At 61.0% G+C, this 229,273-nt stretch carries 204 protein-coding genes, 1 tRNA gene and 1 pseudogene (2 of these 206 only partly in view); 78 read left to right on the forward strand and 128 right to left on the reverse strand.

The genetic code is table 11. The features are described 5' to 3' along the window. Positions 1–940, forward strand: partial view of a hypothetical protein gene (locus tag LOY31_RS13050; RefSeq protein WP_258713439.1) — the 3' portion only. It extends 287 nt beyond the left edge of the window; the window shows 940 of its 1,227 coding nt (coding positions 288–1,227); its start codon lies beyond the left edge, outside the window; its stop codon occupies positions 938–940. A gap of 112 nt (positions 941–1,052) precedes the next feature. Next, positions 1,053–1,499 carry an RcnB family protein gene (locus LOY31_RS13055; RefSeq protein ID WP_258713440.1) on the forward strand — a complete coding sequence of 149 codons (447 nt, stop codon included), beginning with the start codon at positions 1,053–1,055 and terminating at the stop codon, positions 1,497–1,499. 79 nt (positions 1,500–1,578) lie between these two features. Here the strand turns inward: LOY31_RS13055 and LOY31_RS13060 are convergent, their stop codons facing one another. From LOY31_RS13060 to LOY31_RS13070, 3 genes are all read right to left on the reverse strand, one after another. Continuing rightward, a complete protein-coding gene (locus LOY31_RS13060; RefSeq protein ID WP_201818181.1) occupies positions 1,579–1,917 on the reverse strand; it encodes a hypothetical protein in 339 nt (112 codons plus the stop codon). Between the two features lie 194 nt (positions 1,918–2,111). Beyond that, complete coding sequence (locus LOY31_RS13065) at positions 2,112–3,155, reverse strand: FAD-binding oxidoreductase (protein ID WP_258713441.1); 1,044 nt, start codon at positions 3,153–3,155, stop codon at positions 2,112–2,114. Next, positions 3,152–4,060 carry an alpha/beta fold hydrolase gene (locus LOY31_RS13070; RefSeq protein WP_258713442.1) on the reverse strand — a complete coding sequence of 303 codons (909 nt, stop codon included), beginning with the start codon at positions 4,058–4,060 and terminating at the stop codon, positions 3,152–3,154. The genes LOY31_RS13065 and LOY31_RS13070 overlap by 4 nt, the downstream gene beginning before the upstream one ends. 465 nt (positions 4,061–4,525) lie before the next feature. Between LOY31_RS13070 and LOY31_RS13075 the strand changes: the two genes are divergently transcribed. Then, complete coding sequence (locus LOY31_RS13075) at positions 4,526–4,699, forward strand: hypothetical protein (RefSeq protein ID WP_258713443.1); 174 nt, start codon at positions 4,526–4,528, stop codon at positions 4,697–4,699. A gap of 417 nt (positions 4,700–5,116) precedes the next feature. Beyond that, positions 5,117–5,374: a DUF2790 domain-containing protein gene (locus tag LOY31_RS13080; protein ID WP_085604453.1), complete on the forward strand. Its 258-nt coding sequence runs from the start codon at positions 5,117–5,119 to the stop codon at positions 5,372–5,374. 45 nt (positions 5,375–5,419) lie between these two features. Here the strand turns inward: LOY31_RS13080 and LOY31_RS13085 are convergent, their stop codons facing one another. The 5 genes from LOY31_RS13085 to LOY31_RS13105 all read right to left on the reverse strand — a co-directional run bounded on the left by LOY31_RS13085 (position 5,420) and on the right by LOY31_RS13105 (position 11,428). After that, entirely contained in the window at positions 5,420–6,355 is a 936-nt protein-coding gene (locus LOY31_RS13085) for a LysR family transcriptional regulator (RefSeq protein WP_085604450.1), read from the reverse strand. Between the two features lie 72 nt (positions 6,356–6,427). Further along, the gene (locus LOY31_RS13090) at positions 6,428–7,378 is read right to left on the reverse strand and encodes an aldo/keto reductase (RefSeq protein WP_258713444.1); all 951 of its coding nucleotides are present in this window, start codon (positions 7,376–7,378) and stop codon (positions 6,428–6,430) included. A gap of 22 nt (positions 7,379–7,400) precedes the next feature. Beyond that, a complete protein-coding gene (locus LOY31_RS13095; RefSeq protein WP_258713445.1) occupies positions 7,401–8,819 on the reverse strand; it encodes an efflux transporter outer membrane subunit in 1,419 nt (472 codons plus the stop codon). An 18-nt stretch (positions 8,820–8,837) separates the two neighbouring features. Further along, positions 8,838–10,304, reverse strand: coding sequence for a DHA2 family efflux MFS transporter permease subunit (locus LOY31_RS13100; protein ID WP_258713446.1), 1,467 nt, complete (start codon positions 10,302–10,304; stop codon positions 8,838–8,840). Continuing rightward, on the reverse strand, positions 10,304–11,428 hold the full coding sequence (locus LOY31_RS13105; RefSeq protein WP_258713447.1) for an HlyD family secretion protein: 1,125 nt from the start codon (positions 11,426–11,428) through the stop codon (positions 10,304–10,306). Before LOY31_RS13105 ends, LOY31_RS13100 begins: the two co-directional genes overlap by 1 nt. Positions 11,429–11,656: 228 nt before the next feature. Here LOY31_RS13105 and LOY31_RS13110 point away from each other — a divergent pair, with 228 nt between their 5' ends. Both LOY31_RS13110 and mug read left to right on the forward strand, forming a co-directional pair. Further along, complete coding sequence (locus tag LOY31_RS13110; RefSeq protein ID WP_258713448.1) at positions 11,657–12,280, forward strand: TetR/AcrR family transcriptional regulator; 624 nt, start codon at positions 11,657–11,659, stop codon at positions 12,278–12,280. Beyond that, a complete protein-coding gene (gene mug / locus LOY31_RS13115) occupies positions 12,277–12,789 on the forward strand; it encodes a G/U mismatch-specific DNA glycosylase (RefSeq protein ID WP_258713449.1) in 513 nt (170 codons plus the stop codon). Before LOY31_RS13110 ends, mug begins: the two co-directional genes overlap by 4 nt. Here mug and LOY31_RS13120 read toward each other — a convergent pair. Beyond that, the gene (locus tag LOY31_RS13120) at positions 12,762–13,394 is read right to left on the reverse strand and encodes a TetR family transcriptional regulator (protein ID WP_258713450.1); all 633 of its coding nucleotides are present in this window, start codon (positions 13,392–13,394) and stop codon (positions 12,762–12,764) included. The genes mug and LOY31_RS13120 overlap by 28 nt on opposite strands. 112 nt (positions 13,395–13,506) lie before the next feature. Between LOY31_RS13120 and LOY31_RS13125 the strand changes: the two genes are divergently transcribed. After that, complete coding sequence (locus tag LOY31_RS13125) at positions 13,507–14,163, forward strand: O-methyltransferase (protein ID WP_258713451.1); 657 nt, start codon at positions 13,507–13,509, stop codon at positions 14,161–14,163. Between the two features lie 109 nt (positions 14,164–14,272). Beyond that, the gene (locus LOY31_RS13130) at positions 14,273–14,731 is read left to right on the forward strand and encodes a GNAT family N-acetyltransferase (RefSeq protein ID WP_258713452.1); all 459 of its coding nucleotides are present in this window, start codon (positions 14,273–14,275) and stop codon (positions 14,729–14,731) included. Between the two features lie 105 nt (positions 14,732–14,836). On the opposite strand, the gene yfcF is transcribed toward LOY31_RS13130, so the two are convergent. Then, positions 14,837–15,469: a glutathione transferase gene (yfcF, locus tag LOY31_RS13135; protein ID WP_258713453.1), complete on the reverse strand. Its 633-nt coding sequence runs from the start codon at positions 15,467–15,469 to the stop codon at positions 14,837–14,839. 172 nt (positions 15,470–15,641) lie between these two features. Next, positions 15,642–16,289: an SMI1/KNR4 family protein gene (locus tag LOY31_RS13140; RefSeq protein ID WP_258713454.1), complete on the reverse strand. Its 648-nt coding sequence runs from the start codon at positions 16,287–16,289 to the stop codon at positions 15,642–15,644. A gap of 276 nt (positions 16,290–16,565) precedes the next feature. On the opposite strand from LOY31_RS13140, the gene LOY31_RS13145 reads away from it, so the two are divergent. Next, positions 16,566–17,513 carry an HNH endonuclease gene (locus LOY31_RS13145; protein WP_258713455.1) on the forward strand — a complete coding sequence of 316 codons (948 nt, stop codon included), beginning with the start codon at positions 16,566–16,568 and terminating at the stop codon, positions 17,511–17,513. Between the two features lie 323 nt (positions 17,514–17,836). On the opposite strand, the gene LOY31_RS13150 is transcribed toward LOY31_RS13145, so the two are convergent. The 14 genes from LOY31_RS13150 to LOY31_RS13215 form a co-directional block, all read right to left on the reverse strand. Next, complete coding sequence (locus LOY31_RS13150) at positions 17,837–18,310, reverse strand: hypothetical protein (protein WP_258713456.1); 474 nt, start codon at positions 18,308–18,310, stop codon at positions 17,837–17,839. Beyond that, a complete protein-coding gene (locus LOY31_RS13155; RefSeq protein WP_258713457.1) occupies positions 18,289–19,218 on the reverse strand; it encodes a LysR family transcriptional regulator in 930 nt (309 codons plus the stop codon). The genes LOY31_RS13150 and LOY31_RS13155 overlap by 22 nt, the downstream gene beginning before the upstream one ends. A 36-nt stretch (positions 19,219–19,254) precedes the next feature. Continuing rightward, a complete protein-coding gene (locus tag LOY31_RS13160; RefSeq protein WP_258713458.1) occupies positions 19,255–20,229 on the reverse strand; it encodes a quinone oxidoreductase in 975 nt (324 codons plus the stop codon). 166 nt (positions 20,230–20,395) lie between these two features. Then, complete coding sequence (locus tag LOY31_RS13165) at positions 20,396–20,929, reverse strand: hypothetical protein (protein ID WP_230737519.1); 534 nt, start codon at positions 20,927–20,929, stop codon at positions 20,396–20,398. Between the two features lie 315 nt (positions 20,930–21,244). Then, entirely contained in the window at positions 21,245–21,604 is a 360-nt protein-coding gene (locus tag LOY31_RS13170; protein WP_192564759.1) for a DUF6124 family protein, read from the reverse strand. A 355-nt stretch (positions 21,605–21,959) separates the two neighbouring features. After that, positions 21,960–22,316 carry a hypothetical protein gene (locus tag LOY31_RS13175; RefSeq protein ID WP_258713459.1) on the reverse strand — a complete coding sequence of 119 codons (357 nt, stop codon included), beginning with the start codon at positions 22,314–22,316 and terminating at the stop codon, positions 21,960–21,962. 222 nt (positions 22,317–22,538) lie between these two features. After that, positions 22,539–22,757 (reverse strand): hypothetical protein, encoded by a 219-nt coding sequence (locus tag LOY31_RS13180; RefSeq protein ID WP_011333849.1) that lies wholly within the window; start codon positions 22,755–22,757, stop codon positions 22,539–22,541. A gap of 194 nt (positions 22,758–22,951) precedes the next feature. Further along, positions 22,952–24,760: a UvrD-helicase domain-containing protein gene (locus LOY31_RS13185; protein WP_258713460.1), complete on the reverse strand. Its 1,809-nt coding sequence runs from the start codon at positions 24,758–24,760 to the stop codon at positions 22,952–22,954. Next, positions 24,761–26,896 (reverse strand): ATP-dependent endonuclease, encoded by a 2,136-nt coding sequence (locus LOY31_RS13190; RefSeq protein ID WP_258713461.1) that lies wholly within the window; start codon positions 26,894–26,896, stop codon positions 24,761–24,763. It lies immediately after the preceding gene. A gap of 320 nt (positions 26,897–27,216) precedes the next feature. Continuing rightward, on the reverse strand, positions 27,217–27,984 hold the full coding sequence (phnE, locus tag LOY31_RS13195; protein WP_258713462.1) for a phosphonate ABC transporter, permease protein PhnE: 768 nt from the start codon (positions 27,982–27,984) through the stop codon (positions 27,217–27,219). After that, positions 27,981–28,808, reverse strand: coding sequence for an ABC transporter permease (locus LOY31_RS13200; RefSeq protein WP_085747402.1), 828 nt, complete (start codon positions 28,806–28,808; stop codon positions 27,981–27,983). The genes phnE and LOY31_RS13200 overlap by 4 nt, the downstream gene beginning before the upstream one ends. Further along, the gene (locus tag LOY31_RS13205) at positions 28,802–29,599 is read right to left on the reverse strand and encodes a phosphonate ABC transporter ATP-binding protein (protein ID WP_258713463.1); all 798 of its coding nucleotides are present in this window, start codon (positions 29,597–29,599) and stop codon (positions 28,802–28,804) included. Before LOY31_RS13205 ends, LOY31_RS13200 begins: the two co-directional genes overlap by 7 nt. After that, entirely contained in the window at positions 29,596–30,450 is an 855-nt protein-coding gene (locus tag LOY31_RS13210; protein WP_102718319.1) for a putative selenate ABC transporter substrate-binding protein, read from the reverse strand. The genes LOY31_RS13205 and LOY31_RS13210 overlap by 4 nt, the downstream gene beginning before the upstream one ends. 109 nt (positions 30,451–30,559) lie before the next feature. Then, positions 30,560–31,399 (reverse strand): type 1 glutamine amidotransferase domain-containing protein, encoded by an 840-nt coding sequence (locus LOY31_RS13215; RefSeq protein ID WP_258713464.1) that lies wholly within the window; start codon positions 31,397–31,399, stop codon positions 30,560–30,562. A gap of 101 nt (positions 31,400–31,500) precedes the next feature. Between LOY31_RS13215 and LOY31_RS13220 the strand changes: the two genes are divergently transcribed. Then, positions 31,501–32,427: a LysR family transcriptional regulator gene (locus LOY31_RS13220; protein ID WP_258713465.1), complete on the forward strand. Its 927-nt coding sequence runs from the start codon at positions 31,501–31,503 to the stop codon at positions 32,425–32,427. Positions 32,428–32,433: 6 nt separating this feature from the next. On the opposite strand, the gene LOY31_RS13225 is transcribed toward LOY31_RS13220, so the two are convergent. From LOY31_RS13225 to LOY31_RS13235, 3 genes are all read right to left on the reverse strand, one after another. After that, positions 32,434–33,021, reverse strand: a complete 588-nt coding sequence (locus LOY31_RS13225; protein ID WP_258713466.1) for a zinc-binding dehydrogenase — start codon at positions 33,019–33,021, stop codon at positions 32,434–32,436. 14 nt (positions 33,022–33,035) lie between these two features. Next, entirely contained in the window at positions 33,036–33,425 is a 390-nt protein-coding gene (locus tag LOY31_RS13230) for an alcohol dehydrogenase catalytic domain-containing protein (protein ID WP_258713467.1), read from the reverse strand. Positions 33,426–33,541: 116 nt separating this feature from the next. Beyond that, positions 33,542–34,438, reverse strand: a complete 897-nt coding sequence (locus LOY31_RS13235; RefSeq protein ID WP_258713468.1) for a LysR family transcriptional regulator — start codon at positions 34,436–34,438, stop codon at positions 33,542–33,544. Between the two features lie 164 nt (positions 34,439–34,602). Here LOY31_RS13235 and LOY31_RS13240 point away from each other — a divergent pair, with 164 nt between their 5' ends. Then, positions 34,603–35,352, forward strand: coding sequence for an SDR family NAD(P)-dependent oxidoreductase (locus LOY31_RS13240; protein ID WP_127797934.1), 750 nt, complete (start codon positions 34,603–34,605; stop codon positions 35,350–35,352). Between the two features lie 6 nt (positions 35,353–35,358). Here the strand turns inward: LOY31_RS13240 and LOY31_RS13245 are convergent, their stop codons facing one another. Together LOY31_RS13245 and LOY31_RS13250 are read right to left on the reverse strand one after the other, a co-directional pair. Continuing rightward, positions 35,359–36,030 (reverse strand): paraquat-inducible protein A, encoded by a 672-nt coding sequence (locus LOY31_RS13245; protein WP_085604341.1) that lies wholly within the window; start codon positions 36,028–36,030, stop codon positions 35,359–35,361. Next, positions 36,027–36,623: a paraquat-inducible protein A gene (locus LOY31_RS13250; RefSeq protein WP_011333863.1), complete on the reverse strand. Its 597-nt coding sequence runs from the start codon at positions 36,621–36,623 to the stop codon at positions 36,027–36,029. The genes LOY31_RS13245 and LOY31_RS13250 overlap by 4 nt, the downstream gene beginning before the upstream one ends. A gap of 158 nt (positions 36,624–36,781) precedes the next feature. Between LOY31_RS13250 and LOY31_RS13255 the strand changes: the two are divergent. Further along, positions 36,782–36,973, forward strand: a pseudogene (locus LOY31_RS13255) (hypothetical protein); the annotation flags it as partial. 147 nt (positions 36,974–37,120) lie between these two features. On the opposite strand, the gene gstA reads toward LOY31_RS13255, so the two are convergent. Then, positions 37,121–37,735: a glutathione transferase GstA gene (gstA, locus tag LOY31_RS13260; RefSeq protein WP_258713469.1), complete on the reverse strand. Its 615-nt coding sequence runs from the start codon at positions 37,733–37,735 to the stop codon at positions 37,121–37,123. A gap of 108 nt (positions 37,736–37,843) precedes the next feature. On the opposite strand from gstA, the gene LOY31_RS13265 reads away from it, so the two are divergent. After that, a complete protein-coding gene (locus tag LOY31_RS13265; protein ID WP_258713470.1) occupies positions 37,844–38,731 on the forward strand; it encodes a transcriptional regulator GcvA in 888 nt (295 codons plus the stop codon). Between the two features lie 132 nt (positions 38,732–38,863). After that, positions 38,864–39,289 carry a cupin domain-containing protein gene (locus LOY31_RS13270; protein WP_085604329.1) on the forward strand — a complete coding sequence of 142 codons (426 nt, stop codon included), beginning with the start codon at positions 38,864–38,866 and terminating at the stop codon, positions 39,287–39,289. Between the two features lie 65 nt (positions 39,290–39,354). On the opposite strand, the gene LOY31_RS13275 is transcribed toward LOY31_RS13270, so the two are convergent. The 4 genes from LOY31_RS13275 to LOY31_RS13290 all read right to left on the reverse strand — a co-directional run bounded on the left by LOY31_RS13275 (position 39,355) and on the right by LOY31_RS13290 (position 44,582). Further along, positions 39,355–40,470 (reverse strand): alkene reductase, encoded by a 1,116-nt coding sequence (locus LOY31_RS13275; protein ID WP_258713471.1) that lies wholly within the window; start codon positions 40,468–40,470, stop codon positions 39,355–39,357. A gap of 148 nt (positions 40,471–40,618) precedes the next feature. Next, positions 40,619–42,856, reverse strand: a complete 2,238-nt coding sequence (locus LOY31_RS13280; RefSeq protein WP_258713472.1) for a molybdopterin cofactor-binding domain-containing protein — start codon at positions 42,854–42,856, stop codon at positions 40,619–40,621. Then, entirely contained in the window at positions 42,853–43,326 is a 474-nt protein-coding gene (locus LOY31_RS13285) for a (2Fe-2S)-binding protein (RefSeq protein ID WP_102687740.1), read from the reverse strand. Before LOY31_RS13285 ends, LOY31_RS13280 begins: the two co-directional genes overlap by 4 nt. Beyond that, complete coding sequence (locus LOY31_RS13290) at positions 43,323–44,582, reverse strand: cytochrome c (RefSeq protein WP_258713473.1); 1,260 nt, start codon at positions 44,580–44,582, stop codon at positions 43,323–43,325. The genes LOY31_RS13285 and LOY31_RS13290 overlap by 4 nt, the downstream gene beginning before the upstream one ends. A 308-nt stretch (positions 44,583–44,890) precedes the next feature. Here LOY31_RS13290 and LOY31_RS13295 point away from each other — a divergent pair, with 308 nt between their 5' ends. The 3 genes from LOY31_RS13295 to LOY31_RS13305 all read left to right on the forward strand — a co-directional run bounded on the left by LOY31_RS13295 (position 44,891) and on the right by LOY31_RS13305 (position 52,471). After that, positions 44,891–46,090 (forward strand): MFS transporter, encoded by a 1,200-nt coding sequence (locus LOY31_RS13295; RefSeq protein WP_258713474.1) that lies wholly within the window; start codon positions 44,891–44,893, stop codon positions 46,088–46,090. 100 nt (positions 46,091–46,190) lie between these two features. After that, positions 46,191–47,108, forward strand: a complete 918-nt coding sequence (locus LOY31_RS13300; protein ID WP_221533788.1) for a LysR family transcriptional regulator — start codon at positions 46,191–46,193, stop codon at positions 47,106–47,108. Positions 47,109–47,344: 236 nt separating this feature from the next. Then, positions 47,345–52,471 (forward strand): AAA family ATPase, encoded by a 5,127-nt coding sequence (locus LOY31_RS13305; RefSeq protein WP_258713600.1) that lies wholly within the window; start codon positions 47,345–47,347, stop codon positions 52,469–52,471. Positions 52,472–52,555: 84 nt separating this feature from the next. Here LOY31_RS13305 and LOY31_RS13310 read toward each other — a convergent pair whose 3' ends face one another. From LOY31_RS13310 to LOY31_RS13320, 3 genes are all read right to left on the reverse strand, one after another. Beyond that, complete coding sequence (locus tag LOY31_RS13310) at positions 52,556–53,758, reverse strand: NAD(P)/FAD-dependent oxidoreductase (RefSeq protein WP_258713475.1); 1,203 nt, start codon at positions 53,756–53,758, stop codon at positions 52,556–52,558. Positions 53,759–53,980: 222 nt separating this feature from the next. Next, entirely contained in the window at positions 53,981–54,355 is a 375-nt protein-coding gene (locus LOY31_RS13315; protein ID WP_007955198.1) for a response regulator transcription factor, read from the reverse strand. A gap of 148 nt (positions 54,356–54,503) precedes the next feature. After that, positions 54,504–55,523: a GlxA family transcriptional regulator gene (locus tag LOY31_RS13320; protein WP_085604305.1), complete on the reverse strand. Its 1,020-nt coding sequence runs from the start codon at positions 55,521–55,523 to the stop codon at positions 54,504–54,506. Between the two features lie 266 nt (positions 55,524–55,789). On the opposite strand from LOY31_RS13320, the gene LOY31_RS13325 reads away from it, so the two are divergent. Beyond that, positions 55,790–56,740, forward strand: coding sequence for an MBL fold metallo-hydrolase (locus tag LOY31_RS13325; RefSeq protein ID WP_085604300.1), 951 nt, complete (start codon positions 55,790–55,792; stop codon positions 56,738–56,740). Positions 56,741–56,869: 129 nt separating this feature from the next. Here the strand turns inward: LOY31_RS13325 and LOY31_RS13330 are convergent, their stop codons facing one another. The 5 genes from LOY31_RS13330 to LOY31_RS13350 form a co-directional block, all read right to left on the reverse strand. Next, complete coding sequence (locus LOY31_RS13330; protein ID WP_221533792.1) at positions 56,870–57,244, reverse strand: response regulator; 375 nt, start codon at positions 57,242–57,244, stop codon at positions 56,870–56,872. Positions 57,245–57,375: 131 nt separating this feature from the next. Beyond that, positions 57,376–57,897 carry a hypothetical protein gene (locus tag LOY31_RS13335; protein WP_221533793.1) on the reverse strand — a complete coding sequence of 174 codons (522 nt, stop codon included), beginning with the start codon at positions 57,895–57,897 and terminating at the stop codon, positions 57,376–57,378. 15 nt (positions 57,898–57,912) lie between these two features. Continuing rightward, positions 57,913–58,623 carry an AraC family transcriptional regulator gene (locus LOY31_RS13340; protein ID WP_221533794.1) on the reverse strand — a complete coding sequence of 237 codons (711 nt, stop codon included), beginning with the start codon at positions 58,621–58,623 and terminating at the stop codon, positions 57,913–57,915. Between the two features lie 47 nt (positions 58,624–58,670). Then, entirely contained in the window at positions 58,671–60,131 is a 1,461-nt protein-coding gene (locus tag LOY31_RS13345) for an ATP-binding protein (protein ID WP_221533795.1), read from the reverse strand. Positions 60,132–60,491: 360 nt separating this feature from the next. After that, complete coding sequence (locus tag LOY31_RS13350) at positions 60,492–61,139, reverse strand: response regulator transcription factor (protein WP_085604284.1); 648 nt, start codon at positions 61,137–61,139, stop codon at positions 60,492–60,494. A 416-nt stretch (positions 61,140–61,555) separates the two neighbouring features. Here LOY31_RS13350 and LOY31_RS13355 point away from each other — a divergent pair, with 416 nt between their 5' ends. Beyond that, positions 61,556–62,530: a LysR family transcriptional regulator gene (locus LOY31_RS13355; RefSeq protein ID WP_221533796.1), complete on the forward strand. Its 975-nt coding sequence runs from the start codon at positions 61,556–61,558 to the stop codon at positions 62,528–62,530. 110 nt (positions 62,531–62,640) lie between these two features. On the opposite strand, the gene LOY31_RS13360 is transcribed toward LOY31_RS13355, so the two are convergent. Further along, positions 62,641–63,459, reverse strand: a complete 819-nt coding sequence (locus tag LOY31_RS13360) for an alpha/beta fold hydrolase (RefSeq protein WP_218191703.1) — start codon at positions 63,457–63,459, stop codon at positions 62,641–62,643. A gap of 345 nt (positions 63,460–63,804) precedes the next feature. Continuing rightward, positions 63,805–65,979, reverse strand: a complete 2,175-nt coding sequence (locus LOY31_RS13365; RefSeq protein WP_258713476.1) for a TonB-dependent siderophore receptor — start codon at positions 65,977–65,979, stop codon at positions 63,805–63,807. 405 nt (positions 65,980–66,384) lie between these two features. Between LOY31_RS13365 and LOY31_RS13370 the strand changes: the two genes are divergently transcribed. After that, positions 66,385–66,825, forward strand: coding sequence for a hypothetical protein (locus LOY31_RS13370; protein ID WP_064596053.1), 441 nt, complete (start codon positions 66,385–66,387; stop codon positions 66,823–66,825). A 125-nt stretch (positions 66,826–66,950) separates the two neighbouring features. Here LOY31_RS13370 and LOY31_RS13375 read toward each other — a convergent pair whose 3' ends face one another. The 5 genes from LOY31_RS13375 to LOY31_RS13395 all read right to left on the reverse strand — a co-directional run bounded on the left by LOY31_RS13375 (position 66,951) and on the right by LOY31_RS13395 (position 70,107). Continuing rightward, entirely contained in the window at positions 66,951–67,370 is a 420-nt protein-coding gene (locus tag LOY31_RS13375) for an organic hydroperoxide resistance protein (protein ID WP_258713477.1), read from the reverse strand. A 300-nt stretch (positions 67,371–67,670) separates the two neighbouring features. Beyond that, a complete protein-coding gene (locus LOY31_RS13380; protein WP_258713478.1) occupies positions 67,671–68,588 on the reverse strand; it encodes an AraC family transcriptional regulator in 918 nt (305 codons plus the stop codon). 81 nt (positions 68,589–68,669) lie between these two features. Then, positions 68,670–68,927, reverse strand: a complete 258-nt coding sequence (locus LOY31_RS13385) for an Atu4866 domain-containing protein (RefSeq protein WP_085604265.1) — start codon at positions 68,925–68,927, stop codon at positions 68,670–68,672. A 25-nt stretch (positions 68,928–68,952) separates the two neighbouring features. Beyond that, a complete protein-coding gene (locus LOY31_RS13390) occupies positions 68,953–69,165 on the reverse strand; it encodes a hypothetical protein (RefSeq protein ID WP_007955178.1) in 213 nt (70 codons plus the stop codon). Between the two features lie 177 nt (positions 69,166–69,342). After that, entirely contained in the window at positions 69,343–70,107 is a 765-nt protein-coding gene (locus tag LOY31_RS13395) for an SDR family NAD(P)-dependent oxidoreductase (protein ID WP_007955177.1), read from the reverse strand. A gap of 284 nt (positions 70,108–70,391) precedes the next feature. Between LOY31_RS13395 and LOY31_RS13400 the strand changes: the two genes are divergently transcribed. Both LOY31_RS13400 and LOY31_RS13405 read left to right on the forward strand, forming a co-directional pair. Further along, positions 70,392–71,336, forward strand: a complete 945-nt coding sequence (locus LOY31_RS13400; protein WP_258713479.1) for a helix-turn-helix domain-containing protein — start codon at positions 70,392–70,394, stop codon at positions 71,334–71,336. Positions 71,337–71,516: 180 nt separating this feature from the next. Next, the gene (locus tag LOY31_RS13405) at positions 71,517–72,251 is read left to right on the forward strand and encodes an SDR family oxidoreductase (RefSeq protein WP_085604259.1); all 735 of its coding nucleotides are present in this window, start codon (positions 71,517–71,519) and stop codon (positions 72,249–72,251) included. Positions 72,252–72,341: 90 nt separating this feature from the next. On the opposite strand, the gene LOY31_RS13410 is transcribed toward LOY31_RS13405, so the two are convergent. The 4 genes from LOY31_RS13410 to LOY31_RS13425 all read right to left on the reverse strand — a co-directional run bounded on the left by LOY31_RS13410 (position 72,342) and on the right by LOY31_RS13425 (position 77,426). After that, positions 72,342–73,694 carry a cytochrome c gene (locus LOY31_RS13410; RefSeq protein ID WP_258713480.1) on the reverse strand — a complete coding sequence of 451 codons (1,353 nt, stop codon included), beginning with the start codon at positions 73,692–73,694 and terminating at the stop codon, positions 72,342–72,344. A 17-nt stretch (positions 73,695–73,711) separates the two neighbouring features. After that, a complete protein-coding gene (locus LOY31_RS13415; RefSeq protein WP_258713481.1) occupies positions 73,712–75,961 on the reverse strand; it encodes a molybdopterin cofactor-binding domain-containing protein in 2,250 nt (749 codons plus the stop codon). Further along, positions 75,961–76,416, reverse strand: coding sequence for a (2Fe-2S)-binding protein (locus LOY31_RS13420; RefSeq protein ID WP_027613020.1), 456 nt, complete (start codon positions 76,414–76,416; stop codon positions 75,961–75,963). The genes LOY31_RS13415 and LOY31_RS13420 overlap by 1 nt, the downstream gene beginning before the upstream one ends. 77 nt (positions 76,417–76,493) lie before the next feature. Then, a complete protein-coding gene (locus LOY31_RS13425; protein WP_258713482.1) occupies positions 76,494–77,426 on the reverse strand; it encodes an AraC family transcriptional regulator in 933 nt (310 codons plus the stop codon). A 230-nt stretch (positions 77,427–77,656) separates the two neighbouring features. On the opposite strand from LOY31_RS13425, the gene LOY31_RS13430 reads away from it, so the two are divergent. After that, positions 77,657–78,865, forward strand: a complete 1,209-nt coding sequence (locus LOY31_RS13430; protein ID WP_258713483.1) for an MFS transporter — start codon at positions 77,657–77,659, stop codon at positions 78,863–78,865. 199 nt (positions 78,866–79,064) lie between these two features. Here the strand turns inward: LOY31_RS13430 and LOY31_RS13435 are convergent, their stop codons facing one another. The 4 genes from LOY31_RS13435 to LOY31_RS13450 form a co-directional block, all read right to left on the reverse strand. Further along, entirely contained in the window at positions 79,065–80,063 is a 999-nt protein-coding gene (locus LOY31_RS13435) for an NADP-dependent oxidoreductase (RefSeq protein ID WP_258713601.1), read from the reverse strand. Positions 80,064–80,130: 67 nt separating this feature from the next. After that, on the reverse strand, positions 80,131–81,000 hold the full coding sequence (locus tag LOY31_RS13440; protein ID WP_085604235.1) for an alpha/beta fold hydrolase: 870 nt from the start codon (positions 80,998–81,000) through the stop codon (positions 80,131–80,133). Positions 81,001–81,082: 82 nt separating this feature from the next. Beyond that, positions 81,083–81,871: an SDR family oxidoreductase gene (locus tag LOY31_RS13445; RefSeq protein ID WP_085604232.1), complete on the reverse strand. Its 789-nt coding sequence runs from the start codon at positions 81,869–81,871 to the stop codon at positions 81,083–81,085. A 39-nt stretch (positions 81,872–81,910) separates the two neighbouring features. After that, positions 81,911–83,011, reverse strand: coding sequence for an alkene reductase (locus tag LOY31_RS13450; protein WP_258713484.1), 1,101 nt, complete (start codon positions 83,009–83,011; stop codon positions 81,911–81,913). A 148-nt stretch (positions 83,012–83,159) separates the two neighbouring features. Here LOY31_RS13450 and LOY31_RS13455 point away from each other — a divergent pair, with 148 nt between their 5' ends. Further along, a complete protein-coding gene (locus LOY31_RS13455; RefSeq protein WP_007955146.1) occupies positions 83,160–83,756 on the forward strand; it encodes a TetR/AcrR family transcriptional regulator in 597 nt (198 codons plus the stop codon). A gap of 123 nt (positions 83,757–83,879) precedes the next feature. Then, the gene (locus LOY31_RS13460) at positions 83,880–84,500 is read left to right on the forward strand and encodes a TetR/AcrR family transcriptional regulator (RefSeq protein ID WP_039772195.1); all 621 of its coding nucleotides are present in this window, start codon (positions 83,880–83,882) and stop codon (positions 84,498–84,500) included. Between the two features lie 25 nt (positions 84,501–84,525). Here the strand turns inward: LOY31_RS13460 and LOY31_RS13465 are convergent, their stop codons facing one another. After that, positions 84,526–85,986, reverse strand: a complete 1,461-nt coding sequence (locus LOY31_RS13465; RefSeq protein WP_258713485.1) for an efflux transporter outer membrane subunit — start codon at positions 85,984–85,986, stop codon at positions 84,526–84,528. Positions 85,987–86,176: 190 nt separating this feature from the next. On the opposite strand from LOY31_RS13465, the gene LOY31_RS13470 reads away from it, so the two are divergent. Together LOY31_RS13470 and LOY31_RS13475 are read left to right on the forward strand one after the other, a co-directional pair. Continuing rightward, positions 86,177–87,286 carry an efflux RND transporter periplasmic adaptor subunit gene (locus LOY31_RS13470; protein WP_085604223.1) on the forward strand — a complete coding sequence of 370 codons (1,110 nt, stop codon included), beginning with the start codon at positions 86,177–86,179 and terminating at the stop codon, positions 87,284–87,286. Next, on the forward strand, positions 87,283–90,372 hold the full coding sequence (locus LOY31_RS13475) for an efflux RND transporter permease subunit (RefSeq protein ID WP_258713486.1): 3,090 nt from the start codon (positions 87,283–87,285) through the stop codon (positions 90,370–90,372). Before LOY31_RS13470 ends, LOY31_RS13475 begins: the two co-directional genes overlap by 4 nt. 127 nt (positions 90,373–90,499) lie before the next feature. Here the strand turns inward: LOY31_RS13475 and LOY31_RS13480 are convergent, their stop codons facing one another. The 4 genes from LOY31_RS13480 to LOY31_RS13495 all read right to left on the reverse strand — a co-directional run bounded on the left by LOY31_RS13480 (position 90,500) and on the right by LOY31_RS13495 (position 93,857). Beyond that, on the reverse strand, positions 90,500–90,967 hold the full coding sequence (locus LOY31_RS13480; protein WP_007955136.1) for a hypothetical protein: 468 nt from the start codon (positions 90,965–90,967) through the stop codon (positions 90,500–90,502). Between the two features lie 107 nt (positions 90,968–91,074). Beyond that, the gene (locus LOY31_RS13485; protein ID WP_258713487.1) at positions 91,075–92,076 is read right to left on the reverse strand and encodes an NAD(P)H-quinone oxidoreductase; all 1,002 of its coding nucleotides are present in this window, start codon (positions 92,074–92,076) and stop codon (positions 91,075–91,077) included. Continuing rightward, the gene (locus LOY31_RS13490; RefSeq protein ID WP_258713488.1) at positions 92,077–92,409 is read right to left on the reverse strand and encodes a carboxymuconolactone decarboxylase family protein; all 333 of its coding nucleotides are present in this window, start codon (positions 92,407–92,409) and stop codon (positions 92,077–92,079) included. An 11-nt stretch (positions 92,410–92,420) separates the two neighbouring features. Then, on the reverse strand, positions 92,421–93,857 hold the full coding sequence (locus LOY31_RS13495) for an NAD-dependent succinate-semialdehyde dehydrogenase (protein WP_258713489.1): 1,437 nt from the start codon (positions 93,855–93,857) through the stop codon (positions 92,421–92,423). A 238-nt stretch (positions 93,858–94,095) separates the two neighbouring features. Between LOY31_RS13495 and LOY31_RS13500 the strand changes: the two genes are divergently transcribed. Further along, positions 94,096–95,022 (forward strand): LysR family transcriptional regulator, encoded by a 927-nt coding sequence (locus LOY31_RS13500; RefSeq protein WP_258713490.1) that lies wholly within the window; start codon positions 94,096–94,098, stop codon positions 95,020–95,022. Between the two features lie 76 nt (positions 95,023–95,098). Here LOY31_RS13500 and LOY31_RS13505 read toward each other — a convergent pair whose 3' ends face one another. Beyond that, complete coding sequence (locus LOY31_RS13505) at positions 95,099–95,350, reverse strand: DUF2790 domain-containing protein (protein WP_007955124.1); 252 nt, start codon at positions 95,348–95,350, stop codon at positions 95,099–95,101. Between the two features lie 380 nt (positions 95,351–95,730). Next, positions 95,731–95,818: transfer RNA gene (locus LOY31_RS13510), tRNA-Ser, on the reverse strand. A 122-nt stretch (positions 95,819–95,940) separates the two neighbouring features. On the opposite strand from LOY31_RS13510, the gene LOY31_RS13515 reads away from it, so the two are divergent. Next, positions 95,941–96,612, forward strand: a complete 672-nt coding sequence (locus LOY31_RS13515) for a Bax inhibitor-1/YccA family protein (RefSeq protein ID WP_007955123.1) — start codon at positions 95,941–95,943, stop codon at positions 96,610–96,612. Between the two features lie 72 nt (positions 96,613–96,684). On the opposite strand, the gene LOY31_RS13520 is transcribed toward LOY31_RS13515, so the two are convergent. Beyond that, positions 96,685–97,011 (reverse strand): YceK/YidQ family lipoprotein, encoded by a 327-nt coding sequence (locus LOY31_RS13520; protein WP_085604207.1) that lies wholly within the window; start codon positions 97,009–97,011, stop codon positions 96,685–96,687. Positions 97,012–97,051: 40 nt separating this feature from the next. Then, the gene (locus tag LOY31_RS13525; RefSeq protein WP_007955121.1) at positions 97,052–97,489 is read right to left on the reverse strand and encodes an Lrp/AsnC family transcriptional regulator; all 438 of its coding nucleotides are present in this window, start codon (positions 97,487–97,489) and stop codon (positions 97,052–97,054) included. A gap of 138 nt (positions 97,490–97,627) precedes the next feature. Between LOY31_RS13525 and LOY31_RS13530 the strand changes: the two genes are divergently transcribed. Then, positions 97,628–98,521 (forward strand): DMT family transporter, encoded by an 894-nt coding sequence (locus tag LOY31_RS13530; protein WP_085604204.1) that lies wholly within the window; start codon positions 97,628–97,630, stop codon positions 98,519–98,521. A gap of 3 nt (positions 98,522–98,524) precedes the next feature. Here LOY31_RS13530 and LOY31_RS13535 read toward each other — a convergent pair whose 3' ends face one another. After that, positions 98,525–99,565, reverse strand: a complete 1,041-nt coding sequence (locus LOY31_RS13535) for an FUSC family protein (RefSeq protein WP_258713602.1) — start codon at positions 99,563–99,565, stop codon at positions 98,525–98,527. Positions 99,566–99,611: 46 nt separating this feature from the next. Beyond that, a complete protein-coding gene (locus LOY31_RS13540; RefSeq protein ID WP_258713491.1) occupies positions 99,612–101,237 on the reverse strand; it encodes an NADP-dependent glyceraldehyde-3-phosphate dehydrogenase in 1,626 nt (541 codons plus the stop codon). A gap of 279 nt (positions 101,238–101,516) precedes the next feature. Between LOY31_RS13540 and LOY31_RS13545 the strand changes: the two genes are divergently transcribed. The 15 genes from LOY31_RS13545 to LOY31_RS13615 all read left to right on the forward strand — a co-directional run bounded on the left by LOY31_RS13545 (position 101,517) and on the right by LOY31_RS13615 (position 116,282). Beyond that, entirely contained in the window at positions 101,517–101,873 is a 357-nt protein-coding gene (locus LOY31_RS13545; protein ID WP_258713492.1) for a cytochrome c5 family protein, read from the forward strand. Positions 101,874–101,949: 76 nt separating this feature from the next. Continuing rightward, a complete protein-coding gene (locus LOY31_RS13550) occupies positions 101,950–103,278 on the forward strand; it encodes a D-arabinono-1,4-lactone oxidase (protein ID WP_258713603.1) in 1,329 nt (442 codons plus the stop codon). Between the two features lie 74 nt (positions 103,279–103,352). Continuing rightward, the gene (locus tag LOY31_RS13555) at positions 103,353–104,561 is read left to right on the forward strand and encodes a DSD1 family PLP-dependent enzyme (protein ID WP_258713604.1); all 1,209 of its coding nucleotides are present in this window, start codon (positions 103,353–103,355) and stop codon (positions 104,559–104,561) included. Positions 104,562–104,845: 284 nt separating this feature from the next. Then, entirely contained in the window at positions 104,846–105,472 is a 627-nt protein-coding gene (locus LOY31_RS13560) for a transposase (protein WP_074690888.1), read from the forward strand. Between the two features lie 55 nt (positions 105,473–105,527). Continuing rightward, positions 105,528–107,123, forward strand: a complete 1,596-nt coding sequence (locus LOY31_RS13565) for a ShlB/FhaC/HecB family hemolysin secretion/activation protein (RefSeq protein ID WP_258713493.1) — start codon at positions 105,528–105,530, stop codon at positions 107,121–107,123. 14 nt (positions 107,124–107,137) lie between these two features. Beyond that, positions 107,138–108,937 carry a DUF2341 domain-containing protein gene (locus LOY31_RS13570; protein ID WP_258713494.1) on the forward strand — a complete coding sequence of 600 codons (1,800 nt, stop codon included), beginning with the start codon at positions 107,138–107,140 and terminating at the stop codon, positions 108,935–108,937. Between the two features lie 11 nt (positions 108,938–108,948). Then, positions 108,949–109,374, forward strand: a complete 426-nt coding sequence (locus LOY31_RS13575; RefSeq protein ID WP_007955109.1) for a biopolymer transporter ExbD — start codon at positions 108,949–108,951, stop codon at positions 109,372–109,374. A gap of 3 nt (positions 109,375–109,377) precedes the next feature. Beyond that, positions 109,378–110,082 carry an energy transducer TonB gene (locus LOY31_RS13580; RefSeq protein ID WP_221533816.1) on the forward strand — a complete coding sequence of 235 codons (705 nt, stop codon included), beginning with the start codon at positions 109,378–109,380 and terminating at the stop codon, positions 110,080–110,082. Positions 110,083–110,121: 39 nt separating this feature from the next. Further along, positions 110,122–111,819, forward strand: coding sequence for a putative porin (locus LOY31_RS13585; RefSeq protein WP_064596241.1), 1,698 nt, complete (start codon positions 110,122–110,124; stop codon positions 111,817–111,819). A 17-nt stretch (positions 111,820–111,836) separates the two neighbouring features. Next, positions 111,837–112,466 (forward strand): DNA repair protein, encoded by a 630-nt coding sequence (locus tag LOY31_RS13590; RefSeq protein ID WP_085747269.1) that lies wholly within the window; start codon positions 111,837–111,839, stop codon positions 112,464–112,466. Positions 112,467–112,495: 29 nt separating this feature from the next. Beyond that, positions 112,496–112,963: a YbjN domain-containing protein gene (locus LOY31_RS13595; RefSeq protein ID WP_007955105.1), complete on the forward strand. Its 468-nt coding sequence runs from the start codon at positions 112,496–112,498 to the stop codon at positions 112,961–112,963. Further along, entirely contained in the window at positions 112,960–113,907 is a 948-nt protein-coding gene (locus LOY31_RS13600) for a peptidylprolyl isomerase (RefSeq protein ID WP_258713495.1), read from the forward strand. Before LOY31_RS13595 ends, LOY31_RS13600 begins: the two co-directional genes overlap by 4 nt. 39 nt (positions 113,908–113,946) lie before the next feature. Continuing rightward, positions 113,947–114,924, forward strand: coding sequence for a LysR family transcriptional regulator (locus tag LOY31_RS13605; protein ID WP_258713496.1), 978 nt, complete (start codon positions 113,947–113,949; stop codon positions 114,922–114,924). A 241-nt stretch (positions 114,925–115,165) separates the two neighbouring features. Continuing rightward, complete coding sequence (locus tag LOY31_RS13610) at positions 115,166–115,675, forward strand: GNAT family N-acetyltransferase (RefSeq protein ID WP_258713497.1); 510 nt, start codon at positions 115,166–115,168, stop codon at positions 115,673–115,675. Between the two features lie 115 nt (positions 115,676–115,790). Then, entirely contained in the window at positions 115,791–116,282 is a 492-nt protein-coding gene (locus tag LOY31_RS13615) for a hypothetical protein (RefSeq protein WP_258713498.1), read from the forward strand. Positions 116,283–116,367: 85 nt separating this feature from the next. Here LOY31_RS13615 and LOY31_RS13620 read toward each other — a convergent pair whose 3' ends face one another. Both LOY31_RS13620 and ccoN read right to left on the reverse strand, forming a co-directional pair. Beyond that, positions 116,368–116,589 (reverse strand): cbb3-type cytochrome c oxidase subunit 3, encoded by a 222-nt coding sequence (locus tag LOY31_RS13620; protein WP_258713499.1) that lies wholly within the window; start codon positions 116,587–116,589, stop codon positions 116,368–116,370. A gap of 15 nt (positions 116,590–116,604) precedes the next feature. Then, positions 116,605–118,032 carry a cytochrome-c oxidase, cbb3-type subunit I gene (ccoN, locus tag LOY31_RS13625; protein WP_236188686.1) on the reverse strand — a complete coding sequence of 476 codons (1,428 nt, stop codon included), beginning with the start codon at positions 118,030–118,032 and terminating at the stop codon, positions 116,605–116,607. A gap of 329 nt (positions 118,033–118,361) precedes the next feature. Here ccoN and LOY31_RS13630 point away from each other — a divergent pair, with 329 nt between their 5' ends. From LOY31_RS13630 to LOY31_RS13645, 4 genes are all read left to right on the forward strand, one after another. Next, positions 118,362–120,035, forward strand: coding sequence for a nitrite/sulfite reductase (locus LOY31_RS13630; RefSeq protein ID WP_258713500.1), 1,674 nt, complete (start codon positions 118,362–118,364; stop codon positions 120,033–120,035). Further along, on the forward strand, positions 120,032–120,511 hold the full coding sequence (locus LOY31_RS13635) for a DUF934 domain-containing protein (protein ID WP_258713501.1): 480 nt from the start codon (positions 120,032–120,034) through the stop codon (positions 120,509–120,511). The genes LOY31_RS13630 and LOY31_RS13635 overlap by 4 nt, the downstream gene beginning before the upstream one ends. A 129-nt stretch (positions 120,512–120,640) precedes the next feature. Beyond that, positions 120,641–121,615, forward strand: a complete 975-nt coding sequence (locus LOY31_RS13640) for a hypothetical protein (RefSeq protein ID WP_064381826.1) — start codon at positions 120,641–120,643, stop codon at positions 121,613–121,615. Positions 121,616–121,771: 156 nt separating this feature from the next. After that, positions 121,772–122,443 carry a DUF3313 domain-containing protein gene (locus LOY31_RS13645; RefSeq protein ID WP_085604143.1) on the forward strand — a complete coding sequence of 224 codons (672 nt, stop codon included), beginning with the start codon at positions 121,772–121,774 and terminating at the stop codon, positions 122,441–122,443. 49 nt (positions 122,444–122,492) lie between these two features. Here the strand turns inward: LOY31_RS13645 and LOY31_RS13650 are convergent, their stop codons facing one another. From LOY31_RS13650 to LOY31_RS13660, 3 genes are all read right to left on the reverse strand, one after another. Next, positions 122,493–123,488: a YiiG family protein gene (locus LOY31_RS13650; RefSeq protein ID WP_258713502.1), complete on the reverse strand. Its 996-nt coding sequence runs from the start codon at positions 123,486–123,488 to the stop codon at positions 122,493–122,495. Continuing rightward, complete coding sequence (locus LOY31_RS13655) at positions 123,485–125,131, reverse strand: J domain-containing protein (RefSeq protein WP_258713503.1); 1,647 nt, start codon at positions 125,129–125,131, stop codon at positions 123,485–123,487. The genes LOY31_RS13650 and LOY31_RS13655 overlap by 4 nt, the downstream gene beginning before the upstream one ends. A 149-nt stretch (positions 125,132–125,280) precedes the next feature. Next, positions 125,281–125,706 carry a YciI family protein gene (locus LOY31_RS13660; protein ID WP_258713504.1) on the reverse strand — a complete coding sequence of 142 codons (426 nt, stop codon included), beginning with the start codon at positions 125,704–125,706 and terminating at the stop codon, positions 125,281–125,283. Positions 125,707–125,976: 270 nt separating this feature from the next. Here LOY31_RS13660 and tpx point away from each other — a divergent pair, with 270 nt between their 5' ends. From tpx to LOY31_RS13685, 5 genes are all read left to right on the forward strand, one after another. Beyond that, positions 125,977–126,477, forward strand: coding sequence for a thiol peroxidase (gene tpx / locus LOY31_RS13665; protein ID WP_011333939.1), 501 nt, complete (start codon positions 125,977–125,979; stop codon positions 126,475–126,477). Between the two features lie 175 nt (positions 126,478–126,652). Continuing rightward, positions 126,653–127,960, forward strand: coding sequence for an MdtA/MuxA family multidrug efflux RND transporter periplasmic adaptor subunit (locus tag LOY31_RS13670; RefSeq protein WP_258713505.1), 1,308 nt, complete (start codon positions 126,653–126,655; stop codon positions 127,958–127,960). Then, positions 127,957–131,061, forward strand: coding sequence for an MdtB/MuxB family multidrug efflux RND transporter permease subunit (locus tag LOY31_RS13675; RefSeq protein ID WP_085604098.1), 3,105 nt, complete (start codon positions 127,957–127,959; stop codon positions 131,059–131,061). The genes LOY31_RS13670 and LOY31_RS13675 overlap by 4 nt, the downstream gene beginning before the upstream one ends. Continuing rightward, positions 131,058–134,165, forward strand: coding sequence for an efflux RND transporter permease subunit (locus tag LOY31_RS13680; RefSeq protein ID WP_007955052.1), 3,108 nt, complete (start codon positions 131,058–131,060; stop codon positions 134,163–134,165). The genes LOY31_RS13675 and LOY31_RS13680 overlap by 4 nt, the downstream gene beginning before the upstream one ends. After that, positions 134,162–135,637, forward strand: a complete 1,476-nt coding sequence (locus LOY31_RS13685; RefSeq protein ID WP_007955050.1) for an efflux transporter outer membrane subunit — start codon at positions 134,162–134,164, stop codon at positions 135,635–135,637. The genes LOY31_RS13680 and LOY31_RS13685 overlap by 4 nt, the downstream gene beginning before the upstream one ends. A 110-nt stretch (positions 135,638–135,747) precedes the next feature. Here the strand turns inward: LOY31_RS13685 and LOY31_RS13690 are convergent, their stop codons facing one another. Continuing rightward, positions 135,748–137,523, reverse strand: a complete 1,776-nt coding sequence (locus tag LOY31_RS13690) for a hypothetical protein (protein ID WP_258713506.1) — start codon at positions 137,521–137,523, stop codon at positions 135,748–135,750. 395 nt (positions 137,524–137,918) lie between these two features. Between LOY31_RS13690 and LOY31_RS13695 the strand changes: the two genes are divergently transcribed. Both LOY31_RS13695 and LOY31_RS13700 read left to right on the forward strand, forming a co-directional pair. After that, positions 137,919–140,000 carry a bifunctional diguanylate cyclase/phosphodiesterase gene (locus LOY31_RS13695; RefSeq protein WP_258713507.1) on the forward strand — a complete coding sequence of 694 codons (2,082 nt, stop codon included), beginning with the start codon at positions 137,919–137,921 and terminating at the stop codon, positions 139,998–140,000. Positions 140,001–140,085: 85 nt separating this feature from the next. Further along, complete coding sequence (locus LOY31_RS13700; RefSeq protein ID WP_258713508.1) at positions 140,086–140,832, forward strand: SDR family oxidoreductase; 747 nt, start codon at positions 140,086–140,088, stop codon at positions 140,830–140,832. 151 nt (positions 140,833–140,983) lie between these two features. Here LOY31_RS13700 and mapR read toward each other — a convergent pair whose 3' ends face one another. The 3 genes from mapR to LOY31_RS13715 form a co-directional block, all read right to left on the reverse strand. Continuing rightward, positions 140,984–142,393 carry a GntR family transcriptional regulator MpaR gene (gene mapR / locus LOY31_RS13705; protein ID WP_039772397.1) on the reverse strand — a complete coding sequence of 470 codons (1,410 nt, stop codon included), beginning with the start codon at positions 142,391–142,393 and terminating at the stop codon, positions 140,984–140,986. A gap of 132 nt (positions 142,394–142,525) precedes the next feature. Further along, entirely contained in the window at positions 142,526–143,956 is a 1,431-nt protein-coding gene (gene ccoG, locus LOY31_RS13710) for a cytochrome c oxidase accessory protein CcoG (protein WP_258713509.1), read from the reverse strand. 195 nt (positions 143,957–144,151) lie between these two features. Next, complete coding sequence (locus LOY31_RS13715) at positions 144,152–144,400, reverse strand: DUF3203 family protein (protein ID WP_011333950.1); 249 nt, start codon at positions 144,398–144,400, stop codon at positions 144,152–144,154. A 122-nt stretch (positions 144,401–144,522) separates the two neighbouring features. On the opposite strand from LOY31_RS13715, the gene LOY31_RS13720 reads away from it, so the two are divergent. After that, positions 144,523–145,059: an MgtC/SapB family protein gene (locus LOY31_RS13720; RefSeq protein WP_127798000.1), complete on the forward strand. Its 537-nt coding sequence runs from the start codon at positions 144,523–144,525 to the stop codon at positions 145,057–145,059. Here LOY31_RS13720 and LOY31_RS13725 read toward each other — a convergent pair whose 3' ends face one another. Next, the gene (locus LOY31_RS13725) at positions 145,060–145,218 is read right to left on the reverse strand and encodes a hypothetical protein (protein WP_007952133.1); all 159 of its coding nucleotides are present in this window, start codon (positions 145,216–145,218) and stop codon (positions 145,060–145,062) included. 218 nt (positions 145,219–145,436) lie between these two features. Here LOY31_RS13725 and LOY31_RS13730 point away from each other — a divergent pair, with 218 nt between their 5' ends. The 3 genes from LOY31_RS13730 to glgB all read left to right on the forward strand — a co-directional run bounded on the left by LOY31_RS13730 (position 145,437) and on the right by glgB (position 153,165). Further along, positions 145,437–147,434, forward strand: coding sequence for an alpha-1,4-glucan--maltose-1-phosphate maltosyltransferase (locus LOY31_RS13730; protein ID WP_258713510.1), 1,998 nt, complete (start codon positions 145,437–145,439; stop codon positions 147,432–147,434). Between the two features lie 146 nt (positions 147,435–147,580). Continuing rightward, the gene (treS, locus tag LOY31_RS13735) at positions 147,581–150,922 is read left to right on the forward strand and encodes a maltose alpha-D-glucosyltransferase (RefSeq protein ID WP_258713511.1); all 3,342 of its coding nucleotides are present in this window, start codon (positions 147,581–147,583) and stop codon (positions 150,920–150,922) included. A 2-nt stretch (positions 150,923–150,924) separates the two neighbouring features. Beyond that, the gene (gene glgB, locus LOY31_RS13740; protein WP_258713512.1) at positions 150,925–153,165 is read left to right on the forward strand and encodes a 1,4-alpha-glucan branching protein GlgB; all 2,241 of its coding nucleotides are present in this window, start codon (positions 150,925–150,927) and stop codon (positions 153,163–153,165) included. 147 nt (positions 153,166–153,312) lie between these two features. On the opposite strand, the gene LOY31_RS13745 is transcribed toward glgB, so the two are convergent. The 18 genes from LOY31_RS13745 to LOY31_RS13830 form a co-directional block, all read right to left on the reverse strand. Beyond that, the gene (locus LOY31_RS13745) at positions 153,313–154,383 is read right to left on the reverse strand and encodes an autotransporter outer membrane beta-barrel domain-containing protein (protein WP_258713513.1); all 1,071 of its coding nucleotides are present in this window, start codon (positions 154,381–154,383) and stop codon (positions 153,313–153,315) included. Positions 154,384–154,773: 390 nt separating this feature from the next. Beyond that, positions 154,774–155,571: an endonuclease/exonuclease/phosphatase family protein gene (locus LOY31_RS13750; protein ID WP_221533837.1), complete on the reverse strand. Its 798-nt coding sequence runs from the start codon at positions 155,569–155,571 to the stop codon at positions 154,774–154,776. A 91-nt stretch (positions 155,572–155,662) separates the two neighbouring features. Beyond that, complete coding sequence (locus tag LOY31_RS13755) at positions 155,663–156,424, reverse strand: PIG-L deacetylase family protein (protein WP_258713514.1); 762 nt, start codon at positions 156,422–156,424, stop codon at positions 155,663–155,665. A 183-nt stretch (positions 156,425–156,607) separates the two neighbouring features. After that, the gene (locus LOY31_RS13760) at positions 156,608–157,267 is read right to left on the reverse strand and encodes a glycosyltransferase family 2 protein (protein ID WP_085604064.1); all 660 of its coding nucleotides are present in this window, start codon (positions 157,265–157,267) and stop codon (positions 156,608–156,610) included. Beyond that, complete coding sequence (locus LOY31_RS13765) at positions 157,264–157,863, reverse strand: class I SAM-dependent methyltransferase (protein WP_258713515.1); 600 nt, start codon at positions 157,861–157,863, stop codon at positions 157,264–157,266. The genes LOY31_RS13760 and LOY31_RS13765 overlap by 4 nt, the downstream gene beginning before the upstream one ends. Then, on the reverse strand, positions 157,860–158,618 hold the full coding sequence (locus LOY31_RS13770; RefSeq protein ID WP_258713516.1) for a PIG-L deacetylase family protein: 759 nt from the start codon (positions 158,616–158,618) through the stop codon (positions 157,860–157,862). Before LOY31_RS13770 ends, LOY31_RS13765 begins: the two co-directional genes overlap by 4 nt. Then, positions 158,615–159,613 (reverse strand): acyl-CoA dehydrogenase family protein, encoded by a 999-nt coding sequence (locus LOY31_RS13775; RefSeq protein ID WP_258713517.1) that lies wholly within the window; start codon positions 159,611–159,613, stop codon positions 158,615–158,617. The genes LOY31_RS13770 and LOY31_RS13775 overlap by 4 nt, the downstream gene beginning before the upstream one ends. A 1-nt stretch (position 159,614) precedes the next feature. Then, positions 159,615–161,774 (reverse strand): glycogen debranching protein GlgX, encoded by a 2,160-nt coding sequence (glgX, locus tag LOY31_RS13780; RefSeq protein ID WP_258713518.1) that lies wholly within the window; start codon positions 161,772–161,774, stop codon positions 159,615–159,617. A gap of 213 nt (positions 161,775–161,987) precedes the next feature. After that, the gene (locus LOY31_RS13785) at positions 161,988–162,320 is read right to left on the reverse strand and encodes a DUF2934 domain-containing protein (protein ID WP_127798011.1); all 333 of its coding nucleotides are present in this window, start codon (positions 162,318–162,320) and stop codon (positions 161,988–161,990) included. 29 nt (positions 162,321–162,349) lie between these two features. Then, entirely contained in the window at positions 162,350–165,124 is a 2,775-nt protein-coding gene (locus LOY31_RS13790) for a malto-oligosyltrehalose synthase (RefSeq protein ID WP_258713519.1), read from the reverse strand. After that, positions 165,121–167,199 (reverse strand): 4-alpha-glucanotransferase, encoded by a 2,079-nt coding sequence (malQ, locus tag LOY31_RS13795; protein ID WP_258713520.1) that lies wholly within the window; start codon positions 167,197–167,199, stop codon positions 165,121–165,123. The genes LOY31_RS13790 and malQ overlap by 4 nt, the downstream gene beginning before the upstream one ends. After that, positions 167,196–168,998, reverse strand: coding sequence for a malto-oligosyltrehalose trehalohydrolase (gene treZ / locus LOY31_RS13800; RefSeq protein ID WP_258713521.1), 1,803 nt, complete (start codon positions 168,996–168,998; stop codon positions 167,196–167,198). The genes malQ and treZ overlap by 4 nt, the downstream gene beginning before the upstream one ends. Before the next feature lie 18 nt (positions 168,999–169,016). Beyond that, positions 169,017–170,603, reverse strand: coding sequence for a glycogen synthase GlgA (gene glgA / locus LOY31_RS13805; RefSeq protein WP_258713522.1), 1,587 nt, complete (start codon positions 170,601–170,603; stop codon positions 169,017–169,019). A 528-nt stretch (positions 170,604–171,131) separates the two neighbouring features. Further along, positions 171,132–172,085 (reverse strand): D-2-hydroxyacid dehydrogenase family protein, encoded by a 954-nt coding sequence (locus tag LOY31_RS13810; RefSeq protein WP_258713523.1) that lies wholly within the window; start codon positions 172,083–172,085, stop codon positions 171,132–171,134. A 13-nt stretch (positions 172,086–172,098) separates the two neighbouring features. After that, entirely contained in the window at positions 172,099–173,124 is a 1,026-nt protein-coding gene (locus LOY31_RS13815) for an alpha/beta fold hydrolase (RefSeq protein WP_258713524.1), read from the reverse strand. A gap of 85 nt (positions 173,125–173,209) precedes the next feature. Further along, entirely contained in the window at positions 173,210–173,644 is a 435-nt protein-coding gene (locus tag LOY31_RS13820; RefSeq protein ID WP_221535778.1) for a YqaA family protein, read from the reverse strand. After that, complete coding sequence (locus LOY31_RS13825; RefSeq protein ID WP_258713525.1) at positions 173,644–174,090, reverse strand: DUF411 domain-containing protein; 447 nt, start codon at positions 174,088–174,090, stop codon at positions 173,644–173,646. The genes LOY31_RS13820 and LOY31_RS13825 overlap by 1 nt, the downstream gene beginning before the upstream one ends. A gap of 164 nt (positions 174,091–174,254) precedes the next feature. After that, positions 174,255–176,246 carry a methyl-accepting chemotaxis protein gene (locus LOY31_RS13830; protein WP_085667104.1) on the reverse strand — a complete coding sequence of 664 codons (1,992 nt, stop codon included), beginning with the start codon at positions 176,244–176,246 and terminating at the stop codon, positions 174,255–174,257. A gap of 382 nt (positions 176,247–176,628) precedes the next feature. On the opposite strand from LOY31_RS13830, the gene LOY31_RS13835 reads away from it, so the two are divergent. Next, the gene (locus LOY31_RS13835; RefSeq protein ID WP_085604016.1) at positions 176,629–177,162 is read left to right on the forward strand and encodes a hypothetical protein; all 534 of its coding nucleotides are present in this window, start codon (positions 176,629–176,631) and stop codon (positions 177,160–177,162) included. A 40-nt stretch (positions 177,163–177,202) separates the two neighbouring features. On the opposite strand, the gene LOY31_RS13840 is transcribed toward LOY31_RS13835, so the two are convergent. The 6 genes from LOY31_RS13840 to LOY31_RS13865 all read right to left on the reverse strand — a co-directional run bounded on the left by LOY31_RS13840 (position 177,203) and on the right by LOY31_RS13865 (position 184,664). Next, the gene (locus LOY31_RS13840) at positions 177,203–178,147 is read right to left on the reverse strand and encodes a GNAT family N-acetyltransferase (RefSeq protein ID WP_258713526.1); all 945 of its coding nucleotides are present in this window, start codon (positions 178,145–178,147) and stop codon (positions 177,203–177,205) included. Further along, complete coding sequence (locus tag LOY31_RS13845) at positions 178,147–179,436, reverse strand: phenylacetate--CoA ligase family protein (RefSeq protein ID WP_258713527.1); 1,290 nt, start codon at positions 179,434–179,436, stop codon at positions 178,147–178,149. The genes LOY31_RS13840 and LOY31_RS13845 overlap by 1 nt, the downstream gene beginning before the upstream one ends. Continuing rightward, a complete protein-coding gene (locus LOY31_RS13850; protein ID WP_258713528.1) occupies positions 179,420–181,870 on the reverse strand; it encodes an aldehyde dehydrogenase family protein in 2,451 nt (816 codons plus the stop codon). The genes LOY31_RS13845 and LOY31_RS13850 overlap by 17 nt, the downstream gene beginning before the upstream one ends. Position 181,871: 1 nt before the next feature. Continuing rightward, positions 181,872–183,002: an acyl-protein synthase gene (locus tag LOY31_RS13855; protein ID WP_258713529.1), complete on the reverse strand. Its 1,131-nt coding sequence runs from the start codon at positions 183,000–183,002 to the stop codon at positions 181,872–181,874. Between the two features lie 15 nt (positions 183,003–183,017). Continuing rightward, positions 183,018–184,265 carry an MFS transporter gene (locus tag LOY31_RS13860; RefSeq protein ID WP_258713530.1) on the reverse strand — a complete coding sequence of 416 codons (1,248 nt, stop codon included), beginning with the start codon at positions 184,263–184,265 and terminating at the stop codon, positions 183,018–183,020. A 261-nt stretch (positions 184,266–184,526) separates the two neighbouring features. Further along, positions 184,527–184,664 carry a hypothetical protein gene (locus LOY31_RS13865; RefSeq protein ID WP_007957554.1) on the reverse strand — a complete coding sequence of 46 codons (138 nt, stop codon included), beginning with the start codon at positions 184,662–184,664 and terminating at the stop codon, positions 184,527–184,529. A gap of 157 nt (positions 184,665–184,821) precedes the next feature. Here LOY31_RS13865 and LOY31_RS13870 point away from each other — a divergent pair, with 157 nt between their 5' ends. Next, the gene (locus tag LOY31_RS13870) at positions 184,822–185,010 is read left to right on the forward strand and encodes a hypothetical protein (protein ID WP_007957552.1); all 189 of its coding nucleotides are present in this window, start codon (positions 184,822–184,824) and stop codon (positions 185,008–185,010) included. 18 nt (positions 185,011–185,028) lie between these two features. On the opposite strand, the gene LOY31_RS13875 is transcribed toward LOY31_RS13870, so the two are convergent. Next, entirely contained in the window at positions 185,029–185,406 is a 378-nt protein-coding gene (locus LOY31_RS13875) for a fe2+ zn2+ uptake regulation protein (protein ID WP_045121840.1), read from the reverse strand. A 294-nt stretch (positions 185,407–185,700) separates the two neighbouring features. Here LOY31_RS13875 and LOY31_RS13880 point away from each other — a divergent pair, with 294 nt between their 5' ends. Next, complete coding sequence (locus LOY31_RS13880; protein ID WP_258713531.1) at positions 185,701–188,037, forward strand: acylase; 2,337 nt, start codon at positions 185,701–185,703, stop codon at positions 188,035–188,037. Between the two features lie 62 nt (positions 188,038–188,099). Here the strand turns inward: LOY31_RS13880 and LOY31_RS13885 are convergent, their stop codons facing one another. Further along, positions 188,100–189,101, reverse strand: a complete 1,002-nt coding sequence (locus LOY31_RS13885) for a FecR family protein (protein WP_258713532.1) — start codon at positions 189,099–189,101, stop codon at positions 188,100–188,102. A gap of 154 nt (positions 189,102–189,255) precedes the next feature. On the opposite strand from LOY31_RS13885, the gene LOY31_RS13890 reads away from it, so the two are divergent. Further along, positions 189,256–189,525, forward strand: coding sequence for a PepSY domain-containing protein (locus tag LOY31_RS13890; protein WP_007957544.1), 270 nt, complete (start codon positions 189,256–189,258; stop codon positions 189,523–189,525). 57 nt (positions 189,526–189,582) lie between these two features. Here LOY31_RS13890 and LOY31_RS13895 read toward each other — a convergent pair whose 3' ends face one another. Beyond that, a complete protein-coding gene (locus tag LOY31_RS13895) occupies positions 189,583–194,406 on the reverse strand; it encodes a M35 family metallopeptidase (protein ID WP_258713533.1) in 4,824 nt (1,607 codons plus the stop codon). Between the two features lie 191 nt (positions 194,407–194,597). Between LOY31_RS13895 and LOY31_RS13900 the strand changes: the two genes are divergently transcribed. Beyond that, on the forward strand, positions 194,598–195,629 hold the full coding sequence (locus tag LOY31_RS13900) for an Ldh family oxidoreductase (protein WP_258713534.1): 1,032 nt from the start codon (positions 194,598–194,600) through the stop codon (positions 195,627–195,629). Positions 195,630–195,684: 55 nt separating this feature from the next. Here the strand turns inward: LOY31_RS13900 and LOY31_RS13905 are convergent, their stop codons facing one another. Further along, positions 195,685–196,002: a YqjD family protein gene (locus LOY31_RS13905; RefSeq protein WP_007957537.1), complete on the reverse strand. Its 318-nt coding sequence runs from the start codon at positions 196,000–196,002 to the stop codon at positions 195,685–195,687. Positions 196,003–196,155: 153 nt separating this feature from the next. Between LOY31_RS13905 and LOY31_RS13910 the strand changes: the two genes are divergently transcribed. Continuing rightward, complete coding sequence (locus LOY31_RS13910; protein ID WP_007957535.1) at positions 196,156–196,410, forward strand: hypothetical protein; 255 nt, start codon at positions 196,156–196,158, stop codon at positions 196,408–196,410. On the opposite strand, the gene LOY31_RS13915 is transcribed toward LOY31_RS13910, so the two are convergent. Next, positions 196,411–197,325, reverse strand: a complete 915-nt coding sequence (locus LOY31_RS13915; RefSeq protein ID WP_221535450.1) for a LysR family transcriptional regulator — start codon at positions 197,323–197,325, stop codon at positions 196,411–196,413. An 84-nt stretch (positions 197,326–197,409) separates the two neighbouring features. Here LOY31_RS13915 and LOY31_RS13920 point away from each other — a divergent pair, with 84 nt between their 5' ends. Beyond that, complete coding sequence (locus tag LOY31_RS13920; protein ID WP_221535449.1) at positions 197,410–198,333, forward strand: carbon-nitrogen hydrolase family protein; 924 nt, start codon at positions 197,410–197,412, stop codon at positions 198,331–198,333. Here the strand turns inward: LOY31_RS13920 and LOY31_RS13925 are convergent. The 4 genes from LOY31_RS13925 to LOY31_RS13940 all read right to left on the reverse strand — a co-directional run bounded on the left by LOY31_RS13925 (position 198,323) and on the right by LOY31_RS13940 (position 201,940). Continuing rightward, positions 198,323–198,880, reverse strand: a complete 558-nt coding sequence (locus LOY31_RS13925) for a GNAT family N-acetyltransferase (RefSeq protein WP_258713535.1) — start codon at positions 198,878–198,880, stop codon at positions 198,323–198,325. The two genes, LOY31_RS13920 and LOY31_RS13925, sit on opposite strands and share 11 nt — an antisense overlap. A 50-nt stretch (positions 198,881–198,930) precedes the next feature. Beyond that, positions 198,931–199,404 (reverse strand): LEA type 2 family protein, encoded by a 474-nt coding sequence (locus LOY31_RS13930; protein ID WP_007957522.1) that lies wholly within the window; start codon positions 199,402–199,404, stop codon positions 198,931–198,933. Between the two features lie 70 nt (positions 199,405–199,474). After that, positions 199,475–200,941: a nucleobase:cation symporter-2 family protein gene (locus tag LOY31_RS13935; protein WP_258713536.1), complete on the reverse strand. Its 1,467-nt coding sequence runs from the start codon at positions 200,939–200,941 to the stop codon at positions 199,475–199,477. A gap of 99 nt (positions 200,942–201,040) precedes the next feature. Further along, positions 201,041–201,940, reverse strand: coding sequence for a LysR family transcriptional regulator (locus LOY31_RS13940; RefSeq protein WP_258713537.1), 900 nt, complete (start codon positions 201,938–201,940; stop codon positions 201,041–201,043). A 99-nt stretch (positions 201,941–202,039) separates the two neighbouring features. On the opposite strand from LOY31_RS13940, the gene LOY31_RS13945 reads away from it, so the two are divergent. The 7 genes from LOY31_RS13945 (at position 202,040) to LOY31_RS13975 (ending at position 207,652) form a co-directional block, all read left to right on the forward strand. Next, positions 202,040–203,131: a polyamine ABC transporter substrate-binding protein gene (locus LOY31_RS13945; protein ID WP_221535446.1), complete on the forward strand. Its 1,092-nt coding sequence runs from the start codon at positions 202,040–202,042 to the stop codon at positions 203,129–203,131. 26 nt (positions 203,132–203,157) lie between these two features. Further along, positions 203,158–204,117 (forward strand): agmatinase, encoded by a 960-nt coding sequence (gene speB / locus LOY31_RS13950; RefSeq protein ID WP_085745795.1) that lies wholly within the window; start codon positions 203,158–203,160, stop codon positions 204,115–204,117. Positions 204,118–204,206: 89 nt separating this feature from the next. Continuing rightward, positions 204,207–204,923: a YafY family protein gene (locus tag LOY31_RS13955; protein ID WP_221535445.1), complete on the forward strand. Its 717-nt coding sequence runs from the start codon at positions 204,207–204,209 to the stop codon at positions 204,921–204,923. A gap of 51 nt (positions 204,924–204,974) precedes the next feature. Then, positions 204,975–205,316 (forward strand): nuclear transport factor 2 family protein, encoded by a 342-nt coding sequence (locus LOY31_RS13960; RefSeq protein ID WP_007957516.1) that lies wholly within the window; start codon positions 204,975–204,977, stop codon positions 205,314–205,316. Between the two features lie 22 nt (positions 205,317–205,338). Then, the gene (zapE, locus tag LOY31_RS13965) at positions 205,339–206,457 is read left to right on the forward strand and encodes a cell division protein ZapE (protein ID WP_221535444.1); all 1,119 of its coding nucleotides are present in this window, start codon (positions 205,339–205,341) and stop codon (positions 206,455–206,457) included. 17 nt (positions 206,458–206,474) lie between these two features. Beyond that, positions 206,475–207,056 carry a DinB family protein gene (locus tag LOY31_RS13970; RefSeq protein WP_221535443.1) on the forward strand — a complete coding sequence of 194 codons (582 nt, stop codon included), beginning with the start codon at positions 206,475–206,477 and terminating at the stop codon, positions 207,054–207,056. Between the two features lie 98 nt (positions 207,057–207,154). Beyond that, the gene (locus LOY31_RS13975; protein WP_115077848.1) at positions 207,155–207,652 is read left to right on the forward strand and encodes a GNAT family N-acetyltransferase; all 498 of its coding nucleotides are present in this window, start codon (positions 207,155–207,157) and stop codon (positions 207,650–207,652) included. Between the two features lie 83 nt (positions 207,653–207,735). Here LOY31_RS13975 and LOY31_RS13980 read toward each other — a convergent pair whose 3' ends face one another. The 4 genes from LOY31_RS13980 to LOY31_RS13995 all read right to left on the reverse strand — a co-directional run bounded on the left by LOY31_RS13980 (position 207,736) and on the right by LOY31_RS13995 (position 212,665). Beyond that, on the reverse strand, positions 207,736–207,942 hold the full coding sequence (locus LOY31_RS13980) for a hypothetical protein (RefSeq protein WP_007957512.1): 207 nt from the start codon (positions 207,940–207,942) through the stop codon (positions 207,736–207,738). Positions 207,943–208,127: 185 nt separating this feature from the next. Continuing rightward, positions 208,128–210,374 carry a TonB-dependent siderophore receptor gene (locus LOY31_RS13985; RefSeq protein WP_221535442.1) on the reverse strand — a complete coding sequence of 749 codons (2,247 nt, stop codon included), beginning with the start codon at positions 210,372–210,374 and terminating at the stop codon, positions 208,128–208,130. A gap of 144 nt (positions 210,375–210,518) precedes the next feature. Further along, positions 210,519–212,270, reverse strand: a complete 1,752-nt coding sequence (locus LOY31_RS13990) for a phosphoethanolamine transferase CptA (RefSeq protein WP_007957509.1) — start codon at positions 212,268–212,270, stop codon at positions 210,519–210,521. A 212-nt stretch (positions 212,271–212,482) separates the two neighbouring features. Continuing rightward, positions 212,483–212,665 carry a DUF6026 family protein gene (locus tag LOY31_RS13995; protein WP_258713538.1) on the reverse strand — a complete coding sequence of 61 codons (183 nt, stop codon included), beginning with the start codon at positions 212,663–212,665 and terminating at the stop codon, positions 212,483–212,485. Positions 212,666–212,937: 272 nt separating this feature from the next. Between LOY31_RS13995 and gnd the strand changes: the two genes are divergently transcribed. The 3 genes from gnd to LOY31_RS14010 are packed head-to-tail and all read left to right on the forward strand — an operon-like array spanning position 212,938 to position 216,238. After that, positions 212,938–213,918 (forward strand): phosphogluconate dehydrogenase (NAD(+)-dependent, decarboxylating), encoded by a 981-nt coding sequence (gene gnd / locus LOY31_RS14000; RefSeq protein ID WP_258713539.1) that lies wholly within the window; start codon positions 212,938–212,940, stop codon positions 213,916–213,918. Then, positions 213,915–215,438, forward strand: coding sequence for a glucose-6-phosphate dehydrogenase (zwf, locus tag LOY31_RS14005; RefSeq protein ID WP_221535440.1), 1,524 nt, complete (start codon positions 213,915–213,917; stop codon positions 215,436–215,438). The genes gnd and zwf overlap by 4 nt, the downstream gene beginning before the upstream one ends. Further along, the gene (locus tag LOY31_RS14010; RefSeq protein ID WP_258713540.1) at positions 215,435–216,238 is read left to right on the forward strand and encodes an HAD family hydrolase; all 804 of its coding nucleotides are present in this window, start codon (positions 215,435–215,437) and stop codon (positions 216,236–216,238) included. The genes zwf and LOY31_RS14010 overlap by 4 nt, the downstream gene beginning before the upstream one ends. A 110-nt stretch (positions 216,239–216,348) precedes the next feature. On the opposite strand, the gene nhaB is transcribed toward LOY31_RS14010, so the two are convergent. The 3 genes from nhaB to LOY31_RS14025 all read right to left on the reverse strand — a co-directional run bounded on the left by nhaB (position 216,349) and on the right by LOY31_RS14025 (position 219,767). Then, positions 216,349–217,851 carry a sodium/proton antiporter NhaB gene (gene nhaB, locus LOY31_RS14015; protein WP_258713541.1) on the reverse strand — a complete coding sequence of 501 codons (1,503 nt, stop codon included), beginning with the start codon at positions 217,849–217,851 and terminating at the stop codon, positions 216,349–216,351. A 74-nt stretch (positions 217,852–217,925) separates the two neighbouring features. Continuing rightward, positions 217,926–219,215: a hypothetical protein gene (locus tag LOY31_RS14020; RefSeq protein WP_258713542.1), complete on the reverse strand. Its 1,290-nt coding sequence runs from the start codon at positions 219,213–219,215 to the stop codon at positions 217,926–217,928. 285 nt (positions 219,216–219,500) lie between these two features. Next, complete coding sequence (locus LOY31_RS14025; RefSeq protein ID WP_007957481.1) at positions 219,501–219,767, reverse strand: hypothetical protein; 267 nt, start codon at positions 219,765–219,767, stop codon at positions 219,501–219,503. A gap of 345 nt (positions 219,768–220,112) precedes the next feature. On the opposite strand from LOY31_RS14025, the gene LOY31_RS14030 reads away from it, so the two are divergent. Beyond that, a complete protein-coding gene (locus LOY31_RS14030; RefSeq protein ID WP_007957480.1) occupies positions 220,113–221,438 on the forward strand; it encodes a sigma-54 dependent transcriptional regulator in 1,326 nt (441 codons plus the stop codon). 82 nt (positions 221,439–221,520) lie between these two features. On the opposite strand, the gene LOY31_RS14035 is transcribed toward LOY31_RS14030, so the two are convergent. The 9 genes from LOY31_RS14035 to LOY31_RS14075 form a co-directional block, all read right to left on the reverse strand. After that, entirely contained in the window at positions 221,521–222,825 is a 1,305-nt protein-coding gene (locus LOY31_RS14035; protein ID WP_085603928.1) for a transporter, read from the reverse strand. Positions 222,826–222,870: 45 nt separating this feature from the next. Beyond that, positions 222,871–223,617, reverse strand: a complete 747-nt coding sequence (locus LOY31_RS14040; protein ID WP_085603925.1) for a hypothetical protein — start codon at positions 223,615–223,617, stop codon at positions 222,871–222,873. A gap of 43 nt (positions 223,618–223,660) precedes the next feature. Further along, positions 223,661–224,341 (reverse strand): C39 family peptidase, encoded by a 681-nt coding sequence (locus LOY31_RS14045; protein ID WP_007957477.1) that lies wholly within the window; start codon positions 224,339–224,341, stop codon positions 223,661–223,663. A 63-nt stretch (positions 224,342–224,404) separates the two neighbouring features. Next, positions 224,405–225,394 carry a heme utilization protein gene (locus LOY31_RS14050; protein ID WP_258713543.1) on the reverse strand — a complete coding sequence of 330 codons (990 nt, stop codon included), beginning with the start codon at positions 225,392–225,394 and terminating at the stop codon, positions 224,405–224,407. A 70-nt stretch (positions 225,395–225,464) separates the two neighbouring features. After that, positions 225,465–226,037, reverse strand: a complete 573-nt coding sequence (locus LOY31_RS14055; RefSeq protein ID WP_085603919.1) for an adhesin — start codon at positions 226,035–226,037, stop codon at positions 225,465–225,467. Beyond that, a complete protein-coding gene (locus tag LOY31_RS14060; protein WP_258713544.1) occupies positions 226,038–226,487 on the reverse strand; it encodes a hypothetical protein in 450 nt (149 codons plus the stop codon). A gap of 357 nt (positions 226,488–226,844) precedes the next feature. Next, on the reverse strand, positions 226,845–227,369 hold the full coding sequence (locus LOY31_RS14065; protein WP_258713545.1) for an AAA family ATPase: 525 nt from the start codon (positions 227,367–227,369) through the stop codon (positions 226,845–226,847). Continuing rightward, positions 227,366–227,929: a nicotinamide riboside transporter PnuC gene (pnuC, locus tag LOY31_RS14070; protein ID WP_007957471.1), complete on the reverse strand. Its 564-nt coding sequence runs from the start codon at positions 227,927–227,929 to the stop codon at positions 227,366–227,368. The genes LOY31_RS14065 and pnuC overlap by 4 nt, the downstream gene beginning before the upstream one ends. An 82-nt stretch (positions 227,930–228,011) precedes the next feature. Beyond that, a protein-coding gene (locus tag LOY31_RS14075; RefSeq protein ID WP_258713546.1) for a methyl-accepting chemotaxis protein crosses the window boundary here: on the reverse strand, positions 228,012–229,273 show its 3' portion. The gene runs 373 nt beyond the window's last position; only the last 1,262 of its 1,635 coding nucleotides appear in the window; its start codon lies beyond the right edge, outside the window; the stop codon is at positions 228,012–228,014.

Consider the following 229,273-nt stretch of genomic DNA (forward strand, 5'->3'; position numbering starts at 1 on the left):
AACAGGGTCCAAAGCGCGCGTGTACAAGCGGAGTCTGTTACTACAGGACAACTCGAAAGTGAATATCTCGGCGATTGTCTGGTCACCCATCCTCACCCCGCTGAAAGAAGGTCTCTGTTACGACCAGTCTGTCAAAACAGGAATCTGCGCTAAAGGTGAGGACCGGCCCGATTTCATTGAGGCAGACATTTCTTCGCCTGCCTTCAAGGAGACGCGGGCCTCCATCAACCGCAGCCTGAAAGATGGGCTTATGGATGATTGCCTGGCAGATGCGATTGCCTATCAGGGGAAAGCCAAGGAAGAAATAAGCAGGCAGGTCCAAGAGGCAGTGCTGGTTGCCGCAACGCCAAGTGAAAACGTTCGCAGCACGGATGAGGTTCGCACGGATGCGGCAGCCAGGAAGGACATACCACTTGTAATCCATACGGCTAGTCTGGGAAGCAAAGTAGGTTTCGACGCGCTCAATTCGCTTCGGCAACAAGGTGCTGAAGGTGAAGCTGCAGCTCGCTCCACTATTCAGAGAACCTCAGCCATCTTTATGAGCGCAAACCAACTCCCGATCTTGCAAATCGCAGATATGTCTCTCACCTATGGAGGAGCGAAGGGGTTGGCTGCTGACGTACCACAGGACTCGCTCAAAGTGCTGCTTGAAACCTATGGACCACAGATATCCCTCTTCCAGACCAACAAGGGCCTTCCCCTCGGGAAACAGCAACCCTCTGACCAGCCCATGGTGGTCGTACTAAGTGATCCAAACGATGTCCTTTCCTACTCCCTTCGAAATTTCAAGCACCGTCCAGACTACGTCACGGTGGATGTAGTCGTGTCTAACGCTCCCACCTGGTTTGGAGCTTTTGAGAACCCTTTAAAGGCTCACCAGGACTACCTGGAGCAACCCAATGTAGTTGACCTTGTAGTGAACGGTAGAAAGGCGGATTAGAAATCTTCGATACACCGCAGGCGGTCCTGGTCCGCGTTGAGTTTTGCCATCTCAAGTGCCACGTAACCGCAACTGGAATTCACAGAATACCCACTCATTAAAGGAGCGACCAATGTCCGGTTTACGCATGTTGATTGCGACCACGACCTGTATTGCGCTGCTGGGCAGTTCGGTGACAGCGCTGGCCGATCCTGGCAACGGAAAGGGACAGGGCAAAGGCAATTCGCATAACAGCCAGGATCATGGCAATCAGGGGAAAAAAGGCGGGGGCGGCTATCAGGGGCATGGTCCGAGTATCGACCACGCCGGGGTGATCGGGATCGTGGACGGCTATCGTGGCTACTGGACCCCGGGCCCGGCATTGCCGCCCGGGATCCAGAAGAACTTGGCCCGGGGCAAGCCGCTGCCGCCAGGGATTGCGAAGAAGCTCGATGGTCGACTGGTCGGCAGGCTGCCGCACTACGACGGCTACGAATGGCAGCAGGTCGGCACCGATCTGATCCTGGTCGCGCTGGCCACCGGGCTGATATATGAAGTGCTCAATGGCGCCTTCGATTGAAAAATAGATCTGTCCCCATATGAAAAAACCCGGCGGATAAGGCCGGGCTTTCGTCGGGTACTGCGGTAAAACCCATCATTCAGACGTTACGACGTTCGATCAGACGGTCAGAACCACCTTCGGCAACCGCATCGCTGAACAGCGGATCGGTTTCGGTCGCGGCTACGGCATCGCTGAACAGCGGATCGGTTTCGGTCGCGGCTACGGCATCGCTGAACAGCGGATCGGTTTCGGTCGCGGCTACGGCATCGCTGAACAGCGGATCGGTTTCGGTCGCGGCTACGGCGTCACTGAACAGTGGATCAGTTTGAGTCGCAGAGGCAACAGCATCGCTGAACAGTGGATCGGTTTCAGTCGCCGCAAAAGCATTCAGGGCGAAGAGTGAGAAAGCGATACCGAGGATAGTTTGGCGTTTCATGGTTCTGTACTCCGTGTGCAGTGGGTTGGTATGGAGCAGATCCTACGCTTTGGATTCGATATGAGAACTTCATTGAATTAATGGTTGTTATTGATGCAGTCAATGATTGGGCTCGGTCGTCCGAAGTGCTCTGAACTGCTGCGCCAATTCCGGCGGAATCGGCCAGCAAGGAAGTGATGAAACCCGTCGGCGCTTTACGCCTGAAAAAAACGCTCAGGACGGCATGCGTTCAAGTCACGGGAGGCTTGGTCGTCGATCAGCTCTTCACTGACCAGGCGCCCCACAATGGCTGCCAGAGTCACGCCCGGGTGCATCGTGCAAACGTACACTCCGTCGATTCCTGGCAGATAACCGATGATGGGCGTGCCATCCGCCGCAATGGGTCTGAGCCCGATACAAGCCTGATCTGGCTCGATGGAAATGATCCCGGCCAACTCGTTCTGAATCGCCGCTGCGGTTCTTCGTGCGATGGCCTCCGGGCGATTCTCCAGCGTATCGTCCAGATAATCTTCTGCCGCCAGCAAGATCCCTTCCGGACCTTGTCTGACTTCCATTTCCGGGCTGGAGATAAGGGTGTTCACCCGATCGGGTTGCATTCTGTAGCGGATAAAAATGGCCGGCGAGGCCTCGATGGGAAGGGACAGGTTCAGAGTCTCGGTCAGTTGCGTGATGCCAGTCCCCGCGGCGAGTACGACCACATCGGCCTTAATGGTGCCCGATGCAGTCTGGATGCCAGTCACGGCGGTTTTGTGGGTGGTGAGGCCGAGCACTTGAGTCTGCTCAAGAATGTGTGCCCCATGAGCCTGAGCCCCGGCGATCAACACGTGGGTAGCTTGTACAGCGTCCAGCGCACCTTGGGTTGCATCGTAAACAGCCTGCTGGGGAGCGTTTTTTAGGTGGGGCTCAATGTCGAGTACCTGTGGGCGAGAGAGCAGGGGTGTTGAGGGTCGCCGATCGGTGCCGGGTGGATACGTCAGGGCGCCTGTCCAGCGTATCTTCAAATCCGGCAGCTCTGTTTCGAGCCGGTGATATTCCCTGATCGCCGCAGCGCGCAGTTGCGCAACGGGATCGGGCCCACTGTGCGACGTGTTGATCCACGCAAACGAACGCCCGGTAACGCCGCTCGCGATCTCTGCGGCATCGACCACGGTGACCTTCGCGCCTTTGCCGGCGAGGTGATAAGCAATCGACGCGCCGACGATGCCGGCACCGATCACAACAACTCGCTTGCCAGTCACTGCGCAATAAACCTGCGAATCGCATGAGTGGTTTCCACTGGCGCTTCCTCCATCAGCCAATGCCCCGCGCCGGCGATCACCAGTTCGGTGACGTTGTCGGCGGCATTGCGCATCACGATGGCTTCGTTGTTGCCGAATGACTTCTCGCCGCCGACCGCCAGCACCGGCATTTTCAGTTTGGTCTTCATCGATGCTTCGTTGTCCATCGCATCCTGGCGGATCGCGCGGAACTGGGCGAATGCCGCGTGCATGGCGCCGGGCCGGGTGTAGAGTTTGGCGTAGTGCTGGCGGGTGGCTTCGTCGACTTTTTTCGGGTCGCCGGCGAACTCGTTCCAGAAGCGGTCGAGGTAGATGCGCTCACGCCCGGCCACCAGCCGTTCTGCATCCGGCCCGCCGAAGTCGAAGTGCCAGAGCATCGGCGAACGAACGATCTCGTTCCACGGCGGGATCCCCGGAACGGGCGCGTCCATCACCACCAGGCGATCGGTTTGCTGCGGATACCGCGAGGCGTAGGCGAAGGCGACCATGGTGCCGATGTCGTGGCCGACCACCACCGAATGCTCGATGCCCAGCGAAGCCAGCACCGCGCGGATATCACCCGCCTGGGTTTTCTTGTCGTAGCCATCGGCCGGGATCGACGACAGGCCCATGCCCCGCAAATCCGGCACCACCACGGTGTGATCCTTCGCCAGATCCGCCGCCAGAGGCGCCCACATATCGCCGGTGTCGCCAAAACCGTGCAACAGCACCACCGCCGGGCCTTTGCCGCCAATGCGCGTGTGAATTTTTGCACCGTCCACGGCGATGTCCTGCGTGCGGAACGAGGCAGGGAAGGGCGTCACGTCGGCATGGGCCGGAACACTCAGGGCCAGCAGCAGGGAAGCGGTGAGCAGGGCGCGGATCATGGCGTTCACTCCAGAGGGGGTGGCTGGAGCGTAGACGGATTTGTTGTAGCTGAAGTGTGAAAAATGGGCACAGGTCGGCTTGTATGCATCGACACCAATTCTCATATCAACCCCTTTTTGCCGGGTCTCGATACTGACATCGGTTTCGGTGAGGTCGGCTATCTGGATTTTTCCCTTGAGTAGCTCGGCAATCCTCGAAGGTTTGATTGTCCATTTCACATCTTTGGAAAGGTGTCCCAGACGCAATGCCAGTTTTCGTTTGCTTCGCAACCGAATGTGCAGCTCTCTTCGAAACACGGCTTCTCTTGATTTGGAGAAATCGACGAGCTTTTTTGTAATGGGGTTGTGTTGCTTGGTGTCCAGAGGAGGGCAGTCGTAAAAGAATATTCTGTATAGGTCTTTTCTGGAGGGCTGTTGCAGCCTTGAAGCCGGGCAGTTTGGGCGAGATGGCATCCTGGTTATCAGATGCGCCGTCGCCCATCGGTGGACGAGATCAGCGGCCCGTTCAGCATTGAATGCATTGTGGGGCTCGATCCTTCGAAATCGCTTGATGAAGTAGGCGCCGTCAACCAGAACTGCTGTGGGCATGCGTTCTTCCTGAAAACAAAAACGCCCAAGGGTTTGGCACGTCCTGGATGATTAGGACGGCTTACTGCCTTGGGCGGGATGTGGGCAGATTAGGGAGCGATGACGATGGCGTCAACCGTTCACTCTTTGAGTCGATCAAGGGATAACCTTCGATCCTGAATGTCTTCTGCGTTCAGTCGATGGGCAGTGACGGAAAAAGCATACGGTTTGAGGGCGAACTCTGAAAACCGGCGCTTTCTGGCAAATTTGTAGGTACTTGCGCAAGGGTTTGTAGGCTCAAGTATCGAATTTCAGATGTTTAAACGTTGGTGTTTAAGTACTGATTCGCCAAGATCATTCGTAACGCTGATTCATACGAAATCCGGCAACAGTGTTTGTCCAGCTGGCTGATTTTTCAGCACTACCCCAACCCTTAGCATCGTCTCCAACCCGTGAACAAACACGGTCCTCAACGAGACGGTGAACATCATGAGCCTCAAGAAAATCGCGCTGGTTTTAATGCTTGGCAGTTTCGGTGCACACGCTTACGCCGATAACGCGGACGCGGCGAACATCCCGGTCGAGACCTACAGTTCTTCGACGAAACTGGACATCGAGCACGTCATCTCCATCACCGAACCGGCCAACGAATGCGCCCCGGTGCCGGTGCAGATGACCTACGAAGATTCCCATGGCGAGCGCCACGTCCTGCAATATCAAGTGATGGGCACTGGCTGTTCCAGTTGAGTCAGGTGCAGAAGATGGAGGGTCGACACTCCATGTCTGCTGTACTCAAACCGCTTTCTTTCCAACGATGTCTTCATCCGATGCCAGCAATTGCGGGATCGACTGCTTCAGAAACTCCACCCAGGTCTTGATCTTCGCATCGACAAACTTGCGCGACGGATAGATCGCGAACAGGTTCAACTCCTCCAGCCGATACTCCGGCAGCACCCGCACCAGGGTTCCCGCCCTCAAACCATCCACGGCCGATGCAATCGGCTGAATGCCGATGCCCATGCCTTTTCTGATCGCGATGGTCATGCCGTCGGCGGTGTTGATGTGGAAGGGCGATACGGGAATGGTGATGGTTTCCATGCCTTCGGGCCCTTCGAATGTCCAGTTCTCCACCGGCATCACCGTGTTGACGATGCGCAGGCACTCGTGTTCGCAGAGTTCGCCGGGTGTTTGCGGCAGGCCGCGCTTGGCCACGTAGGCGGGCGAGGCGCAGAGGATGCTGTAGGTGATGCCCAGACGTTGCGCGACGAAGCCGGAATCCGGCAGGTCGCGGGCCAGCACGATGGACATGTCGAAGCCTTCTTCTAGCAGATCCGGGACGCGGTTGGTCAGGGTCAGGTCGAACATCACCGTGGGGTGAATCTCGCGATAGCGCGCGATGGCATCGATCACGTAGTGGTTGCCGATGGCCGACATGGTGTGGATCTTCAAACGGCCGACGGGCAGGGTCTGGGCGGTACCGGCCTCTTCGTCGGCTTCGCGCACGTCATCGAGGATTTTTTCGCAGCGCTCGAGATAGCGCACGCCGGCTTCGGTCAGAGCCAGACGCCGGGTGGTGCGATTGATCAGCCGTGTGTGCAGACGTGCTTCGAGGGCCGAGATGGCTTTGGAGACGTTGGTGGTGTTGGTGTCCAGCAGCTCGGCAGCGGCAGTGAAGCTGCCGCTTTGGGCGACGGCGATGAAGAAACGCATGCTTTGGAAGACGTCCATCGGTGTCGTCTCAACAGTCAGGTGGAAAGAGTATAGGGGCGACCTCACAGGAGGCCGCCCCTTTGCCATGTATCACTTCTTGCGGGGGATGAAACCGGGTACGCCGGTCTCGACCACGGAATTGAAGCGGATCCGCGTGGTGATCTCTTCCTTGATCTCGCGCATCGCCCGGTGCGGCAAGGTCGCGATATCGAAGTTTTCCTGAATCCGGCTCGGGTTCGCCGAGGTCGTCAGGAATGCCGTACCCCGTTGCACCGCCCAGGCCAGGGCCACTTGCGCCGGGGTTTTTTGTACGTGCCGGGCGATTCCGGTGAGTACGGAGTCCTCGAGCACATTCGGCTCCATGCCATGTCCCAGCGGTGCGAAGGCGAGCAGGATGATGCCGTGTTCCTTGCAGAACTCCAGCATCTCCCACTCGGGCAGGTACGGATGGGATTCGATCTGCACCACCGACGGCTTGATCCGCGCGGCGGCGACGATGTCCTTCAGCGCATCGAGGGTGATGTCGGAAAGGCCGATGGACTTGCAGCGACCTTCATCCACCAGCGCTTCGAGCGCATGCCAGGTGTCGATCAAACGGGTTTCGCCATCGTAGATCACGTGCCCGAACGCATCCCGTGGGTCCTGATCGTCGCCGGGCTGGAAGGCGAACGGCGTGTGGATCAGATAGCAATCGAGATAGTCGACCTGCAACCACTGGCAACTGGCTTCGAACGCCGGTTTCACCCGCTCGGGGCGATGGTTGGTGTTCCACAGTTTGGTGGTGATGAACACGTCTTCGCGACGAATATTGCCCGCCGCAAACACTTGCGCAAAGGCCTCGCCGATCTGCGTTTCGTTGCGATAACGCTCGGCGCAGTCGAAGTGGCGGAAACCCACCTCCAGCGCGCATTTGACCGCTTCGGTGGTGGTGCTCAAGTCGCGAAACAACGTGCCGAACCCCACGGCCGGCATCGAGCCTGCGCCGTTATTAAGCGCAATTCGGGTGTCGCGAAGTTCATCGTGAAAGGCTTCGTAAGTCATGTCGTGTCTCCGGTATCTGCCGTTAAAGAAGGGTTGAGGTCTTGCGGGCGGCGAGCTTCTGATCGAGCACGCCCACCGAGTTGCCGCCCAGCGCCACGAACAGGCGCACCGAGTCGAGATAACGCGCAGTCTTCACCTGGATCTGCCCGAGCAGCGCCTGTTGGTAGGCGCGTTCGGCTTCCAGCACTTGCAACAGGCTGGTTTCACCCTGGGTGTAGGCCTGACGATTGAGACGCAGGCTGGTGTCGGCGGCGCGCAAGGCATCGTCCTGTGCCAGGTTTTGCTCGGCGCCGTGGTTGAGCGCCTGCAAGGTGTCCGCAACCTGGCCGAAGGACTGAATGACCGTCTGTTGATAGCGGGCGAGCGATGCGTTGTAGCCTTCGACGGCGCCTTCGCGTTCAGCCTTGAGCGTGCCGCCATTGAAGATCGGCGCCGTCAGCCCGGCGGCAAATCCCCAAAGTGCGGCGCCGCCATTGCCCGACGCGGCTTGCATCAGCGAGGCCGACAGCTCGACATGCGGGTACAGGTTGGCGGTCGCAACACCGACCGCCGCGCTGGCAATGTGCAGTTCGGATTCGGCTTGCAAGATGTCCGGCCGGGTGTGGGCCATGGCCGACGGCAGGCTGACCGGGATGTTCGACGGCAAGGCGAATTCGTCGAGGCTGAAGTCCGGCGCGATCCAGTCCGCCGGGCCTTTACCGGCCAGAATCGACAACGCATGACGCGCGGCATCGCGCTGCTGGGCGAGGGGCGGCAATAGCGTGTGATCCTGGGCGAGGCGGGTTTCGGCCAGCGACACATCGATTTGCGTGGTGCTGCCGCTCGCCTGGGCTCGGCGCACCAAATCGAGGTTTTTCGCGTCGTTGGCCAGCAGGGTTTCCACGGCCTGGATCTGCGCGTTGGCCGACGCCAGCAGCAATGCTTGACTGGCAACATCGCCGGTCAAGGTCAGCCAGGCTGCCTCGTAGCGATGCTTTTGCAGATCGGTCAGCGCTTGCTGTTGCTCGACCGCGCGTTTGTTGCCGCCGAAGACATCCAGATCGAACGCGACCCGTGGCCCGATCCCGTAGAAATTGGAGACCACCGGCTCTGGCCCGTTATGGGTGCGCTGGCGCCCGGCAGAAGCACCGAAATCCACCTGCGGATAAAGAACACCTTCCGCCGCCGCGACTGAAGCGGCGGCCTGACGAAGGGTTGCGTCAGCGGCGGCCAGTTCGAGGTTGCCGTCGATAGCGCGGCGTACCAATTGATCGAGCTTCGGCGAACGAAACGCTGACCACCAATCGCCGTTAAGCCGCTGGCCCATCGCGAAATGCTGTTCGGCCGCCTGATCGTAATGCTGCGACGGGCTCTCGGCAGGCCGTTGAAAATCAGGGCCGACGGTGCAGGCGGACAACATCACCAGCATCGCCAGCGGGGTGAAGCGCATAGAAGCTTTCATGGTTCAGACTCCACGTCATCAGTTGGCCGCAACAGGCTTGCGCAGGAACATCACCAGCGGACTCACCACGAGCATCGCCGGCATCAGAATCTTGAATTGGCCCATCACCGCGACGAACGCCGCCTGATGGGTGACCAGATGGTTGAGGCCTTCGAGCGCCGGTAACGACGTCGGCATGGCCACGCGATAAGGCGTGAGCTGACTGACCAGCGCCGAGTGCATCGCCTGGGTGTTGTTGAAGAAAAAGATCTGCACCACGGCCACACCGAGGGTGCTGCCGTAAACCCGCATCAGATTGAAGAAACCGGTGGCTTCCGGGCGCAGCTTCGGGTCGATGGTGCTGAACGCGGTCTTGCTCAGCGCCGGCATCAGGATGCCCAGCCCGACGCCCTGGATGAACCCGGTGACGGCCACGGGCGTCCAGTCCATCAGCGGCGAATAACCGAGCATCAACCAGTTGGCGTACACCACCAGCGCGATACCGGCGGCAATGAACAACCGGGAGTCGACCCACGCCGGCGCGCGCATCATCAGCAGAAATGCACCCACCAGTCCGATGCCACGAGGGGCGGTCAGCAACCCGGTGGTGTCCGGCGGATAACCGAGGATTTCATCGAGCATTGGCGAGGTCAGCGCCATGGTCGACAACAGCACAAAACCCAGGGCAAAGAACATCACCGTCGACAACATGAAGTTGCGGTCGCCGAACAAGCCCTTGCTGAGAAAGTGGGTCTTGCGGGTCAGCGCATGGACGACGAACAGGTACAGACCGAGGGCGCTGGCCAGCGCTTCGATCCAGATTTCCGGCGAGTCGAACCAGTCCAGCCGTTCGCCGCGATCGAGCAGCATCTGCAGGCCGATCATGCCGACCGTGAAACTGGCGAAACCGAAGAAATCGAACGTCGGACGCGGGTCTGCTTTCTTCTCGGCGAGCAGCAATGTCACCACCATCAGGATGTACGCGGTCAGCGGCAGGCTGAGGTAGAACATCGGGCGCCAGTCGAAGTACTCACAGATCACGCCGCCGATACTCGGGCCGCTGACGATGCCGAACAGCACCAGCGCCGTCCATTTCGGGCCGAAGGCGGGGCGCTTTTCTGCTGGCAATGTCTCCAGGGCGATGGCCATCGACAACGGCGCAATCACGCCGCTGGCCAGACCTTGCAGGATGCGTGCGCCGATGAACTCCAGCGGCGTGTCGGCCAACGTGCCGAGCCACAGACCGAGGGCGAACAGCACCAGTGCGGCCTGGTAAACCCGCTTCAGCCCGAAGCGTCCGGCGAGCCACTGGGCCACAGGCATCGTGATCGCACTCGCCGCGAGATAGGCCGTAAAAATCCATCCGGCCTGATCGTCGGTCATCGACAGACTGCCCTGAATCAACCGCAGCGCAGCGTTCGGCAGCGGCAGGTTGGCCGACTGCATATAGGTGGCGAGCAGGGCGACAAACCGCAGTGCCCGCGCATCAGCTGTTGAGGTGTTCATCACGAGTTACCCGCAGACAACAACGACTTGAGCGGATGCCACCATGGCGTGCGGTGCCCGGTATCGACCTTGACCGTGGCGCTGGTGCCGGAGAACAGCGGCAGGGCAGGGTCGGCCTCGTCCAGTTCCAGACGAACCGGCACCCGCTGCACCACCTTCACCCAGTTGCCGGTGGCGTTCTCCGGCGGCAACAGCGCGAAGTCGGCACCGGCGCCGGGGCTCATGCTGATGACGTGCGCCTTGAACGGGCGATCCGGATAGGTATCGAGGGTGATGGTCGCGGTCTGGCCGGGGCGCATGTGCGTCACCTGGGTCTCGCGGAAATTGGCCTCGACCCAGATTTCCCGGTCGGAGATCAGCGCGAACGCCGGTGCGCCGTTGTTGACGTAATTGCCCACCTGCAAATCATCGACCTTGGCGACGATGCCGTCGTCCGGCGCCGTGACCGTGGCGTAGGACAGATACAGCTGCGCTTCGTCGAGTTGAGCTTTGGCCTCGCGCACGGTCGGGTGATTGTCGAGGGCGATGTCCGGGTTGCCGTTCAACGCGACGACGGTGCTGGCGATCTGTTGCTCGATGGACGCGATGCGCTGGCGCGAGACTTTCAGGTCGGTTTCGGCGCGCTCGTAGAGGGCCTTCGACACGAACTCGGTGGCGATCAAGGCTTTCTTGCGGCCGAACTCTTTCTGATCGTAATCCGCCGAGGCTTTCGCCGATTGCAGCTCGGCCTGTTGCTGGCGGTAGCTGGCCTTGAGCCCATCGATGCGCAGGCGTGCGTTGGCCAGTTGCGCTTCGGCCCGGTCGACCGCGATCTGCAACGGCTTGGGATCGATGCGAAACAGCACCTGGCCTTTGTGCACGGGCTGGTTGTCGTCGACCGCGATCTCGACCACTTGCCCGGAAATCCGCGCGTTGATCGAGGCCTTGGCCACGCGGGCATAGGCGTTATCGGTGGAAACGAAGGGCTCGTTGGCAACGTACTGGCCGTAACCTATTGCGGCGAAAAGCGCCGGAACGCCGAACATCAACATGGGGCGCAGTTGCTGCTTGAGCGGCTTTTTCGGCGGCGCGTCCACGGGGTGAGCGCGGGCTTGTTCTGCGGTGAGATCGAATTGCTGAGTCATGAACGGCTCTCCAAAAGGCTGGGCGCCTGGACGGCATTGAATGCGTGATTCATCAAATCCATTCGCGGCGAGGGAGGATCGCTCCGTGCCGCTGTTTTCGTCGTCGCCAGACCCGGTTCGAGCGCTGTTACAACAAACCTGCCGATCAAGGAATTTCTGATTCCTTAATTTTGTGCGATGGTGTAAGAATATGAGCGACTTCATTTCCCCGCAAGGAATTTGTACGACATGGCACAAAATAAACCGACAGAAGGAAAAGGCCGTGGCCGTCCACGGGCCTATGACCCGCAAACTGCGCTGCAGCAGGCACTCGGGGTGTTCTGGAACACCGGCTATTCCGGCGCCTCACTGGACAGCATCGCCAGCGCCGCCGGCATGAACCGCCCTAGCCTGTACGCCGCGTTCGGCGACAAACACGCGCTCTATATCAAGGCCCTCGACCAATACTGGGCCACCGCCCACACCGCCATGCAGGCCGCGCTGAACGACAGCAGCCTGACCCTGGAACAGGCCCTGACCGGTTTTTACGAAGGGCAACTGGCGATCTATTTTTCCGGCGACGGCCAGCCTCGCGGCTGCTTCGCCATTGGCACCGCGACCACCGAAGCGGTTGAGGACCCGGAAATCCGCAACGTGCTGTCCCAGCGCTTGAGTCAGCTCGATGCCGATCTCGAAGCCCGTCTGCAACGGGCGATCGACTCCGGCGAACTGACGGGTGATGTGGATGCAGCGGCGCGGGCCATGCTCGCGTCATCGCTGCTGCACAGCATCTCGATCCGCGCCCGCGCCGGTAAATCCCGCGAAGAACTGGCGGGGCAGGCGCGCGATGCGGTGAAGGTGATCTGCGGTTGACCGGGCTTGAGGACATCCTGACCGAAGGTCTGTCCGTGGTGTTCTGTGGAATCAATCCGGGCTTATTGGCGGCAGAGCAGGGCCATCACTTCGCCGGACGCAGCAACCGCTTCTGGCGCACGCTGCATCTGGCCGGTTTCACGCCCCACGAGTTACGCCCGGAAGAAGACCGCACGATCCTGCAATTCCACTGCGGCCTGACTGCCGTGGTCGAGCGGCCGACGGCGAGTGCGGATCAACTCTCGGCAGAGGAGTTCACCGCAGCCGCCGCCAGCTTCGAACGCAAGATCGCTCGTTACGCGCCGCGCTTCGTGGCGTTTCTCGGCAAGGCTGCGTACGCCGGTTTATCCGGCAGGAGGTCGATTGAATGGGGGCTGCAAGAGCAGACGTTCGCCGGTGCTAACGTCTGGATCCTTCCCAACCCCAGCGGCCGTAACCTGGCGTTCAATCAAGCGCAACTGGTGACGGCGTATCAGCAGCTTCAGCGGGCGTCGAGCGCCATCACATAAGCGCTGAACATGTCCGCCATCCCCTCGGCACGGGCGGTGATTTCCACGTCGGTGCGCGAGGTGAGTGAAAAATCCTTCCCCACCGAACCGAGCGTGGCCAGGATCAGATCGCAGGCCTGCGTGCGAACGGCTTCGCTGGCCCCGGGCAGCAACTCCACCATGAACGTCGCAAAGATCCGCTTGCCCGCCGCCCGCACCTCATGGGCCTCCGGCGCATCACGATAAAGCGGTGCCGCATCACTCAACGCGCCGCGCATTTGCGCCTCCTCGCACTCCGAACGAATGAACGCATGCACCAGCGTGCGCAGGCGCTCCAGCGGCGGCTCGTCATGGTTTTCCAGAATTCGCTGCAGCATCCCGGTGGTCTGCAACCACTCATCACTCTGCAAGCGAAACAGAATCGCCGCCTTGTTCGGGAAGTACTGATACAGCGACCCGACACTCACGCCAGCCTTTTCCGCGACCCGCGCCGTGGTGAAACGCGCCGCGCCTTCCTTGGCCAAAACCTGAATAGCCGCCTGCAGAATCGCCGCCACCAGCTCGGCGGAGCGTGCCTGCTGCGGCTGTTTGCGTGAGGAAATACGGGCGGTCTGGCGATCGGTCATGGGCAACTCGGGCGTCGGGGCGGAATGCGAATAGCGGACTGGGCCGTTCGCTCGCATCATTTAAATGCGACGAATCATTCGCATATTAGCTCTCAACCCACGGAAAACCATCATGACAACCCTGACCACCGAACCGCTGGCGACCCTGATCGAACGCCTCTACACCCAGGCCAGCGCCGCCACCAGCCCGGCGCTGAACAACGTATCCGGCGAAGAGCGCGAACGCCTGATGCACAGCAAAACCGAATACCGCGAGCTCTACGCAATGCTCAAAGACCTGTGGCTACCCGTCTCCCGCGACACCGGCAAACTGCTGTACATGCTGGCGCGCAGCACAAAGGCCAAAGCCATCGTCGAATTCGGCACCTCGTTTGGCCTGTCCACCCTGCACCTGGCGGCAGCGCTGCGGGACAACGGTGGCGGCGTGCTGATTGGCAGCGAGTTTGAACCGTCGAAGATTGAACTGGCTCGGCATCATTTTGTTGAGGGCGGGGTGAGTGATTTGATTGAAATTCGCGAAGGGGATGCGCTTGTCACCCTGGCTCGCGACCTGCCATCGACTGTGGATCTGCTTCTGCTCGATGGTGCGAAAGCGCTGTATGGCGACGTGCTGAAACTCGTGGAGAAACACCTGCGACCGGGTGCGCTGGTGGTGGCGGATAACACTAATTACTGCCCGGAATATCTGGCGCATGTGCGTTCGCCGGGGAACGGTTACGTGAGCGTGCCGTTTGCGGATGATATTGAGGTGTCGATGCGGTTGGGGTGAAAGCCGTTGTTGTTCATGTTTCAAAAAGAAGGGGACTGATCCACGGATTAATGGATCAGTCCCCATTTTTCGCTACGATCAAGTGAAGACGCGCAAGGAGCGGCCCTTGATGGATTACCTGATTCGAAACGCTACGAATGCAGATGCGCCAGCGATCAGTCGAACGATCCTCAGTGCTTTGCGCGAATCCAACGTTCAGGACTACTCCTCCGCCGAAATCATCGAGCAAGTGGCGCAAAGCTTCTCTCCTCCGGCGATCCTTCATCTGTTGGCTGAGCGTCAAGTCCTGGTGGCTACAGCCGGCAGTCATATCGTTGCAACCGCGAGTCTGGATCACGACATTGTCCGAAGTGTGTTTGTCGACCCGCGCCATCAAGGAAAGGGTATCGGAAGACAGCTCATGCAGAGGCTTCAATCACTTGCCATCAATGCAGATCTGAAACGGCTACGTGTGCCTTCTTCAATCACTGCAGAAGGCTTCTATGCTTCGCTAGGGTTTGAAAAGGTTCGAGACGAGTTTCACGGGGCGGAGCGCACAGTCATCATGACGAAGGCATTGGAGCTGTAGCGCCCCAGAGTGCAGAGAGGCACGATAGAAATGGGGACAGATCTATTTTCTGAAAAATAAATCTGTCCCCATTTTTAGTACATTTTTAGTACATTTTTAGTACCGCTAAATTCGAGGTCGTTGCAGCTTGATCCACTCTTGTACGGTCGGGCGCTGCCATTGGCGTTGAGCGTAATCCTCCAGCTGAGCCGGCACCGTGTCCCCGTTGAGTATCAATCGGTTCAGCATCAACGCGAGATCAACATCGGCGATCGACCATTCACCAAAAAGGTACTCCGGATTGTCGGTAAGCAGCCATTGAGCGACCTCAACCAGCTTTTGCTTGGCAGCCTCAGCCGACGCTGACAAAGGTCCGTATTTCTGTCCATAGAACACGACAAGGGTAGAGCGCTCCTGTCGGATCGGGAGCAGATCACTGCGTAGCCACGCCTGAACTTGCCTCGCTGCCGCGCGTTTCTGTGGATGCCGTGGGTAAACAGGTGTCTGGGGGAACACATCTTCCAGGTATTCGGTAATCGCCGATGATTCCGACAACGAAAAGTCGCCCTGCACAAGGGTGGGCACTCTCTGAGTCAGCGAAAGACGGGCGTAATCGCTGGCCTGGTTCTCCAGTTTGTCCAGGTCCAGGGTGCTCATTTCGAACTCGATTCCCTTTTCTCGAAGGGCCACAAAGCAGGACATTGCGTAGGGACTGGTGAATTGAGCATCGACGTAAAGGCGCAGGCTTGAGTCATTCATAGCGTCATCTCCATATGCTGAGTGGACGACGCTAAAAGATTCGACGCTTTAAATAAAATTCATGTTTTTTATGGGGGCATTCCTGTCAGGAATGCAGTGCCACAGGAATGGGGACGGATCTATTTTTTCACCACCGGATAAATAGATCTGTCCCCATTTTTCAATTTATGCGTCAAGCAGATTGCGCCCCGAACAGAACGGGAACCGCGTCCAGAAAATGAAACATCTCAGGCGTCTTTGTGTTCAAGCTTCGCGAACCGTCATCTTCCTCCTCGATCATGAAGTTATCGCTTTCGAGTTGATCGACCAGCCACTCCATAAACGCGGCAACAGAGGTGGCAACGACGTATTTGTCGTCTTCGTCACTGCCAAAGTTGATGACCTGACCCACAGTGCCAAGCGCTCCCGGGTCCAGATCGACTCCGAGATGGTTACCACCGTAGTCGTAGGCGAAGGGAATCCAATATTTGCTGGCGTACAGTTTCTGGATAGCATCGGGAGTTCCCGACGTGCAGAAGGCACTCGCCTCGGTCATTTCTTCGGACGACCATCCATCGATAATGCTTTTCCAGGACTCCCAATTGTCCCTGGCTTTTGCCAGCGACAGAAATTCAAGACCATAGAAGGGACCCGAATTTGCAGCGCCGCGTTGCCCGTCACGCCACTTGTAGAGTTGCTTCAGGCTCTCGGGAAAAGACCGGCCTACCAGGCTCTCGAACTCGGCGATTTCAGCGTCCGAACATCCCGGCGCCAGATCCTCAAGTGTTTCAGGGATGTTGGCTTCCAACCATTTTTCGAGTCGTTCCGTCACTGCTTTCATTAACGCTTTCCCAGCATGAAAAGCCTGCACGCTAACGTAGGTTGGGGTTTTGTGAAAGGCGTGATGAAGGTTGAGCCAGAGTTGCTTACGGCAATCCGGTCTTTACCCTGCACCCTTGTTGCCATACCTTGATAATCGCTTAATCCGGCTGCCCGCTTCTGGCCGAATGCTGCCGCCCAATGGGTCTATCACACCAGGGGCGATTTACCATTCAACGACGGACCGACTGCTTGATTCAAAAGCTCGGATAGATTCGATAGTGGAAAGGGATAACTCATGAAAGGAAGGGCAAAAGTGTCGGGAGATAAGGCTTTCTATAAGGGCCTTGGTCACGAGCTGATGAAGGAACTAGCTGAGACGTATGTCAACGCCGAGTTTATTTCGGATGTGGCGTCCTGGGAATATGAAACGATCGCGTTGCCCAATGGAATGCATGTACGTTTCACCAGTTGGCGTGACGGTGAGGGGCCTTTCTATATCATTTTGTTCAAGGGCGCGAAGTTCGTGTTTGAACTTGATTTGTCGATGATTGTGCATCAGTGGGGCCGTTTCACATGGCATCTGAAAGTACCGAGCCATGAACATAATCTTGCGATGCTTGATACCTGGCTGGGGAAGGCCGCGACGTTGGATGAAGACTACTCGGAATCGGTAAAAGGCGTGAAGAGCCGCATACAGTCAGGCAAAAACACGCCTCGCACAGGCTACCGGTTTATTGACGATAGCGAATGGTCCGTTCTCTGCGAGCGCTTTCTTGATTTGATGGACCGAGCGATCAAGGCTCACACAACCGACGGCGAAGCGGCGGTTTCACGTGTGGAGGCACGAGATGACGACGGCAGCACGGTGACTGCAAGGCGCAAAGCCCGACGCAATCAAAGCCGATTCAGACTGAACATGATGGAGCTGTACGGTAGCGCGTGTGCAATATCCGGCGAGGGTGTTGAGGACGTACTTGAGGCAGCCCATATCGTGAACCATTCTGAGACCGGGCTAAACAATACGGGGAACGGACTGCTACTGCGCTCCGATCTCCATCGCCTGTTTGATCGCAGCCTTCTAGCGGTTGACCCAAAATCGCTCAACATTGTGGTATCACCGCGATTAGAGAAAACGGAGTATCAGAAATTTTCCGGAATGAAGCTCAGGTCGCGTATCGACGGTTCCGCTCCTGCCCCCGAATACCTTGAACGAAAGTGGATTCAGGCTGGCTTGAAGAATTAAACATTCCGAACTATTAACGAGAACGTCGGTGAGCGCCGCGATGCCTGCATGCGGCGCTCCTGCGTATTTCGCCAGCCGTCACGTGCCGCTCAAACCGTCAAATACTCAACTCGCGCTCTCGGGGCGAACAAATCGTCAAGCGGTTGGTGGATATCCGCAAAAACTTTCCGACGTCATTTCTGCGTGCATCGCAGTGCCACTGAAACGAACGAGCCACAGCCCAATCTGCCGCGTGGACACGCCTGGACGGTCAGCGTCAGCCCATCGTCTTGACTTGCTTCTGCCGGCATCGCTGCTCCGTGTCGCAAACCCAACCATGATTTTCACTGAACTTGCTTCCCCTGGAACTCATGAACTGTCCTGCTGAAAAGCAGATAGTGAGCTCCTCGCGCCAGCAACACCGCAGTCGCAATCAAGAAAACGCTCAAGTAAATATTGCTGTTCATGGCTTCTACGGCGTTGCCGAGAGCGCCCTGAGCGCCAATGGCGCATATGATCGCCAGGATGTTGCAGGCAATCACGCTGCCATTAACGGCAAAAAGTGAGAGCGTCAATGAAAGCGCTGTATACCCAAAGTCCTTTGGCGTAGATCCCGACAAGATTGGCCATACAGAATAAGCGACATACGAAGCGATGATGAAAACAAGAAAGGCGGGTGGTCTTTTCATTTCTGGATGAGCTTTCGTCCGAGTTGAAGGCTGGCAAAAAAACGCCGAAATCCTATCCATATTTCTTGTCGCTGTCGTTACTTGGCCCATTCTGAGTTGCGGAAAAATCAGCGGGGCAGCGTCACCCAAGGCGCACCTTCGGCAAAAGCGCCCTCGATCCACTCCTTGAACGCCGTAGTGGTCGCCGTGTTGAACCGCGCCGAAGGTCGCACCAGATAAACCCCCGTGTCAGCATCCAGTTGCCACTCGGGAAGCACCCGCACCAGACGCCCCTCGCGCAAGTCCTTGGTCATCAGCCAGTCGCCGCCGGCCAAAATTCCGACACCCAAGCGCGCGGCACACAGTTGCGCTTCGTTGTCGTTGCTGACCAGCCGGCTGCGGACTTTGACGGTTTGTTTGTCATCACCGCGAGTCAGTCGCCATTCGGGGTACGAATGCAACCCGGTAAACCCCAGGAAATGATGATCGGCAAGATCCGCCGGCGTTTTCGGCTCGCCGTGCTGTTGAAGATAGGAGGGCGCGGCACACAGGATTCGGCGGTGATCGCAGAGCTTCTTCGCCACCAGCCGATTGTCCGCCAACTCGCCGATGCGGATCGCGGCGTCGAAACCCTCGGCGACGATATCGACGAAGCGCTCGGCATATTCAACCTCCAACGCCACGTTCGGATGGGCCAAGGCGAACGCCGAAACGATATCACCCAGCCATAGCCGCCCCATGGCGGCCGGCAGGGCGATGCGCAAACGCCCGCGAACTTCGGCGGCACCCTCGCGCGCATCCTGCTCCGCTTCGGCGATCAGGCTGACCGCATGCCCGAACCGCGCCACCAGCCGTTGCCCCTCATCGGTGAAACGCAATTGCCGGGTGGTGCGCTCGATCAGCCGCACCCCCAGCCGCGACTCCAGCGCGCTGAGCCGTTTCGACAGCACCGAGGGATGGCGCTGCAACGTCCGGCCCGCCGCCGCAAACGAGCCGTGCTCGGCCAGGGCCAGCAGGGTGGCGACTTCATCGGCCTGACGGCTATCGAACAGATCCATGCAACGACAACCCTCGTGGATGACCCGAAAAAAGACTCAAGGCACCAGCACAACCGCCCCCGGCAAACCGCCCCGGTACAGATCGGCATGGGCCCGGGCGGCGTCCGCCAGCGGATAACGACGCCCGACATTGGGCTGGATGATACCGGCGTCAATCGCTTGCAACACGTCCTTTGCACGCTGCTGGTATTCCTCCGGCGTGGCGGTGTGGGCGGCGAGGGACGGTCGGGTCAGGAACAGCGAACCCTTGGCATTCAGGGTGCTGATCTCGACCGGCGCCGGCGCCCCCGACGCCATGCCGAACGACACCAGCAACCCGCGCGGGCGCAGGCAATTCAACGACGCCTCGAAAGACACCCGGCCAATCGGGTCGTACACCACATCCACTTTCTTGCCCTGGGTGATGTCGACCACCGCCTCGGCCAGCGTCGCCGCATCGAACACCAACACCTCATCACAACCCGCCAGCCGGGCCCGCTCGACACTCCCGGCGCCGGACACCACACCAATCACCAACGCCCCCAAATGCTTCGCCCACGGCACCATGATCTGCCCCAGCGCACCAGCCGCGCCGTAGATCAGCACCGTCGAACCCGGCCCGACCGTGTAAGTGGACTTGAGCAAATACTGCGCGGTGATGCCCTTGAACAGCACAGCCGCCGCGTCCTCGAAACTCAGGCTGTCGGGGATCTTCACCAGCCGATTGGCCGGGTAGAGGCGGGCGCTGGCATAGGCGCCGATGGGGCCCGTGGCATAAGCGACGCGGTCGCCGACCGCCACGTTCGTCACATCGGCTCCCACCGACACAACCCGTCCGGCGCCTTCGAGCCCGAGTCCAGAAGGTAACGCCAACGGCGCGGCACCGGAACGTTGGCTCAAGTCGAGCGGGTTGACGCCAATGGCGAACTGCTCAAGCCAGACCTCGCCGGGGCCGGGTGCTTGCGCGGTGAATTGCTCCAGCTGAATGACTTGAGGCTCACCGGTTTGATGGATGACGGCGCTGGTGACCATGTTGAACGCTCCCTTACGTTGATGGTGGGGAGAGTCTAAAGGTGTGCGTGGGGAGCACTAGTCGGGTTGATTGCAGTTCATATGTGCAACTGGTGCAGCAATTCAGCAGAGGTATCACAGGAGGGAATGCGACGCCCGCTTCAACGGGCGCCGCAGTACAGCTCAATCAGCCGATCTGCACAATCGGGCCGGTCGGGTTGCCACCTGGGCCGTTTGGTTGAAGCGGGCCGAAGGTGAGCGTGACGATGTTCAGGGTGTTTTTGAAGGTCTCCGTGCCGCGCCCGCTGGATACTGAAGTGGCCCAGCGGACTTGGTTGTAACCGGCTTCGCTGGGAACACAAATACCCACTTCGCCTGGAAGCACCTTTTTAACCGTGAACTCCATGCTTTTCTTGCCATCGAAAATCTTGTTATTCCACCACCGCACGTTGGCGATCACATTGCTCGAAGCATCGATCACATCCAGCAGTTCGACGGTGAAAGTCGCGGACTCGATCGGGAATATCGTGTTGTTATGCAGTACGGGAGCTCCTTCTCCCGGTGTCGGATTAGGAGGGTAGTACTCCTGACCGTTCTGGTTGATCTGCAATGCACTAGGCAGATTCAAAGTGATCTGTACACCGTTCTGATCGAAGAGGGTGAAAGCTACAGCAGGTTGTTGAAGCAGAGTTGCGGTTTTTTCCTGAATAGCTTGGTTCATTGTAATTTCCTTATTCGCTATTTCCGTATGTGCTGAAATTCCATTGGCAAGGAATTTCTCCTGTGTACGCGACTCCATGCCTTGGAATCGCGGTTGCAGTTTTGATGCGACTTTTGACTCTGTCAAATGATGTAGCGAAGTAATCTAACGGAAAGCGTATTTAGATTTTTTTGTTAACGCGGACGGCTTTTATTAAAAAATGCTCAGGTATTTTAATCGAGAAAAGTTATATTTTTTGATTGATATATAGCGAATGCTAAGTTGCAACTATCCGTAGAAGCAGCCCGAGGGCCGCCTCTACCGGACGCGATTTGTTTAACTCAGCTCAACGTGATCCAGCGCCTGATTTACCGCCAGCTCGGCAATCATCACGATCTGCGCGATACCGATCGCCGTCTTGCGATGCGACGGATCGAGCGTGGCCGCGAAATTGCTGAGCATCTCACTGGCCGCCCCGAGGTTTTCGCTGGCATTGGCCAGCAAACATTCGGTGTTGAATTTCGGATTGGCCAGATACATCCGCTCGGGCTCGTTCAAGGACGACATGATCCCTGCGGCGGGGAAGAGGTAATGATCCAGCGCACGCTCGGCGGCGTCGTGGAGTTTTTTGGAGTTGGGGGATTCGTAGGGGGAGGTGGGGTCGGTTTCGGGTGGGTTGGGTGTTGGTTTGATCATGGTGAAACTCCTACATCGTCAAATGGGAGCCGACACTCTCGCTACCAAACGATGGGTGGCGGCCATGCTCAGGTTGGTAGACCGGGACGTAGGAACCGGCGCGCCCGAAGACGCCCTGTGCATGACCACCATGACGCGGAGTCTTTCAGACACTGCACATCATGATGCTTATGCAACCTACGATAATCCGGGGCTACCAAACCCCATCACTGTTTTTCAGTGACCGGGAAACGATAAGACCCGCGTCGTAGACGCACAAGCCGGCGGATTCTGGCGTAGTCGTAGGCAATGACGCAAGGCGTTGTAGCCTTGGGGAAGTTACGGCGGGTTGCTTTAAACGGAGCTGTTTAAGCGCTTAAAGCCTGGAGGAAATCTCCTTCCAGATGTAGCCGTAGTTGTATTGCAGCCAGCGAACCAACGCCTTATCAAACTGCCTGCGAAACCAGCTGTTCTCCCTAGCTGCCAAACGCTCCTCGATCATTGCCCTGAGCGAGTCTGGATCAAAGCCAGTCCATGTCGGAGGCACAGCGGCCACAAGATTGGTGAAGCACACTGGCGCGACCTCTGAATAAAGGATTTCGTAGAGCACGTCAGGATCGACGCCTCTGACCTCCGCCGCTACGTAATCGTATTCGACCGGCAAATCGTTGAAAGGCCAGGAGAGTGCAGCTCTGATGTCGGTCAGCTGCGGCTCAGTCAGAAGATGTCCCAAAACCAAAACTCCTTTAGTTCGCCACTCAGTGGATGGGGACAAGGGACGGGGATATTTCTTGAAAGATAGTACTGGGCTTAATTGGCAGAAAGGGAGCGGAGGGATTTTCAGGACTTCGGAAAATGCGGGATTTATGCGAGCCATTCGCGGTGGGCGAGAGCGCTCGGCACGGAACCAAGCGCTCAGGGTAGGGCGGGGCACTTACGGCTCCGCCCTGATGTTTCAGTTTTTGCTGGCGTTCAGCTTGCGCAGTTCTTCGTAGGTCGCCGACTGGACGAACCAGAAGCCGGAAATGATGCACCAGCACAGGGTGCCGGCCACGAAGATACCCAGCGCCGGCAAGAACCCACTGGTAAAAATCGCGACGATTGCGACCAGCCAGATGAATGCCAGGGAGAGATAGAGGACGGTGTTGTTGACGCTGATGACAAAGTCTTTCACGGGGCATATTCCTTGCGGGATGTAGAAAAAATCCCCCTCTCCGGGGGGAGGCGCAAGCATGCTATCACAGTGCCTTCACTGGCCAAGAAAAGTGAGCTCTTCGTCTGAAAATAAATCCGTCCAATATTCTAGGTCCCCTATTTTCGTTGCGAATGTCCGCTATCGGTCATGAGCGGACATTTGCGACCAGATTCTTACCCGTCAGAAAGCTGGTCGTACCGGAATGCACATCCAGTAAGAACGTCGGTTGGTTGATAATCCCCGCTCCAGCCCCGACTGCGACCGCGTTCAGAGATCAGATGTAGGTTCTTTCTGGCCCGCGACGACACCACATACATGAGTTTCTTAGCTGTCTCGACCTGGTTCGGATCGCTGAAATGGGGAACCATCCCTTCTAGCAGGCCATAGGCGATCACTGCGTCATACTCAGCGCCCTTGACCCCGTGGATCGTCGATACGGTGATTCCAGTCCGGTCCGCAAAGACCTTCCTGAACATCGCCAAATCAGCGATCGCCTCAGCGCCTTCCTTGATGAGCTTGTCAATGCGCTTCTGCGAGCATTCAAAGAAAGCGTCGTGATGCTCCTGGAGTGCCGCGCAGGTGTGGCGATCTATTCCGAAAGTGGAACATAGCTGGTCGAAGAACACCCGGAGGAAGACAAGGCCATCGGTTTCGGTGATGGTGAGGGCGATGGTGTTGCAGGCGCGTAGCAGTGTCTTGCGGTCCAAACCTGGAACCTCGACGCCGGCCTCGCTGAGGTCAGCGATTATCTCTCCCGCCCATCGCATCCGGCGTACATAGAGGTGTGGGGACGCCTCCGTCAGAATGATCCTAGCTAGCTTGTACCAGAAATTGTCGATGTCGCGCGCAAAGGGCACCATGCCCGGGCCGTCGAACGAATAAGCCGGAAGCGCCGCGACCAGCCTGCGTGTCATGCTTGCGAGATGGACCCACCAAGGCGCAACTATACAAACCTCATGCTGAGCGATCCCGAGCGTTTCGACGTTAAATTTGATGAGCCTTACAAGCTCTTCCTCCAGCGCGTCGCGGTGTGTCTGGTGATCGAACGACACCACGCTCGCGTAGTCTTTGTCCCTCCCCACCGCCTCGATCTTCGAAGGCCAGACGTTGTAATTGCCGAAATAACTCACAATTCGCGATGACGACCGGTAATTGTCTGACAGCTCCATTTCATTGAAGGCGATGCCGCACTGCGCCCCAAAGTCCGCCGCCGTAATCGCATAGCCGCCAAGCGAGCCATAGATTGCCTGATTAGGATCGCCTACCACGAAGGCGGACGCACCGCGCTTCGACGCTTTCAGGATCGACGCGAGGATCGCATATTGGATTTCCCGGGTATCCTGAAATTCATCGAGGAGTACGCATTCGAAGATCGAACCCAGCAGCACGCTGATCGACGGATTATTCTCGATGAGCTGATAGGCGTAGAAAAGGATGAGTTCAAAATCGACCTGCCGCTCGGTACGAAGCGCCTTCCAATATGCCCGCAAAACTCCCCTAATTGCTTCATGCTTATCGGTCTTGTTGCATGTCAGGACACAGCCGTTCGGCTTGAAATAATATGCGCAGTCGAAGCTGCTGAGCTTAGTGCCTTGCACCGCGCTGCAGAGTTCCTCGAGCATTCGTTCGGTGTCATGAGCATTGATCACCCGGAAACCGTGCTTGAGCGCTGAGTGGTAGATTCCGTAAGGCTTTAAGATCCATTCGAGACAGAAGGAGTGGATCGTGCCAATCCAAAGCTGGCTCGTTTCGACGCCAAGCTGCTCGATCCGTTCGTGAATCTCATCCGCAGCCCGGTGCGTGTAGGTGATCGCGACGACGCGTTTTTTGTCCGACTTAAGCTCCGACAACAGGCGGGCGATCTTGTAGGTGAGGGTTCTCGTTTTACCGCTCCCCGGGCAGGCAACGAGGAAGACGCTGCCTGGATGCTCGATGGCTGCGACCTGGGCATCGTTCAGATCTTTCCTGTCCCAGACAAACATCTAGAAGCTCGCCAGGATCGTGTTGATGCCGTCGGCCGGAAAGGCTTGTAGCATTTCGGCGCGAACCGCTGCAAAGTCGATCTCGCCGCTATAGTAGCGTCTGATTTGCGCGCGCATTGCGTCGATGTCCACTGCCGTGTGTAGTTGTGACTCGGCAAGGACCGAGACCCGATAATCAAGCACACGCGCCCATGTCTGGATGGATACCGGGAGATGCGCTTGGAAGATGGCGTCGAGGATGTAATCCGGAATGACAGTTTCTGGCGTGATCATTCGCCCCAGAATGATGGCGAACCACCCCTTTCCTGCGTAGCGTGCCATCGTCAGCACGCGCGTCCCGAAACGTGCGATGTCACCCGATTCCAGCTCCATTTTAGACGTCGCGATGGTGGCGCCATCCTTATAGACGTCGCCCAGGACCGAAACGACAGTGCCAACATTGCCGGCGGAAACGAAATCGACCTCGAAAGTGTTGTCGGCGAAGTGCACCGTCAGCCAGGGATTCCCGTCACACAACTCCTTGAGCACTGCCTCGCGCTGGAGTCCAGCGATCTGTGACCCCAGTGCCTTTTTCTTTGCGGCCGCCTTATCGTCGCTGTCGAGTATGTCCTTGGTCGTATCGATAAACGCGCGGTCAAGGTCGGTGATGATCGCGCAGCGCTTACGGATGCGCTCGTTATGGAAAAGCACCGCAACATTCTCGAAGCCGGTGCTGCGGATGTTGATTAAGCTGATTCCCAGCTCGTCCAGGCTGAGCCCGAACACTTTTTTAACGAGGATCGGTATGAGGATCTCCTCGGCGTCGCCCTCAACCAAGATCACGCTCTTGGCGAAGAGCAGATTGCTGCGGACCGCATCGAGGTAGCGCTGGATATTGCCAATTTGGCCGGCGTCAAGTCCCGCAGATGGCTGAAACACCTCGCATCGTCCGTCCTGCCGGCCGAGGATGTTGATGTTCACGACGTTGTTCACTTCGGATATGTGGGTCGAATGTGTCGAATAGATGATCTGGGTGTCATCAAAGTTCAGCCGGTCGAACAGCGTTTTCTGGATATGGGTGTGGATGTGCGCCTCCGGCTCCTCGATCACGAGGAAATTGGCGAAGGACTCTTTCTGCTTCTGGTATTTGAACTCGAGCAGCTTCAACGTCAGGTAGATGAGGTTTGCACCGCCCAGGCTCAGCTCGTGAATCGCGCCCTCATATTCTTCCTCGCTCTCGCCCACAAACAGCTTGAGCGACTGGAAGAGGCGGTCGGCCTCGTCGGACAGATCCGAGCGGATTGAAAGTGATCGCGGGGAGTAGGTCTCGCCTGCCGCATCGGTGATGGTGTCGCGGATATCGGTGCGGATGGTTCCTACATCTGGTAGGCCCTCGATTGCATCGTTGAGCCCTTTGACGAGAGCGGTAATTGGCTCGAAGCTCTCCGGATCGATCTCACCGCTTCGACACTTGAGCAGAGTTAGGAGGGGGTTGGTGCGGTTGTTCTGGAAGTCGGAGACCACATCGCGCAGTGCTTGCACGAAGGTGAAGCACACTTCGCGCGAGATCGAGAGCATGCCTGGGATGACGCCCCCGATAGCGGGGTTCGTCAGTTCTTGGGGAAATATTACCGCGTCGAAGTCGCCAGCCAGTTGCCTATAGGTTTCGGGATCGAGGAAGTTTGCGGTGCTCTTGCCGGTAAAGATCGTTTCATAATCCGAAATGGTGATCTTCGAACGTGCCTCAGCTAGTCCTGCCGTGTCACCGGCGGCAAGGTCGGCCAGGATCCGTCGAACTGCCGCCTTGGGGCGAAAGATAAGGTTGTAGGTCGCTTTGCCGATCATACCGTCGGCGATGTTACCGGTCCCATGGAGAAAGAGGGACTGAATCGCCTCGTCTTGGGATACCTCATCGAACTCCAGACTAATGACTATCCAGTGACCGCGCCAGTCGCCAAGGCCCCGGTGGAAGTCCTTCTCGTCGAGCCTATATGCCGCGCGCAGCAGCGTGTCGTCCAGCAAAAGACGCAACGCCCGGAACAGGTTTGTCTTGCCTGACCCGTTCTCGCCTATGATCGTGTTAACACCCTTGTTGAAGACTACATTCGCGCATTCGAAATTCCGGTAATTGACGAGTTGTAACTTTGAAATATGCACGAATAACGTACCCCGTTTAGCCGTAGCTCGTTATGGTGGTGAAGATGCTGCTCAATCGCTTAGCAAAGCACTGATCGAATTCTGCATTGTGGGCGGACACAAGCATCGCCGGCCCTGCAAAGGCTGCAGCCCCTACGATGTTTGATCGGGAGTAACCGTTGTAGACCACGATATTGATGATGACGGGGAAGTCCAAAACTAACTCTACTGCCAGTGCGTGGCTGCTCTTGGCCGTTATCGGCCACTTGCGAACGTCCGTTTTTGGCCGGAAGCGGGCCTCGACGAATATTTGTTTTATCCGACTTCAAAGACTATCCAACCTAAGCCTTAACCCACCGCCCCCGCCCCCAACCACTCAACCAATCCACCCCCCACACCAAAACCAGCATAGCCAATATCACCGTCCCCGCCTGCGCCTCCTGAAACAAACTCAAGCTCACATACAACATCTGCCCCAACCCCCCAGCCCCGACAAACCCCAGCACGCTGGCCATCCGAATATTGTTCTCCCACCGATACAAACAGTACGCCAGCAACTGCGGCGCCAGATTCGGCAGCGTGCCGTAACAGAACGCCGTCACCGGATTCCCCCCCTGCAACCGAATCGCATCCGCCGGCTCCGGCGGCGTGTTCTCCAACGCCTCAGCAAACAACCGTCCCAGCACGCCCGTGGTGTGCAGGGCCAGCGCAAGTGTCCCGGCATTCGGCCCAAGCCCGGCCGCAAGCACCATCAACGCAGCCCACACCAGTTCCGGAATCGCGCGCAGCGCATTGAGCAGCAGGCGCGCGACACTCTGAAAAAACCAGCCAAACCGGCCAGCGGCGGGGAGCGCCAATAACAAGCCCAGCACAGCGGCGAGGAGGGTGCCGAGGGCCGACATGGCCAGCGTTTCCATCGACCCGCGCAAGATGGCCGTCAGGTAGTCGGCGCTAAGGTCCGGGCTGAGAAAGCGCGCCACATACAAGCCCATCTGTTTCAGGCTGGTCGGACTGCCGAGCTCTTCAAGATCAAGGCCCAGGTAGGCAAACGAGGCGATAACGGCCGCAACAATGGCGAGAATCAGCACCGAATTGATCAGCCGTTTCATGCCAGCCTCCAGCGCAGCAGGCGGCTGAGTTGGTCGGCGCCGAGGACGAGGAGGAGGAAGGTCAGGAGCATGCTGGCGACTTCGCCGCCGGCGAACATGCGGATCGACAGGTCGATCTGTTGGCCGAGGCCGCCGGCGCCGACGAAGCCCATGACCACCGAGGCGCGGATGGCGCATTCCCAGCGGTAGACGGTGTAGGAGAGCAGTTCCGCCGCGACGTTGGGCAGTACGCCGTAGGCGAAACTGGCGAGGCGGCCGCTGCCGGCCTGGAGCAGGGCGTGGGCGGGGCGTTGGTCGGTGGATTCGTAGATTTCGGCGTAGACCTTGCCGAGCATGCCGCTGTAGGTGATCGCGATGGCCAGCACGCCCGCCGCCGGGCCGAGGCCGACGGCGCGCACGAACAGCAGCGCCCAGACGATTTCCGGCACGCTGCGCAGGAAGATCAGCAGCCCGCGCACCGGCCAGCGCAGCAGTCGGCCCAACAGGCTCGGGCGACCGCTGCGGGAAGCGGCGGTCAGCGATAGGGCGCGGCTGGCGAGCAGGCTGGCCGGCACGGCCAACAGCAGGGCCAGGGCCATGCCGGCGGTGGCGATGGCCAGGGTTTGCAGGGTGGCTTTGAGCAGTAATTGCAGAAACTCGCGGTCATGGGCCGGTGGCCAGAACATCGAGACGAAGCGGCCCATTTCACTCTGGCTGTCGGCGTGAAACAGCACGCCCAGATCCAGTTCGCTGAGCTGGATGCCGGGCCACAGCAAGGCAATCGCCAACCCGGTCAGCAGCAACCGTGGCAGTGCGGCGGGGTCGCGGGTGTCGGCGCTCAGCATCGCGGAATCTGCACAACCAGCGGCGTGACGGCGGGCGCCGGGGATTGCAGTTGTTCGTTGGCGTAGAGGGTGTCGAGCATGTCGCGGCTGACCTGCGCGGACGGGCAGTCGAACAGGATTTGCCCCTCGCGCAGACCGACGATGCGCGGGAAGTGCGACAGTGCCAGTTCCACCGCGTGCAGGCTCGCGACCAGCGTGACGTTGTGCTCCCCGGCATGGCGCGACAGGATCGACAGCGTGTGCCCGGCCAGCACCGGGTCCATCGCCGAGACCGGTTCGTCGGCCAGCAACACTTCCGGCGCCTGATACAGCACGCGGGCGATACCGACGCGCTGCAATTGCCCGCCGGACAGTTGCTGGCATTGGCTGAAGAGTTTGTCGGCCAGATCCAGTCGCGCCAGTGCGGCGCGGGCGCCCGGCACGTCGAGCGGATGCAGCAGGTTGATCAGGCTTTTGCCCAGGCTCCATTGCCCGAGTTTGCCGGCCAGCACCGCCGTCACCACCCGTTGCCGGGGCGGCAGGGGCGGCGCCTGATGCACCAGACCGATGCGGGCGCGCAGGCGTTGCCGTTGGCGGGCGGACAAATGCCAGGCGCGCTCGCCCAGCACTTCAATGTCGCCGCTGCTGGGCCGAATGGCGGTTGCCAGCAGGTTCAGCAGGCTGGATTTGCCGGCGCCGGACGGGCCGATGATCGCCACCTGCTCGCCGGCCTCGATCTGTAAATCGACGCCGCGCAAGGCCTCCACGCCATTGGTGTGGTGCAGAAAAGCCTGTTTGAGGCGCAGCGTCATTTCAGCAAATCGGCGGCGCGGGCGGCTTCCTCGATGCCTTTGTAATTGTCCGGGCTGGTTTCGATGAAGCGGCTGGCGGCTTGCAGGTCGAGGATTTTCTTGTGCTCGGGGTTGGCCGGGTCGAGGTCGAGGAAGGCTTTTTTGATCTTCGCCGCCAGCGCCGGGTCGAGGGTGCCGCGCACGGTCCAGTTGTAATCGAAGTAGGCCGGGGTGGTGGCGAAGACCTTGACCTTGTTGGTGTCGACCTTGCCGGCGTCTACCAGTTTCTGCCAGACGCTGGCGTTCAGCACACCGGCGTCGACCTTGCCGGCCTGCACCCAGGCGACGGTGGCGTCGTGGGCACCGGAGTAGCCGACGCGGCTGAAATAGCTTTCCGGTTTGATGCCGTCCTTGAGCATGAAATAGCGCGGCATCAGGCTGCCGGAAGTGGACGACACGGAGCCGAAGGCGAAGGTCTTGCCCTTGAGGTCGGCGAGGCTTTTGACGTTCGGGTCGGCGGTGATGAATTTGCTGGTGAACTGGGCGTCTTGTTCGCGCTGCACCAGCGGAATGACCTTTGGATCACTTTTCAGCTGCGCCTGGACGAAGGTGAAACCGCCGAGCCAAGCCAAGTCGAGACGGTTGGTGGCCAACGCTTCGACCACCGCCGGGTAGTCGGCCACCGGCACAAACTCGACTTTCATGTTCAGTTGCTTCTCCAGATAAGACCCCAGCGGCTCGAACTTGCGCAGCAGCTCGGTCGGGGCTTCATCGGGAATCGCGCTGACCTTCAACACCTCCGCGGCTTGCGCCAGCACGGCGGACAGGGACAGGGCCAAACCAGCGGTCAGTGCCAGGGTTCGCTTGAGCATGGAATTCTCCGTTTCGTGGGCATCAAGGTCGATGCACCCGTCGATGGGCAATCATCGTCGGGTGCAACGTCAGGTTAGACGAAACGGTGAAAGTGCGAGGGCGCCGAGATCACTTCAACCGGTCAACGAGGGTCTTGCCCACGGCCAGGGCCGACGCCGGGTTCTGTCCGGTGACCAGTTCGCGATCAACCACTACGTGGCTGGCCCACGGCGCCGTGTTACTGCTGAAAACGCCGCCAGCCTTTTCCAGTGCCGTCTGCGGATAGAACTTCATCGCGCCGCCGTTCAATAGGCCTTTGGCGATTTCTTCTTCCTGATTGCTGATGACCGTGAATTTGTAGCCCGCATACGTCCAGTTGTTTGCCGTCGTGGCTTTGCCGGTTTCCAGTTGGCGGGTGAATGCGCTCGGATCCGTCAGGGTCGAGAGCAGTGCAATCGGGCCGTGGCACACCAGCGCTGTGGTTTTGCCTGTTTGGTGGAAGTTGTTCAGCAGTTTGCCCAGCGCCTGGCTGTGCAGCAGATCCTGCATCGGTGCGTGGCCACCCGGAATGTAGATGGCATCGAAATGCTCGTAGCCGACTTGCTCGACCCGCGACAGGCTGATGACCGGCGATTCACCGGGCGAGGTGATCTTCAGTTTTTCCAGCAGCGCCTTGTGGGTCTGCAAGGCTGCCACGTCATTGTTGAAATACATCTTGTCGTCGGAGGAGCGATCCAGCGTCGGCGCCTTGCCGGTCGGGGTGGCGAAGGTCACGGTGTGGCCGGCATCGAGCAGCAGCTTGACCGGTTGCATCAGTTCGTTGAGGTAGAAACCGGTGCTGAAGACCTTGCCGTCCTTCAGATCGAGATGATCGGAGTCCGACAGCACCACCAGCACATTGGCCGCCTGGGCGTTCAACGCGGCAACGGAGAGAGACAAGGCGAAAGCAAGACGTGTAATTGAGCGCATGGCGATTCCTGAACGTGGAAGAAGGTGCGGCTCACTGTATTGATGCTTATGGCGGCGATAAACTCGCGACACAGCAAAGCATTTGTTCTCTGGAGATCAAGATGAGTCGCCGATTCGATTATCTGGCCGACGTCGAAGTGTTTGTCACGGTGGTGGAAAAGGGTTCGCTGAGCGCCGGTGCAGTGTTTCTCGCAACCACGCCGTCGGTGGTCAGCCGGGCGATTTCGCGGCTGGAGGCGCGCCTGGGTGTGCAGTTGCTGCGGCGCACCACGCGGCGTTTGAGCCTGACCGATGCCGGGGTGTTGTACCTGGAGCAGTCGCGGGCGGCATTCGGCCTGATCGACGATGCCGAGCGGACGATTCAGGGACAGGACGGCGAACTCAGCGGCCGCGTGCGCCTCAGCGTGCCGACCACTTACGGCCACTATCGTTTGCCGGCCATGCTCGCCCGTTTCACCCGGCAGCATCCGCAAGTGCGCGTTGAGTTGAGCATCAGCAATCGCAACGTCGATCTGGTGGCCGAAGGCTTCGATCTGGCTATTCGGCTGGGCGCGTTGCCGGACAGCGGGCTGATCGGTCGCAAACTGGAGGACGCGCGTTTGTGTGTGGTGGCCGCGCCGGATTACCTGCGACGGGCCGGAACACCGCAGCGCGTCGACGATTTGCAGCGGCATGCGTGCCTGCCGTTCGTGATGCCCAGCACCGGGCGCGTCGGGCCGTGGCTGTTCCGTGAGCAGGGCGAAGACCGCGAATGGTTGCCCAGCGCCAATATTCAGGTGTCCGACGATGTGCTGGGGATTGTGTCGCTGGCGGAGCAGGGGCTGGGCATCTGCCAGACCTATGACTTCATCGTCCGCGAGCGGATCGAAAGCGGGCGACTGGTGCGCCTGCTTGAACAGTCGGGCGGGCGCTCCCGACCGTTCTCGGTGATCTACCCGCCGCACCGGCAGCTGTCGGCTTCGGCGCGGGCGCTGATTGATTGTCTGACCCGGGAGGTCAGTCAAGGCGTTGGGGAAGGCCTCGACTGACGCGATTCAAACGACGGGCAGACGCGTCACCCATTTCCCGCCACCCGCGCCGTCCTTCAGGGCGCGCAAGGCCTGGGGCAATTCATCGAAGTTGAACATCTGCAGCGCCGGGCCGATCAGGCTGCCGTCGAGCAGCGCTTGCAGCAACTGCTCGCCGTTGCGGCGCAAGGTCTGGCGATCGTGCAGGCTGGCGTGGACGTGGAAGCTGTTCAATGCCACTTCATGCAGCGAAATCGCGCTGGTGAAGGCCGGCAGCGGCGCGCTTTCCTGACGGTCCTGAATGCACACCAGATGGCCGTTGTAGCCCAGCAGGTCGGCCATTTCCGCCGCGTGAGCGCCGCTGACCGTGTCGAACACGGCGTGCAAACGACGTTCGCCGAGACTGGCCGTGAGTGCGGTTTTCCAGTCCGGTTCGCGGTAGTCGAATACGCCGACTGCGCCCAGGGCTTTGAGCTTTGCATGATGCGCGCCGGATGCGGTCGCCCAAACCCGCCATCCGCGTTGTGCCGCCAGTTGCACCAGCAGCAGGCCGACTGCGCCGCCAGCACCGATCACCAGCACATCGACCGCGTCATTTGCGGGGACTTTTCCCACGGCTTGCCATGCGGTCAAACCGGGGCAGGGCAGTGACGCTGCGGCGCATCATCGAGCGGGGCGGGCACCGATAGCACGGTGGCGGCGTCCAGCAGGCAGTACTCGGCGAAGCTGCCATCGCTCGCCAGCGATTGGTGATACGCCACGCGACTGCCGGGTTGCAGTGTCACGCCGGCGCCGGCCGCGACCACCACGCCCATGCCGTCGACACCCGGCACGCGGCCGGTGCTCCAGGCGGGGTGGCCCCACTCGATGATCTTCCAGTCCACCGGGTTCAAGGCGATGGCGCGGTTGGCCACCAGCACTTGGCCGGGGCCGGGTTGCACGAGGGGTTTGCGGGTCAGTGTCAGGCCATCCAGCCCTTGGCCGGACGTCCAGGCCCAGGCAGCGTAATCGGTTTGCATTGTGCGGTTTCCCATGACTGTCAATGGCCGCCAGTATCGGTGGCAACGTGGATGAGAAGAACCGGCCCTGGGTCAAAGGTGTTTTGCGTAAAAGTCAGCAATGCTCCCGCAGCACTTCAATCGACCTGCGCAAACCGCTCCACCAGCCAATCAATGAACACCCGAACCCGATTGCTCAAATGCCGGTTCGGCGGATACAGCACATGAAACGGATACGCCGGTGGCCGCCAGTCCTCGAGGATCGGCACCAGTTCGCCGCGTTCGATGGCCGTCCTGACCGTGTAGTTGAAGGTATGGATGATCCCCAGCCCGGCGAGCCCGGCCGCCAGGTGCGCGTTGCTCTCGTTGACGCTGATCAGGCCTTTGCCTTCGATCTGATGGCGTTCGCCGTTACGTTGGAAATTCGACGGCAGGATGCGCCCGGTGGAGGCCGAGCGGTAGGCGATCACCTGGTGGCTGGCCAGGTCGAGCGGGTGGCTCGGGGTGCCGTGGCGTTGCAGATAATCGGGTGTGGCGCAGGTGCTCCAGGACACTTCACCGAGGCGGCGCACGGCCAGGGTTTGTCCGGTCAGCGGGCCGCCGCGAATCACGCAGTCGACGCGCTCACTGATCAGGTCCACCGGGCGGTCGCTGACGCCCAGATCAACCTGGATGTCCGGATAGCGTTCGAAGAACTTCGGCAGCTCGGGGATCACCAGCATCGTCGCGGTCGAGCCGCCGATGTCCACGCGGATCCTGCCGCGCGGCAGGCCTTGGGCCTGGCTGAAACCCTGATCGATGTCGTCCAGTTGATGCAGCAGTTGTTGGGTCAGTTGGTAATAGGAAGCGCCGTCGGCGGTGACGGTGAGGCGGCGGGTGGTGCGTTGCAGCAGGCGCACGCCGAGGTGGTTTTCCAGTTGGCCGATCAGTTTGCTGACGGTGGTTTTCGGCAGATTCAGCGAGTCGGCGGCTTTGGTGAACGAACCGCTTTCCACGACGCGGGCGAAGGTGCGGATCGCCATTAACTGATTCATCGGCTAGGGCTCAGTGATGTAGATGTCGCTGAGTATTGTGCATGTCTGTGCACAAACAAAACCGATTTTGCGGATTTTTCAATTCAATCCATCGGCCTAAAGTCGCTTCCAACGGCTCACCTACGACCCGTCACCATCCTCGAAACGGTTACTGGAGATTCATCATGAGCAACAGACTTGAAGGCAAAATCGCACTGATCACTGGCGGCACCACCGGCATCGGCCTGGCTTCGGCGCAGGAATTCGTCGCCCAGGGCGCCACCGTATTTATCACTGGCCGTCGTCAGGCCGAGCTGGACAAAGCGGTCGCCGCCATCGGCCCGCGAGCCATCGGCATTCAGGGCGATGTGGCGAAGCTGGACGATCTGGACCGCATCTACAGCGAGATCGCCGCGAAGGCCGGGCACCTCGACATCCTGTTCGCCAATGCCGGCGGCGGGGACATGCTGCCGCTGGGCTCGATCACTGAAGAGCACTTCGACCGGATTTTCGACGCCAACGTGAAGGGCACGCTGTTCACCGTGCAGAAGGCCTTGCCGCTGCTGCGCGATGGCGCCTCGATTCTGCTGACCTCGTCGACCACTTCGGTGCAGGGCACGGAGAACTTCAGCGTCTACAGCGCGAGCAAAGCGGCGGTGCGCAACTTCGCGCGGTCGTGGCTGCTGGACCTGAAACCTCGGCGTATCCGCGTCAACGCGATCAGCCCTGGCCCGGTGCGCACGCCAGGTCTGGCGGGGCTGGTGCCGGCGGAACACACGCAAGGACTGTTCGATCAACTGGCGTCTATCGTGCCGATCGGGCGCCTCGGCGAGCCGAGCGAGATTGCCAAGGCTGCGTTGTTCCTGGCCTCGGATGACAGCAGCTTCGTCAACGGCATCGAATTGTTCGTTGACGGCGGTACTGCGCAGATCTGATCTGACTCAAACCGCTTGATGCCCCGGCACTTGTTCAGTCGAGTGCCGGGGTTTTTCCGTTTCTTCGTCCGGCGCGTTGTCCCAGATCAGGCGCGGGTCGAAACTCATGGCCGAGAGCATGGTGAACACGACCACCAGGCCGAAAAACAGAATCCCTACGCGCGGCTCGATATCCCCCAGCGCCTGGAATTTCACCAGCGCCGCCACCAATGCGACCACCAGCACATCAAGCATCGACCAATAGCCGATCAGCTCGACGAAACGGTACAGCTTCGAACGCTCCTTGCGCGCCCAATGGCTGTCCCGTTGCACGGTGACCAACAGCAAGGTCAGCGCAACGAATTTCACCCCCGGCACCGCAATACTGGCGATGAAGATGATCAGGGCGATGTCCCACGCGCCATGTTCCCAGAACTCCAGCACGCCGCTCATGATGGTGCTGTCGGCGCCGCTGCCGAGCAGGGTGGTGTTCATCACCGGCAGCAGATTCGCCGGCACGTAAAACGCCAGCGCCGCGAACATGTAGGCCCAGGTGCGGGTCAGTGAGTTGGTCTTGCGCCAGTGCAGCGGCGCATCGCAGCGCGGGCACTGGTGCGGTTCGCCGGTCATGTCGCAGGCCAGCCCGCAGCTGTGGCACAGGCAGAGATTGAGTTCGGTTGCCGTCGGTGGTCGTTTCATAGGATGTCCCACAGTTCGCGCACGTCGCGCCCGGCGATGCGGATCAGCAACAGACTGAGCACGGCCAGCGCAAACAGGCCGATACCAGGAATGACGTCGAGCATGCCCGCCAGTTTGAACACCGCCACCATCGCGCCGAGCAAACACACTTCGAGCATGCTCCACGGCCGCAATGTTTCCAGCCAGCGCATGCACAACTTGAACCCCGGCGAACGGCGTGAGGCGAGGGCGAAGCTCAGAACCCAGATCAACAACACCAACTGAAAGGCCGGGGCGATGATGATCGATATGGCCGCGACCATCGCCATGAAGGTGATCGGCCCCTGACTCAGGGCCAACACCGAATCCCAGAGGGTCGCGCTGTTTTTCAGGCCCTTCATGCTGATGCTCATCACCGGGTAGAAATTGGCGAACAGCCACAGCATCGCCGCGGTGAAGCTCAGGGCCAGGCGTTGCTCCACGCTCAGGTTGTTGTAGCGCTGGAGCACGGCGCCGCAACGCACGCAGAGGGTCTTCTGGTGTTTGGCCAGCACGACTTTTTCGTACACGCAGTCGCAATGCTCGCAGATGATCAGTTGATCGGTGCTGGCCATGGGGCGCTCGACGGGAGGAGGGCTTGAACCCTCTTCACTATAGAAGCGCTGGGGCATTCGGCAACCGGGGTGCCATTCGTCCAATACCGGGCACTAAGCACCACTCACTCGTTTCACACCTTCAGGTACGAACATTGCGCACCAGAACGGAGAACCTCATGGACATTGATGAAAATGCACCCGGCAACCTGTCACAACAGGCCGTGACGCGCACCACCGACAACGAAACCGGCCATGATCCCCGCAAGGATGAGTCGCCAGTCCCCTTGCCGCCGGACGATGAAGCGCCACTGGAAGAAGACATGAGCGATGTGGCGGCCAACGATTCGGTGGGATCCGAGCATCCGCAGGACGGCAACGGTTCGGGAAGCGCTGACGCCAACCCGCAGAGCACCGCCAAGGATGATGAGGACCGAGAAGCTGCCGGCAAGCGATCCGGAGTCGGGCGCCTGACTGCGCGACGGCCCATTTGAGAGCGTTCAACGCAATCGGTTGCGTCAGAGGACCGGTTGCGTGGCTTCCTCTGCTGCGATGGCCGCCCGCACGCTGGGCCGTTCGCCGATGCGCGTCATGTAGTTCGCCAGCGCTGGCCAGTCTTCGATGGCGATGCTGAATGTCGGTAACCACTTCAGCACGGTGAACAGATAGGCATCCGCTACGCCGAACGCCTGCATCAGAAAGGGTTGGGTGGCGAGGATGCGGTTCAGGTAATCCAGACGCTTGAATAGTTTGTGCTTGAAGATCGTTTTGGTGGTTTCCGGGATTTCGCTGCTGAACAACGGCGCGCTGCCGCCATGAATTTCCGAACTGATGAAGTTCAGGTATTCCTGCAAACGCGAGCGTTCCCATGTGCCATTGGCCGGGGCCATCGAATGACCGGGTACGAGGTCGGCGAGGTACTGCAGAATCGCCGGGCCTTCGGTCAGCACTTCACCGTTGTCCAGCATCAGCGCAGCCACGTAGCCCTTCGGATTGATCTGGCGAAAGTCCCGGCCGTCGGCGGTTTGCTTGGTCTGGTTATTGACGCGGATCAGCTCGAACGGAAGCTCCAGCTCGCGCAGCACAATGTGCGGCGACAGAGAACAGGTCATGGGGGCGAAGTACAGTTTCATGGGATCTCCTTGCAGGTAGAGCCTCAGAATCCGCTATCGCCGCGCCGCTTCGCAAAGGACAAATGCAGTGCTAGCGTATGACAAAATCTCATGGACTGAAGAGGTCATATGCTCCCCCGACTGCCATCGCTCAACGGATTGCGAGCCTTCGAATGTGCGGCCCGGCACCTGAGCTTCACCCGCGCCGCCGAAGAACTGAACGTCACACAAACTGCGATCAGCCATCAGATCCGTCGCCTCGAGGATGAACTCGGCGTGCGTCTGTTCATGCGTTTGAAGGACGGGTTGGCGCTGACGGAGGAGGGCAATGCTTATTTTCCCGGCATCCGCTCGGCGTTTCTTGAGTTGCGTTACTCGACTGAAAAGCTGCTGGAATCGAGCAACAACAGTGTCCTGACCATCAGCACTTTGGTGTCGGTGGCGTCCAAATGGCTGTTGCCGCGATTGCCATCGTTTCGCGAGGCGCATCCGCAGATTGATGTGCGGATCAGCGCCTCCACCGAGCTGGTGGACTTTCGTAAGGCCGGGATAGACGCGGCGATCCGCTACGGTAACGGCGAATGGCCTGGGCTGCGGGCTGACTGGCTGATGTCCGACGAGATCTTCCCGGTGTGCAGTCCGCGACTGCTGACCGGCGACAAGCCTTTGAAAACGCCGGCGGATCTGGCCCACCACCCTTTGCTGCAAGTCAGCGGCCTGACCGCCAATGACTGGAACGACTGGCTACACGCGGCAGGCCAGCCACCGCTCACGGCCAAAGGCCCGCGACTGACCTTCGATCTGGCAATGATGGCCGTGCAGACCGCGATTGACGGGCAGGGCGTGTGCATCGGGCGTTCGACCTACGTCGACGACGATTTGCGCGCCGGGCGACTGGTGGCGCCGTTTGATCTGCGGCTGAAGTCCACGTCGGGTTTCTACTTTGTCACGCCCCATGAAAACGCCGGGTCAAAAAAGATCGTGGCATTCAGGCAATGGCTGTCAGACGTGCTGTGAGTTGTATGCGCGTGTATCAATCCCGCTGCCGTACACAATCGGGTAACAAACCCCGACCTCAGGACACATCCCGCGTACATGCCTCGCCCAAAGTAGTTGCCAACAGATGACTACTTCCAAGAGGGCAACACCATGCGCCGCACACTTCTGATGACCGCTGCCGCCGTACTCGTTTCGCTGACCGGCCTCGCCCACGCGGCTGACACCCAATCCGCCGCCCCGGCGAAAAGCTGGCAGCAGGGCCTGAGCCGCACCGATCTGGTTCGTCAGGATCTAGGCGCTGCGGATCGCGAAGTGATCCAGGCCCGTGTCGATTTCGAACCGGGCGTCACCTCGCCCAACCATGCGCATCCGGGTGTGGAAGTGGCTTACGTGATCAGCGGCACGTTCGAGTATCGGCTTGAAGGACAGGCGCCGGTGACGCTCAAGGCGGGTGATTCGCTGTTTATCCCGGCGGGTGTGGCGCATATCGCGAAGAATGTCGGCAACGAGAAGGGCTCGGAACTGGCGACTTACATCGTCAAGAAGGGCGAGCCGCTGTTGATTCTCAAGCAGTAACGCTCCGCGAAAACGAAGAAGGCCTGCCGATGTGGCAGGCCTTTTTGCGTCCGCTGTTCAGCGTATCAGTGGGCGTGCACCGGGTAGTCGGTATAGCCACGTTGATCGCCGCCAAAGAACGTGCTCGGGTCCGGTGTATTGAGCGTCAGGCCTTCGCGGATTCGCCGAGGCAGATCGGGGTTGGCCAGAAACGGTCTGCCGAACGCGATAATGTCGGCGCGACCGTCGGCCAGGGCCTGTTCCGCCGACTCGGGGTCGTAGCCGCCGGCGATCATCAACACGCCATCCCAGGCATCACGCAACTGAGCGATGATCGCGTCCCAGCGCGGGTCGAAATTCTCGTCCTTGACGGTGCCGACCACGGCCGGCTCGACCAGATGCAGGTAGGCCAGTTTCCAGCGGTTCAGCGAGCGCACGATGTAGCCGAACGTGGCTTGCGGGGTTTCATCGCCCATGCCCATGAAGCGTCCCATGGGCGTCAGGCGCACGCCGACCCGGTCGGCGCCGACTTCGTCGACCACGGCCGCCACCACTTCCAGTAACAGGCGCGCACGGTTTTCCAGGGTGCCGCCATAACCGTCAGTGCGCTGGTTGCTGTTGCTGTTGATGAACTGGTCCAGCAGATAGCCGTTGCCGGCGTGAATTTCCACGCCATCCATCCCGGCGTTCAGCGCATTGCGTGCGGCGCGGCGGTAGTCGTTGATGATGTCGGCGATCTCCGAAACCTGCAGTGCGCGCGGCACTGGCACGTCGCCCCACACACCATTGCCCTCGGCATCGACGATGAAGGTCTTGCCCGGCACCGGCAATGCGCTGGGCGCCACCGGCAGTGCGTTGTCCGGTTGAAAGCTTGGGTGCGATACGCGGCCCACATGCCACAGTTGCATGAAGATCAACCCGCCGGCCTCGTGTACCTGGCGGCCGACTTCGCGCCAGGCTTGCACCTGTTCGTCGTTGTAGATGCCAGGCGTCCACGCATAACCCTGGCCCTGACGGGAAATCTGCGTCGCCTCGGTGATGATCAGCGCGGCGCTCGCCCGCTGGCGGTAGTACTCGGCGTTCATGGACGTCGGGATGTCGCCCGGTTGCCCGGCACGGGAGCGAGTCAACGGCGCCATCGCTACCCGGTGGGGAAGTGTGTAGGGGCCGAGGGTGATGGGACGGAACAGTTGTTGTGTCATGGGGGTTCTCCAGTCTTCGAAAAAGGTCGGTGGACGGTGTCGGACATTTGGCCCGACACCGGATGGCCCTACGTTAAGCGGCTGTCCGGTGCTTGATAATCCACACGCGACGCCACGCTGCATTGCGTGAAATGCAACGTGGCGCGGTTCAGGCAGGCTGCTGCGAGCGGGTCAGGGGCAGGTTCAGCCAGCGCCGTCCGGTGGCGTTCGCCACGGCGTTGCCGATGGCAGCCGCCATGGGGCCCTGGACGATTTCGGCGGCCCCCAGAAACGGTTGCCCCGGCTGGTCGAGCAGGTGAACGTCGACCTTTTTGGGCACTTGCGAGAAGCGCAGGATCGGGTAGCCGCTCCAGTCGTAGCTGCGGATGCCACCGGCGTCATAGGCGACCTTTTCATACAGCGTCCAGCTGGTGGACTGCACGATCCCGCCCTCGACCTGGTTGCGCAGGCCATCGGGGCTGACGATCTGTCCCACGTCGACCGCCGTGACGACGTGATCGATCTGCACTTCGCCGGTCTGCGGATGCATCCGCAGACGCACGGCGATGGCGCAGTAGCCCATGATGTTTTTGTAGCGCGCGAAGGCGAAGCCAAGGCCTGCGCCGGGTTCACTGCTTTTTTGCGGCCAGCCGACGGCATCGCGAACCTTTTCCACAACAGCCCGTGCCCGAGGATCGGTCAGGTGTGCCAGGCGCAGGGCAACCGGATCGACTGCGGCCTTGGCGGCCAGCTCGTCAATACAGGCTTCGATGGCGAAGACGTTGATGTGTGCGCCGAGCGAGCGCATGGCTGAGGTGCGGAATGGCATCTCGGTGACGAAGTTCATGTCGATCCGCGAGGAGGCCACGGTGTACAGCGGCACCGCGTTACGATCGCCATCGCCTTCAGGCTGGGCGATCGGCACCGACGGTGCGGAAGCGAACGGCCGGGCCAGCAGGCGTGCAGGCAGCAAGCGCCCGGCGTTGACGATGCGTTCGTTGTGCGGCGTGGTCCACAGCTCATAGTTCCAGTCCTGCAGCCGACCCTGTGCGTCGAGGTTGGCTTGCACTTCGGTGACCATCGCCGAGCTGTAGGGCTCCCAGAGGTTTTCCTGCTCGCGCATCCACTGCACCCGCACCGGCGTGCCCGGCACGCGCATGGCAATCAGCGCCGCGTCGGCCGCGGCATCGTCTGCGCCGTTATGGCCGTAACAGCCGGAACCTTCAGTGTGGATGCAGCGCACGCGCTCGGGTGGCAGCCGCAGCATCTCGGCGATGCCGGCGCGCAGCGGATACACGCCCTGGGTGTGGGTCCAGACGGTGAGGGTGCCGTCCTTGAACCAGGCCACGGCGCAGGACGGGCCGATCGAGCCATGCATCAGATATTGCTTGGTCACCCGGGCGCGATATTGGTTGGCAGTCGCGCCCTGGGGCGTGCCTTCATGGCTGATCGGATAACGACGCGAGGGCAGGCGCTTGAGCAGCGCATGGATGTCGCGCGATTCGGGAGTCGCCAGTCCGCCGCTCCAGCGCGCCGAGGCGTATCCATGACGCATGGCTTTGATCGCTTGCCATTCGTCCCGCGCTACCACGGCCAGATAATTGCCGTCGCGAATCACCTGCACCACCCCGGACAGCTTCTTGATCGATTCAATATCGATGGCTTCCAGCGTGCAGCCGGGGCGCGGCGGGCGGATGACCCGGGCGTGGAGCATGCCCGGCAGGCGAATGTCCTGCACGAACGCGGCGCCGCCGCTGACTTTGCCCGGGATATCCAGCCGTGGCAGCGAATGGCCGATGAGCTTGAACGACGCAGGCGGCATCGAGGGCGACTCGGGCGTTGCATAGCGGTGCAGATCGACCTGCTGCACGGCGTCGGCGTAGGACATGCGTTGCCCGGTCGGGACGAGAATGATGCCGTCGCGAGTCGTCAGCAATCCCGGCGCAACGTTCCAGCTGCGCCCGGCCGATTCCAGCAGCATCTCGCGCACTTGTGCCGCCGCGTTGAACAGCGCGGTGCCGCTGTCGAAAATCGTGTGACTGCCGGCGGTGTAGCCTTCGTTGGGCGTCAGTGCGGTGTCGGCGGTGAGCAGGTTGATCGCGGTCGGGGCTACCTCCAGGCGTTCAGCGGCAATCTGCAGCAACGCGGTTTTGACCCCGGTGCCCAGTTCGACCTTGCCGGTGTAGACGGTGATGCCGTCGGGGCCGACGCGGATCCAGGCATCGAGCCAGGGGTTGGTGCGCAGGCTGCCGGGCAGGTCCGGCGCCAGCACGACCGTACCGAGGGTATCGACTTCGGTGTCAGCCAGGACGCGGCGCGAGACCGGTACCAAAGCAAACGCCACCAGCAGCGCGCCGCCGCGCAGGAACGCACGGCGACTGTGATCGACCTCATTGATCGTCGTCATTGCGCACTCCCGTTTTGCCGGGCGACAAGGTTGATCGCCTCGATGATGCGCAAGTGCGTGCCGCAGCGGCACAGGTTGACGGACATGTGTTCGCGAATGGTCTGTTCGTCGGGATGCGGATTGCTTTCGAGCAGTGACTGCGCACGCATCAACATGCCGGCGATGCAGTAACCGCATTGAGCGGCCTGTTTGTCGATGAACGCTTGCTGCAGGGAGCCGGGGCGTTCGGCGGTTCCCAGACTCTCGACCGTCCGCACCTTTTTGCCTTCAAGGCCGGCGCAGGGTGTCAGGCAGGAAAACACCGGTTGGTCATCGACGATGACGGTGCAGGCACCGCATTGGCCCAGACCACACCCGTACTTGGCGCCGTTGAGGCCCAGGTGATTGCGCAGCGCATAGAGCAGCGGCATGTCGGGTTCCAGCTCGAGAGCCCGGGAGGATCCGTTGACGTTGAGGGTGATCTGAGTCATTTCGTCTCCTGACGTAGCGCTTGGAGGGTGGCAGGGAGGTCGGTCCAGGGTTTGTCGGGGCTGGCCTGATGGCGCAGGTAGACGGCCAGGGCGTTGAGTTGAGCGTTGTCGAGACTGGCGGCGAACGAGGGCATCACCGGCCCCGGCTGGCCGGGTTCTGCCGGGATGCCTTCGAGTACGGTTTTCACAAAGTTGCGCGGGCTGGCGGACTGCAGCGCCGAGGTGCGATCCAGTGCCGGGCGTCCGTCGATGTCACGCATCGGCGCGCCTTGGGCATGGCAGCCGGCGCAGGCACTGGCGAACAGCAGCGCGCCAGAGGATCGATCCGCAGGTTCAGCGCTGGCGCTCGGGATTTCGTTGATCGCGGTTTTCGCCGGCAGACTCAGCAGGTATTCGGCAATCGCCTGGGCATCTTCCACGGGCAAGCGCGCCAGACCGAGACTGACCGGGCGCATCGGGCCCGCCGCCGTGCCGTGTCCGTCGACCACTTCGGCTCGCAGGTAACGCACCAATTGTTCGCTGCTCCACGGGTTTGCCCGGTGCGCCATGCCCAGCAGTGACGGCGCGTCCCAGCCATCCACACTGCCGCCGGCCAGGTTTTCGCCGGATTTCTCGGCACCGATCAGGTTCAACGGCGAATGACAGCCCGCGCAGTGACCCGGACCTTCGACCAGGTAACGCCCGCGATTCCACGTCTGCGATTGCTCCGCCAGTGGCGTCAGCGGCTTTCCGTGCAGGAACAGCAGGTTCCAGAACGACACCAGTGGCCGGATGTTCATCGGGAAGTTCATGCGGTTCTGTTGTGGCGGCGAGTCCACGGCCGGGCCGCTCATCAGGTACGCATAGGCGTCGGCGATGTCGTCTTGGCTCATGCGCCGGTAATGAACGTAGGGGAAGGCCGGGTACAGGAAGTGGCCGTCGCGGGAGATCCCTTCACGCATCGCCCGCTCGAAGGCCGGCAGCGACCATTGGCCGATGCCGGTCTGTGGATCCGGAGTGATGTTGGTGCTGTAGAGGGTGCCGAACGGCGTCACCAGCGGCAGTCCACCGGCCAGGTATTGGCCGCCGGGACGCGTGTGACACACCGCACAGTCGCCCGCCTCGACGACGCGCGCGCCGCGTTGCAGTTGTACGGAGTCGAAGGTTTGCGGGCGTTCGACCGGCGCAATTGCCGGCCGCCACATCAGCGCCAGGGCAGCGATTGCGCCGATCGACGCGAGGGCTGCCGCGCTGACCCACAGCGCTCTGGATCTCATGAAATGGCCGTTCATGAGCGTTGGCCCAAGAGGCACGCGGTGGGCGTGAGGGACGGATTCGGCATCTTCGACAACTCCTTGAACGACCGGGGAAGGGCGCCGATGCAAAGCCCTGCGCCAGGTGCCCAAGGGTAGAGAAGGTGCAAACGTCCGAGTATTGCCAGACCGCGCAATAGCACGTTGCGCCAAGTGCAACGCCGAGGGTCGTTGCATTTGGCGCATCACTCAATTGCCTTTGGGATGGATACTCGAAGGCCTGCGCGACCCTTAGCCTTGGCGTCACTTTCCCAACTCATTGAGGTGTCATCATGCTTACGGGCAATCCGGCAGCGGCGGCCAAGGCCGAACCATCCGCTTCTCTTTCCGGCCTGATGGTCGCGTTCCTGGCATTCTGCTGCGGCGCGGTCGTGGCCAACCTTTATTACGCTCAGCCGATCGTCGAACTGATCGCGCCGCAGATCGGCCTGTCCAGTGCCAATGCCAGTCTGATCGTTTCCCTCACGCAGTTCGGTTATGCGCTGGGCCTGCTGTTGCTGGTGCCGCTGGCCGACCTGATGGAAAACCGCCGGCTGGTGGTGGGCTTTACCCTGGCGGCGAGCGTGACCCTGTTGCGCGCCGGTCTGACGCACTCGCCGTCGATGTTCCTTGTCCTGTCGTTGCTGATCGGCCTGACTTCGGTGGCGGTGCAGATTCTGGTGCCGTTGGCCGCGCATCTGGCGCCCGAGGCGACCCGTGGCCGGGTGGTGGGCAACATCATGAGTGGCCTGTTGCTGGGCATTCTGCTGTCGCGGCCACTGTCGAGTCTGCTGGTGGAAGTGTTCGGCTGGCGCGGTGTGTTTTTCAGCGCGGCGGCACTGATGGCCGTCATCGCACTGATCACGGCGATCGCCTTGCCGCGCCGCGTTCCGAGCCATCAGGCGACGTACGTGGCGCTGATCGGCTCGGTGTTTGCGCTGGCCCGTCGGCACGCGGTTCTGCGCCAGCGTTCGCTGTATCAGGGCTTGCTGTTCGCCAGCTTCAGCCTGTTCTGGACCCTCGCACCGATCGAGCTGATGCGGCACCACGGTTTCAGTCAGGCACAGGTGGCGATTTTTGCCCTGGTTGGCGCTGTCGGCGCGGTCGCAGCGCCGATTGCCGGGCGGCTGGCCGATGCCGGGCACGGTCGGCGCGGGACGCTCGTTGCACTGTTGCTGGCGCCAGCCTCGTTGCTGATCGCCGCGCTGCCGGGCAGCAGCTATGTCTGGCTGGTGGTTTGCGCAGTGCTGCTGGACTTCGCCGTGCAACTGAACATGGTGCTGGGCCAGCGCGAGGTGTACGCCATCGATCCGCACAGCCGGGCCCGCCTGAATGCCGTGTACATGACCAGCATCTTCGTCGGCGGCGCGCTGGGATCGCTGGTCGCCAGTCCGATCTACGAACATTTTGGCTGGAACCTGTCCGCCGTGACCGTGGCGTTGCTGCCGGCGCTGGCCCTGGCGCTGTTCCTGAGCCGCAAGGCCGATGCCTGAACCGCAGGCACCGCTGAGTCCGATGAAGCACGGCCCTACAAGACGATTGGCGAACGGTGATGCACAATCATCACCGTTTCCTTTCGATCGGGCTCCACTTATGGACAAGTTGCTGGCACTGAAGATGTTCGTTGAAACCGTCCGTTGCGGTGGTTATTCCTCGGCGGCGCGCAAACTCGGCATCTCCACCTCTTCGGTGACACGCCAGGTGGCCGGGCTGGAAAACGAATTGGGCGCCAGCCTGCTCAATCGCACGACACGCAACACCAGCGTGACGGTCGCCGGCCAAACCTATTTCGAGAAAGCGGTGGCCATTCTCGATGCCATCGATGAGGCCGACGCGGTTGTCGCCGACCGTGGCAGCGAGGCGCAGGGACGCCTGCGCATCAGCGTGCCGGTCGAATTCGGCCGACAGATCATTGCACCGCAACTGGGGGTATTGCTCGACCGCCATCCGGGGCTTGAAATCAGTGTGTCGTTGAGCGATCAGGTCAGCGATCTGCTGAGCGAGCAGATCGATGTCTCGGTGCGCCTGGGATCGTCGGTGGTCAGTGACGATATCGTCAGCAAGCGGGTGGGCGGCTTCCAGCGCTGGGTGGTGGCGAGTCCGGATTACCTGAGCCTTCACGCTGTTCCGGCGCATCCACGAGACTTGCTCGAGCAGCAATGCCTGCGCTTCGACTACGCTGGTTCGCACCAGCACTGGACGTTCCAGGGCGACGAGGAAACCATCCAGCTCAATGTCCATGGCCGCCTGCAAAGCAACAACGCCGATATCCTGCGCGAAGCAGCGGTGGCGGGGCGCGGGGTGGCGCTGCTGGCCGACTGGCTGGTGCGCGCCGATGTCGAGGCCGGTCGGTTGACGCGGCTGCTGGAGGGTTATGAAGTCAACCCCGGTAATGCGAGCTGCTGCATCAATGCGTTGTACCTGCCGAATCACCGGGGCTCCAGCCGTATCAATGTGTTCATTGATTTTCTGGCGGAAATTCTGGCGACGGATCCATCGAGTCAACGCTAGATTGCCGTTTGCTGACGCTGCGCTATTGGTGGGTCAGGGTTCTCCCGCCGGCAGTGCTCCATTCCCTTAACACCTTCGTTTGATTGCCGCGTGTCGGTTTTACTGCAAAGATTTTCGTTGGTTTTTCCCCCTGCATTTCTCTCAGCTACGGTTAGCAATGGTGCCGAACGGCATACAGGTAACGGTGCCCCATGATCCAGCGATTACCAACGGCTGCGACGGCGATGAATGAAGGCATGCAGATTCTGTGGGACGACGGAGAACGCATTCTCCACCGGGCCAGACGTGCTTCTGGCGGTCGCGAGGTTGATGTCCTGATCGCCTCGCTCGCTGCGGAGCAACCATCGGGCGCCAGCGTCGAGCGTCTTGCCCATGAATTTTCCCTGAGAGACCAATTGGAGGGCGACTGGGCGGCGTGCCCCCTGGAGCTGTTGCAGGACGATGGCCGCGTGCAACTGGTGCTCGAAGACCCGGGTGGTGTGCCGCTGGCCCGTTTGCTCACGGCTCCCCTGGACGTTGCGACGTTTCTGCCGCTGGCCATCAGCGTGGCGGTGGCGCTGGGCAAGTTGCATCGGCGCGGCCTGATTCACAAAGACATCAAGCCCGCTCATCTTCTGGTGAACTGCCCCGATGGTCACGCCCGACTCACCGGTTTTGGCCTCGCATCGCGCCTGCCTCGCGAACGCCACGCCGCAGAACCACCCGAGACGTTGTCCGGGACCCTGGCCTATATGGCTCCGGAACAGACGGGCCGGATGAACCGCTCGGTGGATTCGCGCAGCGACCTCTATGCCTTCGGCGTCACGCTCTATCAAATGCTCACCGGGTCGTTGCCGTTCAGCGCTGCCGATCCGATGGAATGGCTGCATTGCCATATCGCCCGCACGCCGATGCCGCCGAGTGCACGCGTGGCGACCGTTCCCGAGATGCTGTCGCGGATCGTCATGAAGTTGTTGGCCAAGACCGCCGAGGAGCGTTATCAGTCTGCGCTTGGCGTCGAGCAGGATCTGCGCCGTTGTCTGGCAGGCTGGCATCAGCAGCACGTGGATGAGTTTGCGCTGGACGAGCAGGGGACATGCGACCGTTTGCTGATCCCCGAAAAACTCTACGGCCGAGAGGCTGAAGTCCAGACGCTGATCGCCGCATTCGAACGGATCGCCGTCAGCCGCCGACCGGAGCTGGTGCTGGTTTCCGGCTATTCGGGCATCGGTAAATCCTCGGTGGTCCACGAGCTGCATCAAACCCTGGTGCCGGTGCGCGGATTTTTCGCCAGCGGCAAATTCGATCAGTACAAACGCGACGTGCCTTATTCGACCCTGGCCCAGGCGTTTCAGGGACTGGTGCGCACGCTTCTGGGCCAGAGCGATTTGCAGATGGCCGGCTGGCGCAATGCGCTGCAGCAAGCGCTGGGCGCCGAGGCGCGGTTGGTGACGGACCTGATCCCGGAACTGAAACTGATCATCGGCGATACGTCGCCTGTGGCGGATCTGGAACCGCCACAGGCGCAACGCCGGTTCTTGCGGGTATTGCGACGGTTCATCGGCGTGTTTGCCCGCGCCGAACATCCACTGGTGCTGTTTCTCGACGACTTGCAGTGGCTGGACGTGGCGACGCTCAATTGGCTGGAGGAACTGCTGACCCGTTCCGACTTGCAGCACTTGATGCTGATCGGCGCTTACCGCAGCAACGAGGTGGATGCCTCGCACCCGTTGAGCACCCGGTTGAACGCCATCAAAGCGGCGGGCGGCCGGGTGCAGGAGATAACTTTGTTGCCGCTGGCCCGATCGCACATCGAGCAATTGGTCGCCGAGTCGTCGCGTTCCGAGGGATCGTACATCGCGCCGCTCGCACAACTGATTCTGGACAAGACCGCGGGCAATCCCTTCTTCGTCATTCAGTTTCTGCAAACCCTCGTCGAACAGGATCTGCTGACCTTCGATCATGACCGCAGGCAGTGGGTCTGGGACGCACAGCGCATTCATGCCAAGGGCTACACCGACAATGTGGTCGATCTGATGCTCGACAAACTGGCGCGGTTGCCCGCTGAAACGCAGCAGGCGTTGCAGCAGATGGCCTGCCTGGGCAACGTCGCGGATGTCGCTTCACTGGCTACCGTTCTGGGCCTGCCTGACGCGCAGGTTCACGGGGTGTTGTGGCCGGCGGTTCGTCACGAGTTGATCACGCGTCAGGACAGCGTCTATGGCTTCGTTCACGACCGGGTCCGGGAAGCCGCGTATCTGCTGGTTGATGAGGCTTCCCGTGCGCAGCATCACCTGCGGATCGGGCGTTTGCTGGTGGAGAAGACGCCGGCAGATAAGCATGCAGAAAAGATTTTCGAGATGGTCGGCCAGCTCAATCGTGGCGCCGTGCTGATGGACCGACAACAGGAGCGCGAACACCTCGCGCAGTTGAACCTGCTGGCGGGCGAACGGGCCAGAGCGTCGACGGCCTATGCTTCGGCGCTGACGTATTTCGCCCAGGGCGCAGCGTTGCTGGATGAGGACGGCTGGGAGCATCAGCGTGAATTGATGTTTGCGCTGGAGTCCGGCCGGGCCTTGTGCGAATTCCTCACCCGGCAATTAGGGGCAGCCGAAGCACGCCTGCGGCAATTGTCACGCCGTGCGCAGACGCTGACCGAACGTACCCGAGTCGCCTGCCTGCAAGCGGATCTCTATCTGATCCTGAACCAGAGCGACAACGCGGTGGCGGTGTGTCTGGCTTTCCTGCGTTATCTGGGGATCGAGTGGTCTCCTCATCCCGATGACGACGAGGTGCGTGACGAATATTTGCGGATCGGGCAACGGCTGGGCGAGCGCCCCATCGGGGCATTGATCGACCTGCCACCCATGGTGGATGAAATCGCACTCGCCACCCTGGAAGCACTGACCAAGCTGATCGTCACGGCGGTTCACATGGACGGCAATCTTCCGGGGCTGGCCATGTGCCGGGCGATCAACCTGAGTATCGAATACGGCAACAGCGATGCTTCGTGCGTGGCCTATGCCAACGTGTCGCGGATCGCCGGGCGGCGGTTTGCGGACTATCCGGCCGGTCTGGCATTCGCGGAGCTGGGCTGCCGGCTGGTCGAACGGCGCGATCTGGAACGCTACAAGGCACGCACGCAACTGGCGTTCTGGCTGTTTGCCAAGCGCTGGGCTCAACCGATACGCACGTGCCTTGAACCTTTGGCCCAAATATTTGAAGTGGCGAACCGCACCGGCGATCTGCCGATTGCCGCGTTTACCGGCAACAGCCGGGTTTCCAACCTGCTGGCCACTGGCGAGCCTTTGGCCGGGTTGCAGGAGGAGGCTGAACGCGGGCTGGCGTACGCCAGAAAAATCGGCTTCGGCGTGGTCATCGATTTCATCGAAACCCAGTTGGCGTTTATCCGGATGCTTCGGGGCCAGACGCCAATCTTCGGCGATATCGGCCCGGGAGCGTTTTCCGAGCGCCACCCCGAGGATCACCAGACCTCGCTGGTCGCGATTTGCTGGCACTGGATTCGCACGTTGCAGGCCTGCTATTTCGCCGGTCAGTACGAGGCAGCAGCAGAGGCCGGCGTGGCCGCTCGACAATTGCTTCGCTCATCGCACTCGTTCCTCGAGGAGGCCGAATATTGCTTCTATCAGGCCTTGACCTTCGCCGCCCTGTGCAGCGCCAAGCCTGCCGGTGAACGGCACGAGCAACTCGACGTCATCACCGCGCAACACCGGCAATTGCAGGTCTGGGCCGAACTCTGCCCGGACAATTTCGCCAGCCACGCCGCGTTGCTGGCGGGTGAAATTGCCCGTCTTGAGGGCCGGCTGCCGGAGGCCGAGCATGGCTACGAGCAGGCGATCGAACTGGCGCAGCGCAGCGGCTTCCTGCAGATCGAAGCATTGGCCAACGAGCTCGCCGCGCGCTTCTATCAACACCGTGGGTTGCAAAAGATTGCCAGGGTCTACCTGCAGGATGCCCGCTACGGCTACCAGCGCTGGGGTGCCGAGGGCAAGGTTCGACAACTGGAGGCCGAGCACCCGTTTCTGCGGGTCGAAAAACCGCTGCCCGGTCCCACCAGTACCATCGCCACACCGGTCGAGCATCTGGACTTGGCCACCGTGTTGAAGGTGTCACAAGCGGCCTCCAGTGAAATCGTCCTTGAAAAGCTGATCGACATGATCATGCGCACGGCGATTGAACAGGCCGGCGCACAGCGCGGCGTGCTGATCCTGACGGAGCAGGGCGAGCAGCGGATCGTCGCCGAGGCAACTACCCGCGATGACACCACGCAGCTGGATCTGCGTGATGCGCCGGTGGCGGCGAAGCTGCTGCCGGAGTCGGTCCTGAATCACGTGCTGCGCACCCAGGAAAATCTGGTGCTGGATGATGCTTTGGGCGAACCATCGTTCGCTGCCGATCCGTACGTTCGCCAGCATCGCGCGCGCTCGGTACTGTGCCTGCCGTTGCTCAATCAGGCGAAGCTGATCGGCGCGCTGTACCTGGAAAACAACCTGACGTCACGGGTATTCAGCCCTTCGCGGATCGCCGCGCTCAGGCTGGTCGCTTCACAGGCGGCGATCTCGTTGGTCAATGCGCGCCTGTACCGCGATGTCGCCGAGCGCGAGGTCAAAAGCCGTGAGAGCGAGCAGCGTTATCGCGAGATACAGGCGGAGCTGGCCCATGCCTGCCGCGTTGCGACGATGGGGCAGCTCGCGGCCTCGATTGCTCATGAAGTCAGCCAGCCGCTGGCCTCGACACTCGCCAGCGCCCAGGCCGCCCTGCGCTGGTCGGGTGCCGCGCCACCTAACCTTGAAGAGACACGCCTGTGCCTGGAGCGCATCGTCAAGGATGCCCATCGGGGCAGTGAGGTGCTGGACCGCATTCGCGGGCTGATTCGCAAGGCGCCTCAGCCGAAGGAGCCGGTCAACCTCAACGAAGTGATTGGCGAGGTCATCGAGATCACCCAGAGTCAGGCGCAGAAGGGTGGGGTTTCGGTGGAGGCACAGATGGCGTCCGGTTTACCGCGAGTCGATGGCGACCGGGTCGAGCTGCAGCAAGTGGTGCTCAACCTGGTGATGAACGCCCTGGAAGCCATGAGCGGTGCAGGCGTCGTCAAAGGGGAGTTGCGCATCCGCACGCAGACCAATGAGGCGGGGCAGGTGTGGGTGTGCGTCAGCGATTCGGGACCGGGTTTCGGCGCGCATTCGATCGGGCAGTTGTTCACGCCGTTCTACACCACCAAACCCACGGGGCTGGGCATGGGGCTGTCGATTTGCCGCTCGATCATCGAGACCCATGGCGGCCAATTGTGGATCGAGGCCAATCAGCCGTGCGGTGCGATCGTCCAGTTTGTTCTGCCGGCCGATGCCGTACTGCTTCCGTAATCACAAAAAAAGGCGCCCGCCAAAATAATCGTGGCGGGCGCCTGGGAGTGCGCAGCAGTAGAGTGATCGTGGAGCGTCGGGGGATCAGGCCACCGGAATCAACGGGTCGGCAGCGGCCAGTGCGGTTGCACGATCGGCGGCCGGTGGGTAAATCCATACGGTGTTGATCTGGGTCTTGAGGTCTTTGGCTTCTTGCCCGACCAGTTTCAATTGGCGGTCCCAGCCTTCGGTGAACACCGCGCCCCAGGCGCCGAGATCAAGGCAGGTCACGTACTTGGGCTGGCTGTAGGTCATCGGTGCGACGCCGATCAGGTCAGCCGCTACATTGTTGCCGGCATAACGGCCCAGGCAAATGGCGTGCTGGCAGGACATTGCAGCGTAGTTTCCGAGGTCATCCGTGGCGGCATAAGCCACATCGCCGGCGGCGAAGACATCCACGTGTCCCAGCACTTTCAGGTTGCCGTCGACATGCAGACGACCTTGCGGATCACGGCTGCCAGGCACCTGTTCGGTGAGCGGGCTGGCGCGGAAACCAACAGTCCAGACTACGGTGTTGGACTCGATCCGTTTGCCGTCGGCCAGGGTCACGCCGCCGGCATCGACCGAGGCGACCGAAGCGTCGAGTACCCATTCGATGCCCAATTCTTTGGACGCTTCGACAATGGACGGGCGAATGCCGTCACCCATGGTCGCGGCGATTTGCGGCGCGCGATCCACCACGATGACTCTGATCTGCGCATCGTCACCCAGTGCGGCACGCAGGCGGGCCGGCATTTCGGTGGCGGTTTCGATCCCGGTAAAACCGCCACCGGCGACCACCACGGTATTTCGCGCAGCGCTCGGCGGCTGGTTCTTCAAGGACTTGATATGGGCTTCGAGGCGGGCGGCTTCTTCGATCTGATCGACGTCGAAGGCGTGTTCGATCATGCCCTTGAGCGGTGGGCGAATCACGCGGCTGCCGGCGGCCAGTACCAGTCGGTCATAGCTCAGCGTGCCTTGCGTGCCGAAGGCATCGCTGTAGGTCACTTGCTTGCTGGCGGTGTCGATGCTGTCGGCGATGCCTTTGACGAATTTCACGCCGACCGCATCGAACAGTTCACCCAGCGGCGCCTTCATGTTGTGGACATCCGGCTCGTAGAAACGCGGGCGAATGCGCAGTTCTGCCTGGGGCGCGAGGACGGTGATCTGCACGTCGTTACGATCATGCTGGTCCAGCAGACGTGCGGCGCTCAAGGCGCTCCAGACTCCACCAAACCCTGCGCCTATCACTAAAATGTGCTGTTTCATCGGATGACTCCTGAGGAAATTCTGATCGTTGAACGGCTTGTCTGTTCACGCGTGACCGTCTCCCGGTCTGCACAAAGTTGGCTGTTGGAACAACCGCAGAACCGGTTCGATTCGCTGGAGTTGATGCTATCGGGGAAGGCGCGCCGGGACACTTCTACATAGGGTCAGTGCCGACATGCTTAGGTGTGAGGTGGGGTATACACAGGTATAGGTAGAGGGCGGTCAAACGGGCCGATTGAACGCACTTTCGATGCAGGTGATGAGTTCGCCGCAAGGGAAAGGTTTGGGGAAGTAGGCGAGCGGCTCGGGGAATGCTGCGTCGACCTGGGGCGGTGGCCCCTGATAGCCAGTGATGAAAATGATCGGGATGCGGATGCCTCGGGCACACAGCGCGTCGTACATCTGGATGCCGGACAGGCCGGGCATCTGGATGTCCGAGATGATGCAGCCGGGGCGGGGCGGTGCAGTCATCGCCAGAAAAGCCTCCGCGTTCGGGTACAACTGCACGGTGTAGCCGTGCGAACGCAACAGGCTGTCCAGCGCCATGCGCACGGATTCATCATCATCGACAACCGAAACAACAGCGGTGTGGGACATTGCTTTACCAGGGCTGATCTCGGGTAGCCCGTCAAGGACGCCCGCCATTCCCGCACCATACGCCGCTCGGTCCGGCGGCGTACTTATACGTGTGTATAGCGACAGTGTTTGAACTTCTCCGAGCCCGGTGCCATTGCAGCGTGTAGCTTCAGCGGGAGAACCGGCTGCGGTATTCCCGGGGCGTGACCGAGAGGTGACGGTAGAAGGTATCGCGCATGCGTTCCTCGTCGCCGAACCCGCACAGCAGAGCGATCTGGTCGATGTTGCGCTGAGAATCCTCGAGCATCCGTCGTGCGGCTTCCAGCCGAAACAGCTCAAGCGCCTTGGCCGGCGTGCGACCGACCTTGCGCTTGTAAACTCGCGCGAAATTGCGCGGACTCATCTGCGCCTGGCGGGCCAGGGATTCAACGTTCAGGCGGGTGTCGCCGAGGTTTTCGCTGATCCACAGGTGCAATTCGTCGAAGCAGCCTCGGTCGTCGATCTGCGATTGCAGCAACTGGCTGAACTGCGCCTGACCGCCGGGACGTTTGAGAAAAACCACCAGCTCCCGCGCCACCTGCAACGCGACCGCACGGCCGCAATCGGCCTCGACCAGCGCCAGCGCCATGTCGATTCCGGTGGTGACCCCGGCGGAAGTCCAGACTTTGCCTTGCTGGATGTAGATCGCATCAAGGTCGACATCGACACTTGGAAAACCACCCTTGAGCATGTCGCACATTCCCCAGTGGGTGGTCGCGCGCAATCCTTCCAGCAGCCCGGCCTGGGCCAGCAGAAAAGTGCCGCTGCACACCGAGGCGGTGCGTCTGGCGTTGACTGACGCCGCGCGCAGCCAGTCCACCAGTGCAACATTGTCGAGCATGGCCTGACGGATGTTCGGCGCACCGGGCACGATCAGCGTATCGATCGCGGTTTCGTCAAAGGTGTGCAGGGGCAGGGTGTCGACCGACAGCCCTTCGGCAGTAGTGATCAATCCGCCTTCGAGACTTGCGGTGTGTATCGCGTAGCCAGGCAAGCCGCGTTCAGCCCTGGCTTTGGACGCTGCCCAGAACACGGTCTGCGCGCCGGTCAGGTCCAGCAAGCCCATTTGCGGATACGCCAGGAACACCAGGGTGCGCGGTTGCGCGAGCAAACAGGTGAGCGGGTCGGGTTGGAGAAGAATCGAGTTCATGACTGCTTTGAAGGCTGGGTGACCGCCAGTTTTCGACGATCCGGTGTGCCGTAGTGTCCGCGTTTGCGGACAGGAGCGCGAATATACATTGGTATGGGGCACAGTCTCTTTAGCGCCGGTCGTACTCGCTCAATCCGGCGCAAACCCTATACCCGCGTATGGTGTTGGCCGTCGTGGTCGCGATGCACACTCGATTTCAAGGAGCGCTATTTCGCTCTTGCGGCATTCCTCCGAGAAATCCTGACTCAGCCAAAAGGAAAGCGACCATGTCTACCTATCTGAACCACTCCCAACAAACCAGCACAGCCACCAGCCTGCCGTTCACCTCGAACTTCGGTCAGGCCCAGGAGCTGGTGCCTTCGCGCTACGCACTGCAGGTCGGCGACATCGACGTGGTGGTGATCAGCGATGGCGTGCTGCCGCTGCCGACCTCGACCATGTCGACCAATGCCGATCCGCAGGCTCGCGCCGCGTGGTTCAAGGACATGTTCCTGGGGCCGGACGCGTTCGACTGGGCACTCAACGTGCTGGTGGTGCGCAGCGGCGAGCAGATCATTCTGGTCGACGCGGGCCTGGGCGGGCAGTTTCCCGGCTTCCCTCGGGCCGGCCAGCTGCCGAAACGGCTGGAAGCGGCCGGAATCGATCTGGCAGCCGTGACCGACATCGTGATCACCCACATGCACATGGACCATGTCGGTGGTCTGCTGGTGGATGAAGTGAAGAGCCGGCTGCGTCCTGACGTGCGCATCCACGTGTCGGCGAAAGAGGTCGAGTTCTGGGAGACGCCGGACTTCACCCAGACCGTCATGCCGGCGCCGGTGCCTGACGTTTTGCGCGCGACGGCCAATCAGTTCATCAACGATTACCGCCGCCAGGTGCGCACCTTCGACGATGAATACGAAGTGGCGCCGGGTGTGGTGGTCAAGCTGACGGGTGGACATACGCCGGGGCACAGCATTGTCTACGTCAACTCGGGTGGCGAACGCCTGACCTTCGCCGGCGACGCCTTGTTTCCGGTGGCCTTCGAGCACCCGGAATGGCACAACGGTTTCGAGCATGATCCTGAAGAGTCGGTGCGTGTTCGGGTGCGCCTGATGCGCGAGGCGGCGGCGAGCGGTGAGTGGTTTGTCGCCACCCACCTGCCGTTCCCGTCGGTGGGCCGAGTGGCGGTCGATGGTGATGCGTTCCGCTGGATCGCAGCGTTCTGGGATTACTGATCGGCTGTCGGCGGCCCGGCTGCATTCGGCCGGGCTCGATAGAAATCAGGCCCCGCAAGTGGTGAACTTGCGGGGCCTTTTTTTGCTTTGAGGTTTATCGGTCGGGCAGGGCTGCGGCTTTTTTGGGGGTCAACGTCCGCGCATCAGCGCCTGCTCGATGCAGGCCAGCAGTGCCTCGGTATGGAAGGGTTTGGAGAAATAGCCTTCCGGCGTCTTCACACGGGCGCTGAACTCGGGGGGCAGGCCTGGCTTGCCGGTGATGAAGATCGTCGGAATGTGGATCTTCCTGGCCGCCAGTGCCTCGTACATTTCGACCCCGCACATGCCGGGCATCTGAATGTCCGAAATCAGACACCCGGTCTGCTCTGGCGCGCTGGATTCAAGAAATGCCAAAGCGCTGGTGAAAGTCTTGACTGTATAACCGCAAGACCGCAGCAAACTGTCCAGTGAAACCAGAACAAGTTCGTCATCATCGACAACTGAAATAATAGCTGAGTTGAACATGGGGTAAACCTTGCGTCTTTTGCGGGTGGCTGTAGCGCCCGCCATACTTGCAAGATACGCTTTCAAAAATTGTGGAATAGTATACGTGCGTATGTTTGGTTGGTTTTTTGTTAGTTGCGAAAGTTAATCAATTATTCAGGAAACAAGTGGTTGTTGATTAACGAAAGAAAATAACCGTTATGCCGAGTGCAGGCCTCGAAAAGTTGCCGGCTGGCGTAGTCGTTGTTGGCAATTGCGCTGGCGCGACAGTCACGGAACAAGGCGTCGGCGGCCCGTAGCGTTCGTAGGGCGCGATCGATGCCTTTCAGGCAGTCGGCGAAACACAAAAGCTCTGCAGCGTCATTGAGACGGTAAAGCGCGTCACGCTGGGCATGGCCGCCCAGGTCTGTGATGCCGGTGACGAGGAAGTCGGCGTATCGGGTATTGGCATTCAGCAATCTGCGCAACAGTGTCTGCACCGGCAAAAAGCTGACGGTCCGCAATGTCTGCTGGCTGTGTCTGAGTCGCGCCAGAATGCCCAGCGTAGCGCCCAGGGTCTGGGTCAACGCGTCGATGATCTCCACGCGCTCAGCGGTTGATAACGAGGTGTGCGTGCCATAGCGGCTGACGCAGGGCGGGTGACTGACAGGATACAGTGTGTGCGGTGCGTTCATGACCACCGTCTCCGGCTAGCGCTCGGGCGCGATTGAATGTTGTGATTGCAGCAGCGGACTCCATTGCTCCTGGTTGTCCGGGCGCCGGTAGTAAACAACCATGCGCCGGGCGACCTGCATGGCCAGATCGCGACCGTTGTCGGCCTCGACCAGCGCCAGCGCCAGATCGATCCCCGCACTGACGCCGGCGGAAGTCCACACCGATTCCTGGCGGACGAAAATCGCTTCGCGATCCAGTTCGACCTTGGGGTACAGCCGCTCGAACATGTCAGCCATCAACCAGTGTGTCGCCACGCGCAGGCCATCGAGCAAACCAGCCTGGGCCAGGAAAAAAGCGCCGCTGCACACCGACGTCGTTCGGTCGGCTGTGGCTGAGGTGACGCGCAACCAGTCCACCAGTGGCGCGTTGTCGAGCATGGCCTGGCGGATGGACGCCGAGCCCGGAACAATCAGCGTATTGATCGGCTCGTCGCTTAGCTCATCCAGCCGCCGGGTTTGCACCACCAGGCCTTCGCCGGTCCGCACCGGCCCGCCTTGCAGGCTCGCGGTGTGCAAGGCATAACCGGGCAAACCGAGTTGCGCCAGTCTGCAGGTCGCCGCCCAGAACACGGTCTGGGCACCGGTCAGATCCAGCAGGCCCATTTGCGGGTACGCGACGAAAACAACGGTACGGCCTGATTGCGGGGTTTCGGGTCCAGCGCCAGGGTTTGTACTTTCGATAGGCAATGCTGATCTCCATATCGCCGGCCGGCGACATCAGGGGTGGATGACGGTCATTGATCGTGTTCGGGCGCAGCCAATGGAATCGCAAACACAAACTGCGTGCCGACGCCCTCGGTGCTGTTGACCCAGATGCGCCCGCCGTGGAATTCAATGATCGAGCGGCAGATCGAGAGCCCCATTCCCAGGCCCGTTGGCTTGGTCGTGAAGAACGGATCGAACAGTGAAGGCAGGATGTCTTCGGCAATGCCGACGCCGGAGTCGGCGATTTCAAGCACGGCCTCGTTGTGCAGGAGCGAGGTGGTGATTCGCAGCGTCCGGGCCCGTTCATGCACGTTGGCCATGGCCTGGCAGGCGTTGATGATCAGATTGATGATGACTTGCTGCAGCTGCACCCGGTCGCCTTTGATCAGTGCGCTGCGAGTGCCCAGTTGGGCGTGCGGGCGAACCTCATGGAAGCAGATGTCATGCTGCATCAGCGTCAGCGAGTCACTGACGATGTCGTCGAACACTTCGACATTGCGCTGCACCTCGCTGTGGCGCGACAAGGCCCGGATACAGGCGATGACATCGGAAACCCGGACGGAGTTTTGAATGATTCGATCCAGCGAACGGCGCGCTTCTTCCAGGTTCGGCTCGGGACGGTTGATCCAGCGCTTGCAGGATTCGCCGCTGGTGATGACCGCCGCCAGCGGCTGATTGATTTCGTGGGCAATCGACGCGGCCAGTTCGCCCATCGACGTCAGGCGCGTGACGTGGGCGAGGGTGGCTTGCGAGTGAAACAGCGCCTCTTCGGACTGTTTGCTGGCGGTCACGTCCATCAGCGCCCCGGCGTATTCCGTGCGCCCGCGATGCCTGGGCATGGGGCTGGCGATCATCTGTACATGCTTGATCCGGCCATCGGGCATGACCAGCCGATGCTCTGCTTCGATCAGCTCCTGCCGGCGCGCGAACTGGTCCAGCACCTGATCGATCACCGGCAAGTCATCCGGATGGGTGCGTGACTTGACCAGGGCGAGTGTCGGGGGGACGTTCGGCGGATACTCGAAAATGCGCGAGGACTCCTCCGACCATGACAAGGACACGCTGACGTTCTTGTCGATGATGAAACCGATGCTGCCGGTGTGACTGAGCTTCTGTGCGCCGAGAAAGAACGCTTCCTTGCGCCGCAGCGTTTCAGTGGCGCGTTTGCTGCGCAGTGCCAGCAGGGAGATGGTCGTCAGCGCGATCACGCACCTGACGAATCCGGCGATGCCCCGGTGATCGCGATAGCCTTCGTCGACCAGGAAGTCGGCAGTCAGCAGCGTGAGGCAACCCAGCGCGACGGCCAGGAATACCGGAACCGGGAAGATGTTCGCGGACATGAACACCAGCGTGATGTAGAACAACGTCGGTGCAACATCCAGGTCAAGGTACGCGTTGGTGATATAGATCATGCTGCCGACCGCAATGGCGGCCAGCCAGGCGAAGGCGTCTGAGCAAAGAAGTTGTGCGCGACGTTTGATGATAGACATTTATTCTTCCAGATTTTTGCTATCGGACGGCAGGTCGTGTTCTCTCGATGAAGCAGGCAAACGCTATGAAAGGCGTATTAATGAAGAGATTGAAAAGTCTGAAGTTGTTTTTCAGGCATGACGGTTGTTGGCGACTGTCGGTCATTCACCAATCGTTGTATTGAGTAATGTTTATTTGAATAAAGATGTTATTCGAAGACTTATTCTCTGGCACCGCTGCATTGGGTCAATCGAAGTATGACTGTGTATGAAAGGGATATACCTAAGTGTTAGTTGCGCCGGGTCTGTCGATGGCTTGTCTGATGGCGCAAGCATGCGCCATCCCGGCAATCCTGAGCCGTGCCGTATCGGTTCATAAGGTCACCGATTGACAGGCTGCGCCGCGATGACTTCGGCCATGCGCACCAGGTCGGCAAAAGAGCGCGCGCCCATTTTGCGCATGGCCTGGCCCCGGTGGATCTTCACGGTGATTTCACTGAGGCCGATTTCCCCGGCGATCTGCTTGTTCATCAGGCCCGAGGCTGCCAGCGCCATGACCGTCTGCTCACGGGGTGTCAGCGTCCCATGGCGTGCGCGCAGCTCATCGGCATGTCGCCCGGACTCGCGACGCTGCTTGTCCCGCGAGTGCGCGGCACACACTGCATCGATCAGGTCCTGCTCGCGAAACGGTTTGGTCAGGAAGTCCACCGCGCCGGCTTTCATGGCGCGCACCGTCATGGCGATATCGCCGTGTCCGGTGATGAACACGATCGGCACGTTGATGCCGGCGGCGGCCAGTTCACTCTGGAAATCCAGGCCGCTGCTGCCTTGCAGGCGCACGTCGAGCACCAGGCAACTGACGGTGTCCGGACGCTGATACTTCATGAATTCGGCGACCGACCCGAACAGTTCGACCTTAAGGCCAATGGAGCGCAACAGGCTGCCGAGGGATTCGCGCAGCGCTGCATCGTCGTCGACGATGAATACCACCGGCTCGCTGGGGGTGTTGCTGATGGGATTGTTGTTCATTGCTTTTTTCCCAAGAGTTATGACGTTGTGGGTCTCGTCGTGGTATCGGCGAGGACCCATCAAGAATATGCGAATCCCTCGGCACGGGGGCCTGTGTTTGCTCGTTCAAGTTTATGCCCGACCAAAGGCACGGTCATGCTGCAGGTGTGGGCGGGGGAGCAGATAAACGGTTCAGCATCGTAGTGGCGCGGCACTCCGTCAGCTAGGACAAAAAACCCGAAAAAACCGCCATCGCAGCGGTCTTTTCGCGGCCGGATACAGCCACCCGTATCAAACGGTTCATACGCAAGTATCAAAACACTCACCTAACGCATGATCTCGCTGACCCCAAGTACCACAGACGCCCGGCAGGCTCGCCCTTAACCTTTATGAGCTCTCCGTCGATCTCAATGGCCGCGTGCCGGGTGGTGAACTTCATGAACAGAAATGAACTCCGTCGTGTCGACATCCATCTGCTGGTGGTCTTCGAGACGCTGATGCATGAGCGCAATGTCAGCCGGGTCGGCGAGAAGTTGTTTCTCGGTCAACCGACCATCAGTGCGGCGCTGGGGCGTTTGCGCGTGCTTTTCGACGACCCGTTGTTCGTGCGCGCGGGGAGGGTGATGGAGCCGACGGCGCGAGCCGAGGAGATTTTCGCCAATCTGACGCCGGCGCTGGATGGCGTGGTCGCGGCGTTGAGCCGTTGCCAGCCGTTTGATCCGGGCACCAGCGAGGCGACCTTTCAGGTCGGCCTGTCCGACGATGTCGAATACGCGCTGCTCCCGCGACTGCTGCGCCAACTGCGTATCGAGGCGCCGAACATTGCCTTGGTGGTGCTGCGGGTCGATCAGCAGCAGATGTCACAGCGGCTGTTCAATGGCGAGATCTCTCTGGGGATCAGCCCTACGCTTGATCTGCCGGCCAACGCCCGACGCAAGAGTCTGCGGTCGATCCGGCCGATGCTTTTGCGCTCGGACATGCGTCCGGGACTGCTGGCGCTCGATGAATTCTGCGAGCGACCGCACGCCATCGTGTCGTCCATGGGTAAGGCCAGGGATGACACCGACCACGCGCTGGACCTGCTCGGGCGTCGGCGCAAAGTGGTGCTGGCAGTGCCGCAGTTCAGTGCCTTGCCAAGGTTGTTGGCGCAGAGCGACATGCTGGTTATCGTGCCGGATTACGTGGCCAGGGCCATGGCCTCGGTTCAGGGTATCAGGGCCGAACCGGCCCCTCTGTTGCTGCCATCGCGGGAGCTTTCCATGGTCTGGCGTGCCGCTGCGCACAACGATTGCGCTCAGCGTTGGCTGCGGTCGCGTTGCCAGGCATTTTTCGGCACGCCGATCGAGTTGCAGGTAGTGCCCACGCTGCGCCCGGCGTTGCCCGTCGATCAGGCGTTGATGATGGCGCGGTAGATAACTGCAACGGCTGTGTCATTCGCCCAATAAAAAAGCTCCGACTTGATCGGAGCTTTTCTTTTTACGGGGTTTTACGCGGCTTGCCGTAGGGGCGCGGACCCGGCACATCACGCATTGATGAACGCCAGAAGGTCCGCGTTGATGGTGTCGCCGTTCGTGGTGCACATGCCATGGGGCAGGCCGGGGTAGGTTTTCAGCGTGCCGTGCTTGAGCAGTTTGATGGACAGATGGGCCGAATCCGCGATCGGCACGATCTGGTCATCTTCGCCGTGCAACACCAGGGTCGGCACATCGATGTTTTTCAGGTCATCGGTGAAGTCGGTTTCGGAGAACGCACTGATGCAGTCGTACTGTGCCTTGATCCCGCCGTTCATGCCCTGACGCCACCAATTTTCGACGATCGCCTCAGACACTTTCGCACCTGGGCGATTGAAGCCGTAAAACGGGCCGCTCGGGAAATCACGATAAAACTGGCTGCGGTTCTGCGCGAGTGCTTTGCGCAGTCCGTCAAACACTTCCATTGCAAGGCCGCCGGGATTTTTTGCGGTGCGCAGCATGATGGGTGGCACAGCACCGATCAGCACGGCCTTGGCCACCCGGCCGCGACCATGCCGCGCGACATAGCGCGCCACTTCACCACCGCCGGTGGAGTGGCCGATGTGCACGGCGTTGCGGATGTTCAGGTGCGCCATCAACTCGGCAACGTCGGCGGCGTAGGTGTCCATTTCGTTGCCCGTGGCGGTCTGCGAAGAGCGACCATGGCCACGTCGATCATGGGCGATGACGCGAAAGCCCTTGCTGAGGAAAAACAGCATTTGCGCATCCCAGTCATCACTGGAAAGGGGCCAGCCGTGATGGAAAACGATCGGCTGGCCCTGGCCCCAGTCCTTGTAGAAAATCTGCGTGCCATCTTTGACGGTAAGCATTCCCGAGCCACTGCCGTTGCCGGCGCTTTTGCTGACCCCTGACGCGGATGCCGGTGTCTGCTGCGTCGCCAGCGCCGGTAATGCCACCGCCAGGGTCGCGGCCATGGCCCCCGTCGTGATCAAGCCACGACGCGTGGTTCCGTTTTTCTCGTCAGTCATTTTGAACACCCATTGAGTTATTGAAGTCGCACAGGCGGCGCAAGGCTGCTGCCCTGGCCGAAGGCAATCTTTGGGCAAAGGAAAGCCGCTGAATACCAGACATGGGTTTTCGAAATTAACGCTTTGGTATGTAGGTGTGGCGGGAGGAATCTTGGCGGGGTTGGCGCGTCCCTGCGCCCGGACAGCTTAGAAGGTGTATTTGGCCGTCAACATCATGTTGCGCGGCGTGCCATAGCTGTCGCCGCCGTAGCTGACGGAGTTGGCGATGGTGGAGTAGTACTTGCGGTCGAAGATGTTGTTGGCGTTGAGTTGCAGGTCGAGGTTGTCATTGACCCGGTAGCCGGCCATCAGGTCGGTCACGGCGTACGCGCCTTGCTTGAGTCGGTAGTTGCCGCCATCAAGCAGTTCGATGTCGTTGTACATGCGGCTCTGCCAGGAGATGTTGCCGCCCACACGCAGTTTTTCCAGTGGGCCCTGGAAGTTGTAGCGGGTGGTGAGTTTGAACAGGTGTTCCGGGGTGTCGGTGTCGAACTGCTTGTTCACATTCTGCGGGTTCGCCTCGTCCTTGATGGTGTGCGTGCGGGCATAGGTGTAGCCGCCGCCGACCTGCCAGTTGTCGGTGAGCGCGCCTTGCAGTTCGAAGTCGATACCCTGGCTGCGGATCTCGCCGGAGGCCTCATAACAGGACGACTGCGGGCAGTTCGGCACGAACACTTGCACCGCACGGTTTTCCTGATCGACGCGGAATACAGCGAGGCTGGCGTTCAGTGCGCCGCCCAGGTATTCGCCCTTGATGCCGACCTCGTAGTTCTTGCCCACGATCGGCTTGACCGGGTTACCGGAGGTGCCCTTGTTGCTCTGCGGGGTGAAGATGTCGCTGTAGCTGGCGTACACCGAATGATGGTCGTCCAGCTCGTAGATCAGGCCGGCATAGCGGGTGACGTTGCGGGTGACTTTGTAGTCGCCGTCGCCATCGCGGTTGTCGTAGTCGTACCAGTCCAGACGCCCGCCGAGGATCAGCTTCAGCGGGTCGGCCAGGCTCAGGCGGGTGGTCAGGTACACGCCGTCCTGAGTGGTGACTTCGCGCGTATTGTTGGTGTGGACGAAGTCCGGCTTGCCGGCGTTGATCGGCCAGTTGGTGTCGTAGGGCGAGTAGTTGTGGGTGGTCAGGTCGTAGATGCGTTTGCTGGCGCCGACCACCAGTTCATGGCTGCGTCCGAAGGCTTCGAACGGGCCGCTGAAGAAGGCGTCGAGACCTGCCTGGTTTTCATCGGCCTTGGACTGGTAAACCGTGCGGGCCAGGGTGTCGTTGACCCAGCGCGACTGGTACGAACCGGAGAACAGCGCGTTCTGTTCGGAATAGTTGGCGTTGACCTGCAGCTTCCAGTCGTTGGCCAGTTGCTGGCGGATCTCGGCGAAGACGGTGTTGATCTCCTGATCCTTGTCCTCCCAGGAGGTGCCGGGGTTGTACGAGCGCGGCAGGTCGAGGTGATGACCGTCGAGGCCGATCATCGACGAGCCCCAGAAGTAGTTGGTCTTGTCTTTCTGGTTGGAGAAACCGACGGTCAGCGTGGTGTCATCGCTCAGATCCGCTTCGGTCACGGCGTAGAACAGGTTGTGTTGCTCGTCCACGTCATCGATGAAGCTGTTGGCGTCGCGGTAGGACGTGACGACCCGGCCGCGCAGGGTGCCGCTGTCGTTGAGCGGGCTGGAAGCATCGAGCTCGCCGCGATAATTGTCCCAGGTCCCGGCGGCGCCGGTCAGGGTGACGCGCTGCTCGGCCAATGGACGTTTGCGCACCAGGTTGATCGCCGCCGAAGGGTTGCCGGCACCGGTGACCAGGCCGGTTGCCCCCCGTACTACCTCGACCCGATCGAACATCGCCAGATTCGGCTGGGACCCGACGTTCACGCCGTCGTAGCCGCTCGGAATGCCGTCGTACATCAGGTTGTCGATGTTGAAGCCCCGGGCTTTGTAGGCCTGTCGGCCTGGGCCGTTGGAGTAGTCGAGGAACAGCCCTGGCGTGGCGTTGACCACGTCGTTGATGCTGGTCATCGCCTGATCGTCCATGCGCTGGCGGGTGATCACGGTGACGGCTTGCGGTGTTTCGCGCAGGGTCAACGGCAATTTGGTGGCGGTGGCCATGGTGCCGGTGGTGTATGACTCGGAGCCTTCGGTGGTGCTGCCCAGTTGGGTGGAGGTGATCGCGGTCGCGCCGAGCTCGAGGGTGGCGGGCGGGGCGGTGTCCTGCGCCTCGCGGGTTTCATCGGCCAGCGCCGGGGTCATGACGGCCATGCAGATGGCCATGGACAGGAGATTGCGTGACGGGATGAAACGATGCGGCGAGGTTGGGCGCGACATGAAGGCTTCCTGATTTTTAAATAGCAAACAAAGAGCTGTTGAGAATCATTGCCAATAATTGTGTCAGGGTTTTTTACCGCAACAAAGCGCTTCGTGAAAAAAATGTGAAATTGCGCAACGGGAGAGGGCGGAGGGCTTGAGTCATTACCGAACCGCTCAAGCACGGACGTTGCAGCGCAGACAGCGGAAAAGCCGTTTGTCAGTTTCCAATGCAAACCAACGGGTTGGCGTCTATTTTTGTGGCCGGGTCAGCCAAATGACAGGAGAAATTCTGAAGTCATTGAAGCGAATTCGAACTGGCCCCGTGACGTTGATTTCAGGATGGATCTTGAATGAGGCGCGGAGCGTCGCTCAGGCGATGCGCAACGGAAACCCGCGCCTTTTAACTCGTTAAGGAGAACGCAGATGGCAATCAGCCGAGTCACCGAAACAACCGATAAAACAGCGCTGGTCCAAGCCGAGGTGTACCGCTGGTACAACCTCTTTTTCCCGTGGTCGCGCGGCGTGGCTTCCCAGTCGGAAGACGCGATAAAGCCTTTGTACGATGCCCTGGCGAACGATTTCCGGGTGGTGCTCACGGACGGTCAGATCATGGACCGGGAGAACTACTGGGAGCGCCTTTGGGGCCTGCACGGCAAGCGTGCCGGAAGCCCCGAATCGCACATCATCAATCTCTCGATCACGCCGCTTCCCGGTGACTTCTTCCTGACGGTTTTCGACCTGGTCAAGAACGGGATCACCAAGAAAAAAGTCGACTCGGCGCTGATGCGCCTCGACCCGGATTCGCCATCGGGAATCTCGTGGATTTACGTCCACGAAAGCGAGCACGAGACGTCGTTTGCGTAAATCGTTGAATGACCATTTCGCTCCTCTGGTTGTTTGAACCGGAGGAGCGGCATCGCTCCAACCCTGTAAAAAAAAACCGCCCGAAGCCGTGCATCGGGCGGTTTGCAGGATCAAACAGGGTTGATTCAGATCAACCGCAGGGTGACGTCGATTTTGCCGCGAGTGGCCTTTGAGTAAGGGCAGGTCTGATACGCAGCGTCCACCAGCGCCTGAGCGACCGAAGGCTCCAGCCCCGGCAGGCTGACACTCAAGCGCGCCTGAAGAAAGAATGCATCGCCGGCCTTGCCCAGATCGATTTCGGTTTCGACCGCCACATCCGCCGGAAGCCTGATCTTCTGTGCCGCGGCTGCCTTGCCCATGGCGCCGATGAAGCAGGCCGACCAACCGGCTGCCAACAGTTGTTCCGGATTGGTGCCGCTGCCATTTGAACCGGGTGGCGAGAGCTTGATGTCCAGGTTGCCGTCCGAACTGCGCGACGCGCCATCGCGCCCGCCAGTGGTGCGAGTCTTGCCGGTGTACAGCACGGTGTCGATTTGATTGATCATGGAAATACCTGCCTGAGTGATGGTTGATGTCGGACAGTGAAGGTTCCGATGGCTCACACTTTTGCATTGGCATGTACCCGGGATGTGTCGTGCAGCGGCGTTTTTGTATCGCTCTGTAGCCTGGCCTGGACATCGGGGACGCGGCAGGCCATTGGTTCCTGTCGTTTATCACGTGGCGATACGCATTGATGGCGTACAGAGGTCGCTGTGCATTGCGCAATAGGGCAGGCTTGCGTCTGCCTGCCTCTTTCGCGATCCGGGCGGATAACCGTTCCCCGCGTCTGCGTCAAAGTGCGGGATTTACCCAGTGCGACGCGTGCGGCTGGCATCTTTGGAAGGTGGGCAGCCAAACTGGCGACTGTATTCCCGGCTGAATTGCGACGGGCTTTCGTAGCCCACACGATAACAGGCGCTCGCCACGTCCAGCCCTTCGCCGAGCAACAGACGGCGGGCTTCCTGCAGGCGCAGTTGTTTCTGATATTGCAGCGGGCTCATGGCCGTCACTGCCTTGAAGCGATGATGCAATGTGGAGTTGCCCAAATTGGCGACCCGGGCGAGTTCTTCGATGCGCAAGGGTTGGGTGTAGTGGTTGTTCAACCAATCGATTGCCCGCGTTACCCGGCGCGTTTGCGAGTCGCCGAGGGCAAGCTCATACAGACGACGGCCGTGCATGCCGCGTAGAAGGCGGTAATACAGCTCCCGCAGGGCCAAAGGTGCCAGCATGCCGATGTCTTTCGGGGTGTCCAGCAGTCGGACCAGTCGAAGCATGGTTTCCAGCAGGGGCACATCGACCCTTTCAAGGAAAAGGCCCAATTCCGGCTCGTCCGGTACGCCCGAGGGCGGAGCGTCGGCGATGACCTGCGCAATTTCCGTGGCCTCGAAATCGAACCGGATACACAGGTAGGGCGATTCCGGACTGGCCTTCAGCACGCGCCCGGCAACCGGGAGCGTCACCGAGACCACCAGGTAACTGAGCGGGTCGTAGAGGTAATGATCGTCACCCAGGCTGATTTCTTTTTGTCCTTGCACGATCAGGCAAAGTGCCGGTTTGTGCACGGTATGGATAAGCTCCGAAGGCGCATCGAAACGAATCACATGCAGGGGGGCTATGGCGGTCTCATAGATCCCGGGTGTGGTAAACCGTTGAGTCAGCAGGCGAACCAGTTCGTCACGGTAGACGGCTGTGTTTTGAAGGATGAAAGCATCGCTCTGTTCCATTTCAAGGCTCTCACAAGTGTTCATAAGCGTCTGCCCGGAACTGCCCGGGCAGACGATATTCACCCGACATCATCAAAGTACTCATTGCCGATAGAGGATCATTCCGGCGTGATACAGCACGTCGTCATGAAAGTGGCCATCAGCGGTGAAGCCGGTGTCGTCCCAGTACTGGATGTAATCACCAACCAGTTCGTAGCGGCCCTGATAGGCGCTCTTGTTTTTACCACGGGCCTCGTCATAACGACCAGTCGTCAGAAGCTCATGCCGGATGAATCCATCCGCGGTGACCCACATGCCTGCGTAACGATGATCCTGAGTGGTTTGTCTGGCATTTTTCATCAGCTTTTCTCCTCTATTTTCAGACTCAGCCGATACGACCCAAAGCCGTGCGATCAGCGCCGTCTTCGGCAACCCGGAACCCTGGTGTGCGGTCACTGCCGCCTTCACTCACGCGCATGCCGGGAGTTCGGTCAGATCCGTCAGCGGCCAGGTACAGGCCGGTCGAGGAAAGGTTGATCGCGCAGGCCACCATCGCGCCGATCAACAGTGAAAGGGAAAGCCGTTTTGCGTTTTTCATTGTTCAGTCCTCATTGACGTTGTTCATCTGAGCGGCCTGCCGTGGCCTGTGTGTGCATCCGTTGCGTGCTTTCAGATTACGTAGCCGGGCGCAGCGGTGTTAGGACGAAACTGCCGCAGATTTGCCTGATCCTCTCGGGCTGGTCGGGCATGTCCTGCGGCGCGTTTGTGCTGCGGCTCAGCCGGCCGTGACTGTCATCCCGCCGTCGGCCATGACCACCGAACCGACCATGAAGCTGGCCCGATCCGAGGCGATGAACGCGACCACTTCGGCGATTTCTTCCGGTTGGGCGGCGCGGCCGATCGGCGCCGCTTCGCCATGTTGGGCGAGAAAGGCAGGGCCGTCGTCGACCACATTGTTGAGGATGTTGGTCACCACATCGCCGACACCGACAGCGTTGACGCGGATGCCGTGGCCAATGACCTCAAGCGCCAGGGTGCGCGTCAATTGGGCCAGCGCGCCTTTGGAAGCGGTGTAGGCGGCAATGGTGGGGAAGGCGAAATAGGAAGCGTAGGACGCGATGTTGACGATCGATCCGGACTTGTTGGGCATCATCGCTTTGACCGCCTCCCGGCTATGCAAAAAGGCCGCCGTGGCGTTGACCGCCTGAATGCGTTCCCAGTCTTCGCGGGTCATGTCGATGACCAGTTTGTTGATGATGATGCCGGCGTTGTTGACGAGAATGTCCAGCCGACCGAATTGCTCGACGGCCAGGGCGACCGCGCGTTCGGCTGCTCCGTCCTGAGTGATGTCTGCCACCAGGGGGATCAGGCCTGGGCGGGCCAGCGCTTCAACCTCAGGGTTTATATCTTCAGCAATGACCTGGGCGCCGCGGGCATGCAGCAGCAGTGCGATGGCCTTGCCGATGCCACTGGCCGCGCCAGTGACCAGCGCAACTTTACCGGCCACTTCGTTTGGGGTGCTGTTCTTGAAGTCGTTCATGATGTTCTCCAGCGATTTGATCGAGTAGCGACAAGCCGTGTTGGCGCCGGCGAGGCGCTGTCATCGGCGACAGGCCCACTGTCTCGCAGCGAAGCGAAGTCGGCTTTCGTGGGATTGCCCGCGCTGTCGGGGTTTTGCGCTGAATGTCAGTGAGGAAGGTTCGGTGCTCGATTCAATCCACGGCAAAAGCCCGATATCATCGAGCCGGTCTGCTGACGCGGCGTGCGGGCAAGCATCCAAGACCTGTCGGGCTTGGCACAGCCGAATCTGAAAAGGACGAGTTCATGGCAAATACCGGGCGTACCTCCCAGGAACAGATGTCGACATCTTCTCGAGACTTGCGCATCACCGGCGAGTCGATGGCTGAGTTCCTGCCAGGCGAACCGCAGGCGTTACCCTCGCGCCCGGAAATCACGGATGTTGTGATTCAGCTGTTCACCCATCGCAGTGTTACCGAACCCATTCTCGTGCTTGCAGTGGTGGAGCCGTTGCTCGTTCTGGTTCTGGCCGGGGCGGCCAGGGTGGAGGAGCGCGCATTGGGTGGCGAGTGGGAAGCTGCGCAGGTCAGTGCCGGCGATTTTTTCCTCACCAGCTCCGATGAGCCGTATGAAATGCGCTGGCAGACGCACGGAGGCGATACCTTCGAAGTCATGCATCTTTATCTCGGGCTGCCGCTGATCGAGCAAGCGTCTCGAGAGCTGTCGGGTCAGCACGCCGGGTCTGTGCGTTTGCGCGATGTTTCAGGGGCACGGGACAAGCGCGTCGCATTTGTGATGGAGCAGTTGCGCACTGAACTGGTTCTGGAACGCTCACCCAGCGGTCTTTTCACCCGCTCTCTGGCGCAGGCACTGGCCGTGCATCTGGTGCGCAGCTATCTCGATGAAGGCCAGCCCGGGCGTCGGGTCAACGCCTTGCAAGCCTACAAATTGCGCAAAGTCACTGACGCCATGAACACGCATCTGAGCGCTGAATTCAGCCTGGCAACACTGGCCAGCCTTGCCGAGCTGAGCGAGTACCACTTCAGCCGCCTGTTCAAGCGGGCGACAGGGCTTTCGCCATCGCAGTACTTCATCCGCTTGCGCATGGTTCGTGCGCGGCACCTGCTACTGGAAACCCGCCTTAGCATCATCGACGTCGGGCTGGAGGTCGGCTACTCGAGCCCCAGTCACTTCTCGCAGGTCTTTCGTCGTGAAGTGGGCGTAACGCCCAGCGAGTTCCGTGGGGCGTGAGCGGCGCTTAATTACAAATTTGCAGGCGATGCACACAGACACGAATAGGCAAAAGTTGCGCAGGTTTCGGCACGCGTCGACGAGGCTCGTGCCCTTAATCTTTTCGACGTACCCCGCAGTAACGAACGCGTCTTCAGCGGTCGGTGCTGAACTTCAATACAGACAGCAGGAGCTACGGATATGTCGAACATTCAAAACAAAGTCGTCCTGATTACCGGTGCAAGCAGTGGTATTGGCGAAGCAGCGGCCAGGTTGATCGCCGCCAAAGGCGCGCATGTGGTTCTCGGCGCCCGCCGTACCGAGCGTCTGGACAAACTGGTCAGCGAGATCCAGGCCGAAGGGGGCTCCGCAAGTGCCTGCGCACTGGACGTTACGGATCTGCAATCGATGCACGCCTTCGTGGCGTTCGCCAAGACGCAACATGGCAAGGTCGATGTGATCATCAACAACGCGGGGGTGATGCCTTTGTCTCCGCTGGCTTCGTTGAAGGTCGATGAATGGAACCAGATGCTTGATGTCAACGTTCGCGGTGTGCTGCACGGTATTGCCGCCGTCTTGCCGGACATGCAGGCGCAGGGCTTCGGGCAGGTCATCAATATCTCGTCCATTGGTGGCCTGGCGGTTTCTCCGACCGCTGCGGTCTACTGCGCGACCAAATTCGCAGTCAGGGCTATCTCGGATGGCTTGCGCCAGGAAACGGACAAGATCCGGGTGACCGTGGTGTGCCCGGGTGTGGTCGAGTCCGAACTGGCCGATACGATTTCCGATGAGGTGGCACGCGAGGAAATGAAAGCCTTCCGTCGTGTGGCACTCAATGCAGACGCCATTGCGCGAGCGCTCGCCTATGCCATCGAGCAGCCTGACGATGTTGATGTGAGTGAGATTGTGGTTCGTCCGACTGCCAGTCCGCACTGAGCAGTCTGGGGGCAAGGCGCGCTCGCCGGCGGCTAGCCAGTCCCGCGCCGTGCGCGGGACCCGCAAGTCGATGTTTTATCAATCTCTCCTCTAGCGCATCTGCAGGATGATCGGACTGCTGCTGGCCGGATCGGTGTGCTCACGCAGTTTGCCAACCGTGTTCGCATCCACAGCGTTGCCGTGATTGCCCCAGGTGCTGCGCATGAAGGTCAGCACTTCGGCGATCTGCTGATCCGACAGCTGCTCACGGAAGGCCGGCATGCGATAGGCATCCGGCACGCCGGCCGCCACCACACGTTGCGCGCCATTGAGGGTGATGTTGATCGCCGAGGCGCTTTCCTTGGCCAGTGCAGAAGTCGCGCCGGCCAGCGGCGGCATCCATTGCGATTGACCCTTGCCGTCCAGACCGTGGCAAGACGCACAGCGTGTCACGTAGGTATGCGCACCGGGCGAGTCCAGACGTTGCGCTGCCGAAACCGCTTGGTACTGCCAGGGTGCGCCATCCCGTTCACGATCGCCGGGAAGCGACTTCAGGTAGTGGGCAATCGCGGTCAGATCATCATCGCTCATGAACTGCGTGGAGTTGTTGAACGCCTCGGTCATCGAGCCGTAGACCACCGCGTGCTGGTTGCGACCGGTCTTGAGGAACTGCACGATCTCTTGCTCGCTCCAGCGGCCCAGCCCGGTGTTGTGGTCATCGCGCAGGCTCGGTGCGTACCAGCCATCGAGCAGGGCGCCGGCGAGGTATGGCTTGCCGGACTCATCCAGTGCCTTCTCGTTGAACGCCAGGCTGCGCGGCGTGTGGCAACTGCCACAGTGCCCGGCGCCCTGCACGAGATAAGCACCGCGGTTCCATCGTTCATCCTGCGACGGTTTGGCTACGTAGGGCTCGGCGTCGACAAACACACCGTTCCACAGTGCAATCGGCCAACGCAGGTTCAGCGGAAACGGAATCGCACTCGGGATGTTCGCCTGTTTGACCGGCGCCACGCCTTTCATGAAGAACGCATACAGCGCACGCACGTCATCGTCACTGAGCTTGGCATAGGACGGGTAGGGCATCGCCGGGTATAACCGGCGACTGTTGGGAGCTACGCCGTGGCGCACGGCACGGTCGAAGTCCGCCAAGCTGTAGTGACCGATGCCGGTCTCCGTGTCCGGGGTGATATTGGTCGCATGGATCGCGCCCAGCGGTGTGGCCATTTCCAGCCCACCGGCGAACGGCGCGCCATCCGGCACGCTGTGACAGGCCACGCAATCACTCAACCTGGCGACGTATTCGCCCCGAGCGACCAATGCCGGGTCGATGTCGGCCACGGCGATATGGTGGTTTTCCAGGCGCGAGACTGGCTCGCGGGTGACGTACCAGGCCAGCAGGCCTGCCGCGACCAGGCACGGCACGGCCAGCCAGCCAGCGGTTCTTGCGAATCGGCTGTTATTCATGAACGCTCCGGCGCTGATCAGGTGAAGGTGTGTCGGCTCAGGGGCAGGCTGCGCACCCGCTGACCGGTTAGCGCTGCCACCGCGTTAGCGACAGCGGGCGCGACCGCAGGCAATGGCGGTTCACCGATGCCACCCATTTTTTCCCCGCTCTCGACCACACGCACGTGAACGCGTGCCATCCGCGCAGGCGGCAGGATCGGATACAAGTCGTAGTTGCGCGCCCGCGGTTTACCATCCACCCACACGGCTTCCTCCACCAGCGTTTGCGACAGTCCCAACGCCACGGCACCATTCACCTGAGCCTCGACAATCGCCGGGTTGACGATGCTGCCCGGATCAATCGCTTGCCAGATGTCATGCACCTTGACCTGGCCGTTCTCGATGGACACCTCGGCGATCACCGCCGTCTCGGTACCGAACGGCGAAGCCATGGCCACCCCTCGCGCACGTCGGCTGCCATCCTCGGCGGTAAACGGGCCGCGCTTCCAGCCTCCGGACAGTTCACCCACCGCTTGCAGCAGCGTGGTCAGGCGTTTGTTGTCACGCAGCAAATGCAGGCGCAGCTCGAATGGGTCTTTGCCCCCCTTGTCGGCCAGTTCATCGAGGAACGATTCATAGAAGAAGTCGTTGAGGGAATTACCCACCGAGCGCCAGTAACCGAGCATGGCCGGGCCTTTGACGTAGATCTGCGCGATGCGCTTGTTGGGGATCGCGTAGGACTTGCCCGACAAGCCTTCAAGCGCAGTCGGGTCGAGCTTTTCACCTTGCTTGCCGGCGAGGGCTTCGGTCGGCCCTTCGGTGGCACTGACCGCTTCGATTGCCAGCGGCCAGCCGTCGTTGTCCAGTGCCGCGCGGAAATTCACGGCGGCAACCGGGCGGAGCACGTCACGCAAGAACTCTTCTTCGCGGCTCCAGATCAGCTTGACCGGACGGCCAACTGCCTTGGACAGCGCAATCGCCTGCGGATACGGACTGGCCGAGTCATAGAGGAAATGCCGGCCGAAGAACCCACCCAGCAGTGGCGAATGCAAGGTGATGCGCGAAAGATCGAGGCCCGTGCGTTTGGCGATGTCGGCACGGAACATGTCCGGCGCCTGATTCGGCAGCCAGACTTCCAGCGAACCGTCCGGATTGAATCGGGCCAATGCCGACGGAGGCTCCAGTTGGCCGTGGTTCAAATACTGGTTGTGGTAAGTGGCATCGATCAGGGTTTTGCTTCCCTTGAGCATCGCAGCCACGTCGCCTTCGTTTTCATCATCTTTGGCCGGGCCCTTGTCTTCGGCGAGGCGCTTGAACCAGGCATCGCTGGAAAAGTCGGCGGGCATCGGCCGCACTTTGCTATCGGCCTTTGGCTCTTGCCAGTCGACCTGGATCGCCTCGACCGCACGTTTGGCGTGCCACCAGCGCTCGGCGACCACCGCCACGGCGCCGGGCAGACGATGCACGGAATGTACGCCTTTCATCGCCTTGACCTGGTCTTCGTTGCGCAGGTTGCCCACGGTCATCCCCAGGCGCGGGGCATGTTGAACGGCGGCATGCAGCATGTCGTCAACCTTCAGATCGATGCTGTACAGCGCCTTGCCCGTGGACTTGTCGTAGGCATCGAGGCGCTTCACCGGTTTGCCGATCCAGCGGAACTGACTCGGATCACGCAGCTTCACAGAGGCCGGATCGGGAACCGGCAGATCCATCGCGCGCTCGGCCAGTTCACCGTAGGCCAGCGAGCGGCCCGATTTGGCGTGCACCACTTTGCCAGGCTCGGTGCTCAACTCGCTCACCGGCACGCCCAGTTGCTGCGCGCCCGCCTGCAAGAGCATGGCGCGGGCAAGGGCACCGAGGCGGCGCATGACCGGGTAACTCATGCGCACCGACATACTGCCGCCGGTGATGCGCATACCGTTTTCCATCACCACATAGGCTTCGCCAGGTGGCGCGGCTTCGACCAGGAAGGTCGCCGGATCGGCATCCAGTTCTTCACCGACGATCTGCGCCATGGCGGTGAACGTCCCTTGTCCACCTTCCATGAACGGGCAGAGCAGACGCACGCGGTTGTCCGGGCGGATCTCGAGAAACGCCGGGACCTGTGTGCCGCGCTCGGCAGTCGCCGTTGCTGCAGCTTGCACCCGTGTCGCACCGAGTGGCAGACCGAAGCCGAGCACCAGTGCGCCGACGGCGGTACCGGTCAGAAAACGTCTGCGCGACACATTGATCGGTTCCTGCAGATCCAGGACTGAAGCGTGTTGTGAAGGATCGATACGAACGTTCATCACGCGTCCCCCTTGCCGGCAAGTTCATGCACGGCGGCATGGATGGCGTTGTACGTACCGCAGCGGCACAGATTGACCATCGCCGCCTCGATCTGCGCATCACTCGGTTTGGGGTTCTGCTTGAGCAGCGCGGTGGCAGCCATCACCTGCCCGGACTGGCAGTAGCCGCACTGGGCGACCTGCAGATCGACCCAGGTCGAGACGACCCGTTTGCCCACGTCATCGGCCTCGATGGCCTCAATGGTGGTGACCTCGCGGCCGACCACACCCGCCACCGGCGTGACGCACGAGCGCACGACGTTGCCGTCCACCAGCACCGAGCAGGCGCCGCATTGCGCCAGTCCGCAGCCGTACTTGGTGCCGGTCATGCCCAGATCATCGCGGATCACCCACAGCAAGGGCGTATCGGCGTCGGCATCGACCTGATAGGTCTTCTGGTTGATTCGTAGTTCCATGATTCACCCGCTGATCATCGGTTGACGTGCATTGTTATGAGCGGTGACACGCGGCGAGGCGCATCACCGGTTTACTTTCAATTCGCGACTGTGCCGAGGGCTTCTGCCTCGAATGGCTGCCCACGCAAAAGGGCCATGTCACGACTCGGTGCGGTGCCGAACAGCCGGCCATATTCGCGACTGAACTGCGAAGGACTTTCATAGCCGACCGCAAACGCCGCCCGCGACACGTCCAGGCGCTCGATCAGCATCAGTCGGCGCGCTTCGTTGAGCCGCAGCCATTTCTGGTACTGCAGCGGACTCATGCCGGTGAGCTGGCGGAAATGATGGTGAAAGGTCGGCGCGCTCATCTGCACCCGCGCGGCCAGATCGTCGATGCGCAGGGCATCGGTGTAGTTGACCTTGAGCCAGTCAATGGCCTTGGCGATGCGATAACCCTGACCGTCGACGGCAGTGATCTGCCGCAGTCGTGGGCCTTGGTCGGTGTGCAGCAGCCGATAATGGATTTCCCGCAGAATCAGCGGCGCCAGGACCGGGATCGCCTCGGGTTCATCGAGCAATGCCAGCAGGCGATCGAGCGCGTCCTCCAAAGCTGACGACAGGCTGCCGATCGCAGCGCCCGTACCCGTTGATGGCTGGCGTTTCGCGGGCAAGCCGCTCTTGGTGATGACCTCGGCAAGCATGCTGACATCCAGCTTCAGTACGAGGCCGACACAGGGCTGTTCAGGACTGGCGAGCAACACTTCGGAGTTGGCGGGCAGGTCCAGCGACGTGACCAGAAACCGCGACGGGTCATAGCTGTAACCCTCACCACCCACCCACAGGCGCTTTTCGCCGCGGCCCACGAGAATCAGGCTGGGTCCGATCATGCACACCACGGGGGGCGCCGGCTGGTCGCGACGAAACAGCGACAGCCCGGGTATCGACGTGGCGAAGTCACCCGGTGCGCGCACGTGCGGGTCGATGTGCCGTGCCAAAGGTGATTCCTGGGGCAGAGGGGTCGGGATCATGTGGGCTCGCTCCTTTGACCGAACTCTAATGCGCGCGCGCGACGTTTCCTATCCATGACCCTGCATCGCCAGAGGATCAGGCAAGCATTCAAGAGGAATGCGCTAGGGAAGCACCGGACTGACCGGGAGAATGTGTCTATCTGTTACAGGGGCACTGCCCGGATAGGCGACAAACTGTTTGCCCCTGCGCATCACCCCCCCACACGTTTTTCGCACCACAGGTAGTTCCCATGACGTTTCCTTCTACAGATCCTTCTAAAAGAACAGGCGGCTGGAGCGCCGTGCTGGCGATGTCGTTAGCGGCATTCGCTCTGGTCGCTTCAGAGTTCATGCCTGTCAGCCTGCTGACGCCGATTGCGGCGGACCTGCACATCACTGAGGGCCAGGCCGGGCAGGGGATTTCCGTGTCCGGTGCCTTTGCCTTGATCACCAGTTTGTTGATCGCCTCGGTCGCCGCTCGCATCGAACGCAAGCAGCTTCTGCTGGGCCTGACCCTGCTGATGATCGTCTCCGGTACGGTCGTCGCGTTCGCCCCGGGCTACCCGTCCTTCATGTTTGGACGTGCCTTGATCGGGATTGCGATTGGTGGTTTCTGGTCGTTGTCGGCGGCGACTGCCATGCGCCTGGTGAAGCCTGAACAGGTTTCCCGCGCGCTGGCCATCGTCAATGGCGGTAACGCATTGGCCACGGTCATCGCCGCTCCGGCGGGCAGCTTTCTCGGCTCGTTGATCGGCTGGCGCGGTGCATTCTTCTGTGTGGTTCCGGTCGCGGTGCTTGCCGCCGTGTGGCTGCTGATCAGCCTGCCGTCCTTCAAGGCCGAACGCCAGGCAGGTAGCGGCAACGTTCTGCGTCTGATGAAGCAATTGCCAGTGGCCTTGGGCATGGTCGCCGTGAGTGTCTTTTTCATGGGGCAGTTCATGCTGTTCACCTATCTACGGCCCTTTCTTGAAGGCGTGACTGGCGTCAGTGTCTCAACCTTGTCCTTCATGCTGCTGGGGCTTGGAGTGGCAGGTTTTATCGGCACCTTTCTGATCGAACGGTTTATGGGCCGTGGTCTCTACCGCACGCTGACCGCCATTCCGCTGATCATGGCGGTGATTGCGCTGGCGTTGGTCAGCTTCGGCAAATCGCCGGTGCTGACCGCCGTGTTGCTCGGACTCTGGGGGCTGGTCGCCACGGCCGCACCGGTCGGCTGGTGGACGTGGCTGGCGCAGACGCTCCCGGATGATGCGGAAGCCGGAGGCGGCTTGCTGGTGGCCATCGTCCAACTGGCGATCGCCGGCGGCGCAATCGTTGGCGGTCTGGCCTTTGATTTGAGCGGCTACAAAGCCACCTTCGAGCTTAGCGCCGCTGTCCTGGTCGCCGCGTCTGTGCTGGCCTGGCTGGCCGGACGCAATGCCACGGAAGTTCATCTTGTCGAGCCGAACGCGACAGCCTGACGAGATCACCTGCAACCGGTTTCGCCTTATGGCTCAAGCATCAAACTGCGCCAAACGATAACGGGCGGTTCAACCCGCGCAACATCCGGTTGCGGCGTTTGCTGTTCCTGCACCTCTGGCGAAATCACTTCGGATGATGAGCGCTCAAGCAGTAAAAGCTGTGCAGTTTCTATGGTCGACTCATGAGTAGGCGGCGTGGTCATTTGAGAGAAACAACGACCTTGCCCTTGGCGCGTCCCTGCTCAACGTACTTCAATGCTTCAGCCGTTGATTCAAAGGGGAAGGAACGATCAACCACTGGTTTGATGATCCCGTCCTCCACGAGCGCGGTGATGTGTTGCAGTTGAGCGCCATTGGCCCGCATGAACACGAACGCGTAGCTGACATCCTGCTTGCGCGCTTTGCGACGAATGCCAAGACTCAGCAGTCGCATGACTTGCTGCAATGGCCAGGACAATCCTTGCTCCCTCGCGAACTGCACAGTGGGTGGGCCCGAGATGGAAATGAGTTGACCACCGGGTTTCAGGACCGCGAGTGATTTCTCCAGCACGTCGGCGCCAAGGCTGTTCAGCACCACGTCGTAGTCACGCAGCACATTTTCGAAGTTCTGCTGTTTATAGTCGATGACTAGATCGGCCCCCAGCGCTTTGACCCATTCGACATTGGCGGTGCTGGTAGTTGTGGCGACAAACGCACCGAGGTGTTTGGCAAGCTGAATCGCAATTGTGCCGACGCCGCCGGAACCCGCGTGAATCAGCACTTTCTGGCCCTTTTGCAACCGGGCGGTTTCAACCAGTACTTGCCAGGCGGTCAGTGCAACCAAGGGCAGGGATGCGGCTTGTGCCATGTCGGTATTGGCGGGTTTCAGGGCGACCGCGTTTTCGTTCACGGCGATCAATTGGGCGAACGTCCCGATCCGCGCTTCGGGCGGGCGAGCGTATACCTCGTCTCCCGGTTTGAAGCGTGTCACCTGCGGGCCGACTTCAACCACAACCCCCGCCAGGTCATTGCCCAGGATCAACGGAAAGGCGTAGGGCAGGATCAGTTTGAACTCGCCTTTGCTGATCTTCGAATCCAGCACGTTGACGCTGCTCGCATGGACCTCGATCAAGACGTCGTGGGCACCGACTGCAGGGGCGGGCGCTTCGCCAATGCGTCCGGGATTCTTGCCATAGCCATCAATCAGAAATGCTTTCATCGTGGTGCGGCTCTTGCTGGTTGTACGGAGGGTAGTCGGTGGGTTGCGGTGTTGCTGCGTGACGTGGTCAAGCATCGAGAAACGCCTGCGCCTTGGCCACAAAGTCGGCGTGATGCTGGAAAATCCCGCCGTGCCCGGCATCCTCAAAAATCACCAACTGTGCGTTGGGGATAAGCCTGGCCAGTTCAAACGAGTTAACGCTGGGCACCATGATGTCGTTGTCGCCGTTGACGACCAGCGTCGGCGTGCGCAAGCGTCCAAGCGCTTGTTGCGGTTGTCTGCCCCACGCGGTGATGGCTTTCAATTGCCGCAGGAAAGCGCGGGGCGTCGGGCCCTTGTCGCGATTTTTCTTGCGTGCCTTGAGGCGTCTTAAATACTGCGAGGCAGACCGTCGCCCATTGGCCGACGAGGTGAAGAAAAGGTAGAACTTGGGATCGCGCAGGGTCAGCAAACCTTTGAGGATCAATGGCCATGAAACTGTGCCGACCTTGTCTATGCCGGTGCCGCCCGCCGGTCCAGTACCGGTCAGAATCAACCGGCGTACCAAGTCAGGCGCCTTGAGGGCAATGTCCTGAGCGACGAAACCTCCGAGGGAGAAACCGAGCACATCCACGGTTTTCAGCCCCAGCGCCCTGATCAGCTGGATGGCATCGTCGGCCATTTCGCCCACCGTCAGTGGCGCGGTTCCACCCGAGTTGCCGATGCCGCGATAGTCGGTGGTGATGACGCGTCTGGTTTGCGCCAGGCCATCGATGATCGCGGGGTCGAAGTTGTCCAGTACCGCGCCCCAATGGTTGAACAGTACCAGGGGCATGCCGGTTGCGGGCCCAGTGTCGCGATAGGCGAAGGGAATGCCGTTGACCGTGATCGACTGGTTCGCCGCGTCGATGAATGACGTCGGCGAACCCGAGCGGGAATTTGTCTGTATTGAACTCATTGTCACTCCGGCCAGCGGGCAGGATTCGATGCAATGCCCTGTGCCTGCATCGAATCTGCCGCGAATGCTCGCTAGCAAAAAATCACTGTGGCGTCTGGTAGCGTTGGGCAACCGCAGACTGGCGGATTTGTCCCAGCAGGCCCTGACGTGCGCCCTGCAGGTCATCCCAGCGCTCGGCTTCGTGCAGCGGCGGGATGGTCACAGGTTCGCGACGATCGAAACCAACCAGTGCGGCATCCACCAGATCACCCACTTCCATGATTTCGCTCAGGGTGTTGATGTCGACGCCGGAGCGATCCCAGATTTCCGTGCGAGTGGCGGCGGGCAACACGGCCTGCACGTAGACGCCCTGAGGCGAAAGCTCCAGGCTCAGGCCCTGGGAAAGGAACAGCACAAAGGCCTTGGTCGCACCGTAGACGCTCATGCCGAACTCCGGCGCCAGGCCCACCACCGAACCGATGTTGATGATTGCGCCGTCGCCGGCCTTGGCCAGGCGTGGGGCGATGGCGCTGGCGAGCCGCACCAGCGCCGTGGTGTTCAGGGCGACCAGTTGCGCAACGCTGTCGGTGCTTTGATCGACGAAGTGGCCGGACAGCGCGGCGCCGGCGTTATTGACGAGAATGCCGATGCGGGCGTCGTCGCGCAGGCGGCTTTCAACGGTGGTCAGATCGCTGAGTTGGGTCAGGTCTGCCGGGATGACATCGACGGCGACGTCGTGCTCGCTGCGCAAGCGCGCTGCCAGTGTGTCCAGGCGAGCCTGATCGCGGGCGACCAGTACCAGATCGTGGCCACGTTTGGCGAAGCGTTCGGCATAGACGGCGCCGATACCGGTGGAGGCGCCGGTGATGAGAACAGTAGGGCGAGTGCTCATGGGGTATCTCTTTTTCAGGAGGTGAGAAACGGAACGCGCTCAGCTTGCGCTGACGCTCGATTCAGCGAGAGCCGGGTAGTCGATGTAGCCCGCCGCGCCGCCGCCGTAGAGGGTGGCGGGATTGAAAGCGGACAGCGGCGCGCCCTGCTTGAGGCGCTCCACCAGATCCGGGTTGCCGATGAACGGGCGACCGAAGGCGATCAGGTCGGCCTGGTCTTCGGCGAGCCGCGCGTTCGCCAGGTCCAGGTCATAGCCGTTGTTGGCGATATAGGTGTTTTTGAAGCGCTGGCGCAGGGCGCCGAAATCGAAAGGGGCCACGTCGCGAGGGCCGCCAGTCGCGCCTTCGACCACGTGCAGATAAACCACACCGAGGGCGTCGAGTTGCTCGACGACGTAATTGAATTGCGCCTGCGGATCGCTGCTGGATACGCCGTTGGCCGGCGACACGGGAGACAGGCGCACGCCAGTGCGATCCGCGCCGATCTCATTGACGACGGCCGCTGTCACTTCGAGCAACAGACGCGCACGGTTTTCAATCGAACCGCCGTAAGCGTCGGTGCGCAGATTGGCGTTGTCCTTGAGGAATTGATCCAGCAAATAGCCGTTTGCACCGTGAATCTCCACGCCGTCGAACCCGGCGGCGACCGCGTTGGCCGCGGCCTGGCGGAAATCGGAGACGATCCCCGGCAGTTCGCTGGTTTCCAGGGCGCGGGGTTCGGAGACGTCTTCAAAGCGGTTGTTGACGAACACTTTGGTCGCGGCACGCAGCGCAGAAGGGGCCACCGGTGCGGCGCCGTTTTCTTGCAGGTCAACGTGTGAGACGCGGCCGACATGCCACAGCTGCAGGAAGATTTTTCCGCCCTTGGCGTGAACCGCATCGGTGACCGTGCGCCAACCGTCTATCTGCGCCTGCGTGTAGATCCCGGGGGTGTCCTGATAACCCTGGCCCTGTCGGGAAATCTGTGTAGCTTCGCTGATCAGCAAGCCGGCGCTGGCGCGCTGGGTGTAATAGACGGCCGCGAATTCGCTGGGGACAAAGCCCTGGCCTGCGCGGTTGCGTGTCAGCGGCGCGAGAACGACGCGGTTCGACAGCGTGAGACTGCCAAGGGTGTAAGGGGTGAACAGAGTCTGCTTGGTCATCTGATGAATCTTCCGTGCCCGTGAATGGAGATCGGTGGGTGTGAAATTAGGATGATGATCGAAATCTAAACTGTCAACGGTTTTGATTATGGCCGACATCTATGTATCATCGGACGCAGGAATTACCGCTAAACACGAGGTATTGCACGTGAGAGTGACCAAGGCCCAGGCGCAGGCCAATCGAGAACACATCGTTGAGACGGCCTCAGAGCTGTTCCGTGAGCGTGGCTTTGACGGCGTCGGTGTGGCGGATCTCATGGCGGCTGCCGGTTTCACCCATGGAGGCTTCTACAAACACTTCGGCTCGAAGGCTGACCTGATGGCCGAAGCTTCGGCCTGCAGTCTCGGCAAATCGTTGACCGGCGCCCAGGCGCTCGATGTTCCCGGTTTCATCAACGTCTATGTGAACAGAGAACATCGCGACGGACGCGGCAGCGGTTGCACGATGGCCGCACTGTGTGGCGACGCGGCGCGTCAGTCGGACGATGTGAAAGCCACGTTTGCCGAAGGCATTGAACGCACCCTGCAAACTCTGGGGGAAAAATATCCGACAGGGCCGGATGCTGGGGAGGGCGAGGGGAGAAAGAAAATGATCGACCTGCTGTCGCGTGCGCTCGGCGCAATCATCCTGTCACGCGCCTGCCCGGATGATTCCGCCCTGGCGGATGAAATCCTTGAGGTATGCCGCGCCGAAATGTTTGCTTCATTGCCGGTGTTGCCGGTCGATGAAGTAGAAACCTTGTAGAAGGACTGATCCGCCCTGTTCGATGACTTGAACGTCAGCCCGTTTTAGACAGCCGTTTTTCGTGAATATGTACTCTATTGGTCACGATTTGTAAGACCTCGACAGGGTGAGTAAGCTACGCCCATGAATCAGCCATCCATATCTTCGCCCGGCCCACGTGGCCCAGTCGATCACGACATTCGTGATCAGATCGTCGCGGCAGCCAATGAACACTTCAGCCAATACGGCTATGGCAAAACCACGGTTTCCGATCTGGCCAGGGCCATCGGTTTTTCCAAGGCGTACATCTATAAATTCTTTGATTCCAAGCAGGCGATCGGCGAAGCGATCTGCTCAAATTGTCTGGGGCAAATGGTTGCAGCGGTCGAACAGGCTGTTAACGCAGAGGCGATTTCGCCGACCGAGCGTTTACGCCGGCTGGTGAAGACCGTGATTGCCACGGGTGTGGACCTGTTCTTCAATGATCGCAAGCTTTACGACATCGCGGCATTCTCGGCAGCGGAGCGTTGGCCAAGTGCTCAGGTGTATGAGGAGCAGATCAAGCGCTTTATTTTCGACATCGTGCGTGAAGGGCGAGAGCTCGGAGAGTTCGAGCGCAAGACTCCGCTGGACGAGACCGTCGAGGCGATTCATCTGGCTCTGCGTCCCTTCGTCAACCCGTTGCTGCTGCAGCACAATCTCGATTTTATCGAGGTAGCGCCCACGCTGACCTCGAACCTCATTTTGCGCAGCCTGATGCCCTGACCTGAAAGCGATCTGGTGGTGCTGCTCAGCGTGCCGCTACAGGTTGTGATTCAGTGGGTTGCCAGCCACCACCAAGTGACTTGAATACCGCCACCGCCGCACGGGCCGATTCCGTCCGCGCCTGCGCTCTGGCGTCGGAGGCCTGCAACAGTGTTTCGTCGGCGTGCAGGACATCAATCAGGCTCGCGGTGCCTTTTTCATAGGCGGTGAACGAGGACTGGCGAGCTTGAGTCAGCGCGGCTTCGCCGCCGGTAAGGGTGGTGGTCTGGGCTTGCCGATTCACCAGTGAGGACACCGCGTTCTCTACATCTTCGGTGGCACGCAGTACCGACTGGCGATAGGCCGCCAATGCTTCTGATTCCTGACCTTTGGCCTGATCGATCCGGGCGTTGATGCGTGCGAAGTCGAAAAGCCGCCAGCGCAAACCCAAGACACCGGCAGACTGGCTTGCGCCACCAGTGAAAAGATTGCCGCCGGAGACGGCTGTCGCGCTGCCCAGCAAGGCGCTGAGAGAAAATTTCGGGTAGTACTCGGCAATCGCTTCGCCGATACGCGCGTTAGAGGCCGCAAGGCGGCGTTCGGCCACGATCAGGTCCGGTCTGCGCCGCAGCAGATCTGCCGGTGTGCCCAGCGCAGTCAGCGACGGCACATCGGGAATTTCGTCCTCACGTGCCAGTTGCGTGCGGTGAGTGCCGGGAGGCGTGCCGAGCAGTACGTCCATCGCATTCATTGCTGCTTCCAGACCGCTTTGCAGTACCGGAACGGTCGCCTCGACTTGCGACAACTCACCCTCGGCCTGGCGCACCTGATACTCCGCGGCCAGACCCTTGCCGTAAAGCAACCGGACCTTTTCCAGCAACGCGCGCCGAGTATCGACTTGCCGGTTGGCGATGTCCAGCCGCGCCTGTAATCCGCGCAGGGTGATGTAGATATCGGCCGTTTGCGCAGCGATCGCCAACCTCGTCGCCGTGAAACCGGCTGCTGAGGCCTGATACTCAGCCAGTGCCGCCTCACGCCCGCGGCGCAGTCCGCCAAAGACATCGACTTCCCAGCCCGCCTCGAGATTGGCCTCGTAGGCATTGCCGTAACGGTCATAGCCGGGTGTTGAATTCAACACCTGGCCCAGTGGCGTCTCGACGGACTGATAAGCGCGTGCCGCCTGTGCGCTGATGTTCGCCGAGGGCAGCAGTGCTGCATTTGCGACGCCCAGGCCGGCCTTGGCCTGGGTGACGCGCGCTGATGCCTGTGCAAGGTCCAGATTCTGCTGCAAGGCCTGGTCGATGAGGTTGCTCAGTAGCGGATCGTTAAAGCTTTCCCACCAGGCGGCAAGGCTGTCCGGTGTCGATCCGGATCGCGGTTCGACAGCAGACCGCGCCAGGTAATGATCTGAAAGCGGGGCGTCTGGACGATGGTAATCCGGACCCACCGCACAACCTGCCATGAGGCTGGCGCTAACCAAAAGAGCAATCGGGCGCAGGGGAGGCATCGGCGTTCCTTAACGAGATTTTTGTGACCATATTAAGCAATGGTCACAGCGTGTCAATTAAGGCTTGAAAAGGCAGTCACGGCATAAATGATAAAACTGGAGCGTCGAATACCTCATTTAATGTGACTGTTGACGATATTGGTCACAAAGATGAGAATATGATGATCATCCTATTTCAGTAAGTGAACCTATGCGCCGGCTTCGAATTTCCCCCATTGCCGCATGCCTGTTGCCACTCGCCCTGGCGGCGTGCGGTGATTCCTCATCCGTTGCAGACCCGCGCACACAGGCGCCTCTGGTCAGGTTCACCGCCGTTCAGGCTGCGGCTGACGGTTCTCGCACCTTCACGGGAGTGGTGACGGCGCGCATTCAGGGCGATCTGGGGTTTCGCGTTTCGGGCAAGGTGCTCGAGCGTCTGGTTGACACGGGGCAGAGCGTCAAACGCGGTCAGCCGCTGATGCGGCTCGACCCCATCGACCTGGGGTTGCAGGCACGCGCGCAGCAGGAGTCGGTCACCGCCGCCCGGGCCCGGGCCAGGCAGACAGCCGATGACGAAGCCCGCTATCGCACTCTGGTCAGCGCCGGCGCCATTTCCGCATCGGCCTACGATCAGATCAAAGCCGCCGCAGATACCGCCAAGGCGCAACTCAGCGCTGCTGAAGCGCAAGCGGACGTAGCCCGCAACGCTTCCGGTTATGCGGTGCTGGTCGCCGATGCCGACGGCGTTGTGGTGGAAACACTCGCCGAACCCGGACAAGTCGTCAGCCCTGGACAACCGGTGGTTCGACTGGCGCGGGCAGGGCAGCGCGAGGCCATCGTGCACTTGCCCGAGACGTTGCGCCCCGCAGCAGGATCCACCGCGCAAGCCACGCTCTATGGCGACGCCTCGGGTGCTGTTACCGCGAAACTGAGGTTGCTTTCCGATTCGGCAGATCGCACGACGCGTACGTTCGAGGCGCGCTACGTACTGGAAGGCGCGCTGGCCAATGCGCCGATAGGTTCGACAGTCACCCTCAGAATCGCCGAGGGTTCGACACCTGCCGCATCGTTGCAAGTGCCTGTTGCCGCGCTTTACGACGCGGGTCAAGGTCCTGGCGTGTGGGTCATCGACGGCACACCGCCAACCGTGACCTGGCGAGCGGTTCGGGTGCTGGGGTTGAGCGACGATTCGGCCCGAGTCGCTGGCGATCTCCGGGTTGGCGAACAGATTGTGGCGCTGGGCGCTCACCTGTTGCGCGAAGGTGAAGCAGTAAGAATGCCCGTGCCTGATGCGGCGACCGTTGCCGGGAGTCGTCCATGAGCGAGGGCCTATTCAACCTCTCTGCCATCGCCGTTCGCGAGCGTTCGATCACGGTCTTTCTGATTTTCCTGATCGCCGTTGCCGGCACCCTGGCGTTCTTCCAGCTGGGGCGTGCCGAAGATCCTCCGTTTACGGTCAAGCAGTTGACCGTCATCACGGCGTGGCCGGGGGCGACCGCACAGGAGATGCAGGATCAGGTCGCGGAGCCACTGGAAAAGCGCCTGCAAGAACTCAAATGGTACGACCGCTCGGAAACCTATACGCGGCCAGGGCTCGCTTTCACGATGGTCTCGTTGCTCGATAGCACGCCGCCCTCGCAAGTGCAGGAAGAGTTCTATCAGGCGCGTAAAAAACTCGACGATGAAGCGATCAAGTTGCCGGCGGGCGTCATCGGGCCGATGATCAACGACGAGTATTCGGACGTGACCTTTGCGCTGTTCGCCCTGAAAGCCAAGGGCGAGCCGCAACGTCTGCTGGTCCGCGATGCGGAGTCCATGCGCCAGCGCCTGTTGCATGTGCCGGGGGTGAAGAAGGTCAACATCATCGGCGAACAAGCCGAACGAATATTTGTTTCCTTTTCGCATGACCGGTTGGCGACCCTGGGCTTGTCACCGCAGGACATCTTCGCCGCGCTGAACAGTCAGAACGCACTGACCCCGGCCGGATCAATCGACACCAGCGGGCCACAGGTTTTTCTGCGCCTCGATGGTGCGTTCGACAAGCTGCAAAAAATCCGCGACACCCCTGTGATCGTGCAGGGGCGGACACTCAAGTTGTCTGATGTGGCGACGGTCGAACGAGGTTACGAAGACCCGGCCACCTTTCTGGTGCGCAATAACGGCGAAGAGGCGCTGTTGCTCGGAGTGGTGATGCGTGAGGGCTGGAACGGCCTTGATCTGGGCAAGGCGCTGGATGCCGAGACCGCAAGGATCAATGAGGAAATGCCACTGGGCATGAGCCTCTCGAAGGTCACCGACCAGGCTGTGAATATCGACTCTGCCGTCGGCGAGTTCATGGTCAAATTCTTCGTCGCGCTGCTGGTGGTCATGCTCGTCTGCTTTCTCAGCATGGGCTGGCGTGTCGGCGTGGTGGTCGCCGCCGCCGTGCCTTTGACCCTGGCGATCGTGTTTGTGGTGATGGCAGCCACCGGCAAAAACTTTGACCGTATTACCCTGGGGTCGTTGATTCTGGCGCTCGGGCTGCTGGTCGATGACGCGATCATCGCCATTGAAATGATGGTGGTGAAAATGGAGGAGGGCTACGATCGCATCAAGGCCTCTGCCTATGCCTGGAGCCACACGGCGGCGCCGATGCTGTCCGGAACCCTGGTGACGGCGATCGGTTTTTTGCCGAACGGTTTTGCTCAGTCCACGGCCGGCGAATACACCAGCAACATGTTCTGGATCGTTGGCATAGCTCTCATCGCTTCCTGGGTCGTGGCAGTGGCGTTCACCCCTTATCTGGGCGTGAAACTGTTGCCGGATATCAAGGCGGTGGACGGTGGACATGCGGCGATCTACAACACGCCGCGATACAACCGCTTCCGCCGGATTCTGACTCGGGTCATTGCGCGCAAATGGCTGGTCGCGGGCATGGTTATTGTCCTGTTCTTCGTGGCAGCGGCGGGCATGGGCCTGGTGAAAAAACAGTTCTTCCCGACCTCTGACCGTCCCGAAGTCATGATCGAGGTGCAAATGCCCTACGGCACTTCCATCGAGCAGACCAGCGCCACGGCCGCCAAAGTAGAAGCCTGGCTGCGCCAGCAAGACGAGGCAAAAATCGTCACGGCCTATATTGGCCAAGGGGCGCCGCGTTTCTTCCTGGCGATGGCGCCGGAACTGCCCGATCCGTCGTTCGCCAAGATCGTGGTGCTGACCGACAGTCAGGAGGCACGGGAAACCCTCAAACTGCGTTTTCGTGACGCGGTCGCTCAAGGGCTCGCCCCGGAGGCGCGTCTCAGGGCAACTCAAATCGTGTTTGGTCCTTACTCGCCGTTTCCGGTGGCCTACCGGGTGATGGGGCCTGATCCGGCCAAGTTGCGGGTGATCGCCGAGCAGGTGCGGGGCGTGATGCAGGACAGCCCGATGATGAGAACCGTGAACACTGATTGGGGTCCGCTGTCTCCGTCGTTGCATTTCAATTTGGATCAGGATCGTCTGCAGGCAGTGGGGCTGACATCGACTGCGGTTGCACAGCAGTTGCAGTTCCTGCTCAGCGGAGTACCGATCACGGCGGTGCGTGAGGACATTCGTTCTGTGCAGGTCATGGGGCGGGCAGCGGGCGATATCCGGCTCGATCCGCAGCAAATCGAAGGCTTCACCTTGGTCGGTGCGGCGGGGCAGCGTGTCCCGTTGTCGCAGATAGGCGAGGTCGATGTGCGCATGGAGGATCCGATCCTGCGCCGGCGTGATCGCACCCCGACCATCACCGTGCGCGGCGACATTGCCGAAGACTTGCAGCCACCGGACGTTTCCAGTGCGCTGCTGAAGCAACTGCAGCCGATCATCGAGAAACTGCCTTCCGGTTACCGGATCGAGCAGGCGGGTGCGATCGAAGAGTCCGGCAAGGCCGGCAAGGCGATCCTGCCGTTGTTGCCGATCATGATCGCCATGACCCTGGTCATCATCATTGTGCAGGTCCGTTCGATCTCGGCGATGATCATGGTGTTCCTGACCTCGCCGTTGGGCTTGATTGGCGTGGTGCCGACACTGCTCATTTTCAATCAGCCGTTTGGCATCAATGCGTTGGTCGGGTTGATTGCACTGTCGGGGATCCTGATGCGCAATACGCTGATTTTGATCGGTCAGATCCATCACAACGTGCAAGAAGGGCTGGATCCGTTTCACGCTGTCGTCGAAGCCACGGTGCAACGTGCGCGACCGGTACTGTTGACAGCCCTGGCGGCGATCCTGGCGTTCATTCCCCTGACACACTCGGTGTTCTGGGGGACGTTGGCCTATACCCTGATTGGCGGTACGCTCGTCGGCACCGTCATGACGCTGGTGTTCCTGCCCGCGATGTACTCGATCTGGTTCAAGATCGGTCCCGACGCCAGGGCGCGGGCTGCAATAGTCAAACCGATGTAGCGATAAATGCAGGAAATCGAGGCCCGTTCTGGCGGGCCTCTTTGTCCGCGCACGTGAACAGCCTGGCGCTATTGGCTCGTCATTTCCAAACCCCGGAAACGTCCGCGTGAGCCCTTGGTGCCAGAGCTTATGAAATCGTGTACCAGTGGAAATGGATGTACTCGTCTTCATACTCCGCGAACAGTGAAACGATGAAATCCGTCTTCATTGAGTACATCAACAACGCTCCGACAAAACCTGTCGGCTCATGCAGCGGTTGCTTGAGCGGAGCAATCAAATCAATCGTCCGATCCACAATCATCTGATTGAAAACAGCTTCCGGGATTTTCTCAAACTTGGCGTCGGATACGTGTTGCGGGAAACGGCTGTCACTTTCAGGTCGCCAATCCAGGTACTCCGCCTGGAGCCAGAATTTCAGTCCGTCTTCACCATGCCGTTTGGGTGCGCGAGTTATTCTGATGGTCTCCTGCGACTCAGAATATCGAAAGGCGTCGTTTGGATAGGTGACGTAGTAGAGACCGCGATATTCACTTCGTGCAGCACTACAAATCTGCTGGTCACTCGATAGTTGATCGAAATCGCTTCTGTCGAACATGTAAATACCTGCGGTTTACTTCGTGCAATTGGGCTGGAGCGCGCGATGTTAGCAAAATAGTCTTGCCGATTTTTCCAGGAGGCGTCTTCACCCCGTTTTGGCCAGACTCAAAGCAAGTCTTCAGGCTGCATCGTCAGAATGATTTTCCCGACGTTCTCGGAAGACTCCATTCGGCGGTGAGCATCGGCAGCCCGTGATAACGCAAACGTGCTATCGACGACAGGCTCAAGGCTTCCGGCCCCTTCAAAGCGATCAAGCCAGTGCTCGCGGAAGCGCTTGATCATGTCGTGCTTCTCCGGCTGCGTACGCGACTTCATCACCGTACCGATGATTTGCAAATGGCGGTAAAGAATGTCCTCCAGCGCTACGGTCACGTTGCCGCCTGCGCCGAGGATGCCCACCTGAACCAGGCGACCGCCCTTTGCAAGGGATGCGATGTTGCGTGCGAAATAGGGCGCCCCGATAAAGTCGATGATGACATCGACGCCGCGACCCTGGGTTTTGGCGGCGATTACGTCAGCGAAATCCTGCGTCTTGTAGTCGATCGCCACGTCAGCGCCCAAATGCTCGACACGCGCCAACTTGCTGCCTTCGGCCGTCGCATACACCGTGGCACCCGTGGCATAAGCCAGCTGCACCGCGGCAGACCCGACGCCGCCGGCGGCCGCATGAATCAACACTGAATCGCCGGCCTTGAGCCGAGCCAGATGCATCATCGCTTCATGGGCCGTGACGAAGACCTCTGGAATAGCCGCCGCGTGTACATAGTCAAGCTGCGCCGGGATGTGCATGGCCATGCGGTAATCGATGCGTGCCAGTTCGGCGTAGGCACCGCCTCCGACCACGCCCATGATTCGATCACCTGCTTCGAACCCCGTCACCGCGCTACCTTTCCCGATCACTTCGCCGGCGATTTCCAGGCCGATGATCAGCGAGTCGCCGAAATTCGGATGGCCGTACCCACCGGTTCGATGCGTCAGATCCGCACGGTTCACCCCGGCGGCATAGACACGTACCAGCAGGTCGTCAGGCCGCACTTCAGGATTGGCGACTTCGACGAGTTCAAGGACGTCTGGCGCACCGACTTGTCTGATGTTGATGGCTTTCATTCAGTTGTTCTCCGTTTCGCTGAACGTGGCGTTGGCAATAGCAGAAGCAGTGATGGCGCCAGGGAAGCCCACATAGAAAGCCAGGTGCGTGATCGCTGCCGCCAGTTCGCCTTGGGTTACACCGTTGCCAGCCGCGCGGCGTAAGTGGGCAGGCAACTCTTCCGAGTGACCAGCGGCAATCAATGCCGCCACGGTGATCAGGCTACGGTCGCGCGGGGACAGCGCGGGATCGCTCCAGATTTGCGGATAAAGCGTCGAGTCGACGAATTGCGCCAGCTTTGGCGTGAACGCGCGCGCGGCTTCGCGAGGACTGCTGAAATTGAGCTTGGACATGGGCGAACTCCTTAAACCTGGCTGATGAATTTGTGGGTGAGATAGTGCTCGATACCTTCAATGCCACCTTCGGAGCCGTGACCGCTTTCTTTCATCCCGCCGAAGGGGAGCTCGGTAGCGACGATGCGGTATTGGTTGATCCCGATCATCCCGGCCTCCAATCCGTCCGCGACGTCAATGGCCGTGCGAGCGCTGGTGGTGAACGCATAGGCAGAGAGGCCGTAGGGCAGGCGGTTGGCTTCTTTCAAACCATCTGCCAGTTCATCGAACGGCATCAGCACGGCGATAGGGCCGAAAGGCTCTTCGTGCATCACGCGGGCATCCATCGGCACATCCGCCAGAACCGTGGGTTGGAAGAAGCAGCCTTCGCCTGACAAGGCTTCACCACCGACCAATACCCGTGCACCTTTTTCGACGGCATCGGCGACCAGTTCTTCCATTTTTGCCAATTGCCTTGGGTTGGCCAGGGGGCCGACCTGCGTGTCTGGATGCAGGCCGTCACCTATTCTCAGCGCTTGGGTCGCTGCGACAAAGTGATCGACGAAGGCTTGATAGGCACCACGCTGGATCAGAAACCGAGTGGATGAAATGCACACTTGCCCGGTCCCGCGAAACCGATTGGCGACACCTTCGATAGCGGCTTTTTCAATGTCGGCATCTTCGAACACCAGCACCGGTCCGTGCCCACCCAGTTCAAGGGTGATGGGCTTCACGCCTTCGGCAGCTCGTGCAGACAGCAGGCGCCCGATCGGCACTGAACCGGTGAAGGTCACTTTGCGAATGATCGGCGAGGCGATTAGATGGCTGGACACTTGATCCGGTACGCCAAAGACCACTTGCAGTACACCTTTGGGCAATCCAGCATCATCGAGTGCACGCGCAAGGGCCAGCGCTGTGGAGGGGCTTTCTTCACCTGGCTTGAGAATGACGCTGCAACCCGCAGCCAGCGCTGCCGCGAGTTTGCGTGCCGGGGTGATGGCCGGGAAATTCCAGGGCGTGAATGCGGCCACCGGGCCGATGGCCTGGCGTTTGACCAGTTGCAGCACGCCTGGTCGATTGGCCGGGACCACACGGCCATCGATTCGCCGGGCACTTTCGGCGAACCATTCGAAATACTCCGCCGCGCGGGTCACTTCATCCAGGCTTTCACCCAGCGGTTTGCCTTCCTCCAGGGTCATCTGCGCAGCAATCTGCGGTGCACGTTCGAGGATCAGGTCGGCGGCACGCTTGAGAATTTTTGCGCGTTTGTCGGGCACGGTCTGGCGCCATTGCTCGAAGCTCAGTCGAGTCACTGCCAGGGCGTGATCAAGATCGTCTGCGGTGGAGAGTGGGACGCGTCCGATTTCCCGGCCGGTTGCCGGGTTAACGACGGCGACAGTCTCGCGCCCTTCGGCGTTGAGCCATTCACCCCCGATGAAAAGATAAAGCGGATCGTAGGAAGTCTTCATGATGTGGCCTTCAGTTGGTTGTGAGATTCGTATGAAGCTCGGTGCCTGATTGGCTGTGCTGCAAAGCCAGATCAGGAAGCTTGTGCAAACAAGTCTATGGAAGGAGGGCCCGTTGATTTAGTCGGGCCAAAGGGAATCATTGTTGTCCGCAGAGGTAATATCGGGCTGCGGGCCGACCGTGTAGCATCCTGAAAAAAGCGGTATCACGGGTGAGCGCCAGATCTACAGGAAGGTCGTGATGGATAAGCTTTCGAACATGTCGGTGTACATAAAGGTTGTCGAGATGGGCAGTTTCACGGCCGTGGCCAATCATCTGGACTCCACGGTCGGTAACGTATCGCGTGCTGTATCTGCGCTTGAAAACGTGCTCGACGCACGACTGTTGCAGCGCTCGACGCGGCGCCTGTCGGTCACCGATGCGGGGCGACGGTTCTATGAGCGCTGCACGAAAATTCTGGCTGATCTGGAAAGTGCCGAAGCCGAAGCCAGCAATGCGGCGCTGGAGCCTCGGGGAACACTGCGGGTGCATTGCGTTCCGGGGTTGGCTCGGCATCTGGTCACGCGGGCCGTGCTGGAGTACCGCCAGCAATTCCCGGAGGTGTCCGTGGATTTACTGCTTTCGCAACGAATGCCAAACCTGCTGGAAGACCAACTGGATGTCTCGATTCTGATCGCCCGAGCGCTGCCCGATTCCGCGTACGTCAGCCAAAAGATCGGTGTCAGCCACTGTGTTCTGGTGGCGTCGCCAGACTACCTTGCCCGGCATGCGCCTCTTGAGACGCCTGAAGATCTGCGTGATCACCAGTGTTTGCTGCTGGGTACGGTGGACTATGCGCGGGATGAGTGGCAGCTCAAAAGCAAGGCGGGGGACGCGACATTTATCCCGACAGGGCCGAGTTTCAGCGTCAACGATATGGATGCGATGGCGCTTGCCATTCGAGAGGGTGCCGGGATTGGCTTGCTGGCCGGGTTCACGGCCATCGACGACCTGCGCTCCGGCAAGCTGGTGCGGGTTTTGCCTGACTACCATACCTACGAGCGTAACGTGTATGCCGTCTATACCTCGCGACAGTTCGTCGATGCAAAAATCACGCGTTTCATCGAAACGTTGAAAGATCAGGTTGGCAGTCGGCTGGCAGCCACGGCCAAAGCACTTATCGGTTGAAACACTGCGGGGCAGAAAGGTATTTGCGCCTCGATGAAGCAACTTCCCGAGGCGCAATGATCGGCGAACAGGTTACTTAGCCCTGGCTGCAGCGGCCCATGACGTTATAGGCCAGTACGTGTTGTTTGCCTTGCGAATCCTGGTAGGTCATGTGTGTCGGTACGACTGCACAAATATCCGGCACCGGGTCTTCAGAGATGACCTTGGCGACATCAAGGTGGGTGCCGTAGCCATATTGCTCGACCTGTTGATTCTTGGCAGTACCGTCCTGTGCCGCTACCACAGAGCTGAAGCCCAAGAGTGCGACGATGATCATTGCAGTTTTCATGATGAGATTTCCTGAAGTAAGTTTGATCTTGCTGGCAGGACGAACTTTAGGCTTGAGGGTTTTGTGGAAACAGGAGTGAATCAGGGAAAGACTTTTCTACATTCCGAACACAATCGTCAGGTTTCGGACGTCAGAACGCTTGATTTTGGGACTGTCGGCTTTTGACTGAAAACTGCATGTTGAAGACAGCTGCCTCCCTCAGTTGCGAGGTGGAGACAACTATTTTTTTTTGGGGGGGGGGGGGCGCCGCCTTGTCGGAAGAGCAGGGGGTGCGGAAGTGACCGAAAAGATGCGCAAACCATCCTGAGGGAGAGGAGTAAAATTCCTGGAAGCCAGAAACGACAAAGCCCTGAATAATCAGGGCTTTGTCGTACATAAGATGGCGGAGGCGATGGGATTCGAACTCATGGACCTGTTACAGTCGACGGTTTTCAAGACCGTTGCCTTAAACCACTCGGCCACACCTCCGTTGCGTTGCGGGCGCCATAATACCTGAATGAAACACACTGTCAAACTCTGTGCATGGCTTGTTACAGAGCGTCTGTTATGATCTTTGCGACTGAACGTTTCAAACCAACAGGAGTGTCGCCATGCGCGAACAGGATTACGCAGTTCACAACAGCGTGCAGGCTGAGCAGCTAGAGGTTAGCCGCGTCCTGCGCAACACTTACGGTCTACTGGCGCTCACCCTCGCATTCAGCGGTGTGATGGCGTTCGTGGCCCAGCAGATGCGGGTCGGCTACCCGAATATTTTCGTGGTGCTGATCGGTTTCTACGGGCTGTTCTTCCTCACCAACAAGCTTCGTGATTCCGCCTGGGGCCTGGTGTCGGCGTTTGCCCTGACCGGTTTCATGGGTTTCCTGCTCGGCCCGATCCTCAACCGTTACCTGGGCATGCAGGGCGGCGCTGAAGTGGTCAGCTCCGCGTTCGCGATGACCGCACTGGTGTTCGGTGGTCTGTCGGCTTATGTGCTGATCACCCGCAAGGACATGAGCTTCCTCGGTGGTTTCATCACCGCCGGTTTCTTCGTCCTGCTGGGCGCGACGCTGGCGAGCATGTTCTTCCAGATCAGCGGCCTGCAACTGGCGATCAGCGCAGGTTTCGTGCTGTTCTCGTCGGTCTGCATCCTGTTCCAGACCAGCGCCATCATCCACGGCGGCGAGCGCAACTACATCATGGCGACCATCAGCCTGTATGTATCGATCTACAACCTGTTCGTCAGCCTGTTGCAGATCTTCGGCATCATGAGCCGCGACGACTGATCGCTGCACTGCAATAAACAGAAAACCCGCGAAAGCGGGTTTTTTGTTGCCTGCGAAAAAGCGAGCAGGCGATCAATTGATCACGATGCTGCCATCGGCCTGTTGCTTGTAGATCGTGTAAGGCAACAGCAACGTATCGAGCACTCCCGACACGGCCGCATCGACCAGCAAACCCGGCGTCGCGTTCTTGTAGTTAAACGCATCGACGTCATCCGGCTTTTCGGCGTGCAGCAAGCAGAAGTCGTACGTCACGCCGCTGTAGATGCGTGGTACGGCGCCGCAGTAGGATTTGTTCGCTTTCAACTGGTCGGTGGAGTGCTTGTCACTGAACGCAACGGTCTGCACCGTCCCGCACCCAGCCAGCATCAACGCCGTCAGCATCATTGCCTGAATTTTCATACCGCCAATCCTTCGCCGGAAAAAACTCAATTTACGCCGCTCAGGCCATCGGCGGCAATCGACGTTTCACCGGGGTCTTCTTGACGATTGCAGTATTGGTTTCCGCCAGCGTATTCAGCCGATCAAGCAGGGTATCCAGCTGTTCCATCGAGCGCACATGCAGGCGGGCGATAAAGCAGTCCTCGCCGGTGACCTTGTCGCACTCGGTGAACTCCGGAATCGACATAATCTGCCGCTCGACTTCCTGGAGCTGTCCCGGCAATGGCCGCACCCGGACAATCGCCTGCAACTGATAACCGAAGCATTTCGGATCGATCTCCACCGTGTAGCCCTTGAGCACACCGCGTTCTTCCAGCCGGCGCAAACGCTCGGCCACGCTCGGCGAGGACAACCCGCTGATCTGCGCCAGCGCCTTGAGCGAGCGCCGCGAATCCTCCATCAAGGCCCCGATCAGGATCTGGTCGATATCGTCGGTCATACAAAAACTCCCGCATTAGGCGAATGACGCAAACCACCCTTGATAAAAAAGGCAGAAATCGAGTTTAGCCTGCTTTTTGCGCTGGAGAAGCCCCGGTCGCGCTTGGCATACTTTTGCCACACATTAAGGAGATTGATGATGGACAAAACAATCCGTCGCGGCTCATTCGAAATGACCGCCGCCATGTTGATATCCGGGACCATCGGCTGGTTTGTGCTGGTGTCCGGGCAACCGGTGCTGGACGTGGTGTTCTGGCGCTGCGTGTTCGGCGCCGGCACCTTGCTGCTGATCTGCGCTGCGTTCGGTTTCCTGCGGCCGGGCATCCTGACCCGCACCACGTTTCTGCTGGCGGTGCTCAGCGGGATGGCAATCGTCGGCAACTGGGTGCTGCTGTTCGCCTCCTATTCACGGGCCTCGATTGCCATCGGCACGGCGGTGTACAACGTGCAGCCGTTCATGCTGGTGGGTTTGGCGGCGCTGTTTCTCGGCGAGAAGATCACCCTGCAGAAGCTGTTCTGGCTGGCGATTTCTTTCATGGGAATGCTGGCCATCGTCAGTGCCCACGGCGGGCAGGGCGAGGGCGGCAATGATTACCTGACGGGGATCGCGCTGGCGCTGGGGGCGGCGTTTCTTTACGCCATCGCCGCGTTGATCATCAAGCGCCTGACCGGCACGCCGCCGCATCTGATTGCGCTGATCCAGGTCTGCACCGGGGTGTTGCTGCTCGCGCCGTTCGCGCATTTTTCAGCGATGCCCGAGGCACCGAGTGCCTGGGCCAGTCTGGTGACGCTGGGCATCGTCCACACCGGTCTGATGTACGTGCTGCTCTACGGCGCGATCCAGAAATTGCCGACCGCATTGACCGGCGCTCTCTCGTTCATCTACCCGATTGCGGCGATTTTCGTCGACTGGTTTGCCTTCGGCCACCAACTGCAAACCCTGCAATGGATCGGCGTGGCGGCGATTCTGCTGGCCGCTGCCGGCATGCAACAGGGTTGGGGCTTCAAGGCGCGGCGCCTGGCCGCGCAGTAAACCTCAGATGTTCCAGCGCGGCGCAGTCTTCGCCAGGCGCTGGCGCATTTCGCCGATGTTGGCCGCCAGTTGCCGGGTCAGCAAACGGTAGCCGTCCAGCGGGCTGTAGACCGGCGTGTCGAGGCTGGCGTCCGGCAACTCCAGCGGACGTCCCAATCGACCGGACGCCCCGGTTTTCAACGCCCGGGCCATGCCGATCAATTGCACCCGAATATGCCGGTGCTCGGCCTTGAGCGCCGCTTGCAGGTGCGCCATGGCGTCGGGGTCGCTGGCGTCCGGGCGGATGTTGCCGAGGATTTCCAGGGTGCTGATGCACATGCGCAGGTTGCGCTGGATCGCGTCCAGTTCGGTCATCGACACTTTGACTTCCTTGGACACCGACGGCATCAGCGAACGCAGTTGCACCATCACCGCGTTCAGCCGGCTCATCAATTTCAGGTGCTCATCGGCAGTCACCGGTTGGCCACCGATGATCCGTCCGTACACCGTGGCGCAATCGCGCAGCGCATCGGCCAGGTTGTAGCGCCACGAGTACACCGCGTACAGCGGCAGGGCGAAGGAAAAGGCCAGGGCCAGGGCGATACCGATCAGGATATCGACCCCGCGCCACAGCCCGTCGGTGATCGGGTTGTCGCCATGCCCGGCGACAATAAAAACGGTGATGGCCGAGAGCAGGGCGGTATAACCGCCCTTGCCGATGGCGTGGTACGAGAAGAATCCGCACACCACCGCCATCGCAAAATAGGTCAGCCACGGCAGGCCCAGCCACGCCTGTTGCGCCACTAGCAGCAAACCGACGCCGGCGCCGATCAAGGTGCCGGTGGCGCGTTCGGCGGCTTTTTTGCCGATGTTGCCGTGATGCTGCAAGCCACCGATCACCACCAGCATGGTCACTGACGCCCATTCGCCGTGGGGCAGATTGATGCCGGTGGTCAACAGGATCGTCGCCAGTAACCCCAACGCCACCCGCACCGCGTGAATCGTGCGTGCATGGCGATAACGTCGATACGGGTCGAGCAACGGCCGCAGGATCCGCCGCAACAGCGGCGGCCAGCGGTGGGGGCTGAAAGTGCTCAGCGCTGATTCCTCCTCAGAAGATGTAGTCGGTGGCGATGAAGTTCGAATCGCGTCCGCGAATGATTTCGCTGATCAGATCCTTGTTGGGTTCCTGGAACTTGGTCGCCACCAGCGTACGGATCGAAAACACCCGCAGCGCATCGTGTACCGACAGCGTGCCCTCGGCGGAGTTCTTGCGCCCGTTGAACGGGTAAGTGTCCGGGCCGCGTTGGCACTGGGCGTTGAGGTTGATCCGCCCGACCTGGTTGGCGAAGGTGTCGACCAGGCGGCCGACCGCCACCGGGTTGGTGCCGAAGATGCTCAGTTGCTGGCCGAAATCCGACTCCAGCACGTAATCGATCACGGTATCGAGATGACGGTACGGCACGATCGGCACCACCGGGCCGAACTGCTCTTCCTGATACACGCGCATCTGCGGCGTCACCGGGTACAGCACCGCCGGGTAGAAGAACGAAGCCCGCGCTTCGCCGCCATTCGGGTTGACCACCTGGGCGCCTTTGCTCTGCGCGTCAGCCACCAGCCCATGCAGATAATCGACCTTGCCCGACTCCGGCAGCGGCGTCAGCGAAACCCCGCTGTCCCACGGCATGCCCGGTTTGAGGCTGGCCAGTTTGGCGTTGAATTTCTCGATGAAGCTGTCCACCACATCTTCATGCACGAACAGAATCTTCAACGCAGTGCAGCGCTGGCCGTTGAACGACAGGGAGCCGGTGACCGCTTCGCTGACCGCGTTATCCAGATCGACTTCCGGCAGGACGATGCCGGGGTTCTTCGCATCCAGCCCCAGCGCGGCGCGCAAACGGTGCGGTTTCGGGTGCAGCTTTTTCAGGTCGCTGGCGGCCTTGTTGGTGCCGATGAAGGCAAAGATGTCGATCTTGCCGCTGGCCATCAACGCACTGACGGTCTCGCGGCCGCTGCCGTAGATCACGTTGATCACGCCGGTCGGGAAGCTGTCGCGGAAGGCTTCGAGTAGTGGACGGATCAGCAGCACGCCGAGTTTGGCCGGTTTGAACACCACGGTGTTGCCCATGATCAGCGCCGGAATCAGCGTGGTGAACGTCTCGTTCAGCGGATAGTTGTAAGGCCCCATGCACAGCGCCACGCCGAGCGGCACGCGGCGGATCTGGCCCAAAGTGTCCTGTTCCAGCTCGAAGCGGCTGGAGCGGCGGTCGAGTTCTTTCAGCGCATTGATGGTGTCGACGATGTAGTCGCAGGTGCGGTCGAACTCTTTTTCCGAGTCCTTGAGGTTCTTGCCGATTTCCCACATCAGCAGTTTCACCACGGCGTCGCGCTGCTGGCGCATGCGCCCAAGGAAGGCCTCGACGTGCTGGATGCGTTCGGCCACGCGCATGGTCGGCCACAGGCCCTGGCCCCGGTCGTAGGCGCGGACGGCGGCGTCGAGGGCGGTGAGGGCGGTGTCGGCGTCCAGCAGCGGCGTGCTGCCGAGGATCACTTGTTCGTCGCCGTTGTCGCTGTGCAGATAGACCGGACTGCGCACTGTCGCGAGCGGGCCGTCCCAGCGGCGCAATTCGCCATCGACCAAGTATTCGCGTTGCTCGACCTGACCGTCGAGGCGGTATTTTTCCGGGATGTCGCTGACAGAAGGGAACAGGTTGCCAAGGATGTTTGCTGTGGTCATGTCGCTACCCCGTGTTGATGTCCGCATGCAGATCAAAAAGTCTCAACAGGTTATACGCCTGAATGCGCGGAAATTTAAACCCGCAAATGTCACGCGAATGTCACGCGAAACCGCACAGCAGAGCGGGCATCCACACATGATCGTTCCCACGCGGAGCGTGGGAACGATCGTCTTCAGGTAATGGGCTGGCCCCGTTTGCCCCCCTCAATGTCCCGCAATGCCCTCAACCCGCCGACCCGCCTGCCTTAAGGTGTGACCACAACAATAAGCGAGGCCGTTATGCGGGCAATCCGACTCACATTATTACTGGCGTTGGCCATGACGCTGCCTGGCTGCGGCGAAGACCCCAAACCCCCGGCCAGCACCAACAGCAACACCATTCCCAAAGACCCGGCGCTGGCGCAGATCTACGCCAACAGCTGCCAGCTCTGCCACGCCAACCCCGCCGCAAATGCGCCGCTGACCGGTGACCGCAAGGCCTGGGAGCCGCGCATCCGGCAGGGCGCCGACACGCTGCTCGACCACGCCATCAATGGCTACAACGGTATGCCGCCGATGGGCCAGTGCGTCGAGTGCTCGGAAGAACAATTCCTTCAGTTGATCGGCTTCATGGCCGACCAGCCGCTCCCACAATAAGGATCCTGGCATGCCGATAGATCTGACACGCCGGCAGTTGTTGCACCGGGCAAGCATCGTCGGTGCGTTCAGCGCGCTGGCTTCCAATCCGGCGCTGGGCCAGTTGATGCGCGCACCGCGGCTGATCCCCTGGCGTAACTGGTCGGGCGGGCAGAGCTGCCTGCCGGCGGCGCGGGTGGCGCCGAAAAATCTGGATGAATTGACGACGATCATTCAGCAGGCACCGGGCAAGATTCGCCCGGTCGGCTCGGCGCATTCCTTCAGCGCGCTGGTGCCCACCGACGGCACGTTGCTGTCGCTGAGCTACTTCAACGGTCTGCTCGACCACGACCCGAAAACCCTGCAAGCCGAATTCGCCGCCGGCACGCCGATGTCGCGCATGGGCGTGCCGCTCAAGGACGTCGGCCAGGCCCTGCAAAACATGGCCGACATCGATTACCAGACCCTCGCCGGGGCGATTTCCACCTCGACCCACGGCACCGGCAAAACCTTTCAGTCCTATTCCGCACACGTCTGCGGGATGCAACTGGTGACCGCCAGCGGGGAAGTGCTGGACTGCGACAGCCAGCGTCATCCCGACGTATTCAACGCCGCCCGGGTGTCACTCGGCGCACTCGGCGTGGCCACCAAAATCCGCCTGCAAAACCGCCCGGCCTATCGCCTGCGGGAAACCCAATGGATCGCCAAGACCGAAGAACTGCTCGAAGACCTGGACAAGAACACAAGCGAAAACCAGCACTGGGAAATGCTCGTTGTCACCCATTCCGACTACGCCTTGTCGATCGCCCTCAACGAAACCACCGATCCGCCCACGCCGCCGATCCCGCCCGAAGAGGAGGGCGGCAACGAGTTCGTGACCCTGATCGAGAAGATCGACAAATACGGCAGCGATTTTCCGGGCTTGCGCAGTTCGCTGCTCAACAGCCTGCGGCATCTGGCGAGTTTCGATGACCGGGTCGGCGACTCGTTCGACATCTACGCCAACGTGCGCACCGTGCGCTTCAACGAAATGGAATATTCGGTGCCCGCCGAACACGGCCCGGCCTGCCTGCGCGAGATTCTCAAGCTGATCCGCGACAAGGACCTGCGCACCTGGTTTCCCATCGAGTACCGCTACGTCAAGGCCGATGACATTCCGCTGAGCATGTTCGAGGGCCGCGACAGCTGTTCGATCTCGGTCCACCAGCACTACCAGATGGACCATCACAACTTCTTCGCCGCCGTCGAGCCGATCTTCTGGAAGTACAACGGCCGCCCGCACTGGGGCAAGTTGCACACGCTGAATGCCCGCACGTTGCAAACGCTCTATCCATGCTGGCAGGAATTCATTCAGGTACGCCAGGCGCTGGACCCGAGCGGCAAGTTTCTCAACGGGCATCTGTCGTCGATTCTGGGGGTGAGCTGATGGCGGTCAATCGACGTAATTTCGTGCTCGGGACGTTGGGTGTTGGCGCTTTGCTGGTGGGTGTTGGCGCATGGCTGCGGCCGGGGGATCGCGGCGGGCCTTACAGTGACTATTTCCGGGCGCTTAACAATGAACTCAAGACCAAAGGCCCGATGCGCCCGGTGCTGCTGATCGACCTGGATCGCCTCGACCACAACATCGACGTGGTGATGCGCTCGGTCAAGCGCGCGGGCAAGCAGTTGCGGCTGGTGGAGAAGTCATTGCCATCGCCGGGCCTGCTCAGCTACATCGGCCAAAGGGCTGGGACGCAGCGGCTGATGTCGTTTCATCAGCCGTTTCTCAACCACGATGCGGTGACGTTCCCGCAGTCTGACATTCTGCTCGGCAAGCCCTTACCGGTGCGCTCGGCAGAGCTGTTCTATCAAACCCACAACGGCCCGTTCGACCCGACGAAGCAACTGCAATGGCTGATCGACAACCCCGAACGCTTGCAGCAATACCTCGCACTGGCCCAGGGCTTGGGCACGCGGATGCGGATCAACATCGAACTGGACGTCGGCCTGCACCGTGGCGGTGTCAGCGATCTGAACGTGCTCGGGCAGATGCTCGCGCTGATCGCCGCCAACCCGCAGCACCTGGAGTTCGCCGGATTCATGGGTTATGACCCGTTCGTGGGCATGGGCGTGCCGGGGATTCTCGGTTCGCCCGAAGAACTGTTCGCCAAGGTGATGGTGATTTATCAGCGCTGCGTCGACTTCACCCGGCAGCAATATCCGGCGCTGTGGCATGAAGGGTTGTGCCTGAACACCGCCGGCAGCCCGAGTTATCGCATGCATGAAAACGAACACCTGAGCAGTGAAGTGTCGGTGGGGACGGCGATGCTCAAGCCGACTCATTACGACTTGCCGTCGCTGGTCGAACATGAACCCGCCGCGTACATCGCCACACCGGTATTGAAAAGCACGGGGGCGGTGAACATCCCGGCGCTGGACGACAAGTCGAAGCTGTTTTCGTGGTGGGACACCAACCAACGGCAGACCTTTTTCATCTACGGCGGCAACTGGATGGCCGAGTTCGAATCACCGCCCGGATTGCAGAGCAATGGCGTTTACGGCCGTAGCTCGAATCAGGAAATGATCAACGGTTCGAATGCCGTGGGATTGACCGTGGAAGACCAAGTCTTTCTGCGGCCGACCCAGACCGAGGCTGTCTTATTGCAATTCGGCGATTTGCTGGCGGTACGTGGCGGCAAGATTGTCGATACCTGGCCGGTCTACACCTGACGGAATGTTTTTCTGAAAACACCTCATAACCCTGTGGGAGCGGGCTTGCTCGCGAAGGCGTCCCGTCAGTCACTCTCTAGGTGACAGACACACCGCTTTCGCGAGCAAGCCCGCTCCCACAAGGGTTTTGTGTTGTCTGCCAAATCCCGATCAATTTCTGTAATGAAGCTTTTATGACAAAAGTTCGGTAGCACATCGCCAGTCCGGTCATGCCTATGTAACGCGCTTGAGGGGCCCAACAGGGCGCTTTTCACAAGCCGAGGCGGGACGCCGGGAGTGAGGCAATGGGGACTATGGAACGCTACTCGAAAGTGGGCATGCAGGAACTCGATCAACGCCTGTCGAAGATCGTCGAAGCCGCGCGCAAGAAGCCGGTTTCGGTGTATCGCTACGGCGCGCCGTGGGTCTGGATCGTGTCGCAGGATGACTGGCAGGGCGCCTTGAAAGAGGTCTCCAGCTATATTCCGCCGGGTCATTCGCTGGTGCTGCTGCGCCCGCAGATCGACGACCTGCTCGACGCCCACCGCGACCTCCTGCACGACCTCAATGCCCAACCCGGCATGCTGATCGCCCCGCAGACGGTCATGCACATCCTGCTGCTGCAACTGCTGTATTCGGTGCCCAGCGAGCAGCAGCTCTACGAACAGCTCAATTACAACCTGCTGTTCCGCTGGTTCGTCGGCCTGGGCCTGAACCAGAAAGTCTGGAGCTTCAACGTCCTCAGTCGCGACATCGCCACGCTGCTCAACGAGCCGCGTGCGGTGCAGCTCATCCAGAAAATCATCGGTGAAGTGTTCTGCGGCGCGCTGCTGCAAATGCCCGAGTTCTCGCTGAACTTCGCGCTGCTGCACACCTGGCTGGGCAAGCACACCGGGGCCTGCACTTCAGCAATCAAGAACGCCAGTAACTGACGCACACGCAAGGCGCATGAGCGCCAACAGGTCATCGCGAATTTCAGGGGGTAGTGTGGATCAGATTTTCACGTCACGGCTGGCGCTGTGGGGCTGGCTGCTGGTGACGGCCGGCGCGCAGCCGGCGTTCGCCGATGAGGCCGGGAACGCAGCGGCGCAGCGTCTGGTGGACGTCAACGAATACTTCGTGCGCGGCAACACCGTGCTCGATGCTCGGGCGATCGAAGAAGCGGTGTATCCGTTCCTCGGCCCGCAAAAAGCCTTGAGCGACATCGAAGGCGCGCGGGATGCCTTGCAGAAGGCCTATCAGGAACGCGGCTACCAATCGGTGTTCGTCGAACTGCCGGAGCAGGCGGTGGCCGACGGCATCGTCTACCTGCAAGTCAGCGAAACCAAGGTGGGCCGGGTGCGGGTGGTCGGCGCCAAACACTATTCGCCGCTGGATATCCGCGACAACGTCCCGGCGCTGAAGGAAGGCGAGGTGCCGGACTTCGCCAAGGTCCAGGGCGAACTGGCGCAACTCAACAAGACCCCGGGCCGCCAGGTGATGCCGCTGGTGCGCGAAGGTCAGCGCCCCGGCACCATGGACGTGGACTTGCAGGTCGAAGACCAGAACCCGTGGACCGCCAGCGTGGGGCTGAACAACGACTACAGCGCCGACACCGAAAAACTGCGCACCGTCACCAGCCTCGGCTACAACAACCTTTGGCAGTTGGGGCACAGCGTCAACCTGACGTTCTTCACCGCACCGCAAGAGACAGACAATGCCAAGGTCTGGTCCGGCTCCTACACCGCGCCGTTGACCGAGCGCTGGAGCGTGCAGTTCTCCGGTTATCAGTCCGACAGCAACGTCGCCACCATCGGCGGCAGCAACGTGCTCGGCAAGGGCCACTCCTACGGCGTGTCGGCGATCTACACGATCCCGTCCAGCGGCAACTGGTCGAACTCGCTGTCGGCTGGCATCGACTTCAAGGACTTCGACGAACGCCTGACCCTGTCCGGCGAAAGCGACAAGGTGCCGCTGAAATACGCGCCGTTCACCTTCGCCTACAACGGTTATCGCTACAGCGAAAAGAGCCAGCTTGGCCTAGGCCTGAGCCTGGTCGCGGCCACTCGCAGCATCTTCGGCTACGGCAGCTCCGACGAAGACTTCGACTACAAGCGCTACCGCGCCAACCCGAGTTTCGCCGTGCTCAAGGGCGATACCAACTTCACCTGGACCTTCGACAACGACTGGCAGAGCGCGAGCAAAGCCGCGTTCCAACTGGCGTCGGGGCCACTGGTTTCCAACGAACAATTCTCTGCCGGCGGCGCCACTTCGGTACGCGGTTATCTGGCGGCCGAACGCACCGCCGATGACGGTTTCCTGCTGAGCGAAGAGCTGCGCACACCGTCGCTGGCCAAGTACGTCGGCGGCTGGATGCAGGACTGGCGCTTCTACGCCTTCGCCGAAGGCGCGCAACTCTATCTGCGCGACGAACTGCCGGACCAGGACGCCAATTACGCCCTGGCCAGCGTCGGCCTCGGCACCCGCGCCAGCCTGAGCAAATGGCTGTCCGGCAGCCTCGACTGGGGCTACCCGCTGCTCGAAGGGCCGAACACCTCGAAACAGGAATCGCGCCTGCACTTCAACCTTCAGGCCACTTTCTAACAAGGAGCACCTCCATGCAGCGCCTTTTCCTTTCGTTGTTGATCTGCCTGGGCTTCGTGCTCCCGGCCACGGCTCAGGCCTGGTGGCAGGACGACTGGCATTACCGCAAACAGATCGCCGTCGACACCACGCCGCAAGGCGCCGCGATCAATCAGGCCCTGGGCCGCACCGCGCTGCTGGTGCGTCTGCACACCGGCAACTTCACGTTTGACGGCGTGAAAGAGGACGGCTCGGACCTGCGCTTCGTCGCCGCCGATGACAAGACCGTGCTCAACCACCAGATCGAAAGCTTCGATGCACTGATGGGCATGGCGCTGATCTGGGTCGATGTGCCGAATGTCGAGGGCGGGCAGCGTCAGGACATCTGGATGTACTACGGCAACCAGAAGGCGCCGGCCACCGGCAACGGCCAACTGACGTTCGATCCGAATTACACCGCGCTCTATCACTTCGAAGGCGCCACCGGCACCCCGGCGAAAGACACCACCGCTTACGGCAACACCGCACAGAGCGCGACCGGTGCCGCCATCGACGGCGTAGTAGGGCGGGCCTTGCAGTTCAGCGGCCAGCCGTTGCTGTTGCCGGCCAGTCCGTCGTTGCAGCACAACGCCGGCAGCGCGTTCACCTTCAGCGCCTGGCTGCGACTGGACCAGGCCAATGGCGAGCAACTGATCCTGGCCCGCCGCGAGGGGACCAACAGCCTGCTGGTCGGGGTGAATCAAGGCGTGCCATTTGTGGAAATCGATGGCCAGCGCGCCGTAGCCACGCAGCCGCTGAATCCGGGTCAATGGCAGCACGTCGCACTGACCGCCGAAGGCGCGAAAGTGACGCTGTACATCAACGGTCGCGAAGGTGCAGCACTGGCTCAAGCGATGCCAGCGTTCAATTCGGTCATGGCCATCGGCGCTGACCTGCACGAAGGTCCCTTCCAGCCGTTCGTAGGCGCCATCGACGAGCTGCGCCTGTCGAAAGTCGCCCGCCCGGCGCCGTTGCTGCTGGCCGACGCCACTTCCCAGGGCGCCGAGTCGAAACTGGTCGCCTATGGCGTCGATGAAGAACAGTCCGGCTTCGGTTTCGGCAGCCTCGGTTTCCTGCTCAACGCCGTACCGGTGGACGCCTGGGTGATCATCGCGGTGCTGGTGCTGATGATGTTCCAGTCGTGGATCATCATGCTGCGCAAGAACCGCACTCTGGGCCGCGTCACCGCCGCCAACGAAGACTTCCGCGTGCAATTCGCCAAGGTCGGCACTCGCCTGGAAATGTTCGCCGACGACACGCAACTCGCCCAGCGCTTGCAGCACTCGCCGCTGTGGCGCCTGTATCAAGTGGCGGTGAAAGAGATCCGCACCCGCCGCGAGCAGGGCGCCGATACCTCGTCGGTTTCCGCCGCAACCATCGAAGCGATCCGCTGCTCGATGGACGGCGTGCGCACCCGGGAAAACCAGCAGCTCAGCTCGAAACTCTCGACCCTGTCCAACGCCATCGCCGGCGGCCCGTACATCGGCCTGCTCGGCACCGTGCTGGGGATCATGGTGGTGTTCCTCGGCACGGCCATGGCCGGCGACGTCAACATCAACGCCATCGCGCCGGGTATGGCTGCAGCCTTGCTGGCCACGGCCATGGGCCTGTTCGTCGCGATCCCGGCGCTGTTTGGCTACAACCGCCTGATCACCCGCAACAAGGAAGTCAGCGCCGACATGCGTGTGTTCGTCGACGAGTTCATCACCCGTCTGGCGGAGATGCACGGCGAGGGCCAGTCCAGTGAAGCGGCGCATCAGCGCGGTCATCACGCCAACCACTCCGTACCGGCCTGAGGAGCACAGACATGGCGTCCGTAAATGCCTCCCACGACGATGACGAAGATGCCGCAGTGGACAGCATCAACATCACGCCACTGGTGGACGTGCTGATGGTGGTGCTGGTGATGTTCATCCTCACCGCCACCGCGCAGGTCTCCGGGATCCAGATCAACCTGCCCAAGGCCAGCGCCGCGGTGTCGCTGTCCGAGGCCAAGACCAAGGCGATTTCGGTCAACGACGGCGGCCAGGTGTTCCTCGACGCCTACCCGGTGACCCTGCCGGAGCTGGAAGAACGCCTGCGCATCGAGAAGGCGCAGAACCCGGACTTCCCGGTGATCGTGCGCGGCGACGCCACGGTGCAGTACCAGAAGGTCATTGAAGTGCTGGATCTGCTGCGCCGGCTCGAACTGTCCCAGGTCGGTCTCGTTACCGGCAAACCGACGCAGGGCTGAGTGATGACTGCACAACTGCCAATCGAGCCTTTGCCGGTGAAAAAGTCGCCACTGCGTTACGTGAAGTGGGGCGCCGGGCTGTTGCTGGGCGCCGTCGCGGCATTCCTGTTGTGGCAGTGGGCCAACGACATGAGCGGCATCCGCCGGGAAGCGCCGAAGGTGCCGACGATCATCCCGTTGCCGCCACCGCCACCTCCGCCGCCGGAAAAACCGCCGGAGCCGGAAACCCCGGTGGAAGAAAAAATCGTCGAGCCCGAGCCAACGCCCGAGCCGCAAGAGGTCAAGCCCGAGGAAGAAGCGCCGCCATCGCCGGCGGACGATCTGGCTAACCCGATGCAGATGGACGGTGACGCCCAGAGCGGCAGCGACGCCTTCAACATCGGCGCGGGCAAGGGCGGCGGCATGGCCGGTTCCGGCGGTGGGCGACTGGGCAACGGCACGTATAGCCAGTTCCTCGCGTTCACCTTCCAGAAGCTGCTGCGCGAGAACCTCGACCTGCGCAACCTCGCGTTTTCGCTGCAGGCCGATGTGTGGCTGAGCAGCGTCGGCGAGATCACCCGGGTCGAGCTGATCAAGTCCAGCGGCAACCCCGAGATCGATACGCAAGTGCTCGCCGCGTTGCGCAACGCGCCTGCTTTGAGCGAGCGGCCACCGGCCTCCATCACCTTGCCTGTGCGCATGTCCCTGCAAGGGCGGCGTCCGGGTTAACCGCATTCATAAAGCTGTATGAAAAGGAGTTGTGTGCAGATGATTTCCAACGTGAATCGATTGTCCCTGGCGGTCGGCATGGTCATCGCGACCCTGGTCGGTCAGGCCGCGGCAGCGCCTGCGCCCTCGGAAAACGCCACGATCAATCTGATCCGCTTGCTGGTCGAGCAGGGCATTCTGAAACAGGACAAGGCCGACGCACTGATCGCCCAGGCCCAGAACGAAGCGGCCCAGGCCAAGCAGGCTGCGGCGTCTACTGCCGTGGCGGCCGGGCCGGTTGCCGCACCGGGCGATGTGCGGGTGCAATACGTGCCGGCTGCGGTGCGCGACCAGATCCGCGATCAGGTCAAGGCCGAGGTCATGGCCACCGCCAAACAGGAAAACTGGGCCGCGCCCAATACGTTCCCGGACTGGGCGTCGCGCATCAGCTTCGACGGCGACATTCGTCTGCGTGACGAATCGCGCTACTACTCGGGCAGCAACAGCAACGAAATCGTCGACTTCGCCAAGCTCAACAACAACGGCCCGTACGACGTGAACCCCAACAGCAGCACCGCGTTGCCGCCGTTGCTCAACACCCGCGAAGACCGCGAAAACCTGTTCCGCCTGCGCGCCCGGCTGGGCATGAAAGCGGTGATCTCGCCGGAATGGACTGCTGGCATCCGCATCGGCACCGGCTCGGACAACAACCCGGTATCGACCACCCAGAACCTCGGCGGCGGCTTCTCGAAAAAGGACATCTGGCTCGATCAGGGTTACCTGACCTGGAAGCCGTCGGATGAACTGACCCTGACCGGCGGCCGCTTCGCCAACCCGTTCATGTCCACCGACATGCTGTATTCCAACGACCTGAACTTCGACGGCGTGGCGGCGATTTTCGACCACAAGCTGAGCCGCGACTGGGGCGTGTTCGGCACCGTCGGCGCGTTCCCGGTGGACTACACCAACGACACCACCACCAGCAACGGCTTCGACAAGGAAGAAAGCGACAACAAATGGCTGTACGGCGCGCAGATCGGCGCCAAATGGGCGATCAACAGCAACAACCGTTTGAAAGGTGCGCTGGCCTACTACCGCTTCGACGACATCGAAGGCCAGCGCTCCAGCCCTTGCGAACCGTGGGCCGGCGCACCGGGCTGCGACAGCGACGGCACCCGCGCGGCGTTCATGCAGAAGGGCAACAGCGTGTTCCTGCTGCGTGACATCACGCCGAACCCGCTCAACCCGACCACCACGCCGCAACCGCAATTCGTTGGCCTGGCGTCCGAGTTCAACCTGCTGGACCTGAACGTGGTGTGGGACGCCGACCTGCCGGAAGACTTCAAGCTGCGCAGCCAGGGCAACTACATCCACAACCTCGGTTACGACGAAGGCGACATGCGCAAGCGTTCGGCGGGGCAGATCGTCAACAACCTCGACAGCAACGGCAACATCGAAAGCGGCGCCAATGCGTGGATGGTCCAGTTCACCCTCGGCAACGCGCTGGAGCTGAAGAAGCAGGGCGACTGGAACCTGTTCGCCGGCTACAAGTACATCCAGCCGGATGCCTTGCCGGACGGCTTCAACGACTCGTCGTTCCACCTCGGCGGCACCAACGCCAAGGGCTACTTCCTGGGCGGCAATTACGGTCTGGCGAAGAACGTCTACGCCACCGGCCGCTGGCTGAGTTCGGAGGCGGTGTATGGCGCGCCGTTCGACATCGACGTCATGCAGCTTGAGATCAACACGCGCTTCTAAAGCGCCGGGAGAGGGTTATGAAAATCCGCTTTTTATGGCTTGGGCTCGGGATGTTGATCGCCACCGGGGCGAGCGCCGAAGGCATGGAAGAACGCCTGCGCACCCAGTTGCGCAGCACCACCCAGCAGCTGCAAACCCTGCAGAGCCAGCAGGCCCAGGCCAGCGCCGCGCAACTGGCGGCGCAGAACGAAGCCAAGGCTGCGCAGGCGCAAATCAAGCAATTGACCGCCGAACTGGCCAAGGCCAAAGGCCTCGCGGAGCAACTGGCCGGGCAGCAGCAAAGCCTGCACAGCCAGGCTCAGGCACAGGTGGCGGCGAGTAACGAGCAGACCGGCAAGTTCAAGAAAGCCTATGACGAGTTGCTGGTCATGGCCCGTGCCAAAGAGGCAGAACGGTCTAAGCTTCAAGCGCAATTGGCTGAACGTGACACACAAGTGCAGCAATGTTCGGTCAAGAATCAGCAGATGTACGGCGTGGCCAAGCAGATTCTCACCGCCTACGAAAACATCGATGTGGCCGAGGTGATGAAGATCCGCCAGCCCTTCGCCGGCAGCGCCCGGGTCAAGTTCGATGAACTGGCTCAGGGCTTTGGCGATGAACTGTACAAGACTCAATTCGATGCGCCGCAAGCCGCGATCGCGCACTGATTAAAAGACTCATGGACAAGGAAGAAGTAATGACTCAATTGATCTCCCACGTATCCCCGCAATCCCTGACCGACGTACTGCAAGCCGCCGGTTACCGCGTCAACCAGACCGAACAGAACGGCATCGTCCAGTTGCTCAGCGCCAGCCAAGGCATCGGTTACGCCGTGCGTTTCGGCAACCCGGCGGTGGCGGAGCAGGGCAGCTACGTCGACTTCACTTTCAGCTGCGCCTTACGCGTGCAGGGTGAGTTGCCGGCCGGTGTGGCCGAGCAGTGGAACGCAACCCGCCGGTTTGCCCGGTTGTCGTTGCAGGGCGAATTTCTGGTGATGGAAATGGACGTGGTGGTGGCCGCTGGCGTCAGCAGCGATTACCTGCGCGGCAACCTGGAGTTGTGGGATCGCCTGTTGCAGGAGTTCATCGTTTACCTGCGTGATTTCACCCAGAACGCTGCTGCCGCCCAGGCTCCAAAGGTTGAGCAAGAGGAAGTCGCGCTGTGACAAAACCTGCCATGGTAATCAGCGCCGCTGCGGTGGCGCTGTTGGTGGTGGCCGTGGCGCTGGTGGTGCGGCCGGGCAATGACCCGGTCGCCGCCCAGCAACCGGCGCCGGTGATTGCGGCGAACAGTGGACCGGCAGTGGCCAGATTAGGAAATCAGCAGGTTTCGCCGGAGGAATTGCAGGCGCTACTGGCGGCCGTACCGCCGCAGACCCGCGAGCAATTGCGTGGCAATCGCGAGGCACTGGAGCGCTGGATTCGTTCACGCCTGGCTGAAAAAGCCGTGCTGGAGCAGGCCGATGCCCAAGGCTGGGCGCAGCGTCCGGACGTGGTTCGGCAGACCCGTGCCGCCACCGAACAGATCGTGTTCCGCGACTATTTGCAGTCGGTGAGTCAGGTTCCGGCGGATTACCCGAGCGCTGCCGAGTTGCAGCAGGCGTATGACGCGGGCAAGGCCAACTGGCAGACGCCGGCGTTGTATCGGGTCAGTCAGATTTTTCTTGGTGTGAATGAGCCACAGAATCTTGAGGCTGTGCGCAAGCAGGCGGCGGAGTTGAGCAAGAAAGCCCAGGCAACCCCGGCGGACTTTGCAGCGCTGGCCAAGGAGTTTTCCCAGGATCGCCTGACTGCTGAACGTGGCGGCGACACCGGCCTGCAACCGTTGCAGCAACTGGTGCCGGAAGTACGTGGCGCCGTGGCACGACTCAAGGTTGGCGCGGTTTCCGACCCCGTTCAAAGCAGCGCCGGTTTCCACGTGATCAAACTCACCGAACAACAACCGGCCCGCACCGCGACCCTCGACGAGTTGCGCGATCAACTGACCCAGGCCTTGCGGGCACAGCGTCAGGAGCAGATCGCCCAGGCCTATCTGGACGGCATGCTCAATACCGCAACGCTGAGCATCGACGGGGCCGAGCTCAACAAGGTGCTGGAGACCAAACCCTAAGCGCTGCACACCAAAACAAAGATCGACAGGGAGTCATCGATGTCATTCACCGAACCCGCAGCACGACAGAGCAGCGCCGATTTCCGCTGGCCCCGGGACAAGGAAGAACCCTGGCTGGCGCAAGCCGCGACCCTCGACGGCGACGTCGCCCAATACTTTCTGGTCAGTGCCCGTTGCGGCTGCTTCATGCAGGCCGCCCGCAGCCTCAACGTGCGCTCGACCCTGCTGCGCAAACAACTGGCGCAACTCGAACAGCAACTGCAATGCGCGCTGTTCAGCTTTCAGGGCAGCGCCCTCAGCCTGACCCGCGAAGGCCAGCAATTGCAGGCGCAACTGGTTGCCCTGGCCCACGAACGCAAACTCCCGGTGATCGAGCAGCCCTTGATCAGGCTGGCCGTCGCCGAATCAATCCTGCACGACATCCTCGGCCGCGACCTCATCGCACTGCTGCGCCGCAACGCCAGCGTGCGCCTGGAGATCATCGCCCTCGACAGCGAACTGGCGCTGCGTGCGGTCAGTGCCGACATCGTGCTGTGGCTCGCACACGGCGACACCCCGCATCCCGGCCCGACCTTCGCCACCAGCGAACCGCAACGCCTGGCGCAACTGGAATACCAGCCGCACATTGCCAAACGCTATTCCCGCGTGACTGCACGGCCAGAAAGTCCGGATGACCTCGCCGATTTCATGCTGGTGCAATGGCAGCATGACCGGCAGATCGACAGCTTCCGGCCGTGGAATGAACTGGTCGAACAGCGGTTGGCCGGGGTGGTGCAGATGCAGTCCTATGAGCTGATGCTGGAGATGATCCGGTGCAGCGCCTGCATCGGGTTGCTGCCGATGTACATGAGCCGGTTTGATCGCGGGTTGGTGGCGTTGCCGGGGTTGTTTGAGGAAGCGATGCGGTTGCAGGCGTGGTTGGCGGTGAACAATGAGTCGCAGGAGGTCGGGGAGGTGCAGACCTTGGTGGAGTTGATTCAGCGCACGTTCAATGAGCGACAGGAGTGGTTCGAGTAATTTTTCTTAGATCGTTCCCACGTCGAGGCGTCGAACCGTCCGCGTGGGAATGCCTCAAGGGACGCTCTGCGTTCCAGCTCTGGAAGGGATGCGGAGCGTCCCGGGCTGCATTCCCACGCATAGCGTGGGAACAATCAGCCAATCAGGCTAAGGGGATGTATAGGTTTTAAACAGTCATGGCGAATCCGTGAAGAAGCGGTTTACAGTGACCGGCCACGCACTGATCCAGGAGGGATCTTTCATGCCTGAGCACAACCCCGCCATTCACCTCGAACGCTTCAGCGAATCCCACGTCGAAGGCATCACCGCGCTCTATAACGACCCGGCCGTGACCCGGCAGGTGTTGCAAATGCCGTTTCAGACCACCGAGGTCTGGCGCAAACGTCTGGCGCCGGACAACGAGCGGGTGGTGCAACTGGTGGCGCTGCATCAGGGGGTGGTGATCGGCAATCTGGGGCTGGAACAGTTTTCGCGGATTCGCCGCAGTCACGCCGGCAGTGTCGGCATGGCCGTAGCAGTGGCGTGGCAGGGCAAGGGCATCGGTTCGAAGCTGTTGGCAGCGGCGCTGGACATCGCCGACAACTGGATGAACCTGCACCGGGTCGAGCTTTCGGTGTACGCCGACAACGAGGCGGCCATCGGGCTCTACCGCAAGTTCGGCTTCGAAACCGAGGGCCTGTTTCGCGATTACGCCGTGCGTGACGGGCAATGGGTCGACACCCTGAGCATGGCGCGCCTGCGCAAACGCTGACCTTCTGTCCGTCAGTGGCCGACGAGGCGACCGTGCAGGCAAATGACTTGCACGGTCGTCATCGGCATCTGCCATGCTCGACGTCCGCAGCACCGCTCCTTGAAGGAACACCGCAATGGACGACGTACAGCAACTGGGCGAAATGCTTCGCTACTATGCCGATAGCGAAGCGCACAAGAAGCAATTGTTCGAGACGCAATCGGCGACCTGGGCTACACGGATTACCGAGTTGTTCGGGCAGATTCAGCAATGGCTGGAGCCGGTGCAGGCGCCGGGGTTGCTGGAGGTCAGCCGGGAGGATTATGTCGCGTTCGGGCCGAGCACACCGGTTGAGACCTCGACCTTCAAGACTGAAAAACTGAGCATCGTGATTGCCGGCAAACCGGTGGAGTTCGTTCCGGATGTGATGGGCAGTGGCGGACAGATTTCGCTGGCGGTGATGGGGTTGACGGCGGCACGGTACGGAAGTGTTTCGTTGGTGGGGTTGCCCAATGGTGATTGGCAGTGGCGTAAGACCAATGGGTTGAAGGATCCGGATACCTTTGCCTTCGATGCGAATTTCCTCGCGCAGCAACTGCAGAGCCTCATCCCACGCGACCGCACTTAAGATCAAAAGCCAACCCTAGCTGATCGTTCCCACGCGGACGGTTCGACGCCTCGACGTGGGAACGATCAACATCAACGGAAGTAGCTCACATTTCGAGGTTGACCCACCCCGGCTTCGCCACCTCCGGCGCCACCGCCTTCACGGTTTTACCCGTAGCCAACTCAACCCGCCGAGCCACCTCCGGATCATCCGCAAACGGCGTCAGACTCGCCTCATCCAGGCTCTCGGTCGTCTCATGCCGCAAGCAATACTCCACGGCCAGCCACAGAAACACCACACCCAACACATTCAAGAAAACATCGAACATGACCGGCTCCCTGTCTCAGGCGATCTGCGCTTCACGGTGGGCGAGTGCAACGTCGGCAACCCGCACCGTGCGCCACACGTTATAGGCCATCAGCAACATGCCGCTGAGGAAGAACACCCCGCCGGCAAACCGCACGACAAACCCCGGATGGCTGGCCTGCAGCGCCTCGACAAACGAGTAGGTTAAAGTGCCGTCCTCGTTGATCGCCCGCCACATCAGGCCCTGAGTAATCCCGTTGACCCACATCGAAGCGATGTACAACACCGTGCCAATGGTCGCCAGCCAGAAGTGCAGGTTGATCAGCGGCGTGCTGTGCATCCGCTCGCGGCCAAAGACCTTGGGCACCATGTGATAGGTCGCACCGAAGGTGATCATCGCCACCCAGCCGAGGGCGCCGGCGTGTACGTGACCGATGGTCCAGTCGGTGTAGTGGGAGAGGGCGTTGACGGTCTTGATTGCCATCATCGGGCCTTCGAAGGTCGACATGCCGTAGAACGCCAGCGACAGGACCAGGAAACGCAGGATCGGGTCGGTGCGCAACTGATGCCAGGCGCCGGACAGGGTCATCATCCCGTTGATCATCCCGCCCCAGCTCGGCGCCAGCAGGATCAGCGACATCGCCATACCCAGCGACTGCGCCCAGTCCGGCAGCGCGGTGTAGTGCAAATGGTGCGGGCCGGCCCAGATGTACAGGGTGATCAGCGCCCAGAAATGCACGATCGACAACCGGTACGAATACACCGGCCGATTCACCTGCTTGGGCACGAAGTAATACATCATCCCGAGGAACCCGGTGGTCAAAAAGAACCCCACCGCGTTGTGCCCGTACCACCACTGCACCATGGCGTCGGTGGCGCCGGAGTACACCGGATAAGACTTGAACCAGTCCACCGGAATCGACAGGTGATTGACCACGTGCAGCATGGCGATCACCAGGATGAACGCGCCGAAGAACCAGTTGCCGACGTAGATGTGTTTGGTCTTGCGCTGTACCACGGTGGTGAAGAAAACCACGGCGTAGGCGACCCAGACCACCGCCATCCACACCGCGCCGGAGAATTCGATCTCGGCGTATTCCTTGGTGGTGGTGTAGCCCATCGGCAGGGTGACCAGCATGATCACGATCACCGATTGCCAGCCCCAGAAGGTGAACGCGGCAAGCTTGTCCGAGTACAGCCGCACCTGGCAGGTACGCTGCACGGCGTAGTAACTGGCGGCGAATTGCGCGCTGCCGGCGAAACCGAAAATCACCAGGCTGGTGTGCAACGGTCGCAAGCGGCCGAAGGTGGTCCACGGCAAGTCCAGATTCATGTCCGGCCATACCAGTTGCGAGGCGATCCATACCCCCATCGCCATGCCCACGACACCCCAGAAAACAGTCGCGATGACGAATTGGCGGACGACCTTGTAGTTATAAGCCTGTCCGATTGTTGCTGTGCTCATGGTCAGTTCATCCACGGTTGCAAAGTCTTGCCAGGCCACCCGGTCTGGCACGAGCTGCACTGTAGAAACCCCGTCAGAAACAAAACAGGCTCAGGAATTGTTCATTTATGCGGATCAGATCAAAGCTCTGCCTGCGGCCATCTGCCGCGCCCTGATACGGTTTTTATGCGATCAGGTGAATCTGTTGTGCACTGCGCCGTTCGTCCATAGTCAGGGAAAATACTGTGGGAACGGGCGAACCCGAGATAGCGCCAGGCACGAACTGGCGCTATCTCGGGTTCGCCCGTTCCCACAGGAATTCATGTAATCCCTGATGAGGTAGTAGGCCGATGTATCAGTACGATGATTACGACCGGGCGCTGGTGTTCGAGCGCGTTGCGCAGTTTCGCGATCAGGTCGAGCGCTTCATGGCCGGGGAGTTGAGCGAAGAAGAGTTCCTGCCGCTGCGCCTGCAGAACGGCCTGTACATGCAAAAGCACGCCTACATGCTGCGAGTAGCGATTCCCTACGGCACGTTGAGCGCCGAACAGATGCGCACACTGGCGAGCATCGCCCGGGATTACGACCGTGGCTACGGCCACTTCACCACCCGGCAGAACATGCAGTTCAACTGGATCGAGCTGCACGAGGTGCCGGACATTCTCGAACGTCTGGCGCAGGTCAACATGCATGCGATCCAGACCTCGGGCAACTGCGTGCGCAACATCACCACCGAAGCCTTCGCCGGGGTCGCGGCGGACGAGTTGATCGACCCGCGTCCGCTGGCGGAAATCCTGCGGCAATGGTCGACGATCAACCCGGAATTCCTGTTCCTGCCGCGCAAGTTCAAGATCGCCATCTGCTCGGCCAAGCAGGATCGCGCGGCGATCATGATGCACGACATCGGCCTGTACCTTTACCCCGGCCGCGACGGGCAAATGCTGCTGCGAGTGATCGTCGGCGGCGGTCTGGGACGCACGCCGATCCTTGGGTTGCAGATTCGCGACGATCTGCCGTGGCAGCACTTGCTGTCCTACGTCGAAGCCGTGCTGCGGGTCTACAACCGCCACGGTCGGCGTGACAACAAGTACAAGGCGCGGATCAAGATTCTGGTCAAGGCGCTGGGGATCGAGGCGTTCGCCAAGGAAGTCGAAGAGGAATGGCAACACCTCAAGGACGGCCCCGCGCAGTTGACCGAAGATGAATACCAGCGGGTCGCCAGTGCTTTTGTGCCGCCGAGCTATCGCACACTGGCGGGTACCGATCTGGATTTCGGCACGCACCTGGCCGACAACCCGGCGTTCGCCCGCTGGGTCGCGCGCAATGTGCAACCGCACAAAGTGCCGGGCTACACCAGCGTGGTGCTGTCGACCAAACCGGGTCTGGCCTCGCCGCCGGGGGACGTCACCGATGCGCAGATGCAGGCCGTGGCTGACTGGTCCGAGCGCTTCGGTTTCGGCGAAATCCGCATCGCCCACGAGCAGAACATCGTCCTGCCGGACGTGCCCAAGTCCGAGCTGTTCGCGCTGTGGGAGCAGGCGAAAGAGCAGGGCCTGGGCGCCGCCAACGTCGGCCTGTTGACCGACATCATTGCCTGCCCCGGCGGCGACTTCTGTGCGCTGGCCAATGCCAAGTCGATCCCGATTGCCCAAGCGATTCAGGCGCGTTTCGACAACCTCGATTACCTGCATGATCTGGGCGACATCAGCCTGAACATCTCCGGCTGCATGAACGCCTGTGGCCATCACCACATCGGCAACATCGGGATTCTCGGCGTCGATAAGAACGGCAGCGAGTGGTACCAGATCACCCTCGGTGGCGCGCAAGGCAAGAACAGTGCGCTGGGCAAAGTCATCGGCCCGTCGTTCAGCGCCGCCGAAGTACCGCAGGTGATCGAGCGGATCATCGGCACTTTCGTCCGTTATCGCGAGGCCGAAGAGCTGTTCGTCGATACCGTGGCGCGCATCGGACTCGAGCCGTTCAAGGAGCGGGTCTATCCGAAGGCGCTGGAGGTGCCGGCATGAAAAATCTTTTGCGCATGGAGGCGAGCGGGGCGCGGATCGTGCTGGATGATCCGTGGACGCTGATTCGCTCGCCAGAAACGGCTGACAGCACTGAAATGCTGATTCTGCCGCTGGCCCACTGGCTCGAATCGCCCTCGACCCATGCGGTCTGGCTCGGCCCGGACGACGGCGTCGAAAGCCTGTTGCCATGGCTGACCTCACTGCCACTGATCGCCCTTGACTTCCCGAGCTTTCGCGACGGCCGCGCCTACAGCCAGGCCTATCTGCTGCGCAGCCGTTTCGGCTGGAAAGGCGAGTTGCGCGCCATCGGCGATGTATTGCGCGATCAACTGAGCCACATGCGTCAGTGCGGTTTCGACAGCTTCGCGGTGCGTGAGGACAAATCCGCCGAGGATGCGCTCAAGGGGCTGGCCGGGATGAGCGTGTTGTACGGGCGCTCGGTGATCGAGCCGCGACCGTTGTTCCGGCGCAGGTGATGCAGGGGAAACCCTTAGAACCCTGATGAATCGGGGATTTTTCCTTGGGTCGATGGTGGCCTTTTGGTAGAGTCCCCGTCGCCAGCGGGTTTTCGGCTGGACGACGGAACGAAGAAGGGAGTCTGATCAGTGAGTCCGGGCAAAAAAATTCTGGGCATCACCGCGTTGCTGTTGATGGTGACGCTGTGGGCCGGTTACATCTATGTGTTCAACGAAAACCGTGGCGGCCAGCTCGGCGGCGTCGGCGAAAGCACCGCGTGGTGCGGCACGCCGCCGAACACCGAAGCGGCGCTGCTGGGCAAGGATCAGTTGACCCTGCGCATCACCAACAACCTGCGCGGCGAGTTCATGCTCAGCGGCGCGGTGGTGGTCTCCGAGCGCACCTTCAACCGCTATGACCTGGGCCGCAACGAACTGCGTCTGCGCCTGGAGCCGTTGCAGTGGTCGTTTGGCGTGACGCCGATCTTCCTCGAACAGGTGAAAGTCCTGCCCCTGAGCCGCAACCTCGCCTCGACCGACAAGAGCGCCTTCGCCGAACTCGAATCGCGGCCGATCAGCGTGCAGGGCCGGGTCACCGAATTTCCTTTCGACACCTATCGCTACGGCTACAAACCGGTGCTGTATTACCTCAAGGGCAGCGAGCGCATCGACCTGCGCTTCAAGAACATCACCACGCTGATGGAGATGTCCAACACCTTCACGCCGATCCAGAAGTACAACCGCGCCGACTACATCAACGAGAAAAACTCGATGATCCGCGACGAGGACTACAAGGCCTACGGCCCCCACGAATGCGCGTTCAGCGTCGAGCGCAAAGGCTCGTTCAAGGTTGTGGTGCTGTTGATGCTGCTGGTGCTGTGCCTGCCGTTGCTGCTGGTGTTCTACCGCGATGAGCCGGGGATCGACTTTCTTGCCACGCTGGTGGGGATTGGCGTGGTGCGCACGGTGCTGGTGGGGCCGGTGCAGGATTTCCAGCTGTACAACATTGATTTTCTGTTCGGTGCGGCGATTTTGCTGGTGGGGACCGTGTCGCTGATCAAGGCGATGCGGGCCAACAGCCGGCGGGAGATGGCGTTGAGGAGTGGGGAGACTTCGAGCTGGTAGAAGAAAGCCTTGAGCACCTGTGATGGTCCGGACCTTTCAAAGGTCCGGACCCGACGTTGTGCAATGTTGGGGTTTCTGATCGCAAACGGCGCGAATTTAGCTATACCTGTAACTCCCCCGACGCAATAAATTCGGCCTTCCGACAGGAGTTACAGCATGAAGCTAGCCGTAATGATGAGCACCCTGTGCATTGCCACGCTGGGCGTGGTGGGCTGCTCCAGCAAAACCGTCGCACCCGACGAGTACTCAGGCTTCCTCAAGGACTACAGCCAGTTGAGGGAGGCCAAATCCCCGTCGGGGGCTGAAGTGATGCGCTGGATTGACCCGAAAATCGATATCAGCAAATTCACCAGCGTCTACGTCGAACCGACCCAGCTCTATCCCAAACCGCAACCCACCGTGAAGATTCCGCAGCAGACCCTCAACGGCATCACCAGCTATTACGATCAGGCGCTCAAGCGTGAACTGGGCAAATCCCTGCCGCTGGCCTCAGGCCCAGGGCCTGGTGTGATCGTGGTGCGCGCGGCGATCACCGCCGTGAGCAGCAAGACCGAAGGCCTGCACGCCTATGAAGTGATTCCGATTGCCCTGGTCGCCGCAGCGGTCAGCACCGCCAGCGGCATTCGCGATCAGGAAACCACGCTGGCGACCGAAGCGGTGTTCCTCGATGGCGGCACCAACAAAGTGGCGGCGCAGGTTGTGCGCAAAGGCACCGGCAAACCGCTGGAAAACGATTCGCAGGTGATGAAGGCCGATGACGTGAAAAGCGTGATCGATGGCTGGGCGGCGGATCTGCATCAGTCCTACCTCAAACTCAAGGCCAAGTAAGACCGGCACGCCGGGTCGCCCCTGAGGGTGATCCGGCGTGTGCACTGCGTCAGAAGCTGGCGCGCGCCAGTCGGTTGTAATGGCTGAGCAAACCGTCGTAACGGCGGGTCACGGCGTAGTAGTCCTCGCTCAAACGCTGGGGCTGTGCGTGGTTCTGCCAGTCGGTGTGCAGCGTGTTCAACGCCTCGAGATAGTCTTGCCCCGGCTCGCCGATGCGCAGCCACAGATCCCGTGCGGCATCGGTCTTGTTCTGGAATCCACCCGTGCGCGGTGCGAGCCAGGGTTCTCGACGGTTCCACGCCTGTTGCAGCTTGGCAGTGGTGTCGGCCAGCAACTTCGGGGTTAGCGTGCGATTTTTCATCGCTTCGTCGAGCACGTCGACGGTCTCCCGCGCCTGAATCATGTAAGCCAGCAAGTCCCAGTGAATGTCCCTGCCCAGACGCGCTTCGATCAGCTTGAGCTGTTCGGGACGTTGCGCGGCGTCGAGCGGCAGCAGGCTTTGCCGCAGAGCCGTCGAGGCGCCGATGTACTCCTGTGAAACGCGCTCGATCGCAGCCAGTTCTTCAGGGGAGGGCTGTTGCGACCCGGAGGTGAAACTCGCCTCTCGGTAAAACCGCGTGGGGGCAATGGTGGTCGTGACGTGACTCAGCGCCCGAACGTATTCGTTCGCCTGTCGCACCAGTTCAGGCTGCCAAGCTAGAAGATCGAGCTTTTCCGTGAGGCCCTGACCGCAGACATCGCGCTGAATGTCGCGCACATTGAACGCGTCGCTGTCGTCGAAATCATTGAGGCTCTTCAACCAGCGCTGGTCGCGGGGCAAGGGCGGTTGAGGGTTCTTGTAACGGTCGTAGGCCACTCGCCATTGCACGTCGATCCGGTTGACGCAGGCGATCACCGGGCTCAGGGCATTGGCCTGGGCGGTGACCGGCGCATCGCGTCCGTCCAGCCAGAGATCGAGTTGCAGGAAAGGGCGGGTCGCACTGGTCAGCGCCATCACCACCAGCGCGAAGAAAATACCGACGCAAAACATCACTCTGGTGCTCATGGGCGCGCCTCCTTGCCGTACCACTGTTCAACGGTGGCCGGTGCGCTGCATTCGGCGGTGGTGGCCGGCAAGCGGCTGCACAGGCGTTCGGTCCAGGGTTGCAGACCCTGATTGCGATTGACCGTGCCTTGGCTGGCGACCACTTTGAATACGCCGAGCACGAGGGACAGCACCACAATCCCGAGGATCGTCACGCCAACTTTCACGGCTGTTCGGCTCTCTTCCCAGGATACCCGTGGCCTGGACTGCCAGCGGCGAACCAGTCCGAAGGTCGTCAGGGTCGCGGCGTACACCCCGCCGGCAATCGGGCCGAAAAACCAGCCGAGCCCGGCCACCATCAACGCGCCGGGCACCAGGTCACGCAGCACGCCGAACGGCGGCGAGTCGTTGAGAGATCCGGGGCAAAGGCTTGCGCTGAGCCGGTCATCCAGCCGCCATACGCGATGAGCAACGTTGTGCACCAGCCAATTGAGCCCGGCCACGATCACGCCAAACACCACGGTCGAAATCATGACGATATTGATCAGTCCACTGAGGCGCACGCCCAACGGAATGTAATGGGTGAACGCACCGATCAGGCAGGCCAGAACCACGCCCACGTAGGTCGGCCAGTCATTGAAGCTCAGCTCCCAGTCACGCCAGAAAAACGCGGTGCCGCCGGGCATCTGCGCGCAGATATTTGGGTGATTGGCGTACAGCTCGGAACTCAGTTTCCGGCACTGCGCCCAGTCTTCTTCGCTCAGGCGTCGGGCCAGTGCACGGCGGGCACTGAACGAGCCGGTGCCCAGCAGCAGGCGGGCGGCGCGGTGTTCGGGGGTGGCCGGCGGTTCCAGGGCGAGCTGTTGCTGGCGCGCCACAAAAAACGGCGCATTCTGGCGAGCCAGCAGGCGTTGCCATTCACCGTCAGGGCAGGGATTCCCCGTGCAGCCGTGCCAGCCTTGGCCGGTGCGCACGTGTTCGAAAATCTCGGGAGACCAGAACGGTGAATCCAGCAGCAAATGGCTCAGGGCACGGTTGAACCATTGCCGATGTTGTTCAATCGCCAGCCAGTTGAAATCCGCGCAGCGGGCATAGGCCTGGAGAAATCCGTCGACGTCTTCCCGTTCGAGCGCATCACGCATCGGTTGCGCAATGCGCGCGCGTTGTTGATCCAGCAACAGGTCAATCGATATTTCGTCCAGCTCCAGGCGTTGCCAGGCGCTGAACCAGAAGAAGGTCGGGATGGCCCAGTCCACCAGCGTCTGCGAAGTCTCAGGGTGTTCAATGCAATGATGCAGCACCGTGTCTTCGAAGAAATGCGCGCAACCCTGTTCGAGGGTGACGGCATGGCGATGATTCAGCTCTTCAACACTGAGCCCGTCCAGCGAACGGGTCGCCAGTTGCAGGGCATCGACCTCGACCACGGTGAGGCCGCTCAGGTCCCAGGATTCTTCAATGCCCGGGTCCTGTGCTTGTTCTTCATCCTGCTCGTGATACTGCTGCCATTCCTTGTACGCCAGCGCCTGCTCATAGGCATCGCGCAGTCGCTGGAAGCCCTCGGGGTCGTCGTCGGGGCGGGTCTGTTTGAGCAGGACGGCATATTGGCGTTTGATAGTGCGCACATCGGCGTCGGCCGACAGGCCAAGGACGGTCCAGCAACTCATTGCGATGACAACTCCATAAAAACTGCGACGCGATCCAGTGGTGGCATTGTGATGTTGCGCACCCTACCTGTTTCGCGTCGAAAAGTCCTCGTGTCTCGCTCAGTCGTCATCGGCCATGCAGAAAATGCTCACGCTCCCGATTCGGGGCCTCAGTGTTTTTTGGCTTGTTCGCGTATGCGTTCTTCCTGCTCACGCAGCTCCGGGGTGAACTCGGCGCCGAAATCTTCCGGGCTGAAGACCTGGCGAATCTCGATTTCCGATTCAGTGCCCGGCATGGGATTCGGGCAACGCTTGACCCACTCGATGGCCTCCTCTTTCGACTTAACGTCCCAGATCCAGTAACCGGCGATCAGCTCCTTGGTCTCGGCGAACGGGCCGTCAATCACGCTGCGGTTTTCGCCGCTGAAGCGCACACGGGCGCCTTTGCTGCTCGGGTGCAGGCCGTCGGCAGAAACCAGGATGCCGGCCTTGGCCAACTGTTCGTTGTAGTTGCCCATGTCGGTCAGCAATTGCTCGCTGGGCATCACGCCGTCTTCGGAGTCGTGGCTGGCTTTGACAATGATCATGAAGCGCATGGTGTTTCTCCGCAGATAGGTGAGGGATTCATGGCTTAGTCGAACGGCCGGGGTCTGAATCGACAGGTCGTTAAAGAAAAGATGCAGACTCGCGTTTTAACAAGCATCACCCTCTTTGAGAGCAGGAATGTGGGGCTACTGGAGAATGTGTATCCAGTTTTGCGTGCCAGCACATGACAATTTCAGTCCAGGCATAGGTCGTCGGACAATTTCGTGGTTAACTTCTGCCTCTTGCATGCTTTCCCAACAACGTTAAGAAGGACTCCGTTCATGGCTCAAGTCACGCTCAAAGGCAACCCGGTTCAAGTCAACGGCCAACTGCCACAAGCCGGTTCCAAGGCGCCAGCCTTTTCCCTGGTAGCCGGCAATCTGTCCGACGTCACCCTGAAAGACTTCGCCGGCAAGCGCAAAGTGCTGAACATCTTCCCAAGCGTCGACACCCCGACCTGCGCCACCTCCGTGCGCAAGTTCAACGCCCAGGCCAACGACATCAGCAACACTGTTGTGCTGTGCATCTCGGCTGACCTGCCGTTCGCCCAGGCTCGCTTCTGCGGCGCCGAAGGTCTGGAAAACGTACAAAACCTGTCGACCCTGCGCGGCACCGAGTTCCTCGAGAACTACGGCGTGGCCATCGCTGACGGCCCGCTGAAAGGCCTGACCGCCCGTGCGGTGGTTGTACTGGACGAAAACGACAACGTCCTGCACAGCGAACTGGTCAAGGAAATTGCCGAAGAGCCTAACTACGAAGCGGCGCTGTCCGTTCTCAAGTAAGCGCTTTTACAATTGTTAACGGCCTGGCCCTGTCCAGGCCGTTTTCATTTGTGTATCAGTGTTTTGCCTCACACCTTGAAACGTAAGTGGAAGGTAAATTGCCGGTAAAGCTGCTTTGCTAAATCCCGGCCAGTGCTTATCGTTCAGCCTCCCGTAAAAGAAGCCCACGCGCCCAATGGTTAATCACTCCATGCAATCGTCTTCCCGAAATTCCCGTCGCTGGCTGTTGAGCCTGCTTGTCCTGCTGGTCATTGCCGGTCTGTGCTGGAAATTCTGGCCCGCCGGTTCGACCCACAAGGAGGGCGGCGAGAAGGCGCAGGCCGGCCACACCGGCCGTTCGGGGATGATGCGTCCGGGCTTCGGCGGGGCGGGCGGGCCGATTCCGGTGCGCGTGGCGCCGGCAGTCACCGGGGACTTCCCGCTGTACTACAAGGCGCTGGGCACGGTGACGGCGCTCAACACCATCAATGTGCGCAGCCGGGTTGGCGGCGAGTTGGTAAAGATCTATTTCGAGGAAGGGCAAATGGTCAAGGCCGGCGACCTGCTGGCGGAGATCGATCCGCGTCCATACCAGAACGCCTTGCTCCAGGCTGAAGGCACCTTGCTGCAGAACCAGGCACAGTTGAAGAACGCCCAGGTCGATGTGGAGCGTTATCGCGGTCTTTACAAGGAAGACAGCATCGCCAAGCAGACGCTGGACACCGCCGAAGCGCTGGTCGGCCAATACCTCGGCACCGTGAAAACCAATCAAGCGGCGGTCAACGACGCCAAGCTCAATCTCGAATTCACCAAGATCCGCGCACCGATTGCCGGTCGCGTCGGCCTGCGTCAGCTCGACGTCGGCAACCTCGTGGCGGCCAACGACACCACGTTCCTCGCGGTGATCACCCAGACCCAACCAATCAGCGTGGCCTTCACCCTGCCGGAAAACAGCCTGGAAACCGTGCTCGCCCGCTACCGCAGCGGCGCCAAACTGCCGGCCGAGGCCTGGGATCGTGGCGACACCAAACTGCAAGCCACCGGTGTACTGCAAAGTCTCGACAACCAGATCGACGTGACCACCGGCACCCTGAAATTCAAGGCGCGCTACGAGAACCGCGATCAGTCGCTGTTCCCCAACCAGTTCGTCAACGTTCACCTGCTGGCTGACACCCTGAAAGGTGTGGTGCTGGCTCCGTCGGCCGCCATTCAGTTCGGCACCAACGGCACCTTTGTCTACGCGCTGGACGGCGACAAGAAAGTCACCATCCGCCAATTGAAGATCGGCGCCAGCGATGGTGAAAACACCGTGATCACCGAAGGCCTGGCCGCCGGCGACCGCGTGGTGCTGGAAGGCACTGACCGTCTGAAGGAAGGCAGCGAAGTGGAAGTGGTCAACGACAGCAAGGATGTGCCGACCACTCCGACCGAACACCTGCAAGGCAAGTCCGCCGCCACCGCGCCTGACGCCACCGTCACTGACAAGGCCAAGAAGGGCGCATGAACATTTCGCGTCTGTTCATCCTCCGTCCGGTCGCCACCACGCTGAGCATGCTGGCCATCGTTCTGGCCGGTCTGATCGCTTATCGCCTGCTGCCGGTCTCGGCCTTGCCGCAGGTCGATTACCCGACCATCCGGGTCATGACCCTGTATCCGGGCGCCAGTCCGGACGTGATGACCAGCGCCGTCACCGCGCCGCTGGAACGTCAGTTCGGGCAGATGCCGGGCCTCACGCAAATGGCCTCGACCAGTTCCGGCGGCGCGTCGGTGCTGACCCTGCGTTTCAGCCTCGACATCAACATGGACGTCGCCGAGCAGCAGGTGCAGGCCGCGATCAACGCCGCGACCAACCTGTTGCCGACCGACTTGCCGGCGCCGCCGGTGTACAACAAGGTCAACCCGGCGGACACCCCGGTGCTGACCCTGGCCATCACCTCGAAAACCATGCTGCTGCCCAAACTCAATGACCTGGTCGATACGCGCATGGCGCAGAAGATCGCCCAGATCAGCGGCGTCGGCATGGTCAGCATTGCCGGCGGTCAGCGTCAGGCGGTGCGGATCAAGGTCAACCCGGAGGCGCTTGCGGCCAACGGCCTGAACCTGTCGGACGTGCGCACGCTGATCAGTGCGTCCAACGTCAACCAGCCCAAGGGTAACTTTGACGGTCCGACCCGGGTGTCGATGCTCGACGCCAACGACCAGCTGACCTCGCCCAAGGATTACGCCAACCTGATCCTGGCCTACGCCAACGGCGCGCCGCTGCGGCTCAAGGATGTCGCGCAGATTGTCGACGGCGCCGAGAACGAGCGTCTGGCGGCGTGGGCCAACCAGAATCAGGCTGTTCTGCTGAACATCCAGCGTCAGCCGGGCGCCAACGTGATCGAGGTGGTGGACCGGATCAAGGCGCTGCTGCCAAGCATCACCGACAACCTGCCGGCCGGTCTCGACGTGGTCGTACTGACCGACCGCACCCAGACCATTCGTGCTTCCGTCACCGACGTGCAACATGAACTGCTGATCGCCATCGCGCTGGTGGTGATGGTGACTTTCCTGTTCCTGCGGCGTGCCAGTGCCACGATCATTCCTTCGGTGGCCGTGCCGCTGTCGCTGATCGGTACGTTCGGCGTGATGTATCTGGCCGGGTTCTCGGTCAACAACCTGACGCTGATGGCCCTCACCATCGCCACCGGTTTTGTGGTCGACGATGCGATCGTGATGCTGGAAAACATTGCGCGTTTCATCGAGGAGGGCGACAGCCCGATGCAGGCGGCGCTCAAGGGCGCGAAGCAGATCGGATTCACCCTGATTTCCCTGACCCTGTCGCTGATCGCGGTACTGATTCCGCTGCTGTTCATGGCTGACGTGGTAGGGCGGTTGTTCCGCGAATTCGCCATCACCCTGGCAGTGGCGATCCTGATTTCCCTGGTGGTCTCGCTGACCCTGACGCCGATGATGTGCGCGCGTCTGCTCAAACGTGAGCCTGAGCCACATGAACAGGGCCGTTTCTACCGCGCCAGTGGCGCGTTCATCGACTGGATGATCGCCGCTTACGGGCGTAAGTTGCAGTGGGTGCTCAAGCACCAGCCGCTGACCCTGCTGGTGGCTATCGGCACACTGGCCCTGACCGTGTTCCTTTATATGGTGGTGCCCAAGGGCTTCTTCCCGGTGCAGGACACCGGGGTGATCCAGGGCATTTCCGAAGCACCGCAGTCGATTTCCTTCGCCGCCATGGGCGAGCGCCAGCAGGCGCTGGCCAAGGTGATTCTCGAAGATCCGGCGGTCGAAAGCCTTTCGTCTTACATCGGTGTCGACGGTGACAACGCCACGCTCAACAGCGGCCGGTTGCTGATCAACCTCAAGCCCCATGGCCAGCGTGATCTGACGGCGACCGAAGTGATTGCCCGCCTGCAACCGCAACTGGACAAGCTTGTCGGCATCCGCCTGTTCATGCAGCCGGTGCAGGACCTGACCATCGAAGACCGCGTCAGCCGTACGCAGTACCAGTTCAGCATGTCGTCGCCGGATTCCGAATTGCTCAGCCTGTGGAGCGGCCGTCTGGTCGAGGCCCTGGCCCAGCGTCCGGAATTGACCGACGTCGCCAGCGACTTGCAGGACAAGGGTTTGCAGGTGTTCCTGGTGATCGACCGCGACGCCGCTTCACGGCTGGGTGTGTCGGTGTCGAACATCACCGATGCGCTGTACGACGCGTTCGGCCAACGGCAGATCTCGACCATCTACACCCAGGCCAGCCAGTACCGCGTGGTGCTGCAGGCTCAGGCCGGGGAGAAGATCGGTCCGCAGGCGCTGGATCAGATTCACGTCAAGACCACCGATGGCGGGCAGGTGCGGTTGTCGAGTCTGGCCCACGTCGAGGAACGGCAGGCACAACTGGCGATCACCCACATCGGCCAGTTCCCGGCGGTGATGATGTCGTTCAACCTCGCACCCGGCGTGGCGCTGGGGCATGCGGTGGACATCATCGAGCAGGTGCAGAAGGACATCGGCATGCCGATCGGCGTGCAGACCCAGTTCCAGGGCGCGGCCGAAGCGTTCCAGGCGTCGCTGTCGAGTACCTTGCTGCTGATTCTGGCGGCGGTGGTGACCATGTACATCGTGCTCGGCGTGCTCTACGAGAGCTACATTCACCCGATCACCATCCTCTCGACCTTGCCGTCGGCCGCAGTCGGGGCCTTGCTGGCGTTGCTGCTCAGCGGCAATGACCTGGGGATGATCGCGATCATCGGCATCATTCTGCTGATCGGTATTGTTAAGAAAAACGCGATCATGATGATCGACTTCGCCCTCGACGCCGAACGCACTCAGGGCATGGCGCCGGAGCAGGCGATCTATCAGGCGGCGCTGTTGCGTTTCCGGCCGATTCTGATGACCACGCTGGCTGCGCTGTTCGGTGCGGTGCCGTTGATGCTCGCTACTGGTTCCGGTGCTGAATTGCGTCAACCACTGGGTCTGGTGATGGTCGGCGGGTTGCTGGTGAGTCAGGTGCTGACGCTGTTCACCACGCCGGTGATCTACCTGTACTTCGATCGTCTCGGCCGGCGCTGGGGCCGTGCTCCTTCGGCCGTGGAGCCGGTGGAACAGCCATGAACCTGTCCGGTCCTTTCATCAAGCGCCCGGTGGCGACCATGCTCCTGAGCCTGGCGATCATGCTGCTGGGCGGTGTGAGCTTCGGTCTGCTGCCGGTGTCGCCGCTGCCGCAAATGGACTTCCCGGTGATCGTGGTGCAGGCGAGCCTGCCCGGCGCCAGTCCGGAAGTCATGGCGTCCACCGTAGCCACGCCTCTGGAGCGCTCGTTCGGCGCCATCGCCGGCGTCAACACCATGAGCAGCCGCTCCAGCCAGGGCTCGACCCGGGTGATTCTGCAATTCGATCTCGACCGCGACATCAACGGCGCGGCGCGGGAAGTGCAGGCGGCGATCAACGCCTCTCGCAATCTGCTGCCGAGCGGGATGCGCAGCATGCCGACCTACAAGAAGGTCAACCCGTCGCAGGCACCGATCATGGTGCTGTCGCTGACTTCGGATGTGCTGGAAAAAGGCCAGCTCTATGACCTGGCGTCGACCATTCTGTCCCAGAGCCTGTCCCAGGTGCAGGGCGTCGGCGAAGTGCAGATCGGCGGCAGCTCGTTGCCAGCGGTGCGCATTGAACTCGAACCCCAGGCGCTGAACCAGTACGGCGTGGCGCTCGACGATGTGCGCAAGACCATCGCCGAAGCCAACGTGCGCCGGCCAAAGGGTTCGGTCGAGGACGACCAGCGTCTGTGGCAGATCCAGGCCAACGACCAGTTGGAGAAGGCCAAGGATTACGAATCGCTGATCATCCACTACAACGGCGGCGCGGCCCTGCGCCTGAAAGACGTGGCCAAGGTCAGCGACGGCGTGGAAGACCGCTACAACAGCGGTTTCTTCAACGATGACGCGGCGGTGCTGCTGGTGATCAACCGCCAGGCCGGCGCCAACATCATCGAGACGGTCAACGAGATCAAGGCGCAGTTGCCGGCGTTGCAGGCGGTGCTGCCGGCCAGCGTCAAACTGAACCTGGCGATGGACCGCTCACCGGTGATCAAGGCCACCCTGCACGAAGCGGAAATGACCCTGCTGATCGCCGTGGCGCTGGTGATTCTGGTGGTGTTCCTGTTCCTCGGCAATTTCCGCGCGTCCCTGATTCCGACGTTGGCGGTGCCGGTGTCGCTGGTCGGCACCTTTGCGGTGATGTACCTCTACGGATTCTCGCTGAACAACCTGTCGCTGATGGCGCTGATTCTCGCCACCGGGCTGGTGGTGGACGACGCCATCGTGGTGCTGGAGAACATTTCCCGGCACATCGACGAAGGCGTCAAACCGATGAAAGCCGCGTACCTCGGGGCCAAGGAAGTCGGGTTTACTTTGCTGTCGATGAACGTCTCGCTGGTGGCGGTGTTCCTGTCGATCCTGTTCATGGGCGGGATCATCGAAAGTCTGTTCCGCGAGTTTTCCATCACCCTGGCCGCGGCCATCGTGGTGTCGCTGGTGGTTTCCCTGACGCTGACCCCGATGCTCTGCGCCCGCTGGCTCAAACCCCATACGCCGGGCGAGGAAAACCGTCTGCAACGCTGGAGCCGCCGGACCAACGACTGGATGGTCGGCAAGTACGCCACCAGCCTCGACTGGGTGTTGCGTCACCGTCGCCTGACGTTGCTGAGCCTGATCATCACCGTCGGGGTAAACGTCGCTCTCTATGTGGTGGTGCCGAAAACCTTCATGCCGCAGCAGGACACCGGCCAGTTGATCGGCTTCGTGCGCGGTGACGACGGTCTGTCGTTCAGCGTGATGCAGCCGAAAATGGAAGTCTTCCGCCGTGCCGTGCTCAAGGACGAAGCGGTCGAGAGTGTGGCCGGGTTCATCGGTGGCACCAACGGCACCAACAACGCCTTCATGCTGGTACGCCTGAAACCGATCAAGGAACGCAACCTGTCGGCGCAGAAAGTCATCGAGCGCCTGCGCAAGGAAATGCCCAAGGTGGCCGGTGCGCAGTTGATGCTGATGGCCGACCAGGATCTGCAATTCGGTGGTGGTCGCGAGCAGACCACTTCGCAATACAGCTACATCCTGCAAAGTGGTGATCTGGGCGCTTTGCGCGAGTGGTACCCGAAAGTGGTCACCGCGCTGCGGGCCTTGCCCGAGCTGACCGCCATCGACGCCCGCGAAGGCGCGGGTGCGCAGCAGGTGACGTTGATCGTCGACCGCGATCAGGCCAAGCGCCTGGGCGTGGATATGGAAATGGTCACGGCGGTGCTCAACAACGCCTACAGCCAGCGGCAGATCTCCACGATCTACGACAGCCTCAACCAGTATCAGGTGGTGATGGAGGTCAATCCGAAATACGCTCAGGATCCGGTGACGCTCAAGCAGGTTCAGGTGATTACCGCCGACGGCGCGCGGATTCCGTTGTCGACCTTCGCTCATTATGAAAACAGCCTGGAAGATGACCGGGTCAGCCACGAAGGCCAGTTCGCCTCCGAGAGCATTTCCTTCGACATGGCCGAAGGTGTGACGGTGGAGCAGGGCAGCGCCGCCATCGAGCGGGCGATTGCCAGGCTCGGCCTGCCGGAAGACGTGATCGTGAAAATGGCCGGCACCGCCGATGCGTTCGCCGCCACCCAGAAGAGCCAGCCGTTCATGATTCTTGGTGCGCTGCTGGCGGTGTATCTGGTGCTGGGCGTGCTGTATGAAAGCTACATTCACCCGCTGACGATCCTGTCGACGCTGCCGTCGGCCGGGGTCGGCGCGTTGCTGTCGATCTACGTGCTGGGCGGCGAGTTCAGCCTGATCTCGCTGCTCGGGCTGTTCCTGCTGATTGGCGTGGTGAAGAAGAACGCGATCCTGATGATCGACCTGGCGCTGCAACTTGAACGTCATCAAGGCATGGCGCCGCTGGAATCGATCCGCAGCGCCTGTCTGCAACGCTTGCGGCCGATCCTGATGACCACGCTGGCGGCGATCCTTGGCGCCTTGCCATTACTGCTGAGCCGGGCCGAAGGCGCGGAAATGCGCCAGCCGCTGGGCCTGACCATCATCGGCGGGCTGGTCTTCAGCCAGGTGCTGACCCTTTACACCACGCCTGTGGTTTACCTCTATCTCGACAAGCTGCGCCATCGTTTCAACAAATGGCGTGGCGTGCGCACCGATGCTGCTCTGGAAACTCCGCTATGACTGACCGTTCGCTTATCAATCTGGCTACCGTTCGCGGCTCGCGCCTGCTGAGCCTGTCCCTGTGCGTGGCGATGCTCAGTGCCTGCGCCGTCGGCCCGGACTACCAGCGCCCGCAGACCGCCGAAATCGCCCAGTACAAGGAAGCCGAAGGCTGGCGCCAGGCCAACCCGAGCGACTCCCTGGCGCGCGGTGCCTGGTGGGAACTGTATGGCGACCGTCAGCTCAACGAGCTGATTGAGAAACTCAACAGCTCCAACCAGACCGTCGCCCAGTCCGAAGCCCAGTACCGTCAGGCCCAGGCCTTGGTGCGCAGCGCGCGCGGGGCGTTTTATCCGAGCGTTGATCTAAGCGCTGGCAAGACCCGCTCCAGTCAGGGCACCGGCAGCAGCAGTTCAAGCCTGAGCAGTTCCTCCAGCGGTATTCGTGACACCTACAACGCGCAACTGGGCGTGAGTTGGGAAGCGGATGTCTGGGGCAAATTGCGCCGTGGCCTGGAAGCCAATGAAGCCAGCGCCCAGGCGAGCTACGCCGATCTGGCGGCGATGCGTCTGAGCCAGCAGTCCGAGCTGGTGCAGAACTACCTGCAATTGCGGGTCATCGATCAGCAGAAACGTTTGCTCGAATCGACAGTGGCGGCTTACGAGCGCTCGCTGAAAATGACCATGAACCAGTACAACGCCGGGGTTTCCGGGCGGGACGCGGTGGCGCAGGCGCAGACCCAGCTGAAAACCACCCAAGGCGATCTGGTGGACCTGATCTGGCAACGGGCGCAGTTCGAAAACGCCATCGCGGTACTGACCGGCCAGCCGCCCGCCGAATTCAACATTGCCGAAACCCAGGACATTCCCAAGCTGCCGCAGATCCCCCTGAGCCTGCCGTCGCAGTTGCTCGAGCGCCGCCCGGACATCGCCTCGGCCGAGCGTTCGGTGATCGCTGCCAACGCCAACATCGGCGTGGCCAAGGCCGCGTATTACCCGGACTTTAGCCTGAGCATGAGCGGCGGCTACAGCAGCAGTACCTCGCAGAACCTGATCAGCCTGCCGAACCGCTTCTGGTCGGTGGGGCCGAAAATGACCCTGCCGCTATTCGACGGCGGCATCCGCTCCGCTGAGGTCGATCGCACCGAAGCGGTGTACGACCAGACCGTGGCCAAATACCGCCAGACCGTGCTCGATGGCTTCCGCGAAGTGGAAAACTATCTAGTGCAGTTGAAGGTGTACGAAGACGAAGCGGCCGTGCGCCAGGAAGCCCTTGATGCAGCACGGGATTCGTTGCGCCTGACCGAAAACCAGTACAAGGCCGGAGTGATTGCTTATCTCGATGTGGTGGTGGTTCAGGCGACGGCGCTGAGCAATGAACGCACTGTCCTGAATATCCTGCAGAGCCGTTTGATCGCCAGTGTGCAGTTGATCGCGGCGTTGGGCGGTGGTTGGGACGGGCAGCTGGAAACCCCGGCGAATAGCGTGCAGTGATCTGACCTCCCTCAGGGCTGTTATCAGGATGTAGCAGGCACCCTGCCTTTTGCGGTAGACCATTGAAGATTGGTCTACCGCTGCTTGGGTTACTCCTCTGACCTTGAGGTTTACTCTGGCAAAGGTGCTTGAATAATCGACATGTCCTGATCTTGCTCCTCGATTCCCATCGCACCCATCGATCCCGTATCCGGTATCGCAGGCACTTTATAAAAACCCAGCCCATAGTCTTTGCTTGAGTTAATGTCCGCGGTATAAAAAGTTTTCGACGTGTCATTGTAAACTTCGCCCGCAGCGGCGCCTGTCCAGGCTTCGGGATGCTGAGGTTGATCCCATTTGATCCATGGGTATGAATAGCACCGTTGCAATACTGCACGTAAGTTGGCGGTCAGCCCAAAATGTCCATTCTGATTGATCCAAGCCGAATATTTCGGGTAAGTCCACGGGTATCCGCCATGGAAGACACGGAGTGCATGGATATTCTCAGCATGCGCGGAGTATCTGACTTCACTGCCAACCTTGTCACGTATGACGATCTCGCCTGTACCATTCCACACGGCAGTCACCTTGCCATCAGCCGCTGCTTGAAACGCATTGGAGGTTGATTCGAACGTGTACGGTTCAACACCACCAACCGGGAGTCGTGTTGCGGTGGTATCAATTGCGTCAACACCATTCGGTGTCCCTAGGTAAGAGCCTACGACCTTTAACCCCTTCAGCCGAAGTAGTGAAGTGTCAACGGACAGCGGTACAAAGGCTTCGACAATTGCCGATGCGATTCTGGAAGTCCCCTGCGAAACGTTATTTCTGAACAACTCGTAGGTCATCAGTGCAGTACTTTTGGGGATGACTTTCTCGTTTGGAATCTTGAGTACGCAGGCCTTTTTCTGCCCCAGTTCATCCTCTTCCACAACGCCAGTTGCATCGGTTATTTCATCCGGCACGCCATCTAATCGGGTGATGTATTTCGCTTTGATTGTGTCACCCGCCTCAAAACGTTGGTGTTGCGTCAAAATGATCAGAGATAGCGGGTTGGCTCCCAGTTTCTTCAAACTGATGGTGGTTTTGTCATCGCTCGTATCACTGGGGATTTCTCGAGGGATAGGCGCTGCCAGCAGTGTGCCCGCCTGATCTACAACTACTTTCTCGACGGCTGACCATGGTGCATCAGAATCCGGACCATTTTTGAGTTGATCATTTACCGTAAAGGAAAACATGAACTCAGGATCGTCTTTCAAATCGGCGCTGGTGACTTTGAAGCAGATCCGGGTGGGAGTGGCTGAACCATGAGCGGGTGGAGGCGGGGCCTGATTTTCAGTGACCGTGTGAAATACATCATGGCCATTACAATTGAGCCGAATATGGTCATACGCACGGCACCATGCATATTCCACACACACGATGGCTTCGGTGAATCCCGGACCGACACCGTCCGTGATTTCTTTCGGCAGCAGCAGCTTCAAAGAAGAATTTGCACCGTCGCCGGGTGTGACGTCCTGCTCACCGGGTCCCTCCTTGTTATAAATGATTTCTACAGGTGGCTCAGAGGTTCCCTGATTTGAACTTCCGCGTATCACGGTGTAGGTCAATCGATTGACGATGCCTGGAATCAGCAGGCCATGGGGAATGTAAAGTTTGACCGAATCACTGGTTCCCTGAGTCGTGGCACGGGCGATATTGGTCTGGCCGTTCAGGTTTAAACGAACTTCGTCACCTTGCTGTTGCCCCAAAAAAGCGTCAGCCACTACCTCACAGCCCTTGGGCATCAAATCGTAGATAGCCCGGAGTACACCGTAGTGAGCCCCGATTATGGGAGCGGTCGCAAGTGGAATACGTGCTGGAAACAGTACCAACATGGATTGCGAAGGGGGCGTTGAGCTAGGCATGGACTGATCCCTCTGTGGGCGAGTAATGGGCCGATGAGTTATCAGATATCCAGGGACGACCGCGCACAACTGTCAGAACTTACAGGTAGGAGGGATATTCCGATAAACGGTCTCAGCTCCGGGGGATTGCATGGGGTTAAAAATGCACACGGCATCTGCATTCCGAGAATGCTCGAGGCGTTCCATAAATGCTCGAGTCCAGGCACTCACACCGCAAAGATGATCAATCCCGAGTGCCGGGCTAGAGCCTTGTCAGACGATCAAACAAGCGTTTCATCGGCTTGATGGCCATTTGATTACTTTGTCAGTGCGTTCTTCTGTGTAATCAGTACAATCGGCGCATTTGGCCCCGCTGAGAACGGACGCAGTACGGCGGGGTGGTCACGAGAATTCTCATGCTCATCGGTAGCTATTCCTTCACGCTGGTTTTCATTTCGCTGTGTGTGGCGATCCTCGCTTCCTACACCGCGCTCGATCTCACCGGGCGCATTGCCACTGCCAAGGGCCGCGCCGTGCATTTATGGACGGCCGGCGGGGCGTTTGCCATGGGCATCGGCGTCTGGTCGATGCACTTCATTGGCATGCTGGCGTTCAAGCTGCCGATCAGCCTCGGTTACGACATTTCGATCACGGCGCTCTCATTGTTGATCGCCGTGCTGTCCTGCGGTTTTGCGCTGTGGCTGGTCAGCCAGCCGAAACTGCCGGCCTGGCAACTGGCCTTTGGCGCGTTGATCATGGGCGCCGGCATCAGCGCCATGCACTACACCGGCATGGCCGCGATGCGCATGCAGCCGGGCATCGACTACGATCCGACACTGTTCGGCGCCTCGCTGTTGATCGCCGTCGGCGCTTCGGCGGCAGCGTTGTGGATCGCCTTTCGTCTGCGTCAGCAGTCGCCTTACGTGCGGTTGTTCCGTGCCGGGGCAGCGATTGTCATGGGCGTGGCGATTGTCGGCATGCACTACACCGGCATGGCGGCGGCGCGGTTTCCCGATGGCAGTTTTTGCGGTGCGGCACTCAGCGGCCTGAACGGCAACGGCCTCGACAATCTGGTGCTGATCACCACGCTGGCGGTGCTGGCCATCGCGCTGCTGACCTCGATTCTCGACGCCCGCCTCGAAGCCCGCACGGCTGATCTGGCCCATTCGTTGACCGTGGCCAACCGCGAACTCACCCAACTGGCTTTGCACGACACCCTGACCGGCCTGCCGAACCGCATGCTGCTGGACGACCGGATCAATCAGGCGATGAAAAAGGTCAACGAGCAGGGCGGCTGTTTTGCGCTGATGTTCATCGATCTGGACGGCTTCAAACCGGTCAATGACGCTTTCGGTCACCACATGGGCGACCAGTTGCTGCGCGAAGTGGGAATACGTCTGCGTGAAGATTTGCGCAGTCTCGACACGCTGGCGCGGATCGGCGGCGATGAGTTTGTCCTGCTGGTGCGCCTGACCGAACCCAACGATGCATTGAGCCTGGCCGCGCGTCAGGTCGGCCTGATCGCGCAGTCGTTCCGGGTCGCCGAACATGAGCTGCAGATTTCCGCCAGCGTCGGCATCGCCCTGTACCCGGGCAACGGCCAGAGCGCCCAGGAACTGCTGATGAACGCCGACGCCGCGATGTATCACGCCAAGGGCGGCGGCAAGAACGGCTACAGCTTCTTCGACGCTTCGATGAACAGCAACGCGCGCAAGCAACTGCAATTACTGCAGGACTTGCGCGCAGCGCTGGAACACAGTGAGTTCAGCCTGCATTACCAACCCAAATTCCATGCGGCTGACGGTCGTCCGGTCGGTGCCGAGGCGCTGTTGCGCTGGGAACATCCGACCCACGGCATGCTGATGCCGGACAAGTTCATCGATCTGGCGGAGAAGACCGGGCTGATCATTCCGATTGGCGAGTGGGTGCTCAACGAAGCCTGCCGGCAGATGCGCGAGTGGTATGTGCTGGGCTACACCGACTGGCGGATCGCGGTGAACCTGTCGGCGTTGCAGTTCTGCCATACAGGGCTGGTGCGCAGCGTCGCCAAAGCCCTGGCGACTCACCATCTGCCGGCCAACAGCCTGACCCTGGAAATCACCGAAACTACCGCCATGAGCGACGCCGACGCGAGCATGACGGTGTTGCAGGAGCTGTCCGACATGGGCGTCGACCTGTCCATCGACGACTTCGGCACCGGTTATTCGAGCCTGATGTACCTCAAGCGTCTGCCGGCCAACGAGCTGAAGATCGATCGCGGTTTTGTCCGCGATCTGGAGCACGACAGCGATGACGCGGCCATCGTCTCGGCGATCGTCGCCCTCGGTCAGGCGCTGGGCCTGCGCATCGTGGCTGAAGGTGTGGAGACCGATTCGCAGCAGGATTTCCTGACGCAACTGGGCTGCGATTCGCTGCAAGGTTATCTGCTCGGTCACCCGATGCCGGCGGATCGCTTCCTGCAGGACATCGTGCGCGGCAAACCATTGGCGGTGAGCTGAGCCGCTAATCGCAGGTCATGCAAAACCCTGCAATGACGGTTATTCTTGCCCCGACTGTTACGTGTGCATCGGGGGAAAGGCCAGCATGGATAAAGTCATTGTGATCACCGGCGGCGGTCGTGGAATCGGCGCCGCCACTGCGTTGTTGGCTGCCGAGCAAGGCTACCGGATCTGCATCAATTACCAGACGGACGAACAGGCCGCTCACCACGTGCTCGACCAGGTCCGTGAGCGCGGCGCCACGGCGATCGCCGTGCGCGCCGACGTCAGTATCGAAGACGAAGTGATCGCGCTGTTCAGCCGGGTCGACAGCGAACTGGGCCGGGTCACCGCCCTGGTCAACAACGCCGGCACCGTGGGGCAAAAATCCCGGGTCGACGAAATGTCCGAATTCCGCATTCTCAAAATCATGAAAACCAACGTGCTGGCGCCGATCCTCTGCGCCAAGCACGCGATCCTGCGCATGTCGCCAAAACATGGCGGGCAGGGCGGGAGCATCGTCAACGTGTCCTCGGTTGCCGCACGGCTGGGCTCGCCCAATGAGTACGTCGATTACGCCGCGTCTAAAGGTGCGCTGGATACGTTCACCATCGGTCTGTCCAAGGAAGTGGCGGGCGAGGGGATTCGGGTGAATGCGGTGCGTCCGGGTTACATCTATACCGATTTCCACGCGTTGAGCGGCGACCCGGATCGGGTCAGCAAGCTGGAGTCGGCAATCCCGATGGCCCGGGGCGGGCGGCCGGATGAGGTGGCGGAGGCGATTGTCTGGTTGTTGTCGGATAAGGCTTCGTATGCGACGGGGACTTTTGTCGATCTCGGCGGCGGGCGTTAAACCTCTATGATCGTTCCCACGCTCCGCGTGGGAATGCAGCCCGGGACGCTCCGCGTCCCTTCCAGAGCTGGAACGCGGAGCGTCCCTTGAGGCATTCCCACGCAGAGCGTGGGAACGATCAACTGGTTGCGTGGGAACGATCAGCGGTCTTTCAGAACGACCGCACAATCCGCCCCAACGTCTCCATTGCCTTCTCCGCATCCTCGGTCCACGGGCTGCCGTAGTTCAAACGAATGCAATTCCTGAATCTTTGGGTCGGCGAAAAAATCGGCCCCGGCGCAATGCTGATCCCCTGTGCCAACGCCATCTGAAACAACTTCAACGAATCCATCTGCGGTGGCAGTTCCAGCCACAGGAAGTAACCGCCGGCCGGTTGGCTCACACGCGTCTGTGCAGGGAAGTAGCGGGCGATGGCGGCGAGCATGGCGCTTTGCTGTTCTTCGAGGGCGTAGCGCAGTTTGCGCAGATGGCGGTCGTAGCCGCCGTGTTGCAGGTAGTCGGCGATGGCTGCTTGGGCCGGCATCGAAGCGCACAGCGAGGTCATCAGTTTCAACCGTTCGATTTTCTGCGCGTAGCGCCCGGCGGCGACCCAGCCGATACGGTAGCCGGGGGCCAGGCTTTTGGCGAACGAGCCGCAATGCATCACCAGACCTTCGGTGTCGAAGGCCTTGGCCGGTTTCGGCGCCTGCTGGCCGTAATAGAGTTCGGCGTAGACGTCGTCTTCGATCAGCGGCACCTGATGCTGTTTCAGCAGTTCCACCAGTTCCTGTTTCTTGGCCTCGGGCATGGTCGCGCCCATCGGGTTCTGGAAACTGGTCATGCACCAGCACGCCTTGATCGGGTGCCGCTCGAGTGTCTGGGCGAGCACGCCGAGGTCGATGCCGTCGCGCGGGTGCACGGGGATTTCCACGGCTTTGAGTTTCAGGCGTTCGAGCACTTGCAGGCTGGCGTAAAACGCCGGGGCTTCGATGGCCACCAGATCGCCGGGTTCGGTGACCGCTTGCAGGCACAGGTTCAGGGCCTCGAGGGCGCCGTTGGTGATCAGCAGTTCTTCCATCGGCAGCATCAGGCCGCCGACCATGTAGCGCAGGGCGATCTGCCGCCGCAGTTGCGGGTTGCCCGGCGACATGTCGGTGACCACCATGCGCGGGTCCATTTCCCGGGCGGCGCTGGCCAGTGAGCGGGACAGGCGTTGCAGCGGGAACAGGGTCGGGCTGGGGAACGCTGAGCCGAACGGCACGGTGCTCGGGTCCTTGATCGACTCGAGCACAGAGAACACCAGTTCGCTGACGTCGACCTTGGTGGACTCGTTGACCTGGCTGCTGATGACTGGCTCCGAGAATGGGCTCGGGGCGTGGGTGTTGACGAAGTAGCCAGAGCGGGGCCGGGCGCGGATCAGGCCTCGGCGTTCCAGCAGGTAATAGGCCTGGAATACCGTGGACGGGCTGACGCCGTAAGTCTGGCTTGCGTAGCGCACCGACGGCACCCGCTGACCGGGGCCGAGGACGCCGGAGCGGATCAGTTCAGCGATGTCGTCGGCGAATTTTTCGTAGCGTTTCATCTTGGGTCCGGATTGATTTCATTCTGAAAGACCGTTTCGCCTTCATTCGCGAGCAAGCTCGCTCCCACAGTTGACCGCATTCCCCTGTGGGAGTGAGCTTGCTCGCGAATGGCTGCGCCGCAGTCTAAGGGATCAGCGATTCATCGGCGCAACAAACCGGCTCTTCGCCACGCTATAAATCTCGGGCTCATCACTGTCGGCAATCTTGAAACTCAAGGTCTGTGAGCTGCTGGCCGCGCGTTCTGTGGTCATCGCCACCGACACCGGCACATCGACGATCTCGCCTGGCGCCAGGCTCAGTTCGGTCTTGCCTTGCAGCTGGAAGCCTTCACCGTCCACCAGCGTCAGGATGTAATCCTGGCGCTGCTGGGTCTTGTTGATGACCTTGAGGGTGTAGATGTTTTCAATCTGACCCTGACCATTCTCGCGGAACAGGCCACGGTCCTTGGTCACGTCCAGCGACACCATCGGCCGTTCAACCAGCGCCAAAGCGAGGGCGCCGATCATCACCACCAGCACCGCGACGTAGCCGATCAGTCGCGGACGCAGCAGGTGTGTCTTGCCACCCTGCAATTCACGCTCGGAGGTATAGCGAATCAGGCCACGGGCGTAATTCATCTTGTCCATGATCGAGTCGCAGGCGTCGATGCACGCCGCGCAGCCGATGCATTCCATTTGCAAGCCGTCGCGGATGTCGATGCCCGTCGGGCAGACCTGCACGCACAACTGGCAGTCGATGCAATCGCCAAGTCCGGCTTCGGCCGGTTTCACCTCGCGTTTGCGCGGGCCACGGTTTTCGCCACGGGCCACGTCGTAGGAAATCGCCAGCGTGTCCTTGTCGAACATCACGCTCTGGAACCGCGCATACGGGCACATGTGCATGCACACCGCCTCACGCAGCCAGCCGGCATTGATGTAGGTGGCGGCGGTGAAGAACAGCACCCAGAACAGGCTGACGCCGCCGATCTGCAAGGTCAGCAGTTCTTCGGCCAGCGGCCGGATCGGGGTGAAGTAGCCAACGAAAGTCAGGCCGGTCAGCACGCTGATCGCCAGCCACAGCGTGTGCTTGGCCGCGCGCCGGGCGAGTTTGTTCAGGCTCCAGGGCGCCGCTTGCAGCTTGATCCGCTGATTGCGCTCGCCCTCGGTGATCTTCTCGCACCACATGAAGATCCACGTCCACGAACTCTGCGGGCAGGTGTAACCACACCAGACCCGGCCGGCGAACACGGTAATGGCGAACAGGCCGAATGCAGCGATGATCAGCAGCGCCGACAGCAGAATGAAATCCTGCGGCCAGAAGGTCGCGCCAAAGATATGGAACTTGCTTTCGGAAAGGTCCCAGAGCACCGCCTGACGACCGCCCCAGTTCAGCCACACCGTGCCGAAGAACAACAGGAACAGAAACCCCGCGCCGCTCATGCGCAAGGTGCGGAACAGGCCGGTGAAGCTGCGGGTGAAGATCTGGTTGTCGCTGGTGGCGTGTTTCGCCTTCATTGGGCGCGCCGGTACTTTTTTTATCTGGGGAGATGCTTCTACGGTTCGGACGGGGATTCGTTCGCTCATGGTCGTTCGCTCATCAGCCTCCATCAGGCCAGGGAACTATGAGCGCCGATCTGTTTGCATAACAGACTCAGGTATTTCAATAAAAAGCGTATCAGATGGGTTTTGTGACAAAGCCTGCGACAACTTGAAGCAGCCCGCAGGCCAAGGCGCAGATGCCTATCCCAGGCGCCTGCGCCGGTTGTTGATCGAGGTCAGTCAAATCACCGAATCACTGTCGTCGGCCTTCAGGTGTTTGCGTCCATCCCGGGCGCCTGCGACGGTCAATGCATCAGCTTCCGCCTCTGTGACGTAGATGCGCCGTCCTTCCACTTCGACGAACGACATGGCTTTTTCGCTATCTGTCCTGACTTCCAGCGTGTCGCAGATCCGGATTTCCTCACCATTCTCAACGGTGAAAAAACAGACTTTGGAATCCGGATTGCTTTCATCGATACGAAGGGGCATGGGGCTGTCCTTTTTCACAGGGGATCTGACAGTTAGGGTGCGCGGTTTAGCAGATCGTTCTACGCAACCGATTAATGGTCGCCGCTGTCCACCCTTTATCGCCCCTTCACAAGGACTGCACGATGAACGCCTGGTGGCATGAAGTGTGGGAAACCCTGCAAGCCGAATTCGCCGACATCGGCGATGCATCGCAGCTGACGCGGATCACCGTGCGCTTGCTGATGGCGGCGATATTGGGCGGGATTCTCGGGTTCGAGCGCGAGCACAAGGGCAAGGCTGCCGGGGTGCGAACGCACATGCTGGTGGCCCTCGGTGCGGCGCTGTTTGTGTTGGTGCCGCAATTGTCCGGTTCCCAGGCCGACGCGATGAGCCGTGTGGTGCAGGGGGTGATTGCCGGGATCGGCTTTCTCGGGGCCGGCACCATCCTGAAAAATCATGAAGGCGACGAAGGCCACGTCAAGGGCCTGACCACCGCCGCCGGTTTGTGGATGACTGCCGCCATCGGCGTCGCGGCCGGGTTGGGCCGCGAGGCGACGGCGGTGCTCAGTACGTTGCTGGCGTTGGGGATTTTCAGCGTGATGCCGAGGATCGTCAGAGTCTTCGAGAACGATCATCTGGATAAGGATCGCATCGAGAAGGACCACAACGACCCTCGCTGATCAGACAATCACCGGCGGCATGGTCGTCGGTGGTTCTTCCTTCGGTGGCGGCGTGGTGCCAGGCGGTTCCTGTTCGGGGATCGGCTGCGGTTCGGTCTCGGGCAGGACCGGTTTATCGATGTTCGGATCAGGTGTTTCGGCCGGAATCGGAATAGTCATCGGTTGAACCTCCGTGTGGCACTTGGCGTGGGAAGTGCTTAAGTGGGTTGACCACTTCACTGCGAAATCGATCCGATTTTGTGGCGGGGCAAATCCCTGTGAACTTTTCCCGGCAACGGTCGCTCGGAACCTGAGAGAGTTCATCGCCGGGCGCAGGCCCGGTTGTGACCGCCAAACAGGCAAACGAGCGTCCTTGGGGCGTTAAGGAGAGATGCTCAATGACTGCTGAAAAACCCTCCGAACTGAGCTACAACCCGCACATGCCGCTGTCGCAGGCCTTGCTGCTGCCGCGCATCGTCATCGAAAACACCGCACCGACCCTCGACGGCGGACAGTTTGCCGTCAAGGCGATTGCCGGCCGGGAGATCGTGGTCACCAGCAAGGTGTTCGCCGACGGTCACGACAAACTGGCGGTACGCATCCGCTGGCGCGAAGAGGGCGATGAGACCTGGCAGACCGAGGTCATGAGCGACCAGGGCAACAACGGCTGGCGCGGTGTGTTTCAGCCGCAGCGCATGGGCCGTTATTTGTTCCTGATCGAAGCGTGGATCGACCAGTTCGCCAGTTTTCAGTACGAACTGGAGAAGAAACACACCGCCGCCGTCCCGGTCAGCCTCGAGCTGCAAGAGGGGCGCACCATGGTGCAACAGGCCGCCGAGCGCAGCGAAGGTCAGCTCAGCGAGCAACTGGCCGGCCTGCACCACGAATTGTCCGGCCTGCTCGAAACCGAGCAGGTCGCGTTGTTTCTGCACTCGCGCAGTGCGCAACTGATGGCCGAGGCCGATCACCGCGCCTACCTGAGCCTCAGTCCGGAGTTCCCGGTGGACGTCGAGCGCGAACTGGCGGAATTCGCCAGTTGGTATGAATTGTTTCCCCGCTCGATCACCGACGATCCCGCCCGCCACGGCACTTTCAATGACGTGCACTCGCGCCTGCCGATGATTCAGGACATGGGTTTTGACGTGTTGTACTTCACGCCGATCCACCCGATTGGCCGCAGCCACCGCAAGGGTCGCAACAATTCCCTGACCGCTGGCCCGGACGATCCCGGCAGCCCGTATGCGATCGGCAGCGAGGAGGGCGGCCACGAAGCGATTCACTCGCAACTCGGCACCCGCGATGACTTCCGCCGGCTGGTGGCTGCTGCCGCTGACCATGGTCTGGAAATCGCCCTCGACTTCGCGATCCAGTGTTCCCAGGATCACCCGTGGCTCAAGCAGCATCCGGGCTGGTTCAACTGGCGGCCGGACGGCACGATCAAATACGCGGAGAACCCGCCGAAGAAATACCAGGACATCGTCAACGTCGACTTCTACGCGCCGGAAGCGATTCCGAGCCTGTGGGTCGAGCTGCGCGACATCGTGGTCGGCTGGGTGCAGGAGGGCGTGAAGATCTTTCGCGTCGACAACCCGCACACCAAGCCGCTGCCGTTCTGGCAATGGCTGATCGCCGATGTGCGCACGCTGTACCCGGAAGTGATCTTCCTCGCCGAAGCGTTTACCACCCCGGCGATGATGGCGCGGCTGGGCAAGGTCGGTTACACCCAGAGCTACACCTATTTCACCTGGCGCAACACCAAGGCCGAACTGGCGACTTACTTCAGCGAACTCAATCAATCGCCGTGGCGCGAGTGCTACCGGCCGAATTTCTTCGTCAACACCCCGGACATCAACCCGGCGTTCCTGCATGAATCGGGACGTCCCGGATTTCTGATTCGCGCGGCGCTGGCGACCATGGGCTCGGGCCTATGGGGCATGTATTCGGGGTTTGAGCTGTGCGAATCGGCGCCGGTGCCGGGCAAGGAGGAATACCTCGATTCCGAGAAGTACGAGATCCGCGTCCGCGACTTCAACCAGCCCGGCAACATCATTGCCGAGATCGCCCAGCTCAACCGCATCCGCCGCCAGAACCCGGCGCTGCACAGCCACCTGGGCCTGAAGATCTACAACGCCTGGAACGACAACATTCTGTATTTCGGCAAGCGCAGCGCGGACGGCAGCAACTTCATTCTGGTGGCCGTCAGCCTCGATCCGCATAACGTGCAGGAGGCGAATTTCGAGCTGCCGCTGTGGGAAATGGGCCTGCCGGACGATGCCACCACCCACGGCGAAGACCTGATGAACGGCCATCGCTGGGACTGGCACGGCAAGTACCAGTTCATGCGGATCGACCCGGCTTATCAGCCGTTCGGAATCTGGCGCATTAGTTCCCCTTGATCGTTCCCACGCTCTGCGTGGGAATGCCGCCATGGACGCTCTGCGTCCGCCTTTGGGACGCAGAGCGTCCCGGTATGCATTCCCACGCGGAGCGTGGGAACGATCAGTAGCAGGTTTGGCTTCAACGAATTGAACAGGAGTTTCACATGGCGAAGAAACCCAAGGCAGCCACCTTCATCAAGGATCCGCTCTGGTACAAGGACGCGGTTATCTATCAGGTTCACGTCAAATCCTTTTTCGACTCCAACAACGACGGGATCGGCGACTTTCCCGGCCTGATCGCCAAACTCGACTACATCGCCGAACTCGGCGTCAACACCATCTGGCTGTTGCCGTTCTATCCCTCGCCACGTCGCGACGACGGTTACGACATCGCCGAATACCGTGGCGTGCACAGCGATTACGGGACAATGGCCGACGCCAAGCGATTCATTGCCGAGGCGCACAAACGTGGCCTGCGGGTGATCACCGAGCTTGTCATCAACCACACCTCCGATCAGCACCCCTGGTTCCAGCGGGCGCGCAAGGCCAAGCCCGGCTCGGCGGCGCGGGACTTCTATGTGTGGTCGGATGACGACCAGAAATACGACGGCACCCGGATCATTTTCCTCGACACCGAAAAGTCCAACTGGACCTGGGATCCGGTGGCCGGCCAGTACTTCTGGCACCGTTTCTATTCGCACCAGCCCGATCTGAATTTCGACAACCCCCAAGTCATGAAAGCCGTGCTGTCGGTGATGCGTTACTGGCTGGATATGGGCATCGACGGCCTGCGCCTGGACGCGATTCCGTACCTGATCGAGCGCGACGGCACCAACAACGAGAACCTTCCGGAAACCCACGACGTCCTCAAACAGATCCGCGCCGAAATCGACGCCAACTACCCGGATCGCATGTTGCTCGCCGAAGCCAACCAATGGCCGGAAGACACCCAGCTGTACTTCGGCGACACCGACGCCGAGGGCGTGAATGGCGACGAATGCCACATGGCGTTCCACTTTCCGCTGATGCCGCGCATGTACATGGCGCTGGCCCAGGAAGATCGCTTCCCGATCACCGACATCCTGCGCCAGACTCCGGAGATCCCGGCCAATTGCCAATGGGCGATCTTCCTGCGCAACCACGATGAGCTGACGCTGGAAATGGTCACCGACAAGGAGCGCGACTACCTGTGGAACTACTACGCCGCTGACCGCCGCGCGCGGATCAACCTCGGCATTCGCCGGCGTCTGGCGCCATTGATGGAGCGCGACCGCCGCCGCATTGAACTGCTCAACAGCCTGCTGCTGTCGATGCCCGGCACGCCGACCCTGTATTACGGCGATGAGATCGGCATGGGCGACAACATCTATCTGGGCGACCGCGACGGCGTGCGTACACCGATGCAGTGGTCGATCGACCGCAATGGCGGCTTCTCCCGCGCCGATCCGGCCAGTCTGGTGCTGCCGCCGATCATGGATCCGCAATACGGCTATCAGTCGGTCAACGTCGAAACCCAGGCTGGCGATCCGCATTCGCTGCTGAACTGGACCCGCCGTTTGCTGACCGTGCGCAAGCAGTCCAAGGCGTTCGGTCGCGGCACGCTGAAAATGCTCTCGCCGGCCAACCGCCGCGTGCTGGCCTACACCCGTGAATACACCGGGCCGGACGGCAAGCACGAAACCATTCTGTGCGTGGCCAACGTGTCGCGCAGCGCTCAGGCCGTGGAGCTCGACCTGTCGGCCTACGTCGGCATGGTGCCGGTGGAGATGCTCGGCGGTAACGCGTTCCCGCCCATCGGCCAGTTGAGTTTCCTGCTGACCCTGCCGCCCTACGGTTTCTATTGGTTCGGCCTCGCGGCGGAAAACCAGATGCCGAGCTGGCACGTCGAGCCGGCGCAGAGCCTGCCGGACTTCACCACGCTGGTGCTGAAAAAACGCATGGAAGAACTGCTCGAAGCACCGTCCCGCGCCACCCTCGAGCAGGCGATCCTGCCGAGCTGGCTGCAGAACCGCCGCTGGTTCGCCGGCAAGGACGCCGCCATCGACCAGGTCAAACTGGCCTACGGCGTGCGCTTCGGCGATGCGCAGCATCCGGTGTTGTTCAGCGAAATCGAAGTGCAGAGCGGCGGGCAGACCAGCCGTTATCAATTGCCGTTCGGCTTCATTGCCGAAGATCAGGTCGGGCCGGCGTTGCCGCAACAACTGGCCCTGGCCCGAGTGCGTCGGGTGCGTCAGGTCGGGTTGATTACCGACGCCTTCAGTCTTGAAGCGTTTATTCGCGCGGTGCTCGAAGGCATGCAGGGCGGTACGGTGCTGGAATCCAGTGAGGGCGAGATCCGTTTCGAGGCAACGCCGCAACTGGAAAAACTCGGCCTTGGCGCGGAATCCGAAGTGCGCTATCTGTCCGCCGAGCAATCCAACAGTTCGGTGGTGATCGGCAACAGTCTGGTGCTCAAGCTGATCCGCAAAGTTGCTTCTGGCGTACACCCGGAACTGGAGATCAGCGCTTACCTGACCGCTGCCGGATTTGCCAATATCTCTCCACTGCTCGGTTCGGTGATTCGCCGCGACGGGAAGGGCGAAGACAACCTGCTGATGATTGCGCAGGGTTATCTGAGCAATCAGGGCGATGCCTGGGAATGGACGCAGAACAACCTCGAACGGGCGCTGCGCGATGAACTGGCCGATGCCGTGTCCGAACAGGCGCAGCACTACAACGCCTTGGGTGAACTGAAGGATTTCGCCGGGATGCTCGGCCAGCGTCTGGGGGAAATGCATCAGGTGCTGGCAGCGCCGAGCGACAACAAGGACTTCGCGCCGCAGGTCAGTTCGGCCAAGGATGCGCAGGCCAGCGGCAAGGATGTCGCGGCGCAGGTCGAGCATGCGCTGAAGCTGCTCAAACAGCATCAGGGCGAACTCGACGGGGCGGATCAGAAGCTTGTTGCTCGGTTGCTCGACAACAAGAAAACCATCCTCGCCCACGTTCAGGAACTGGCCAGGCAATCCGCTGGCGGCTTGCGGATCCGCGTCCACGGCGATCTGCATTTGGGACAAGTGCTGGTAATCAAGGGCGACGCCTACCTGATCGACTTCGAAGGCGAACCGGCGCGGCCACTGGCCGAACGCCGAGGCAAGCACAGTCCGTACAAGGACGTCAGCGGGGTGCTGCGTTCCTTCGACTATGCCGCCGCCATGGCCCTGAATGTGCACAACGTCGACAACAGCCCCGAGGCCGAAGCCGCGCGTCGGCGGGTCACGGAGCGTTACCTGCGTGAAGCCCGGGCAGCATTTCTCCAGGCATATCGCCAAGCGGCAGCTAGTCTTGATCATGCCTGGCAAGATCCTGAAGGTGCCGACGCCGCACTGGCGTTGTTCGGTCTGGAGAAAGCGGCCTACGAAGTGGCCTATGAAGCCGAAAATCGCCCCACCTGGCTGCCCGTGCCGCTGCACGGTCTGTATGGGTTATTGACGGGGCTCAAACCCTTTTCCGATCTTGGTGGAGAGTAGTCATGAGTTTCTCGAACAGGGAACAGGGTCACGCTAAAGAAAGATTGCTGCCCACTGCAAAAGACATTGATGCCTTGGTGCGCGCAGAACATCACGACCCGTTTTCCATTCTTGGCCCCCACGGCGATGGCGCCGGCGGGCAGTTCATCCGGGCGTATCTGCCCGGCGCGTTGAGTGTTTCTGTCGTCGATAAAAACAGTGGCGAAGAGCTCGGTCCGCTGGAGGCCACCGAAACGCCGGGGTTGTTTGTCGGGCATTTCGAAGGCTCACGGCCGTACCTGTTGCGCACCCGCTGGGCCGGTGGTGAACAGGTCGCGGAAGATCCCTACAGTTTTGGCCAGTTGCTCGGGGAAATGGACTTGTACCTGTTCGCCGAAGGCAATCACCGCGACCTCAGCAGCTGCCTCGGCGCGCAACTGAAAACCGTCGATGGCGTCGACGGTGTGCGCTTTGCCGTGTGGGCGCCGAATGCCCGGCGGGTGTCGGTGGTCGGCGATTTCAACGTCTGGGACGGCCGGCGGCATCCGATGCGCCTGCGGCATCCATCTGGCGTGTGGGAATTGTTCATTCCGCGCTTGCAGGCGGGCGAGCTGTACAAATACGAAATCCTCGGCGCCAACGGCATCCTGCCGCTGAAGGCCGACCCGATGGCACTGGCCACCAGCCTGCCGCCGGACACCGCTTCGAAAGTCGCCTCGCCGTTGCAGATCGACTGGCAGGATCAGGACTGGATGAGCAGCCGCCGTGAGCGCCAGCAGCACAATGCGCCGTTGTCGATCTACGAGTTGCACGCCGGTTCCTGGCAATGCGAACTCGACGATCTCGGCGAAGTGGCCCGCCAGTACACCTGGCCGGAGCTGGCCGAGCGTTTGATTCCGTATGTGAAGGAGCTGGGTTTCACCCACATCGAACTGATGCCGATCATGGAGCACCCGTTCGGCGGTTCCTGGGGTTATCAGTTGCTGTCGCAATTCGCCCCGAGCGCCCGTTATGGCACGCCGGATGAATTCGCGGCGTTCATCAACGCCTGCCATCAGGCCGACATCGGTGTGATTCTCGACTGGGTGCCGGCGCATTTCCCGACCGATACCCACGGTCTGGCGCAGTTCGACGGCACGGCGCTGTACGAATATGGCAACCCGCTGGAAGGCTTCCACCAGGATTGGGACACGCTGATCTACAACCTCGGCCGCACCGAAGTGCACGGCTACATGCTGGCGTCGGCGCTGCACTGGTTGAAGCATTTCCACGTAGACGGTCTGCGAGTCGACGCGGTGGCGTCGATGCTCTATCGCGACTATTCGCGCAAGGCTGGCGAGTGGGTGCCGAACCGCCATGGCGGTCGCGAGAACCTGGAAGCCATCGACTTCCTGCGGCACTTGAACGACGTGGTGGCGCTGGAAGCACCGGGCGCGCTGGTGATCGCCGAGGAATCCACGGCGTGGCCGGGCGTCAGTCAGAGCACCCAGCAGGGCGGGCTCGGTTTCGCTTACAAATGGAACATGGGCTGGATGCACGATTCGCTGCATTACATCCAGCAGGACCCGGTGTACCGCGCCCATCACCACAACGAGCTGAGTTTCGGTCTGGTCTACGCCTGGTCCGAGCGTTTCATCCTGCCGATTTCCCACGACGAAGTGGTGCACGGCAAGCATTCGCTGATCGACAAGATGCCCGGCGACCGTTGGCAGAAATTCGCCAACCTGCGGGCTTATCTGAGTTTCATGTGGACCCATCCGGGCAAGAAGCTGCTGTTCATGGGCTGCGAGTTCGGCCAGTGGCGCGAGTGGAATCACGATCAGCAGCTCGACTGGTATCTGCTGCAATACTCGGAGCACAAAGGCGTGCAGAAGCTGGTCGGCGACCTCAACCGGCTCTACCGCGAAGAGCCGGCGCTGCACGAGCAGGACGATGCGCCGCAAGGCTTCCAGTGGTTGATCGGTGACGATGCGATCAACAGCGTTTACGCATGGCTGCGCTGGAGCAAGGACGGAACGCCGGTGCTGGTGGTGGCCAACTTCACCCCGGTGCCACGCCAGTCGTATCGCGTCGGTGTGCCGTTCGCCGGGCGCTGGAAGGAATTGCTCAACAGTGACGCCGACACGTATGCGGGTTCCAATTATGGCAACGGGGGCGGGGCGTTTACCGAAGAGGTGGCCAGTCATGGGCAGGCGTTGTCGCTGGAACTGAATTTGCCGCCGTTGGCGGTGTTGATCCTTAAGCCTGAAGGCCCAAGCGCGTAACGGATCGCCACGACGTAGATCGTTCCCACGCTCCGCGTGGGAATGCCTCAAGGGACGCTCCGCGTTCCAGCTCTGGAAGGGACGCGGAGCGTCCCGGGCTGCATTCCCACGCAGAGCGTGGGAACGATCATCAGGGATGGCTCGTCCTTACCAGCGCATCCGGATGCCGAGGCTGCCAATCAACCCGTTCAGGTCATTGTCATCCACATCGCTGCTGTAATCGGCGCTGACGTACAGGCTTACCGTCGGCGTCATTTTCGCCACCAGCCCCAGTCCGACTTCAACGGTCGAGGATTTGCGGCTGCTGCTGATCTTGTCCACCTGATCCAGCGTCACCGTGTTGCCGGTGTACACCGTGTGCCACAAGTTCGTGCGCACGTAGGGTTCGACCGGCAGGCCGTTCAGATCGTAGCTCCCTTTCAAGCGTGCACCGACCCGGCCGCTCCACGATGAAATATCGCTGGAAGACGCATTGCCCGAGCCCGCATAGGGCGTGTCCAGGGTGATGCGCTGGTTGATCAATTGCGCCTGCGGTTCAACCACCCAGTTTTCCCCCAGACCGATCGGGAAGCCGCCTTCCACCGACAGCGTCATTGCGCTGCCCTCGGTGGCCAGGCGTGCGCCTTGCTCGTTACGGCTGAAACCGCTGACCCGGCCGCCACTGGCCGACAGGTCGACGTGCCAGCCCTGCGGGCCGATCAGGCTGTAGTAAGCGCCCAGGCTCTGGCCTTGCAGGTTGAGGGTGTCGGTGTTCGGGTCGGCGAGGGCGCGGCTGGTGATCAGGCCGTTGCTGTTGCGCTGAATCTGATTGACCCCGCCGATCAGGCCGACCTGCTGGGTGTGGCCGCTGCTGCTTTTCAGGGTCAGTACGGCGGGCCCCTTGAAGTCGCCGGTGCCGGGCGTGGCGAAGCCCGGGCTGAGGACGTCGGTTTGCGCCTGGCGGGAGGTCGCTCCGTAAAGCTGATCCCAGGCCGAGGGCGCGAGGTCTTCGGTGATCAGGTTTGTACCGCGCAGGTCCGGCTGTGGGCTCAGCCGTTGCGGGCCCGGGGTCACGACCGTGGCGGGGAGGGTCATGACGGGAATGTCCTGGCGATACCAGGGCGTCGCCTCGTCCGCCACAGGACCCGCCTGCGCCTCCATGGACGAGCACAGCAAGATAGAACTTGAAACGGTGCAGAACGTGACTTTGATCTCTTGTGAGGTGAGTGAGGTTTTCATGGAGTTCTACCTTGCTAGCGCATGTGGTATCTCGCCTTGGCGTCTCTCCTACCCCGAACGAGGGGCGACCGAATGGAGCGTGGCGAGCCCGAGGCCGCCCGTTTTGACGAGTGGCCTGAGGTTCGCCCCGAGTAGTATTTCCGGGGGTAGTAAGGTAGAGCTAAGAAGACCCGAGCCCTTGCGTCAAGAAATTGGACGATGAGCGGTCAGGTCAAAACAGGTGATGCAAGTTTCTGTTTTTGCGCATTTATCTAAGTGCTTGTTTGTAGGGCCAATGGCTGTGAAAGCCGCGAGGCAGAGACGTTTTATAGCCGACAGTCGGTCTGCGAAACCGAATGCGGCAATCGGTTTCGCAGCGCTTTGTGGGTGAAGACAGCTGTCAGTATCGCGCTACAAATGCACTTCAACCGCCAGCGGCAAATGATCCGAGAGATGCGTCCACGGTTTGTTGCCGAGGATCTGCGGGTCGTGGCTGCTGGCATTGCGCAGATAAATCCGATCCAGTCGCAGCAACGGGAACCGCGCGGGGTAGGTCTTGGCCGGGCGGCCGTGATGACGTTCGAAGGCTTCGTGCAGGTAGTCGCGGCGGGCGAGGGCGACGTTGCCCTGCAACTGCCAGTCATTGAAGTCGCCGGCGATGATCACCGGCGCATCGTCGGGCAGCGATTCGAGCAACTGGCAGAGCAGCTGCAACTGCAATTGCCGATGGCTTTCGAGCAGGCTCAGGTGCACGCAGATGGCATGCACTTCGGCATGCCCCGGCACATCCAGTACGCAATGTAACAGCCCGCGCCGTTCAGGGCCGGTAATGGAGACGTCGAGGTTGCGGTATTCGCGGATCGGGTACTTCGACAACAGGGCGTTGCCGTGATGGCCATCGGGATACACCGCATTGCGGCCGTAGGCAAAATCGCTCCACATGCTGTCGGCGAGGAATTCGTACTGCGAGGTCTGCGGCCATTCGTTGTAGCGGCTGGAATGCCGCTCGTGTTCGCCCACCACTTCCTGCAGAAACACCAGATCGGCCGAGGTGCTGCGCACCGCTTCGCGCAGCTCCGGAAGGATGAAACGTCGATTGAGCGCGGTGAAACCCTTGTGCGTATTGACCGTCAGCACCCGCAGGCGATGGATGGCGGACGGGGTCGAGGTCTGTGCGTCGACGGCATGACGCTTGGGATCGCTGGACACGTTCACTCCTCTGAATCATGACTGCCTGTTCATGCGACTGATCCGGGCGCGGGCAGTTCACTTTGAGTGGCTGCCCGCGCCCGGCGGACCGTCAATCGACGAAGACGATCTCGTAGGGCAGGCGCATGCGCTCCAGAATCGACTTGGGCAGCAGTGGCGCGATACCGATCGCCGGTTCGCCATTGAGCTGACTGGCGTAGGCGTGGGTGGCGTGGCTCTTGCGCGCGACGGTCCAGGTGTCGAGCCGTAGTTTGCGTGCGCGATGCCACGGAATCTGCGCCTGATCCCGTTCCGGCCAGTGCCAGGCCCAGACCGGCACATCGTGGTAGGTGGCGCCAACCTGTTGTGCCGCTTTGGCGCTGGCCCGGCCGACCACTTCATGATCGGCGGTGCCGTCTTCGCGCCAGGTGCTGAACACCACGTCGCCGGGGCGCAGGTAGCGGGCAATGAAATCGGTCAGTTGGGTTTCCTGGTCGAGCAGGGCTTTGTCGGTGAAACCGCCGCGCACCCATTTCAGGCTGTGCATCGGCAAGCCCAGACGGCGCAGGGCTTCGACGCTTTCCTGCGGGCGGAACACGCTCAGGCGTTTCTCCGACCACTGACGCGAGCCCGGATGACTGGCGCTGCCATCGGTGATCGACAGCAGTTGCAAGGGATGGCCGAGGCTGGAAAGCAGTTGCAGCAGGCCGCCGCAGGTCACCACTTCATCGCCGGGGTGCGGGGCGATGACCACTGCGCGGGCACCGGGCGGGACCAAAGTGTGGGTGTTGATGACGGGAATATTGTCGAGCTGCGGGGCGCTGTTCCAGATCTGCGCCGGCAGGCCGCTCTCGCTGAGGGATAACGGTTTCATGAGTGATACGTCCTTGTTGAGTCTCGCCCTCAGTCGCCCAAACGCTGGTGATACCAGGCGTGTGCGACCCGTGAAGGCTGGTGGATAGCCCTGCAGCGCTCCGAACCCTGGATTGCTGCGCAGCAGAGTATTGCTCAAGACGGGCGGTTCGTCGCGTCACAGATCAACCTGATCCGCTTTTTTTTATTCAGTCTGTGCCAGCTGTCGCAGATAGTCGCCAAAACCGCCGCGTGCGCGGCTGTCCAGACGGGCGCTGGTGATGACTTGCGGGCGATGGCTCCAGGCGATGCTGGCCCCTGAGCGCTCGAGTTGACGCACCAGCTGCACGTCCTCATCACAGGACAGCGGCTCGAAGCCGCCGGCGCGAACATAAGCTTGCGCGCTGACGCCCAGGTTGGCGCCATGGATGTGCCGGTGACCTTCGCAGGCCCGGTAATCGCGGTGATAGCGAATCTGCGCCGCTTCATCGAACCCGTCCTGCCAGCGGTCAACGGTCACCGTGCCGCACACGGCATCGGTGCCCAGCCCTAGTTGCGCCACCAGCCAATCCTCGGCGACCCGGCTGTCGGCGTCGGAGCAGGAAATCCAGCGCGCACCGCGTTCAAGCAATTGCTGCGCGCCGATGGCTCGCGCCTGGCCGACATTGCGCGCTTCGATGCTCAAAGCTTGCACCGGATACTGGCTGACGATGTGCGCCGAACGATCGGTGCAGCTGTCCAGCACCACCAGAATTTCCACCGGTTCACCCGCCAGCATGGGATGTCCGCCAGCGCGCAAAGCTGCGTGCAGACATTCATCGAGCCACTCTTCCTCGTTGTGCGCAGGAATCAGGATGCCAATCATCGCAACCCCTCCAGCGCGGCCACCGAACGGGGTTCGCGGCTCCAGACTTCCAGCAGGAAATCGGCTTCCTGATGCAGGACCAATCGCGGCAGGTGCAACTGTTCGTGAATCAGGTCGTGAACCTGTCGCGCATTGAGCGGGCAATCTTCGATGGGCGGGCGCCAGTGACAGGCCAGCAATTGCCCGTCCGCGGTCAATGAATCGCTGATGCGCCGGATGATCTCTGTCAGATCCTGTCGATCGAGGTAGTAGCCGATTTCGCTGAAGACGATCAGGTCGAATTTTTCCTCAGGCCAGTCGCCCGGCAAGCGACCTTGCCGCACCTCGGCGTGGTCGAACAGGCTCAGCCGGGTACGTGCCAGATTGGCTGCGGCGGCGCTGGTGTCGCAGCACAGCAAACGATCGCAGCGTTCGGCCAGTGCCGCACTCAGTTCACCGTTGGCGCAGCCCGGTTCGAAGATGGCCCGGTAATGCGGGCGGGGCAGGGCCGCCAGAGTCACAAGGCGTTTGCGCTGCTCGTACCAGCGCTGGCGAAATCCCCAGGGGTCGTTATTGCCCGCGAACAGGCCTTCGAAGTAGCGATCCTCGACACTCATAAGAAGACCACCTCGAACGGTTGCAGCAGTCGATCGATGACATAGGGTTTGAGCACCGGGGCCAGGCCGGCTTCGGGGTCGCCTTCCAGCTGGCTGGCGAAGGCGTGCACCGCATGACGCTTGCGCGCAACCTGTGCCGGGCTGAGCAGGATTTTGCGCGCTCGCTCCCAAGGCACGATGGCGTCTTCGGGTGTTGCCCAGTGCCAGGTCCAGACCGGCAGTTCGTGGCAGATCGCACCCACACGGCGCGCCGCTTCGACGCTGGCACGGCCGACGGCTTCGTGGTCGCTGTGACCGTCTTCGCGCCAGGTGGTGAAGATCACGTCGTCGGGTTGCAGGTAGCGGGTCAGGTATTCGCAGAGCATCGATTCGCGCGCGGCGACCTGGGTGTCGGGAAAGCCGCCGCGCAGCCACTGCAACTGATGCATGGGCAAGCCGAGACGGCGCAGGGCTTCGGCGGATTCCTGCGGGCGCACTACGCTCAGACGCTGCACCGGCCAGCGATCCGAGCCCGGATGACTGGCGCTGCCATCGGTCACCGAGATCAATTGCAGGGTACGTCCCGCCTCGGCGAGACGTTGCAACAGTCCGCCGCAACCCAGCACTTCATCGTCCGGATGTGGAGCAATCACCACGGCCCGCGATCCCGGCGGTACCAGATCGAGAATGTCGATGCTTTCCACCGCCGCCAGATGCCGTGAGCCTTGCCATTCCTGCAGGGAAGTTCCCTCGCCGACGATCGGATTTCGCTTCATAGGGCCCAGCTCGCGCGCGGTTGCTGCGCAATTAGTTGGCCCAACGCTGCCAGATCACGTTCGGCATGGCTCTGGCGCAGATACACCGGCAAGTCGGCGGCCAGGCGGGCAAAGTGCGGATCCTTGCAGAACGGCCCGGCGCCGAGGGCCCGACCGGTCTCGCGGATCACCTGCTCAGCGGCATCCTCGACCACCGCGCGTACGCGGCGGGCCAGCAATTCGGCGTTGCTGTGGGGATGGCTGTCGATGTCCAGAGCGCTGACGCGCAGCGCTTGAGCTGCCGCGTGCAAGGCGCTGTCGACGGCGCCGAGACTGGCCAGCGAGTGGGGCTCTTCACGTCGCGCACATTGCTGGCGCAAGCGTTCGCCGATCTCCCTCGCGGCGCCGTACCAGCACGCGGCGATCCCGATTCCGCCGTGCCAGAAACCCGGCCGTTGCAGGTAGTCGCCGGGGTCGCCAATCGCCTGGGCCTCGACATCATCGAACAGCACCTCGACGCTGCCGGTGGCCGCCATGCCGACCGCTTGCCAGCCCTGATCGGTCACGGTCACGCCCGGTTGGTCGAGGGCCACGGCCACCAGTTGCTGGCGATCGTCCTCATCCCACGCCGTGAGCAGGGCGTGGCTGAGCACCGCCGCCCCGGAACACCAGGCTTTGCGTCCGTTCAACCGCACCAGTTGCCCGGAACGGCTGACCCGAACCCGCGCCTGGGGTGGTTCGGCCGCCCACATGCCCCACGTGCTGCCGGGCGTCGGCGATCCGCCGAGTTGCTCGATGATCGCCAACGCATCGGTATGGCCTTCGTAGAGTTTGCACAGCCCCAGATCATGCCCGCCGACCTCGGACAGCCGTTGCCAGCGCTCCAGCGTACGACCGCTGCCGGGTAACGGCAGGCGGTCGAGGCCGGCCTCGACCAGTTGCCGCAGACACAGGCCGAGAGCGGCAGTGTCGCGGTAGTCCGGCGCGTGCCGTGAGAGATAGACGGGCAAGTCCATGTCAGTCCTCTTCTTCGCGTTGCAGCTCAAACAGCAGCAGCGAGCGCCCGGTAACCGAATACTCGTGACCGAACGTGAAGCGTTCCTGTCCCCGGATCGATGGCTGATTGGTGTCGATCATGCAGGTCCAGAAACTGCCTTCAGGCACTTCCGGCAAGGTGAAGTTGACGATGTCGTGATGCGCGTTGACCACCAGCAGCAACGTGGCGTCGGCACCCTTGCGGCGGATCCCGGTTTCCTGGGCGCGACCGTCAAGCAACATGCCCATGCAGCGATTCTGCGCGTCATGCCAGTGTTCGGTGGTCATTTCCGTGGCGTCCGGCGCAAGCCAGGTCACGTCCTTGACGCCGATGTCCTCGTTGTATTCGCCGACCAGAAAACGCCCGCGTCGCAGGATCGGATACGCCAGGCGCAACTTGATCAGGCGTTTGACGAATTTCAGCAGCGCTTTGCCGTCCTCGCTCAGGTCCCAGTTGACCCAGCCGATCTCGCTGTCCTGGCAATAAGCATTGTTGTTGCCGTCCTGGGTACGAGCGAATTCGTCGCCGGCCACCAGCATCGGCGTGCCCTGAGACAGGAGCAAGGTGGCGAAGAAGTTACGCATCTGCCGGTGGCGCAGCGCATTGATTTCCGGGTCGTCGGTAGGGCCTTCGACGCCGTGATTCCAGGACAGGTTGTTGTTGCTGCCGTCCTGATTGTTTTCGTCGTTGGCCTCGTTGTGCTTGTCGTTGTAGGACACCAGATCGTTGAGGGTGAAGCCGTCGTGGGCGGTGACGAAATTCACCGACGAATAAGGCCGGCGGCCGCGCTGATTGAACATCTCGCCGGAGGCGGTCATGCGGCTGGCGAAGTCGGCGAGCTGGCCGTCGTCGCCTTTCCAGAACGCGCGCACGGTGTCGCGGAATTTGTCGTTCCACTCGACCCAGCCCGGCGGGAAGTTGCCGACCTGATAACCGCCGGGACCACAGTCCCAGGGCTCGGCGATCATTTTCACCTGACGCAGCACCGGGTCCTGACGGCAGGCCACAAGGAAGCTGTGACGTTCATCGAAGCCATCGTGATAACGACCGAGGATGGTCGCCAGATCGAAACGGAAGCCGTCGACGTGCATTTCGCTGGCCCAGTAGCGCAGCGAGTCGGTGACCATTTGCAGCACACACGGGTGGCTCAAATCGAGGGTGTTACCGGTGCCGGAATCGTTGATGTAGAAGCGCTTGTCGTCCGGCATCAAACGGTAGTACGAGGCGTTGTCGATCCCGCGCATCGACAGGGTCGGGCCTTGCTCGTTGCCTTCGGCGGTGTGGTTGTAGACCACGTCGAGAATCACTTCGAGATTGGCGTCGTGCAGGTGCGCGACCATTTCCTTGAACTCGGCAATCTTGCCGCTGGCCAGGTAGCGCGGGTCCGGGGCGAAGAACGCGATGCTGTTGTAGCCCCAGTAATTGGTCATGCCTTTGTGCAGCAGGTGCTGGTCGTTGACGAAGGCGTGGATCGGCAGCAGCTCGACGGTCGACACGCCGAGTTTGCGGATGTGTTCCAGCACGTCGTCGACCATCAGCCCGGCAAACGTCCCGCGCACGTTCTCCGGCACGGAAGGGTGGCGCATGCTGATGCCGCGCACGTGGGTTTCGTAAATGATGGTCTTGTCCCACGGCACGCTGACGCGATGGTCGTGGCCCCAGGTGTGCGCCGGGTCGATGACTTTGCACTTGGGGACGAAGGGCGCGCTGTCGCGCTCGTCGAAACTGAGGTCGGCGTCGGGGTGGCCGATGGTGTAGCCGAACAGCGCCTCGGACCATTTCAACTCGCCCACCAGTTGCTTGGCGTACGGGTCGATCAGCAATTTGTTGTGATTGAAGCGATGGCCGTTGGCCGGGTCGTACGGGCCGTAGACCCGGTAGCCGTAAATCAGGCCCGGATGTGCATCGGGCAGATAGCCATGGTAGATCTCATCGGTGTATTCCGGCAGTTCGATGCGTTCGAGTTCGACTTCGCCGGCATCGTCGAAAATGCACAGTTCGACCCGGGTGGCGTTGGCGGAAAACAGCGCGAAGTTCACCCCCAGACCATCCCAGGTTGCGCCGAGCGGGAAGGGCAGGCCTTCACGGATGCGCGAGGGTTCGGCGTGCGCGGCGGGCTCGGCTTTCTTTGGACGGGTCATAGGTGCTCCTGCAAATGGGGGTGGGCATCAATTCTTTGTGGGAGCGAGCTTGCTCGCGAATACGGTCTGTCATTCAAAGATGGAGGTGACTGATAGATCGCCTTCGCGAGCAAGCTCGCTCCCACAGTGGCTTCATGTTTCTTGAGGACGAGTGCGCCCTCGGTGGCGGGCGAACCCGCCACACGGTTATTCAAATCAATGGTTCGGGGAGCGTCAGACCGCTGGCGGCTTGCGCGGCGCGCGGGGCTTTTTCTCGGCGGCTTTTTCGCCCGGGGGAATGACCTTGGCGGCACTGGCTGGCTTGGCCTTGGCCGTCGTGGCCTTGGGCTTGGCGGCGGGCGCCTTGCCATCGACAGCTTTACTGGTGGCGGTCTTGCCGGCGGTTTTGCTGCCGGCAGCCTTGGGCGATTTTTTTGGTGCCAGCGCCTCGGATTCGGCCAGTTTGCGCGCCATCTCCCAGTGGCGCGCTTCCTGGCCTTCGGGTTTACCTTCGGATTCCCAGATCTGATAGGCGAATTCGCGGATGCGTTTATCGTCGGTACTCATCGCAATGCTCCTGGACTGAACTCATGCTGCTAGACGTGTTGGATAAGCAGATTGACCGGGAAATCCCCCAGCGCGGCGCTGACGTGCAGCTCCCTGTTTTTTGTGACTGCGGTGCTCGAAAAAAGTCCCTTCAGATTTTCGTCAGAGGCGTCGAACGGTAAAACCACCCGCGTATCGCCCCAGCGCAGCGCATCGACCATGGGTAGGGCACTGTTTTCCAGCAGTGTTGCGCAACGGATCGGCACGATCACGATGACCCGTTGCTCCCCATGCTCGCGGGCAAACGCGAGCACGTTGTGCGCCTGGCTGCCCAGCACCTCGAGGGCCTGGTACGAACCGCGGCGGAACAATTCGCTGTGTTCGGTGCGCAACTGCAGCACCTGGGCGATCAAGGCCTGCTTGATTCGCCCGTCACGCCAATCCGACAACAGTTCCTCTGCGGGCGTCGCCGTCAGGGTCTGTTCGCGCAGGCCGTAGTCCACCGGCCGGCGGTTGTCCGGATCGACCAGACTGAAATCCCAATACTCGTTGCCCTGATACAGATCCGGCACGCCCGGTACGGTCATGCGCAGCAAGGTTTGCGCCAGACCGTTGAGGGCGCCGGCGGCAGCGATGCTGTTGACGGTCTTGGCCAGCGCCCCGCGCAGCAGTTCGCCTTCGGGGGCCAGCAGCAATTGTTCGGTGAACGCCTGAGCTGCGTTTTCGTAAGCCTCGTTCGGCGCACTCCAGCTGCTTTGCAGCTTGGCTTCGCGCAGGGCTTTCTGCTGCCACTGCCAGACACGTTTGGCGTAGTCGGCGAAACCGGCCTGATCGTCGTCGCGCAGGTCCAGCGGCCAACTGCCGAGCAGCGCCTGATAGAGGATCAATTCGTCCGCCGACGACGGCAGCTGATCGTCATGGCGCAGCGGGCGGGCGAGGGCGCGCCACAGCTCGATCTGTTCGGCGTACCAGTGGCTGCGTTCGCTGAGCACTGCCAGTCGCGCGCGGGTGTCTTCGCCGCGTTTGTGGTCGTGGGTGGCGGTGGCCAGCAGGTTGTCCGGGAAGCTCGCCAGACGTTGCTGGTTCACCGCGTGAAAGTCGCTGACCGGGGCGCTGAACTGCTCGGTGTTGTAGCCGACGTCATTGCGCGACAGCAGCACCGCCGAGCGATACAGCGCGGTATCTTCCACCGCTTTGGCGGCGGCCGGTGAAGTGAGTTGCTGAAAGCGCACGCAGGCATGCTTGAGGATTTTGCGCGAACGGCCACGGGGTTTGCGCCGCCACGGCTGGCCGCCAAGCCAACCGGCTACGGAGTCCAGCACCGGCCAGTCGGCTTCGCTCAATGTCTGTCGCGCACCATCCATGGCCTGTTGGAAAAACACTTCGTCCCGTGCCGAGCGGCCCATCGGGGTGATGTAAGTGCGATAGACCGGGAAGTGCACGATCAGCGCCTGCAACACCCGGCGGATCGATCCGAGCGTGAGGTCGCGGGTCATCAGGTCATCGCGCGCCACTTGCAGCAGGGCCTGGGCGACACTTTCGCAATCGCTGGCCAGCGAGCCGTTGAGGATCTGCTGACGCGCCAGTTGCGCTTCTTCGATAAACGCCGAGGGGCGTTCGGTGCGGCGTTTCCACAAATCGCCGAGCACATGTTCGCCGTCCGGATCGTGTTGCAGCAGCGACAGCTGGTTCATGAATTCATAACCGGTGCTGCCGTCCACGGACCAGTCGGTGGGCAGGGTTTCACCGTCGCCGAGGATCTTCTCAACGTAGATCGGCAAGTGTCGGCCCGGTGCGAGGTGGTCGAGGCGGCGGCGCAATTTGCGGCAGTAGCTGCGCGGGTCGGCGAGGCCGTCGATGTGGTCGATGCGCAGGCCGTCGATCAGGCCTTCGCCGATCAACTGGAAGATCTTGCCGTGGGTGGCCTCGAACACCGCCGGACGCTCGACGCGCAAACCGCCGAGTTCGTTGATGTCGAAGAAGCGCCGCCAGTTGATATCATCCGCCGCCGTGCGCCAGCTCGCCAGGCGATAGCTTTGCCGCTCCAGCAATTGATGCAGGCGCTGAAAACCTTCTTCGGTCTTCGAGTCGTAGTGGGTCAGGTTGCGCTGGATAGCCTCGAGGTTCTGCGGGTCGCTGGCCAGTTGCTGAAGTTCTTCCTTGAGCGGGAGGGCCAGCGAGCGCGCGTCGGTCTGGTAACTGAGCGCGCTGAAGCGGTCGGCGAGGGCCTTGAGCGCTTCATTCGGGGCGTCATCGGATTTGAGCAGTTCACCGTAATCGCCGGGGCAGATCGGAAAGTAATGTTCGTAATGCTCGACATGAAAGGTGCCGCTCTCTGCGTTGAACACCAGCGGCAGGGTCGCGTCCTGTAGCGCGACGCCGTAATCGCTGCCGAGAAATGGCAGCAGCAACTGGCCTTCCATCAACGGGTCGGGCGAGTGCCACTGAATGTCGAAGAATTCGCCGTAGGGGCTGAGCCGTCCCCATTCCAGCAGGTCGAGCCACCACGGGTTGTCACCGCCACCGACCGCCATGTGATTGGAGACGATGTCGAGGATCAGCCCCATGCCGTGTTCGCGAAGGCTGGCGACCAGGCGGCGCAAGGCCGGCTCGCCGCCGAGTTCCGGATTGACCCGGGTCGGGTCGACCACATCGTAGCCATGCATCGAGCCCGCGCGGGCGGCGAGCAGCGGCGAGGCGTAAATGTGGCTGATGCCGAGTCGAGAGAAATACGGCACCAGCGGCACCGCTTGATCGAGGGTAAAACCGCGATGAAATTGCAGGCGGACCGTGGCGCGCAGTGTCTGGATAGGCAGTGCACTCATCGGTCACGCTCGGCTGCCTGAAGACGCGCGCAAGCCAGCAGTTCCAGGCGTCGTGCGGCGTCAACGCCGTCGAGCAGCGCTTCACTGGTGCCCGGCAAGCGACGCGACCAGTTTGGGTGGGTGTCGATGGTGCCGGGCAGGTTGGCCTGTTCGTCGAGCCCCAGCGCATCTTCCAGTGGCAACAGCACCAGCGGCGCCCGGGTGTGGCCGAGGAAACGTACAGCGGCGTCGACCACCTGATCGGCTTCGTGAGATTCCTCGCGAAAGTTTTGCGGGTCCTGGCTCAGGGCACCGCGCAGACCTTCACGCTCGCGTTCGCGGTAACGGCGCCAGTCGATTTCGCCATTGGCGTCGATCAGCCCGAGCCGCGCGTTCCAGTCGATGTCGCGGCCATGCCACCAGCCGTTGAGGGTCGGCAGATCGTGGGTGCTGGTGGTGGCGAGGGCGTTGTCCGGCCAGTCGAGGATCGGCTTGAAATGGGTGTTGTCCTGTTCAAACAACAACACGCGCATGCCGAGCATGGCCCGGGCGACGAGTTTTTCCCGCAGACCATCGGGCACGGTGCCGAGGTCTTCGCCGAGCACGATCGCTTGATGGCGATGGGATTCGAGGGTCAGCAGACGCAGCAGGTCATCCACTGGGTAATACAGGTAGGCGCCGTCCGCCGGGACCGCGCCGTTGGGGATCACCCACAACCGTTGCAGGCCCATGACATGGTCGATACGCAACCCGCCGGCGTGGGCGAAGTTGGCGCGCAGCATGTCGATGAACGCGCGAAAACCGTTGCGCACCAGACCTTCCGGGGAAAACGCGGAAATGCCCCAGCCCTGGCCCGAGCGATTGAGGATGTCCGGCGGTGCGCCGACGGTCAGCGAGGCGAGCAATTCATCCTGAAAGCTCCAGGCCTGACTGCCGGCACCGTCCGCACCCACGGCCAGGTCGGCAATCAGGCCGATGCCCATGCCGGCGCTGCGGGCGGCGGTCTGGGCGCGTTCGAGGCAGCGGTGGATCAACCACTGGCAGAACGCGAAGTAGCTGATGCGCTCGGCGTATTCTTCGGCAAACGCGCCAAGGGCGGCGCCGCGCGGGTCGTGCCAGTGCTCGGGCCATTGGCGCCAGTCGAGGTTTTCGCCACGGGCGGCGCGCATTTCCTGAATGGCTTCGAAGCGGCAGTGGTTTTCCAGCGCTTCGCCGCCGGCATCGCGGAAGCTGGAGAAATCCGCATGTAACGGGTGCTCGCCGCTGATGAAGCCGTCGTACAGGGCTTGCAGCAGTTTCAGTTTGGCCTCGGCGGCTTTCGGCCAGTCGATCAGTTTCAGGTTTTCCAGTTGCTCGAACTGATCGGTCAGGCCGGCCGCGTCAATCGCATCGCGCAGCGCGCGTTCGCCGAGGATCGCACCGGGTGCGGCGTACAACGAATTGAGAAACAGCCGACTGGACGGCGAGTAAGGGCTGTAGCGCCCGGTGTCGGCGCTGAACATCGCGTGCAGCGGGCTGATCGCCAGAGCATCGGCGCCACGCTCGCCGGCCACCCGGGCCAGTTCTTCCAGGGCCTGGGTGTCGCCGAAACCGCCATCGCCGGGGCGGCGCAGGCCATACAGCTGCACGCTCAGGCCCCACGCGCGAGGTATCGGGCTGTCCACCGCGTCACCCACGCTGAAGCAGCGTTCCGGTGCTACGGCCAGGGTGAATTGCTGGTCGGCGATGTGCACTTGCTGATAGCCGACCGGAATCTCGCCGGGCAACACGGCCTCGGCATCCAGCTTGAGGCTCAGGCGCGAGCCGTCTTCAAGGTGAATCTCGCAAGGGGTTTCGGGTTCGAAATAACGGGCCAGGTCCACGCCCACGCCAACATCGGCAGTGAGCAGTGGCGGCAGATGGCGATTTTCCTGTACTTGTTGCAGTTCAAGCAGGCTGGCGTCGATTTCCTGGGCCGTTCCAGCCGGGTGACCGAGACCGGTCAGAACATTGCGCAGCACCGCCGGGGCGACTTTTTGCGGTCGGCCGTTGGCGTCGATCCAGTCGACGGCAAGGCCGGCTCGGCTGGCGAGAATTTCCAGTTGCGCATCGCTCATAGGCGCTCTCCATCCAGGGGTGGCAAAGGGGTTGCGGCCGTGAGGCTGACGAGCGCGCAATACGGGGGCAGTTGCCCCTCATCCGACAGGCCTGTGTCGGGTGGCTGGCGAAACAGCCACACCGAATCAGCCTGTGGAAGGTTGACCACTGGCGTATCGCTGAGGTTCAGGTCGATTCGCAGCTCGCTGCCATCGCCCAGCCGCCAGCGCGCGCTGACCGCCCCGGGCCCCAGCACCTGGGCGCCGAGTGCTTGCGTTCCGGACAGGTTGGGAATGATGTATTGATGGCGCAATTGCAGCAGTTGGCGGTACAGCGCCAACGTCTCCCGTTGCCGAGCTGTGCCGCTGCCGACCAGCCGCGGTTGTGAGGCGTGAAACGTTTGCTCGGCGTTCGGATCGGGAATCTGCTCGCGCTTGTGCGGATCGGAGAAAGCACTGAACGCCGCAAACTCGTTACGCCGACCTTCGCGCACCAGCTTTGCCAGTTCGCCATGGTGGCTGGTGAAAAACAGGAACGGTTGTTCGGCGGCGTATTCGTCGCCCATGAACATCAGGGGAATCATCGGCGACAGCAACAACAGCGCTGTCGCAGCCTCCACCGCGCGCGGGTCGGCCAGTTGATGCAAGCGTTCGCCGAAGGCACGGTTGCCGATCTGGTCGTGGTTCTGCAGGAATAGCACGAACGCCGTGGACGGCAAATGCTCACTCGGCTCGCCACGGGGTTCGCCGTGGCGGGTGATATGACCCTGAAACACGAAACCCTGGCTCAGGCAGCGGGCCAATTGCTCGGTGGGTTGCAGTGCATAGTCCGCGTAATAGGCGTCAGTTTCACCGGTCAGCAACACGTGCAGGGCGTTATGGCCGTCGTCGTTCCACTGCGCGTCATAGTTTTCCTCCAACAGGCTCGACTGGTTGAGTTCGTTCTCGATGGTCAGCCACACATGGCGGGCGGGGTCGATCTGCTGACGTATGCGATGTGCGAGTTCAGGCAGAAAGTCCGGGCTTTGTATGGCATGCACCGCGTCCAGTCGCAGGCCGTCGAAACGGTATTCCAGCAGCCACATCAAGGCGTTTTCGACGAAGAAGTCCCGCACTTCGCGACGACGAAAGTCGATAGCCGCGCCCCACGGCGTGTGTTTGTCTTCGCGGAAAAAGCCCTTGGCGTAGCGATGCAGGTAATTGCCGTCGGGGCCGAAGTGGTTGTAGACCACGTCGAGAATCACTGCCAGGCCATAACCGTGGGCGCTGTCGATAAGGTGTTTGAGTTGTTCCGGCGTGCCGTAACTGGCCTGCGGCGCGTAATGCAGCACGCCGTCGTAGCCCCAGTTGCGATCGCCGGGAAACTGCGCGATCGGCATCAGTTCAATGGCGGTGATGCCCAGTCCGGCCAGACGCGCCAGATGCTGCTCGACTTCGGCAAACCCGCCGAGCGCGCCGACATGCAATTCGTAGATCACCGCTTCATTCCACGGCCGACCTTGCCAGGTGGTGTTGCGCCAGGAATAGAGGTGCGGATCGACCACCACACTGTGGCGGTCGAGGTCACCGTCCTGCGCTCTGGAGGCCGGGTCGGGCACCTCCAGTTCGCCGTCGATATTGAAACGGTAGCGGCTGCCGGCGGGGCAGCGGGTCTTGATGACAAACCAGCCATCGCCCTGGGGCAGCATGGGCAGGGACTGGCCGTTGCCCAGCTCGACGCTGACGTAAAACGCATCCGGCGCCCACAACGCGAATTGCGTGTGGTCGGCATCCAGCATGATCGCGCCGTGGGGCCAGCTTTCAGGTGTCCGTGACGGCATCGTTGAAAACCTCCCTGGTTATTTGTGGTGCGTTTTACCCAGCGCCTTGGCCACCAGTTGTTCGTAGAGTTCGGCGTAGGGTTCGACCGCCTTGCACCAGTTGAACGGCGCGGCCATCGCCCGGCAACGCATTGCGTGCAGCAGGTCCGGGAACGCAAACACCTTGAACGCGCGGCTCAGGGCTTCGCGGTAGCTGTCCGCGGTCGATTCGTTGAACAGGAAACCGGTGACGCCGTTTTCAATGGTGTCGGCCAGCCCGCCAGTGTTGCGTGCCACCGGCAACGAACCGAAACGCTGGGCGTACATCTGGCTCAGACCGCAGGGTTCATACCGCGATGGCATCAGCAGGAAATCGCTGCCGGCAAACATGCGTCGGGCGTCGGTTTCATTGAAGCCGATGCGCACGCCGATCTGCCCGGGGAAGCGCAGCGCCAGCTCGCGCATGGCCTGTTCTTCTTCCGGTTCGCCACGGCCGATGATCGCGATCTGGCCACCGTTCTGGACGATGTATTCCGATACCGCTTCGGTCAGGTCGAGGCCTTTTTGATAGACCAGACGCGAGACCACTGCAAACAGAGGACCTTCGGACTCGTTCAGGCCGAACAGTTCGCGCACGTGGGCGGCGTTGATGGCCTTGCCTTCCCAGTCGCCGATGGCAAATGGCGCGAACAGATGCGGGTCGGTGGCAGCGTCCCAGCTCTCATCAATGCCGTTGGGAATGCCGCTGAGCAAACCTTGCTGGGTCTTGGCGGCGAGAAAACCGTCGAGACCGCAGCCGAAATCCGGGGTGGTGATTTCCTGCGCGTAGGTGGCGCTGACCGTGGTGATGTGGCTCGAATAGGCCATGCCGGCCTTGAGGAACGACATCTTGCCGTAAAACTCCATGCCTTCCTGTTGCAGGGCATGGGCGGGAATCCCGAGTTCCGGGCACGAGCCCAGGCTGGTCACACCTTGATAGGCGAGGTTGTGAATGGTGAACAGGGTCGGCGTGCGTTGCCCGCGCCAGTGCATGTAGGCAGGCGCGAGACCGGCCGGCCAGTCGTGGGCATGCACCAGATCCGGGCACCAGTGGATTTGCGCGAGGTTGGCGGCGATATCGGCGGCGGCCAGACCCAGACGGGCGAAGCGAATGTGGTTGTCCGGCCAGTCGCGACCGTTGTTGGCGCCATACGGGCCGCCGTCACGGGCATAGAGTTCAGGGCAGATCAACACATAGATGACCAGACCGTCAGGCATGTCCATGCGCCCGATCTTGCAGGGCGGCAGCGCGGCGTGTCCACCCAGTTCGCCGATGATGTGGATCGGATTCTCGCTGTTCATCACTTGCGGGTAACCGGGGATCAACACCCGGACGTCATGCAGGTGCGCCATGGCGCGGGGCAGGGCGGCAGAAACGTCTCCCAGACCACCGGTCTTCACCAGATCGGCGATTTCCGAGGTCACGAACAACACTTTCTTCTTGTTGGGGTTCTGACTCGCTACCGGCGTCAGCGTCTTGGTGCCCGGGACGTTGATCGACCGGCTGCCGGGAACGCTCACGGTGCTCGACTCGCCGACCGGCTGGTGAGCACGCTCTCCCTGAATATCCAATGCCGCACTGATCATATGAATCTCCCGTCTTTTTGATCTGATTCTTGTGTTAAACAAGCGATGTCCATGGCCAGGTCCTGTGGCCGGGCGCAAACGCGCCACGCATCGGTGAGCAAACGCTACCCAACACGCGCAAGCAGAATGGGTGAGGGGACCATTGCAAGACTTGAACCAGTCACTTTGGCCCTGCCTATCAGATGACCCGCCGCGATCAGCAAAAGTTTCGACGAATTTTTGACTTTATGACCGGCCGGTTTTACCCCGCGAAAACCAGTCTAGGCCAGATACTAGAGCGGGCCAGGCCAATCGGATGAATTGTTCGACAATCTGTTGCAGGCTCACGAAATCCGTGGCTTCGGGAGGGGGTGCGCCCCGACGAAGTGCATGTTTGGCGGGGTCGATGATTCAGAATGGTGACCGGCTGGTCACGATTTCGGGCGCCGGGAAAGCGCGGGCGCACTGTTGCGGTGCGGACAGTTGTGTTGGCGGGCAGACAGCGGGTGCTGCTTCGCGGGCAGGGATTGCCCGCAAAGGCGAGCGATTTCAGTTGAGCAGGCGGACGGGTTCCCCGGCTGACCAGGCTTGAATGTCTTCGATCATCTGCGAAAAGAACAGCTCATAGTTCTGGCGGCTGACGTAGCCGACATGCGGCGTGGCCAGCACGTTGTCGAGGGTGCGAAACGGGTGCAGCGCAGGCAGCGGTTCCTGATCGAACACGTCGAGGGCTGCACCGCCGAGGCGCTGTTTCTGCAAGGCTTTGATCAGCGCCGCTTCGTCGACAATCGGCCCGCGCGCGGTGTTGACCAGCAGCGCGGTCGGCTTCATCCAGTCCAGCGCCTGGGCATCCACCAGGCCCCTGCTGCGGTCGCTGAGCACCAGATGCACCGACAACACGTCAGCCTGTTCGAACAATTGCTGCTTGCTGACATAAGTGACGCCGGCCTGTTCGGCGCGCTCGGCGGTGAGGTTTTCGCTCCAGGCGATCACGCGCATGCCGAACACCTGACCGAACTGCGCCACCCGTTGACCGATGCTGCCGAGCCCTAGAATGCCGAGGGTCTTGCCGTGCAGGTCGCCACCGAGGCCTTGCTGCCACTGGCCGGCGCGCAAGGCATTGGCTTCGTTCAGCAGATTGCGGGTGGCGGCCATGATCAGCGCCCAGGTCAGTTCCGGCGCCGCGTGTTTATAGCTGTCGGTGCCGCAGACCTTGATCCCGAGGCGAGCAGCGGCCGGCATGTCCAGCGCCGCGTTGCGCATGCCACCGGTGACCAGCAGCTTCAGATTCGGCAGGCGTTTGAGCAGGTCTTCATCGAAGCGTGTGCGTTCGCGCATCACGCAAATCACCTCGAACCGGCCCAGACGTTCGGCCAGCGTGGCGTTGTCCGCCGGGTACTCATGGACGAAGGTGACTTCACCAATACTGCCCAGCACCGACCAGTCGACCACGTCCCGCGCGACGTCCTGCCAGTCATCGATCACCGCAATCTGCACCGCCATCAGCGTTACCTCTTCAACGAACGGGATTGGTTTTGTCCAGCCAGCCCAGCAGTGCCTCGTGGAATTTCGCCGGCTCTTCCATCTGCGGGGCGTGGCCCATGCCGGGGAATTCCACCAGCGTGGACTGAGGAATCAGTTTCGCGACCTGCTTGCCCAGCACCTCGTAGTGACCGATTTTCGCCTTCACTTCCGGCGGCGCAATGTCCTTGCCGATGGCGGTGGTGTCGGAAGTGCCGATCAGCAGCAGGGTCGGCATTTTCAGGTCATTGAACTCGTAGTACACCGGCTGGGTGAAGATCATGTCGTAGATCAGCGCCGAGTTCCATGCGACCTGAGTCTTGCCCGGGCCGTTGCTCAGGCCGGCGAGCATGTCCACCCAACGGTCGAATTCGGGTTTCCAGCGGCCGTCGTAATAGGTTGTGCGCTCATAGTCGCGAATGCCCTGGGCGGTGACTTTGAGTTCGCGCTGATACCACTGATCGACGCTGCGATACGGCACGCCAAGGGCTTTCCAGTCTTCCAGACCGATCGGGTTAACCAGCGCCAGTTGCTCGACCTGATCCGGGTATTGCAGCGCGTAACGGGTGGCGAGCATGCCGCCGGTGGAGTGGCCGAGCAGAGTGGCTTTCTGGATGCCCAGCGTCTTGAGCAGTTGCTGGGTGTTGGCCGCCAGTTGCTGGAAGGTGTACTGGTAGTGATCGGGTTTGCTGGAGGTGCAGAAACCGATCTGATCCGGGGCGACCACCCGGTAACCGGCCTCGCTCAGGGCCTTGATCGAACTGTCCCAGGTCGCGCCGCAAAAATTCTTGCCGTGCATCAGCACCACGGTGCGTCCGTTGGCCTTGCCGTGGGCGGCGACGTCCATGTAACCCATCTGCAGCGACTTGCCCTGGGACTGAAAGGCAAAGTGCTTGAGGGTGTAGGGATAATCGAAACCTTGCAGCTCCGGGCCGTATTGCGGGCCTTCGGCGTGAGCAAGCAGGGGCAGGGCGGCGGTTAGCAGCAAGCCGGGCAGCCAGCGGGTCAGCGACACAGACATAGGACAACTCCACAAGAAATCGGCCGATGCTGGAACGGCCGGATTAGGGCGACGTTAAACACAGGCAATCCCCGGGCCGGATCGTTCAACCGAGCCAGCCTAGGGTGAGCATCGCCAGCACCCCGTAGCGGGCGCCTTTGGCGAGGGTGACGATCAACAGAAAGCGCCCGAGGGGTTCACGCATGACCCCGGCGATCAGCGTCAGCGGGTCGCCGATCACCGGCAACCAGCTAAGTAGCAGCGACCAGTGACCATAACGCTGATAGTGAACGCGGGCACGCTCCATATGCTTCGGGCTGACCGGAAACCAGCGCCGGTCCTGAAACCGTTCCAGCCCGCGCCCCAGCCACCAGTTCACCAGCGAACCGAGGACATTGCCCAGCGTCGCCACCGCCAGCAGCCCCCACAGCCAGTAACGATCGCTGACCAGCAGCCCGACCAGCACGGCTTCCGATTGCAGTGGCAAGAGTGTCGCTGCGCCAAACGCGGCCAGGAACAGCCCGAGATAACCCGCCGTCATCAATGGGCCGGGTAATCCGCCACCACCACATCGGCGCCGTCTTTCTTCAGGCCGATCACTTGATACGCATCGCTCATGCCGTCCATTTCCATGCCCGGCGAGCCCATCGGCATACCCGGTGCGGCAACGCCCAGCAGATCGTCACGCTTGCTCAGGGCCAGCACCTGTTCCGCCGGCACGTGGCCTTCGACGAATTTGCCGTTGATGATTGCGGTGTGGCAGGACGCCAGACGTGGCGGTACGCCGTGTTGCTGCTTGAAGCTGCTCATGTCGGATTCGATGTGGTCTTCGACCTTGAAGCCATTGGCTTCCAGGTGGCTGATCCACTTTTTGCAGCAGCCACAGTTGGCGTCGCGGTGGACTTCGATCGGGATAAGGTCGGCGGCTTGCGCCAGGGAGGAAATGAACAGGGCGCTCAGGGCGGCCAGACGCAGGTGGTTTCGCATGGAGGGCTCTCGGCTCGAAGGAGGAACGGTCAAAAAAGGAAGGCATTTTGACCGGTTTTTCCTGCCGGGCATCAACGGAGTGTTTCCAAGTGATACGAGGCAGGCCTGCCAACATGATCGTAGATCAAAGCTGACAGGCCACTGAGCGCAAGATGACAAAACGGTCAGCGAACCTTGAAGCGCCCCATGATCGCGCTCACCCGGCTGTTGGCTTCCAGCAGCTGGCGGGTGTTGAGTTCGCTGGCCTGGCCGCTTTCCACCAGCTCATCGACCATGTGACGGATCTGCACCATGCTGCGGTTGATCTCTTCGGTGACCGCGCTTTGCTGCTCGGCGGCGGTGGCGATCTGGGTGCTGAGGCTGTTGATGTGGCTGACGGAGCCGGCCATCTCGTCGAGACCGCTGTTGACTCGCGCCGTGGCGTCCGCAGCCGACTGGCAGCTGGCCTGGGTGTTTTCCATGGCGCTGACCGACGAGCTCACGCCCTGGGTCAGGCGGGTCAACATTTCGTTGATTTCCGAAGTGCTGGCCTGGGTGCGGGCGGCGAGGGCACGCACTTCGTCCGCCACCACCGCAAAACCACGACCCTGCTCACCGGCGCGTGCTGCTTCGATGGCGGCGTTGAGCGCCAGCAGGTTGGTCTGGCCGGCAATGGCGCCGATCACGCCGAGGATTTCGGTGATGCGCTGGGCATCCTGCTGCATGCTTTCGACCTTGTGGGTGGCGCTGGCCACCTCATCAATCAACGCCACCACGCTGCTTGACGCTTCGCCAACCACCACGCGCGAGCGGTCGGCGTTTTCGTTGGCGCGCTGGGTGAAAGCGGCGGTTTCGGCGGCATTTTGCGCGACGCTTTCGGCGGTCGAGCTCATTTCGTTGATCGCGGTAACGGTCTGGTCGGTTTCCGAAGCGTGGCGCAGCAGAATCTGGCTGGTGTGCGCCGAGGTGCGTTGCAGGTTGTCGAGGCTCGAAGCCATGGCGCCGGTGGCCTGGGTGACCTCGCCGATCATGTTCTGCAGGTAGGCGATGAAGGTGTTGACCGAATGCCCGATGGCACCGAGTTCATCTTCAGCGCGAATGGTGATGCGCCGGGTCAGGTCGGCATCGCCGCTGGACAGCGAATCGATGTTGGCTTTCAGCGCTTTCATGCGCGAGACCAGTTGGCGGATCGCGTAGACCTGCAACAGCACCAGCAGGATCACCAGCGGAATCTGCAACAGGCTCAGGCTGCTGAGCACGTCGTCACGCTGGGCGGTGAGCATTTTGGTCGGCAGCGCGGTGGCGAGGAACCACGGGGTGCCTTCGATCGGGCGCATGAAGAACGTGCTGGCTTCCCCGTTGTTGTCGAATTCGACGCGCTGCGCCTGCTCACGGTTTTGCAGCCCGGCCTTGACCTGGCTGGCGAAGGTCGAGCCGCCGGCCAGTTCGCTGATGTTCTTCAGCACGATCGGCCCGCTGATGCGCGAGCTGTTGCTGATGATCTTGCCGTCGGCCTCGACAATCAGCATTTCGGCGTTGAGGTCTTTTTCCTTGCGCGCCACCAGATCGTTGAAGAAGCCCAGGGTCACGTCGATGGTCGAGACGCCCCAGGCGCTGCCGTTTTTCTGGATGGCCATGGCGCAGTTGGTGCGCGGTTCGGCGCTGGCGTCATCTTTATAGGCAGCGGCCCACGCGCACTGGCCGCGCGGGGTTTGCATGCCGCCCTTGTACCAGCTCTGGTCGTAATAATTGGGGGCCGCGTCGCTGTTCCAGAAGGTGTTCACCGCCAGTTTGCCGGAGGCATCCCGGTGCCAGAACGTACTGAACTTGTTGCGTCCGGCCTCGCGCTGGCCGGGCAACGGCCAGATGCCGCCGCCGAATACTTTGAGTTCGCCGTATTGATCCACCAGCCCCGGCAACACCGTGTCGATGGCCGCGCTGTCGAGCAGCGGAATGGTCTGGGTGATGCTGCGCTGCTGCGCCTGGACCTTGTTCAATTCGCCCTGGATCTGCTCGGCCACTTCAGCGATGCGGTTGAGCACGACCTGTTCTTCGGTATGGCGCAGCTTGGGCGCGACCAATTGGCTGATGCCAACCACGGTCAGCACCGACAACAACAGAATGAACAGAACCAGAAACAGCGTGTAGCGAGCCTGAATGGTGCGGAATGCGGGCATGGAAACCGGTCCTTGAGCAGGGATTCTTATTGTGGGCAGGGGAAAAACAGCGCGGGTTTCCTAGCGTATCGTCGGGTACTCGGGAAGCTTTAGGTACTTTCGTCCTAAAAGAGCCGATCCCGACCAAAGGAAGGTGTCAGGCCAGATACATGGGAACTAACCGTCCCGAACATTCGAGCAATAAACCCACTTTCATCACCTTGTCATGAACGCTCTAGTCCCGTATTTCCGGGGCTGTTGCCGATTTGTATCGTGAATGTACAAAAATTGTAAATAAGTGCAGAAAGGAGTTGGTGCCATTAGTTTGCCGGCCGATACTCCGGGCAACTCAAATGTGGTTCAACAAGGAATTTTTCATGTTTTCCTCGCAAGGAGCTTGCTCATGACTATCGGATATACCGGTGCCTGGCAACCCAAGGCGGGTTTGCTGGTTCGAGACACAGGCAGCTCGAGCAAACCGGTTTCTCAAAGCGTGAAGGTCAAGCAGATGCTGGCCCTGGTCGGCAACGATCCCAACGCGATCAGCATCGCGGAGATGGACAAACAGGGGCTGCACAAGAACATCAAGGGTTTCGATCCCACCAATGTTTCTGCCAAGCAGTTGGGCAGTCTCAGTGCAATGCTGCGTGGCCGGGGCCTGATTTCCGAGATCACGTCCATGACCCTGCTCAATGCCGGCGACAAGTTTGATCGCTTCGGCATACAGAAGGACCCGGATGCCAAGTTCAATGCGCTGGAGTACTTCGCAACGCAGCTGGATACCATCCAGAACAACAATCTCAAGGGCAACAAGTACGCGAATACGTTGATCCCCGAGTACAAGAAAGCCATTTATGTACTGCAGAACCTGCAGACTTATGGTCAGGGCGGGGAGCGCAAGCCTCCTACCGATCAAGGTATAAAAGCCAAGGCATGACAGACAGAGCCCGCCCAGGTAACGGGGCGGGCTCTTTCGTTTATGGGCGATTGCCGCAAGCGTGGAGTTTAGAGGGCGAGGCGATCTGCCGCTGCATATCGTCATGCAGTCGCTGCATTTGCGGGCAATGCAATATCAGCGATTTGGGCTGGAACCCCCGATGAAACAACGCCAGCCATCCAGCGCCTCGTTCATCGGGCGCCAGTCCGCTGAACACGAAACCCATCGTCGATAACTGGCGCCAGGCATTGTCGAAACCCTGCGCCAGCCTGAGCCTGATCGAAATCAGCCAATGGTCGGGCAGTTGTTGCAGCTGCTTGAGCAAACTGTCGTCCACTTCGTTGAATACCCCGTCATATCGCCCCCAGCGCTGTTCCAGCTGCGCCGGTGCGCCGACCCAGGGCGACACGTTCAAGCGCGTTCCGAACACGTCGCACATCTGCTGCATGAACTCACGGCATTCATCCGGCCAGGTCAAGGCCGGCAACGGGCGCTGATAACCATCGCCCGGGGCGTAACCCAGCACGAGCGATTCCGTCACCGCGCCGCCAAAGGGCGACGGTGCGTGATCGGGCAACACGCCGGTGTTGTGAAAACCAAGGCCGGCGGCCATTTTCTGGGTGTAGGGGTGATGGGTCATTTGCTTGATCGTGACCCCCTGATAACCCAGCGCCTGTGCATGGATCAGCAAATGCCGGCCCATTTGCGTGGCGACGTTTTGCCCACGGATCTGCGGATCTACCACGCTCAGGGCCAGTTCGGCGAGGGATGATCCTTTGTCGAGAATCAACGCGGAGTGACCTGCCACCTGACCGTTCGCCACCGCTACCAACGAGTGCCAGCGGCGGTCGGCATGGTTCTGGCTGATCATGCGGGGCAGATAAACATGCGGCTGAGCGTAATGGTCGCCATAGATCTTTCTGAACAGGTGGCTGACGGCCGGGGCGTCACTGGTGCGGTAGTCTCGCAGGGTGATCGCGCCCATCAGCAGGTCCCCTGGCCAGAGCCGTTGTAGACGCGCCGATCGAGCACGTGTTGCCGTTTGCCGGAGCGTGGATGGCGTGCCAGTTCCTGAACCTTGCAGCAGCGAATCTGCAATACCAGCAGGTGATCGGCGCTCAGTTGCCTGATCAACGGATAGTCTTCGATCAAGGCGCTGTGCAGCGTCTGGTCGGCTTCAGCGTTTGCCGGTGTCAGGGCGTCCGGCGCCCAGTGCAGGCGCAGGATATCCGTGGCGTCATCCTGCTCGATGACCAGTTGCCAATCGTCGCTGCCGGTGATGCGCAGCACGGTCTCGCCGATCGATTGCGGCAGCAGAGTCAGAATGCCCACGCGCACCCTCTGGCTGTCGGCACAGCGGCCCATCAGCGCGAACTTGCGCCCCGACGTGCCTGGCGGCTCTCGCCAGCACGCACGGTCGCCGACCGGGTAGCGGATCAACGGCATCAACCGGCGCGTGAGGTTGGTCATGACCAGGCGCCCGACCCGACCGCATTCTTCGATCACTTCACCGGTCTGTTCGTCGAGAATTTCCAGCACACCGTGGCCTTCGGGAGCCCGGTGTTCGCCAAGAGCGCAGTCACGATGGCTGGCACCGATGAATCCGGCGTCCACGCTGGCGTAGCCGATCGAGGCCACGCGGGCATTGGGGAACACCCGCTCAAGCCGTTGCAACTGTGCGTCAAACAGGCTTTCGCCGGCGTAGAGCAGGGCGGTGACACCCTCGAGGGCCCGGCCATTCTGCTCGAGCCACGCGGCAAAGCTCAGCAGATGGGCCGGTATACCCGCGAGCACATTGATCCGGTGCCGGTCGATCGCATCGGCGAGAAGGTTCGAGTCGATATGGCCGGTGAAGGGAAACTCGACGATCTCGGTTTCAACCTGCGCCAGCGCATCGTGGGTGAAGATGAAACTGGCATACAGGTCACCCGCAAAGAACAGGTTGGCCACCCGGTCCCCGGCGCTCAGCTGCGCGTCGAGACTGCGACCGAAGTCCGTCACCAGCGTCTGCCATTCCTCGCGCCGGAACAGTGAAAACTTGCCGGCGCTGGTGGTGCCTCCGGTCTTGAAAACCAGTGCGTCATTCAGCGGCGCCGTCAGGACAGGCCACTGGTCAAGGTCATGACTGCCTTTCCAGTATTCCACGGGGTCGATCACCGGCAGTTGTTCCAGTGATGAGATGTGCGGGGGAATGTCGGCGAAGTGGCTTGCATAAAAGCCGGAATGCCGTCGCGCCAAGGTCACCAGTTCTTGCAGTTCAAATCGTGTGTTCATGTTCGGCTCCTTGCCTGTCTGCGCAGGGACCAACGCCCCGATTGTCGATCAGCAGCGACGTCTTGCCGCTGTGTTTGTTGCGGGTGAACCTCTCGCTGCCGCAAACCTCTACCTCAACGGTCAGCAGTCCGGTGTGGATGAGCGTCGCCAGGGTCGGATAGGTCAGCAGGCGCTGCTGAGCATCATCGGCTTGCCGTGGGCTGCGAAAGCGCATGCGCTCCAGGCCATCCGGGGCATGTTCGAGGATCAGCTGGAACTCGGTCTGCAGATGCTCTGCCAGTTGCGACAGACTGATGAAGTCGGTACCGATGCGCATCAACTTGCCGTGACGTTGCAGCAGTTCGAAGCGCGGCGTGGGCAGCCCGCACTTGCACACGCCAGGGAGCCAGCGACCGCTGTCGCCGACGTCGTAGCGCCGAACATCCTGACCTTCGCGCTCGATGGAGGTGAATATCAGGCGCCCGGTTTCACCGTCGATCACCGGTCGATCAGACTCGAATTCGACGATTTCCAGGTGCTGGATATCGCTCATCAGATGAAACACGCCATCGCCGGTGGCCGGGCAAGCATGGCCGAGCGGCCCGGCGTCGACACTGCCGTAAATGGCCGAGCGAATCAGCCTGACGCCGCAGCTGCGCATCAGCGCAAGGCTTTGTTCGCCGGGGTGTTCGCCGCCGAGGAAGACTTTTTCGATCCCGCCATATTCGCGTAGCCGTTCCTGCTCATTGAGGAACAGACGGTGCAGGGTGCTGGGCATACCGACCAGCACGGTGACGCGCTGGTCGATGATTATCTGCGCGATCTCGCGGTAATCGTCATCGGCCGGCGCCCCCATCGGCAGGTGCGTGGCCCCCAGCAGCTCCAGCACTTTGGAAAAACTGAAGAAACCTCCATACAGCCCGCCGCTGAAGAACAGGTTCATCACCCGGTCGCGGCTCGGGTCGAGGCCCGCCGCGAACAAGCCGTCGGCGCTGGCACGCATCTGCCGATCGAAATCGCGGTAGCTGTAACCGGCCAACGCCGGGGTGCCGCTGCTGCCGCCGGAGCGGAAATACAACCGCGCCGCCGGATGGATCGGGAGGGTGACAAAGGCGTCCTTGCTCATGATCGGCAGATTGGCCACGCAGGGTGGCTTCGGCAGCGGATCGAGCGTGGCACGGGTGGCCAGCTCTGTAGCCGGCAGACTGACCGACACCCTTCGGCTCAAGCGCTGCAAGGCATACACACCGTCGTGGGGTTCGCCCTCATAGCCCTCGTGAATCGCCTGCACCGGAGTGACCCGTGTGACACCTGCAGCGATCAGTGTTTGAGCCAGTTCGGCCATTTCTTGTTCGGTACACATCAGCCCGGCGCTTTGCAGCACGTTTCGCCAGGGCAACAGCGCCTCGGCGATCCGTGCGCGCGGCATCGGTTTGAGCAGCAGGCTGCGAAACAGCGGCGAGGGACCGAGTTGCTGGTCGTGGGTCCAGATCACCCGCCAGTCCGGCGCCTGCCACACATGACCGCTGGCCCCGCCAAAGCTCTGGGCCAGCCGCGCCATCGCCGTTCGGGTGGTGATTTCCGAGGCCTCCTGAATCGAAGGCGGCAGGACTGGCCATTGCCGGGATCGACGCTCGAACGCCTCGGCCAGTTCTTCGCCGATTGAGCGCAAAGTGTTTTCATCGTCACTGTCCACCAGCAGCCATTGCGGGCTGGAGCAGGCCTGCTGGTCGAGGCGGCAGACTTCATCGGCCACGCTGTCCAGGGCTTCTGGCGTGACCGTTGCCGGTGTCAGGTAGATGAAGCTGATGCGGTGGCCCCAGTCGATCCAGCGACATCCGGGTGCCAGTTGCTGGCGGATGGCTTGCAGCGCCGACTCACCGCCCCACGCTGAAACGCCGTTGGCCTGTTGGCACAACTGACCGATCTGGGCGGTGCTGGCCGGAACGACGGCGACATGCCCGGCAATCTGGCCGGTCGCATCGCACTGCGCCAATCCATGAAGCAATTGCGCCGTCAGACCCTGATCGCTGCTGCTGGGGCGCAACCAGTTGACGTTGCCGGCCAGCAGGCCTTCGATCACCGCACAGAAAGCCAGCAGCGGTGCATTGCCGGGGGTGATGTGAACCACCAGGCCCAGCGGGCTCCAGCGTTCAAAGCGTGACTGGCGATAGTCGAGGCGACGCAGGCTGCCCGGCTGCTCGCCGAGTTCGCGCTCAAGCTTGCGCCGAAGGGCCGCGGGTTGGCAGAACTCGATCAGTGACTGGCGTTGCTCGGGATCGATGGGCAATGCCGTGTCCGGATCCTGCAGACGTTTGGCGAAAGCGGCTGCTGCGCTCAGCACGGTCGCTGTTTCGAGTGTTTTGGCCAATCGTTCCGGCAAATCCAGGTAAAGCTGTTGCAGTGCGCCGTCGAGGGTGCAGTCGTCGTGAAGCTGTCCGTTGATCAAGTACATATCAGTGCTTCCCCAGCAGTTCAGAGGCGGCCATGGCGCAGCTACGGCCAGCGGTGGTGGCCGCGCGGCCATGCAGTTCGAACCAGTCGGTGGACAGACCACAGCCACAACTGGAGCCGGGTTGCAGGGTGGCGAGATCGCTCATGACCACCGCGTGCGCGGGGCTCGAAGAAATGTAAGGCGAGACAAAGCTCAGCAAGCCCTGACGGCCGTAAGGCTGAACCGTAAAGTCAGCGGGATGGCGCACGAAAACCTTCGAATAGACCGGTACATGGAAACGGTGGTGAGCACATTCGAGGTAAGGCACCGCATGCTCGACCGCGCCGTAGCCGTCACGGCAACGGGACATCTCGATGCCCAGTTGGCGGTGAATGCGTTCGTACAGTTGCTGGCGGGGAATCTCTTGCGCCGCGTGGGTTTTCCAGCCGCCGCCAAACAGCGTCAGCGAGCCTTGCGCCAGTTGCAGGTCAGCCACCCCGGTCGCCTGCATGCGTTGCAGGGTCTGCCAGAGAAAGGCCGGGAAGCCGAAGATCCGTACCGGCAAACCTTCTTCGGCGAAGGACTGCAAGGCTGCGATCACGCCAAAGCCGTCGAATTCATGACCGCCACCCGTTCGGCGCAGTGCGTAGGCCACGCGATTGACGGGCGCGAAGCCGCACAGAAACTGATCGGTGAATGATGTTCCCAGGCTGATGCTGCCCTCGGGTTCATAGCTCAGCAGCAGGTAGTTGCACGGCGTGTGCAGGGTGTCCCAGTCATAGTGCTGGAAGATCCGCTCGACCATGTTCTGGGCCGCGCCCAGGCTGCGCTCGTCGTAACGCATGCGGCTTTTTTCGCCGCTGGTGCCGGAGGAAGTGAGTTCCAGTGCGTCCGCTGCGGTGGAACTAAGCAACGCCTGGCGCTTGAAATAACTGGCGAAAATCGGCGGTAGCCGCGACCAGTCATCAAGGTGATCCAGGTCACCAACGATCAGGCCATTGGCGTTCAGCCAGTGTTCGTAGCCCGGAGTGTGCTGGCAGTGGAACCGGCTCATTTCGGCCATGGCCTGGTTAAACAGCCCGTCCGGCACGGAATCCGGGCAATAAGGTTGCGTCAACGCACAGAGTGCGTCGCTGTAGGGGAAGTGGTTCATCAGGCGTCCTTGTCGTTATGTTGAAGAAGCGGTGTCTGCCGGGACGTGTGGCAGAAACCGGTACAGCAGGGGCAGGCTGAGCAGGCCGCCCAGCGCCGCCCAAATAGCGAAGGATTCAAGACGGGTGCCGCCGCCGATCGCTGCGATCAACGAACCACCGACACCCATCACGGCAATCGAAATCATGCCGATCGCGGCAGACACCAGACCTTTGCTGTCATCGCTGGAAAACAGTGCCAGTCGGTACAAAGCGGCGTTGCTCATGCCCAGCCCCACGGCATACAGCCCAAGGCCGGTCATCAATCCGGCAAGCGAAAGGCTGGTCACTGCGGTGGCGATCAAGGTCAGCAAACCCAGGCAGAACGGCCAGAGCGCCAGGCGAATCAATTGCGGCAGATCCCGCGACGCCAGCAGTCGGTCGAGGATCAGATTGCCGACGATGACCGCCGAAAACACCGGAATCTGCCACAGCGCATATTCGCGCGTGGTCAGGCCCAGCAACTGGACAAGAAGAAGCGGCGCCAGTCCGATCCAGGCAATCAGCGGCAGGCTCATCAGACCCAGGGCCAGGCACGTGCCGACAAACCGGTGATTGCGCAGCAATGCAAGGTAGCGGCTACCGATCTGGCGAAACGAGAAAGGGATCGGCGCTTGTCGACCTCCATCGTGGCGGACAACGCCGATCGTCTCCGGCATGCAGGCATACAGTCCGATCCAGGTCAGTGTCGCGATCAGACCCAGACAGAGGAACAGCTCGCGCCAGCTCAGCCATTCCAGCAGCAGACTGCCGAGCAGCGGGCCGAGCAGGGGCGAAAGCAGCGCGACATTACCTAGTAACGCCATCAGGCGCACCGCATCGGCCTCGCAGAAGACTTCCTGAAGCGCGGGGTAACTGACCGCCACGACGAACCCCAGGCCCATGCCTTGCAACAGGCGCAGGGCGTTGAACACTTCGATGCCGGGCGTGGCGACAGCCGCCGCGCAGGTCACGCCGAACAGTGCGCAACCGCCCAGCAGCAACGGGCGCCGGCCGAACCGATCGGACAGCGGCCCGATCAGCCATTGCAGGCAGACACCGCCGATCAGATACAGATTGAATGCGTTGGGGATGTGAGCGGCCTCGGCTTCGAGATCCCGGGTGACGGTCAGCATGGCCGGCATGACCATGTCGCTGGCCATGTAGGTCAACCATTCGAACAGGGTGATGGCCAGACAGAAGCCGAGTGCCTGGAGTGGGGGGAGGGGGATGAGAGTTCTTTGCATGCGCTTTCACGGTCGTCGAGAGGGAGCGCAAAGGGTAGGGATGAGCAGGGATTGTTCCTACGCCATTGGTGTGACGGTCTATGACGCGGTTATGCGTGATGTTGCAGAGGGAGACTTTCTTGCTTGCACAGGTGAAACGCCCTACGGCATTGATGGCCGAGCCATAAAAAATGCCCACATTCCTGTGGGCATTTTTCCTGACGCTTAAATCCGTTGTTGCATTTGAACGGACGGACGCTGGCATCCTTTCCGTGAGATGGCTTAACGATGGTAGTAGTAACCCGGGCCAGGCCCATAGTGGCGATGATCGCCATGCCAGCCGCCGTGGGGAAAGATGATGCAGCCGCTCAGGGTGAGCAGTGCAAGTACAGGAATCAGCCAGGTGATTCGACGCAGCATTTCAAGGATCCTCATGGTTAACGCCGTTTGAAGCCAAAGCTCTTCATCGGCTGTAACATGAGACCCCGTTTACCGCGGCGCATCCCCGTCAAACGGTATGCGCATGGCATCAACGCCGATACAAACCCGATACATTCCAACGGTTCAGGAACCTGTAATGACCCATAAGCAACGCTTGATATATTCGATTCTGATCGCGGTCGCCGTACTGCTGATCATGCTCGGCCTGTCCTGGCTGCAAAACGCCGGCAAGCTTAGCGAGCAAACGTTCCAGTACATCGCCATCGGTGTGGCGGTGGTGGTCGTGGTGATCAACGGCGTGATGCGCCGCAAGGTCAAGCCCTGACGGCGTCTGCCGGGTGCTTCAATCGTTGTTGAGCACCGCGGCAGCCTGGGGATGGAGGCTGTAGCTCTTGTCGTCGTTGAACGTGATCACGCCTTCGGCACACAGACGCTTCAACACTTCACGAACGCTGAGGAAGGACAACGGAATGTCCAGATCCAGCAGTTGGCTATGCACGCCACGCACACCCAGACGACGGTCGTCCTCGGCGGCGACCAGCAGGGTGTCGATGACTTTGAGGCGAATCAGGCTGGTGCGCAGGCCGAAGCTTTTAAGCAGCAAACGGATGCGCTCATTGCCGTGACGCTCGATCCGTTGCCCGAATACGTCGACGTGCGAACCCATGGGCGCTCCTTGTGGGGTCTGGCTACCTTCCGATGGTAGGGGTGGGTTGTACATGCGATTACTCCTTTCAGAGCCTGATCAGGAAAGGTTTTTTGTGCTCTCTCTAAACAAGACGTTTCAGCTCGACAAATCATGAAGCGAAAAATGTAGAAAATTTGTCGTGGTTTTGTCTTTTCCCCGTGATTACGGTGCGAGAGGGCTGTGTGACCGACTAAATTTTTTTTCCGCGGCTTCGTTTTCTGGACAGGCTCATTGCGCGTGACGCGTGGGTGATTTCAGAGCGAGCCGGGCCCGACGTGTTCACGGTGGCGGGCGGTTCGCTCTACGGCATTTCGATCAGGAGCGAGCGTGACTATTTCCAGGCAATTCACCGGACTGACCCTTGCCGGCCTGTTTCTCGGGCTGAGTCTGTCGGCGCAGGCGTTCAGCCCGTCCGTTCAGACCGGCGCGGATATCCGTCGCACAGGCTTTGGCGTACCGCACATCCGTGCGGAGAACGAACGCGGTCTCGGATTCGGCATCGGTTATGCCTATGCGCAGGACAACCTGTGCCTGCTGGCCAACGAGATCGTGACGGTCAACGGCGAGCGGTCGCGGTACTTCGGGCCGGAGCAACTGACAGTCGAAGAGCGCGAGAACCGCGTCAGCGACGTGTTCTTCCAGTGGCTCAACACGCCGCAGGCAGTGAACGCTTTCTGGCAGGCTCAGCCGGTCGAAGTGCGTGATCTGGTGGAAGGTTATGCCGCCGGCTACAACCGTTACCTGGCCGAACGTCGCCAGCAGGGACTGCCGCAACAGTGCCAGGGTGAATGGGTGCGCGATATCGCCGCCGAAGACCTGGTGAAGCTGACCCGTCGCCTGCTGGTCGAGGGCGGTGTCGGCCAGTTCGCCGAGGCCCTGGCGGGTGCGACGCCGCCGCAGGCCACTGCGCAGATCGAAAGCGATGCGCGGGCTTACCAACTGGCGGACGCGCGCCAGCAACGCTTCGCGCTCGACCGTGGCAGCAACGCGGTGGCGGTGGGCAGCGAGCGTTCGTTAAATGGCCGTGGGATGCTGCTGGCCAACCCGCATTTTCCGTGGGTCGGCGGCATGCGCTTCTATCAGATGCACCTGACCATTCCGGGCAAACTCGATGTGATGGGCGCGGCGCTGCCGGGCTTGCCGATGATCAACATCGGCTTCAACCAACATCTGGCCTGGACCCACACCGTCGACTCGTCCAAGCATTTCACCCTGTATCGCCTGCAACTCGACCCGAAGGATCCGACCCGTTACCTGCTCGACGGCCAGTCCCTGCCGATGAACAAGCAGACGGTCACGGTGCAGGTCAAACAGGCGGACGGCCACGTCGTGCCGGTGTCGCGGGATGTCTACAGTTCGCAGTTCGGCCCGATCGTGCAGTGGCCCGGCAAGCTCGACTGGAACAATCAGTTCGCCTATAGCCTGCGCGATGCCAACCTCGACAACGACCGGGTGCTGAAGCAGTGGTACGCCATGAACCGCGCCGGCAATCTCAAGGATCTGCAGGATTCGGTGCACACGATTCAGGGCATCCCGTGGGTCAACACCCTGGCGGTGGATGACAAGGGCCAGACGCTGTACATGAACCTGTCGGTGGTGCCGAACGTCAGCGCCGACAAACTGGCCAAGTGCAGCGACCCGCGCGCCGGTCTGAAAATGATCGTGCTCGACGGTTCCAACAGCGCCTGCGCCTGGGACATCGATCCGCAAGCCGCGCAAAAGGGCATTTACGCTTCGAGTCAGTTGCCACAGTTGTTGCGCAAGGACTTCGTCCAGCACTCCAACGACTCGGCGTGGCTGGCCAACCCGGCGCAACCGCTGACCGGCTTCTCGCCGCTGATCAGTCAGGACGGCCAGCCACTGAGCCTGCGCTCGCGCTTTGCGCTGGATCGTCTGGCGACCCTGAGCAAAAAAGGCCCGGTATCGGTGCAGGACCTGCAACACATGGTGATGGACGATCAGGTGTTCCTGGCAACGCAGGTGTTGCCGGATCTGTTGAAGTTCTGTGCTTCCCAGCCTGATGCAGCGCTCAAATCGGTGTGCAGCAGCCTGAAGGCGTGGGACGGCCGGGCGAATCTGGAATCGGGCGTCGGGCTGGTGCATTTCCAGACCATCATGCAAGCGATGCAGGAATCGCCGCAGGCCTGGCGTGTGGCCTTCGATCCGAAGGATGCGCAACACACACCACGCGGGCTGGCCATTGAAAAGCCGGAAGTGGCCAAGGCATTGCGCGAGGCCATGCTGGCGTCGGCCGAGTCCGCCACCAAAATGGGCCTGACCGAGAAAACCCGTTGGGGCGATGTGCAGGTGGTCAGCAGTGGCGGTCAGCAAACGCCGATCCACGGTGGCCCGGGGACGCTTGGCATTTACAACGCGATCCAGAGCGTGCCCCGTGAAGACGGCAAGCTGGAGGTGGTCAGCGGCACCAGTTACCTGCAAGTCGTGACGTTCGACGACAAGGGGCCGCATGCCCAGGGTTTGCTGGCGTTCTCGCTGTCCAGCGATCCGGCGTCGAAGTATTCCCGCGACCAGACCGAGGCGTTCTCGAAGAAACAGTGGAGCGTGTTGCCATTCACCGAACAGCAGATCAAGGCTGATCCGCAGTATCAGGTGCAGACCGTGCGCGATGATCTGGAAAAGGCGGGGAAAGTCGCGGCGCAGTAATCAACGGTAAACATCGCTGACAAGTGCCAAAGCAGAAGGCCGCTCCCTCACGGGAACGGCCTTCAGTTTTTTACCGGTTGCTGCGGCATCGGATTGATGACCGGATTGCCGTCCTTGTTGCGGGTCAGGAACACCGGCAGGACTTTGGGCAGGGAACTGGCGAAGCTGTTCAGTTCCTTGATGTTGTAGATCCCGCCGACCCGGATCGAGCCGGTCGAGTTGTCGGCGAGCATCAGCGGTTTGTCCAGGTAACGGTTGATCTGCGGCAACGCTTCGTTCAGCGACAGGTTGTCGAGCACCAGTTTGCCGCTGCGCCAGGCCAGCGAGTTGTCGTTGGCGTAGGTCTGGCTGATTTGCGGCATGTCGTCGCCGTGTCTGTAGCGTGCCTGCATCGAGGGGCCCAGACGCAAGCCGTCACCGGCCAGTCGGGAATTGCTGGTGACCAGCACGGAACCCTCGATCAGGTTGACCTTCACCTGATCCTCATACATCCAGACGTTGAAGCGGGTGCCGGTGACGCGAATCCTGCCTTCGGCGGCCCTGACAATGAACGGGTGGCTCAGGTCGTGGCTGACTTCAAAGAACGCCTCGCCTTTTTTCAGGGTGACGCGGCGTTCGTCCTTGAAGTTGCTGTAGGTCAGCTCGGTGTTGAGGTTCAGCTCGACCTGACTGCCGTCACCCAGGGTGACATGGCGGACGTTATCGGTGGCCGCGAAATGCTGATAGCTGTTGGGCAGCCAGCCGAGGTTCCAGCCGGTCCAGGCCGCCAGTGGCAAAGCCAGTGCGCAGACCGACGCCGCAACGGCGTACTGGCGCCATGAGCTGACGGGTTGGCGAATCGGCACAACCGGTGCGGGTTCCGGGCGCGGCAAGTGTTCAGCCACGTCCCAGATTTCCAGCATCGCCTCATACTCGAACGCGTGAAGCGGGTGTGCATCGCGCCATTGTTCGAACGCCAGCCGCTCTTCGGCGGTGCAGTCGACGGCGTGCAGACGCATGCACCAATGCGCGGCGGCATCGGTGATCGCATCGTATTCGGCTTCCGAGAGGGTGTTCTGGGTCATTGACTCATCCTGATTTCCCGCATTCTAACCTTGGGGGGGAGGTGTCGAGAACAACCGTCATGGCATTTACCCATCAAACTTGGAACTTTTTTTCCCTCAGACGCCCCAAAAAACAGGACGTCCCGCGAACATTAATCATAAATGGAGTGAAAAAATGATCAAAAGAACCTTGGCCGCTTTCGTCGCAACCGCCAGTCTCCTGAGTGCCGGTGCGGCGCTGGCCGACCGCCCGGGCGCTGGATGGATCACCATCGAAAAGGCCATCGAAATCGTCAAGACCAAGGCCGGTTATGTCGAGGTCTACGAGATCGAGGCCGACAACAACGGCTATTGGAAAGGGGAAGGGCGCAAGGCTGATGGCGTGGTGTACGAATTCCGTATCGACGGCGCATCGGGCAATGTCCTTCGTGACCAGAAGGACTGAGTTCAACGCAGTTGAACGGAATGCGCAGGTATCGAGCCTGCGCATTTTTTGTGTGGATCAAGGGGACGATGCAACTTCCAGCTGCCGGCCCACTTCGCAGATCAGCAGCGCGATCGAATCGGCGTTGTGCAAGATGACACCGACGCGGGCATCCGATGTTTGTTGATCCACGAACGCATTGCGCGCCCCGTTCATGGTGGTGCTGTGCGTTTGCCTGAATATCTCCGCGGCCGTGGCCTCTTTTTCGGGAATTCTGTCAAAGTCAATCCAGACCGCGCGCTCCGGGTTCCATTCCGCAAACAATTGCGCCCGGGGAGTGGCCAGTGAAAGCGCCATTCTTCGTTCGTCCTGCAACTCCTGGAGCAGCTTGGCGCCGTCGGGTGTCACGGACGAAATCAGGTCACAGAAAGGCTCTCGCCCGCGTACGGTTGCGATATCCCAGGCGTTGCTCAGTTGATGGGCGAGTTCGTGGATCAGGGTCTCGGCTTGTGCGTGGCCGTCGATATCAAATCCAGGCGCAGTGACGGGCACGTAGTCCCCCAGGTCCTGGTCAAAGAAGTGCTGGGTGAAATGGACCTTGTTCTGCTGGTCGCCATCGAGGACAAACGCGATCACGTCGTGAAACCACCTGGTGGAGCCGACGATGAAGCGGTCGGTGTTGAGCAGATCGTCCGTCGGGTCTACCAACGCATTGCAGATCGGCAGGATCGCGGTCTTGATCCTGGACAGGATCTGCGTCGTGACTTTCGGAACATCAAAGAACTCCATGAGAAACCGGTTGACCCGTCCGCCGGGCACAACGTTGATGTCCAGAATGGCCAGGTTATGCAGGCAGTTGAACGCATAATCCCGGGCCAGTCCCACTGCACGCCCCAACACCCGGGCTTTTTCAGGGTAGCGCCGGGTGATTTCTTCCATACCGTGGGCTTCTATGTTGAGCATCGTGCGACGAATCCGAGTGTATTTGCTGTGCTCGAGCATTCGGGAAAAGGCTTTGCCGTAATGAACAGTCTGGCCCGGCGTGATCCGCACCATCCGTGAGTCGGTCTTGCGCAGTGACGGGCCGCGCTCTTCACCCTTTGCCAATTGCCAGTCCGAGCCGTTTTTGACGACCCTGTATACCTTGCCGTCCACCGCGGCATAGCTGCGGTTGTTGGATGTCTTCTGGTACACGCCCTGGGTCGCACTGAAGGTGAGGTCCTTGAGCGCTACGTCGGTTGCTTCGAAAGGCTGCAGCAGTGTGCGTTGTGGCGAGGTCAATTCAATTTCGTCCAGGCTCGGCGCAACAATCTTTTCGACCTGTGTGGCGCCGGCTTCGGTTGCCTGTTCGCCGATGTCGGTGACAACTGCGCTTTCGGCGGACATTTCAGGCAGAAGGCCGACGGTGACCATTTGCTCTGCGCCATCGATAAACGACTTCAGCGCCTTCTTCCAATGATGATTCTGCAGAGCCTCGGCCGAATCCTTGAAGTCATCGTAGGCTTGCCAGAGAAAGCGCCCATAGGCGAGTTTGCCTTGCAACATGTCCGCGACCTGTTGGATGTCATCACTGAACAGGACTTTGGCGTTTTCCCAGTCGGATTGGCCGTCGCTGTCGCGCTGAGAACCGAGCATCTGTTTCAACAGCTCGAGATTGTCCTGATACAGACGTTCCAGCAGGTTGCCGCCAATCGGACGGTAGTCCAGCGTCATTTCGCTGGTCTGTCCCAGGCTGCTGGCAAGCAGGCTGCGGAAGGTCGCTCGCTGCGTCTGCGGTAAACGGCGAAGCAACAGGTTTTGCAGGAATCCCGGAATATTCAGAGCGGCAATCAGGGCCTTTTCGTCGAAGAATTCGTGAAATGCCTGCTCGGCAAACGGGGTATAGAGCAGCACTGGCCCCTTGTGGGCGGTGCCGGGTGCCAACACATACAGTCCGCATGCCTCGACGGCAGTAGCTCCGGCGGTCTTGACCAGTGACAGTGGACACACCATGGCGTGTGTGCCGGCCACGGCGGCACGGGCGATGGCATCCGGCATGTCCAGCGCCTGCCGAATGTAACTGAACGCGGTTTCGGACAAATGCTGCTGCAGTTTCAGCGCGTGAGCATGCTGCAGCAATTGCCAGGGCAACTGACGGAAGAAAATCTGCTGCCGGGCGAGCCCGGCAACCGTAGTCGTCGCCAGTGCCTGAATGACTTTTTCGCTGTAGCGGGTGGGAATTTCGAGCGACAGCAGCAGTTGCCTGACGGCGCTCTGATCCAGCCCTTTGGGCAAGGCGCTGGCGTTGATCGACGTGACTTTGAAACCGGTGCCTTGGGCGATGTTGATGTGATTGAGGGCAAACTCGACCAGGTTGCGCGCAGGGCCGGCCAGGGCCAGATTGGGTGATATCCGGATGTGGCGAGGATTGATCCGGCTATCGGGGAAGCGGCTGTCGAGCAGTGATTTCAGGGTTTGTTCGACATGGGTGACCAGTGTCGGCACACCTGTCAGGTAGTCCTTGTCGTCGACGACGCTCTGGCGCCATTGCTCCATCAGTTCGACGTGCAGTTTTTGCTCCGCAACCGCCGCCATGCCGAGCCAGGCAGGGTAGTTCTGCTGTGCAGCGATTGCCCGGGCATGGGCCGTGGCCAGTTTCAGGTTGGTGTGAAAAGCCGGCTCACTCAACGCTGTCAGCGTCTTGCTGCGCCGGGCGGGATCCTTGACGCGGCTGCGCACCTGCTCGCAGCGCCCGAGAAAATGCTCGATGGCCGATTGCATGCGGTTGTGCAGCACGTTGTGTTCGATGAACTGAAACGCCCCCAGGGAATAGCGCTGATGCAGCTGAAACTGTGCAGGCAGAATGTTCTCCAGCAATGACAGGCGTTGCACGTTATGCAGCAGGCGTTGCTCGAGCCTGTGCCGGGCAACCGCGACGGTGTCGAATACTTCAAGCCCGAGCGCGGGTGTCCACAGTACCGTGCGACCGGAGTGCCGGGCGTCGAGGCCGCCACGCTCGGTCATCAGCAGGCAATGGGCGAGCGGCAGCAGGTTTTGCTGGCCGGCAGACTGCAGGGTGAGCCCATAGGCGTCCGGGCGAAAACCCTCCAGCGCCCGACGCAGCACGCGGGTCGGCTGGTCGGGGTTGACCACGGCATCGACGATCGCCCGCGCCGACGCTTGCAGCGTACCGTTCAATGCTCGCAGCCGGGCTTCGCCGGTCACCCCGAGAAACCAGGCATGGCCCAGGTTTGACTTGAGGTTTTCGAGAAACGGTCGCTGGACTTCCAGGGTTGCCATCGGTTGCGTCTTGAGTAATTCGCCGAGCGAAGCTTCAACGCTGCTGAACGTCTTGATCGCGGCACGCGCCTTGTCCGCCAGGACCAGGGACGGCTGTTGATTGCCCGACAACACCGGTTGCGTGCTCCAGCGTCCAGCGCTGTCGAACTCGAGCAGACGCGCATGAATCATCGAGCGAATGTCCAGGCTCTTGTCGAACAGGGCGTGCAGATTCACCGCGCCATCGCTGTGGCGAAACACCTGCAAGGCGTACTCGATGTTTTGCCGTTGCTTGGTGATGATGGATTCAAAGAGGATCTTGAAGACCTCTCCAAGCACCCGCTCTCCCGACACCTGCGGCTGATCGAAGCCAAGGAAGCGATTACGCTCGTCCAGACTGAGCAGGCTGTAGAGTTCGTCTTCATGCCCCTTGGCCATGAATTTGCTCAGCAGCGTCTGTTTCAGATCGCTGTAGTCGGTGAGTACCTGCAGGCCCTGCACCGGCGTGTAAAGGAAGGCGTGGGTGCCGCTAATCATCAGCGAACCCGCCAGTTCGACGTAGTTGGCTTCACGTTCCCAGAGACGCACGGTTTCGGTCAATGGACGTATGGAGCCGTCCTCGCCGGGTCGTATCAACTGGTGCAGTGCGTTGAATTGCGGTGCATCGAGAATGCCGGTTTCGCGTTTGATCATCCATTCGGCGCGCGCCTGATCCTCGAGCGCTTCGGCAAAGAACGTTCGACGCGACGAGCCGTTGCTGGAGGGCGCATCCCAATAGCGTTCCAGATGTTGAAACAACAGCGCCGACAGCTTGCCGGCAGCACTTTTGACGGCGTCTTCCCATTGCAGTTGGTCATCCTGAGTGGCCGTTCTGTCGGGGTGGGTGAACTCACGCAATGCAGCGGTCGGCCATTGCTGGTGGCGGTAATACAACAGCACTGCGTCGCTCAGGCTCATGGATTCGAGCCAATGCCTGTCGGGCGCCGCACGGTCGGAGCCGGTGGCGCCGTCCAGGGTGTAGAAGCCGACGCGGGTTCGGCTCTGCTGCAAGCTGCCGAAGTGGGGCTTGAGCAATTCGTCGAGAATGTTTTCCAGCAGGTGCGTCAGCGTCGGCAGTTTCTCCAGCTCCGTACGCATTGCCTGCGCATTCAACAACTGGCTCTGTTTGATCGCCTCGGTGGTCTCATCGAATACATCACCTTCGATCAGTGTGAACGACACGGAAATCTTTTCCGCGTCGAGCAGCCGTTTACGTTGTGGCAACGACAGGAGCGCAAACAGCGAGGTCTGGTCGTCGGCGTCGTTCAGGCTTTGCTCGAACTGTTGCTTCAAGTCGGCGCGGTCAGCGTATTTCTTGATGCCGTCGAAGGCGGTGTAAAGGATATGGGCCTGATTGACGGGTGTCTGGCTGAGAACAAACGCGCCCGGAAGCGGCACCGGGATTTCACTGCCAACGTTAAGCAGTACCCGCTCGGCGCGCATGGCCGGGGTCTGCTGGCTGCGCAAGTTGTGGGAGGACAGCCTGGCGTGGACGAGCCATCTGAATTCGTGTTCGGACAGACCGTGGGTCTTGCCCAGTTCGGTCCATAGTCCGGGGGAGTCGAAGACTTCGGGGAACAACAAGGGTTTGATGGGGGCTGACATGATCGAGTCTCGATGAGGGGCGCATGCGGGCAGGCGCCGGTGGGTCGAGACGCAAGGCTAGGGCGGGTGACGCTGGCGAAGGTGGTAGATAAATATTGCGGGGTTGACAGGCCACCGGCCGGCCATGGTTAATCCTCTGGCGGGTTGTTCGTTCGCTGTTGTTCCCTCCAATAATTACTCTGGAGCTTCAGATGTCTGCGCCACACGATCATGCGGTCTCGTCCACGGTCTCGCTGGACGAGCTGACTCAATTGCTGGAAACGATTTTCACCCGTCACGGCACCTCGGCCGAAGTCGCCCGAACGCTGGCCGCCAATTGCGCCAATGCCGAGCGGGACGGTGCGCACAGTCACGGCGTATTCCGGATCCCCGGTTATGTCTCGACGCTCAACAGCGGCTGGGTCAACGGCCAGGCTGTGCCGAAAGTCGAGGACGTGGCGTCAGGATTCGTCAGCGTCGATGCCGGCAACGGTTTTGCTCAACCTGCGCTGGCGGCGGCGCGTGCACTGCTGGTGGAAAAGGCCCGCAGTGCCGGGATCGCGGTGTTGGCGATCCGTAATTCCCATCACTTCGCCGCGCTGTGGCCGGACGTCGAGCCTTTCGCGGATGAGGGTCTGGTGGCGTTGAGCGTGGTCAACAGCATGACCTGCGTGGTACCCCACGGTGCCGACCGGCCATTGTTCGGCACCAACCCGATCGCCTTCGCCGCACCCCGGGCTGACGGTGCGCCGATCGTGTTCGACCTGGCCACCAGCGCCATCGCCCATGGCGACGTGCAAATCGCCGCACGCAAGGGCGAGAAACTGCCGGCAGGCATGGGCGTCGACAGCCTTGGCCAGCCGACCTGCGACCCGAAAGCGATTCTGGAAGGCGGTGCATTGCTGCCGTTTGGCGGACACAAAGGCTCGGCGCTGTCGATGATGGTCGAGCTGCTGGCCGCCGCGCTGACCGGCGGCAACTTCTCGTTCGAGTTCGACTGGAAGAACCATCCGGGGGCCAAGACCCCGTGGACTGGCCAACTGCTGATCGTGATCGACCCGAGCAAGACCGCCGGGCAAAGCTTCGCCGAACGCAGTCAGGAACTCGTGCGGCAGATGCACGGGGTTGGACTCAAGCGTTTGCCGGGTGACCGGCGGCATTTGCAGCGGGCAAAATCATTGGCCAGGGGCATCGAACTGGATCAACAGACCCTGTCGCAGCTGCGTGAACTGGCCGGCGAATGAGTGTTTGCCGGACATGAAAAAGGCGAGCCCGAGGGCTCGCCTTTTTTGTTCGCGCTCAGCGGCGACCGAGCAGCAATCCGACCACCAGACCGAAACCGGCGGAAATCGCCACGGTCTGCCACGGGTGTCCGCCAATGTAGCTCTCGGTGGCGTCCACCGCCGGTTTGGTGCGGTCACGCACGCTGGTGACCGAATCCAGCGCCTGCTGCAGTTTCTGGGCGATTTGCCCGCGCAGGGTCTCCGCTTCCTCGCCGACCAGCGAGGCACTGCTCTTGAGCAGTTTTTCCGACTCTTCGATCAGCGCCTGAAGTTCGCTGAAGGCCTGGTCCTTGATTTGGTCTTCGGCGGCTTGAACGGCGGTTTTCCGGGCCATTGGGTGACTCCTTGCAGGTGAATGGACAGTGAACAATGGAGTGTGGCGCGACTTGAAAAGTTGCAGCGATTTTCCATCCGGAGCAAAAACCAGCGTCAGAGGTTTCCGTCCAGCGTGTAAGATGTCGCCATTTCATGCAGCAGGTAATTCCCGATGAGTTTCAATCTGGCCGACAAATCCCTCGCAGAGCGCGCCGCGCTGGAAGACGAGAAATCCCGACTGTTCGAACTCTGGCAGAACAATCTGGGCAAAGCCAAGGGCGAAGCCGCGCGGTTGTTCGGCGAGCGCTCCAAGCGCAAGGGCAAATGGGCCGAATTCGTGCGCGCCGAACTGGACGGCATGTCGCCGCCGGAGTTCGCCAACATGGTGCGCAGTGAAGTCAATCGCCTGATGGCGGCCAACAAGTAATCACTCGGCCCTGAAACTGGCGCCAATCGCTTCGCGCACCGTCAGTACCACCGGATCGATCTGGGTACTGGTGCGCCAGCCCAGTTCGATCGGGTAACGCGGCAGCGCCAGCGGGCAGGGCAGCAGTGCCAGCCCGCTCATTGAAGCGATGGCCTGCGCCGCGTGGGTCGGAATGGTCGCCACCGCATCGCTGCCCTTGAGCAAATGCGGCAACGCCGCGAAATGCGTAGTCGAGGCACAGACCCGGCGACTGCGGCCCAGCGCTGCCAGCCCTTCATCGGTAATCCCGATAAAACCGCCCGACGACACCAGAAGGTGCTCGCGGGTGACGAATTCCTCCAGATCGATCTGTTGCTGGCCCGGCGCCAGGCTCGCCGGATCCACCAGACACGCGTAACCCCCTTCACCCAGCACCTGACGACTGAGCAGCCGTTCGGCGAACCCGCCGGCGGTGATCGCCAGATCGATGCTGCGCTCCATCAGCGCCCGGGCGACGATCTGGCTGTGGGTCTGGCGGAAGATCAGCCGCAGTTTCGGCGCGCGGCGGGCGATTTCCTCGATCAGCCGCCGGCCGTAAGCGATCTCGAAATCGTCAGAAAGGCCCACGGTGACCGAGCGTCCTTCGTAGTGATGGGCGGTCGGGTCGACCATGGCCAGGCTTTGCCGGCATTTGTTGAGCGCATCGCTGACCACCGGTTTCAACTGGTTGGCCTTGAGCGTCGGCGCCAGACCCCGGCCGGTGCGCACGAACAATTGATCGCCATACACCTCGCGCAACCGCCGCAAGGCCGCGCTGACCGCCGACTGGGTCACGCCCAGGCGCAACGCCGCGCGGCTGGCGCTGGACTCTTCATGCAGGGCTTCGAAGACTTTCAGCAGGTTGAGGTCGACGGTTGCGATATTCATCTGGCTCATATCATTCAGCAGTGGATCGGTCTTTATTCATGATCCCGTGGCGCCGGAGAATGAGCAACACCTGAACTTCACGGAGTGACCGCCATGCCCAAATCAATCGTTGCCGCCCTGCAGATCGGCGCCTTGCCCGGTGGCAAGGCTGAAACTCTGGAACAGATCCTGAGTTGGGAAACCGCGATCATCGAATCCGGCGCCGCGCTGGTAGTGATGCCCGAAGCGTTGCTCGGCGGTTACCCGAAAGGCGAGGGCTTCGGCACGCAGCTGGGTTATCGCTTGCCGGAAGGCCGTGAGGCCTATGCCCGTTACTTCGCCAACGCCATCGATGTGCCGGGCGCGGAAACCGAAGCGCTGGCCGGGCTGTCGGCGCGCACCGGGGCCAATCTGGTGATCGGCGTGATCGAACGGGCCGGCAGCACCTTGCATTGCACCGCGCTGTATTTCGACCCGCAGGCGGGTCTTGTGGCCAAACACCGCAAACTGATGCCCACCGGCACCGAACGGCTGATCTGGGGCAAGGGCGACGGTTCGACGCTGCCGGTGCTCGACACGCAGGTCGGCAAACTCGGCGCGGTGATCTGCTGGGAAAATATGATGCCGCTGCTGCGCACGGCGATGTACGCCAAGGGCATCGAGGTCTGGTGTGCGCCGACCGTGGACGAGCGCGAAATGTGGCAGGTGAGCATGCGCCACATCGCCCATGAAGGGCGCTGCTTTGTGGTCAGCGCCTGTCAGGTGCAGGCCTCGCCGAATGAACTGGGCGTAGAAATCGCCAACTGGCCGGGGGATCGACCGCTGATCGCCGGTGGCAGCGTGATCGTCGGGCCGATGGGCGATGTGTTGGCCGGGCCGTTGCGCGGCGAGGCCGGGCTGCTCACCGCCGAAATCGACACCGAAGAACTGGTGCGCGCCCGCTACGACTACGACGTGGTCGGCCACTATGCGCGGCCGGATGTGTTCGAGTTGAGCGTCGATGAGCGGGCGAAACCGGGGGTGCGGTTCACGGTTTGACGGACTGTCGGCGCCGCCATTCTTCGCGGGTGATTTCCCAGATCTCCCGCGGAAAACGACCGCCGACGAAGTTGTCCTCATCGGTGCGAATCAAGCGCATGCCATTGCGCTCCGAGAGCTTTCGCGAACCAAGGTTCGGTGCGGCTTTCGGCACGCGCATCAACGGTTGATCGAGGGTTTCGAACCAGTACCGGGTCACGGCTTCGCTGGCTTCGGTCATCAGGCCCTGACCCTGCCAGGCCGGGGCGAGCCAGAACCCACGGTGGTTGTCCGGCTCGTCCATCAGGCTGATGTTGCCGATCAATTGCTCCGGTGCCGATTTGAGGCGAATCGTCCAGTGCCACTCTTTGCCTGCCGCAATGGCCGGCAGCGCAATGTCAAGCAGGTAGGTGAGGGCGCCGTCGTCCGGATAAGGCCAGGGCACGAAAGCGTTCAGATATTGCACCACTTCCCAGTGGGGAAATTGCTGCTGGATGGCCTCGGCATCCGCCAGTTCGAGCGGACGCAAGATCAGTCGTTCGGTGTACAGCGTGGGCGTGTCTTCCATAAACCACGGCTTCCATGTTCTGACAGTGGGCCGTGCAGACTACCGCATCTTTACCAGGTGGCAGCACTGGCCCTCGGCAGACTCAGCTTGCCGGTATCGACAAAGCGCATCGTGCCAAACAACCCGCCGGCCAGTTTGCCGCGCAGCACATAGGGCAGGTTGTCGAGGGTTTGGGTCTGGCTCAGGCCCAAGGTCTGGCGCAGCACCGAGAACGCGGAAATGCTCACCGGGACGCTGACGATGGTTTCGGAAAACCGTGGAATCGAGCCGCTCTGATCGCTCACACCCGACGCCAGCGAGTGGCCGTTGACCTCCAGATCCAGCGCGATGCCGTTGTAGTCGATGGGCGTTTCGTTGGGATTCTGCACCCGCAGCTTGATCGCGAAGCGCACTTCCAGATCCTGGCTCGGCAGCGGTTCGAGGCCGACCACGTTGATGTTCACCGGATCGCGGTTGGGAAACAGCGCACAGGCGCTGAGGGAGAGCAGAAGCAGGGACAGGATGACGGCTTGGAGACGGCGCATTGATGCTCTCTCATTGAAAAAGGGCTGAACCGTCGCCGGTATCAGCCCTTTTTTCATCGAGCGGACAGGATCAACGGTTCAACTGTGCGACAGCGGCCTTGGTTGCAGGTTCAGCTTTGGCCGGCAGGTCGGGGTTTTCCATGACCTGAAGGATAGAGGCTTCCGGGTCGAAGTCATCTTCTTCCAGCTCGATGAACTCTTCCGGCAGGAAGATGTTCAGCACGATCGCACACAGCGCGCCGACGGTGATCGGCGATTCGAAGATGTTGCGCAGCGCCTGCGGCAGTTCGCGCAGCACTTCCGGCACGGCGGCAATGCCCAGGCCCATGCCGAGGGAAATCGCCACGATCAGCATGTTGCGCCGATGCAGGCCGGCCTCGGCGAGGATCTTGATCCCGGCCACCGCCACGGTGCCGAACATCACCAGCTCTGCGCCGCCGAGTACCGGTTTCGGCATCAGTTGCAGCACCGCACCGATCATCGGGAATAGCCCCAGCAGCACCAGCAGACCGGCGATGAAGAACGCCACGTAGCGGCTGGCCACACCAGTAAGCTGAATCACCCCGTTGTTCTGGGCGAAGGTCACCATCGGCATGCTGTTGAACACCGCCGCCATGGCCGAGTTGAGGCCGTCGGCGAGCAAACCGGACTTGATCCGGCGGATGTACAGCGGGCCCTTGACCGGTTGCCGCGAGATCATCGAGTTGGCGGTCAGGTCACCGGCCGCTTCCAGCGGCGAAACCAGGAAAATCACCGCCACCGGCACGAACGCCACCCAGTCGAAGTTGAAACCGTATTTGAACGGCACCGGCACGCTGACCACCGGCACTTGCGGCAGGTTGGCGAAATCCACGGTGCCCATCAACCACGCCACCACGTAGCCGAGGGTCAGGCCGATGACGATTGCGCCCAACCGCAGGAACGGCACGTCGACCCGGTTCAACACCACGATGGTGCCCAGCACCAGCGCCGCCAGGAATACATGGCTCGCCGCGCCCAGATCCGCCGCGCCGAAGCCGCCGGCAATGTCGGTCATCGCCACTTTGATCAGCGACAGGCCCATCAGGGTGATGATGGTGCCGGTCACCACCGGGGTGATCAGCATGCGCAACTTGCCGATGAACTGGCTCAGCACCACTTCGATGAACGCGGCAAAGAAGCACACGCCGAAGATCGTCGAGAGGATTTCATCGGTGCCGCCGCCCCGGGCCTTGACCATGAAACCGGCGCTGAGAATCACACTGATAAAGGAAAAACTCGTGCCTTGCAGGCACAACAGCCCGGAACCGACCGGGCCGAAGCGCTTGGCCTGAACGAATGTGCCGAGGCCCGAGACGAACAGCGCCATGCTGATCAGGTACGGAATTTCGCTTTGCAGGCCGAGGGCGCCGCCCATGATCAGGGTCGGGGTGATGATGCCGACGAAACTGGCCAGCACGTGTTGCAGGGCGGCAAACACCGTTGCGGTGAAGTGCGGACGGTCGTTGAGGCCGTAGATCAGATCGTTGTTGCGCGGGGCTTTTTCAGAGACGGTCATGGTGGTTTGCGTGCCGCAATGCGGGGCCGGGTCGGAAAATGGGTGCGCAGGATGCCGTAAGAGGGGAGCGAGGGCAACGCATTAAAACTGCCCAAAAGGTTAGGTTCGACCAAAGGCGCAGAGCAAGTCCTGCTCAAAGGCTTTCTGTGCATCGCCGGGCACCTGCGCCCGATGGCGGGCCAGATGGAACGCCACGTCAAAGCTCAACTCGCCTTCGCGCACCGGGCGCAACAGGCCTTTGTCCTGCCATTGGCGGGCGTAATGGTTGGGCAGATAACCGACGTGTTTGCCGGACAGAATGAAGGCGAGGGTGCCTTCGACTTGCTCCGAGCGTGCCGAGCAGACCTTGCCTTGAAACGGCTCGTCACTGCGCAGGAACCGATACGGGTGATCGACCCGGTCGCAAGCCTGCAACGCGGCGTCATCAGGCGCATCGTCGGTAAACAGCGGATGGCCGGGCGCGCAGTACAGGTGCTGGGTTTCGCTGAACAATTCGCGGTAATCAAAGGCGCTCTGCACCTGCGAGAAGTAACCGATGGCCAGGTCCAGCCGCTGTTGCAGCAACAGGCGCTCCATTTCGCCGGGCATGGCGCTGATCAGCTCGATGCGCACCGATTCGTCCCGCTCGCGAAACCGCCGGATCGCATCCGCCACCCGTTGCAGCACCGACTGATCGACCGCTTCCGACAGGCCCAGCCGCACTTCACCAATCAAACGTCCGGCGACGCCGTTGGATTGATGGCGGAAGGTTTCGATCGAGTCGAACAGCGCCCGCGCGGCAATCAACAGTTGCTCGCCCTTGGGCGTCAGGCTGAAACCGCCCTTGCCACGGTTGCACAACCGATAGCCGAGGCGGGTTTCAAGCTTGGCCATTTGCTGGCTGATGCTCGACTGGCTCAGCCCCAGTTCACCTTGAGCAGCACTGAAACCATTGGATTCGACCACGCCGAGAAACAGCCGCAGAAGCTGAAGATCGACATCGTGGAGCTGACCGAGCATCACATTACTCCGGGATAAAGTCAGGTTAACAAACTTGATATTTCTCGAATGTATCCGACGGCGCATCCTGCCACCACTTCCTTCGGTCAGGTGTTCGTCATGGCTCCCGTCTTCAAGCTGTGTTTGCCCGCTTTGTTGCTTACCGTCTCCATCGCCGCCCAGGCCGAAGAGAAAACCCTCAATCTCTACAGCTGGGCCGATTACGTGGCGCCGGAAACCTTGCAGCGCTTTGAAAAGGAAACCGGTATCCACGTGCGCTACGACACCTTCGATACATCGGAGGTACTGGAAACCAAGCTGCTCACCGGCGGCAGCGGTTATGACGTGGTGGTGCCTTCGTCCAGCGTGCTGGCCCGTGGGTTGGCGGCAGGAGCGCTCAAGGAAATCCCTCACGAAGGGCTCAAGGGGTACGCCAATCTCGATCCGGACCTGCTGGAAAAACTCGCGGCGGTCGATCCCGGCAACCGCTACGGCGTGCCTTACACCTGGGGCACGCTGGGACTGGGCATGAACGTCGAGGCAGTCAAACAGCGGCTGCCGGATGTGCCGCTCAACAGCCTCGATCTGCTGTTCAAGCCTGAATACGCCAGCAAGCTCAAGGATTGCGGGATCGCCATTCTCGACTCGCCGCAGGAAGTGATCGGTCTGGCGCTGCATTACCTCGGTAAAGATCCCTACAGCACCGACAAGAACGATCTGGCCGCCGCCGAAGCCTTGTTGCAGAAGTTGCAGCCCTCAGTTCTGTACGTCGCCACCGGCCGCCAGATCAACGATCTGGCCAACGGCAGCGTCTGCCTGGCGCTGACCTACAACGGTGACGCGAGCATGGCGGCCGATCAGGCGCGCAAGGCCAACAAGCCGTTTGAGGTCGCTTACCGGATTCCCAAGGAAGGCACGCTGGTGTGGCAGGACAACCTCGCCATCCCCAAAGACGCGCCGCACCCGGAAGCCGCACGCGCCTTCATCGAGTTCATGTTGCGCCCCGAATCCGTGGCGGCCCTGACCAATACGCTGTTCTTTGCCACCGCCAACCAGGCCGCCACGCCGCTGGTGGATGAAGCGGTACGCAACGATCCGGACATTTTCCCGAAACCCGACGTGCGCGAGCGGCTGTACGCCGACCACAGCATGAGCCTCAAGGACATGCGCCAGCGCACACGCTTGTGGACCACCTTCCGTAGCCGTCAATAGCCCTTCATAACAACAGGAACACACCGATGGACGTGCCCATGCAAAACGATCAGGCCCTGACCCGTGACAGCCTTTTCGGCACCGCCGCCGAAAGCACCTACGCCGGGATCACCAGTTTCATGCGCCGACGCTACAGCCGTGACTTGCGCGGCGTGGACGTGGCGGTCAGCGGTGTGCCGTTCGACACCGCCACCAGCAACCGTCCCGGAGCACGTTTCGGGCCGCGCGGGATTCGAGCGGCGTCCACCGGGATTGCCTGGGAACGGCACTGGCCATGGGCGTTCGACCCGTTCGATCATCTGGCGGTGATCGATTACGGCGATTGCGACTTCGATTACGGCTCGCCGCACACCATTCCGGAAAGCATCGAGGCCCACGCCGAGCACATCCTCAGCTCCGGCAGCGCGATGCTCACCTTTGGCGGCGATCACTTCATCAGCTATCCGCTGCTCAAGGCCCATGCGCGCAAACACGGCACGCTGTCGCTGATTCACTTCGACGCCCACAGCGACACCTGGCCGGACGAGGGTGGCAAGCGGGTCGATCACGGCACCATGTTCTGGCACGCTGCGCGGGAAGGGCTGGTGGATCCGGCGCGCTCGGTGCAGATCGGTTTGCGCACCACCAATGACGATCATCAGGGCTTTCAGGTGCTGGACGCGCGGCAGGTGCATCGGCGCGGCTGCGAAGCGATTGTCGAGGCCATTCGCGCGCGTGTCGGCGATAACCCGGTGTACCTGACGTTTGATATCGATTGCCTCGATCCGGCCTTTGCACCGGGCACCGGTACGCCGGTGTGCGGCGGCCTGAGCACGGTGCAGGCGCTGGAGATCCTTGGCGGCCTGCGCGGGATCAATCTGGTGGGCATGGACGTGGTGGAAGTAGCCCCGGCCTACGATCACGCGGACGTGACGTCGCTGGCGGCGGCGACCCTGGCCATGGAGATGCTTTGCCTGTACGCGGCCCGGCACAAAGTCGACGCGTGATCCCCTCCGAGCCTGGTGAAAGCTCCTGACAATTTCTGACACCAGGCTCTGCTAAGCTCCGGCAAATTTTCTGCCCAGAGCCTCACACCGTGTCGCGAACCACTCGTCTGTTGACCCTGCTGCAAGTGTTGCGTGGCAAGAAACGCCCGGTCACCGCCGCGACGCTGGCCTTCGAGCTGGAAATCTCCGAACGCACCCTTTATCGCGACATCGCCGAACTGACCGCACTGGGTGCGCCGATCCATGGCGAGGCGGGCATCGGTTATGTGCTGCGCAGCGGTCTGTTTCTGCCGCCGCTGATGCTCAACGCCGACGAGACCGAAGCCATCGTGCTGGGCCTGCGTTATGTCGATCAGCGCGGCGACGAAGTCCTGAGCAAGGCTGCGGCGGATGCACTGGCGAAAATCGCTGCGGTGCTGGACCCGCAGGCCCAGGAAGCACTGCGCAATCCGACCGTCATGCCCGGACCACCGGGCTACGGCTTTCCGCAAAACGCGGTGCCATTGAACGTTTTCCGTCACGCGATCCGCGATCAGGCCAAGCTGCACATCGATTACGCCGATGCGCAGCAGGTGCAGAGCCAACGCTTGATCTGGCCGCTGGCGCTGGGCTTTCTCAACGAGGTGCGGATCATCGTCGCGTGGTGTGAATTGCGCGGCGCCTATCGCACGTTTCGCACCGACCGGATTGCCGCCGCCAGCCTGCAGGGCGAGCGCTATCCGGGGCGTCGCAGTGACCTGTTGCGCACCTGGCAGCGGCAGATGCAACTGGACGAAAACGGCCGTTTCACTCCTGACAGGAACTGACGCAGGGCTGTTCTAGGATGGCGACAGAACCCGAAAAAAGGAGCTGTAATCATGTTCCATCCCACCTCGATCCTCGCCCCGGCCATCGTTGAGTACATCAACGCCGCCAATGCTCGCGATACGTCCCGGGTCGGCAGTTTTTTTGCCGAGGATGCCCATGTGTTCGATGAAGGCCATCATCAGGTCGGCCCGCAGGCCATCGCCAACTGGATGCAAGACACTGCCCAGCGCTATCAGCCACGGGTGGAAGTACTGGGCGTCCAGCAGCGCACCGGTAAGGTGCTGGTGCAAGGGCTGATCTCCGGAACGTTCCCCGGCAGCCCGCTGGAGCTGCGCTACACGTTCCGGCTCAACGAACAGGGCAAAATCGCTCGGCTGGATATTTCCCTGTAGCCATCGTGGCATACTGCCGCGCATGACTTTCGACTCCCCCCTGAGCGCCTGGCAATACGCCGTCGACCACAAGGGCTTCATCCAGGATGAAGCCCAGGAACACGCGGTCTGGGCCTTGCAAAAATGCCATGAAGCCCTGCACGCCGGTGCCCGTTCGGTCACCGGCGTTTACCTGTGGGGCCCGGTCGGGCGCGGCAAGACCTGGCTGATGGATCAATTCCACCAAAGCCTGCGGGTGCCGGCGCGGCGGCAGCACTTTCATCACTTCATGGGCTGGGTGCATCAACGCTCGTTTCAACTGACCGGGATCGCCGATCCATTGCGGGCGCTGGCCCGTGAGTTGGCGGCCGAGGTGCGGGTGCTGTGTTTCGATGAGCTGTTCGTCAATGACATTGGTGACGCAATCATTCTCGGGCGGCTGTTTCAGGTGATGTTCGACGAAGGCGTGGTGGTCGTCTGCACCTCCAACCTGCCGCCGGATCAGCTGTATGCCGACGGATTCAACCGCGATCGCTTTTTGCCGGCGATCACCGCGATCAAGCAGCACATGCAAATGGTCGCGGTGAATGGCGCCGAAGATCACCGCTTGCATCCCGGCGCCATCGAGCAGCGTTACTGGGTCGTTCAGCCGGGGCAGGGTAGCGCGCTAAGCCAAGTGTTTGAAGCATTGGCCGCCGGACAAACCGTCAGTGCCGAACCGGTGCCGGTCGGTTACCGCGCCTTGAACGTGGTGCAGGCCAGCGATTCGGTGCTGTGGTGCCGTTACGCCGACCTGTGCGAGCAACCGTTCGCCGCCATGGATTTCATCGCGCTGTGCGACACCTACCGGGCTATCCTGTTGAGCGAGGTGCCGAACCTCAGCGCGAAAAAACGCGAAGGGCGGATTGCCCGTGGCACCGAGGATGGCGCGGAACGGGTGGTGGCCGGTGACCGCGAATTGCCGCAGCTGTCGGTGCACGACGACGGCGTGCGCCGCTTCATCGCGCTGGTCGACGAGTGCTACGACCGCAAGGTGCCGCTGTACATCGAGGCCGAAGTGCCGATGGACGCGCTGTACACCGAGGGCTATCTGGAATTCCCATTCCGCCGGACCCTCAGCCGCTTGCAGGAGATGCAGCTGCAACGCTTCGCCGAAACCTGAAACACGGAGGGCGCGACATGACTCAGCCACTGTCCCACCATTTGCTGACCATGGCTTATCAGAACGCCTGGGCCAACCATCGACTGGCCAAGGCCTGGAGCCAGCTCGACGACGCGCAGCTGGCAGCGCCACGGGTCAGTTTCTTCCCGAGCATCCGCCTGACCCTTAACCACATCCTCACCTGCGACTGGTTCTACGTCGACGCGCTGGAGCGTGAGTTGCGCGGCGACGAACCGCATCCCGATTGCTACGTGTTCTTCAACGCTGACGAACCCTTCACCGAGGCTCAGGCCTTGCGCCGTGAACAGGCGCATGTCGACCGTCGGCTGGTCGCCTATTGCGAGCAACTGCGCGATGCCGATCTGGGGCGTATCGTGACCATCGCCCGCGACACGCCGCAACACGACAGTCGTCTGCGGATGATTTCGCATCTGTTCGAACACCAGATTCACCACCGTGGCCAGGTCCACGCGATGCTCAGCGGTACCTCGGTGAAACCGCCGCAGCTGGACGAGTTTTTCTGTGCCGGCGAGTCCGGTTTGCGAGCCGAGGATTTCGCCGAGCTCGGCTGGACCGAAGAACTCATCTGGGGGCACTGAAAATGCCGGGTTGTCGCCGGGACCTGCCTCGCGCTAAGGTCGCCGAGCCTATCAGTGCGTATCAAACGCGCCGGGGCGCCGTGCGATCGAGGAAGGAAATGGATTCCGCAGAAATTCTTGTGCTTCAAGCCAGTTACACCAACCCGGTGCATGCCGAGGCCATCGGTGTGGTGCTCAATCATTACGCCGAAGACCCGATGGGCGGCGGCCATCCCATTGCCCCCGAGCTGTTGCAGCAACTGCCCGCCGAACTGGCCAAGCGGCCCCACGCGTTCAGCGTCCTGGCGTTTGTCGGTGGCGAGCCGGCGGGGCTGGTGAACTGCTTTGAAGGGTTTTCCACGTTTGCCTGCAAGCCGCTGGTCAACGTGCACGACGTGTCCGTGGTGACCAAGTTTCGCGGTTTGGGGCTGAGTCAGAAAATGCTGCGCAAGGTCGAGGACATCGCCCGTCAGCGCGGTTGCTGCAAGATCACTCTGGAAGTGCTTGAAGGCAACGCCGTGGCGCAAAATTCCTACGCCAAATTCGGCTTCGCGCCGGGCATGTTCGATCCCAATCACGGGCGCATGCTGTTCTGGATCAAGGATTTGCAGGCATAAAAAAAGGCGCCCGGAAAGGGCGCCCAACTGTCATCTGCGGTGCCGGAGCGGAGCCATCGCAGGTCCATCGGTAAAGCGTTCGCTCAAGGGCGATAGGACTCGGTGACCTGGGCGGTCTGGTCGTCCGGAACCTTGAGTTCATTGGTCTTCGCGTCAGCCTGCTGGCTCTGTGCGGAATGAACCGGGAAGTTTGCCCAGTAATGTCTCATGCGCTCGGCGCCGCCTTCGGCGAATGCGCTGGCGGATGCCAGTGTGAGCAGACCTGCAAGGATTGCAGTCGTGGTTTTCATGGTGCCTCCTACGAAAAATGTCGGAGCCGTTCGTCCATGAATCTGGTCCTCGGGGCGCAGTGTCCGTCGAGGGCATTAACGAGAGGTTAACGCTCGTTCAGTGTAGGTTTTACCGGGTGTTTCCACGGCGTATCGGACGAACGCTGCACGCGTGAATAACGCGTGCAGGTCACGAGGGAAGGGCGTCAGAGTTTCCAGTCGAGGCTCAGCGTCACGGTGCGAGGATCGCCCCAGAACACGCCGTTGTAGAAGCCGACGTTGTCGTAATACTTCTTGTCGAACAGGTTGTCGACGTTGAGGGACGCCGACAGGTGTTTGTCGAACTCATAACGCGACATCAACTTGACCACTGTGTAGGCGTCCTGACTGATTCGCGCCCGCTCGGTGATGATCCGGCCATTGGCGTTGCGTCCGACCGGTCGGTTGGAATTGCCGTATACGTCGCTTTGCCAGTTCACCGCGCCGCCCACGGTCAGGGCGTTCCAGTTGCCCGGCAAGCGATAGGCCGTGGACAAACGGAACAGGTTCAGCGGCTGGTTGGTGTTGGTGCGATTTTTCTCGCCGTTGACCGAGTGGGTGTAGGTGTAACCGGCGGTCATGTTCCAGCCGTCGAGAACTTCGCCAGAGACCTCGGCTTCGAAACCGTTGACCTTGTTGCCCTTGCCGCCGGACTTGTAGAACTCCTCCAGGGTCACCGGATCCGGCGGCACCGAGTCATCCACTTCGGCGACGTTGTCCTGCTTGCTCCAGAAAATGGCGGTGGCCAGATTCAGGCGTTCGTCCAGCAGGCTGCCCTTGAGCCCGATTTCATAGTTGCTGCCAACGATCGGCTCGATGAACTTGCGGTTGGCGTCGCGGTAGGTCTGCGGTTTGAAGATGTCGGTGTAGCTGGCGTAAACGGTGTACTCCGGCGTCAGGTCATAGAGCAGGCCGGCGTAGGGAGTCCACATGTCGTTGTGCTGCTGGCGGCTGGCATCGACGCTTTCCAGTTGCAGGTTGTCGTCGAAGGTGTTGGCCGTTTTTGACGCCTTCCAGCTGCCGTAGCGAGTGCCGAGCACGGCGTGCAGGTCGTCCGTCAGGCTCAGGCGGGTCGCCAGATAACCTGCTTTTTGTTGCGTGCTGTCTTTGGCACTGGTGAGCCCGGTCACGGTGTCCGGGAATCTGGCAATGTCGCCCATGTACTTCCAGTCGCGAATGGTGCTGTAGTTGCGCGCCACCGGACCGTCAACGGTGTACGGCGAGCTGGAGCTGCGCTCGGCTTCGCCGTAGCCGATCATCATCTGATGTTCGCGGCCCAGCAGCGAGTAGGGGCCGGACAGGTTGAAGTCGTACGCCTTCATGCGCTGCGGGCCGATCATGTGTGAGCTGTAGGCGGTCATGCCGCTGCGATCAGGTTCGGGGAAACCGGCGCCGGCGTAGTAGACCTTGCCGTCGGTGTCGCTCTTGCGGTGGGTGTAGGCGGCTTTCAGGTGCCAGTCGCCCGCCAGGGCCTGATCGAGGGTGGCGAACGCGGTCTTGTCGCGCAGCGGCCAGGAACTCCAGGAGGTCGCCATGTTGGTCGAACGTCCGAGGCTGGCCTTGCTGCCGTCGGCGTTCCAGTACGGCAAGGTGCCCCACGAAGAGCCTTGCACCTGTTTGTCCTGATAGTCGTAACCGACGGCCAGCACGGTGGAGTCGGTCAGGTCGGCTTCGAGGATGCCGTAGCCGACTTCCCGTTGCAGGGCGTACTTGTCGCGAAACGATCCCTGGTCGCGGTAGGCCAGCACGCTGCGACCGCGCAGTCGCCCGTCGAACGCCAGCGGGCCGCCGACATCGACGTAACTGTAGTAATCGTCATAGCTGCCGCCGCTCGCACCGGCCTGAGCCTGCCATTGGGCGGTCGGGCGTTTGCGCACCATGTTGATGGTTGCCGACGGATCGCCTGCGCCGGTGGTCAGGCCGGTGGCGCCGCGCACGACTTCGATGCGGTCGTAGATGATGGTGTCCGAATCGGACTTCATGTACTGGAAGGTGTTGAGCATCCCGTCGATCTGGAAATTGTTGATCGAGTAGCCGCGGGACGAATAGCTGACCCGATCCGAATCGTTGTGTTGCACCACGATGCCGGTGGTCTGGCTCATGGCCTCGGACAATGTACCGAGCTTGAAATCATCCATCTGCTGGCGAGTGACCACGGAAACTGACTGCGGGGTTTCCTTGATCGACAGGTTCAACCGCGTTGCCGTGCTCATGGCGCCGGTGGTGTAGGCGTGGGTGTTTTCGGTGGTGTTGCCCAGGCCTTGGGCGGTGACGCTGGTGGATGCCAGCTCCAGGGCCGGCGCAGCGGGGGGCGACTGTTTTTCTGTGTCGGTTTCAGCCAGCAGATCCGGGCTCAGTGCAACACTGCACAGGCCCAGGGTGAGGGTCATGGAACGGGTGATGGGCGCGAACATCGCAGCCGACTCCTTGTCATCGAGGGAAAAATTCCGTTTGCTCAAAGACGAAAGCGGGCAGTGCGATTTAGTGTCAAACGAGAAATATTGTTATTTGAAGATGTTTCGCCGATATGAAAAAAGGGCCGTTTCCGGCCCTTTTTTTTATTCCTGCAGCACCACTTCCGTGGTCGTGGCGGCGGGTTTTTTCGGCTTCATCAGGCTGAAGTCGATCAGGGCCCGCTGTTCACGCTCGTAAGGGTTGCCGATCAACAGCGGACGGGGCTTGAAGCTGTCGCTGACCAGGCTCTTGCTGCGGTCGAGTTCATCGAAACTCAAGCCGGCGAGATCCGCCCAGGTGTGGATCAGGTGCGAGCTGCTGTACGGCCGGCTCAGATCCCCGGCGAAACTCCAGTCGTGGTTTTCACGCCACTTCGGCGACGCCCAGGCCATGAACGGAATGGTGTACATCGGCGCGGTCGGCTTGTTTTCGTTGCGGCCCAAGGTGCTGTGGCCCACCGAGTCGAACACGTCTTCACCGTGGTCGGAGAGGTACAGCAAAAAGCCGTTCGGATCGGATTTGGCGTAGTCCTTGATCAGACTCGACACCACGAAATCGTTGTACAGCACCGCGTTGTCGTAGCTGTTGTAGGTCGGCACCTGATCGTCACGCACGCCGGCCGGAACGCCGTTGCGATCCTGGAACTTGTCGAAGCTCGGCGGATAACGGTACTGGTAGCTCATGTGCGTACCGAGCAGATGCACGACGATCAACTTGCGCGGCGCCGCGTCGGCCAAGGCCTTGTTGAACGGCTCGATCACGTCGCCGTCGTACTGCGCGGCGTTCTGGTTGCGGTTGTTGTTCAGGTACACCTGCTCGTCGGCCTGTTCGGAGAACGTCGTGAGCATGGTGTTGCGCTTGGTCATGGTCTGCTGGTTGGTGATCCAGAAGGTCTTGTAGCCGGCCTGTTTCATCATGCTGACCAGCGACGGCGTGGACAGGTACAGGTCCGGGTTTTCTTCGTCGGCGAAGGTCAGCACCTGTTGCAGCGCTTCAATGGTGTAAGGGCGCGGGGTGATGACGTTGTCGAAGACCGACAGCTGATCCTTGAGCTTGTCCAGTTCCGGCGTGGTTTTACGCGGGTAACCGTAGAGGCTCATGCGCTGGCGGTTGGTGGATTCGCCGATCACCAGCACCAGGGTCGCCGGCTGGTTGGCGCCCGAGTCCTTGAGGTTTTTCAGCGGTGGGATCTTGCTCGCGCTGTGCAGCATGCCCTGCATGTCGGCCAGGGTTTCCTGATAGCGGTGATAAGCCACGGCCATCTGCCACGGCACAGCCGGCTCGATGCGGGTTTCGAATTTCTCGAAGCCCTGGGCGAAGCTGCCGGTGCGCATTGTCTGCTTGACCAGCGGATAACCGATCACGGCCACCAGAATCGCCATGGCGGCGACGAACGCGCGGCCACGGGGCAGGTACACCGGACGCAGGCGGGTCCACAGGAAATAGGCGAATGCGGTGTGCGCGAGGAACGCCGGGACCATCCACCAGGCGAAGTACTGGGTCATGTACTCGCCGGCTTCGGACACATTCGACTCGAACATGATGAAGATCACGCTCTGGGAGAATTCCTGCTGGTAGATGAAGAAGTAACCCAGGCTGGCCATCGAGCAGGCCCACAGCACCACGCCGATCAGCGCGGCGAGCAGACGGGTGCGTTTGGGGAACAGCAGCATCGGCGCGAGCCACACGGCGCTCATCACGAAGGCCTGGCGAAAGCCGGTGAACCCGGAGGTGCCTGTCAACTGGATCAGCAGTTGGGTGATACCGGAGAAGTACCAGAAAAACACGAACAGCCAGAGAAAACCGGCCCAGTCGAAACCTGTCGCAGTCGTATTGCTGCGTTTGAACACCGCCATTCAGCACTCCAGCTCAGTCGTCACATCCACCGCCGGGCGCGTCATGCAACCGGCGCATGAACCCGACGAACGGAGGCCATGCGCAGACACGCACGGCCAGAATGCGCCGGAGTATCAACAAGCGAATGTGAAAACTTTGTTAGTTGCCGGAATCGGCTGGAGGTGCAGCATGTCGGGAACGGCAATGGCCGCTCCCGAAACGGGCGGGGAGATCAGGCGTTAGGCGAGCGCTGTACGCGCGGCAGAGGCTGTGGCTCGGCGCCCTGGGTCAGCAGGCGCAATTGCGCGAGTTCCTGCTTGAGCTGATCGCGTTCATCTTTCAACTGTCGCAATTCATCGCGACGGATGGTGACGTACAGGGTTTGTGGCGGCATTGCTGTGTGTACTGTGCCCATTGCTCACCTCGCAAATGGCGTGTCTCAACTGCAGATCAGCCCCGGTTTCGGGCCTTGACCTGCTATCGGCGCCGATTTTGATTTCTTTTGCTCGTGAATGGAACTTTTTTATTTTTCATGGTCGTTGTGTCTTCGGCGCGTTTCCAGACGTTATCAGTCTGGATCGGGCACAATGCACGGAAACTTCAACCCGACGCTCTGGACTAACCTCCATTAGTCGCGTTGGGCTATACCTTTGACACACTTTTATTTGTAGTAAGGAGCATCAGCACATGCAACTCGGGATTATTGGACTGGGCCGCATGGGCGGCAATATTGCGCGACGTCTGATGCTCAACGGTCACACCACCGTTGTTTACGACCGCAATACCGCCTTTGTCGACACCCTGGCCGCCGAGGGCTCTACCGGCGTCGCCGACCTGCATGCACTGGTCGCAGGCCTGGCCAAGCCGCGTGCGGTGTGGGTCATGCTGCCGGCCGGCGCACCGACTGAAGACACCATCGAAACCCTGAGCAATCTGCTTGAGGCGGGCGACACCATCATCGATGGCGGCAACACCAACTACAAGGACGACATCCGCCGGGCCAAAACCCTGGCCGAGAAAGGCCTGCACTACATCGACGTCGGCACCTCCGGCGGCGTCTGGGGCCTGGAGCGCGGTTACTGCATGATGATCGGTGGCGATGCCGAGACCGTTAAGCGTCTCGACCCGCTGTTCGCCGCGCTGGCGCCGGGCATGGGCGACATCCCGCGCACCAAGGACCGCAAGTCTGATGACCACCGTGCCGAGCACGGCTACATCCACGCAGGTCCTGCCGGTGCCGGTCACTTCGTCAAGATGATCCACAACGGGATCGAGTACGGAATGATGGCGGCCTTCGCCGAAGGCTTCGACATCCTCAAGACCAAATCCAGTGAGCGCCTGCCGGAAGATCAGCGTTTCGACCTGAACGTGGCCGACATCGCCGAAGTCTGGCGTCGTGGCAGCGTGGTGTCGTCCTGGCTGCTGGACCTGACCGCCGATGCGCTGGCCAGCGACCCGAAACTCGACGGTTTCTCGGGCTCCGTGGCGGACAGCGGCGAAGGTCAATGGACCATCGAAGCGGCCATGGAACAAGCGGTGCCGGTACCGGTGCTGTCCAACTCGCTGTTCTCGCGCTACCGCTCGCGCGGCCAGGGCACTTTCGGCGACAAGATTCTTTCGGCCCAGCGCTTCGGCTTCGGCGGCCACGTGGAGACACCGAAGAAATGACCCATACGATCCGCAGGAAATCCAAGGCAGAACCCGCGCCACCGACCACGCTGTTTCTGTTCGGCGCCCACGGTGATCTGGTCAAGCGCCTGCTCATGCCGGCGCTGTACAACCTGAGTCGCGACGGCCTGCTGGATGATGGCCTGCGGATCGTCGGCGTTGACCACAACGCCATCACCGATGAAGCCTTCGCGCAAAAGCTCGAAGACTTCATCCGCACTGAAGTGGCAGCGAAAGTCGGCAAGGGCGATCAGATACTTGATCCGGCCTTGTGGGCCAAGCTCGCCAAAGGCATCAGCTACGTCCAGGGCGACTTCCTGGATGACAGCACTTATTCAGCCCTGGCGGCGAAAATCGCCGACAGCGGCACTGGCAATGCGGTGTTCTACCTGGCCACCGCGCCACGTTTCTTCAGCGAAGTGGTGCGCCGTCTCGGCAGCGCCGGGTTGCTCGAAGAAACCCCGGAAGCCTTCAGAAGGGTGGTGATCGAAAAACCGTTCGGCTCCGACCTGCAAACTGCCGAGGCGTTGAACGCCTGCCTGCTCAAGGTCATGTCGGAAAAGCAGATTTACCGGATCGATCACTATCTGGGCAAGGAAACCGTGCAGAACATTCTGGTCAGCCGGTTCTCCAACAGCCTGTTCGAAGCGTTCTGGAACAACCACTACATCGACCACGTGCAGATCACCGCTGCCGAAACCGTCGGCGTCGAAACCCGTGGCAGTTTTTACGAACACACCGGCGCCCTGCGGGACATGGTGCCCAATCACCTGTTCCAGTTGCTGGCCATGGTCGCGATGGAGCCGCCGGCCGCGTTCGGCGCCGATGCAGTGCGGGGCGAGAAGGCCAAGGTAGTCGGTGCGATCCGGCCGTGGACCACCGAAGAAGCACGGGAAAACTCGGTGCGCGGTCAATACAGCGCCGGTGAAGTCGCCGGCAAACCGGTGGCCGGTTATCGCGATGAGAACAACGTCTCCCCAGAAAGCACCACGGAAACCTATGTGGCGCTGAAAGTGATGATCGACAACTGGCGCTGGGTCGGCGTGCCGTTCTACCTGCGCACCGGCAAACGCATGAGCGTGCGCGACACCGAGATCGTCATCTGCTTCAAACCGGCGCCGTACGCGCAGTTCCGGGACACCGAGGTCGACGAATTGCAGCCGACCTATCTGCGTATCCAGATCCAGCCCAACGAAGGCATGTGGTTCGACCTGCTGGCCAAACGGCCGGGGCCGGCGCTGAACATGGCCAATATCGAGCTGGGTTTCGCCTACAAGGACTTCTTCGAAATGCAGCCGTCCACCGGCTACGAAACCCTGATCTACGACTGCCTGACCGGTGACCAGACGCTGTTCCAGCGCGCTGACAACATCGAGAACGGCTGGCGCGCGGTGCAGCCGTTCCTCGACGCCTGGCAACAGGACGCGAGCGTGCAGGGTTACGCCGCGGGCGAAGACGGGCCGAAAGCCGCCGATGACCTGCTGACTCGCGATGGTCGCGTCTGGCATGGTCTCGGATGAGCGAGCCGATCCGTTTTCTGTTGAGTGACATGGACGGCACGCTGTTGCTGCCCGATCACAGCCTGAGCCAGCGCACCATCGATGCAGTTCGTGCGTTGCGCGAGGCGGGCGTTCTGTTCAGCCTGGCCACCGGGCGTCCGCCCAAAGCCATGTTGCAGCAGATCGAAGCGCTGGGCGTCGATCTGCCGACGGCGGCGTTCAACGGCGGCACGATCGTCAACCCGGATGGCAGCATTCTGGTTGCGCATTACCTGCCCGTAACGGCGGCGTTGACTGCATTGGCATTGTTCGCCGATCAGCCGGACGTCGAAATCTGGGTGTTCAGCGGTGGCGACTGGCTGCTCAAGGATCCGCACGGGCCGATGGTGCCTCGCGAGCAGCACGGGCTCGGTTATCCGCCGGTGGTGGTGGAGAGCTTCGAACCGTATCTCGAGCGTATCGACAAGATCGTGGCGACCAGCAACAACACCCAATTGCTGATCGAACTGGAGGCGCAATTGCTGCCGAAGGTCGAAGGGTTGGCGCAGGTGTCGCGCTCGCAACCGGTGTACCTGGATGTGACGGCGGTCGAGGCCAACAAGGGCTCGGCGCTGGTCACGCTGGCTGAACACCTGGGCGTGCCACTGGCGCAGACCGCCGCAATTGGCGATGGCGGCAATGATCCGGCGATGTTCCATGTTGCCGGGTTGTCGATTGCCATGGGGCAGGCTGAGGATGCGGTGAAGCGTCAGGCCGACGTGGTGACGGGGCCGAACACCGAGGATGGTGTGGCGCAGGCCATCGAAAAGTACATCCTGTAAAACAATGTTGGAGCGAGCTTGCTCGCGATGGCGCTAAGTCAGTCAGCATCTTGGTTGACTGACACACCGCTATCGCGAGCAAGCTCGCTCCCACATTTTTTATCTTGTTTCTACAGCCAGTAACTCACGGCGTACCAGCCGAGCAATCCCATCACCACGGTGTAAGGCAACGCCATCCACACCATCCGCCCGTACGACAACCGCACCAGCGGCGCAATCGCCGACGTCAGCAGAAACAGGAACGCTGCCTGACCATTGGGCGTCGCCACGCTCGGCAGGTTGGTGCCGGTGTTGATCGCGATCGCCAGCGTCTCGAAATGCTCGCGGCTCATGTGGCCGGACAGGAACGCCTGCTTTACTTCGGTGATGTAGATCGTGGCCACGAACACGTTGTCACTGATCGCCGACAGCAGGCCGTTGGCGATGAACAGCATCCCCGGCTGCTGATTGGCCGGCAGCGCCAGCACCCACTGGATCAGCGGCGCGAACAGTTGCTGGTCGTGAATTACCGCGACCACGGCGAAGAACACCACCAGCAGTGCGGTGAACGGCATGGCGTCCTTGAAGGCGCTGCCCAGTCGGTGTTCGTCGGTGATGCCGGTGAAAGCCGTGATCAGCACAATCACCATCAGGCCGATCAAGCCGACTTCCGCAATATGGAACGCCAGCCCGGCAATCAGGATCAGTGCAGCGCAGCCTTGTACCAGCAGGGCGGCGCGTTGGCGCGGGGTCCGCTCGGCGTTGTCTTCGGCGGCGTAGTTGGCCAGCACGGCGCGTACGTTGTCCGGCAGCAGCGTGCCGTAACCGAACCAGCGCAGTTTCTCCAGCAAGATGCAGGTCACCAGCCCCGCGACCAGAACCGGCAGGGAAACCGGCGCGACCTTCAGGAAAAACTCGGCGAAGTGCCAACCCATTTCATGACCGATCAGCAGATTCTGCGGTTCGCCGACCAGGGTGCAGACGCCGCCCAATGCAGTGCCGACGGCGCCGTGCATCAACAGGCTGCGCAGGAAGGCGCGAAACTGCTCCAGGTCCTCGTGATGCAGTTGAGGCAGATGCTGGTCATCGCTGAATTCGCTGTCCTGGCGCGGATCGTTGCCGGAGGCCACCCGGTGGTAAACCGAATAGAAGCCCACGGCGGCGCTGATGATCACTGCGGTTACTGTCAGTGCGTCGAGAAACGCCGAGAGAAACGCCGACAGAAAGCAGAACATCAGGGCCAGCAGCGCCTTCGAACGCACGCCCAGCAACAGACGCGAGAACAGGAACAGCAGCAGGTCTTTCATGAAGTAGATGCCGGCGACCATGAACATCAGCAGCAGAATCACCGGGAAATTGTGCTGCAGCTCTTCATACAATGCCTGGGGCGTGGTCATTTTCAGCAGCAGCGCTTCGATCAGTAGCAAGCCGCCGGGCATCAGCGGGTAGCACTTGAGCGCCATGGCCAGGGTGAAAATGAACTCGATCACCAGCAACCAGCCGGCCGCGACCGGGCCGACAGTCCACAGCACCAGCGCATTGAGAATCAGAAAACCGACGATGCACGCCTTGTACCAGCGGGACGAATGCCCGAGAAAATTGTGCGCGAACGCCTGGGCCATCGAACCGGACATCGGTTGCTCCTTGTTTTAAGAAGCGCGCAAGTTGCCGTAAGCGATGGGCAAGATCAAGTGCAGGAAGGTTCGCATCATTGATTCAGATAACGCGCGACCACAGCGCGGTAGTTGCCATCCAGCGAATAACCGCCCACCAGTATCTCGCCACCCGGCTGGATCGCCAGTGAAGTGGCGGTATCGAGGCTGCGGCCCAGCCGCGTACGCAACCAGCCATTTCCGGAACCGAAGCTTCGATCAAGGCTGCCGTTGGCCAGATAGCGGGCGACGATGAAGTCCGCTTCAACCCCGCCGATGGTCGCACCGACCGCGAGGGTGCGACCGTCCGGCATCACTTGTGCCGCGCTCCACTGGCAGCCGCTGGGGCCGATTTCCAGCAAATGCGGCTGACCACCGTTGCAGTGCAGATCGGGGCGACCGTTGCCATGAACAGAATGCGCCATGCATCGAATCGGATCGCGACTGCTGCCAAAACAATGCAGATGCTCTGCCGATTCGATGACTTGATTGACCAGTGCGCTGCGCCCCTGGACTTTGAAGGCGAGGAAACCATCCACTGCAAAACGCTCGTCGAGCCGCCCGTCCGGCAGATAGCGGGCGAGCAGGCCTTCCTGTGGGAAATCGATGGAGCCGGCCACCACGATTCTTCCATCGTCTTGTAGCAGCAGACCGCCTAACCAGGTATTGAGCAGCAAGTGGCGAACCATGACGAACCCGCGACCGTTAAAGGACGGATCGAGGTGGCCGTCGGGTTTGAGGCGAATCAGTATGCCGACGTGATCGGCCAGTTCGAAGTGATGGTTGGCGATCAGCAGGATATGTCCGTCCGGCTGCACCGCGAAATCACAGGCTTCGGCGCCCGGAACGCCCGGCGGGAGCCAGGCATCGCGGGTGCCCATGGACAGGTCGCCGGGCAGGCGGACAATTTGCCGGCCGTTGTCACCAAAATCCGGGTCAGGGCGGCCCTGGGCATCGAACAGAGCCAGGGCGGGCAGGGTGCGATGTTCCGATTCGTAGTGCAGGCCCGCCAGCAGAATCCGCCCGTCTGGCAAGACCTGCACCTTGCTGCCGGTGGCTTCGAAACCGGCAGCGAACCGGCCGATCACGCTGCCTTGAAAGCCGAATCCCAGATCCGCCGAGCCGTCCTCAAGCAGGCGGGCCAGACCGAAACGGCTGCCTTGAGCAGTGCCCACCTTGGCGACGACCAGTATCCGGCCTTGCGCATCGAGCGCCACGCTCTGGGTCAGGCTGGACGCACTGCCGGCGAAGTAGACCTGCGCCACACCGTTGCTGGAAAAGGTCTTGTCGAGTTGTCCGGTGTTATTCGCAAGCGTCGGCAGCGCTATGGCGATCTGGGATGACATGCATGCTTCTCCTTGCGAGTCGACCGATTTCCGGGAGGCGGAACGGGTAACTGCATGAGCGAAACATTCAATCCCTGAATACGCGTTAGTACAACTGTAAGAACTAACAGATGGAGGGTCGCACTGTGCCAGAACAGTGTCTTTTTGAACCAGTCGCAAGCCTGCCAAGCATTTAGGCGCGAAAGTATTGAGGAAAGTTGTACAAAAAGACTGAAGTTGGAAAAAGATTCGCAACTAACAGAAGAGGGCGGATGACTTGAGCGTCATCCGCATTACCCGCAAATATCAGTGTGGCATCGACCAGGATTGCAACGCGTAACCTTCTTCGCTCAGTTCGGCGCGGGCCTGTTGCAGCAGGTATTCAAGTTGCGCCGGATCGGAGTAGGCGCTGCTCGGGATCTGGGTGCGACCGATCTGGGAGTTGGTACGGTCAATGACGGTCAGGCTCAGTTCGCCATTGCCGTCTTGTGGGGCCCAGGCGACGCATTGAAAAGGTTTAAATGCGCGGTTGGCAATCAAAAGAGCTTCGTTGATACGGAGCGGGGCGGTCATGGGGTCTTCTCTCTATTAATGCCCAATCAAGTGATGTGCCGTCGGTTGGGCTTACCGTTCGGCGAGTTACTTGTACTGATGCACGCAACCCGCTGGCAGGTCACACAGAATCTGAAGAAATTTCGACTTTCTTTCATACACTCAATATTCAGACAGGTTTTGAAAGCCTGGCGAAAGAATCAAGTCGATAGCTAACTAATAAAGCGGGTTCTTATAACTGCTTCACTTGTACACCTATAAGCAATCGATACAAGACGCCGTCAAATTCTTGCTAATGTAACAGTCAGGTTTGCCAAATGACTGTTTTTACGATCATTTCCTAAAATTTGGCGCCAAGGAACAGTCATGAGCGAAGCGCCTGCATTAAGACGTTTATTGGTCGTCGACCCGTGCGACGACTGTCACCGATTGCTTCCGGGTTTACGTGCCGTGGGTTGGGACGTCGACAGTTGTAGCCTGGAGAATGCCGCCGACCGAAGCTGCGATGTCGGCCTGTTGCGGTTACAACCTTTTCACCTGGAACGTCCCGAAGCCGTCAAAGAGCTGATCAGCCGCAGTGGTACCGAATGGATCGCCGTGCTGAATCAGGAAGTGCTGCGCTTGCAGAACGTCGGCGACTTTGTCTGCGAATGGTTTTTCGATTTCCATACCTTGCCGTTCGACGTGTCGCGGGTGCAGGTCACCCTCGGCCGGGCGTTCGGCATGGCGCGCCTGCGCGGGCAGGGCACGATTCACGTTGACCAGCCGGAACACGAGCTGTTGGGCGACAGCAAACCGATCCGCGAGCTGCGCAAGTTGCTGAGCAAACTGGCACCCACCGAGTCGCCAGTGCTTATTCGCGGCGAAAGCGGTACCGGTAAAGAACTCGTCGCCCGCACCCTGCACCGGCAGTCGCAACGCCACAGCAAACCGTTTGTGGCGATCAACTGCGGGGCGATTCCCGAGCATTTGATCCAGTCCGAGCTGTTCGGTCACGAGAAAGGTGCGTTCACCGGCGCTCATCAGCGCAAGGTCGGGCGTATTGAAGCGGCCAATGGCGGCACCTTGTTTCTCGATGAAATCGGCGATCTGCCGCTGGAACTGCAAGCCAATCTGTTGCGCTTCCTTCAAGAAAAACACATCGAACGGGTTGGTGGCAGCCAGCCTATCCCGGTGGATGTGCGGGTACTGGCGGCGACTCACGTCGACCTCGAAGCCGCCATCGAGAAGAAGCGCTTTCGTGAGGACTTGTACTACCGGCTCAATGTGTTGCAGGTGGTGACCGCGCCGTTGCGCGAGCGCCACGGCGATCTGTCGATGCTGGCCAACCATTTTTCCCACTTCTACAGCCATGAAACCGGCCGCCGTCCGCGCAGCTTCAGTGAAGACGCGCTGATCGCCATGGGCAAGCACGACTGGCCGGGCAATGTCCGCGAACTGGCCAACCGCGTGCGTCGAGGCCTGGTACTTGCGGAAGGGCGGCAGATCGAGGCCCGTGACCTGGGGCTGATCAGCCAGCAGTCGATCGCGGCACCCATGGGTACGCTTGAAGACTACAAGACCCGCGCCGAACGCCAGGCGTTATGCGATGTGTTGAACCGGCACAGCGACAATCTCAGCGTTGCCGCCAAAGTGCTGGGGGTTTCCCGGCCGACGTTTTACCGTTTGCTGCACAAGCACCAGATCCGCTAGGGCGCGGTGCTTCCTGAAGACAGGAAGCTGAAAAGGCCCGCTGCGATGCAAGTCGCAGCGGGCCTTTTTATGATGTCGCGGTTTAGAAGTAGTAAGGGAATTTCAGGCTGAAGGAGAAGTCCGGGGCATCGTCCGTCATGCCGATGGACAGGTTGGGCACGATGGTCAGGTTGTCGGTGGCGGCGATGGTCATGCCGACGTTGAAGTAACCGGCGTTGGCGTCGCTGGACACCACCGATTCCCAATCCCCGCCATCCTGTTTCAGCTTGCTCTTGCGTTGCACCAGGTCCGAGACGGAGAACGACATACTCATCTTCTCGTTCAGTGCGAAGGCAACACCTGCGCCGATCTGGAAGCTGTCGCCGATGCGTACCTTGCCCGGGTTTTTCTGGTTGACGGTCGAACTGATGTCGTCGAACGATTCCTCGAAGTTGTGGGTGTAGGACAGGCTGCCGAACAGCACGGCCGGGTCAAACGTCTTGACCAGCGAGATGCCCGGGGTGATCGACCAGACGCCGTTGCCGGTGGGCAGGGTGTCAGGCACGAACAGGTTCGAGTTGGCATCGGTCTGGCGTAGCTTGATCCCGAACGGATCCTTGCCCGTAGGCGCCTTGACCCGCAAGGACACCACGGCGTCCGGGGTGTTGACCGACTCGTCCAGGAACTTGTACGCAATGCCGAAGTTGACGTCGCCGATGGTCGGATCGCGGCTTACGTCCTGTTCGGTGGTGACGTTGGAGGCGCCTCCGTTGCCGCCGCCGGACTGATAGGTCGATTCACGGTAGACCACCGGCACGTTCAGGTCGAACTGCCAGCGATTGTCGAAGTTGTAGCGTCCCGTCAGGTCGAGGGTCCAGGTGTCGGCCTTGATCCGGTCGAGGTTGATGTTGCCCAGAAAGATCGAGTCCAGGGCGAGGAAACCGTTGAGAATCAGTTGGCGGGTGTCGTAGCGCGAGTAGGTCACGCCGGTTTCAAAGCTGAACTTGCCGCCGCCAAAGAAGCCGCTGGCTTCGTCGTACAGGTTGGACACACTCTGTGCCGGTTGCGAATCATCGGCCAGCGACTGGCCATAGGATGCGCCGCTGCCCCCGGCGGCGCCCCCCGACGCTGCTGCGGCCCCGGTGCCAGTGGCGACCCGGTTGCCTTTCATGTCCGAAGGCGATTTGGCCAGGCGTTTTGGGGGTGGGGAGGCGGGTTGCTCTTCGACCTGGCGGACCCGTTGTTCAAGCACCGCCAGGGCCTTTTGCTGCACTTCGTATCGTTGCTTCAGCTCCAGAAGTTCCTGTTTCAGGGCTTCTACATCTGCGTCGGGTGCCGCTTGCAACATCGCCGCGGGTAGAAGAGTACTCAAACATACAGCGGCACGCAGTGATACTGATCGATACATGAATAAGCCGTCCCTTTAAGCCCAATGATCGAGACTCAGCGTAGTTCAATATCCGATGTTGCGTAGTGCCCTGAGTTGAGTCAGGTTGCAGTCCAGTGCGCCGGCACTCATGCCGTTATTGTTAAGGACAACGTTGAGTTGTGTCAGGTTGTTGACTACGTTCGCGTTACCCAGCAAACGGGTGTTTTGCAGCAGTCCGCCCTGGGCGACCTGTTGCAAGGCTGTACCCTGATTGCCGGAGGCCTGGATGGCCATTTGCACACCGCCATTTGTGGCTGAAACCGCGACGCTGCCGGCGCCGTTGCTGCCGGAGATGGTCTGGCCGGCCATCAAGGCCTGGCCCTGGGCGGGCATCAGGGCAGGTGCCTGACTGGCTTCTTTGACGTTGATCGCAACGTTGTTATAGGCGGAGTTGCCGTCGCCAGCGGCGCGCACACTCTGCGTCACGCCCTGGCTTGAGTTGAGTCCCGCGCCACCCACGACCGAGCCAGTCCCCAGTTCCGGGGTACTGCCATTGCCGTGTTCCTTGATGGTCGAGACGTAGAATTCAGGTTTGACCGAAGCGGCCTGCAATTGCATGGTGGCCGAGGCCCCGATCAGATCTCCGCTGGCGTTGCGCCAGGTACTGCTCATGACAACACCGAAGCTGATGATCCGGCCCGGCATCACATAACGACCACGTAGCTCTGAAAGCTCCTGGTCCTTGATTTCGATGGGTTTGAATCCTGCATTGGCATAGCCTGAGGCGCTCGCTGCCAGGCAGGCGGCGGCCAGCCAGTATGAGGTTTTCATCTGCTGCTCCCGGGACATCCAGCCCCACTCTTGTAATCGGCGATTAAAAGAAGTCGCTCTGTATGAACCCGAAGTCCATCAATTCAGCATCTTTGACCGGGTTGAAGGCATCCAGCTTGTTCTTGGCCGTCACCGGTACCGGAGGGCTGCGCAAGGCATTGGCCTTGTCATATCCGGGGCCGACGATGGCAAAGACAATGCCGTTCCAACCTTTGACAAAGTCATCATGGGAGTAGCGTTTGTGTCCTAAAACCGGGTCTCCGATGTAAACCCAATCCTTGTCCGCCCGCTGCATCACCACGAAATGCTTGTAGCCGCGAATTTCCATCAGTACCACCACCGGGATCGTGACAGCGTCGAGTTTTTCCGGCGGAATCTTGTAGCCCCTGGCGCGCATGCCGATGCTTTCTATGTAGCGCTTCATGTCCAGCATGGAAAAACCCTGAGTACGAACAAGGTCCTGGTCAGCGTTGACCAGCATGCCTTTGATGATGTGCTCCTCATCGACGTCGAGCCAATAAGCCTGGCGCAATACCGTGGCCAGTGCGGCGGCGCCGCAGCTGAAGTCGGTTTTCTGTTCGACGATGTCGGCAAACTTGCGCTCACGAATGCTTTGCACGTTCTTGTAGACGAGTGTGCCGCCAGGCAGGGCGGCAACGGGCATCTGGGCAGCCTGGGTCAGGCCACAGAAGCAAAGCAGAGCGAGGAGGGCAGTCTTACGCATGATCGATACGCCTTTGCGGACTGAGGAAAAGCCCCGTTTCCGGGGCTTTCGTTTCGATCGCGATTACATGCAGGCTTTGCAACCTGCGGCGATGGACAGCGAGTTGCTTTGTTGGTTGCCAACACCAGCGGCGTTGTTGTAACCAGCGTTACCCGAGAAGTTGTTACCAACATTGGAGATGGAAGCGTTGTTGGTCACAGGGTTTTTCCAGCCATCAGGGGTCATCACTTGTTGAGTGGTCACACCTGCCAGGCCAAAGACGCCCACTGCTTCGAATTTGGCTTTTTGATCTTTGTCGCCGCCATGGCCTCTATCGTTATTGCCATATCCGCCATGACCGTGATCGTCGTCTTCGATTTTTGCAGTGCCCTTCGCGTAGAACGCGCCAGCCCCGGCGAAAGTGCCGGTGAGGGTATCTTTTTTGTAGGTTTGAGTGCCGTTGTTGGCTACGGTCAGGCCAGTGGAGGTTTGGTTCGCAGCAGCAGCAGCGTTAGCTACACGACCACCCGATACAGCAATTGCCAGGTTGTTTTTCTGTTGGTTGAAGTTGCCGGCACTGTTGTTCACGCCAATGTTGCCGGAACCGCCGTTACCCACGTTGTTGAGGTTGGCGTTGTTTGTGGTGGAGTAGTTCGCAACGGCGTTGTTGGTGTTGACTTGAGTTGCGCTGGAGACCGACACCGCAGAGCCGAAGATGAAACTTTCATCGGCAGTTGCCAGAGCGGCGGCATTGTCTTGCTGGTTGCCATCGCCGGCGGTGTTGTTCATGCCAACGTTGCCGTTGGTGCCATTGGCCGAGTTGTTGACGTTGGCATCATTTTTGGTGCCTTGGTTGCCGACCAGGTTGCCAGAGCTGCTTTGCGTGTCGAGCACTGCCGCCCCGGCGCCAGCGCCGATTTGCAGCAGTTGTTCCAGGGTTGGGCCTTTTGGTTCATGGTTGCCATGCCCGTTACCATGACCGTGATTATCATCACGACCGCCTGCCTGTGCTGCGATTGCCATCACTGCTGCGAGTGCGAAAACCAGTGGTTTGAGGGCCATTGTAGGTTTCATGGTGTTTCTCCGTGCTTATTAGTTGGTTAAGTGTTGGTACTTTCTAATTGCACTGCTTTTGTTGTTTGGGTCAGTCAGCGACCCGGATGCTCAGGGTGTTAGCCATTCGGTTCCCCACCCCGGCACTCTGGTTCACCTGGATTACCCCTCGGCTGCCGGTGAAGGCCTGATCACTTGTCGTGACCTGGCGACTGCCGGGTGAGGTACCAGTTGCTCCTGAGCTCGGTAACAACGCCACGTTCTGTTGGGAAAGGGCGCTATCGTCAACGCTCTGCGGGGCAGCACTGATGCTGACGCGCGTAACGTTGGCCATCTGGTTGTTGGCCCCGGCGCCCTGATTCACGCCCAGGATTCCGTTGCCATTGCTGAAAGAGTTGCCGCCAATGGTGGCGCTGGCATTGCCAGTGCGCTCGGCGGGTGTGTTGATGTGCTGAATGACACTCGTGGTCGCGCTGGCACTGGTGCCGATGGCGATCGCTTTGGTGTTGGTTTGTTGCATCTGGTCGCCGGCCGCCTGGTTGACGTTGTAGTTGCCGCGGTACTGGATGCCGGTTTCCTGAATGTTCGCGTTGTTCACGGAACTCGGGTCAGCCATTGCGCTGGTGCAGCCGAGGAGGGCGAGCAGGAGCAGGGAGCGATTCATTTATTGGCCTCCAGCCATGCGAGTCAGAGGGGCAAGACCGGAGCTCATGGCACGGTTGACGGTATTGGAGATCGAGCCGCCGGCACCGCCGCCGTGACCGCCTCCCATACCAGGCAAGCCATTCGGATTGGTCACAGTGTTCATGCCGGGGATGTTCGAAGTCGGGGTGGTGATACTTCCGCGAATCGAGGATCCGCTGGCTATACTGGCAAATTCACCGTCGTTGAGTTCGGTGCTGGTCATTGCTTGACCGATGCGGCCCGAAGGATTGGCATTGACGGTGGTGGGGTACGGGTCTTTGCCGCCGCTGCGGCCGATCGGGATCGGCTGGACGTCACGATTGAGCACGATCACGCCATTGCCTTCGGCCTGAACGTTGAAACTGAGGAAAGTGCTGGCGGCTGATCCGATCAGCAGAAGGCAGGTGAAGGCTTTTTTGATATTCCCCACGACGGCAATTCCTTCTTCAGTGGGCTGAGCCTGTTCAGCGTTGTGAAGGAGAGAGCGAAAGCTGTGCCGCTTTTGAATTGTCTTTGAATTTCAATATGTTGGGTTTGACGAGCGCAGGTCTGGTACAAAAGCTGTTTCATCGTTGAAACAAGTCATTGCCTTCGCAACCTCACAAAGTCATTGCAAAGCTCTGGAACAAGGGTTTGCAGGGCTGTGTTTCAACCGCGTAACAAGTCGCATGACAAAGGGATGAAGGGTGCTGAGACGGGCACTTTGAACCCGAAGGAGTGTTTCAGGAACGGACACTTTGGCCCCAAAGCAGGGGGATACGACGGGGCAAACGCCCCGAAAACCGGGTCAGTCCGCGAGCAGGGCGCGAACCGCGTCGAAGGCTTGCTGCTGGCGATCCGCCCAACTGCCCTGAATGATCTGCAAAGGCTGGTGATGGGTTTCCAGCCAGGTTCGGGTTGCCTGATAGAACGCAAGCCGTTCGCTCAAGTCGGGCTGGCAACGCTGACCATCGTCCGTCCACTCGATCTGCTCGGGGGAGAGCAGCAGGTGCAGGTCGTAATGACGGGCCAGCAATTCGGATTCCAGCCAGGACGGGCAGTCGCCGAACAGGGTCTGGCTCCACAGGATATTGCTCAACAGATGCGTATCGAGAATCAGCAGTCGCGGCTGCTGCGCGCGTGCCGCGTCTTCCCATTGCAACTGGCCGCGCGCGATCTCGGGAATATCGGCCAGGCACGTATCGCGACGTTTCTGCTCGATGAACCAGCGCACATATTCGTCCACCCGCAAACCGCCGAACTGCTGTTGGATTCCGGCCGCCAGCCAGCTCTTGCCCGTCGACTCGGGGCCGGTCAGGACAATCACTTTCATCGTTGCAACGCCGGATCGGCACGCCATTCGCGCCAGCCTTGCACTGCGATCAGGGTGAACAGGGCATACAGCGCCGCCGTGAGGTAAAGCCCTTTATAGAGAAACAGCCCGACGAAGATCACATCCAGCACGAACCACAACGCCCAGCATTGCAGACGTTTGTGGGCCATCCAGAATTGCGCGACCAGACTGAAACCGGTCAGCGCCGCGTCGAGCCACGGTTGCGCAGCGTCCGTCCAGTGAGCCATGGCCGCGCCCAGCAGCAGACTGCCCACCGCGCCGATGGCCAGCCCTTGCGCAATCGAGCGATTGTCGAGCCGGCTGACCTCGCGCCCGTCATGCATCGTCCCGGCCCGCGTCCATTGCCACCAGCCATAGATTTGCAGCCCGGCATAAACGACTTGCAGCAGCATGTCCGAATACAGCTTCACTTCGAAGAACACCCAGGTGTAGAGCGACACCATGACCAGCCCGATCGGCCAGCACCACGGATTCTGTTTGACCGTGAGCCACACGGCGATTACGCCGAGGGCGGCCGCAAACAGTTCAAGCCCGGACATGCAGGATCCTTGGGGGGAATAAAAGAGGGAGCGGATTGTACCGAAAAACAGGTGGGAAACGAGTTCCCACCTGCAAGGGCGATCAGACTCTGAACTGACGCAGCAAACCGTTCAGTTGCTCGCTGAGTTGGCCCAGACGCACGCTGGCCACGCTCGATTGCTCGGCCGCCAGTGCGGTGCTGTGGGACAACCCCGCCGCCTGGGTGACGTTCTGATTGATGTCTTCGACCACGTGCGCCTGTTGCAGCGTTGCGCTGGCAATCGAGGCGTTCAGGCCATTGAGGTTACGCAGGGCCTGGCCGATGGCATTCAGGCTGGCACTGGCAAGACCGGCCTGTTCGATGGTCAGTTGCGAGGCCTTGCTACTGTCGCCGATGACCTTCACGGCGGCTTCGGAATGGTTTTGCAGACGTTCGATCATCGTCTGGATTTCCGCCGTGGACTTCTGCGTGCGCTGCGCCAGCAAACGCACCTCGTCGGCGACCACCGCAAACCCGCGACCCTGTTCGCCGGCGCGAGCCGCTTCAATCGCGGCGTTGAGGGCCAGCAGGTTGGTCTGCTCGGCAATCGAGCGGATCACTTCCAGCACGCTGCCGATCTGCGTGCTTTCAGTCGCCAGCGTGCGGATGACTTCCACCGCTTGATCGATGGTGCCGGAGAGCTTGTCGATCTGTTGCAGACTGCCGTCAATGTTGATCTGGCCCTGCTGGGCCTGGGCTTCGGCGTCACGCATTTCGCTGGCGGCGTGTTCGGCGTTCTTCGCCACGTCTTGCACGCCGTAGGTCACTTCGTTGACGGCGGTGGCCACCAGTTCCATCTGCTGCGATTGCTGCTGGCTGCGCTGCTGGGCCTGAGTCGCATCGTTGCCCAGTTCGCTGGACGATTGGCCCAAGGCACTGGCGGACACCTGCAAGTCACCGATCACCCGGCGCAGCTTGGCGGTGAAGGCATTGAAGTGATGGGCCAGTTGAGTGACTTCGTCCTGGCCGTGGTTATCGAGGCTGCGGGTCAGATCGCTTTCGCCGCTGGCGATGTTGGCCATGGCGTTCACGGTTTCCTGCAACGGACGGACGATGCTGCGGGCAATCAGGATCACCAGCAGCGCCATGATCACCGCAATGACCAGCCCGACTACCGACGCCTTGATCACCTGACCCTGGAACTCGGCCTGCACGTCGTCGACGTAAACGCCAGAACCGATGACCCAGCCCCACGGCTCGAACAGTTTCACGTAGGAAGTCTTGGCCACCGGCTCACTGGCGCCGGGTTTGGGCCAGCGATAATCGACCATGCCGGCGCCCTTGGCTTTGGCGATGGCGACCATTTCGTTGAACACCGCAAAAC

Source organism: Pseudomonas sp. B21-021 (assembly GCF_024749205.1).
GTDB classification, from domain to species: domain Bacteria; phylum Pseudomonadota; class Gammaproteobacteria; order Pseudomonadales; family Pseudomonadaceae; genus Aquipseudomonas; species Aquipseudomonas paraglycinae.

Excerpts from the sequence above, each read along its gene's own strand:
- LOY31_RS13055 (WP_258713440.1), top strand. The coding sequence starts at position 1,053 with ATGTCCGGTTTACGCATGTTGATTGCGACCACGACCTGTATTGCGCTG.
- LOY31_RS13060 (WP_201818181.1), bottom strand. The coding sequence starts at position 1,917 with ATGAAACGCCAAACTATCCTCGGTATCGCTTTCTCACTCTTCGCCCTG.
- LOY31_RS13070 (WP_258713442.1), bottom strand. The coding sequence starts at position 4,060 with ATGATCCGCGCCCTGCTCACCGCTTCCCTGCTGCTGGCCCTGAGTGTT.
- LOY31_RS13075 (WP_258713443.1), top strand. The coding sequence starts at position 4,526 with ATGCGCCGTCGCCCATCGGTGGACGAGATCAGCGGCCCGTTCAGCATT.
- LOY31_RS13080 (WP_085604453.1), top strand. The coding sequence starts at position 5,117 with ATGAGCCTCAAGAAAATCGCGCTGGTTTTAATGCTTGGCAGTTTCGGT.
- LOY31_RS13085 (WP_085604450.1), bottom strand. The coding sequence starts at position 6,355 with ATGGACGTCTTCCAAAGCATGCGTTTCTTCATCGCCGTCGCCCAAAGC.
- LOY31_RS13090 (WP_258713444.1), bottom strand. The coding sequence starts at position 7,378 with ATGACTTACGAAGCCTTTCACGATGAACTTCGCGACACCCGAATTGCG.
- LOY31_RS13095 (WP_258713445.1), bottom strand. The coding sequence starts at position 8,819 with ATGAAAGCTTCTATGCGCTTCACCCCGCTGGCGATGCTGGTGATGTTG.
- LOY31_RS13100 (WP_258713446.1), bottom strand. The coding sequence starts at position 10,304 with ATGAACACCTCAACAGCTGATGCGCGGGCACTGCGGTTTGTCGCCCTG.
- LOY31_RS13105 (WP_258713447.1), bottom strand. The coding sequence starts at position 11,428 with ATGACTCAGCAATTCGATCTCACCGCAGAACAAGCCCGCGCTCACCCC.
- LOY31_RS13110 (WP_258713448.1), top strand. The coding sequence starts at position 11,657 with ATGGCACAAAATAAACCGACAGAAGGAAAAGGCCGTGGCCGTCCACGG.
- LOY31_RS13120 (WP_258713450.1), bottom strand. The coding sequence starts at position 13,394 with ATGACCGATCGCCAGACCGCCCGTATTTCCTCACGCAAACAGCCGCAG.
- LOY31_RS13125 (WP_258713451.1), top strand. The coding sequence starts at position 13,507 with ATGACAACCCTGACCACCGAACCGCTGGCGACCCTGATCGAACGCCTC.
- LOY31_RS13130 (WP_258713452.1), top strand. The coding sequence starts at position 14,273 with ATGGATTACCTGATTCGAAACGCTACGAATGCAGATGCGCCAGCGATC.
- yfcF (WP_258713453.1), bottom strand. The coding sequence starts at position 15,469 with ATGAATGACTCAAGCCTGCGCCTTTACGTCGATGCTCAATTCACCAGT.
- LOY31_RS13140 (WP_258713454.1), bottom strand. The coding sequence starts at position 16,289 with ATGAAAGCAGTGACGGAACGACTCGAAAAATGGTTGGAAGCCAACATC.
- LOY31_RS13145 (WP_258713455.1), top strand. The coding sequence starts at position 16,566 with ATGAAAGGAAGGGCAAAAGTGTCGGGAGATAAGGCTTTCTATAAGGGC.
- LOY31_RS13155 (WP_258713457.1), bottom strand. The coding sequence starts at position 19,218 with ATGGATCTGTTCGATAGCCGTCAGGCCGATGAAGTCGCCACCCTGCTG.
- LOY31_RS13160 (WP_258713458.1), bottom strand. The coding sequence starts at position 20,229 with ATGGTCACCAGCGCCGTCATCCATCAAACCGGTGAGCCTCAAGTCATT.
- LOY31_RS13165 (WP_230737519.1), bottom strand. The coding sequence starts at position 20,929 with ATGAACCAAGCTATTCAGGAAAAAACCGCAACTCTGCTTCAACAACCT.
- LOY31_RS13170 (WP_192564759.1), bottom strand. The coding sequence starts at position 21,604 with ATGATCAAACCAACACCCAACCCACCCGAAACCGACCCCACCTCCCCC.
- LOY31_RS13185 (WP_258713460.1), bottom strand. The coding sequence starts at position 24,760 with ATGTTTGTCTGGGACAGGAAAGATCTGAACGATGCCCAGGTCGCAGCC.
- phnE (WP_258713462.1), bottom strand. The coding sequence starts at position 27,984 with ATGAAACGGCTGATCAATTCGGTGCTGATTCTCGCCATTGTTGCGGCC.
- LOY31_RS13200 (WP_085747402.1), bottom strand. The coding sequence starts at position 28,808 with ATGCTGAGCGCCGACACCCGCGACCCCGCCGCACTGCCACGGTTGCTG.
- LOY31_RS13205 (WP_258713463.1), bottom strand. The coding sequence starts at position 29,599 with ATGACGCTGCGCCTCAAACAGGCTTTTCTGCACCACACCAATGGCGTG.
- LOY31_RS13210 (WP_102718319.1), bottom strand. The coding sequence starts at position 30,450 with ATGCTCAAGCGAACCCTGGCACTGACCGCTGGTTTGGCCCTGTCCCTG.
- LOY31_RS13215 (WP_258713464.1), bottom strand. The coding sequence starts at position 31,399 with ATGCGCTCAATTACACGTCTTGCTTTCGCCTTGTCTCTCTCCGTTGCC.
- LOY31_RS13220 (WP_258713465.1), top strand. The coding sequence starts at position 31,501 with ATGAGTCGCCGATTCGATTATCTGGCCGACGTCGAAGTGTTTGTCACG.
- LOY31_RS13230 (WP_258713467.1), bottom strand. The coding sequence starts at position 33,425 with ATGCAAACCGATTACGCTGCCTGGGCCTGGACGTCCGGCCAAGGGCTG.
- LOY31_RS13235 (WP_258713468.1), bottom strand. The coding sequence starts at position 34,438 with ATGAATCAGTTAATGGCGATCCGCACCTTCGCCCGCGTCGTGGAAAGC.
- LOY31_RS13240 (WP_127797934.1), top strand. The coding sequence starts at position 34,603 with ATGAGCAACAGACTTGAAGGCAAAATCGCACTGATCACTGGCGGCACC.
- LOY31_RS13245 (WP_085604341.1), bottom strand. The coding sequence starts at position 36,030 with ATGAAACGACCACCGACGGCAACCGAACTCAATCTCTGCCTGTGCCAC.
- LOY31_RS13250 (WP_011333863.1), bottom strand. The coding sequence starts at position 36,623 with ATGGCCAGCACCGATCAACTGATCATCTGCGAGCATTGCGACTGCGTG.
- gstA (WP_258713469.1), bottom strand. The coding sequence starts at position 37,735 with ATGAAACTGTACTTCGCCCCCATGACCTGTTCTCTGTCGCCGCACATT.
- LOY31_RS13265 (WP_258713470.1), top strand. The coding sequence starts at position 37,844 with ATGCTCCCCCGACTGCCATCGCTCAACGGATTGCGAGCCTTCGAATGT.
- LOY31_RS13270 (WP_085604329.1), top strand. The coding sequence starts at position 38,864 with ATGCGCCGCACACTTCTGATGACCGCTGCCGCCGTACTCGTTTCGCTG.
- LOY31_RS13275 (WP_258713471.1), bottom strand. The coding sequence starts at position 40,470 with ATGACACAACAACTGTTCCGTCCCATCACCCTCGGCCCCTACACACTT.
- LOY31_RS13280 (WP_258713472.1), bottom strand. The coding sequence starts at position 42,856 with ATGACGACGATCAATGAGGTCGATCACAGTCGCCGTGCGTTCCTGCGC.
- LOY31_RS13285 (WP_102687740.1), bottom strand. The coding sequence starts at position 43,326 with ATGACTCAGATCACCCTCAACGTCAACGGATCCTCCCGGGCTCTCGAG.
- LOY31_RS13290 (WP_258713473.1), bottom strand. The coding sequence starts at position 44,582 with ATGAGATCCAGAGCGCTGTGGGTCAGCGCGGCAGCCCTCGCGTCGATC.
- LOY31_RS13295 (WP_258713474.1), top strand. The coding sequence starts at position 44,891 with ATGCTTACGGGCAATCCGGCAGCGGCGGCCAAGGCCGAACCATCCGCT.
- LOY31_RS13300 (WP_221533788.1), top strand. The coding sequence starts at position 46,191 with ATGGACAAGTTGCTGGCACTGAAGATGTTCGTTGAAACCGTCCGTTGC.
- LOY31_RS13305 (WP_258713600.1), top strand. The coding sequence starts at position 47,345 with ATGCAGATTCTGTGGGACGACGGAGAACGCATTCTCCACCGGGCCAGA.
- LOY31_RS13310 (WP_258713475.1), bottom strand. The coding sequence starts at position 53,758 with ATGAAACAGCACATTTTAGTGATAGGCGCAGGGTTTGGTGGAGTCTGG.
- LOY31_RS13315 (WP_007955198.1), bottom strand. The coding sequence starts at position 54,355 with ATGTCCCACACCGCTGTTGTTTCGGTTGTCGATGATGATGAATCCGTG.
- LOY31_RS13320 (WP_085604305.1), bottom strand. The coding sequence starts at position 55,523 with ATGAACTCGATTCTTCTCCAACCCGACCCGCTCACCTGTTTGCTCGCG.
- LOY31_RS13325 (WP_085604300.1), top strand. The coding sequence starts at position 55,790 with ATGTCTACCTATCTGAACCACTCCCAACAAACCAGCACAGCCACCAGC.
- LOY31_RS13330 (WP_221533792.1), bottom strand. The coding sequence starts at position 57,244 with ATGTTCAACTCAGCTATTATTTCAGTTGTCGATGATGACGAACTTGTT.
- LOY31_RS13335 (WP_221533793.1), bottom strand. The coding sequence starts at position 57,897 with ATGAACGCACCGCACACACTGTATCCTGTCAGTCACCCGCCCTGCGTC.
- LOY31_RS13345 (WP_221533795.1), bottom strand. The coding sequence starts at position 60,131 with ATGTCTATCATCAAACGTCGCGCACAACTTCTTTGCTCAGACGCCTTC.
- LOY31_RS13350 (WP_085604284.1), bottom strand. The coding sequence starts at position 61,139 with ATGAACAACAATCCCATCAGCAACACCCCCAGCGAGCCGGTGGTATTC.
- LOY31_RS13355 (WP_221533796.1), top strand. The coding sequence starts at position 61,556 with ATGAACAGAAATGAACTCCGTCGTGTCGACATCCATCTGCTGGTGGTC.
- LOY31_RS13360 (WP_218191703.1), bottom strand. The coding sequence starts at position 63,459 with ATGCTTACCGTCAAAGATGGCACGCAGATTTTCTACAAGGACTGGGGC.
- LOY31_RS13365 (WP_258713476.1), bottom strand. The coding sequence starts at position 65,979 with ATGTCGCGCCCAACCTCGCCGCATCGTTTCATCCCGTCACGCAATCTC.
- LOY31_RS13370 (WP_064596053.1), top strand. The coding sequence starts at position 66,385 with ATGGCAATCAGCCGAGTCACCGAAACAACCGATAAAACAGCGCTGGTC.
- LOY31_RS13375 (WP_258713477.1), bottom strand. The coding sequence starts at position 67,370 with ATGATCAATCAAATCGACACCGTGCTGTACACCGGCAAGACTCGCACC.
- LOY31_RS13380 (WP_258713478.1), bottom strand. The coding sequence starts at position 68,588 with ATGGAACAGAGCGATGCTTTCATCCTTCAAAACACAGCCGTCTACCGT.
- LOY31_RS13385 (WP_085604265.1), bottom strand. The coding sequence starts at position 68,927 with ATGAAAAATGCCAGACAAACCACTCAGGATCATCGTTACGCAGGCATG.
- LOY31_RS13390 (WP_007955178.1), bottom strand. The coding sequence starts at position 69,165 with ATGAAAAACGCAAAACGGCTTTCCCTTTCACTGTTGATCGGCGCGATG.
- LOY31_RS13395 (WP_007955177.1), bottom strand. The coding sequence starts at position 70,107 with ATGAACGACTTCAAGAACAGCACCCCAAACGAAGTGGCCGGTAAAGTT.
- LOY31_RS13400 (WP_258713479.1), top strand. The coding sequence starts at position 70,392 with ATGGCAAATACCGGGCGTACCTCCCAGGAACAGATGTCGACATCTTCT.
- LOY31_RS13405 (WP_085604259.1), top strand. The coding sequence starts at position 71,517 with ATGTCGAACATTCAAAACAAAGTCGTCCTGATTACCGGTGCAAGCAGT.
- LOY31_RS13410 (WP_258713480.1), bottom strand. The coding sequence starts at position 73,694 with ATGAATAACAGCCGATTCGCAAGAACCGCTGGCTGGCTGGCCGTGCCG.
- LOY31_RS13415 (WP_258713481.1), bottom strand. The coding sequence starts at position 75,961 with ATGAACGTTCGTATCGATCCTTCACAACACGCTTCAGTCCTGGATCTG.
- LOY31_RS13420 (WP_027613020.1), bottom strand. The coding sequence starts at position 76,416 with ATGGAACTACGAATCAACCAGAAGACCTATCAGGTCGATGCCGACGCC.
- LOY31_RS13425 (WP_258713482.1), bottom strand. The coding sequence starts at position 77,426 with ATGATCCCGACCCCTCTGCCCCAGGAATCACCTTTGGCACGGCACATC.
- LOY31_RS13430 (WP_258713483.1), top strand. The coding sequence starts at position 77,657 with ATGACGTTTCCTTCTACAGATCCTTCTAAAAGAACAGGCGGCTGGAGC.
- LOY31_RS13435 (WP_258713601.1), bottom strand. The coding sequence starts at position 80,063 with ATGAAAGCATTTCTGATTGATGGCTATGGCAAGAATCCCGGACGCATT.
- LOY31_RS13440 (WP_085604235.1), bottom strand. The coding sequence starts at position 81,000 with ATGAGTTCAATACAGACAAATTCCCGCTCGGGTTCGCCGACGTCATTC.
- LOY31_RS13445 (WP_085604232.1), bottom strand. The coding sequence starts at position 81,871 with ATGAGCACTCGCCCTACTGTTCTCATCACCGGCGCCTCCACCGGTATC.
- LOY31_RS13450 (WP_258713484.1), bottom strand. The coding sequence starts at position 83,011 with ATGACCAAGCAGACTCTGTTCACCCCTTACACCCTTGGCAGTCTCACG.
- LOY31_RS13460 (WP_039772195.1), top strand. The coding sequence starts at position 83,880 with ATGAATCAGCCATCCATATCTTCGCCCGGCCCACGTGGCCCAGTCGAT.
- LOY31_RS13465 (WP_258713485.1), bottom strand. The coding sequence starts at position 85,986 with ATGCCTCCCCTGCGCCCGATTGCTCTTTTGGTTAGCGCCAGCCTCATG.
- LOY31_RS13470 (WP_085604223.1), top strand. The coding sequence starts at position 86,177 with ATGCGCCGGCTTCGAATTTCCCCCATTGCCGCATGCCTGTTGCCACTC.
- LOY31_RS13475 (WP_258713486.1), top strand. The coding sequence starts at position 87,283 with ATGAGCGAGGGCCTATTCAACCTCTCTGCCATCGCCGTTCGCGAGCGT.
- LOY31_RS13480 (WP_007955136.1), bottom strand. The coding sequence starts at position 90,967 with ATGTTCGACAGAAGCGATTTCGATCAACTATCGAGTGACCAGCAGATT.
- LOY31_RS13485 (WP_258713487.1), bottom strand. The coding sequence starts at position 92,076 with ATGAAAGCCATCAACATCAGACAAGTCGGTGCGCCAGACGTCCTTGAA.
- LOY31_RS13490 (WP_258713488.1), bottom strand. The coding sequence starts at position 92,409 with ATGTCCAAGCTCAATTTCAGCAGTCCTCGCGAAGCCGCGCGCGCGTTC.
- LOY31_RS13495 (WP_258713489.1), bottom strand. The coding sequence starts at position 93,857 with ATGAAGACTTCCTACGATCCGCTTTATCTTTTCATCGGGGGTGAATGG.
- LOY31_RS13500 (WP_258713490.1), top strand. The coding sequence starts at position 94,096 with ATGGATAAGCTTTCGAACATGTCGGTGTACATAAAGGTTGTCGAGATG.
- LOY31_RS13505 (WP_007955124.1), bottom strand. The coding sequence starts at position 95,350 with ATGAAAACTGCAATGATCATCGTCGCACTCTTGGGCTTCAGCTCTGTG.
- LOY31_RS13515 (WP_007955123.1), top strand. The coding sequence starts at position 95,941 with ATGCGCGAACAGGATTACGCAGTTCACAACAGCGTGCAGGCTGAGCAG.
- LOY31_RS13520 (WP_085604207.1), bottom strand. The coding sequence starts at position 97,011 with ATGAAAATTCAGGCAATGATGCTGACGGCGTTGATGCTGGCTGGGTGC.
- LOY31_RS13525 (WP_007955121.1), bottom strand. The coding sequence starts at position 97,489 with ATGACCGACGATATCGACCAGATCCTGATCGGGGCCTTGATGGAGGAT.
- LOY31_RS13530 (WP_085604204.1), top strand. The coding sequence starts at position 97,628 with ATGGACAAAACAATCCGTCGCGGCTCATTCGAAATGACCGCCGCCATG.
- LOY31_RS13540 (WP_258713491.1), bottom strand. The coding sequence starts at position 101,237 with ATGACCACAGCAAACATCCTTGGCAACCTGTTCCCTTCTGTCAGCGAC.
- LOY31_RS13545 (WP_258713492.1), top strand. The coding sequence starts at position 101,517 with ATGCGGGCAATCCGACTCACATTATTACTGGCGTTGGCCATGACGCTG.
- LOY31_RS13560 (WP_074690888.1), top strand. The coding sequence starts at position 104,846 with ATGGGGACTATGGAACGCTACTCGAAAGTGGGCATGCAGGAACTCGAT.
- LOY31_RS13570 (WP_258713494.1), top strand. The coding sequence starts at position 107,138 with ATGCAGCGCCTTTTCCTTTCGTTGTTGATCTGCCTGGGCTTCGTGCTC.
- LOY31_RS13575 (WP_007955109.1), top strand. The coding sequence starts at position 108,949 with ATGGCGTCCGTAAATGCCTCCCACGACGATGACGAAGATGCCGCAGTG.
- LOY31_RS13580 (WP_221533816.1), top strand. The coding sequence starts at position 109,378 with ATGACTGCACAACTGCCAATCGAGCCTTTGCCGGTGAAAAAGTCGCCA.
- LOY31_RS13585 (WP_064596241.1), top strand. The coding sequence starts at position 110,122 with ATGATTTCCAACGTGAATCGATTGTCCCTGGCGGTCGGCATGGTCATC.
- LOY31_RS13590 (WP_085747269.1), top strand. The coding sequence starts at position 111,837 with ATGAAAATCCGCTTTTTATGGCTTGGGCTCGGGATGTTGATCGCCACC.
- LOY31_RS13595 (WP_007955105.1), top strand. The coding sequence starts at position 112,496 with ATGACTCAATTGATCTCCCACGTATCCCCGCAATCCCTGACCGACGTA.
- LOY31_RS13605 (WP_258713496.1), top strand. The coding sequence starts at position 113,947 with ATGTCATTCACCGAACCCGCAGCACGACAGAGCAGCGCCGATTTCCGC.
- LOY31_RS13610 (WP_258713497.1), top strand. The coding sequence starts at position 115,166 with ATGCCTGAGCACAACCCCGCCATTCACCTCGAACGCTTCAGCGAATCC.
- LOY31_RS13615 (WP_258713498.1), top strand. The coding sequence starts at position 115,791 with ATGGACGACGTACAGCAACTGGGCGAAATGCTTCGCTACTATGCCGAT.
- LOY31_RS13620 (WP_258713499.1), bottom strand. The coding sequence starts at position 116,589 with ATGTTCGATGTTTTCTTGAATGTGTTGGGTGTGGTGTTTCTGTGGCTG.
- ccoN (WP_236188686.1), bottom strand. The coding sequence starts at position 118,032 with ATGAGCACAGCAACAATCGGACAGGCTTATAACTACAAGGTCGTCCGC.
- LOY31_RS13630 (WP_258713500.1), top strand. The coding sequence starts at position 118,362 with ATGTATCAGTACGATGATTACGACCGGGCGCTGGTGTTCGAGCGCGTT.
- LOY31_RS13635 (WP_258713501.1), top strand. The coding sequence starts at position 120,032 with ATGAAAAATCTTTTGCGCATGGAGGCGAGCGGGGCGCGGATCGTGCTG.
- LOY31_RS13645 (WP_085604143.1), top strand. The coding sequence starts at position 121,772 with ATGAAGCTAGCCGTAATGATGAGCACCCTGTGCATTGCCACGCTGGGC.
- LOY31_RS13650 (WP_258713502.1), bottom strand. The coding sequence starts at position 123,488 with ATGAGCACCAGAGTGATGTTTTGCGTCGGTATTTTCTTCGCGCTGGTG.
- LOY31_RS13655 (WP_258713503.1), bottom strand. The coding sequence starts at position 125,131 with ATGAGTTGCTGGACCGTCCTTGGCCTGTCGGCCGACGCCGATGTGCGC.
- LOY31_RS13660 (WP_258713504.1), bottom strand. The coding sequence starts at position 125,706 with ATGCGCTTCATGATCATTGTCAAAGCCAGCCACGACTCCGAAGACGGC.
- tpx (WP_011333939.1), top strand. The coding sequence starts at position 125,977 with ATGGCTCAAGTCACGCTCAAAGGCAACCCGGTTCAAGTCAACGGCCAA.
- LOY31_RS13670 (WP_258713505.1), top strand. The coding sequence starts at position 126,653 with ATGGTTAATCACTCCATGCAATCGTCTTCCCGAAATTCCCGTCGCTGG.
- LOY31_RS13675 (WP_085604098.1), top strand. The coding sequence starts at position 127,957 with ATGAACATTTCGCGTCTGTTCATCCTCCGTCCGGTCGCCACCACGCTG.
- LOY31_RS13680 (WP_007955052.1), top strand. The coding sequence starts at position 131,058 with ATGAACCTGTCCGGTCCTTTCATCAAGCGCCCGGTGGCGACCATGCTC.
- LOY31_RS13685 (WP_007955050.1), top strand. The coding sequence starts at position 134,162 with ATGACTGACCGTTCGCTTATCAATCTGGCTACCGTTCGCGGCTCGCGC.
- LOY31_RS13690 (WP_258713506.1), bottom strand. The coding sequence starts at position 137,523 with ATGCCTAGCTCAACGCCCCCTTCGCAATCCATGTTGGTACTGTTTCCA.
- LOY31_RS13695 (WP_258713507.1), top strand. The coding sequence starts at position 137,919 with ATGCTCATCGGTAGCTATTCCTTCACGCTGGTTTTCATTTCGCTGTGT.
- LOY31_RS13700 (WP_258713508.1), top strand. The coding sequence starts at position 140,086 with ATGGATAAAGTCATTGTGATCACCGGCGGCGGTCGTGGAATCGGCGCC.
- mapR (WP_039772397.1), bottom strand. The coding sequence starts at position 142,393 with ATGAAACGCTACGAAAAATTCGCCGACGACATCGCTGAACTGATCCGC.
- ccoG (WP_258713509.1), bottom strand. The coding sequence starts at position 143,956 with ATGAGCGAACGAATCCCCGTCCGAACCGTAGAAGCATCTCCCCAGATA.
- LOY31_RS13715 (WP_011333950.1), bottom strand. The coding sequence starts at position 144,400 with ATGCCCCTTCGTATCGATGAAAGCAATCCGGATTCCAAAGTCTGTTTT.
- LOY31_RS13720 (WP_127798000.1), top strand. The coding sequence starts at position 144,523 with ATGAACGCCTGGTGGCATGAAGTGTGGGAAACCCTGCAAGCCGAATTC.
- LOY31_RS13725 (WP_007952133.1), bottom strand. The coding sequence starts at position 145,218 with ATGACTATTCCGATTCCGGCCGAAACACCTGATCCGAACATCGATAAA.
- LOY31_RS13730 (WP_258713510.1), top strand. The coding sequence starts at position 145,437 with ATGACTGCTGAAAAACCCTCCGAACTGAGCTACAACCCGCACATGCCG.
- treS (WP_258713511.1), top strand. The coding sequence starts at position 147,581 with ATGGCGAAGAAACCCAAGGCAGCCACCTTCATCAAGGATCCGCTCTGG.
- glgB (WP_258713512.1), top strand. The coding sequence starts at position 150,925 with ATGAGTTTCTCGAACAGGGAACAGGGTCACGCTAAAGAAAGATTGCTG.
- LOY31_RS13745 (WP_258713513.1), bottom strand. The coding sequence starts at position 154,383 with ATGAAAACCTCACTCACCTCACAAGAGATCAAAGTCACGTTCTGCACC.
- LOY31_RS13755 (WP_258713514.1), bottom strand. The coding sequence starts at position 156,424 with ATGAAACCGTTATCCCTCAGCGAGAGCGGCCTGCCGGCGCAGATCTGG.
- LOY31_RS13760 (WP_085604064.1), bottom strand. The coding sequence starts at position 157,267 with ATGATTGGCATCCTGATTCCTGCGCACAACGAGGAAGAGTGGCTCGAT.
- LOY31_RS13765 (WP_258713515.1), bottom strand. The coding sequence starts at position 157,863 with ATGAGTGTCGAGGATCGCTACTTCGAAGGCCTGTTCGCGGGCAATAAC.
- LOY31_RS13770 (WP_258713516.1), bottom strand. The coding sequence starts at position 158,618 with ATGAAGCGAAATCCGATCGTCGGCGAGGGAACTTCCCTGCAGGAATGG.
- LOY31_RS13775 (WP_258713517.1), bottom strand. The coding sequence starts at position 159,613 with ATGGACTTGCCCGTCTATCTCTCACGGCACGCGCCGGACTACCGCGAC.
- glgX (WP_258713518.1), bottom strand. The coding sequence starts at position 161,774 with ATGACCCGTCCAAAGAAAGCCGAGCCCGCCGCGCACGCCGAACCCTCG.
- LOY31_RS13785 (WP_127798011.1), bottom strand. The coding sequence starts at position 162,320 with ATGAGTACCGACGATAAACGCATCCGCGAATTCGCCTATCAGATCTGG.
- LOY31_RS13790 (WP_258713519.1), bottom strand. The coding sequence starts at position 165,124 with ATGAGTGCACTGCCTATCCAGACACTGCGCGCCACGGTCCGCCTGCAA.
- malQ (WP_258713520.1), bottom strand. The coding sequence starts at position 167,199 with ATGAGCGATGCGCAACTGGAAATTCTCGCCAGCCGAGCCGGCCTTGCC.
- treZ (WP_258713521.1), bottom strand. The coding sequence starts at position 168,998 with ATGCCGTCACGGACACCTGAAAGCTGGCCCCACGGCGCGATCATGCTG.
- glgA (WP_258713522.1), bottom strand. The coding sequence starts at position 170,603 with ATGATCAGTGCGGCATTGGATATTCAGGGAGAGCGTGCTCACCAGCCG.
- LOY31_RS13810 (WP_258713523.1), bottom strand. The coding sequence starts at position 172,085 with ATGGCGGTGCAGATTGCGGTGATCGATGACTGGCAGGACGTCGCGCGG.
- LOY31_RS13815 (WP_258713524.1), bottom strand. The coding sequence starts at position 173,124 with ATGTCTGTGTCGCTGACCCGCTGGCTGCCCGGCTTGCTGCTAACCGCC.
- LOY31_RS13820 (WP_221535778.1), bottom strand. The coding sequence starts at position 173,644 with ATGACGGCGGGTTATCTCGGGCTGTTCCTGGCCGCGTTTGGCGCAGCG.
- LOY31_RS13825 (WP_258713525.1), bottom strand. The coding sequence starts at position 174,090 with ATGCGAAACCACCTGCGTCTGGCCGCCCTGAGCGCCCTGTTCATTTCC.
- LOY31_RS13830 (WP_085667104.1), bottom strand. The coding sequence starts at position 176,246 with ATGCCCGCATTCCGCACCATTCAGGCTCGCTACACGCTGTTTCTGGTT.
- LOY31_RS13835 (WP_085604016.1), top strand. The coding sequence starts at position 176,629 with ATGACTATCGGATATACCGGTGCCTGGCAACCCAAGGCGGGTTTGCTG.
- LOY31_RS13840 (WP_258713526.1), bottom strand. The coding sequence starts at position 178,147 with ATGGGCGCGATCACCCTGCGAGACTACCGCACCAGTGACGCCCCGGCC.
- LOY31_RS13845 (WP_258713527.1), bottom strand. The coding sequence starts at position 179,436 with ATGAACACACGATTTGAACTGCAAGAACTGGTGACCTTGGCGCGACGG.
- LOY31_RS13850 (WP_258713528.1), bottom strand. The coding sequence starts at position 181,870 with ATGTACTTGATCAACGGACAGCTTCACGACGACTGCACCCTCGACGGC.
- LOY31_RS13855 (WP_258713529.1), bottom strand. The coding sequence starts at position 183,002 with ATGAACCACTTCCCCTACAGCGACGCACTCTGTGCGTTGACGCAACCT.
- LOY31_RS13860 (WP_258713530.1), bottom strand. The coding sequence starts at position 184,265 with ATGCAAAGAACTCTCATCCCCCTCCCCCCACTCCAGGCACTCGGCTTC.
- LOY31_RS13865 (WP_007957554.1), bottom strand. The coding sequence starts at position 184,664 with ATGCTGCGTCGAATCACCTGGCTGATTCCTGTACTTGCACTGCTCACC.
- LOY31_RS13870 (WP_007957552.1), top strand. The coding sequence starts at position 184,822 with ATGACCCATAAGCAACGCTTGATATATTCGATTCTGATCGCGGTCGCC.
- LOY31_RS13875 (WP_045121840.1), bottom strand. The coding sequence starts at position 185,406 with ATGTACAACCCACCCCTACCATCGGAAGGTAGCCAGACCCCACAAGGA.
- LOY31_RS13885 (WP_258713532.1), bottom strand. The coding sequence starts at position 189,101 with ATGACCCAGAACACCCTCTCGGAAGCCGAATACGATGCGATCACCGAT.
- LOY31_RS13890 (WP_007957544.1), top strand. The coding sequence starts at position 189,256 with ATGATCAAAAGAACCTTGGCCGCTTTCGTCGCAACCGCCAGTCTCCTG.
- LOY31_RS13895 (WP_258713533.1), bottom strand. The coding sequence starts at position 194,406 with ATGTCAGCCCCCATCAAACCCTTGTTGTTCCCCGAAGTCTTCGACTCC.
- LOY31_RS13900 (WP_258713534.1), top strand. The coding sequence starts at position 194,598 with ATGTCTGCGCCACACGATCATGCGGTCTCGTCCACGGTCTCGCTGGAC.
- LOY31_RS13905 (WP_007957537.1), bottom strand. The coding sequence starts at position 196,002 with ATGGCCCGGAAAACCGCCGTTCAAGCCGCCGAAGACCAAATCAAGGAC.
- LOY31_RS13910 (WP_007957535.1), top strand. The coding sequence starts at position 196,156 with ATGAGTTTCAATCTGGCCGACAAATCCCTCGCAGAGCGCGCCGCGCTG.
- LOY31_RS13915 (WP_221535450.1), bottom strand. The coding sequence starts at position 197,325 with ATGAGCCAGATGAATATCGCAACCGTCGACCTCAACCTGCTGAAAGTC.
- LOY31_RS13920 (WP_221535449.1), top strand. The coding sequence starts at position 197,410 with ATGCCCAAATCAATCGTTGCCGCCCTGCAGATCGGCGCCTTGCCCGGT.
- LOY31_RS13925 (WP_258713535.1), bottom strand. The coding sequence starts at position 198,880 with ATGGAAGACACGCCCACGCTGTACACCGAACGACTGATCTTGCGTCCG.
- LOY31_RS13930 (WP_007957522.1), bottom strand. The coding sequence starts at position 199,404 with ATGCGCCGTCTCCAAGCCGTCATCCTGTCCCTGCTTCTGCTCTCCCTC.
- LOY31_RS13935 (WP_258713536.1), bottom strand. The coding sequence starts at position 200,941 with ATGACCGTCTCTGAAAAAGCCCCGCGCAACAACGATCTGATCTACGGC.
- LOY31_RS13940 (WP_258713537.1), bottom strand. The coding sequence starts at position 201,940 with ATGCTCGGTCAGCTCCACGATGTCGATCTTCAGCTTCTGCGGCTGTTT.
- LOY31_RS13945 (WP_221535446.1), top strand. The coding sequence starts at position 202,040 with ATGGCTCCCGTCTTCAAGCTGTGTTTGCCCGCTTTGTTGCTTACCGTC.
- speB (WP_085745795.1), top strand. The coding sequence starts at position 203,158 with ATGGACGTGCCCATGCAAAACGATCAGGCCCTGACCCGTGACAGCCTT.
- LOY31_RS13960 (WP_007957516.1), top strand. The coding sequence starts at position 204,975 with ATGTTCCATCCCACCTCGATCCTCGCCCCGGCCATCGTTGAGTACATC.
- zapE (WP_221535444.1), top strand. The coding sequence starts at position 205,339 with ATGACTTTCGACTCCCCCCTGAGCGCCTGGCAATACGCCGTCGACCAC.
- LOY31_RS13970 (WP_221535443.1), top strand. The coding sequence starts at position 206,475 with ATGACTCAGCCACTGTCCCACCATTTGCTGACCATGGCTTATCAGAAC.
- LOY31_RS13975 (WP_115077848.1), top strand. The coding sequence starts at position 207,155 with ATGGATTCCGCAGAAATTCTTGTGCTTCAAGCCAGTTACACCAACCCG.
- LOY31_RS13980 (WP_007957512.1), bottom strand. The coding sequence starts at position 207,942 with ATGAAAACCACGACTGCAATCCTTGCAGGTCTGCTCACACTGGCATCC.
- LOY31_RS13985 (WP_221535442.1), bottom strand. The coding sequence starts at position 210,374 with ATGTTCGCGCCCATCACCCGTTCCATGACCCTCACCCTGGGCCTGTGC.
- LOY31_RS13990 (WP_007957509.1), bottom strand. The coding sequence starts at position 212,270 with ATGGCGGTGTTCAAACGCAGCAATACGACTGCGACAGGTTTCGACTGG.
- LOY31_RS13995 (WP_258713538.1), bottom strand. The coding sequence starts at position 212,665 with ATGGGCACAGTACACACAGCAATGCCGCCACAAACCCTGTACGTCACC.
- gnd (WP_258713539.1), top strand. The coding sequence starts at position 212,938 with ATGCAACTCGGGATTATTGGACTGGGCCGCATGGGCGGCAATATTGCG.
- zwf (WP_221535440.1), top strand. The coding sequence starts at position 213,915 with ATGACCCATACGATCCGCAGGAAATCCAAGGCAGAACCCGCGCCACCG.
- LOY31_RS14010 (WP_258713540.1), top strand. The coding sequence starts at position 215,435 with ATGAGCGAGCCGATCCGTTTTCTGTTGAGTGACATGGACGGCACGCTG.
- nhaB (WP_258713541.1), bottom strand. The coding sequence starts at position 217,851 with ATGTCCGGTTCGATGGCCCAGGCGTTCGCGCACAATTTTCTCGGGCAT.
- LOY31_RS14020 (WP_258713542.1), bottom strand. The coding sequence starts at position 219,215 with ATGTCATCCCAGATCGCCATAGCGCTGCCGACGCTTGCGAATAACACC.
- LOY31_RS14025 (WP_007957481.1), bottom strand. The coding sequence starts at position 219,767 with ATGACCGCCCCGCTCCGTATCAACGAAGCTCTTTTGATTGCCAACCGC.
- LOY31_RS14030 (WP_007957480.1), top strand. The coding sequence starts at position 220,113 with ATGAGCGAAGCGCCTGCATTAAGACGTTTATTGGTCGTCGACCCGTGC.
- LOY31_RS14035 (WP_085603928.1), bottom strand. The coding sequence starts at position 222,825 with ATGTATCGATCAGTATCACTGCGTGCCGCTGTATGTTTGAGTACTCTT.
- LOY31_RS14040 (WP_085603925.1), bottom strand. The coding sequence starts at position 223,617 with ATGAAAACCTCATACTGGCTGGCCGCCGCCTGCCTGGCAGCGAGCGCC.
- LOY31_RS14045 (WP_007957477.1), bottom strand. The coding sequence starts at position 224,341 with ATGCGTAAGACTGCCCTCCTCGCTCTGCTTTGCTTCTGTGGCCTGACC.
- LOY31_RS14050 (WP_258713543.1), bottom strand. The coding sequence starts at position 225,394 with ATGAAACCTACAATGGCCCTCAAACCACTGGTTTTCGCACTCGCAGCA.
- LOY31_RS14055 (WP_085603919.1), bottom strand. The coding sequence starts at position 226,037 with ATGAATCGCTCCCTGCTCCTGCTCGCCCTCCTCGGCTGCACCAGCGCA.
- LOY31_RS14065 (WP_258713545.1), bottom strand. The coding sequence starts at position 227,369 with ATGAAAGTGATTGTCCTGACCGGCCCCGAGTCGACGGGCAAGAGCTGG.
- pnuC (WP_007957471.1), bottom strand. The coding sequence starts at position 227,929 with ATGTCCGGGCTTGAACTGTTTGCGGCCGCCCTCGGCGTAATCGCCGTG.